Source organism: Streptomyces sp. NPDC056835 (genome assembly GCF_042789485.1).
GTDB lineage: Bacteria > Actinomycetota > Actinomycetes > Streptomycetales > Streptomycetaceae > Streptomyces.
The window spans coordinates 113,808-342,642 of the sequence record NZ_JBHUBB010000001.1; the positions used below are offsets into that span (position 1 = coordinate 113,808).

Below are 228,835 nucleotides of genomic sequence, written 5' to 3' on the forward strand. Positions count from 1 at the left end.
TGCCTTTTCGCAGGTCAAGTGCGGTCTGCTGGTCCGGTGAGGTGCGTGGGTGTCCGTGGTTGTGCGGGGTTGTTGCCGTCGCTACTGCCGTCAGATGGTTCAGCCCAGGTACGGCTTCTCGCGCTGTTCCCGGAAGTGTTGGAGCCTGAGTCGTTGGGTGTGGTGCATCGGCAACTGCTCGATCTCTTCAGGCAGTACGAACCGGAGTTCGGTGGACTCGTCGGAGATTGCCAGTTGGCCGCCGGTGATGCGGGCGGTGAAGCAGACGTTGAACTGTCGCCGGACCTCGCCGTCGGTGTAGGCGATGATGTGTTTCGGGTCGGTGTAGGTGCCGACCAGGCCAGTGATCTCGACGTCGAGGCCGGTCTCCTCTTTGACCTCGCGGACGGCTGTGCCTGGCAGGGAGTCGGTGAGGTCCATTCCGCCTCCGGGCAGGGCCCATAGGTCGTTGTCGCGGCGGCGCTGGAGGAGGATGCGCCCGTGGCCGTCGGTGACGACGGCGGAGGCAGCGACGACCATGCTGTTCGGCTTGGGCGCGTTGGGGTCGTCGTAGTACTCGGTGCGGGCCACGGTCAGTCTTCCTCTCGTACGGGGGTTGCGGTCGCCCACACGGCGTCGAAGCTGTCGGCGTAGGTGTCGAACATGCCGCTCTCCTGGTGTCGGCGAAGGTGCCACACGGGGGCGGCGTACGCGTTGACGCCCCAGACGTGTGCGTTGACGAGTTGCTGGTCGTCGGCGCGGTAGAGGGAGTTGTAGAGCGTGGTTTCGTGGGTGCGGACTTCGATGCCGGGGGTGTCGGCGAGCGGCTTGTAGTGCATGAGCGCGAGGCGGCAGCGGGATTCGATGCCGTGTCCGAACCGCTCTTCCTGGCCGCGGGCTTGGACGTTGTCGCTGTCGGGGTCCCCGATCGCGATGCGGACGGTGCAGCCTTCGGCGGCGCGTTCGGTGAGGAGTTCATTCAGCCGCGGGTAGGCCTCGTGGAGGAAGACTGCCGCGTAGACGAGGATGTCGATCCGTTCCCGGGCCCGGGCCATCAGGTCGGTGAACGCCGAGACGGGGATGTCGGCCCGCTGCCCGTAGAGCGCCACCAACTCAGGGCTGATGGCGCGGGCGGGGCGGGCCTGGCGGAGCGCCGGCCAGAGTGCGTGCACGTCTTCTCCCAGGGCCTTGGCCGCCTGGAGGGCAGTGGCACGACGTGGGATACGCCCGAGGTTCACCCAGCGCTCGACCGACTTGGGGTCGACCTCGACCTGCTGAGCGAGTGCGGCGTACGTCCAGCCTCCCGCCGCCATGACGGCTCGTAGTCTCTCGTTCGGCACGAGTCTCCCCCTTCGTCCCAGGACGGCACTAGGGACGTTCTACACGGTGCGGGACGTCCCGTAATGGGGTTTGGTGGAGGTTCCTTCGTCCTGGTGACCGGCGTGAGGATCGGTGCCGACCCTGCGGCACCAACAGGCCCAGGGCACGCATCAACGCCGCCGAGGAGCGTCACCGTGCGAATGAGCGCCACCCCATGTGTTCCCGCCCTGCGACTGGACGCCCGGTCGCGGGCCGCCTCGCCGGGGCGGTCACGATGACGGCCCACACCCCTGATGCCGACGGGCACACCGTCTCGCCCGATGCCGGCGCCCTGGTGGTCGACCGGCGGAGCGGCAAGGTGGGCGTGGTGATGGGGCATGTGGGGACGTACGTGCAGCTTCGGCCACCGCGCGGTGGCCGGGAGTGGGACGTGCCGCCCGAGGACGTACGTACGCCGACTCCGACGGAGGAGTTGAGCGCGAAGGTGGCCGTGGCCAACCGGAGGTGGGGACGGTGACCCCGCGCTCGGTCCTGCGCTACGAGACCTGGACGCTCCAGCCCGACCGCGAGCCGGACGCGGAGCCGGTCCATTACGCGATGCAGTGCGCCGTGGACGGAGAGACCTCGCCGACAAGCGCGGACTTCGCCGAACCGCAGGACTGGGTACTCCGGCACTGCGGCCAGAACCCGTCCCACCACACCTACCGGGAGATCATCACCCGCCCCTGGCGGACCTGGCGCCAGACGTGACCCGCCTCGCTCGCCCAGGCGCCGCACTGCGCTGACCCACCCGACTCCCGTCCCTGCCGGGCGCAGCCGATCGAGGCTCCCCCGCACTCGTCAGCCCCGGCAGGGACGGGCCTCACGTACGTGCCGTGCCCATGGCTGTGGGGGTTCTGGCCTCTGCCACAGAAAGTCAGCCACGATGACGGGCTCGCCGACCGACCACCCGCCACGTGTGTCTCGCTCAACCCCGCACCGGCGTCAGCCCCGTTATCTCCATCGTCACGGCCCCCAGCCAGGCAGCAAGCATGGGCGTCCGGGACGGCGCGAGCCCGCCGGGCGGCCTCTCAGGTGCCCGGCCAGCCTGCTGCTGAGGGGTCGGACCGGGGCTTCCGATTGGTGGTCCGGCTACGCTCCCGGGCTCTGCGCGCCGAGTGGTCGGCGGCCGTCGCCAGCGGGGCGGCAGACAGGAGCGGGCGGCGGTCGCCGACCGCCGGCGCGCGGCGGCCCGCGTCAGCGGGGCGCCCTTGATCAAGTAAAGAAACTCTGAACAGCTCACGCACTGTTGCCCGGTCGATGGTCAGGGCCGCTGTTGCCGGCGCTTCTTCGATTCGGCCAGCGCGGTGTTCAGCTTCTCGCTCGGCGACATGTCCGGCTCGGCGTCGTCGTCATGCAGGGGTGGCAGGAACAGGCCGCGTCGGCTCTTCTCCCGCTTGACCTTCCGGCGCTCGCCGTAAAGCCGCTGATGCTCCTCCCGAACCACGTCCCATCGTCGGTCGAGCTCTGCTTCCTGCGCCAGCAGCTCCTCGTCGCTGAGGTCGGCGAACTCGGTGGCGGCCACACGTGCCTCGCGGGCGATCTCATCGCGCAGCAGGTAGTTCGTGATCGTCCCGTGGTGCTTGCCCGGCTCCGGTTCCTGGCGGACGAAAACACCACGTCCCTTGACCGCGTACACCAGCCCGTCCTGCTTAAGGCGCCGATAGGCGTTCTGCGCCGTGGAGTTGGCGACTTTGAATCGCTCTTGGATCTCCCGGGCGGGAGGGAGCTGGGAGCCTGGAGGGTAGGTGCCTTCCAGGATTTCCCGGCGGAGGATGTCGGCGACCTGGGCGTACGGCGGTCGGGGATCACCGTTGTAGATGACGTCGACTGGCCAGTCCGGCCCTGCGGCATCGGCTTCCTCATGATCACCGTCGACCTCTTCGGTGCTCCCGCCGACGGAGTCGCTGACGTAGCTGCCCCGGCCGAGCTGGGAGTAGACCAAGCCCTCCTGCTTGAGCACGCGCAGAGCGTTCTGGACGGTGGAGCTGGACACCCCGAACCGATCACCCAGCACGTTGGCCGAGGGCAGGCGCTCGCCGGAGCGGTACTCACCGTTCAGGATCGCGTCCCGCAGGGCCTCGGCGGCCTGGAGGTACGGCGGCCGGGAGTCCTCGTCCAAGGGCAGGGTCATGCCCCCACGGTATCGCCAGCAAGCCGTAGCGATACAGACACATCCCCGGGTTCCCCACCTGACCGCCTACCAACCTAATCGACCTTGCAAGGTGAGCGATCATCTCCTTATGCTCCATGTCGAGCCGATCAAGCGGCTCCATCGAACAAAGGGTGTGATGGCATGGCCATGACTCGAATCCGTGTTGCCCTGCTGCCGTCGGCGGTGTGCATCGCGGGCACCGACCCGGCGCTGAAGATCAAGGACCAGCAGACTGGGGAGGTCGCCACGGACCGGGAGACCGGGGCGTCGCTGTACACGGTGACCGTGATGCTCATGGAGGACGGCCGGGCCGAGGTCCTGAAGATCACCGTCCCGGAAACCGGCCTGGCCGCCGGGCTCAAGCCGGGTGTGATGGTGCGGCCCGTGGAGCTGTTCGCGACTCCGTGGGCGCGGATCTTCAACGGTCAGCTCTCCGACGGCGTCGCCTACCGGGCCGCCCGCCTGGAGCTGGTGACGGTGGAGGCGGCCCAGTGATCCGCTTCGAAAATTCCGGGCCGGAATACGCGCCGGACGCGCTGCTGGCCGTGGCCGTCCTGGTCGGTGTGTGGCTTCTGGTGACGGTGGGTCGCTACGTGCGGGCCGACCGGGGCACGCGGGTGAGCATGCGGCAGGCCCTGCGGGTGCGCTGGGGCTGGGTACGGCTCGCGCGGATGGCCGGGCTGACGGTCACCGACAAGACGCCGAGCTTGTTGGCGCAGATCACCGCATCCAAGGACGGTGCTACCCCAGCGCCTCGCGTGCTGACTCCGAAGATCAAGGTCAAGCCGGACCCGTACGGGGTGATCGTGCGGGCCCGGACGCTGCCCCAGGTCGGTTTGGAGGAGTACCAGAAGGCCGCGCGGTTCCTCGCGGACGCCTGGCGGTGCACGCGGGTTTCCGTGCTGCCGGACGGCCCCAGCCGGGTGGTGATCCGGGGCGTGCGCTCCGACCCGTTGACCACGCCGACCACTCACCGGCCCACCGGTCTGCCCCTCGCAGATCTGACGCGCTGGGAACTGGGTGTGGATGAGTACGCCGCCCAGGTGTCCGTGTCCCTGGCGAACGTGCCCGGGGTGACGGTGGCCGGCGTCCCTGGCGCGGGCAAGACGTCGGGGGTCAACAGGTTCGTCTGCGACTTCGCGCCCTCCGCGGCGGTGCAGATCGTGACGGCGGACGGGAAGGTGTCGCGCGCCTCGGAAGGGGATTACGCCGACCTGGTCAAGCGGATGTTCGCGTTCTGCGGGGACGACCTCGACGAGGCGAACGCCCTGTTCAAGCGCCTGGTGGAGCTGCGCAAACGGCGGTCCTCGGTGATCCGTGACGTGCTGGGAGTGAAGAACATGTGGCACGTCGGCCCCTCGCCGCAGTGGCCGCTCACGGTCCTGATCATCGACGAGGCGCACACGTACTTCCGCGAGTACAAGGGCAGCGACCCGACGACTGAGGAGCCTCGCTTTTCCCGGACAGGAGTCTGACTGTCTATTTCACGCGGCGATTTGCAACTTCTCGTACTCGGCGTGGACTTCGCGCGGAGGGCGGTAACCCACCGCCGAGTGGAGGCGTTTGCGATTGTACCAGAATTCGATGTATCGAGTGATGTCCTGCCGGGCGGCTTCGCGGGTCAGGTAAGTCACTCTTGATACGCGCTCGTTCTTCAGGGTGCCGAAGAACGATTCGGCCATGGCGTTGTCGAAACAGATCCCGGTGCGGCCGAAAGATCTGCGGAGTCCAAACCGGTCGAGCGTCTTCCCGAACTCGGCTGACATGTAGTTGCTTCCGCGGTCGGAGTGAAATATCGCGCCGGCCGAGAGGCTCCTGTTCCGTGCCGCGTTGCGGATCGCCCTGGATATCAGTGGGGTTTGGTAGTGGTCGTCCATCGCGTAACCGATGACTTCCTTCGTGCAGCAGTCGATTACCGTCGCGAGGTACAGCCAGCCTTCCCCGGTCGCGATGTAGGTGATGTCGCCGACGAGCTTTTCACCGGGTGCGTTTGCGGTGAAGTTGCGTGCGACGAGGTCCGGCACCTGGCCGGCCGCGGCCCTGGTGAGGTTGAACCTCTTCGGCTGGGGCTGGCAGGGCTCAAGTCCCAGCTCACGCATCAGGCGGCGGACCAGTTCCAGGCCAGCGCTGTTGCCCCAGCGGTGTAGCTGGGCCTGGATACGACGGTGGCCGTAGGTGCTGTCGGACATGTCAAAGGCTGTCTTGATGAGCAGTTTCAGTTCCTCGCGCCGCTGGGCCGTCGCGGATTCCGGGCGGGATCGCCAGTCGTAGTAGCCGGATCTGGAGACGCCGAGTCGGCCGCACATGAACTCGACGCTGTATGCGCACTCCGCAGTATCGAGCCGCATCTCGTCGATGAACTCGTACTTGCTTGCTACCGGGGATCCTTCGTGAAGTACGCCGCGCATTTTTTCAGGAAGGAGTTTTCCATCTCCAGCTCACGGTTCCGCCGTTCGAGTTCCTTCAAGCGCGCCCGCTCGTTCACCGTCAATTCTGCATCGGGAGCCGGTTCCTGCTGCTTCTGGTACTTCTTGACCCAGCCGCGTAGCGTCTCCGGGTTCAGCTCAAGCTCCCGGGCGACTTCGGATATCGTCTTGCTTGACCTCAACGCGATCTGGACGGCTTCCTCGCGGAACTCCGGCGAGTATTTACTGGATGGCGCCACTTCGTCCTCGTTTCCTGTTCAGGACAACCCTATTGGGTCCCTGTCCGGAAACTTCGTGGCCCCTCAGACGAAACGTCTTGCCGCGCTGACGGCGGAGAACGCCCGGCTGGTGGAGGACCTGGTCAAGAAGGGCCGCAGCGTCGGCATCCTGGTGATCCTGATCAGCCAGAAGACCACCGGCGACGCGATTCCCACCTTCATCCGCGACGTGTGCCCCATCGGACTGTCGTTCGCGCAGAAGACGGTGGAGGCCGCGGTGGCCGCGCTGGGGGAGGACATCCGTAACTGGCCCGACGCCAGCCCGGTCACCTTGCAGGACCCCGCCTACGTCGGCGTCGCGGTGATGGCGATGCAGGGCCGCCCCGGCTTCACCCGCATCCGCACCCCCTACGTCTCCGACGCCGATGCCGCCCGCATCGCGGACGCCACCTCGCATCTAACCGCCGACCCGGACCTGTGCCTGGATGCCCTCCTCCGCTCGACCGGCCGGACGACAACGCCCGCGCCCTCACTCACCAAGTGATCTCGAACAGCCCACGCCAGAAAGGAGGTTGAGATCATGGCGGAGGAACGGTTCACCCGGCGCACCGTGACCGTGGTCATGGCGGTCATCGCGGCCCTGGCCTTCGTCTTCTCCTTCGGCAACGTCTGGGCCCTCGCCCTGCGCCTCGGCGTCCCCCACCCGATCGCGCCACTGATCGCGCCCATGGTGGACCTCTCTGTCGTCGGACTCCTGATGGCGCTGCGCTTCCTGGCCCTGCGCGGCGTCCCCAAGGTCGAATTGCGGGCTGGTACTCGGCTGCTGCACCTGTGCGGGCTGCTCACCCTCGCCCTGAACACCGCCGAACCGCTGCTGACCGGACGCTACGGACGCGCCTGCCTGGACACCGTCGCCCCGCTCCTGCTCCTCGGCTGGGGCCACGTCGGCCCCGCCTTCCTCGCCCAGTTCCACACCCTCACCCACCCCACCCCACACCTGGAGGAGGCTCCTGGTCCTCTCTCCGAGCCGGTGCCCGACGAGGCACTCGCGCCCGAGCCCTCGATGCCAGCCCTGACCGTCGCCACCTCTCCGGTCGAGGAACCGCAGCCCGCTACGGCTCCGGCCACAGCTCTGCCTTTCGCCGTCTCCAAGGCGACCCGACCTGCCTCCGGCCCGGTCCTGCCGACTGCCCTGCTGGACGCGGCCCGGCGCATCGCGGACACCCACCACGCCGAGCACGGAGCCCCGATCAGCGCCGCCCATCTGGGGACGCGCATGGGCGTCGCCCTGCCCGTGGCCACCGCCGCCCTCGCTCAGCTCTGAGCCCCGGCCTCCTCGGCCGCATCTTCCTCGCTCAACTCCACGCCCGCCCATGGGCCTGGTTCGTCATGCCCCGAGCAGCACCAACACGCCCTCCTGCATGGCTGGTTGCTGCTCGGGGCCCCCACCCGAACAGAAGGGACACGCCCCGAATGGTCACCCTGGACCTGCGCCACGTGGCAAGCCCCGCCGTGCGGGACCTGCTCCACCTCGTCAACCACCCCGACTTCGACCGCGCACAGCAGCAGATCGAACACCTCGGCGGCTGCACCGAACCCGTCTGTCTGTAAGCACTTCTTTGGGGCTCTGGCACAAGTTCCGTGGTCCGGTGACGCTGGGTGATGGATTTGGGTTCCCAGTGGGTTCGGAAGGTTGCCCGGAAATCGCGCCCGCTGATCTTCGGCGGGTCCAGGGTCACCGGCCATGGAGAGTGTGTCGTCGTCGCTGGAAAAGGTGCTGTTTCCCGGCCTGCCGGGGGTGTTCCTGTCGTCCGTGGATATGGACGACGGCGTGCTGAGAGTGGAAGCACGAGCGACGGCGGAAGGCGCGAACTGCCCGGTCTGCGACGGCTGGTCGAGCCGGGTGCACAGTTCGTACCTCCGCTTCCCCGTGGACATGCCGACGGCAGGCCAGGGGGTCGTCGTGTCGTTGTGCGTCCGGCGGTTCCTCTGCGGTGCGGATTCATGTCCGCGACGGACGTTCGTCGAACAAATACCTGGCTTGACCCGTCGTCATGGCCGCTGGACCGAACGGCTTCGCACCGCGCTGGGGGCGGTCGGGCTGGCCCTGGCGGGCCGGGCCGGCGCCCGGCTGGCCGAACGTATCGGCGTCAACGTCAGCCGCATGACGCTATTACGCCTGGTCGCGGGCATGCCCGACCCGGCACATCCGGCTCCCCGGGTCCTGGGCGTGGACGACTTCGCCCTGCGCAAAGGCCATGTCTACGGGACCGTGCTGATCGACTGCGGGGAACGACGGGTGGTCGACGTGCTGCCCGACCGGGAATCCGGCACGCTGGCGGCCTGGCTGACCGCCCACCCCGGCGCTGAGATCGTGTGCCGCGACCGGGCCGGCGCCTACGCGGAAGGAATCCGCACCGGAGCTCCGGGCGCGGTGCAGATCGCAGACCGCTTCCACCTCTGGCAGAACCTCGCCCAGGCCGTCGAACGCCTGGCGGTCCGCCATCGCGGGTGCATTCCCCGGCCCAGCCCAGCACCCGCACACCCCATCGACCAGGGCACCCCGGACGACGCCCCCACCGTTCCCACCGGGAGGTTCGCAGAGCGGGCCCGCCAGCATCACGCCCTGGTCCACGGACTCATCGCCGAAGGCCACAGCCTGCGCTCAATCGCCCACCAGCTCGGCTGGGGCCGCCACACCGTCCAGCGATACGCCCGCGCCGCCACCTGGGAAGACATGATCAAAGGATCACGCAAACAACGGTCGAGCGCGCTCGACCCGTTCAAACAACACCTGTCGCGCCGAGCGGCCGAAGGCTGCACCAACGCCCGCGTTCTCCACCGGGAAGTCGCCGCACTGGGCTTTCGCGGCAGCTACTCCAGCGTCTGCGACTTCGTCCTGACCCTGCGGACGAACCCGGTCCCGATCGCCCCAGCACCGCCGTCGGTCCGGCGCGTCACCGGATGGATCACCCGCCACCCCGACGCCCTCAGCGACGACGAACAACAGCAGTTGAAGCAAGTACTCGCCGCCTGCCCGGAATTGGAGACAGCCACCGGACACGTCCGGACCTTCGCCCGCATGCTCACCAGACTCGAAGGCGAACGGCTCCCGGAATGGATCGCCGCCGCCAGTGCCGCCGATCTGCCCGGTGTCAGCTCCTTCGCCCGCGGACTCGAACGCGACCTTGACGCCGTCACCGCCGGACTCACCCAGCAATGGAACTCGGGCCTCGTCGAAGGCAACGTCAACCGCATCAAGATGCTCAAGCGGCAGACCTACGGACGAGCCGGATTTCCACTTCTCCGGAAGCGCATCCTTCTGACCTAGCGATCACCCAGCGTCACCGGACCACGGAACTTGTGCCAGAGCCCCAAAGAAGTGCTTACAAACACCCGTCCGCCTGACCGGCCACACCACCACCCTCGACACCACGACCGGCGAGGTACTGCGCTCCTACACTACGTCCGACGAGCCCACAGGCAGCCTGCTCACGACATGCGGCAACCGCCGCTCCTCACGCTGCCCAGCCTGCTCCCGCCTCTACGCCGCCGACACCTACCACCTCATCCGCGCGGGCCTGACCGGAGGCAAGACCGTCCCCGACACCGTTCGCACCCACCCCCGCGTATTCGCCACCCTCACCGCCCCTTCCTTCGGCCCCGTCCACAACCGCCCCGACGCCCGGCCCTGCCACTGCGGCACCCGCCACGAACCCGCAGACTCACTGCTGGGCACGCCACTCAACCCGGCGACGTACGACTACGCGGGCGCGGTCCTCTTCAACGCCCACGCCGGGGCCCTGTGGGCCCGCTTCACCACCTACCTGCGCCGTGAACTCGCCGCCCGGCTCGGCCTCACCCAGAAGGCCGCCCGCGCCGTGCTGCGGGTGTCCTTCGCCAAGGTCGCCGAGTACCAGAAGCGGGGCCTGGTCCACTTCCACGCCGTGATCCGGCTCGACGGCCCGGACGGCAACACCCAGCCCCCGCCCTCGTACGCCACCGTTGCCGTGCTCACCGACGCCATCCGCGCCGCCGCACCCCGCGCCCGCATCACCGTCACCTCGGACGCCGTCGGGGAACGCGAACTCGCCTGGGGCCAGCAGCTCGACGTCCGCGAGATCGCCGCCTTCGGCACCGACAGCGAACTCACCGACCAGGCGGTCGCCGCCTACGTGGCCAAGTACGCCATTAAATCCGCCGACGCCTCCGGCACCCTCGACCACGCCCTGCACTGCCGCACCTGCCACGGGCGCGGAGCCACCCTCCTGCCCCACGGCAACCCGCTCCCCTGCACCGCCTGTGACGGCACCGGACAGGCCCGGCCGCTGCCCCGCCTCGCCGTCGCCCGCCACGTGCGGCAGATGATCCGCACCTGCTGGGAACTGGGCAAGCTGCCGGAGTTCGCCGACCTGAAGCTGTGGAAGTGGGCACACATGCTCGGCTTCCGGGGCCATTTCTCCACCAAGTCCCGCGCCTACTCGACCACCCTGGGCGCGCTGCGCGACGCCCGCCGCGCCTGGCGTACCGAACAGGCCCGCGTCCATGCCGGCCTGCCCGAGTTCGACCCGACGACCACGCTCGTCGTCGGCCACTGGGACTACCTCGGCTCGGGCTACAGCCCCGGCGCGGCCCTCCTCGCCGCTGGTGTCTGGCATCACAAGGAACTGGAAAGGCAGTTCACGACCGAAGGGGGCTGTTGATGACCTCGCCCCCGCCCACCGCCCTCCACGCAGAGCCGGGCCAGGCTCCGGAGTTGCTGACGGTCCCCCAAGTCATGGCCCGCCTCCAGCTCGGCCGCTCCGCCGTCTACGACCTGCTCCGTGCCGGCCAACTCGCCTCGATCACCCTCGGCCGCGCCCGCCGCATCCCCACCCACGCCCTCACCGACTTCATCCACACCCGACTCGAACAGGACGCCGCCAGATGACCACACCCCGCGACACCCCCGCCTCCCGCCGCGTGCGCGCCAACGGCGACGGAACCGTCTACCAGCGCAAGGACAGCCGCTGGGAAGCCGCCGGATACGTCCTCGCACCCGGCAACACCCACAAGCGCGTCCGCGTCTACGGCACCACCCGCAAGGAAGCCCTGGCCAAGCTCACCGAGAAGATCGCCAACAGCAATCGCGGAGTCCCCATTCCGTCCGCGCAGGGCAGCGTGGCCGCGTACCTGACGTATTGGCTCGACGCTGTCGCCGTCCACCAGCTCCGCGAGAACACCCACACCCGCTACACCACTGTCGCCCGGCTCTACCTCATCCCCGGCCTCGGACGGAAGAAGCTCGCCAAGCTCACCGCCAAGGACGTCCGCACCTGGCTCAACCAGCTCCGCACCACCTGTCAGTGCTGCGCCCGCGGCCTCGACTCCGCCCGTGACCGACCCCTCTGCTGCGCCGCCGAAAAGTGCTGCTCCAAGCGGCTCTCGCCCCTGACCCTGGCCTACGTACACTCCGTGCTCAAGTCCGCCCTGGAGCACGCGGTCCGCGAGGAGGAGATCCCGCGCAACGTCGCCCGCAACGTCCGCACCGGCACGCCTCGTCCCCGACGCTTCGAACCACTCACTGCCGAAGAAGCGCGCGAGTTCCTGGCCGCCGCGCGCGGACACCGGCTGCACTCCCTGTTCGAACTCGCTCTCCACACCGGGCTCCGCAAGGGCGAACTCCTCGGCCTGCGCTGGGAGGACCTCGACCTCGACGCGGGCACCGCCGCCATCCGCCGCACACTCCAGCGCACCAATGCCGGCGGTCTCACCACGCTGCCCACCAAGACGCGCGCCTCCGAGCGCCGCATCGCCCTCCCCACCCGCTGCATCCAGTCGCTGAAGCTCCACCACGAGCGCGAGCGTGAGGTTGCGGGCACCACATGGCAGCACGATGCGCACGTGTTCACCACAGTGCAGGGCAGACCGATCGACCCGACCAACCTCACCCGCACCTTCACCACGCTCCTCCGCAATACCGGCCTCCGCCGCATCCGCTTCCACGACCTCCGCCACTCCACCGCCACCCTGCTCCTGGAGCAAGGCGTCGAACTCGTCGTGATCAAGGAACTCCTCGGCCACGCCCACATCGACGTCACCGCCACCGTCTACGCCCACGTCCGACTCCGCCTCCAGCGAGACGCCATCGACTCCCTCGGCCACGCCCTCGACCACCCCTGACATACGTACGGCAACGGCGGCGGACACCTGGGTGTCCGCCGCCGTTGCCGTCAACTACTGCCGTCAACCCGGCCAGAAGCCCTGTTAGACGAAGCTCTACACGACCGAGATTCGCTAACGGGAATCAGGCTTCGGCCAGGGATCGAGCCCCGGATCGGAGTGCAGGCAGGCCAGCGGACGATTCGCACAGACCGCCAACTCCAGGGAGTCTTCAAAGGTGGAACCGAGCTCCCAAATCCAGCCCATGCCAGCAGCAACCACCCTCCCCCCAGCTTCGACGAAAACGCTTGAATAACTGAGCCATTCACCGATGGGGAAATAGACCCCACCGAGAACACTCTCCACCTCCGCTGCTAGATCACGCTGCCCTGATCCAGCGGCGATGGGATCGAAATTGTAAGGCTCGTCATTACTGAAGTTCGGGCCAACTCGATTGACCGGCTCGATGGAGAGCCCTCCCACCGCCGCGAGGATTTCCTCTGCCAATGGATGGGACCGGTACCCTTCACTCTCCAGTGGCACGACCCATTGACCTGGGTCAACCTTCCTTCCTGCGCTCCATCCGGACGCAACAAGCGCCCCAAGCAGATCCTCGCTGAGCGAGTCAAAGCGAATCAGGGACATCAGTTGATCTCCAGGTCTTCCAGCAGTCGGCCACAACGACCGCAGGGGTGAGCCGGTTCACCATGCCCATCCGTATTCGATGTCGGCATGGAGTTGTTCCGCGTCCTTACCGTTCGCATGGTTCCACCCCTGATGGCCTCGGGGCCCTCTGCCGCCTGGGCCTGAATGAGACAGTGCACCTCTGCGCATCCTCCATGATGCCCTGTCCGTTCGAGCGCATCCGCCAACGGCCCTTCCGCCTGCTGGCCATGCTTATTGCGGCCGTAGTACTTCGCTCCTGAAGGAGACGTGTACTCGGAGGCAAACTTCACCCCAGGTTCGTTGCGAACGCTGTCGGCATAGTCACCAAGGTTGCAGTTGTGAACGAGTACCGGCGTGGCCCCCGCCAGCACATAGTACGTGTGGAGGTCGTCGACCGTGAGGTTGTAGACCACCGTCGACTGCGTGCGGTGGGTGATCGCCGTGATCTGGGCCCAGGTGCCGGAGCTCGTGCGGAGCCACTGGCCCGGCTGGAGGTCGCCGGCGTCCGTCCATTCCTTCAGGTCGGGGACCCAGAAGGGGTGGTCGTCGGTGGCGGTGATCTTGGCGGGTTTGCCGTCCTCGGTGGCGGCGGCGACGGTGATGTCCGTCAGGGATTTCTCGCCGGACCCCTGGATCAGGGTGGTGACCTCGCGCGGGCCGCTCTCGCCGGTTTCGGGGTCCGTCGCGAGGACCTTGTCGCCGACCCGTACGTCCTTGATGGGTTTGCGGGTGCCGTCCGCCATCAGGACCGGGGTCTCGCCGGTGAAGCTGTTCTTGCAGCCGACGCGGCCCGCGAGCTTGCCGCCGCTGCCCGCCCCGCCGAGCATTCCGGTCAGGCAGCCCAGGGCCGCCGACGAGCCGACCTGACCCCAGTTCACCTTGCGGCCCGAGAGGCGCTGGGTGAGCCAGTCCAGGCCACCGTCGAACAAGGCACCGCCCGCGCAGCCGATCAGGAGAGGATTGTTGCCCGAGGGATCGGTGTACGTCTTGGGTGAACTCAGCGCGTACTGGTAGAGGTTGGCCCCGCCCGCGAACCCGATCGGGTCCTGGGAGATGAAGCGGCCGGTCTCCGGGTCGTAGTAGCGGTTGCGGTAGTAGAGCAGGCCCGTGCCGTCGCTCTCCCGGCCGGTGAAGGTGTAAGGGTTCGAGGACGCGGCGCCGGACGCCGTGGGCTGACCGTACGGGTCGTACGTGTAGCGGGTGGCGATCGTGCCGTCCTGGTCGGCAAGGCCGACGACCGTGCCGAGCGCGTCGGTGAGGTAGACCTGCGTCCGGCCGCTCTCCGTGCGGGTGAGGTATTCGTCCAGGCCGGAGGTGGCCACCGTGGCCGTGGTGGCGCCCGAACCCGACTGTTCCGCCAGGGGGTTGGAGCCGTCGGTGAGGAACTTGCTCGTCGTGCCGCCCAGCGTCTTCGCGCTGCGCGTGCCCAGCGGGTCGTAGGCGAAGGTGCTGCTCCGGCCGCCGGACACATCGGTCAGGCCGGTCAGCTCGCCCCTGGCGTTCCAGTCGTACGTCCGCTTGCCGTCGGACGTGAGCTGCCCCTCGGCGTCATATCTGAAGGAGCGGCCGTTGAACGTCGTGAGCCGGTTGTCCTTGCCGAAGGCCGCGCCCGTCTCGGCCGCCGGGAGGGCGATGCTCGCGAGGGTGCCGGCCAGGCCGGTCTGGAGGCCTCTTTCGTCGCGGGTGTAGGTGAGGTCCCCGACGCCGGCCCCGGCGCGGGTGTAGGAGATGCCGGTGGTCGTGCCGGTCTTGTCGTAGCCCGTGGTGCGGGTGAAACCGCCGGGCAGCGTGGCGGTCTTCTCGCGGCCGACCGCGTCCAGGCCGAAGGTGACGGCCTGGCCGCCGGTGGTGACCGAGGTGAGGATGCCGGAGGTGTCGTAGCCGTAGGCCGTGGTCGTCCCGGCGGCCGTCATCTCCTTGCGGCGGTCCGCGCCGTCGTAGTCGTAGCCGACGGTGCCGGTCGGGCCGGTGACGGTCTTGGGCAGGTCGTAGGCGTCGTACGTGAAGGACTGCGTGCCGGACACCGTGTCGGTGACGGTCCTGGGCAGGTCGACACCGTCGTAGGCGTACGTGACCGTCGACTCCGCCTGGCCCGCCGCGTCAACCCCGTACTTGGCGTTCTTGGCCCGGCCCAGCAGGTCGTACTCCGCGGTGGCGACCTGACCCGCACGGCTGGTGACTTCGGCCAGCTGCCCCGCCGGGTCATAACCGAAGAGCGCCCGCGCCCCGAGCGGGTCGGTGGCCGACGTGGGGCGGTCGGCGGTGTCGTACGCCCAAGTGGTCGCGTTGTTCCTGGCGTCGGTCAGGGTGGTGAGGTTGCCGTTGTCGTCGTAGTCGAGGGTGGTGGTGTGGCCGAGCGGATCGGTGACCTTCCGCGCCTGGTTGAGCACGTCGTAGGTGAGGGTCGTCCGCGCGCCGGACGCGTCCGTCGTGACCACCGGCCGGCCCGCGGCGTCCAGGAACTGGCTGCCCGTGCCGCCCTCGGCGTCCTTGACGTTGGTCAACTCGCCGTACTGATAGGTGTATTCGGTGACGGCTCCGGACGCGTCGGTGACCGTCTCCAACTGTCCGTCGGGGGTGTGGGTGAGGGTGGTGGGCCGGCCCTCGGGGTCGGTCACCGTCCGGAGATCACCGGCGGAGTCGTAGCCGAGTGTGGTGGTCTTGCCCAGCGGGTCGGTGAGGATGGTCGGCTGGTCGTACGGGCCGTCATACACCGCCGTCCCGGAGGTACGGGCCTGTGGTGTGCCCGCCAGTTCCTTCGCCGAGGTCACATAGCCGTTGGCGTCGTAGGTGAGTTCGGTGCGGCGGCCGTACGGGTCGGTGACAGCGTCGATCCGGTGGTAGGAGCCGCGTTCGTACACCGTCTTGCGCGCCAGTGTGCTGCCGTGTGCCTGAGTGTCCGACACGCCGTAGCCGTCCGCGTCGAACTCGACCCGGCGCACCGCGCCGCCCGGCTGCGTCACCGTCGCCGAGGTGATCTTGCCCGCGCCGGTCCGGGTGTACTCGAAGGCGTACTTCGCGCCCTCGGTGAGCGTCTGTTCCTTGACCCGGCCGTCCGTGTCGAAGGTGTTGGACATGTAGGTGATGCCACGGGCATCGACGGCGGTCTTGATCCGGTTCGTGGTGCCGTCGTACGTGTAACGGCTGACCTTGCCCGCAGGGTCGGTCACCGTTTCCAGGCGTCCCGCGGTGTCGTATGTGTAGCCCGTGGTGCGGCCCGTGTTGTCGCGGGCACTGATGATCCGGTGGCCGGTGTCGTAGCCGAAGCTGATCCACCGGCCGCCCGGGGTCGTGATCTGGGTGATATCGCCCTTGGTGCCGTTGAGGCGGCTGATCTTGAGGGTGTTGCCGTGCCGGTCCTGTATCTGCTGCAACGGCGCGTACTGCGGATACGTCCATATGCTGCCGTCACGGAAACGTATCTCCCAGCGGCCGTTACCGCCGTAGATCTTGGAGCCGCGGAACTCGCTCGGTGAGTCGAGAGGTTCGAAGACGGCATCGTTCCAGCCGGTCCCGGGGGAGGTACGGGTGTAGTGGACCTTCGCCCCGCCGGGGAGATACAGGTCGACCTCGCGGTACGGCTGCGCCGAGTGCAGGAAGGAGTTGTAGATCAGATCGCGTCCGATGCCGAACGCTCGTTTGTATGTGTCACCCTGCCAGTAGGTGCGGGTCACCTCGGCCGTGCCGAGCGAGTCGGAGACAGCGAGGTCAGTGCGGGAGTCGGTGAGCATCCCTGTGGAGAGCTCGACCGGGTCACCGGAGAGCCAGTCCACGGTGTCCTTGAGCCAGGATGTCAGCCAGGGCGGCAGCTGGCCGGTGTTGAACATCGCGCCGTGGAAGGCCCATACGCGGGTCTTCGCGTCCGGCACCACCTGCTTTCCGTCCGCGGACACCCTGCCGTGCCCGTAGACGTACCACCCCTTCTTCTTCGGGTCGTAGTCCATGAACTCGACCTCGGTGCCCGGGGCTTCGCGCGTGTAGTTGGGGTAGATGACCTGGGCGCCCTTGGGGAACACGTACGTGCCGCCGGGCTGCACGGTGAAGAACACCGGCACGACGCTGTTCTTCGGCAGCGGGAACGGTGGACGGTCGAGCGGAATCGCCGTGATTCCCAGCTCGGTGACCGGCCTGCCCTTCTCGTCACGGACCACGGAGCCCTTCGGGATCCGTACCTCAAGTCCCGGGATGCTCGGGGTCTTCAGTACGACCTCGGTCTTGGGGCCTGACCGAGATACAGGTCAAAGGGGCAACGGGATGATCTTGAACGATTGACGGGCCTACTGCGGTGCCGAGATCGCTGCGCCGTGTTCGTCGTGCTCGCGCAGCATCCTCATCACGGTCGCCGGGGAGGGATGCTGCCCCTTCTTCGCTCCGGTGGTGATGACGAGCCGCTTCGCCATGTCGCGCAGGCTCATCTCCTGGTCGCGTAGGTGGAGGGCCATGGACAACATGTCGTCGTCGGTGACCCCGGCGCCGCCGATGGTCTTGCCGCGCTTCCGCGCGGACTCGTGGCCTTCGAGGGTGCGGTCGCGGATGTACTCGCGCTCCATCCCGGACATGGCGGCGAGCACGGTGAACACGATGCCGGACGGGTCGTGCGAGCCCTTGAGCTCTCCGGTGAGGAACTCCAGGCCAACGTCGCTTGCCTTCAGCTCCTCGGCGAGCATGGCGAGTTCGATGCCGCGGCCGAGTCGCTTGTGCTCGTGGACGACGAGCGTGACGGCGACGCCGGAGAAGCGGATCTCCCTGGCGAGCTTCACGGCGGCCCCCAGTTCCGGCCGCTTCGTGGCGCGGGTGGAGATCTTCTCCGAAAAGATGCGCGTCACCCCGGCCTCGGCGAGGGAGTCGAGTTGTGCATCGAGGGACTGGCGGGAGGTGGACGCTCGGGCATAGCCGATGCGGACGTGGCCGACCGGTTCGGCGCTGGCGCTCACGGGCCGGGGCAGTTCGGTCCACACCGACCCCGGCTTGCGTACGGCGGGGGTCGGTACGTTGAGCGTCTTGGCGAGTTGGGGCACCAGGCGGAAGCGGGCGGTGTGGTATTGGATCGCCACCCGGCCCTTCCCGGTCCGGCACGGCGAGCCTGCGGGGGCGGCGCAGGTGGACATCGGGCAGTCGTGCGATTCCACACGCTTGAAGTCGTTGCTCACAACCCCCGGACTGTTTCATGAGGGTGTTTCAGACGTCCAGTTGTTTGCAACGACTCATGAAACGTGATTGCCGCAGGTGGACCGCCGGGCGGCGGGGTGTTTCACGAGCGACCACCTATGAAACGTTGCAAACCGGCCTGCCCCGCTACACAGGGATGATGTCTTGTCTCACGAGACGTTCCCGTTGTCTCGCGGACCGCCGGTACGGTGCGTGGCTCTCAACGTAGGAGTCGTACGGTTCCTGCCGTCTGGACCAACAGCGAGCCGTCGCCCGGGATGAGACGTGCGGGCTCCTCCTCGAACATCTGTGCGTCCTCGTCAGGAAGGGCGCCGACTGGCTCGCCGCACCTGTGCGTCCACCGGGTCCGGCCGGTCGCCACCTCCAACGCGATGACCGTTCCGTCATGAATGAGCAGGTAGACAACGCCGCCCGCGATGACCGGTGAGCCGACTGGGAATCCGGGCAGCGGGCTGCGCCAAGCCGACTCGGGTGTTCGAGTGTTCAGCGCGGTCAGCAGTATCTCCTCGGGTTCGGCGTCGAGGTGCGAGCCATCGGCGGCATCGAAAGCCGCCGTCGCTGTGATGCACAGGAGCAGTCCGTTGGTGTACGCCGGGGCCTTCAACGGCTCGAAGTGGTGCCGTCCGGCGAAGGGAACCCATGTCCATTCCTCGGCACCGGTCTCCAGGTCGCATCCGACGAAGTCCACGCCATCCCATGGCTGTGGGTGCGGGTACACGCCGTCGTCGTGGCGCCGCAGCCGAGTGAACCACACTCGGCCGTCGGCAATTATGGGGTGGGTCAGACCGGGTATCTCCCAGTCGCCCGTGCTGTCGCCGTCGGTCTGGGCGGGCGCGGCGCATTCGGCGTTCTGCCGGTCGCCGATCGACCAGAGCGGCTCGCCGGTCCCCTTCGGAAAGGCGTGAACCCCGCCGTGGACGCGGTGACCCTCAAAGCCGTCCGTCACGACGACGATGCCATCGTGGACGGCTGGTGGCGCGAGCAGGCTCGCCACCACCTGGGATTCCCATAGAGTGGTGCGGGTGGCGAGATCCACCGCATGAGTGCCGTCCACCAACAAGATGTTGTCGAGGGCGGTGATGTACCCGCCTGCTTGATCCCAGACACGGACCGCCTCGCCGGTATGGCGATCAAGCTCGATGATCTCTTCTTCGTGGAGGTGCAGGACTCCGGTAGGCGTGATGACTGCCGAGCCTGAGGCGGACGCAGGACCCCAGTCGTTGTGGTGGGACCAGCGCCGTTCCCCGGTCGCAGCGTCGAGTCCGTGCACGCCGCCGTCCACGTCAAGGACCACGACGAGATCACCGTCCCATGCAGGCGAGCCGGTCAACTCCGCGTCACACCGGAAAGTCCAGGCCGTTTCCGGGGTAACAGGGACGGCCGCGCCGGAGTACTCGCCGGTACGCTGGGCATTTCCGAATGGCGTGATCATCCCGCAGAATCTACATGCCGCGCAGGAGAACCACAGCGGCGGACCAAAGCTCATCGACGAAAACTCCCTCGTCTTCGCCAGGTTCAGCACCTGCTGACTCAGGCGGCCCGGCCGAAGCCGGCGGCGGTCAGGTCCTGCTCGCGCAGCGGGGTGAAGTCGACGTCGAGCTTCGGGTCGTACGCGTCGGGCTGAATGCCGAGCTCGTGCGTGGAGTACTCGCCGAACCGGTTGATGTGCTCGGTCAGGTACGGCGAGATGTGCGCCAGGTCCTCCGGGTCAATCTCCCACCCTTCCTCCAGCAGCTGCCGCACGATCTCCGCGATGTCCAGGGCGTTATGGAAGATCACCGCGTTCGTGAGCAGGGCGTTGAACTTCATCGTCTTCTCCTGCTCGATGGGGTCGTTGTCGGCGATGACGCCGCGGTTGCCGAAGCCGATCCACTGGGAGAACCGGTTGAACGACTCGACCTTGTTGGTCGCTGCGGTCACCCGCCGGCGCAGCGGGGCGTCAGAGAGGTAGCGCAGGAGCTGGACGGTGCGGATCACGCGGCCGACCTCGCGGAAGGCGGCGTAGGTGGCGTTCTTCCGCGACCCGGAGCGCAGGCGCTTGAGCAGTGTGGAGGAGGAGATGGTGCCCTCGCGGACGGAGACGGCCACCCGCATCAGGTGACGGAACTGGGACTCGATCAGGTCGAAGTCAATGACGTGCTTGCCCGGCTCGCCGAACAAGGCCTCGATGTGCACGTACTCGCTCTGCTTGGACGGCCGGTAGAACGTCAGTTCCTTCCAGTTCCTGATCCTGGGCATCAAGTCGAAGCCCAGCAGGTGGGCGAGCGCAAAGACAGGGAAGCTCTGGCCCTGCGTATCCGCGTGCACGGTAGTCGGCTGCACCTCGGAGGTGTTCTTCAGCAGTCCCTCGATGATGTAGACGGCCTCCCACACGCCGCACGGGATGAAGTGCGTGAACAGCGCGATGTAGGTGTCCGAGACGTGGTGGTAGGCGATCCCGCCCGGCTTGCCGTACCGCACGCTCGTCTCGGAGAGCAGGTTGTCGAGATACGTGTCCATGTGGGTGCCGTCCGCCGCCACCGCGGTTCCGTCGCCCCACGCCTGCGAGATGTCCAGGCGGGCGTGCGCGTTCACCAGGTCGGCGACCGCCTCGTTCAGCAGCACGATCGAGAAGTGCTTGTTGGCGACGTACGACAGCTCGTGCCCGCTCACGCCGGGGATATGCCGGGCGGCCTCGTACGGACCCATGTTGGTGCCCTTGACGAATGTGACGATCACGTACCGTCCCAGGGGATCGGTGAGCTTGGGCTCGTTTTCCGACGGCGGGCCGAAACGGCGCCACCACTCCACCCAGTACGCGGTCCGGGCCACGATCCCCATCAGGGAACGCTCCGGCATCCTCGCCTTGATCTCCTGCTCCAGCCGCTTCGCCGACGGCCGCTGACCGTCAGCCCTAAACGCCTTCAGCGACGGGATGCCCGTCTCCGGATCGATGACCAGACCCTCGTTCTCCGGATACCCGGCATCCGCCGCGGCGGCGGCGCCGCGCAGTTTGCCCTCCAGCTGCCGACGAAAGAACTTCGCGTCGAACGTGGCACTCTCGCCCGGCTCGGCGAGGCCGACCTCCACCAGGTAGGACCCCAGCATCTCCTGGACGATCTCCCAGGCCAGCAGCTGCTCGGACCAGTCGGCGTACTCCTCCGAGCCGACCACCGCGACGTCGCCGGTGCGCAGCTCCTCGGCGAGCGCGGTAAAGACCATCGCCTCGAAGTGCTTGCGCACGAACTGCCCGGTCCGGGTCTTGTCGACCACCGCCTTGCGCCAGTTCTGGGTGGCGAAGGAGAGGTCGACCTCCTTGCCCTCCTCGTTGAACGCGGTGATGTACTCGCCGCGGGCCGCCTGGTGCCGCTGGGCGTGCGCGAGCGCGGCCAACACCCGGCTGTCCTCGCTGGTCGCGGCGAACTCCAGCTTCTCGGCCAAATCGAACATCACCGCCTGGTCCCGGCCGATCTGCCCATACAGCAGCACTTCCCAGAAGTTGCCGTGGTGGGCGGAGACCTTCTCGATCTGCTCGTACTGCTTGGCGAACCCGCCGAAACCCTCCACCGCCCGCGTGACCGCGCCGAACCCCCCGGCCTGCACCACCTGCGCCTTCACCAGGGCGAGGACGACCGGGGAGACTCGGCCCTCCAGCCGCGTGGCGACCTCGTCCACCGACGCCTCCTCGTCCAGGCCCTCCAGCGCCTGGCGGGCCTCGGCGGTCATGGCCGCGGCCTTCTCCAGCGCCTCCTGGGCCGGGCCGCCCTCGTCGATGTGCTTGAGCACCGTGCGGTAGTTCCCGATCAGGGCCTCGACGATCTCCCGCTCGGCGAGGCGGATCTCTTCCAGCTCCGCCTTGGCCTTCTTGATCTTCGTCGCCACGCGCTTGCAGAACATCGTCGCGAGGTCGTCCCGCACCCGCATCCTCGCCTTGTGCGACAGGGCCGCGACCAGCGCGATGCGCTTGACGGGGACGAAGTCCCGCAGCTCCGAGGCATCCGCCGCATCCGCTTCCCCGGCGAAGTCGGTGATCTTCCCTGCGGCGACTCCATCCATCCACACATCGGTGTCGCCGAGACCGTCCAGCCATTCCAGGCGCTTGGTCAGGTTCTTGAAATGCGACCAGGTCGGGCCTTTGGCGGGCTTCTTCAGACGGTTGAACAGCGTGGTCCCGTCGCTGTCGCGTTCCTCCAGCAGCCGCATGAGGCCCGCCCGCTGAGCAGCGCTTATGCGGTCGTGGATGCCTGCGCGGATCGAGGCGTTCACCTCAGTGCGGATCTTCGAGGCCATCTTGTCGAAGGTGGAGAACCCCGGCAGCTCCAGGCCGGCCTCCACCACCTTCTCCAGCGCGATGTTGATCAGATCCGCCGGACGGTTCTTCGCCTCCGCCTCCTTGCGAATCGACTGCTCGACGATCCCCCTGGCCTTGGCCTGGTCGTACGTCACGCCGACCCGCTTGCGGACCAGGCCCCGGTGGTGCTTGGCGGTCCGCTCCGCCCGGTAGACCGGCAGCGTGCCCTCCGGCAGCTCCACCGCCCGCCGGACGAAGTCCACCACCATCTCCGGGACGTCCTCCAGCGCCGGGAAACACCCCATACGCCGGTACGACTTCAGCATCAGCAGCAGGGCCAGCAGATGCTCATCGCAGTCCGTGGCCTCGGCCGCCCACTCCAGCTCCTCGCGAGTCGGGGAGAAGAACAGATGCAGCTCATGCGCGGTGATCAGCCGCTTGAACCGCGGATACGCAGTCCGTTCAATCGATGTCACAAACCACCCCAGGCCCCGACGACGCTCAACATCACCACCAACGACACTGAGCCGAATGGGTGACGGGACCGGAGGCTCAGGGCTTCAAGATCATTTCATTGCCCCTTTGGCGCGTATCTCGGTCACACCCCGTCTTCGCCGGAGCCGCGAAGCGCACGGTGTGCTTCGTGTCCAGGGGCGTCATCCACACCGGGAACCCGAGGTCGACCGAGCGCCCCGCCTTGGGGCGGATCCGGATGTCGAACCGGCCGTACTGGCGCTGCTCGGTGTTCGCGCTCGCGCCCTCGACCACCAGGGTCGTCGCCTCCGGGCTGATCCCGGCGAGCACGAACCGGCCGCGAGCGTCCGTACGCGCGGACTTGTTGCCCACGGAGAGGGTGACCTTCGACAGCGGTTTGCCGTCGAGCTTCAGTACGTGTCCGGTCAGCGCGGTGGAACCGGGCGGGGCACGCAGCGCGGGCGGGGCCTTGGGCGCGGCTCCGCGGGCGGTGATCCAGTCCTGGCCCTGGCGGTTCTGCTTGCCGGGCCGCCAGGCGTCCGGGCCGCTCGGGTCGACACCGGCCGTCGGCTTCGCGGGTGCGTCCGTGGCAGTCTCGTCGCCCGCCCCGGCCAAGGCTGCGTTCTGCCGAGTGCCCGCGGTGGCGGGGGCCTTCAAGGCCAGGCCGGTGAGTCCCAGGGTGAACGTCCCTGTCTTCAGCACACTGGGATCGGCCGTCAGCGTGTAGAGACCGTCGGCCGGGAGCGCGGCCAAGGCGTAGGAGAGGGTCGTGGCGCCCATGGAGCGTTCATTGACCAGCCACTTGCCGTCGGGGCCGTAGAGGGACAGGCTCCACGCGGACGGCGGGGTGGCGATGCCCAGCGTGAGCTTCTGCCCCTTCGTGCCGGTGAAGGTGAAGTGACCGTGTCCGCCTGGAGTGGTGATCGCGAGCGGCTTCTGCGGTCCGCCCACTGTCAGTGTTCCGCCGTCCACGTCCTTGACCAGAGTCGCGGTCGTACGTCCGGTGGCCGGCTCGTTCGGCTGGACCAGCACCCGGTGGGTGCCCGCGGTCAGCGGTGCACGCAGCGCGAGGTCCAGGTCCGCCGTGCGCAGCGAGCCGATCGACACATCGGCCGTGGCCCCCGGCGGCAGATGCCGGACGCTCGACTGGGCCGTCAACGTGGTGCCCGAGAAGACGACGGCGAAGCCGTCCCCAGCGGTCGCGTCCGTACGGAGCTCCACCTGCTGCCCCGGCCGGGTGATGTCGACGGTGGCGGACGGATTGGCCGAGCTCAGCACCGCGGCGGGCGCGGGCTTCGAAAGCCAGAGCGTGAGGGAGCCGGTGGCCGCGGCCGCTGGCGTCAGCAGCAGCGTGTATTTCTTACCGGGCGTCAGGCCGCTCAAGTAGTAGGCGCCCGCGGCGTTCTTGGTGAAGGAGCCGACGCTCTGCGAGGTCCCGCCCTCCGGGATCAGCCGGACGTCGGTCGCCTGCGGAACACTGTTGTCGGTGGCGGCGAAGCCCAGTGACGCGGTGTCCGGCGCGGTGAACTCGGCCAAGGCCCGCTGCCCGGCGCGCGCGAAGGCCACCGGCGCCGAAGGACCGTCCGCCGTGAGCGGCACGGCGACATCCGTGGACAGGGTCAGGGCGAGAGTCCCGTCGGCGCCCTTGTTCGGGTCGATGATCACCTGGTATGCGCCGGTCTCCGGCAGCTCGGGCAGGACGATGGTCTCCGATTTGCCCGCGGAGACGCTGTCGGCGTCGACGACGGCCTCACCGCTCGGTGCGAGGACCGTCACCGCGGCGGTCTCGGTGAAGGTGTTCCCCGTGATGCCCAGCGAGAGCTGGGCACCGGCCTGGGCCTGGAAGGCCGACTCGGCGTTCTGTCCGAAGCGGCCGATGGTCGCCGTGACGGGATCACCCGTGGTGGAGAGCGGGGCGAGCTCGACCGGACGGGAGAGTGTCAGCGTCAGCCGGCCGGTCGCCAGTGCGAGGTTCGGCAGTATGGCGATCGTGTAGGTGCCCGACTCGGGCAGTACGGGACTGTCCCAATCGACGCTGGAGTTGTCGGGGAGCAGGAAATATCCGAGCAGCGAGCCGTCCGGCCGTCGGATCTCCGTCCGTACATAACTGCCGAACCCGGTGCCCGCCGCGCCCAGTGACAGACGCTGTCCCGCCACGGCGGCGAACTGCGCCCGCCCGTCCTGCCCCGGCCGGTTGACCGCCAACTCGACGGCCGGAGCGGCCGGATCGAGGGTCCCCGCATCGGCATAGTGCGAGCCGGTCACACCGACCGTGCCGGTGGCCGCCGCATCGGGGTCGAGCCTCAGCGTGTACGTGCCCGACTGCGACAGGGCGTCGACGTCGATCGCTCCCGCACCGTTCGCCGCGACGTAACGGTTGACGATCTGGCTGCCGTCCGGACCGTACAGGCGTGCGTACAGGCTCTTGCCCATGGCCGCGGCATCGATCCCGAGGCTGAGAGAGTCGCCCAGCAGCGCGGAGAAAGTCAGCTTGCCGTCCTGCCCGGCCCGGGTCAGCGGCACCTGGGCCGTCGGCCCGGTCAGGTCCACCACTCCGGTCACCGGCTTCGAGAGGGTGACGGTCGCGGCGCCGAAGTTGCTCGAACCAGGCTTGAGGATCAGCGAGTACTGGCCCGCGAGGGGAAGGTTCTCGACCTCCCACTCCCCGGCCGTTCCGCTGTAATTACCGTTGCCGCCGACCTTCTCGCCCTCTGGGTCGTACAGCTCAAGGGCGGTGGAGGAGTTGAAGGTGGAGTTGGTGAAGCCGAAGGTGATGTCGTCACCTTGGTCGGCGTCGAAGAGCACCTGTGCCCGGTTGCCCGGCGTCACGATCGAGGCGGTCGGCGGGGTGGGGTCCGTGACCGAGGTCGTCACCGATGACTCGATCTCCCCGTTGGAACCACTGACGGTGACCCGGAAACCCGTCGCCGTGGTGGTGCGGCCGTCGGGCGTCTCCACCTCGACCGGGCCGGTCGCGGCCCCGGCCGGGACCTTGACCGTGAGCGCTGTGGCCGTACGGGCGGTGACCTCCGCCAGCACGCCACCGCCGAACCGCACCACGTTCTCCGAGGCCGTCGGCGCGAATCCGGAGCCCGTCAGCACCACCGACGCGCCCACGGCCCCGGAGACCGGATCCATCGTGGTGAGCGCGGGGGCAGGGGCGGCGAGCGTGAACGATTCCGGCGACTGGGCCGTGCCACCGCCCGTCGTCACCGACACCTTGCCGTTTCCGGCCGCCGCCGGGACCTTGACCTTCAGCCGCGTCGCGGACGCGGAGACGACCTCGGCCGTCTTCCCGCCGAACGAGACCGCGTTCGCGGCCGCTGTCGTGGCGAAGCCGGTACCGGACAGGGTGACGGTCGCCCCGACGCCGGCCCGGGTCGGCACCAGCGACAGCACCGACAGATCGGCGGACGCGAACCGGTCGATGCCCAGTCGGTTCCCGGCTTCGTCGTAGCGGTAGCGGGCCGTCTCACCGGCCGGGTCCGTGACGCCGACCAGACGGCCGGCCGCGTCGTAGGCGTATACGGCGTTGCTGACCGCCGGAGCGGCCGCGGCGGCGGCTGCCGCGGGCTTCGCCTCGGAAGGCGGTGGTGACGGCGGTGGCGAAGACGGTACTGATGACAACGCCCCGGACGTGGGCACGGGTGGCGGCGCCGCCTCGGCGGACATCAAGCCCACCGACAGTGCCAGCGCCAGCGCTCCGACGGTCAACGACCGCCGGAGCGCGGACAAATGGAACCCGAATCTCTCGCCGTGCGTACGCACGCGCCCTCCCCAGAGCAACGAAAAGGGGCCATGGAAGGCCCACGATGCCCACACTCCCCACGCGGGCGGTCACAACGTACACACATTCGGTCACCGCCGCACCATAAAATCGACACGTTCATGCCAACGCGGTGAAGACGACATCTGGGGGGCCGCGAGGAGGCGGGCGGGCGGGCGGCGGTGGGACGTTCCCGGGCATGGGGGACACTGGAGCGCGAACGACGACAGCCCACGACGCCCTCGACAGGAGCCGACCCCCATGCCCCGCCTCGCTCTGTACGCCCTCGCCGTCTGCGTCCTCACCGTCGCCGCGGCCGTGTACTCCTTCATCCAGGGGAACTGGCTCGGCATCGTGTGGGTGCTGCTGGCCGGGCTGTCGTCCAACATGGCCTGGTTCTACGTACGCAAGGCGAAGGCCGAGCGCGCGGCCCGTACGGCGACGGCCACGGGCTGACGGCCCGGCCCGCGCCGCGCACGGGCCGCCCCCTGGCCGCGCCGCGCACGGGCCGTGCCCTGGCCGCGCCTTTCTCACTCGTACCGCACGTCCGTCTACACGTCCGTCACACGCAGACCCGCGTGTGCCTTGTACCGGCGGTTCACCGAGATCAGGTTGGCCACCAGCGACTCCACCTGGTGGGCATTGCGCAGCCGGCCCGCGAAGACCCCGCGCATGCCCGGGATACGCGCCGCCAGCGCCTGGACGAGGTCGGTGTCCGCGCGCGCCTCGCCCAGCACCATCACATCCGTGTCGATCCGCTCGACCGCCGGGTCCTGGAGCAGCACCGCGGAGAGATGGTGGAAGGCGGCGGTCACCCGCGAATCCGGCAGCAGGGCGGCGGCCTGCTCGGCGGCGCTGCCCTCCTCCGGCCTCAGGGCGTACGCGCCCTGCTTGTCGAAGCCCAGCGGGTTGACGCAGTCGACGACGAGCTTGCCCGCCAGTTCTTCCTTGAGGGCTGCCAAGGTCTTGGCATGGCCCTCCCACGGCACGGCGACGATGACCACGTCGCTGCGGCGCGCGCACTCGGCGTTGGCCAGGCCCTCGACGCCATTGCCCAGTTCGACCGCCGCCGTCCCGGCCCGCTCGGCGACCCGGGATCCGATGATCACTTTCTGTCCGGCCCGCGCCAGCCGGTAGGCGAGCCCACGTCCCTGGTCGCCGGTGCCGCCGAGTACCCCGATGACGAGACCGGAGACATCCGGGAGGTCCCAGGGGTCCTTGGCGGGGGGCTTGGGGGTGCTGCCACTGTCCGTTGAAGTCATGGCCACGACCCTACTCGCCGGTACGAGGTCACGTTCGGGTGAGCCGCCTCCGACCGCCCGCGCCGCGCGGCCGACTGCGGCAGGATGCGGGCCCATGGATGCCGTACGCGTCGCACTGCTGCGTGAAGTACTCGCCGGAACGGAATGGCCGTCCGCGACCCGCCGCTTCGCGGGGGCGCTGCGCACCTCCGTCGTGTCGCAGGGCGGCGGGCTGCTGCTCGTCGGGACGGAGGAGTACGAGCCGTGGCATCTCACCGCGCATCTCGTGGACGAGGCGGCGTGGTCGGGTCAGCCGGAGCTGACGCCCACGCTGGTACGGCACCGGGTGCGCTCCGGGGACCCGGCGCATCTGGCCGTCGGCCTGGGGCGTCTTGAGGCGGCCGGCCGGGGCGAGACGCTGCTCGTCGTGGCGCCGGAGCGGCCGGGCACCGGCCTGCTGGAGCGCGTTCACGGCGCGCGCCGGGCCGGGGCGACGGTGCTGTCGCTGGACGGCGGGGACCCGGAGGTGCGCGGGCTGGCGCACGACGCCCTGTCGGTGGCCGCGGCGGAGGCGGCGCACGGCGTGGATCTGGACACCGTGCAGCATCTGGTGAGCGCGGCGGCCGGGGAGAACAGCCTGCCGGGGCCGCGCGGGCGGCGGCGGTTCCGGGACCGGCTGTCCCGGCTGGCCGACCAGCTGACGGCGCCGCCGCCCGCCCGCTGGTGAGCGCCGCCCGCCCGCTGGTGAGCACCGGCCGCCCGCTGGTGAGCGCCGCCCGGCAGTGAGCCTCGGGCGCCGCTGAGCCCCCGGCGAATTGACTTGCCCAATCCACACATCCGCGCCAATCATGACCTCTCGTGACCAAAAAGCTCGGCGCGATACTGCCGGATCTCTCCCCTCTCCGTTCCTCCCGGGAATTCCGGCTGCTCTGGGTGCAGGGGCTGGTGACGTACTTCGGCAGCTTCATGGCGATGATCGCGCTGCCGCTCCAGATCAAGGACCTCACCGAATCGCCGCTCGCCGTCGGCGCGATGGGCGCGGTGGAGCTGGTGCCTCTGGTGATCTTCGGGCTGTACGGCGGCGCGCTCGCCGACGCCGTCGACCGGCGCAAGGTCATCCTGCTCACCGAGGCGGGGCTCGGCGTGCTCGCCGCCATCCTGCTGGTGAACGCGCTGCTTCCGGAGCCGCTGCTGTGGCCGCTGTACGTGGTGGCGGCCGGGGTGTCCGCGCTGGCGGGTCTGCAACGGCCCGCGCTGGACTCGCTGATGGCCCGGATCGTCCCGCACGACCAGCTCACCGCGGCCGCCGCGCTCAACGCCCTGCGCTGGCAGCTCGGCGCGATCGCGGGGCCCTCGCTGGCCGGTCTGGTGGTCGCGTACGCCGGTCACGGCACGGCGTACGGGGTGACGATCCTGGGCTTCGCCGTCTCCGTACTGCTCTGTCTGCGGCTCTCGCCCGCGCCCGCCGCGCACGACGCGGAGGCGCCGTCCCTGCGGGGCATCGTGGAGGGGGCCCGCTACGCGTGGAGCAGACCGGTGCTGCTGGGGACGTACGCGATCGACATGGCCGCCATGTTCTTCGCCTTCCCGAACACGATCTTCCCGTTCCTCGCGGACGATCTGGACGCGGAGTGGTCGCTCGGTCTGATGTACGCGGCGGGATCGGTCGGCTCGGTCGTACTCAGCCTCACCAGCGGCTGGACCTCACGGGTCCGCAGACACGGCCTCTTCGTGGTGTTCGGCGCGGCGGGCTGGGGGCTGGCGATCACGGCCGCGGGGTGGTTCTCGAACATCTGGGTGGTGCTGGTCTGTCTGGGGTTCGCGGGCGCGGGCGACATGCTCAGCGGTCTGGGCCGCTCGACCATCTGGAACCAGACGATCCCGGAGGAGCTGCGCGGCCGGCTCGCGGGCATCGAGGTGCTCTCGTACAGCGTCGGACCGCAGCTGGGCCAGATCCGCGCGGGCGCGATGGCGGGCTGGACGGGCACCCGCCCCGCGATCTGGAGCGGCGGGCTGGCCTGTCTGGCCTCGGTGGGGCTGCTCGCGGCGGTGCTGCCGAGGCTGGTGACGTACGACGCGGAGACGGACGAGGACGCCCTGCGCCGCCGCGCCCAGAAGGAAGCGACGACGGCGACGACGGCCTGACCCCACGCCGGAGGACAGGCCTGCCCGTCAGGCGGGCGGGGTCCGTCAGGCGGGCGGGTTCGTGTCCTCCCCCGCCGCGGACTCACCCTTGGACGCGTCGTGCCACCGCGGATCCGTCTCCCACTCCAGATTGCGCTCCTGGGCGGTCTGCATCGCGTGCGCCGCCTCCCGGCGGCTCGCGTACGGCCCGAAGCGGTCCTTGGCGGGGCACTCGGGCCCCTCCTCGACCTTCTGGTGCTTCAGGCAGTAGTACCACTCGCCGGGCTTGCCGACCGTGCGTTTCTTGAACAGGGCCATCATCGGCTCCTTCCTCTGACGCCATGCTGCCCCACCGGCGCTCGTTAGACTCGCTGGCATGTCTGGCCAGTCACTGCTCGTACCAGGGGAGCTCTCTCCCGTCCGCTCTGTCCCCGGAAGAATCCGGCGCCCCGAATACGTCGGGAAACCCGCTCCTACCCCGTACACCGGGCCCGAAGTGCAGACCGCGGAAACCATCGAGCTGATGCGGATCGCGGGCCGCGTCGCCGCGCAGGCGATGGAGGAGGCCGCGAAGCACATCGCGCCCGGCGTCACCACGGACGAGCTGGACCGGGTCGCGCACGAGTTCATGTGCGACCACGGCGCCTATCCGTCGACGCTCGGCTACCGCGGCTTCCCCAAGTCCCTCTGCACCTCCGTCAACGAGGTCATCTGCCACGGAATCCCGGACTCCACGGTGCTCCGCGACGGCGACATCGTGAACCTGGACGTGACCGCGTACCTCAACGGGGTGCACGGCGACAACAACGCCACCTACTTCTGCGGGGATGTAGACGAGGAGTCGAAGCTCCTGGTGGAGCGGACCCGCGAGGCACTGAACCGCGCCATCAAGGCCGTACGGCCCGGCCGTCAGATCAATGTGATCGGGCGGGTCATCGAGTCGTACGCCAAGCGGTTCGGCTACGGCGTCGTCAGGGACTTCACCGGGCACGGGATCAATTCGTCCTTCCACTCCGGGCTGATCATCCCGCACTACGACAGCCCGCACGCCACCACCGTCATCCAGCGGGGCATGACCTTCACCATCGAGCCGATGCTCACGCTCGGTACGTACGAGCACGACATGTGGGACGACGGCTGGACCGTCGTGACCAAGGACCGCAAGCGGACGGCGCAGTTCGAGCACACGTTGGTGGTGACGGAGACGGGGGCCGAGATTCTCACCCTGCCCTGAGGTTGCCGGTCCGTGTGAGCGGGGTAGCGTTTTTACCGACAGGACGTCGGGAACCAGTTGACTTAGGTATACCTAAGTAAGAGTATCGGTCCCGGCGGCCGTCCGTGCCGTCGGCGCCGGCATCCGCCTGCTCCCGTCCCCCTCGGTCCCCGGAGGCCCGCCTTGGACGCAACCGCCAACGCCACCCCGTTCTCCACGCTCATCCGCTCCGCCTCGCACGCGCGGCACACCGAGGCGGAGACCTCGACATTCATGAGCGATCTGCTGGGTGGCCGGCTCGGGGTGGACGCGTACACGCGCTACACCGAGCAGTTGTGGTTCGTGTACCGCGCGCTGGAGGGTGCCTCGGAGACGCTGCGACGGAACCCGGTCGCCGGGCCCTTCATCCGGCGCGAGCTGGAGCGCACGCCCGAGCTGGAACGCGATCTGGCGCATCTGCGCGGGGCGCACTGGCGTACGGGCCTGGAGCCGCTGCCCGCGACCGCCGCGTACGCCGCGCGGGTCGAGGAGTGCGCGCGCGGCTGGCCGGGCGGCTTCGTGGCGCACCACTACACCCGCTATCTCGGGGACCTCTCCGGCGGCCAGATCATCCGTGACAAGGCGGAGAAGACCTGGGGCTTCACCCGCAAGGGCGACGGCGTCCGCTTCTATGTCTTCGAGGGGATCGCCAACCCGGCCGCGTTCAAGCGGAGTTACCGCGAGCTGCTCGACGGGGTGGCGGCGGACGATCTGGAGAAGCAGCGGATCATCGACGAGTGCAAGCGCGCGTTCGACTTCAACGGAGCGGTGTTCCGGGAGCTGGGAGAGCAGTTCCCGCTGAGCGCGTAAGCACGCGCCCGACACCCGGTCAGCACGCCTCGGGGAAGGCGGCGCGCGGTGTGGAGCCGCGGGTGGCGAACGCGGTTCGGACGACGGGCAGCGCGCGCTGCCCGTCGTTCACATTCCCCCCCCACGCACATTTCCTCCACGCCAATTGCGATTCCTTGACATGGTCGCGACATCGCGGACAGGCTTGTCACCCGGAAGTTGATTGATCGTCCGCTGATGACCCACGCCTACAGACAGGGCCGATCGTGCCGATAGCACCGATAGTGCTGAGAAGAAGACGCATCAGACCTGCCGCCATCGCCTTGGCCGCGGCCGTGACATTGACGACGGGGATGACAGGGGGGCTCGCCGGCGCACCGTCGGCCGTCGCGGACACCAGGAGCCCAACCGGGAGCACAGCGGCGTCGGTTGCGGCGACCGCGGTTGATCAGATCACCCTGATCACCGGTGACCAGGTGCTGCTGGACGAGGGCGGCGACGTCATCGGGGTGGCACCCGCCAAGGGCCGGGCCTCCCTGCCCGTCCAGATCAGCGAGACCGACGGGCACACCTACGTGATCCCCTCGGACGTCGAACCGCTGATCGCGGAGGGGCGCCTCGACCTGTCGCTCTTCGACACGGCCGAGTTGAACCGTCCCGAGTACGACGCCCTGGCGGACGGCGGGACTCCGGTGCTCGTCGCGTACGCGGCGAAGAACCCGGCCGCGCGGACGCGACTGCACCAGAAGACCAGCACATCCGTCACGGATCTCTCCTCGGTGGACGGCGAGGCGCTTGTCCTGCGCCCGAAGGAGGCGGCCGGGGCGTGGTCCTCGCTCACCAGCACCTCCGCCGGGGTGAGCGAACTGGCCCCGGGCGTGGCCTCCATCCGGCTCGACGGCGTGGCGACGGCGGCGCTTGACGTGAGTGTGCCGCAGATCGGCGCACCGGACGTGTGGAAGTCGGGCTACGACGGGACGGGCGTGAAGATCGCCGTACTCGACACCGGCATCGACACCGATCACGCCGATGTGGGCGGCAAGGTCGTCGCCCAGCGCAACTTCACGGCCGAGGCGGACGTCCAGGACCACAACGGGCACGGCACGCATGTGGCGTCGACCGCGGCCGGTACCGGCGCCGCGTCCGGCGGCAGCTACCGGGGCGTGGCTCCGGGCGCCGACCTGGTCATCGGCAAAGTACTCAACACCGCCGGTTCCGGCCTCAACTCCGACATCATCGCCGGGATGCAGTGGGCGGTCGAACAGGGCGCCGACGTCGTGAACATGTCCCTCGGCGCCCCGGACAAGCTGGGCACCGACCCGCTCGAAGAAGCCGTCGACGCGCTGTCCGACCAGGCGCTGTTCGTCATCGCCGCGGGCAACTCCGGCCCGGGGGACACCACCATCGGAACCCCCGGCGTCGCCGACAGCGCGCTGACCGTGGGGGCCGTCGACAAGAAGGACGCGCTCGCGTCCTTCTCCTCCCGGGGGCCGCGCCTGGAGGACGGGGGCGCCAAGCCCGACGTGACCGCGCCCGGCGTGAACATCACCGCGGCGTCGGCCGCGGGCACCATGCCGAACTCCCCGCATCCCGCGCCCGGTTACGTGACGATCAGCGGCACCTCCATGGCCACCCCGCACGTCGCGGGCGCGGCGGCGCTGCTCGCCCAGCGGCATCCGGACTGGAGCGGCCGGCAGATCAAGTCCGCGCTGGTCGGTTCGGCCGAGCCCGGCGAGTACAGCACGTACGAGCAGGGCAGCGGGCGGATCGACCTGACCCGGGCCACGGCGCAGAGCGTCGTCGCGGAGCCCGTCTCGCTGAACTTCGGCCGCGCGCTGTGGCCGCACACCGACGACGAGCCGATGACCAGGACGATCACGTACCGGAACGACGGCGCCCAGGCGGTGACACTCGACGTGTCCGCCGTCGGCGCCGACACGGCGGGAGCCGCCGCCCCCGAGGGGCTGTTCACCCTCGGCGCCCAGCGGATCACCGTCCCGGCCGGCGGAACCGCCGCCGTCGACGTCACGGCGGACACCCGGGTCGGCGGTGACGCCGCGGGCGCCTACAGCCTCACCGTCACCGCGACCGGCGGCGGCCAGACCGTCCGCAGCGTCGGCGGGCTCGACCGCGCGGCGGAGTCCTACGACGTCACCTTCAAGGCCACCGCGCGAGACGGCTCGACGCCCGGCCCGTTCGACTGGGCCGCCACGTTGACCGGAATCGGGAATGACGCCTACGAGCTGTTCAGAGGGGACAACGGCACGGCGACGGCGCGGGTGCCCGCGGGCGACTACACGGCCGTCGGCAAGACCTTCACGAGGGACGGCACCAGTGGATTCGGCCTGGACTACCTCGTCGCGCCGAAGCTGACGGTCGACCGCGACATGACCATCGAGATCGACGCCCGGCTGGCGAAGCCGATCGACGTGTCGTTGCCGGACCCGAAGGCCGTCGGATACTCCTCGTTCATGGTCACCACGGTGAAGGCGCACGGAACGGAGACGACCACCAGCCTCGGGCTGGGGACGGATCTCGCCGACAGCCGCACCGCGCAGATCGGTGCCCCCGCGCCACCCGGCGAACTGACCTCGCACTTCCTGTCGCACTGGTCCAACGGCCCAAGCGAGTACCACCTCGCGGACACCCTCAAGGACGCCTTCTACACCGGCCATACGCAGCACGTGACCTCGGCGGACCTGGCCGAGCTCACCGTACGGCAGGGGTCGCCCGTCACCGGCGCCACCGGACTGAACTGGACCGCGGCGCCGGACATCGGGGCGGGCACGGTGGGCTTCTACTCCGACCTGCCGAACACGAGGACGGTGTACCTCCAGGGGGGCTACCGCTGGAGCGAGTACTCCCAGCAGCTCTCGGCCGACTCCAGGACCGCCCTGGCCGAGTACAGGATTCCCGACAGGACGTACCGCGGCGGCAAGAGCTATACCGAGACCGTCAACACCGGGGTGTTCGGCCCGGCGCTCGGCAAGGGGCAGGGCCTGGGGCTGGTCCGGGACGGCGACACACTGACCGGCGCGATCCAGCCCTTCGCCGACGGAGCGGGCCACGGCGGTGGGAGCGTGTACGACGCGGACTCGGCGTCCACCACGCTCTACCGCAACGGCCAGAAGTACGCGACCGCCGACGACGTCCTGGACGCCGCCAGTTTCCAACTGCCCGCCGATAAGGCGCGGTACCGTCTGGTGACCACCGTGGGCCGGGCCTCATCCGGTGTCTCGCCGGTCAGCTCCACCGTCACCTGGCAGGCCGAGTTCATCTCGTCCCACTCGTCAAGGAGCGTCGCCGTCCCGGCAAGCGTGGTCCGCTACGCCCCGGAACTGGGCCTCGACTCCACGGCCACCGCCGGTGTCAGGCAGTCCGTGCCGGTCACCGTCCAGGGATCGGCCGCCGGGCGCGACCTCGCGTCGCTGAAGGTGTCCGTCTCCTACGACGGCGGCACGACATGGCACCGGCTCGTCGTACGGAAGGGCGCGGTGACCGTCAACAACCCGTCCGCCGGCGGCACGGTCTCCTTCCGCGCCGACGTCAGGGACCGGGACGGTAACGCATTCTCCCAGACGATCATCGACGCCTACCGTACGAAGTGACGCTCGGCGCCCGCACGGCCCGTCCCACAGGCGGCCGTGCGGGCGCCGCTTCCGGCCCACGGGGTTTGCGGATCCCGGCCCACGGGTTTGCGGGTCCCGGCCTACGGGGTTTGCGGGTCCCGGCTACGGCGTGCGGGCCGTAAGCAGCCGCACCCGGCCGCCTATCTCGATCGATCCGTCAGGGCCGGGGGCCGTGATCAACTGCGACCCGCGGCCCTGTGTGATGTTCAGGGCACGGCCCAGCTCCGCCGTGAGCAGCAGCGCCGCCGCGCCGGTCGCCTCGTCCTCGGCGATGCCGTCGTCACGGCGCGGGAAGGCGCGGGCCCTGACCCGGCCGGCGGCCTCGTCCTCCCAGGCCCAGGCATAGAGCCAGCCCTCGCCCGGCGGCGGGGCGGGCAGCGCGTCGACCTCGGCGGCCGAGGCGTACTGCCGCAGCGTGCGCGGCGGCGCCCATTCGGGGCGGGCGGTGATCCAGGTGAACTCGCCGTCCTGGCGCACCCATACCTCGCCCGCGGGCGGGTTCACGGTCTCCAGATCCAGCAGCCACGCCGCGCCGACGAGCGGATGCCCGGCGAAGGGCAGCCGCAGCCCCGGCGTGTAGATGTCGACCACACCGCGCTCGGGGTCGTCGACGAACACCGTCTCGCTGTAGCCGAGCCGGGCCGCGATGGCCTGCCGGGCCGCCCGGTCGGGGTGGTGACGCCCCTCGCGGACGACACCGAGCGTATTGCCGTGCCGGCCGTCGGCCCCGCAGAAGACGCTGAGTACGTCGATGTCAGTCACGCAGGCATTTAAGCACCGCCGTTGAGCGGCCGGATCCCGCGTCGCCGGGGGCGCGGTTACGCGGTCTTCCGGCCGGTACGGCGCCGCTTGGCCGCGACGGCGACAGCCGCGACGACGAGCGCACCCGCGCCGATCGCCGCGTACGCCCCCGCACCGGCGGACGACGAGGACGAAGAGGAGGACGCGGCGTCCGTGGCCCGCCCGTTGGCGGCCGTGGCCTCCGGCGCCGCGGAGGGCGAGGCGTCGCCGCCCAGGTCGGGCAGCGCGGGCAGCTCGGCCTTCTTGTCGACGGCGACGGCGACGGCCAGCGAGACGGGATCCATCGCCGTACCGGCCGCGTAGAGGGAGCCGAAGGTCTCCGCGCCCTGTGCGGTGAGCGTCGCCGGGACGCGGGTGAGGACGACGGGACCGGCGCCGCCCCTCATCCCGGTCCCGGAGAGATCGAGGGTGGCGAGCGGGACCTGGGAGGCCGAGGTGACCTTGTCGCTTCCCCTCGACCTGCCCGTCATGTCCGCGTGGAGCGTGCCGCTGCCGCCGGAGATCCGGACGGTGGGACGGCTGATCGTGAGATCGAGTTCATGGCTGCCGTCGGCCTTGAGGTGACCGACGAACCGGACCCCGCCGGAGAAGCCGGCCTTGAGGGCGCCGGTGTCCGGGTCGTAGGCGCCGGTGGCCGAGTGGAACCGGAACTGGCTGCCCACCGTGGCCGCGCCCCCGGTGAGCGCCCAACTGCCTTGTGCGATCGGCCCCGAGACATAGCTGAGGAAGGACGAACTGATGCCCCAGTCGAGCCGGCCGCCCCGCACCGTACGGTCGGCCGCCTGCGCCCCGGCGGCCGGCGGCAGGGCCACCGGCAGCGCCATGAGCAGCGCGACGACGAAGGCGCGCACGGGTCTGAAGGACAGCATCTGGGTCACTCCCACATCCGACGGGCAGGGACGGCGGACCCGGACACCGAACAGCCCCGGGCCCGGCGAGCGAGGTAAGGCCAACCGCGGCTGTCTCCAGCCTGTGCCGGAAACCCTTCCCCGCGAAAGCCCCGGCCGAACGAACCACTTCTTGACCCGCGCTTGACCTGTTCTTGGGATGCCCGGGTGGCCACCGTGACCTGCTCGTTTCCGGGCGGAAGGAGTGAGAGCCGAATCACTGCGCAAGAGGTCACAGCACAGGTAAGGCTCAGCTAAGTTAGGGCCGCCTCGCCCTCGTACTTCGCTCCGTACTTCAGCCGTCCTCCCGTCCGATCCTTCCTCATCCGATCCCAGCCATCGTGGAGCCCGCATGCGACCCGTCCGTCTCTCCGTCGTCACCGCCACCGCGGCCGTTGCCGCCCTGACCGCCGTGACGGGCTGCGCGGAGAAGAGCGACACGAAGGCCGGCGACGGCGCCGTCCAGGTCACCGCCGCGGACGACTCCTGCGAGGTGTCCAAGAAGGAGTTCCCGGCCGGCCATGTGGAACTGGCCGTCGAGAACAAGGGCACCAAGGTCACCGAGGTCTATCTGCTCTTCCCCGACGACCGGATCGTCACCGAGCGCGAGAACATCGGCCCCGGTACGAAGGCCAGGATCACCGCCGAGGTGAAGGCCGGTTCGTACGAGATCGCCTGCAAGCCCGGTATGAAGGGCGACGGCATCCGCCAGAAGGTCACGGTCACCGGCGGCACCGCCGCCGCCGAGCGCAGCCCGGAGATGGACGCCGCGGTCGCCGCGTACCGCGAGTACGTGCAGACGCAGGCCGACGAGACGCTGCCGAAGGTCAAGGTCTTCACCGACGCCGTGCGCGCCGGTGACCTCGAAGCGGCGAGGACGGCGTACGCGCCCTCCCGTATCGGCTGGGAGCGCACCGAGCCGGTCGCCGAGTCCTTCGGCGACATCGACCCGAAGGTCGACGTACGCGCCGACGGCCTGGAGACCGGCCAGAAGTGGACGGGCTGGCACCGGCTGGAGAAGGAACTCTGGCAGGACAAGAAGCTCGGCCCGGACGCCAAGGCCCTCGCGGACGCGCTCGACAAGGACCTCGCCGACTGGCAGCGGCGGGTCGGCAGGGCCGAGATCACCCCGACCTCGATGGCCAACGGTGCCAAGGAGCTCCTTGACGAGGTCGCCGCGGGCAAGGTCACCGGCGAGGAGGAGCGCTACAGCCACACCGACCTGGTCGACTTCAAGGGCAATGTCGAGGGCGCGCAGCACTCGTACGAACTGCTCAAGCCGGTCGCCGCGAAGAACGACGCGGCGCTGGTGACGGAGCTGGACAAGCGGTTCGCCGCGCTGAACAAGCTGCTCGACGCCTACCGCGAGGGCGCGGACCCGTACACCTTCACCTCGTACGAGAAGGTCGGCAAGGCGGAGCGCAAGGAGCTCTCGGACGGTGTGAACGCGCTGGCCGAGCCGCTTTCCAAGCTCGCCGCCGCCGTCGTCGTCGTCAAGTAGGGCCGCGCCCCATGTTCTCCGACAACAGCGCGAATGGCGACAAGACGAACGAGAAGACAGACGGGAAGACGGACGGGAAGACGGACGGGACGCACGACGCGAAGGCACCGGCCCCGCCGTCCCGCCGCGCGCTGCTCGGCTGGGGCGGTGCCGGGCTCGCGCTCGGCGCCGCCGCGGCCGGTGGCGCCATGGCGGCGGTACGGGACGGTGGCGTACGGGACGGTGACAGCGCCGCGTCCGCCGCCGAGTCCGGCGCGGCGGTCCCCTTCCACGGCCGCCACCAGGCCGGGATCGCCACCGACGTCCAGGACCGGCTGCACTTCGCCGCGTTCGATGTGACGACCGGGGACCGCGCGGAGCTGGTCCAGCTGCTCAAGGACTGGACGCGCGCCGCCGAGCGGATGACGGCGGGACACGCGGTCGGCGAGGGCGCGTACGGCGGTCTCCCCGAGGCCCCGCCCGACGACACCGGCGAGGCGCTCGGCCTCAAGCCGTCGCGGCTCACGCTCACCGTCGGCTTCGGTCCCGGCCTCTTCGCCGAGGACCGGTTCGGGCTGGCGGAGCGGCGCCCGGCCGCGCTGGTCGAGCTGCCGAAGTTCCCCGGTGACAACCTCGATCCGGCGCGCGGCGGCGGGGATATCTGTGTCCAGGCGTGCGCGGACGATCCTCAGGTCGCCGTGCACGCGATCCGCAATCTGGCCAGGATCGGCTTCGGGAAGGTCGCGGTGCGCTGGTCGCAGCTCGGCTTCGGCAAGACGTCGTCGACCACGCCCGGCGCCCAGACCCCCCGTAACCTCTTCGGCTTCAAGGACGGCACCAGCAATATCGCGGGCACGGACACCGCCGCCCTGGACAAGCACGTCTGGGTGCCGGACGCGGACGGCCCCGGCTGGCTGGCGGGCGGCTCGTATCTGGTGGCCCGCCGGATCTCGATGCGGATCGAGACCTGGGACCGCACCTCCCTCCAGGAGCAGGAGGACGTCTTCGGCCGGGACAAGGGCGAGGGCGCGGCGGTCGGCAAGGCGCGCGAGCACGACAAGCCCAACCTGAAGGCGATGCTGCCGACGTCGCACGTACGGCTGGCACATCCGGACTCCCACCACGGGGCCCGGATGCTGCGCCGCGGCTACTCCTTCACGGACGGTACGGACGGCCTCGGCCGGCTCGACGCGGGGCTGTTCTTCCTGGCGTACCAGCGCGACGTACGGGACGCGTTCATCCCCGTACAGCGGTCTCTGGCGCGCTCCGACGCGCTCAACGAGTACATCCAGCACGTGGGTTCAGCGGTCTTCGCGATCCCGCCGGGCGTCCGGGACACGGACGACTGGTGGGGCCGGGCCCTGATCTCCTGATATCGGATATCGGAAAGGGAGTTCCGGCGTGTTCGGAAACTATCTGATCGGTCTGCGCGAGGGCCTTGAGGCCAGTCTCGTGGTCTGCATCCTGGTCGCGTACCTGGTCAAGACGGAGCGGCGCGACGCGCTGCGCCCCGTCTGGCTGGGGATCGGCGTCGCGGTCGTCATCGCGCTCGGTTTCGGCTTCGGGCTCGAATTCGGCTCGCAGGAGCTGACGTTCGAGGCGAAGGAGGCGCTGGGCGGCTCGCTGTCGGTCCTCGCGGTGGCGCTGGTGACCTGGATGGTCTTCTGGATGCGGCGTACGGCGCGGCATCTGCGGAAGGAGCTGCACGGCCGGCTGGACGCGGCGCTCCGGATGGGGACGGGCGCGCTGGTCGTGACGGCGTTCCTGGCCGTGGGCCGGGAGGGGCTGGAGACGGCGCTGTTCGTCTGGGCGTCGGTACGGGCCTCCTCCGACGGCAGCCACGCGCCGCTGATCGGTGTGCTGCTCGGTATCGCCACCGCGGTGGTGCTCGGCTGGCTCTTCTACCGGGGCGCGCTGCGCATCAATCTGGCCAAGTTCTTCACCTGGACCGGCGGGATGCTGGTGATCGTCGCGGCCGGTGTGCTCGCGTACGGCGTCCACGACCTCCAGGAGGCGCGCTTCCTGGGCGGCCTGTCCAGCAAGGCGTTCGACATCAGCACGACGATCCCGCCGGACAGCTGGTACGGCACGCTGCTCAAGGGAGTCTTCAACTTCCAGCCGGACCCGACGGTCCTTCAAGTCATCGTCTGGTGCGTGTATCTGGTCCCGACGCTCGCGCTGTTCCTGGCGCCGGTAGGGTTGGGCCCGGTCAGTCGGGGTCAAGGAGCAGAGGCGGCCGATGAGCAGGCGGGGAAGGCCGATTCGGGCAGCGGCGGGGCTCGCGACGGTGACGGTGCTGTCGCTGACGGCGAGCGGATGCGTGACGGTGCACGGGGAGCTGGCGGTACTCCCGTCGGCGGACCGGAGTGAGGCCTCGCGGGCGCTGAAGGATTTCACCGACGCGTACAACGCGGCGGACAAGGCGTACGATCCGGCGCTCGACGCGGGCCGGGTGACCGGCGCGCTGGGCGCGATCAACCAGGCCGGTCTCAAGGCGCGCAGCATCACCAGCCCGGACGGCAACCCGCAGCATCAGCCGCTGGAGCTGACCGACGCGACGTTCACGATTCCCAAGAAGGCGGGCTGGCCGCGCTGGTTCGTCGCGAACACCGACAGCAACCGCGACGTGGACAACGGCGGCCCGCAGGACACGCGCTGGGTGCTGGTCTTCGTACGCAACGGCCCTGACGAGCGGTGGAAGGTGCCGTATCTGACGATCCTGGCCGCGAACGCGGTCCCGGACTTCGCGACCGACAAGGACGGCTGGGGCGAACCGGTGGCGCCGGACAGCGAGGCGCTGGCGGTGGCGCCGCGGAAGCTGAGCGCGGCGTACGCCTCGTATCTGCGCGACGGTACGGGGAAGACCTTCGCGGACGGACCGCACACGAACGGCTGGCGGGAGGCCCGCGAGAAGAACGCGCGGCTGCCCGGTCTGGTCACGCAGTATGTCGACCAGCCGCTGGCCGAGGGCGACTTCGCCCCGCTGGGGCTGGCGACGAAGGACGGCGGCGCGCTGGTCTTCTTCGCCTCGCGGTACTTCGAGCGGCAGACGGGTGCGAAGAATGTCACGCCGCCGGTGAACCCGGATGTGAAGGCGCTGCTGACGGGCGAGATACGGAACACGGTCACCAAGGAGTGGGTGTCCAGCCAGGTGGCGCTGGTCCCGCGCGCCGGGGCTGACACGCCCGCTGTGGAGGTGGCGAGCCGCCTTCAGGGGGTCACGGCCGCGAAGGGTTCGTAGGCCCTGCTGGGCCCCGTCGGGCCCCGTCGCGCGGGTCCCGGCCGGCCGGGGCCCCGCCTCCGCCTCGTGCCGTGCCGCCTCGTGTCGCCTCGTGTCGTGTCGTCAGCCTGTCAGCGGCCCAGCGGCCAGGCCACCGCGTGCGGGTCCAGCTCGCCGTTCTCCCCCGCGTACCGCGCACACGCGTCGGTCAGGGTCTCCAGCAGCGTCAGCGGATCCGGCAGCGGGTGCTCGGGGCCACGCAGCCACCGCACCGACAGTTCGCCGGGCAACTGGGCCGGGGGTACGAGCACATAGCTGCCCCGGCAGTGCCAGCGCAGCCCCGGGTGCTCGTCCATCGTCTCGGGGTGGCAGTCCAGCTCACAGGGCCACCACTCGTCCTCGTCCTCGGGGGTGCCACGGGTCGCGGTGAAGAAGAGCATCCGGTCGCCGCCGGAGTCCGCCACGGGACCGACGTCGATGCCCTGTTCGAGCAGCCGCTCCAGCGCCCGGCTGCCCGCTTCGAGCGGCACGTCGAGTACGTCGTGGATCATGCCCGTCGCGGTGATGAAGTTGGCCTCGGGCTGGTTGCGCGCCCATCGCTCGATCTGTGCGCGATCGGTCGTGGACTGGGTCTGCCAGGCGAAGGAGAGGGGGTGCCTGGCCGGGGTGGGACAGCCGATCCGTTCACAGGAACATCGGTAGCCGACGGGGTGCGCGGCGGGCGAGACGGGCATACCGGCTTCCGCGACAGCGAGCAGCAGCGCTTCCCGGCCTGCCACGTCCCCGTCGAACGCGGAGCCGCCGGCGCTCTTCTTGGGGCGCCTGCGCAGCCACTGGGGAATCCTGCTCTCCGTGCCGCGGTAGCGGCCGAAATCGTCGCCCATCTATCCCCTCACACCTCATGCTCGTCCCTGCGGACTCTCCCCATGGTCCCACCATCCTGCTCCCCGGGTGGCCGGGAGCCCCCACCGGGGTATGGGAAGCCGTCCCTCAGCGAGGGGGTTTTCACGGCTTATGCGGCGGTATGCGGCCTCGTGCGGGGCCTCCGGAAGCGGTGGGATTCAGCACACCCGCCCCGTATGCATCGACGCGCCCCCGCGCGCCCCCCGGCGCTCGGACGTCTCCGCGCGCGGGCGCCGTGCTGTGGCACTCAGTGCCGCGCGGGCGGCCCCGGGGCCAGTCCGCGCAGCGCGTACTCGACGATCGTGTCCGCGTACGCGTGCGTCAGCGGGAGCGTCCGCAGCAGCCAGCGATGGGCGACGGGACCGACCAGCAGCTCCAGGGCGATACGGGGATCGAGGTCCTGCCGTACCTCCCCGGCGTCCTGGGCGGCGCGCAGCCGCTTCACATAGAGCTGGAGCTGCGGTTCGAGCATCTTGCTGGCGAATTCGACACCGAGCTCGGCGTTGACGATCCCCTCGGCGGCGAGCGCGCGGGAGGGCCCGTCGTACTTCGGGTCGTTCATCTCGTCAACCGTGGCGCGCAGGACCAGCTTGAGGTCCGCCTCCAGATCGCCGGTGTCGGGGATCTCGTGGATGCCCTCGCCGCCGTCCGCCTCGCGCGCCGCCTGGTCGCCGAGGTCGAGGAACGCCTCCAGCAGTACGGCGCCCTTGGAGGGCCACCAGCGGTAGATCGTCTGCTTGCCGACTCCGGCGCGGGCCGCGATGCCCTCGATCGTCGTCCTGCCGTAACCGACCTCGCTCACCAGGGCGAGGGCCGCGTCATAGATCGCCCGGCGCGAACGCTCACTGCGCCGGGTGGAGTCGGGTGCCCTGCTGTCAGCCATGGCCTCAATCTACAACCGATGAGGCGGGACGTATCGTCTCGTACGCCGCGTACGGAACCACCCGAACGGTTGACAGCGCGCGGGCCCGTTGGAGCGGACCATGGCCTCACGCACACCACATGTGCCCCGCAGCTCGTGAGGAGCCCCCTTTGCCTCGTGACGCCTCCCCCCGCCGCTATCTCATGTGCCCGCCGCACCACTTCGCGGTGACGTACTCGATCAACCCCTGGATGAACCCGGCGAAGCCGGTGGACCTGCCGCTGGCCCTGGCCCAGTGGGAGGACCTTCGCGACCGCTACACGGCGCTCGGCCACAGCGTCTCGCTGCTGGACCCCGATCCCGGGCTGCCGGACATGGTCTACGCCGCGAACGGCGCCACGGTCATCGACGGCCGCGTCCTCGGCGCCCGCTTCGCCCATCAGGAGCGGCACGGCGAGGCGGCGGCGCATCTGCGCTGGTTCCGTACCCATGGCTACGCCGACATCCGCGAACCGGTGCACATCAATGAGGGCGAGGGCGATTTCGCCGTCACCGGCACCTATCTGCTGGCCGGGCGCGGCTTCCGGTCCAGCCCGCTCTCGCACGACGAGGCGCAGGAGTTCTTCGGCCGGCCGGTGATCGGTCTGGATCTGGTCGACCCGCGCTACTACCACCTGGACACGGCCCTGTGTGTGCTGGACGAGGCGGCCGACGAGATCATGTACTTCCCCGACGCCTTCTCCCCCGGCAGCCGGGCCGCACTCGCCCGGCTCTTCCCCGACGCGCTCATCGCCGACGAGCCGGACGCGGCGGCGCTCGGGCTGAACGCGGTGAGCGACGGCCGCCATGTGCTGCTGCCGCAGAGCGCCGCCGGGCTCTTCGCCCCGCTGCGCGACCGGGGGTTCGAACCGCTCGGCATCGACCTCGGGGAACTGCTCAAGGGCGGTGGCAGCGTGAAGTGCTGCACGCAGGAGCTACGCGCCTGACGGGACGGAGGGGCACGGGAGGGGGGACGGAAAGGCGCCGGGGAGGGACCGAGCCGTGCGTTGCTCCCGAGGTCGCACGCGAGGGCTTCGACGGCAACGAGTAGGGTCCCGGGTGATGTTGGGACGACGGGGGCGGGGAGCGGATGCGGCGCTGGATCAAGGTATCGGTGGCGGCTGCGGTGATCCTGGGCGTGGGCGGGTATGTCGCCGCGCCCTATGTGCAGGACTGGAGGCTGGCCAGGAACGCCTGCGACGGGGCGCTGCCCCAAGACGCGGTGGAACGGCTCACACCGGCGGACTCACGGCTGAAGTCCGAGGAGTCCCGGCAGATCGACGGGCTCGGCTCCTACTGGTGCCGCCTCACCCTTGAGGGCGACGAGGTGCGGGACAAGCGGTTCGTCGAGATGGAGGCGTACACCCGGCGGGAAGACCAGGACCGGGAGTTCATGGCCCTCTTCCCGCAGGCGGGATTCAACGGGCAGGCTCCGCTGCCCGACGGACTGCCCGGGTTTGTCGGCCAGTACGGCGCCATCCAGCTCCTGCTGGACTGCCCGGATCTCGGCAAGGACAGCGAAGGCAGACAGCGCAAGCTTCTGGTGAACACCCGGATGGGCCGCGACGTCAACAGCGAGGTCCCGGGAGCCGCGTACCGTACGGCCGTCGCGCTCACCAACTCGGCTTCGGAAAGGCTCGGTTGTGGCGCGAAGCCCCTTGAGGCCCCGAAGCGGGACGTCGCGTTGGCCGGCCCCGAGGAAGATCGGAAGACGGTGCCGCTGTCGGAGGCGAAGGACACGGCCTGCGGGTGGGTGACCGGGTCCGGGCCGGCCGAGAGCGCGGACTGGCGGGTGGACGTGGGCACGAACCGCTCGGCCCCCACGGGGCGATGCGACCTGTTCTACGGGGACGGGGAGTCCGGGGAGCAGGTGTCCCGGATGGTCTTCGTCTCCTGGTACGGCGACTGGAGCAACCGGCTCACTTCCCTGAACTCCCAGTACGAGCGCCTTTCCATGACGGCCACCGCCCGCTGCGGCGGCGAGGCCGCCAACTACGCGCTCGACACGTCCGATGACACTCCGGGGGTCGACAAGGCGGCGCGGCAGCGGATGTTCACGCGGTTCGCGGAGGATGAGGTGAGCCGGCGTGGCTGCTCCGGCCTGCGCTTCTCCTTCTGACGTCGTCGTGGGACCCGCGACGTCACTACCTCAGCCAGAGAGCGCGGACATACGCGTCATCCATCGATTGCCTTATCTCACGGGCGCGTTGCGACGGTACGTTCCGTTCCGCCGCCCAGCTGTCCAGCACCGTGAACAGCTGGTGCCGTCCGTCCATCAGATCACCGCGCACCGGCCCGCTGACCGGCCGGCGGGCGATGTCGCCCATCGGCGGCCGGGTGTCCAGCCGCTCCGACGCGGGACGGAACGCCCCCCGGGTGTGGGAACGCACTGACGCGTCGAAGGCGGCGAGATCGGGAATCGTTCCGTCCCTGGCGTAGCTGGCACGGTATTTCATGAGGTCACCGACCCGGTTCGCCAGGTCTTCAAGATCGTTGCCGGTCCAGGTCGTCGCGTCCGAGTCGTACCGATCCTTGTCGGGCGAGGCGCGGAAGGCGGGGTCGCCGCCGTCGTCGGTCAGCCGCTCCAGGTAGTGCGCGAGGTAGGCACGCTGGGCGTCGTAGAGGATCGCGAACGCCTCGGGGTCCTGGGCGAGTTCGGCGACCAGGAACTCGATGTCGGCTTCCGCGTCCGCGAGATCGTAGGCGTACTCGAAAGCGGCGTGCGCCTCGCCGGGGGCGAGGAAGCGACCGAGCCACACATAACCGTTCTCGTCGAGCCGTACCTCTTCGGGAGCTACCACGAGGCCGCTCGCGCGATCGTCGAAACGGTCCTCACGCCCGGCGTCCACGACATGCTCGGCCAGCATCCGGGCCACGCCCGGCGCGAGCCCCGCGGGCAGTTCGATGTCGTGGAGCGCGGAGGCCACCGCGTAGGCGCTTCCGGCCTGCGCCGTGGTGTGCGGCTCGCCGGGTCCCGTGGAACGGGTCGCCCCGTCCACGATGCGGCCCAGCACACGGGCGCCGTCGCCGCACACCCTCTCATGCGCCAGTAGTTCCTTCGCGGCCCCGAGGCGGGCGACCTCGCCACCGGGGTCGAGGGCCTTCGTGGCCGCCGCCGGGTCGTCGGCGAGGGCTCGCGCCGAGGCGGGCAGTCGCCAACAGGACTCGTCGTCACCGTCGGCGACGGCCAGCGGAATCACCACCGCGCCCGCCAGCACTACGACCGCCACCCCCAGGGCGAGCGGCCAGTGCTTCCTCAGCCGGTGCGACAGACCGCCGCTGTCGCTGTTCGTGTCGCTGCTCGTGTCGCTGCTCGTGTCACTGCCCCCGTTACGCATTCGGGCAGACTAGCGACCGCCGGTGCTCAGGGCCCCGTCGGGTCCTTGCCGACGAACGCCGCCGGAACACACCAGGGCGGGGTGCTCACTCCCCGCCGGTGAGTGAGCACCCCGCGCTGGTGTGTTCCGGTGCTCAGCGCGTGGAATCGCGGTTGAACAGCGACGTGGACCACCAGTAGCCGAGCACGATCAGGCCGACGCACCAGGTGAGCGCGATCCACCCGTTGTCGCCGATCTCCGTGCCGAGCAGCAGGCCGCGCAGGGTTTCGATGGCCGGGGTGAACGGCTGGTACTCGGCGATCGGCTGGAACCAGCCCGGCATCGTGTCGGCGGGGATGAAGGCGCTGGAGATGAGCGGCAGGAGGATCAGCGGCATCGCGCTGTTGCTGGCCGCCTCGGGGTTCGGGCTGGCCATCCCCATGCCGACCGCGATCCAGGTGAGCGCCAGGGCGAACAGTGTGATCAGCCCGAACGCCGCGATCCACTCCAGTGCCGTGGCGTCGGTGGAGCGGAAGCCGATGGCCACACCGACGGCGCCGACGAGGACCACGCTGGCGATCGACTGCAGCACGCTGCCGACGACGTGCCCGATGAGCAGCGAGCCTCGGTAGATCGCCATCGTGCGGAAGCGGGCGATGAGGCCCTCGGTCATGTCCATGGAGATGTACACCGCGGCCCCGATCACGGTGCTGCCGACGGTCATCAGCAGCAGGCCCGGGACGATATAGGCGATGTACTCGGAGCGGTCCGCTCCGCCGCCGCCGATGCCCGCGCTCATCACGTCGCCGAAGATGTAGACGAAGAGCAGTAGCAGCATGATCGGCGTGAGCAGCAGGTTCAGGGTCGCGGACGGGTAGCGCCAGGCGTGCAGGAGGTTGCGGCGCAGCATGGTGTTCGAGTCGCGTACGGCGAGGGAGAGGGCGCTCATCGGACGTTCTCCTTGGGCTGGTTGGGCTGGTTGGGGACGTTGGCCTGGTTGGGGACGTTGGCCGGGCCGGTCAGGGCGAAGAAGACGTCATCGAGGTCGGGGGTGTGCACGGTCAGTTCGTCCGCCTCGATGCCGGCCGCGTCCAGCCAGTCGAGGAGGGAGCGCAGCTCGCGCTGGCTGCCGTCGCTGGGGATGGACAGCGACAGTGCCTCGTCGTCCCGGGTGGTCTCGCGCAGAGCGGAGGCGGCGGACTGGTACGCCGCCGGGTCGGTGAAGCGGAGCCGGACGTGTCCGCCGGGGATCAGCCGCTTCAGCTCCTCGGCGGTGCCCTCGGCGGCGATCTTGCCGTCGTTGAGCACGGCGATGCGGTCGGCGAGTTCGTCGGCCTCCTCCAGGTACTGGGTGGTGAGGAAGACGGTGACGCCGTCGGAGACGAGGCCGCGGATGATGCCCCACATGTTGTGGCGGGCGCGCGGGTCGAGGCCGGTGGTCGGCTCGTCCAGGAAGATGATCCGCGGGTTGCCGACCAGCGTCATCGCGAGGTCGAGGCGCCGCTTCATGCCGCCGGAGTAGGTGGAGGCGGGCTTCTTCGCGGCCTCGGTGAGGTCGAAGCGCTCCAGCAGTTCGGCGGCGACTCGCCGCCCCTCGCGCTTGGACAGGTGGTGCAGGTCCGCCATGAGGAGCATGTTCTCCTCGCCGGTGATCAGCCCGTCGACGGCGGAGAACTGCCCGGTGACGCCGATCGCGGCGCGTACACCGTCCGGCGCTGTGGCGACGTCGTGACCAGCGACCTGGGCCTGCCCGCCGTCGGCGGAGATGAGTGTGGACAGGATCTTCACGGCGGTGGTCTTGCCGGCACCGTTCGGCCCGAGCAGTGCGAACACGGTGCCGGCCGGGATCCGCAGATCGATACCGTCGAGGACGAGCTTGTCCCCGTACGACTTGCGCAGACCGACGGTGGAGACGGCGGCCGGCGACGGGTGACCGTCCCCCTGCCTGGGCGTGGGCATGACAGAAGAAGGCATGGAGCCCTCCCATTCGAAGGCGTGGTGAGTGGTGAAGTGGACTTGGCTGTAAGGAGATCCGAGAGGAGATGGAGCGGGTCAGGGCCGGGCGCGGCGGACGTCGATGTTGCCCCAGTTGGTCCGGGCGCGGATCTTGACGGTGTCCTCGATTTCCTCCGGGGCCTCGGACGCGGCGAGCGCGTTGCGTACCTGCCCGCGGTTGGAGCTGACGTCGAGCCAGGCGGCGGTGCCCTCGCGGATACCGACTTCGATGGAGCCGTTGGAGGTCTCCAGCTGGACGTCGCCGCGAGCGACTTCGGCGACGCGCAGGACGCCGTTGGTGGTGGTGCCGGTGACCGACGCCTCGGCGCGCGCGATGTCGATGGCACCATTGGCGCCGTTCACCCGCAGCTCGCCGGTCACGGCGCCGACGGTCGTGGTGCCGTGCGAGTTCTTCAGGACGGCGGGGCCGTCTACGAGGCCGACACGCACATTGCCGGTGCTGCTGATGATCTCGGCCGCGCCCTCGACCCGGTCGACGGTGCTTGAGCCGTGCGACGCCTTCAGGTGCAGCGGGCCGGTCGTGTCGAGTCGGACGTCACCCGCCGAAGTCGTCACACGGACTTCGCCGAGCCGGCCCTCGCCGAGCACCCTGGCCCCGGCGCCGGTCACGTCGATGTTCGAGCCCGTGGGCAGTTCCACCGTCACGTCGACGGTGCCGCCGCGCCCGAGCAGATTGGCCTTGGGCGTGGTGACGGTCAGGGTGCCGCTCGCGTGGGCGACCTCGGTCTGGTCGGCCGTCCGTACGTCCAGGTCCTTCTTCGGGTCGCGGGGCCGCACCTCAACGACGGTGTCGGGGCGGTCGCCCGCGGTGAACTGGATGGAACCGGCGTACACGTAGGCGGTGACCGAAATCGGTTCGGGAGTGTCGAAAGAAGGCATGGCTGTCCCGTTCTCTTGGGTCTTCGGGGCGTCCCCGCTGGTGGGACGTGGTGTGGGATGAAGTCGTGCGGGCGCGGGCGCGGGCGCGGCTAGCGCACCCAGCCCGTGATGCTCTGTCCGACGGTCCGGGTCTTCTCCGTCGTACGCGGCCGGGTGCCGCCGTCGACCGCGGCCGATACGGTGCGCACCAGCCACGCGTTGACCGACAGGCCCTCGCGTGCCGCGGCCTCCTCGGCGCGGGCCTTGAGGTGGGCCGGCAGACGCAGATTGACGCGGGCGGTGCTGCCCTCGTCGGCGTCCGCCGGGGCCGGCGCATTGAGGTGTTCGACGGTCGCGGCCGGTTCCGCGGGGGCATCGCCGCCGTAGGTGGGCGGCGGTGTCACCACGAAGCTGGGGTCGAGCCCGCGCAGCCGTACGTCGACCGAGCCGGGGGCGAGATCGCGGGTGATCTCGTCCATCGCGGCGGAGAGCACATTGAGCATCGTCAGCCGGGTCGCCGACTCCAGAGGAGCGGTAAGCCGCTCGGCCAGCTCGCGGGCTTCTTCGCCACCGGCTTCGGCGGCCACCGCGAGTTCGCGGCGGAGGTTGTCGACATACGGCGTGAGGTCCATGACGCCATAGTGGCACTATCATGGCGCCACACGCAACCCCACAAGGGGAGTGATTGCGCGCCGAGGCCATACCAACGACCCTGACCTGCGAAAACATGCCGACACCGAGTTGCGTCAATGCGGCACCACATGGAGCCTTGGGTCTCTCTGGCACCACTGATGGCACCACGTGGCGCCACTACCGATCGCCGTCTGATCCGACAGCGGTTGGGCGGGAGCAGTTCGGCGGGAGCAGTTCGGCGGGAGACTGTGCTCATGCGTCTCCCCGCCGAAGCCGTGGCCGCCACCGCGTTGATCGAGGTCGTACGGATCTCCGCCCTCCCGACCAAGCAAGGTGCCCCGTACCCCGGCAGAGTGGTCGCCCATTGGGCCGGGAACGAAGCGTCCAACGCCCTGGCCCTGATCGGGAGCCTGCCAAGCGGCGAACAGCACCGCTGTGGCTTCTCTCCGGGCTGGAGCGTTCGCGCCTATGAGAACTCCCTCGAACTGGCCCTGTTCGAGGCGGCGTTCTGCTTCAACTGCCACGAGATCCGCATGCACGGAACAGCCGTCCCACCCACGCCGGCCACGCAGTTCTTCGACGCGGACAGTCCGCCGGCTCAGGCCCTCCTCACCCTCTTCCGCGCGGCGACGCCGTGACTACCCTGCCTGCGAGACCTGGAAGATGAGTGGTGATGGCCTCGTTCGTATATTTCCGCAAGGTCGCCGAGACAGGTGATTCCGTCGAATACGTCTTCGGCTTCGACACCGACGAACCGCCCCGTCGGCTTCTGGTGGACGTCAAGAGTCACAGGTCTCGCCCCATGGACGGTGAGATCGACTACGCCTTCCTCAAGGCCTCGCGCAAGATCAACGCCCTGCGCGAAGAGGCGTCACGGTGGCCCGATCAGGGGACGAGCATCAGCTGAGCAGGGAGTCGGTCGGGTTGACGTCAGGGATTCCGCCGGACCCGATCGACGTGCGGATGGCTCACAGGCCGTCACTCGCCAGTCGGCGAGGGCAGACCAGTTCAGGAACCGAACGGTTCGGGGAGCACGTCACCAGCGCCAGGGACAGGAACGAGGGACGTTCGAGGTAGATACCCATGGACACGTCACCACCCCATCCGAGCCGTTCGACGGCAGAGTTGACGAGCATGCTCAGGTGCGTGGTGTCCCGGACCGCGTGCGAGTCGAAGCGGGGCGCGAATTCAACCAGTCGGTCGCCGAGCCAGGCCGCCGCTTCCTTCGGCTCCTCCCAGGTACCCAGGACGGAAGTCCTGGACTTCATCAGCCAGTGCGCCGTCTCGATGGGCGGCAGATTGGATCGCGGGAACTCGGCCACAACCTCTCGGTACCGCTCCTGTAGCCGCGACCGTTCCCCGTCGCCCAATGCTGCGGCCGGGGGCGGGTCGGGATGCGGTGGCCGCCGCAGACCTTCCTCGTCGCTAGTCGCGTTGACGCATAAACCTGGTTGACGCCTCTTCCAAGTAGGCGGAGGCATCACCACCCGTTAGCGCGTGCGACCAAAAAAGATCGAACAGATTCAGGTGCTGGGTTATGTCTCTCGGATCGCGCAGCACTACTTCACCGGAGAACAGTTCGACAGTCACCAAACGGTCGTCATACACGACGAAGACATTCATCGGGGTGCCCGGAACCTGCGCCACTTCGGGAATGATCCCAATCTCCACATTGGGCTTCCCGTTGACCTGGGCCATGTGCGCGCACTGGGCCGCCATGGTCTCGGCACGCACACGCCGCCACCTGACAGCCTGTTCAGTCATCAGAAACCAGAAGGACCGTGACGTGTCCTCCAGGATGGCCTGACGGTCCAGGCGTGTCTGTACCGCTCGCGCGACGTCCCTCTTCGGGTCGCCGACGACGGTCGGCGACAGTGTCTCCGTCGCATACTCACGGACATGAAGCAGGCCCGTGGGAACGGCCGGCAAGAAATGCCGTATCACACGCGCCGAGGACTCAAGGGCTTTCAGCTCCGCCTGCTTGTGGTAGAGGCCGACCCTCGCGTGCGCGCGCCAAGACACGTAATCAACGTTCGCCCTACGGGTCAAACCAAGAATCTCCTCGGCGACTTCATTGGGTACGGCAAGCGCCTTGAGGATGCGTTCGACGTCCAGAACCGTCGGAAGCGCTCTGCCTGTTTCGATACGGCTGATCTTCGTTTGACTCATGTTGCAGCGAAGCGCCAACCGCTCGCCACTCAGACCGGAAGCACGACGAAGGCCCCGAAGGGCCTCCGCCAGATCTCTCCGCTCGCGTACTCGCTTTTCAGGTTCTATGGGCACTGAACGGTACTGCGCTTTCCAGGGCGAGATCCCGCCATGCGAGATACTTGTCAATGTCCGCCGGGTTCTGGTGTGGCGTACACGGTCGGGCACTCGCCGTTCCCGCACTTGCCATCACCCGCAGTTCTTCCACTCGGACCTCCTCCGGTCTGTGTGCTCAGAAAGTTACGGACGGTGTCACCCGCACTACAAGGCGGGCGCGGCTCAAGTCACGAAGTCGCATAGAACGGCTTCAGCGGCCCCTCAGGCGTGTTCTGTGGAGGGCCGCGAGAGCGAGGAGTTGGCGTTCCTCGTACGGCGTGGCGGGGCGGAGCGAGATGTGGTGCACCCGCCAGCGGAGGCCGGTGGGGCGTGTCAGGAGGACCATCGGGCCGGCGAAGCCGGTGATCTCCGCCGGCATGTCGTAGTGACGGTCGAACACCGCCATCCCGACGCGGAGTTCGCCAGGTCCCGGCCGCGACACCGGAAGCGGTCGCGGGCGCGGGCGCGCGAGAGGGCTCATTTCCAGTCCTCCGCGCGGCGATGCGGGTGATTGCGGAGTTCGTCGTTCCAGTCGCGCACCATGCGGCCATCGCCGACGGCTCGCGCTTCCTCGCGCTGTCGGCAGAGCGCCGCGCACACGTCGCACCCGGTTGCGGGAGTCGGCTCAAGTGCCGGTAGGTATACGGTCATCGCTCGTCCTCGCCGGGGCGGGGTGCCGAGTCAGGGCACGACGGGTGACCGCAGGCGCACGGCGGCCACTTGAGCGCGTCCCCGGGAGCGAGGTCCGCGCCCTCGGCGCTGGCGTCGTACACGGAATTCGGTACGACGAGCGAACCGTCCACCCCGTACGCGGCGATCATCAGCGACAGACGCCTGCGCGCCTCACTTCGCTTCATCGGCCAGCCTCCGCAGTCCGCGCTCCACGCGCCGCGCCAACTCCGGTGTCGGCTCAGCGAATTCCCATGGCACCCACTCGGGGGTCAGCACGACCACCTCGCAGTCCTCGGTGGCCGAGGCCGGTGCTTCCCTCTCTGCCATTGCTGCACCCCTCCGTCGTCGTGGCATTACTGTGTGTGTTCAAGATTCGGCATGCGTGCCTTCGCCGAACAGGGTTGAACGCACGTCAACGGGCCTGGGGTGAAGGAGAAAGAGGCATGGCGGACGAACGGAAAGGGCCGGTGGGACCGGTCAGTGGAGCTGCCTACTTCGGCAACGAGGTACGGGAGTGGCGGCTGGCCAGAGGGCTGAGCCAGCGGGAGGTGGGCGCACCGGCGCGGTACGGGCAGCAGTACGTGGCGAAGGTGGAGGCGGGAGACCGGATGGCGAGCCCGGAGTTCGCCGCCGGCTGCGACCAAGTCTTCGGTACGCCACGTACGTTCGCCCGGCTACGGGACCGCTGCGCGGAGAAGGGCGGCTATCCGGACTGGTTCGAGCCGTACGTCTTGCTCGAACGGCAGGCGTCCGCAACCCTGAACTTCAGCAACGGGCTGGTAGCGGGTCTGTTGCAGACCGAGGCGTACGCTCAGGCCGTCTTCCGAAAGGCGAATCCGACCGACACCCCGGAGGACATCGCTGTCAGGGTTGGGCTACGAATGAAGCGTCGTCAGGTACTGGAGCGCGAGAATCCCCCGCTGGTCTGGGTCGTCCTGGACGAGTCCTGCCTACGGCGTGTGGTCGGCAGTCCGGCGGTGATGGCTGAGCAGATGGCACACCTGATCAAGGAAGCGGAGTCTCCTCGCTTCACCCTTCAGGTGCTCCCGTTCAGTTCAGGGGCCATGTCCTGGCACTTGGGTTTCACGCTGCTGAAGTTCACCGACGATGAGCCCGACATGCTCTACCAAGAGACGCTGGGGGCAGGCCATGTGACCGACTCCCGGAAGACCGTGAAAGATGCGAGCGTGCTCTACGATCGATTGCGAGCCGACGCGCTCGGTCCGGAAGAGTCGGTCGTCATGTTGCGCAAGGTAATGGAGGACTGGACCTGATGAGCACACTCGATCTCTCCGGCGCACAGTGGGAGAAGTCCAGCTACAGCAGCGGCCAGGGCGGCGAGTGCGTCGAGTTCACCCGCACCTTCGCCTCCTCCGGCATCGTCCCCGTACGCGACAGCAAGTCCCCCACCGGCCCCGTCCTCCTGCTCACCCCCACCGCCTGGAACGACTTCGTCGCGTTCGCCGCACGCCCCACCCAGTAACCGGCACACCCGTGAGGGGACGGTGCTCCCCCACGGGTGACACGGCCCGGCTCTCAGTGCTCTCAGTCCTGGTACACCTTGTTCTTGCCCGGTCCGCCCGAGAGCGTGTCGTTGCCCGGACCGCCGTACAGCACGTCGTCGCCGCTGTTGCCGTACATCGTGTCGTTGCCCGCTTCGCCGTACAGCTTGTCGTTGCCCTTGCCGCCGTAGACCTCGTCGTTGTCGCCGCCGGCGCGCAGGATGTCGTTGCCGTCGTCACCGAACAGGGTGTTGATCTCGCCGGTTCCGGTGACGGAGTCGTTTCCGGCGCCGCCCCGGCATATGTACTGGCAGGCGCCGGTGAGGATGTCGTCGCCGGCGCCACCGTCGGCGCCGAGGCCGTTGCCGCCGTCGATGCGGTCGTTGCCGTCGCCGCCGTTGAACTGGTTCTGTCCGGTGCCCTTGAGGACATCGTCGCCCGAGCCGCCGTGGATCGCGGCGATGGCGCTGCTGTCGGAGGTGATCGTCGCCGTGTCGTCGCCGTCGCCGAGGTCGACCTCGTACGTGGTCGAGTCGTCGGAGCCCAGCGGGGCGGCGATCGTGCACTGGACGACGGTGTGATCGGTCGCCGAGGGGTACACGCAGTCGTCCCACTCGCTCGCGGACGCGTCGATGGCCATCTCGACCTGGTCATGGAAGGTGATGAGGTAATCGGACCCGAAGTCGGAGGGGTCGACGTCGATGTCCTCCACGGAGACCTTCACGTGGTTCGTCTGTCCGTCGGCGGCCTTGTACCAGAGCGCGCCGTCGTCGTGGACGAAGGTCGCCGGGCCCGTCACGGCTGTCGTGTCCGCCTGGGCGGCGGGTGCGGCTAATACGGCCCCGCTCAGGGCGAGGGCGAGGGTGGCGGCGGCGATGATTCCGTGCTTACGCATGCGGAAGTGACCCTTCTCGGAGCTGTAGTGGTCATGCCTGGCGCCGTCGGCGCCGGTGAAGCCGTCGTCGCCGCTGTGGGCGGCGAGTCGGGTGCGGTCGGTCGTTGTCCCGGACCACACGCTTAGACAGCGGCGCCGCGACGGCGGTTGTGTCGAGACGGCACTTCAGTTGCCCGGGGCGAACATGTCACTCCCGGGCTGCCTCGCGTTCCACTGGAGAACACCGGAAGGCAACCCACGCGCGGGGCGCCCCAAGGCGGGTCCTCGAAGTCACGCTTGCGGCCAGGCGTCGCCCCACTCCGTGTTTCTCGCCGCTCGGTACTGGGTGCCGTGGCGCTTGGTGACCGTCTCGCGGCGCAGGCCGTCATCCCTCGTACACAGGTCCAGAAGCACCTGGCCCTTGCGGATCTGTGGCTTCCGCGTCACCCGGGCCGGCGCCGGGTGCGCGTCGAAGCGGACCGCCGCGACATAGCTGAACTTCTCGTCCTCGTACGGCAGTGAGCCGCCCTTGACCTGGCGGTGCAGGGAGGAGCGGCTGACCCGCGCCGCGAAGTGGCACCAGTCCGTGCCCCGTTCGATCGGGCAGGCGCCATCGTGCGGGCAGGGGGCGGCGATTCGGTAGCCCGCCGCGATGAGCTGATCGCGGGCCTCGATGATCCTCAGATAGCCGTCGGGCGTACCGGGTTCCACGATCACCACGGCCTGCCCGGCTCGTGCCGCCTCGGCGACGAGTGCGGTGCGGTCGCGTTCGGTGAGTTCGTTCAGTACGTACGAGACCGTCACGAGATCGCTCTCCGGCAGCTTCAGCGCCGCGTCGATCCTGGCCCGGCGCCACTCGGCGGCGCGCAGCGCGGGCGCGTCCGTGGCGGCGGCCAGTTCGCGGCCCAGGGCCAGCGCGGGTTCCGCCCAGTCCAGAACCGTGGTGGTACGGGAATCACCGCCCTCCGCCCAGACCGCGTCCGCCGCCCAGACCCCGCTGCCCGTGCCGCCGCCCACATCGAGATGGCTTTCGGGCGCCCACTCGGGCGCCGCGTCGGCCAGTGCGTCCAGCGCGGCCCGTACCGCCTCGAAGGTGGCCGGCATCCGGTACGCGGCGTACGCGGCGACATCGGACCGGTCCCGGAGCACGGGCGCGTCCGTCGGGGTGGTGCCCCGGTAGTTGGCGATCAGCCGGTCGACGGCCTGGGCGGCCTGCTTGGGCGGCAGCCCGTCGAGGAGTCCGGCGAGCGCGGCGCGCAGCGCTTCGGCGGTGGAGAGGGTGGCGTTCACCAACGAATTTTAGGCCCGGAGACGGGCAGCGGGCGCCACCGGGAGGACAAGCGGGCACCCCGGACCGGGAAACGGACACAGCGCGCCCGGGTGCGCGGATCGAACTGCGAGGGGCACAGAAGCAGTTGCTACGCTGGCGATCCTTACCCCGTAGCCCTCTCACTGGGGACACATGAGACTGCGCGTGAGACAGTACCGGCCGCCCAGCACGGGGACCATGAGACAGCGGATCGTCCGTATGATCCTCGTCGGCGGGGTGGTCGTGCTGGCACTGCTGCTCCTGCTCGCCACCTGCGGCGGAGGCGGAAACAAGGCCGCCGGCACGAAGGACGACGGCGCGGCCGAGAAGCCGGTGTCGAACGTCCTGGACCGGGCGCCTCGGCTCAGCGTTCCCGCCGAGTACGACACCGAGCGCGGCTGGGAGATCGTCGGCGGCTCCCCCGATGCCGCCCTCGCCCATGACACGAACCGTCTCGCCTATCTGGAGCGGGTCGGCTCGGACCGGTTCCGGCTGCGGACGCTCGACCCCGAGACCGGGCAGCGCGGCTGGGACGGGGCGCCCTGGCGACCGCTGTTCTCCCCCGACCGGTTCCCCCGGCTGCTGTCCGTCACCAAGGGCGACCAGGAGTACTTCGTCACCTGGTCGTACGGGAAACTCAACACGGACGCGCTGCGCCCCGCCGATTCCATCGTCTCCCTCGACATCTACAACGCGGCCGACGGCTCCCGCCAGCGGGTCGAGACTCCCTGGGCAGACGCGCCGAAGGTGAGCGCCGCCGGGCCCGCCATCCTGATCAGTGACGGCAAGGCCACCAGCGCGGTGATCGATCCGGCGACCGCCGAGGTGGTCAAGGTCCCGCCGGGCTCGCTCGGCTACCCCAAGGGCTGCAAGGAGTGCCGCAAGCTGACCGAGGTGCGTGGGGTCACCGAGAAGGGGCTGCTGGTCAGCGGGGCCAAGGAGTTCTGGGTACGCGGCGGCTGGTTCAGCCGGCAGGGCGCGCCGAAGGACACCGACACCGCCTCGGGTGTGCCCGCCTCGATGGCGAGCGGCTACGTCCTCGCCAAGTGGCAGAAGAAGAAGGGCGCCCCGGACGCCCGTACGCACGAGGTCTGGGCGGTGCACGACGCGGCGACCGGCAAGGCCGTGGCGCAGGTGCGGTGCCGTAAGCCGGCCATCACCCCGGCCGATGACCCTCGCCTCATCGCCTCTCCCGACGGCCGTTACCTGATCGCCGGGCGGCTCGCCTTCGACCTGGACGAGAAGAAGGCGTACTGCTTCGAGGAGACGGACGGCACCCAGCCGCTGACCCTGACCACCGTGTCGGACGACGGCACGGCGTACGGCGCGGTGAGCGCCCGCAACACGGCGGACGCGCTGGCGGGCGGCGGCAACCCGGTCAAGGTGGACCTGACGACCGCCACGCCCGAGGCCCTGGCGACCAATGTGCGGCTGCCCAGCGCGGAGGGGGCGGGGGTCGGGCTCTTCCGCTGGACGGACTCGAAGGACCGCCCGCATCTGATCGGCTACCTGCGCCGGGACTGAGCGGGCGCCGGGGCGGGGAGAGCGCCGGGACTGAGAGAGCGCGCCGGGGCTGAGCGAGCCCCGGCGCGGACAGAGCCCCGGCGCGGACAGACCGCGAAGCGACGATCAGGCGCCGGCGGCCGGGCGCCCCAGCGGCTGCTGGTGCTGGTGCTGGTGCTGGTGCTGCTGCCACGGCCGTACGAAACCGAGGAAGCAGCCGAGCGAGCCGACCGCGCAGACCAGCTGCACGACCGCCATCGGGACGGCCGTGTCCTCGCCCGCGATCCCCACCAGCGGCGAGGCGATGGCACCGATCAGGAACGACGACGTACCGATCAGCGCGGACGCCGAGCCCGCGGCGTGCGGCGTCCGCATCAGCGCCGAGGCATTGGTGTTGGGCATCGCGAGCCCCATCGCGGACATCAGCACGAACAGCGCCGCCGCGACCGGGAAGAGCCCCACCGCTCCGAACACTCCGGAGGTCATCAGCAGCAGCGCCAGCGCGGCGACGGTGATGACCATGAGCCCGAAGCCCAGCACCCGGTCCATGCTGACCCTGCCGACGAGCACCTTGCCGTTGATCTGGCCGACGGCGATCAGACCGATGGAGTTGACGCCGAAGAGCAGGCTGAAGGTCTGCGGCGAGGCGCCGTAGATCTCCTGCACCACGAATGGCGAGGCCGCGACGTACGCGAACAGCGCCGCGAAGGCCAGACCGCCCGCCAGCATGTAGCCGGTGAAGATCCGGTCCGCGATCAGCCCGCGCATCGTACGCAGCGCCGCGACGGTGCCGCCGCTGTGCCGCCTCTCCGGCGGCAGCGTCTCGTGCAGCCACTTCCAGACGACCAGCGTGAGGATGACGCCGACCACCGTCAGGACGGCGAAGATGCCACGCCAGTCGGTGAGGCGCAGCACCTGTCCGCCGATCACGGGCGCGATGACCGGCGCGACGCCGGAGATCAGCATCAGGGTGGAGAAGAAGCGCGCCATCTCCACGCCGTCGTAGAGATCACGGACCACCGCGCGGGCGATCACGATGCCCGCAGCGCCCGCGAGACCCTGCAAGAGGCGGAATCCGATGAGAAGTTCAGTGGTGGGCGCGAGGGCGCAGATGGCGGTGGCGAGTACGTAGACGATCATGCCGAACAGCAGGGGCCGGCGCCGCCCCCACTTGTCGCTCATCGGGCCGACCACGATCTGGCCGAGCGCCATTCCCGCCAAACACGCGGTGAGGGTGATCTGAACCGTCGCCGCCGGTGAGTTCAGCGAGCGGGTGACCTCCGGCAGGGCCGGCAGGTACATGTCCATGGACAGCGGCGGCAGCGCGGTGAGCCCGCCGAGTACGAGGGTGACCAGCAGCCCGGCGCGGCGCGCGGCGGGGACATGCTCCCGCGGGGGTGCCTGCGGGGCTTGTGAGGGTGCTTGCGGGGGTGCCTGCCGCTGATCCGGAATCGGTGCCGAGCGACGCTGCTCGGGCGCTATATGTCCTTTACGTCCTTCGGTGGTTCGGCCGCCGTCCGGCATTCCTGTCTCCATGTCGTTGAATCCGTACCTATGCTCTCAGCTCAGCGGGAGCGGTCGAGACCTTTATTTGGGGCAGCCATGACAACGGGACAGATGTCACAACAGGGTTCGCAACAGGTGTCGCCACAGGTGTCGCCACAGGTGCCGCGAGGGACGTCGCCCGGGAGCGCCGTCCGGTGGGGTGTGCTGGCGACGGGCGGGATCGCCGCGCGGTTCACCACGGACGTACAGGAGCTGCCGGACGCCGAGGTGGTGGCGGTGGCCTCCCGCAGCGACGCGTCCGCGAAGGAGTTCGCGAGCCGGTTCGGGATCCCCCGGGCGTACGGCGACTGGGCCGCGCTCGTCGCCGACGAGGAGGTGGACGTCGTCTACGTGGCGACCCCGCACTCCGCGCACCGGGCCGCCGCCGGACTGGCCCTGGCCGCCGGAAAGCCGGTGCTGTGCGAGAAGGCGTTCACGCTCAACGCGCGCGAGGCCGGTGAGCTGGTGTCGCTCGCCCGGGAGCGCGGTCTCTTCCTGATGGAAGCCATGTGGATGTACTGCAACCCCGTCATCCTGCGGCTGGTGGAGCTGGTCAGGGACGGCGCGATCGGCGAGATCCGTACCGTCCAGGCCGACTTCGGTCTCCAGGGCCCGTTCGCCGCCGACCACCGGCTGCGCGACCCGGCGCTCGGCGGCGGAGCGGTACTCGATCTCGGCGTCTACCCGGTCTCCTTCGCACACCTGCTGCTGGGCGAGCCCGACCGCGTCCAGGCCGACGCGCTGCTCTCGCCCGAGGGCGTCGACCTCAACACCGGGATGCTGCTGGGCTGGGACTCCGGGGCGACGGCGCTGCTCACCTGCTCGGTGACGGCCGGGACTCCGGTGACGGCGACGGTGACGGGCACGGCGGGCCGGATCGAGGTGCCGTCCGGTTTCTTCTCGACGGAGCGGTTCGTACTGCACCGGGACGGCGCGGAGCCCGAGGAGTTCACCGGCGACGGCGCACTGCACGGCCTCCAGTACGAGGCGGCCGAGGTGATGCGCTGTCTGCGGGCCGGAGTGACCGAATCCCCGCTGGTGCCGCTGGACGGCACGCTCGCGGTGATGCGGACGCTCGACGCGGTACGGGACCGTATCGGCGTCCGCTTCCCCGCCGACGACGGCGGCGGAGCGGCCTGACCCGTCGGACCGCTCCGGGTCCGAACGCGTCGGACCGCTCCGGGCCTGAACCGCGTCAGACCGGCTTGAGCCCCGGATCGCCCGCCTCGGTCACGAAGGACGCCGCCGTCGTGACCGGGGCGCCGGGTGTCGTGATGACCTCGACCGTCTTGAAGTCCGCCCGCGCCCGCCGCTCACCGAGCGCCACCGTGACGTAACCGCGCCGCCCGTTGTAGAACCTCATGTGCGGGTTGGCCTCCATGAACGTGGCCCAGTTGGAGGGCCGGTCCGTGCCGTCCTTGCCGCTGGAGATCGAGGTGGCGACGATCTCGGTGCCGAGCGTGCGCGACCCCGGGTTGTCCCAGTCCTTCTTCAGGTCGTACGCGTAGCCGGTGTGTACGTCACCGGTCAGCACCATGAAGTTCTTGAGACCGGCCGCCTCGACCCCGTTCAGCAGCCGCTGCCGGGAGGCGGGGTAGCCGTCCCACGAGTCCATCGACAGCTTGTGGTCGGCCGTCGGCAGATTGCGGCGCCGGGCGAAGGTCACCTGCTGGGGTACGACGTTCCAGGTCGCCGTGGACTTCTTCCAGCCGTCCAGCAGCCAGCGCTCCTGGACCGGTCCTGTCATCGTGCGCCCCGGGTCCTCGGACTCCGGGCCTGGCAGCTGCCAGCCGTCGCCGTACGCCTGGTCGTCGCGGTACTGGCGGGTGTCGAGGATGTCGAACTGCGCGAGCCGTCCGAAGCGCAGCCTGCGGTAGAGCCGCATGTCCGGGCCGTTGGGCCGCTGCGGGGCGCGCAACGGCTGGTTCTCCCAGTACGCGCGGTACGCGGAGGCCCGGCGCAGCAGGAACTCCTCCGGCGGCACGTCGTTCTCGGGGACGTCGCCCGCGTAGTTGTTCTCGGTCTCGTGGTCGTCCCAGGTGACGACGAAGGGGTGCGCGGCGTGCGCGGCCCGCAGATCCGGGTCGGACTTGTAGAGGCCGTAGCGCATCCGGTAGTCGTCCAGCGTGACCGTCTCGCGGTTGAAGTGCGCGGGCAGCTCGCGGTCCTGGTAATTGCGGGCGCCGCCCACGGAGTTGACGGCGTACTCGTAGAGGTAGTCGCCGAGGTGGAAGACCACGTCGAGGTCTTCGGCCGCGAGGTGCTTGTACGCGGTGAAGTAGCCGTCGTGGTAGGCCTGGCAGGAGACGGCGGCGAAGGACAGCGCGCTCGTCCTGGCGTTCGCGGCGGGCGCGGTACGGGTCCGGCCGACCTCGCTGATCCAACTGCCGGTGCGGAAGCGGAAGTAGTACACCCGGCCCGGCGCGAGACCGGGGACCTCGACGTGCACGCTGTGGTTGAACTCGGGGTGCGCGTCGGTCTCTCCGCGCTTGGCGATCCGCTTGAAGGCCGCGTCGTGGGCCAGCTCCCACCGTACGGAGACCCGGTAGGCGGGCAGACCGCCGTCGGCCTCGTACGGGCGGGGCGCGAGCCGGGTCCAGAGCAGCACGCTGTCGGGGCTCGGGTCCCCGGAGGCGACGCCGAGGGTGAACGGGTCCTCGGTGATCTTCCTGGCGTCCAGCTCGGCGGCGCTCGCGACCCCCGTGCCCGGCAGATTGACGGCGAAGGCGAGCGCGGCGGCGGCAGCGGTGCCGGTGAGGAAGCGACGGCGGCCGAGGTGCGCGGCGGCGGCTCTGAACTCGGCGGAGTGGGTGCTGCCCGGTGCGGATCCGCCGGCTGTGCTGCGGCTGGCCGGTGCGTGGCGAAGTACAGGTGTCATGTGCCCCTCCCCTGACGGCGGCTGTCACTCGCATTGCAGTCGGGGGCGAAGACGCCCCGTTGTCGTGCGCACAACATGCGCATGGCGACTGGATGAGAACCGCGTGCTGCGCCAAGTTGTACCCCACGTAACGCGCGTACCCTGCCTGACCATGGACGCCATGCGGAACATCAACACCAAGGGGCGAATCGCCGTGGTGACGGGTGCCGGCTCCGGCATCGGGCGTGCGGTCGCGAGGGCGCTGAGCGGCGCGGGCTGGTCGGTGGTACTGGCGGGCCGCAAGCCCGAGAAGCTGGAGGAGACGACCCACGCCCTGACGGGCGACGCGCTGTCCGTACGGACCGATGTGTCGGAACCCGAGGACGTGGACGCGCTGTTCGCGGCGGTGCGCGAGCGGTACGGCCGTCTCGATCTGCTGTTCAACAACGCGGGCACGTTCGGCCCCGGCGGTGTGCCCCTGGAGGATCTGCCGTACTCGGCCTGGCGGAAGGTGGTGGACACGAATCTGACCGGTACGTTCCTGTGCGCGCAGGCGGCCTTCCGGCTGATGAAGGCGCAGGACCCGCAGGGCGGCCGGATCATCAACAACGGCTCTGTCTCGGCACACGCGCCCCGCCCGGACTCGGTGGCCTACACCGCCACCAAGCACGGTATGACCGGGCTCACCAAGTCGCTTTCGCTGGACGGCCGTCCGTACCGGATCGCCTGCGGGCAGATCGATATCGGCAACGCGGCCACGGACATGACCGAGCGGATGCGGCGGGGCGTGATGCAGGCGAACGGCGAGCTGGCGGTGGAACCGGTGATGGATGTGGCGGATGTGGCCACGACGGTGCTGCACATGGCGGAGCTGCCGCTGGAGGCGAATGTGCAGTTCGCGACGGTGCTGGCGACGGCGATGCCGTTCGTGGGCCGGGGCTGAGGAGGGCGCGGGGGCGCGGGGGCGGGGGGCGCGAGGGGGCTGCGGGGTGGTGCGAGGGTGCCTTGTGGTGTGCGGGAATGCGCCGGACCGCCGTCGCTGTTGGCCGGAACATGAGCCCGCACTCCGCATCCGCGTCCGCGTCCCCGCCTCCGTCCGCATCCCCGTCCCCGTCCGCGTCCGTGTCCGCGTCCGTGTCCGCGTCCGGCGAAACCCCCGGCGAGGTCCTTCGGTACACCGCGTTCTCGACCGACCCGGAGGGCGGCAACCCGGCCGGTGTCGTCCTGGACGCGGCCGGGCTCGGTGACGACGCGATGCTCGCGATCGCGGCGGAGCTGGGCTACAGCGAGACCGCCTTTCTGACCGCCCCGCCGCGGGGCCTCGGCGAGCCGGGCCGGGCCTTCACCGTCCGGTACTTCAGCCCGAAGGCCGAGGTCCCCTTCTGCGGACACGCCACGATCGCCACCGCCGTGGCACTCGCCGAGCGGACAGGACCCGGCGATCTCGTCTTCGAGACCCGCGCCGGGACCGTCCCGGTGACGGTCACCGAACAGGACGGCGCGCTGCGGGCCACGCTCACCAGCGTCGAGCCCTACGTCACGGAGGCGGGCACCCAGGACGTACGGGAGGCGCTGGCCGCGCTGCGCTGGCCGGCGACCGATCTCGACCCGGCGCTGCCGTCCCGTATCGCCTTCGCCGGAGCCCGCCACCTCGTCCTGGCCGCCGCGACGCGGGCCCGGCTGGCGGATCTCTCGTACGACTTCGATCGCCTCGAAAGGCTCATGACCCGGCTGGATCTGACGACCATTCAGCTGGTCTGGCGGGAGTCGGCGACCGTCTTCCATGTCCGCGACCCCTTCCCGGTGGGCGGCGTGGTCGAGGATCCGGCGACGGGGGCCGCGGCGGCGGCGTTCGGCGCGTACGCGCGTGAACTCGGCGTCGTACCGGGCGAGTCGGTGCTCACCCTGCACCAGGGCGCGGACATGGGCCGCCCGGGAGTGCTGACGGTGGAGCTGCGGCCGGACGACCCGCGCGTCCGGGTGGGCGGCGCGGGCGCCCGGATCCCGGAGCGGTCCTGAACGAGTAGGAGGCCGCGCGGATAGGTGGGGCGACGTCGCGGACACGGGCCTGGGAATTCACGCGGCAGGCAGGGCGCGGTTCTCCTTCATCCGGCTGACGCGCAGCGGCCCGCTCCACCCGGAACGCCGCCACGAACTCATCCACCATGCCTCACCCGTTGAGGAATTCCGCACACCGGTACGGGCCCAGCGCGGGTCCGTCGGACGGCCGCGGGGTCACCTCGACATCGTCCGTCCTGACCTTCGGGTCGAGTACGGACTGGGCGCGCGCCGGCGTGCACACCAGCTGCCCCGTGCCCTGGTCGCGCCCCGACTCCGTGTAGCGGCCGTCGAGGTGCACTGTGACGCGGGTGCCCGTTCCGGTCACCGTGCAGCCGTCCAGATGCTGCACGAGGGAGGTGAGCCCGTCGCGCAGCTCGGCGGGCCTCTGTCCGGCGATCCGCGCCTCCCGCCTCCACCCGACGGTGGCGCTGAACGCGACGTGAGGCGGCGGCGTACCGGGCCGCCCTCGTCACGCCTTGAGGCGGCGCGCGGCGGCAGGGCCCGGGACCGACCGTTCCGGAACTCGCGTACGAGGCATACGCCAGGCGAACAGCACGTATCCCAGACATCTCGACCGCCCGAATTCTTGCTCCTGGATCCCGGTAGGCGTGGCAACAGGCCGCCCCACTCGCCACTCTGGGTCTCCCTAAACCAACTGCGCCATGCATCAAGGGAGTTCGGCGGTGGAACTGCCCAGTTTCGAGACGACGGTCGCCATCGTCAGCATCGTGATCCCCACCGCGGCCTTCGTATGGGAGTTCGCCGTCGTCGGACGCAAGCGGCTCGGCTACCGCGTGCAGATGGACGCGCTGGCCGCGGACGTGACCCACTCGCCGTACGCGGAGGTCCTGCAGAACATGCGGGAGAACGGCAGCAGGCTGACCGACCCGTCGTTCGTGCTGCTGCGCATCGAGAACGCGGGCTGGGCCGAGATCCGCGAGGACGACTACATGACGCCCGCCGGCGACCCGAGCGGCATACGGGTCACGTTCCGCGGCCGCCGGGTGGTGGGCCTCGTGGTGACCTATCTGAGCCAGCCCGAACTGCAGGACTTCTTCACCGAGCCGGCCGAGGGGCAGGCCGGGTTCGCCATCGACGACGACACCGACGCCGGGGTCATCAGACTGCCGAAGGCGATGCTCAACTCCCGTGCCCACTACAAGGTGCTCGCCGTCCTGGAACGCAGGTCCGGCGACCAGCGCGACACTTTCCCCGACCCGGAGTTCCGTGGCGACGTCAGCGGGCGGCGCATCACCTGGATCGACCGGGTGGCCGGCTATTTCCGGTTCAAGATGGCCAGGACCGAGAGCCATACGTTCGCTTCGCCGGCGGCGCGGCTGGGCATCGCCCTGCTGGCACTCGGCGTCCTGACCCAGAGCCTCTTGGTGTTTCTGCGCGCCGACCCACCGCCGCTGGACTGCGCCGACGGAACCCTGCGCCTGCACGGTTCCACCGCGCTCGCCCCGGCCGTGCGGGCCGTCGCCGAGGACTATCTGGACCGGTGCGCGGGGGCGGGCGTGGCGATCCCCCTTGAGGACGACACTTTCGACGGCAGCACCAACGGCATCAACGACCTGGAGAAAGCCGGCCGGGACGCCAAGGTCCCCGTCGGCGACGGGCTCGATGACCACATCGCCTTCACCGACGGCCTCGTCTCCGACGGCCATCCCCGGCTGATCCCCCAGCCCGTGGCCATCTCCGTGTTCACCCTCGTGGTGAACAAGGACGCGGGCGTCGAGAACCTGAACCTCGAACAAATTCGCAGCATCTACTCCGGAGAGACCACGTACTGGTCCGAGGTGGGCGGCAACAAGATCCCCATACATCTCATCAGCCGGGACTCCAACTCGGGCACCCGCAGCGCCCTTGTCGAGCGCGTCCTGGACGGCCATCAGCATCCGCAGTTCACCGTGACCGACTGCGCGGCCCTGAAGCAGGACGAGTACGGCCGCTGCGAGGTCGACAGCACGGGCACGCTGCTGGACAGGACTGCCACGACCACCGGTGGCCTCGGCTACAGCGAGGCGAGCAGAGTGGACGAACGCGAAGCCGGTGACAGCCTCGTCAAGCTGAAGATCGACGGCAAGAAGCCGACGGCGGAGAGCGTCGAGGAGGCCGGCTACCCGTACTGGCAGACCGAGTTCGCCTACACGTACGGCGAGGCGCCCCCGGGCTCGGTCGCCGCGGCCTTCCTGACCTTCCTCACCCAGCAGAGCGGCAGGGACATCCTGCGCGAGTACGGCCACGGCCTCTGCTCCGAATTGCAGGACTCGGGACAGTGCGAGCCGGTATAGCCCCCGCGGCCCGCATCGGGAGATCACCGGCGGCCTGAAGGAACTCGGGCCCGGAGGTGCGGCGGCGGGGCGCCGCCGCTGAAAACGCTCACTGGCGCAGGGACCGGCGTGCCATAGGAATTCCCTATGGCACCTGCTGACATTTGGTCTTTGCCTCTCATTCGGGAAATCGAGAACTCGCGGGAGAGCGGGCCCTGGTCACGGGTGGTTCTCGCGGAATCGGAGCGGCCGTCGTACGCCAATTCCCGGACGCGGGCGCCGACGTGCTCACGACCGCCAGGTCGGCGAGGGGCACAGTGCCGGAGGGAGCCACTTTCGTGGAGGCCGACGTGCGGACCCGGGCCGGAGCGGAGACGCCGGCCGCGGCCGCGCGGGACCTGCTCGGCGGGGTGGACATCCTGGTCCACAACGCGGGTGGCGCGCGACCCGGCGAAGGCAACGGCACCGCGCCGCTGGGGCGCGATGTCCGGCCAGACGACATCGCCCACGCGGTGCTGTTCCTCGTGTCCGACCGGGCGAGCTGGCTGACCGGGAGGAATATCGTCGTGGACGGCGGCGAATTCCCCATGGGCTGACGCCGACGAGGTCGCCAGGGCAGCATGCCGCACGAACATCAAGTCACGTGAGACAACCTCTAAGCCTTGATCGGTGCGGCCGACCTGGCGGCCTGCTCGATCTTCGCGCGGTAGGCCGCACGGGCTTCCTCGTCGATCTGCTTCTCGTGTTCGGGGCGCAACCCGGTCCGGCCGTCGAGGCCCTCGCGCAGGATATCGGCGTGCCCGGCATGCCGGTTGGACTCACCGAGGACATGGACCATGACGGCGAACAGGTTCGTGTCGGCATAAGGCTCCGGCCACCACGGCACGTGGCCGGGGACGTCGAGGGGAAGCTCGTTGATCGTCGCGTCCGAGTGTTCCCACGTGCGCCGGTAGAACCCGATGATCTGATCGCGGGTCTCGTCCTCGGCCGCCCACAGATCGCCGCCGTTGTAGTCCTGCCACCGGGGCAACGCTTCCGGGGAAGGGCGGTCGAAGACCTCGCCGAAGTACCTGGCCTCGACGGTGGCCACGTGTTTGACCAGGCCGAGGAGGTTGGTCCCGGTCACCGTCAAAGGCCGGCGGGCGTCATATTCGGACAAGCCGTCGAGTTTCCAGAGCAGCGCCTCGCGGTCCCGCCGCAGTCTCCCGTGCAGGTTGTCCTTCGCGAATTCATCGATCATGCGGCATGAACCTTCCATGGGCTGCTCGTGGTCTCAAGATCCCGTACGTGGTCCGCAACGACTGGCAGAGCCGAGGCCTGGCTATGGCCGTAGCCCTGACCTGCTACAAGAAGCTCGCGAAACTCGCCACGTGAGACAACCTCTCAGTAGCAGGTCTACTGCTTTAGGGCGTTCAGAACCATCGACCACCAGGTATCAGGCGCAGAGAAGGCCATCGGGTCCCGCTCCGCCAGAGCCTTATGGAGATCATGCGCACCCCGCCTTCTTTCTTCGACGGTGGCTTCAGCGGTGTTCTCCTTGTGCAGGGAAATCCGGTACAGGAATTCGATGAAATCATCCAGGGAATGGTTGACGATCTCGGCCTGGGGGCCGTGCGGCCCGGTGGAGAGAAGAACGACATAGCGACGTTTGAGGTCGAGGAAGTACCTGATCTCCGGACTGTCCGTAGGGCTGCCAAGGATGAAAATCCTCACGGATTCATCGCCGCTTTCGACAGGCACGACAGTGAAGACCTTCGGAAGTCCCTGAACTTTTAAGGTGAATAGGACATCCACGAAGGTGGGCAGGCCGACTTCGGCCAGAAGTTTGGCGTCTTCTGCGGGAATTCCCCTCTTCAGGGAAGCATTCACGTCCAGATTGATGACGTTGTCTTCGCCGAACAGATGAACGAGTTCTATGTGCGTTGCCACGGAGTCCAACTTTCTTGCTGTGAGATGGAGCTGACGCTTCGTTCCGAGCCGGAGGCCATCTTCCATTCCTCCGCGTAACGAGTCACAGGCGATCCTCCAACCGAGCACGAATGGATGAATAGTCGCGGCCCGGAAAAACATCCGGAAACACCCGGAGCATATTCGTTAGATTATTTGCACTGTCTGAAAAATCTCGCCTATCCAGAGAGATGTCCGCAAAAAGATACTGCCAGCCGTGAACACCCTTCGTAAGGAGCAGCATTCTGAGATATTCACAGTAGTCGATGTCGAGTTGAATGAATCCTGGCGGATAGGGCGGCTGCCCGATGTCTGCGACAGCGCTGTACCAGAGCTCAAGTTCGTCGACGCCTGCTTGCATGCGGATGTAGGTCTGACTCCCCGCACCCGATCGCGGCGTCCGATCGATAGGACACAGCTGTGACAAGAATTCGCGATGGAAGTCCGTTTTTCCTCGCGCCGTCCCAGGATCGCTGGCCTGGAGGGCATCGTGAAAATTGATGAGGTTGAACTCTCCGCTGATGTCTGGCAAAGCTTCAACGGCTCCCCAGGCGGCACCGAGTTCATAGAACCGCAGATAGCAGCTCAGCATGTTTTCGCTGAATCGCACCCCTTCCCATGATTCATCGTATTCCTCCGGAAGTATGTTGCCGAGTGGCATATCCAGGTCCACGCCACTGCACGTCGACTCCAAGAGAGGGCAGTTTTTGATCTCTTCCAGAGAATCTAGATGTAACTGCTCGTTCCGGGTGAGTGGCGACATCTTTTCCTCCGCACAGTTGCCGTTCCAAATTCAGAAGGGGCCATTGAGGCAACGAAGTGGCTTCAACCGCTTGGACGTACGCGTCGTCCAATATCTGGCGGGCAACACCCAGGTCAAGCTTGACTCCCATATTCGCCCTCTTGACCAACCGGACCCGATCGCATGCGTATTGGGCTCGCCGCCATCGAAGCCCCAGGCCATGTTATCCGCTTGGTTCCAATGGCGAGCACCGGGCCGCACCATAGTGATGGTGCCGGGCACACCGTCGCAGCCCAACGATGGCAGACACCGTGGCTAAGAGCATGTCTCACGTGGTGGGTTGGTGTGCAGCGGCATGATTGCTCTTTGTGGGTTCTGATCTGTCGCGGCGACTGGTTCCTGACGGGTTATGGGTTCTCGTCGCACCGTTGCTGCCGTCGTTCACGCCGCGCCGTCAGGGCGGTGGTACCGCTCCGGTGAACGAGCGGGCGGTGTTCACGGCCGTGGTGTACGCGCTGACCAGCGGGTGTGCGTGGCGGCGTCTGCCGCCGACATGCGGGGTCTCGTCGGCGACCGCGTTGCTGGGCGCAGCTCGCCGCGGGCAGGCTGCCCGGCCGCTCCAGTGCGAACCGGTGGATTCCGGACCGTGCCCCCGCCGGCGGGCCGGGCCTCACCGCGCTACGGCATCCGGCCGCGCTGCGGGCAGCCGGTATGGACGTCGATCAGGACGTGACCCGCCGTCTGGCCGCAGCACTCGGCGAGGATGTCGCCAGAGACGACGCGGCCACCGTTCGCGCCGTCCTCCACCGGTACACCGACGCCCTGGGAACCACTGAACGGCCGCCTACCAGTCGGTCAGGTCCACGACGAGATCGCAATGTGGATCGTCCAGTGAGGGCCGGTAGCGCTCCTCCTCCTCGATGAGAGAAGGAATCGAGGCGGTCAGCGCGGTGGTTTGGTCAGTGAGGCGAATGTCGACGCCGATGAGACTGGAGTGGCCTGGACGCTCCACGTACACGCGCATCAGGCCGTCGTCCTTCATCAGAAAGCCGATCACGAAGGGGTTCTCATCATCAGGCCCGCCCCCGAGCCCGAGCCCGAGGAGAGCCCTCAGCGCCTTGCCCTCCTCCGGCTCAGGCGCGGGGGTGATCTCCTCCGGGCGAAGGCGGAAGAGTGTCATTCCGAGCACATCACTGACGTCGCCACTGCCGTAGAACTGGGGTTCGGACAGAATGGCGCGCAGGACGCCGGGAATGCGTGCGGGAGCCACGCTGTCGTGGGGGATCTCGTAGAGGAACGTATCGCTTCCCTCGCCCTCGCCCGCGCGAATGGCAATCCGTACGGCACCAGAGGCAGGGAGGACACCACGCAGTCGGCAGCCTTCGGCAATGGGGGCGTTGAGGTAGTACAGCAGGTGACGGCTGATGCCTGCCTGCTGCTCCCGGTCTTCGGAGTCGGTCACCAATTCATCCAGGCGGGGCACTTGTTGTGTGGCTGGTTGCGGCAAAGGCATTGATGACGCCGATCTTCTGACCTCGGCCGGCATCGTACTCTCCGTCCTTGGTCTTGCGGATGTTGTGCCGGTGGGTGAATGGTTCCGCCCGAGATGGGCGTTCCCAATCCGGGTGACGATGTGGCGCCCATCACGGTCGGTGGAGTCGCGGTGAACGGTCTTGTTCCACGCCGGACCCGATACGGCCTGAGCGGATTGCACGGTCCCGGAGAGCAGCGTCGCGGTGGTCAGTCCAGCAGCAGACATCGCGATGATCCTTTCATGGGGCGAGACTGACATACGCTCACCGGAGCACTTAAGGCTCACCAGCCTTCCGCTGGTGGAGGGTGTCTTGCGTTCGGGCAAGCCTGGCTGTGGTGCGCGGAGAATCACCGCATCCCAGTGATCAGGACGAGTGCCCGCAGTGGCCACATGGTGGCTACCTCCATGGCTGCCTTGGGTGGCTCGGACTAGGCCCACCGATCCACGAAGAAGGGCCTCTGACCTGTGATTTCGCTGGTCAGGGGCCCTTGCTGGCAGACGAGTCGGGCTGTACGCCGGATTTTGTTCACCGGTCGGCCTCGCGGCCGTCCGGGAGACGGCCATCCATCTAGGACCGGCGTTGCCGCCGGTCTCGTGCGGTCTACCCGCGGACTCGGGCGGGCAGCCCTCGATCGTCCGCGCAGGAGCACCGGGGTGCTCCCTCTTGACCTTGCTCCGGGTGGGGTTTACCTAGCTGCCCAGGTCACCCTGGGCACTGGTGGTCTCTTACACCACCGTTTCACCCTTACCGAGGCCCGTACGGATACGGTCCCCGGCGGTTTGTTTTCTGTGGCACTGTCCCGCGGGTCACCCCGGGTGGCCGTTAGCCACCACCCTGCCCTGTGGAGTCCGGACGTTCCTCGGCAAGATCGAAGATCTTGACGCGGCCGTCCGCCCGGCTCGTCTGCCGTGTCGGCCATGGTACCCGGCGGGAGCGGGGCGGAGTGCGTCGGCGCCGGTGGGGGCCGGGGGACGGGCCTCGGGAGGACGGGCCTCGGGGGGTGGCGGGTGGTGCGGCTGGTGGGGCGGCGGGTGGGGTTGACCTTGTCGCGACGTCAAGGTTTGTACTGGACTCATGCGGATCGCAGAGATCGCCGCCCTCGTCGGGGTCACCACGCGGGCGGTACGGCACTACCACCACCTGGGCCTGCTGCCCGAACCCGCCCGGCGGGCCAATGGCTACCGTGACTACTCGGTACGGGACGCCGTCCTCCTGGCCCGGATCAGGCGGCTGACCGAGCTGGGGCTCGCCCTGGACGAAGTGCGGGACGTGATCGCCGACGACGCCGGGCGCGAACTCAGCGAGGTGCTGGGTGAGCTGGACGCCGATCTGGCGCGGCAGGAGGCCGAGATCCGGGCCCGCCGCGGCAGGCTCGCCGAGCTGATGGAGAGCCCGCCGTCCGCCGAAGGGCCGGTGTCCCCCGCGCTGGCGCGGCTGCTGGGCGCCGCCCCGGCGATCGACTCGCCCATGGGCGCCAAGGACCGCGAACTGCTGATCCTGTTCGACACCTCCCTGGGCCACGAGGAGTTCTACGAGGCGCTGCGACCGCTCTCCGAGAGCGCGGATCTTCCCGGTCTCTATCAGCGGCTGGACGAGCTCGCCGACGCGGCGCCCGACGACCCCCGGATCGCGCCCCTCGCCGACGCCGTCGTCGACGCCGTCCCGGACGAGGTGCTTTCCCTGATCGCGAAGGCACCGGGGCAGCCGTTCGTCGCCGGGTTCGGGGAAGCCCTGCTCGCCGATTTCGCCCCGGCCCAGGCCGAGGTAGCCCGTCTGATCATGGAGGCGCTGGCCGTGAAGGTGGCGCGAAAGGAAGGAGGATCGGCGTGAAGTGGGTCGTACCGCTCGTCATCGTGGGTGAAATCGGGCTCGTCGGCTGTCTGTTGGCGGGGGTGGCGGTCCCCGCCCCCGTGCTCCTCGGCGCCGAGGCCGTCGTGCTCACGCTCCTCGCGCTGGAGGCCGTGGTCCTGAGCCGGCGGTACACGCGGGCCCGGCGGACCGGCGCCGGCCGCCGGGACGCGGTCGCCTCGGCGGTCCGCAGCGGCGTGCCCGAGCCCGTACAGCGGTGTCTCGCGCACGAGATACGGGGCCTGAGCAGCCTTGGGCGGTGGGTCGCGCGTCGTACGCACGGGGTACGGGAAGGTGATCACGCCGCGCCGTACACCGGCCCGCAGACGGCGATGATGTACGGCCTGCTCTTCGTCGCCGTCGTCGAGACCGTGGCGCTGGCCGTGCTGATCCCCTGGCCGGTGGTGCATCTGGTCATGCTGGTGGTGGACGTCTATACGGTGCTGATGGTGCTCGCGTTGCACGCGGGCTGTGTGACACGGCCCCATGTGGTGGGCGCGGACGGGTCGTTGAGGATCCGGTACGGCTCGCTCTTCGACCTGCCCGTCGAGGCGGCGCGGATCGCCTCCGTCCATGTCGACCGGCGCTACCCGCGGAGCGGCGGGCTGATCACCTTCGACCCGGCCGATGACGGGGTCCTCGATCTCGCGGTGGGCGGCCAGACGACCGTACGGGTGGAGCTGACCGCGCCCGTCACGTTCGTACGGCCCCTCGGGCGGCGCGGACGGGCCCGGGTGGTCCGTTTTCACGCTGACGGTCCCGCCGAACTGGTCAAGGCACTCACCCAGGCACTCACGCGGGCACGAACAGCGCCTTCACCGACCCTGGACTTGCTCGGATGAGCCGCACCCGCAGCCGCTCCCCCAGCGGGAGCGGTGTGCCGCCGCCCTCGATACGGGCGATCACGGCGGGGTCCACCAGCTGGATCGTGCCGACGGCCGGATCGTGCTCCCGCACATCGATCACGTACCCGTCGAAGATCTCCCCGACCCTGTCCCTGAGCAGTGCCGCCGCCACGAGGTCGACGCACTCGCGCTCCACGGTACTGGCCCGTTCCGCCCCCTCGGCCATCTCCTTCGGCAGCCCGTCCAGGGCCGCAAGCACCCACTCCGGCGGTTCCCGGCCCGCCACCGCGCTCAGACAGATCTCCCCCGCGTACCGGTCGACGAGCCGCCGCAGCGGGGCCGTGCAGTGGGTGTACGGAGCGGCGACCGCCGCGTGGACGGCGGGCCGCGGGACACGGCCGCCGGTGAACGCGGTGTAGCCCGCGCCGTGCAGCAGCGCCGTGCACTCCTGGAGGAAGGCGGCGTGGCGGGCGTCGCGGGGATCGAGGGATCGGACGATCTCGGCGTACGCGACATGGTGCGGCCAGTCGATGCCCAGCGCCTTCGCCGAGCGGCGGAGCCGGCCGACGGTACCGTCCGGGGCGCTGGGCGGCATACGGAGGATGCCGGTGCCGGCGGTCAGCATCAGCTGAGCGGCGGCCATGCCGGTGAGCAGGGAGAGCTGGGCGTTCCAGTGCTCGACGGGGAGGGGGGCGCGGTACGCGACGTCGTACGAGGTGTCTGCCACGCGGGACCGGCTGCCGCCGGACTGTCCGCCGTCGGACTGTCCGCCGCCGGACTGTCCGCCGTCGGACCGGCTGCCGTCGGAGTCCGGTCGGTGCTCCACGATCTCCTGTTCGGGAACGCGGAGGGAGATACCGCCGCGCTCCCGCTCCAGCCGTTCGCGCAGCAGCCCGATCTCCTTCAGCAGGGCAAGGGACTCCGGGGCCGTCCCCGCGTCGATCTCCCGCTGCGCGGCCACGTGGTCGAACCTTGCCCTGCTCCGTACGAGCGTTCTGCGGACCCCGGCCGAGACGGTCCGGCCCTCCGCGTCCAGATCGATCTGCCAGAGCAGGGCGGGCCTGGTCCGGTCGGGCAGCAGACTGGCGGCGTCCTCGGAGAGGACGGTGGGGTACAGCGGCACGCTGCCGTCGGGGAAGTAGAGGGTCTGTACGCGACGATGGGCCTCGGCGTCGAGCGAGCCGCCCGGGGAGACGAACGCGGCGACATCGGCGATCGCGTAATGGACCCGGAAGCCGCCGTCCGCGCGCCGGGCCAGTCGCATCGCCCGGCCGAGCTCGGTGGCGGCGGGCGGGGCGATGGTGAACAGCTCGACGGCGGCGGCGTCGTGGTCCCGCGCCCAGCCGTCGTGCGGCGGCCGTGGGGCCCGTACGGCCCGCTCCGTCTCGGCGCGGACGGCGGGCGGGAAGGCCCCGGGCACGTCGAGCGCCGTACGCAGCTCACCCAGGGCGGCCCGCAGCGGAGCCTCGGCTGCGCCGGTCGTGTGCATGTGACGGCGGGGCATGAACCGAGCGTATGGCGGACGGAAGCGGGGGGCACGGCGAGCACGCGCACCCCGCCCCCGAGGGCCCGAGGGCGGCCGGACAGGGCCTAGGCTGACGCGGGGGCCGCGCCCCCTGTGCCGTACGTCATCCGAGGAGAACCACCGTGCTCGTGCTGTTGCCGCCGTCGGAAGGAAAGGCCGCTTCCGGGCGCGGCGCTCCGCTGAGGCCGGAGTCCCTTTCCCTGCCGGGGCTGGCCGCGGCCAGGGCCGCCGTGCTGGACGAACTGGTCGAGCTGTGCGCCGCCGACGAGGAGAAGGCACGTCAGGTGCTCGGTCTCAGCGAGGGGTTGCGCGGCGAGATCGCGAAGAACGTGGAGCTGCGTACGTCGGGCACGCGCCCGGCCGGGGAGATCTACACCGGTGTGCTGTACGACGCGCTGGATCTGGCCACCCTCGACACCGCCGCGCGGCGGCGGGCGGCGAAGACGCTGCTGGTCTTCTCCGGGCTGTGGGGCGCGGTACGGGTGGGCGACCGGATCCCCCCGTACCGCTGCTCGATGGGCGTCAAGCTGCCGGGTCTCGGCGCTCTGGGCGCGTACTGGCGCGGGCCGATGGAGTCCGTCCTGCCGGAGGTGGCGGGCGGCGGGACCGTGCTCGATCTGCGCTCGTCGGCGTATGCCGCCGCGTGGAAGCCGAAGGGCGAGCTGGCGGGGCGCACGGCGACGGTGCGGGTGCTGCACGCGCGGATCGATCCCGCGACGGGGGCGGAGAAGCGGTCCGTGGTCAGCCACTTCAACAAGGCGACGAAGGGCCGGCTGGTACGGGATCTGCTGACCTCGGGCGCCCGGCCGAAGGGCCCCGCCGAGCTGGTGGAGACGCTGCGGGAGCTGGGGTACGTGGTGGAGGCGACCGCTCCGGAGAGGGCGGGGCGTAGCTGGGCGCTGGACGTGGTGGTCACGGAGATCCACTGAGTGCCGGAGATTCACTGAGTCCCGCGCTTACGACGCGGTGCGCCCCGCGATTCCGACGCGGTGCGCCCCGCGCTTCTGATGCGGCCCGACACTTCCGACCTGTTGCGCCCTGCGCAACGCTCATTGCGCAGAATGGCACGGGCGCGGCAGGATGTGGCCATGACCTCCGCGCCCGTGGCTTCCGTGCTCGATCTCGCCCCCGTCATCCCTGTCGTCGTCCTCGACGATGCCGCCGACGCCGTACCCCTCGCCCGCGCCCTCGTCGCGGGCGGACTGCCCGCGATCGAGGTGACGCTGCGGACGCCGGCCGCGACGGCGGCGATCCGCGCGATCGCGGCCGAGGTGCCGGAGGCGGTGGTCGGCGCGGGCACGGTCATCACGGCCGACGCCGTGGCCGGCTCGGTGAAGGCGGGCGCGCGCTTCCTGGTCAGCCCGGGGTGGACGGACACGCTGCTGACCGCGATGCGGGACTCGGGCGTGCCGTTCCTGCCGGGGGTGTCGACCACCTCGGAGGTCGTGGCGCTGCTGGAGCGCGGGGTGACGGAGATGAAGTTCTTCCCGGCGGAGGCCGCGGGAGGCACGGCCTATCTCAAGTCCCTGGCCGGTCCGCTGCCGGGGGCCCGGTTCTGTCCCACGGGCGGCATCACCGCGGAGAAGGCACCGTCGTATCTCGCCCTGCCGAACGTCGGCTGCGTCGGCGGTACATGGATGCTCCCGGCGGACGCGCTGGCGGCCAAGGACTGGGACCGGGTCGAGTCACTGGCCCGCGAGGCATCGACCCTGCGCGAGGCACGCCGCTCCTGACGCCGTGCGGCCCCGGACGGCCGCGCGCCCCCGGACGGCCGACGGCGCGCGCACGTCAGCGCAGATGCGAGGTGTCGTTCAGGAGCCGCACCGACGCGTTGCCGTCCGCGTAGTACGCCACCGCCGACAGCGAGGCCGCCGACAGCTCCATCCGGAACAGGGACTCCGGCGGTGCGCCGAGAGCCAGCCGGACCAGGGTCTTCACCGGGGTGACATGCGTGACCACCAGTACCGTTCTGCCCCGGTAGCGCTCCAGCAGCCGGTCGCGGACGGCCGCGACGCGCCGTCCCACGGCCGTGAAGCTCTCGCCACCGCCGGTCGGCGCGACATCGGGTGAGGCGAGCCAGGCACTCAGATCGTCGGCGTACCGCTCCCGTACCTCCGCGAACGTCAGCCCCTCCCAGGCACCGAAGTCCGTCTCGCGCAGGCCCTCTTCGACGGTGACGTCCAGACCGAGCCGGGACGCCACGGCCGCCGCCGTCTCACGGCAGCGCCTGAGCGGTGAGGAGACGATCTCCTGGACGGTGCCGCGCGCGGCCAGCGACGCGGCGACGGCCTCGGCCTGTCGGCGGCCGGCCGCCGACAGCTCCGGATCGCTGCCGCCGCTGCCCGAGAAGCGCTTCTCCGGGGTGAGCGCGGTCTCGCCGTGCCGCAGCAGTACGAACGTGACGGGGGCGCCGAGGTCGGCGGAGGCCCCCCAGCCCACGGACGCGGCAGGCGCGGAAGCGGAAGACGTGGACGCCGCCTCCATCCGGCCCGTCCGGTCCGTCTCTGCCGTCCGGTCCGTCCGCTCGGTGCGGTCCTGTGCCGTCCGGTCCGTCTGTGCCTCCCGGTCCGTCTGTGCCGCCCGCCCCACGGCCTCGCTCGCTTCCGCCTCCGTCATCGCCGCCCGTGCCGCGCTCGCGTCCAGCGCCGCCGTGGACGCCGACGGATCCCATTGCCCGCCGTTCCTGCCCGCGTCCATCGCCTCGTTGGCCAGCCGGTCCGCGTGCTTGTTCCGCTCGCGCGGGATCCACTCGAAGGTGACCTGCCCGGCGGGGAAGATCCGCGCCGCCTCGGCGGCCAGCGGCTTCATGTCCGGGTGCTTGATCTGCCAGCGCCCCGACATCTGCTCGACGACGAGCTTGGAGTCCATCCGGACCCTGATCGCGGCGGCCGGGTCCAGCGCCTTGGCGGCGGTCAGCCCGGCGATCAGACCCTTGTACTCGGCGACGTTGTTGGTGGCGACACCGATGTACTCGGCCGCCTCGGCGAGCGGTTCACCGGTCCGGCCGTCGAGGACGACCGCACCGTACCCGGCGGGCCCCGGGTTGCCCCGGGAGCCGCCGTCCGCCTCGACGATGAACTGCCGCATCACAGACCCGAGTCGGCGGTACGCACCAGAATGCGGCGGCAGTTCTCGCACCGCAGCACGGCGTCCGCGGCGGCTGCCTTGACCTCGTTGACCTCGGTGATGTTCAGCTCCAGCTGGCAGCCCTCGCAGCGGCGCCGGAACAGCCGCGCCGCGCCCACCCCGCCCTGCTGGACGCGCAGCTTCTCGTACAGCTTGAGCAGGTCGGCGGGCACGGACGCGGCGACGACCTCGCGCTCCTTGGTGACGGTCGCGGCCTCGCGGTCGAACTCCGCGACAGCGGCGTCACGGCGCGCGGCGGCGTCGTCGGCCTTGGCCTGGACGGAGGAGACACGTTCCGTCAGCTCGCCGACCCGCTCCTGCGCGGACTCACGGCGCTCCATGACTTCGAGGACGACATCCTCCAGATCGCCCTGCCGCTTGGCGAGGGAGACGATCTCGCGCTGAAGGTTCTCCAGGTCCTTGGGCGAGGTGACCGCGCCGGAGTCCAGGCGCTGCTGGTCGCGTACGGCGCGCTGGCGCACCTGGTCGACGTCCTGCTCCGCCTTGGTCTGCTCACGGGCGGTGTCGCTCTCCTCGGTCGTCGAGGCGACAAGCAGGTCGCGCAGTTGAGCGAGGTCCTTCGCGAGGGACTCGATCTCGGCGTGCTCGGGCAGCGCGGTGCGCTTGTGGGCGAGCTGCGACAGTCGTACGTCGAGGGCCTGGACGTCGAGGAGTCGGATCTGGTCGGCGGGGGCGGCGTTCAGTTGGGGGCTCCTGAGAAGTCGGAGGAGTGGTGGGCTGACCAGGGGTCGGTGACCGTCTTCGAGACATGGACCCGCAGGTCCCAGCCATGGCGGTCGGAAATCTCGTCGAGCTGGGCGGCGGCCTGCTCGCACCAGGGCCATTCGGTGGCCCAGTGCGCGGCGTCGACCAGCCCGAGCGCGCTCTGCTGGGTGGCCTCGGAGACCGGGTGGTGGCGCAGGTCGGCGGTGAGGAACGCGTCCACGCCCGCCGCTCTGACCTGGTCGAAGAGGCCGTCGCCCGAGCCGCCGCTGACGGCGACCGTACGGACGGGCGCGTCCGGGTCGCCCGCGATCCGGATGCCCTGGGCGGTGCCGGGCAGCCGGTGCGCGACGCGTGCGGCGAAGTCGCGGAGGGTCGCGGGATGGTCCAGCTCGCAGATCCTGCCGAGGCCGCGCCGTCCGGCGGGGTCCGTGGGATCGGGTACGAGGGGCCGTACGACCCGCAGGTCCAGCGCGCCGGCGAGGGCGTCGGAGACACCGGGGTCGGCGGTGTCGGCGTTGGTGTGCGCGACATGCAGCGCGATGTCGTGCTTGATGAGGGTGTGCACGACGCGCCCCTTGAACGTGGAGGCCGCGACCGTCGTCGTACCGCGCAGATAGAGCGGGTGATGGGTGACGATCAGCTCGGCGCCGAGCCGTACCGCTTCGTCCGCGATCTCCTGGACGGGGTCGACCGCGAACAGGACCCGGGTGATCGTGGCACCGGGGTCACCGCAGACCGTGCCGACGGCGTCCCACTGCTCGGCCCGCTCGGGCGGCCAGAGGGCGTCGAGCGCGGCGAGGACGTCCGCCAGACGGGGCGCGGAGGGAGCGTCGGCGGAGACGGGTGAGGGGACGGCTGGGGGGACAGGGGGCACGGTGCAAAGGCTACCTGTCCCGCGTGTCCCGCCCACCATGGCTACGGCGGTCGCTGTGGCCATGGTGGGCGGGGGCGTTCCACGGTGGGGCATGGGCGTTGCAGGGTGGGGCGGGGGCGTTGCAGGGTGGGGCGGGGGCGTTCCAAGGTGGGGCAGGGGCGTTCGCGCCCGGCGCCCGTTACTTGACGAGGTAGCCGCGCAGGTCGTCGAGGACCTGGTCCGCCGCCGTCACGCCGAGGCCCAGGTACCAGGTCTCGTCCTTGACGTCCTTCGCCTGCCCCGCCTTGACCGCCTTCAGGTTCTTCCACAGCGGGTTGGAGCGCGCGGTGTCCCGCTGGGTCTTCTTCGGGTCGCCGTACACACCCGTGAAGATCCAGTCCGCGTCCGCGTCGTCGATCTTCTCCGGGCTGATCTCCACGGCCAGATCGTTGATCTGCTGGTTCTTCGGCCGCGGCAGGCCGACGTCATCGAGGATCGTGCCGATGAAGGACGCCTTCGCGTACAGCCGCAGCCGGTCCGGCATGTAGCGCACCATCGAGACGGCCGGCTTGTCGGGGCCGATCTCCGTGCCGAGGGTGGCCGCCTTCTTGTCGTACGCGGCGAGTTCGGCCTTCGCCTCCGCGGTGCGGTCCAGCGCCTGGGCGTTGAGGAGGTAGTTCTCCTTCCAGGTGAAGCCGGGGCGGATGGCGAAGACCGTCGGGGCGATCGCGGCGAGTGCCTGGTACTTGTCGGCCGCGCGCAGCTGGCTGCCGAGGATGAGGTCGGGCTTGAGTCCGGCGATCGCCTCCAGGTTGAGGTTGTTGATCGTGCCGACGCTCTTGGGGTCGCCCGCGCCCTTCCGCAGATAGCTGGGGATGCCCTCGGCGCCCTCGGTCGGCGCGTACCCGACGGGTTTCATACCGAGGGAGACGACGTTGTCGAACTCACCGACGTCCAGCACGACGACCCGCTCGGGGCGCTTCTTCAGCTCCGTCGTCCCCATGGCGTGGGTGATCGTGCGCGGGAACTGGCCCGGCTTCGCGTCGGTCCCGTAGGCGGCCGTCTTCTTGGCCGCGTCGGCGAAGTCCTTGCCGCCCGTGGCGACGGCGGCCTTCTTGTCGCCTCCGTCCGACGCGGCGGAGCCACTGTTGGAGGAGTCGCCGCTGCCGCAGGCCGCGAGGGAGAGCGCGGCGGCGAGAGCGACGGCGGCGGCTGTGCCACGGCGTCTTATGGACATCTTGATGCTCCTGAAAGGCGGTACTCGTTGAGATGCGGGTGAGACAGATGCGGGTGAGACGAGATACAGACGAGATACGGGTGGGATACGGATGGGATCGAACGTGGTTGGTAAGGCGTGCCTTACTTTAAGCACTGCCCTTCCGGCCAGCACACGCACCCCCGCGCTTTCCGTCGAATCGCGCGATGGCCACCCTTATGTGTGAAGTGCCAGGTCTCGTGTTGTTCGGCTGGAAGTACGAAAACTAGCTTCGTCGCCGGAGGTGACAGACCGATGACGGCCTGTGCTATCGAGACGGCTACTGGGAACGCGAGCAGAACGGACGGGGCGGACGGGGAAGACGGGACGGACGGAACGGGGCCGAACGGCCCGGGCGGCCCGGGCGGAGGGGGCGACCGGGGCGGCCCGCGCCGGGCGGTACGGCCTCCGGAGTTCGCGATCACGGCGGACGGCGCCTACGCGGCCCGGCTGACGCTCGGCGCGCCCCGCCAGGGCGATCCGGCCGCTCACGGCGACGCGTGGTTCCCGGAGCGGTGGACCCTCGACGGGCCCGAGCCCTATGCCGTGGCCCTCCCCCTCGACCAGCCCGAGGAGCCCGACACCGAAGTGCTGCCGCTGGCCGACGGCAGGGTACTCATCCGCCGGCTGGTCGCGGACCGGCACGACTTCTCGCTGCTGTACCCCACCGGCCCCGGCACCGGCCAGCTGCCCGTGGGCGCCGTGGGCCGTACCGACGAGCACGCCGAGGTGACGCTGCTGCCGCCGTCACCGGACGGCCGCCGCGCGTACGCCCTGTCGGCCGGCCCGCGCACCACCACGGTCTGGCTGGTGACGGGCGGCGCGTTCGGCCCCGAGCCGGTCGCCGAGGTGCCGGGCCGCTGCTCGGGCGGCGTCTGGCTGGACCGTACGGGCCGGATACTGGCCCTCGACCGGGAGACGGACGGCGTGGTGAAGGCCGTCACCGTCGACCTGGGGCGGGGCGGCGAGGTGACGCCGTTGCTCCAGATCACCGAGGAGAGCAACGACCGGCTGCTGCTCGCGGACGCCGACAGCGGGCTGCTGCTGATCCGCTCGGACGCGCCGGGCCACGACCGGCTGGGGTGGGGCGTCCTGGGCAGTCTGCGGCCGGTGCGGTTCCCCGAGTGCCTGCGGCTGCCGGACTGCGCGGTGACACCGTTCGCCGTACAGCCGGGTCAGGTGCTGATGCCGGAGAGCTGCGCGGTGGCGCTACGGATCGACGGCGCGGCGGGCAGCCGGCTCGGGGTGTGGCGGCCGGCGGGCCGGCGGCTGCATCAACGCCGGGCGCCCGAGGGGTGGCTGGATGGATCCGGCGTGTGGACCAGGGACGCCGTGCTGCGACTGCCGTACGCCACAAGGGCGGTGCCCTGCGGAGTGGCGCGCATCGACGCCCCCGTCGATGAGCTGCTTCCCGTACCGGACGGCCCTCAGGACCCGGAGCGGGACCCGGATCCGGCCCGGGCCGCGGGCCCGTGCCCCGGTCCGGATGCCGGACTGATCACAGAACCGGCACAAGCGGAATCGCCGGAGGGGGAACCGCGCAACGGCCCCCGGACTCCTGTGATGTGCAGGCCGGTGCCGCTCCAGCAGGCTCCCCTCACCGGCCGTGTGGCACCTGGATAGACTTTCGGCCGGGGGCTTCGCGGCCGCACCGACCGGATGTGTCGGTGACGGTGATGCGGACGCGTGACCGTAACGCTGTCGTGGCGGTACGGGGCGGCCGGAGCCCTTGCGCCACAACAAGCAGCGATCACGACGGGGTGACTTCCCACATGTCCGAAGCCCGAATCGACACGACCCAGGATCGTCCGCGGGGAGCGGCGGCCACCGACCTGGACGACAGCGCCGGTATCGGAACGCACGGAAAGCACCGGGGAGGTGCGGCATCGACGGAGGACTCGGCGTCCCCCGCCCACGGCCGTCACCGCCGCCCGGAGCAGAGCGGCTACGCCGCCTGACGGTCTGACCGCTCCGTGTGGTCCGAACACGTCCGCACACATGAGGAGAGGCCGCCGCGGCAAGCCCGTGGCGGCCTCTCCTCATGAGGCACGGGGGCAGCGGGACATTTGTACCGCGTGAGTTCGTACACACGTGTCTGTCGGGACGGTGGGTCGGTTCCGTAGCGTCGTGTGCATGACGCAGACAGCCGGTACGCCGGCGACAGACACCCCGGACACGGGCGCGCGCACCGCGAGCACGCACACCGCAGGCACGCACACCGCGGGCACACGGCCCGTCGGCGCCACGGGCGGTGCCTCGACGGACGGTGCCGTGACGGGCGGTGCCTCGACGGACGCCGTGAGCTTCACCGGTGTCGTCAAGACCTTCGGCGCGGTCCGGGCCGTGGACGGCATCGATCTCGGTGTCCCACGAGGTGAGGCCGTCGCGCTGCTGGGCCGCAACGGCGCCGGCAAGTCGACCGCCATCGGGCTGCTCCTCGGCCTCGACGAGCCGGACACCGGGACGGTACGGCTCTTCGGCGGGCCACCCGCGCGCGCCGTCACGGCCGGGCGGGTCGGGGCGATGCTCCAGGACGGCCGGCCGATCCGGCGGGTGACCGTAAGAGAGCTGGTCACCTTCGTCGCCAGCACCTACCCGAACCCGCTGCCCCTCGCGGAGTCGCTGGGTCTCGCCGGGCTCACGGAACTGGCCGGCCGCCGCGTCGACAAGCTCTCCGGCGGTCAGCTGCAACGGGTCCGCTTCGCGGTCGCCCTGGCCGGCGGCCCCGAACTGCTCGTCCTCGACGAGCCCACCGCCGCCCTCGATGTGGAGGCCCGCCGCGCCTTCTGGGCGTCCATGCGCGCCTACGCGGACCGCGGCAACACCGTGCTCTTCTCCACCCATTATCTGGAGGAGGCCGACGACAACGCCGACCGGATCGTCGTCATCGACCACGGCCGGATCGTCGCGGACGGCACCAGCGAACTGATCAAGGGCTCGGTCGGCGGCCATCTCGTCTGCTTCGACGTGCCGGAGGGCTTCACGGCGGAGCTGACCCGGCTGCCCGGCGTCGTCTCGGCCGAGGTACGCGCGGGCCGCGCCCGGCTCCGTACGGACGACTCGGACGCGACCGTCGTCGCCCTCGCCGGACTCGACGCGATCCGCCGCCTCGAAGTCACCCCGGCGACGCTGGAAGACGCCTTCCTCGCCCTGACGCGTACGACGCACGACCCCAAGGACGACACGGAGGACGGACAGTGATGCCCGCCATGCTGGAGTACATCAAGCTCGAAGTCCGCCGTACGCTGCGCGATCCCGGTTTCATCATCTTCGGCACCGGCATGCCGGTCCTGATGTATCTGCTCTTCACCAATATCGGCGGCGGCTCCGGCCAGGACTACATGGAGTGGAAGATCGCCTCCATGGTCGGCATGGCCGCGTACGGCGCGCTCGGCGCGGCCGTCGGTACGGGCACCGGGATCGCCGAGGACAAGTCGCTCGGCTGGCTGCGCCAGTTGCGGATCACCCCGATGCCACCCCGCCAGGTGGTGCTTGGCCGGGCGATGGCCGGTTCGGTGACCGTCCTGCCCGCGTTGCTCTCCGTACTGGCCGCGGGCGGTCTGGTCAACGGCGTACGGCTCGCGCTGTGGCAGTGGGCGACCCTGGTCGCGCTGTTGTGGGCGGGCGCGCTGCCCTTCACCCTGCTCGGCATCGGCAACGGCTACCGGCTCTCCGCACAGACGACCGGTGTGGTGAACGTGGGCTGTCTGATGGCCCTTTCGGTGGTCGGCGGGCTCTGGTTCCCGATCGCCGCGTTCCCCGGCTGGCTGCGGACGATCTCGGAGTACACCCCCGCCAACCGCTTCGCCGACCTGGGCTGGTCCACCACGCAGGGCACGGCCCCGGGCGCGACGACGATCGCGGTGCTCGCGGGCTGGCTGCTCGTCTTCGGCTCGTACGCGGTGTTCTCGTACCGCAGGTCGGCGAGGACCGCGTGAAGCGAGGACCATGTGAAGGCGGCGAGGACCACATGAACGCGGCGCGGGACCGGGACAGGCGGCCGGGACCACCCGGCGGCTACGCGCTGCTGCCCTGGCTGCTGCTGGGGCTGGGCTCCTTCGCCAATCTCGTCCAGGGCGAGACGCCCAACCCCTGGTTCGGCGGCATCGGTCTGCTGGTCTTCAACTCCCTCTATGTCTCGGTGGTGTTCCGGTCCTTCGACCGGTCGGCGCGGGACAGCCCCGCCACCCGCTGGACGCTCGTCGTGATGGGGCTGATGACGTTCGGGCTGGCCGGCGCGTACGGCGGCAGCTGGCTGCTGTTCCTGCCGCTGTTCGGACTCGCCTGCGGCAGCGTGCTGCGCGGCCGGGCCCTCCCTCTGGTGGGGATCCCGCTGGCCGTCGCGGCCGGGGGCGTCGCCGCGTACCACGATGGCTGGGGCGCGATCACCATCGCGTACGGGACGTTCATCTCGATGATGGTGACGGCCGCGATCCTCACCCTCTCCGAGACCGTCGTCCAACTGCGCGACACCCGCCAGGAACTGGCCCGTTCGGCGGTGGAGCGGGAGCGGCTGCGCTTCTCGCGCGATCTGCACGATCTGCTCGGCCACACCCTGTCCGTGATCGTGGTCAAGGCGGAGGCCGCGCGTCGGTTGGCGCCGCGCGATCTGGACGCGGCCCTGGAGCAGGTCTCCGACATCGAGTCCGTCGGCCGGCAGGCGCTGACCGAGGTCAGGGAGGCCGTCACCGGCTATCGCGAGGGCAGCCTCGCCATGGATCTGGACCGGGCGCGCTCGGCGCTGGCCGCCGCCGGGATCGAGCCGGTCGTACGGCAGTCGGGGCCGCCGCTGGAGCCGCGGGCCGAGGTGCTGCTCGGCTGGGTCGTACGGGAGGCCGTCACGAACGCCGTACGGCACAGCGCCGCGACCCGGTGCCTGATCACGATCGACGGCTCGCCGGAGCGGGTGCGGCTGACGGTCACGGACGACGGCACGGGAGCGGCCGTACGGACCGGGGCGGCCGGGGCGGCCGGGGCGGCCGGAGAATCCGTTCCGTACGGCGGTACGGGCCTGAAGGGTCTGACGGAACGGCTCGCGGCGGCCGGCGGCTCACTCGAAGCGGGCCCGGTGGCGGGGGCGCCGACGGACGGGGCGGGGCAGGGCTTTCGCCTGACCGCCGTACTGCCGGTCGACGCCGTCGCCGCCCCTGGGGCGGAGGATGCCGCTTCGGACCTACGCGTCTAGGTCCTGTCCGGGGTCCCGGTCGTCCCTCGGCCGACCCTCGGCATCGTCCGCTCCGCCCTACGCTGTGCTGGTGACGGAGATGCCGCGGGACCACAGACCGGCCAGGTGCGTACGCGTCCTCCTCGCCGAGGACCAGGGCATGATGCGCGGCGCTCTCGCCCTGCTGCTCGGTATGGAGGCGGACATCGAAGTGGTCGCGCAGGTCGGGCGGGGCGACGCCATCGTGGAAGCCGCGCTCGCCTCGCGGCCCGATGTGGCGCTGCTGGACATCGAACTGCCCGGACTCAGCGGTCTCGACGCGGCCGTGGAACTGCGCGACGAGGTGCCCGACTGCCGGGTCCTGATCCTGACCACCTTCGGCAGGCCCGGCTATCTGCGGCGGGCGATGGAGGCGGGGGCGGCGGGCTTTCTCGTCAAGGACGGTCCGGTGGAGGAACTGGCCGCCGCGATCCGGCGCGTGCTGACCGGTGAGACCGTCGTCGATCCCGCCCTGGCCGCCGCAGCCCTGAGCGCGGGGCCGAGCCCGCTCACCGCGCGGGAGCGGGACGTGCTGAACGCGGCCGTGGACGGGGCGACGGTCGCCGATATCGCGGAACGGCTGCGGCTGTCCGAGTCGACCGTACGGAACTACCTCTCGTCGGCCATCGGCAAGACCGGCACCCGCAATCGCATGGAGGCCGTGCGCGCGGCCCGCGGGCAGGGCTGGTTGTAGAGCCCGGCCCGCTTGGGGCCGTTACGTGTTCGAGGAGCCGCGCGGCAGCCACACCAGCATCAGGATCACACCCGCGAGCAGCACTCCACTGCCCGTCCTGAACGCCAGCGCGTACCCCTCGGTCAGCGCCTCCGGGCTCGTACCGCCCGCCGTACGGGACGCCGCCACCGTGGAGAGGACCGCCAGACCGAGCGCACCGCCCATCGTCCGGGAGGTGTTGATCAGGCCGGAGACCAGACCCGCGTCGTCGGCCGCCGCGCCCGCGGTGGCCAGCGCCGCCAACGGGGTGGCGGCCAGCCCCATGCCGGTCATCATCAGGAGGCCGGGGCCGAGGATCGACGAGAGATACGTTCCGTCAGCGGTCATCGTGGACTGCCAGCCGAACCCGGCCACCGCCATCAGCGTGCCGAGCACCGCCAGATCGCGGGCACCGACCCGTGGCATCAGCCGGGGCGCCAGTTTCGAGCCGAGCACGATGGACAGCGAGCTGGGGATGAGCGCGAGTCCGGCGTCCAACGGCGTGTATCCCAGCACGTTCTGGGCGTAGACCGTCATGAAGAACCACATCGCGAACGACGCCGCGCCACAGACGAACATCGCCGCGTTGGCGGCGGACACGGCCCGTACCCGGAACAGCCCGAGCGGCATCAGCGGTGCCTTCGCCCGTGCCTCCACCGCCACGAACACGCCGAGCAGCAGCGCTCCGCCGAGCAGCGGCAGCAGCGTCGCCGCCGCTCCCCAGCCCTGCTCCTCGGTCTGCACGATCCCGTACGCGACCATGGCGAGACCGGCCGTGACCAGCACCGCGCCGGGCAGATCGAGGCGCCGTACCCGCTCCGTACGGGACTCCGTCAGCCATACCGCCGCACCGGCCAGGACCAGCACCCCGACCGGCACATTGATCAGCAGCACCCAGCGCCAGGACAGCAGATCGGTGAGGGCACCGCCGACGAGCCCGCCGGCCGCGCCACCACCCGCGCCGACCGCCGACCAGGTCCCTATGGCCCGGGTCCTGGCGGCGCCTTCCGGTACGGCGGACGTCAGGATGGTGAGTGTCGCGGGCGCCAGCACGGCCGCGCCGAGCCCCTGTACGGCGCGGGCGGCGAGCAACTGCCAGCCCTCCTGGGCGAGTCCGCCCGCGAGGGACGCCAGGGTGAACACGGCGAGCCCGGTCAGGAACATCGCCTTGCGGCCGAAGAGATCGGCGGCCCGCCCGCCGAGCAGCATGAATCCGGCGAACGCGATCGAGTACGCGTTGAGCACCCACTGCAAACCGCTGCCGGAGAGCCCGAGGTCCGCGCGCATCGACGGCAGGGCGACATTCACCACGGAGACGTCGAGGACGACGAGGAACTGCCCGGCGCAGGCGGCGAGGAGCACCGCCCAGGTACGGGGCGACCCCGAGGGCGCGGATATGTGGACGGCGTCGGTTTCTGCGGGGGCTCGGACCATGGCGGTCATGGTCGCAGGCGTCGAGGGGTCCGTACATCGGGATTTCGGCGTAGGCCCCCGGCTCCGGTCCCGGTCCCTGCTCCGGCTCCGGTCCCGGCTCGGCAGCCGCCGCCACCGTGCCCACGGTTTCCGCGAATTCGCCGACGGCAGAACGCCGTCCCCTTCCCGTCCGGCGCGACGCTCCTACTCTGGGGAGGTGAGCAGCCACGCGCCGAACCAAGCCCGCGTCATTTCCCTGCGCCCGGTGGCGGCGGCTGCCGCGCCGGCCCCGGACGCCGCCGCCTCGCCGCCCGCTGAGGCCGGGGAACCCCGAGAGCCGCTGTGGCGCCATATCGTGGGTGATGTCCTGCGGCGCGAACGCCTCGCCCAGGGACGCACGTTGAAGGATGTCGCCGAGGCGGCCAGGATCTCGATGCCGTACCTCTCCGAGCTGGAGCGCGGCCGCAAGGAGGCTTCGTCCGAAGTCCTCGCGGCCGCCGCCCGCGCTCTCGGCCTCGGGCTGGCCGATCTGCTCGCCCTGAGCCACGGCGAACTGATCCGTCTCGGCCGGACACACACGCGCCGGACCCACATCGGTCCGAACCGCCACATCGGTCCGACCCGTCTCGGTCAGGAGAGGCGGGGCAGCGGACGCGGCGGCCCGGGATCGTACGAGGCGCGGCTCCTCGCCGCCTAGGCCCTGTCGCTACGTACTCCGGACCGGCACGGCCCGCCTGCTCAGGACCTCGTCGGCCAGCCCGTACGCCACCGCCTCGTGCGCGGTGAAGACCTTGTCCCGGTCCATGTCGGCGCGGAGGGTCGCGAGGTCGTGGTGCGTGTGCCGGGACAGCACCTCCTCGATCTCCGAGCGGATCCTCAGCATCTCCTTCGCCTGGAGGCTGAGGTCCGAGACGGTCCCCTGCCGGCCGCCGCTCGCGGGCTGTCCCAGCAGCACCCGGGAGTGTTCCAGGACGAACCGCCGCCCGGGATCGCCGCCCGCCAGCAGCACCGCCGCGGTCGAGGCGGCCTGTCCGACGCAGAACGTCGAGATCGGCGCGCCGACGAAGGTCATCGTGTCGTAGATGGCCATGAGCGAGGTGACCGAGCCGCCCGGCGAGTTGAGGTAGATCGCTATCTCGCGCTCCGGGCTCGCCGACTCCAGGTGCAGGAGTTGCGCGATGACGACGTTGGCGACGCCGTCGTCGATCTCGGTGCCGAGGAAGATGACCCGCTCGGACAGCAGCCGGCTGTAGATGTCGTACGCGCGCTCCCCCTGCGGGGTGCGCTCCACGACGGTCGGGATCGTGTACTGGCTCATCTCAGAGTCCGATCCGTCGCCGCGAACCGGCCGGGCGTACGTCGTCGAAAGACTCGACCACGCGGTCGACCATGCCGTACTCCCTCGCCTGCTCGGCCGTGAACCACCGGTCGCGGTCGCCGTCGCGGGAGATCGTCTCCTCGGTCTGGCCGGTGTGCTCCGCGGTGATCCGCTCGATGGCCTTCTTCGTGAATTCCAGGTTCTCGGCCTGGATGGCGATATCGGCGGCCGTCCCGCCGATGCCGGACGACGGCTGATGCATCATGATCCGGGCGTTCGGCAGCGCGTAGCGCTTGCCCCGCTCGCCGACGCTGAGCAGGAACTGCCCCATGCTCGCGGCGAACCCCATGGCGAGCGTCGAGACCTCGTTGGGGATCAGCCGCATCGTGTCGTAGATCGCCAGCCCCGCCGTCACGGAGCCGCCCGGACTGTTGATGCAGAGGCTGATGTCGGTACGCGGGTCCTCCGCCGACAGCAGGAGCAGCTGGGCGCAGACCCGGTTCGCGGAGACCTCGTCCACCTGGGTGCCGAGGAAGATGATCCGCTGCATGAGCAGCCGGTCCGCGAGCTGGTCGTCGAACCGGGTCGGTGGTGTGTCGTCGGCGGTGGCCCGCGGGGCGAGGGCGGGGCTCCCACCGGTGAGGAGTGAGGTCATCGGTCCTCCGGATGTCGTCGGGTGGTGCGGCCGGCGCGGTGGCCGCGGTCCTCCCACTCTCGGTCCGGCCGGGTGCCCGCCCAAGGGTTGTCGGCCCGTGGCAGATTCGCCCACGGCAGAGCCGGGGGGGCCGCGAGAGCTGGGGGCGCGCGAGAGCTGGGAGGCGCGCGAGAGCCGGGGGCGCACATCTCATCTCTGACGGTGCGTCAGAAAAACGGCGGGAAGAACCGGCGTCCCCCTTCCGATGCCGTTCGCCTCCCGTTCGCCGGAATATCGCGCCCGACTGGAAGGTTGCACACTGCATCCAACTGCCCTCGCGCACTCTCAGCTGCCCTTACTTCCTGCCCGGAGGACGCACGTATGCCACAGACGACGACCGATCAGCGCACCGGGGAGCTCCCGGATCCGTCGCCCCGTAAAACCGGCGGGATCGTTCCCGTCCTCGCCTTCGCGGGCATCACCGTCGCGGTGATGCAGACCCTGCTCGTGCCGGTCATCAAGGACCTGCCCGTCCTGCTCCGCACGACGCCCGCCGACGCCACCTGGGTCATGACCGCGACCCTGCTCGCCGGCGCCGTCTCCACTCCGATCATGGGACGGCTCGGTGATCTCTTCGGCAAGCGGCGGATGCTGCTCGCCAGCCTCGCCGTCATGGTGGTCGGCTCACTGATCTGCGGATTCACCGACGACCTGGTCATCATGATCGTCGGCAGGGCGCTCCAGGGCTTCGCGATGGGCGCGATACCCCTCGGCATCGGCATCATGCGCGACGAGCTGCCGCGCGAGAGGCTCGGCTCGGCGATGGCGCTGATGAGCTCGTCCATCGGCGTCGGCGGCGGCCTCGCGCTGCCCGCCGCGGCCCTGGTCGCCCAGAACGCCGACTGGCACGCGCTGTTCTTCGGCGCGGCCGGGCTCGGCGTGGTGTCGATGCTGCTGACCGTCCGGTATGTACCGGAGTCCTCGGTACGGGCCAACGGCACCTTCGACTGGCTCGGCGCGATCGGGCTGTCCGCCGGACTCGTCGCGCTCCTGCTGCCGATCACCAAGGGCAGCGACTGGGGCTGGGGGTCACCGACCACGCTCGGGCTGATCGGCCTGGCGGTGGCCATCCTGCTGCTGTGGGGCGTGCTGGAGCTGCGGAGCGCCGCCCCGCTGGTGGATCTGCGCACCACCGCCCGGCGTGAGGTACTGCTCACCAACCTCACCTCGATCATGGTCGGTGTCGCCTTCTACGCGATCTCGCTCGTCCTCCCCCAACTGCTCCAGCTGCCCGCCACCACCGGCTACGGCCTGGGCCAGTCGATGGTGGTGGCGGGTCTGTGCGTGGCGCCGCTCGGTCTGACGATGATGTTCACCGCGCCCGTCTACGCCCGGATCTCCGCCCGGCGCGGCCCCAAGGTCTCGCTGATGCTCGGCATGCTGATCATCGGGATCGGGTACGGAGCGGGCCTCGGCCTGATGAACGCGGCCTGGCAGACCATCATCATCTCGGTCGTCGTGGGCGCCGGTATCGGACTCGCGTACTCCTCGCTCCCCGCCCTGATCATCGGCGCCGTCGACCCGTCGGAGACCGGCGCGGCCAACGGTCTGAACACCCTGATGCGCTCCATCGGTACCTCGGTGTCGAGCGCGGTGATCGGCATGGTGCTGGCGCACACCTCGATCCGGTCGGGGGGTACGACGGTCCCCAGCATGGACGGATTCCGTATCTCGTTCCTCATCGCGACGGGCGCGGTGATCGTCGGCCTGGTGCTGGCCGCGTTCCTGCCGTCGCAGCGGTCCGCGCCGGGCCGGAAGTCCCTGGCGGGCGACGCCGAGCAGAGCCCGCGGCCGACGCTGGTCGCCGGGTCCGGCGGCTTCCGCGGGCGGGTGGTGGACCCGGACGGTACGCCGATCGCGCGGGCGAACGTCACGCTCATCGACTCCCGGGGCCGGCAGGCGGGCCGCACCACCGCCGACGAGGACGGCCGCTACGCGCTGCTGCCGCCGTCCGGCGGACCGTACGTACTGGCCGGGACGGCCACGGGATACGCGCCGCTCGCGCTCCCCGCGGAGTATCCCGGCGGCGGCGTGCCGGTCGATGTCGATCTGGTCCTCGCGCAGGGCGCGCGGGAGCGCCGTACCACCATCGCCTCCTGACCCGCCCTCACCCCCGGCAACCGCCGCGCCGGGGGTGTACGGCAGCATGGACGACCGACCACGCTCTGTACCACGGCCCGTATCACGCTCCGTACCAGGGCCGCAGCCCTCACCGCACCATTCACCGCACCAGTACGAGGAGAGCCGATGCCCCCGGCACCCGCGCCGAAGATCCTCGCCGCCTTCGAGGCCGCCAAGGGGTTCATGCCCGTCCATGAGGGGCTTGCCCTGTACGCGGCGGCCACCGAGGCGGCGGGCGCGCTCGGGCTGCCGCTCCTGGAGATCGGCACGTACTGCGGGCGCTCCACGATCCTGCTGGCCGCCGCCGCGCGCGAGGCCGGTACGGTCGCCGTCACCGTCGACCACCACCGCGGCAGCGAGGAGCAGCAGGTCGGCTGGGAGTACCACGACCCGTCCGTGGTCGATCCGGACAGCGGACTGATGGACACGCTCCCGGCCTTCCGCCGCACGCTCCGGGCCGCGGACCTGGAGGACTCGGTGATCGCGGTCGTCGGCCGTTCGCCGCGGGTCGCGAAGGTCTGGGGCGGCCCGCTCGGGCTCGTCTTCATCGACGGCGGCCACACCGACGAGCACGCCAACGGAGACTACGAGGGCTGGGCCCCGCATCTCGCCGAGGGCGGGCTGCTCGTCATCCACGACGTGTTCCCCGACCCGGCGGCCGGCGGGCAGGCCCCGTACCGCGTCTTCCTCCGGGCTCTGGCCTCCGGTGCCTTCACCGAGGTGTCGGTGACCGACTCGCTGCGCGTCCTGCGCCGTACGGCACCGGGCAGCTGACCGCCACGCCCCGGACCGTGTCCGCTGCCACGCCCCGATCGTCCGACGGTCTACCATCGCGACGGTGTCGTACGACGAGAGTCAGCAGCCCACCCGCGGCCGTTCCGGCCGAAGCAAACTCACCGTCGCGGTCGCCGCACTGGTGCCGACCGCCGTGGCGGGATGGCTCGTCTGGCAGGGGATGAGCGGCCAGGACGGCGGTCCGTCGCCCGCGTCGGCGGCCGGCGTCGCCTCCTCCCCCTCCGCACCTGCCCCCTCCGGTGGCGCGCGGGACGACGACGTTCCCGGTGGCACCACCCCCGCCGAGCCCTCCGCCCCGGCCGGACCGCTCGCGGGCAAGGTCGTGGTCATCGATCCCGGTCATAATCCACGCAATCGCGACCACACCGCCGAGATCAATGAGCCGGTGGATATCGGAACAACCACCAAAGAATGTGACACCACCGGCACCTCGACCAACGCCGGTTACCCCGAGGCCGATTTCACTCTCGATGTCTCCCACCGCCTGCGCGATCTGCTCAGGAAAGAGGGCGCGACGGTGAAGTTCACCCACGACGGCGAACGCCCTTTCGGCCCGTGCGTCGATGAGCGCGCCCGTATCGGAAACAAGGCGAAGGCCGATGCCGCGATCTCCGTCCACGCGGACGGATCGGCTCCCGGCAATCGCGGATTCCATATCATCCTCCCCGCCCTGGTCAAGGGCGGAGGCGCGGACACCACGGCCATCGTCGGCCCCTCGCGCGATCTCGGCGAACACATCGTGGGCGATTTCACCCGGGAGACCGGCAGCGCCCCCGCCAACTATCTGGGCGAGGGCACGGGACTCGACGTACGCGCGGACCTCGGCGGGCTGAATCTGTCGACCGTGCCCAAGGTCTTCATCGAATGCGGCAATATGCGCGATTCGTCGGATGCCAAGCTGCTCACCGACGCGAAATGGCGGCAGAAGGCGGCGCGAGGGCTGGCGGACGGGATCCGCGGATTCCTTAAGAATCAATGAGAACCGGAGGGGCGAACGGGAGGGGCGAACAGGTGCGGTGAGCGGGAGACAGGAGTGGTGAACTCCGCCCGCGGACCCGCGTAACGGGCGTGTACCGGCCCCCGATACCCGGCAGACGCCAGGAACGGGGAGACGATACATTCATCCGTACGATAGGGAGCCGCCCCCGAGCTTCGCACCGTGCACCGCCGCACCGGCAGCCGCGACGACCGCCCCGACTGAGACGACTGACGAAGGACTTTTCACGTGAACATCCGCTCCCTCACTAGAGGCGACGGCGTGGTGATCGGAGCAGCGGTGTTGCTCTTCATCGCCTCGTTCCTCAATTTCTACGAGTCCAGCTTCAGCACTGGCGTGAATGCCTGGGACTTGCTGGGCGTCGTGATGAGCATCCATCTGGCCGGAGTCATCGCCGCGGCACTGATCGTCACCGCCCGCGCGCTGCCCCAGCCGCGGAAGATCGTGGGACTCGACCTCGGTCAGTTCGGTGTCGCCCTGTCGGTCTTCGCGGCCTGGACGGGCCTCTGGTACCTGCTCGGTGACGGCAGCGCGGGCGGCGGTCTGATCCTCGGCTTCATCGCCGCGCTGGTCATGGCGGGCGCCGCCGTCGCCACGCCGATCGTCCCGGCCCTGAAGGCCGCCCTCATCGGCGCCCCGAGGCCGCAGACCCCGCAGCCGTACGGCGGACAGCCGGGCATCCCCGGCCAGGGGTACGGCTATCCGGCCGGCCAGCAGCCGTACGGTACGCAGGGCCAGCCGCAGCCGTACGGCGCGCAGGCGGGCCGGCCCGCGGCCGCGGCCGCGCCGCAGCAGAGCGGTCCTTCGCAGGGCGGGGCCGCTCCCGCCGGTGACTTCTCGCCGTTCTGGTTCGCCGTACCGGTGGCCCGCCCGCTGTTCGGGGAGGACGGCTCGCCGTCCCCGATCGCCGAGCTCGCCCCCGGCACCTGGTACCTCGCGGTCGAGCAGCGTGGTCCCGGTCTGGTGGCCCAGACGCAGGACGGTCGCCGCGGAGTGCTCCAGGACACGTCCGGCATACAGCGCGGCTGATCCCGCGCCACAGCGGTACGACTGCGGCCCCCCACCGAAAGGCGGGGGGCCGCAGTCGTGTGCCGCCAGGCCATGGGCCGCCGGTCACTCGCGCATGGCAGGGGGCGCCGGTCAGCCGAACGAGGTGCGCTCCAGCCAGAAGTCCAGCAGCTTCGCTTCGCCCAGCACCTCGACCCGGTCGCTGTCCGCGGGCAACCGCCGGTAGAGGACCTGCAGCACGTCGGCCAGCGCTCCGCGCACCGCGACCGTCGCCTTCTCATGCCCGCGCCGCCAGCTGAAGCCCTCTTCCCCGAACTCGATCAGCCACTCGGCGTCCACTCCCCCGGGGACGTCCGTGGCATGGAAGTGGAGGGTGCGTCCTGGGCCGCGCAGTTCGGCGGCCTCGGGACTTCCGGAGGCCGCGGCGAAGCCCACCAGCTGGAGCAGTTCGTCGACCGTGTCCGCCGCCAGGTCCGGCGCGACCTCGAACGGGACCCCGGCGGCCAGCGCCGCGTCCGCCCGGTGGATCACCGTCTCGTGGGTCATCCTGCGCGCCCAGAAATCGGTGGTCCGCTCCCACCCCCAGCTCCACACGCCGGTACCGGGCCCGGCCTCCCGCAGGGCCGCGACCAGCTTCGCCGCGCCGTCCGCGAGCCACGCGTCCAGCGCCGCCGGGTCATCACCGGCGGGACCCTCGATGCCCGGGACCCGGTCCTGCGGAATGTCCTGCTCCGCGCGGGTCCGTACGATCGCCTCGACCCAGCGGTGCGCTCTGCCCACATGGCGCGCGAGCTGTCCGAGCGTCCACTCCGGGCAGCTCGGCACCGGCGCGGAGAGGTCGGCGCCGGCGACCGCCGCCCTCAACAGCTCGGTCTGTGCGGTGATTTCATGGCAGTACCGGTCGTACCCCGGAGGTGTCGTCATATGGCGCACCCTAAAGCACCCGGGTCAGCGGCGGCCAACGGGTTTCCACCGGCCCGGACCGGTAACACGGTGGACATGGCCACACGACATCGCAGTGGAAGCGGCTCCGTGGCGACGCTTGTCATCGTCGTCGCGGACATCATGGCCTTCATTCTGGGCCTCTGGATCCTGATGTACCTGCTGGACGCCAACCGCGCCAACGACCTGGTGGACTTCATCCAGGGCGTGGCCCGATGGCTCGCCAGTTGGTCCTACGACCTGTTCACCTTCAACGAGGCCTGGGCGCGCGTCGTCTGCGGCTACGGTCTCGCCGCGGTCGTCTATCTGCTCATCGGCCACGGCATCGCGGGCCGGCTGCGCCGGCTCTGATGGGTCGCCGGTCACCGGCAGCAGTCCGGCTCCAGGCCGAGCGGCAGCCGTTCACCGCTGAACACGGCGGTGGTCGCCTCGTCTCCTCCCAGGGCGGCCACCGCCAGCAGCAGCGACCCCGCCGTCCAGGTGGTGAGTTCCTCGGGCCAGTACGCCCGATGGCCCTCGAACACGTACCCCGTCCAGTACATCCCGCCGTCGGCGCGCAGATGCTGGATGGACTGAAGGACCTCCAGCGCCCGGTCGGACTCCCCCATCACCCAGAGCGCCAGGGCGAGTTCACAGCTCTCACCGCCGGTCACCCAGGGGTTGGACAGCACACAGCGCACCCCCAGGCCCGGCACGACGAAGCGGTCCCAGTGCGCCGCTATCCGCGCCGACGCCCGCGCTCCCGTCACCGCGCCGCCGAGCACGGGGTAGTACCAGTCCATCGAGTAGGCACTCTTGTCGAGGAACCGCTCGGGGTGGTCGCGTATCGCGTGCCGCAGCGCCCCGGCCGCCAACTCCCAGTCGGGCTGGGGCTCTTCGCGCTCCTCGGCGATCGCGAGCGCGCACCGCAGCGCCTGGTGTACGGATGAACACCCGGTCAGCAGCGCGTCGTTGACGGCCGTGCCGTCCGCCTCGCGCTTCCAGCCGATCTGGCCGCCGGGCTGCTGGAGTGCGAGGACGAACTCGATCGCGGCGTGGACGACGGGCCACATCCGGTCGAGGAACGCGTCGTCACCGGTGGCCAGATAGTGGTGCCAGATACCGACGGCGACATAGGCGCAGAAGTTGGTCTCGCGGCTCCGGTCACCGGGCGGCATGGCCGCGGTGCCGGCGTACGACGTGCTGTCGGCGTAGGCCGCGTACCAGGACCCGTCCTCGTTCTGGTTCCTGGCCAGCCATTCGTACGCCCGCGCCGCCGCCTCGGGTTCGTCCGCGGCGTCCAGCGCCATGGCCGCCTCGGTGTGGTCCCAGGGGTCGAGATGGTGTCCGCGGAACCACGGAATCGCACCGTCCGGACGCTGCGCCGCCAGGATGCCCGCGACCGTCTCGGCGGCCTGCTCGGCGGTGAGGACTCCGGGCAGGACGAGATGTTCCGTGGCGCCGGGACCACGGCCGGCCAAGGTCACTTGGCGGCTGCCGCGGACGCGGCCGGCAGCTGCGGCTTCGTCGCGTAGGCCACGAAACTCTTCCCCACGACGGGGTTGAGCAGTTGTTCGGTGAGCCGGGTCGCGAGGGGCTTCTTCATGATGTCCCAGACCAGCAGCTTGTGGTATGCGCGGACGGGCAGCGCCTTGTCGTTGTCGACGCCGAACGCGCACTTGAGCCACCAGTACGGCGCGTGCAGCGCGTGCGCGTGGTGCGTGCCGTACGGCTTGAGCCCGGCCTCCCGCATTCTGCCGAGCAGTTCATCGGCCTTATAGATACGGATATGGCCGCCCTCGACCTCGTGGTACGCGTCCGAGAGCGCCCAGCACACCTTCTCCGGGCCGTACCGCGGCACGGTCACCGCGATCCGTCCGCCGGGACGCAGTACCCGCGCCATCTCGGCCAGGACGCCCTTGTCGTCCGGGATGTGCTCCATGACCTCGGAGATGATGACGACATCGAACGACCCGTCGGGGAACGGCAGCTGGAGCGCGTCGCCCTCCATCGCGGTGGCGGTGGCGCCCTCCGGGGCCTCCCCCGCCTCCTTCATCGCGGCGAACCACCTGGCGACCTCGCGGATCTCCTCGCCGTTCCGGTCGAGGGCCACGACCTGAGCGCCGCGCCGGTAGCACTCGAAGGCGTGCCGGCCCGCGCCGCACCCCAGATCGAGCACACGGTCACCCGCGGCGAGCGGGAAGCGGGTGAAGTCCACGGTCAGCACAGGGTCGTCCTGCTTTCGCGGTCGGAGGGGCCGGTGTTCGAGGGGCGGGCGTTCGAGGGGCCCGCTTTCGGGGCGCCGGCTTTCGGGGCGCCGGCTTTCGAGGAGCGGGCGATCGCCGCGCGGTACAGCTCGGCCGTGCCCTGCGCGGCCCTGGCCCAGGTGAAGCGTTCCAGCACCCGCTCGCGGCCCGCCGCGCCCAGCCTGGCGCGCAGTTCCGGGTCGTCGAGCAGCCGGCCGAGTGCGAGGGCCAGCGCGCCCGCGTCGCCGGGTGGTACGGCCAGACAGGTCTCCCCGTCCACACCCGCGACCTCGGGGATCGCGCCGCCGGTGGAGGCGACGAGCGGAGTTCCGGTGGCCATCGCCTCGGCGGCGGGCAGCGAGAACCCCTCGTACAGGGACGGCACGCACGCGATCCGCGCGCCGCGGACCAGATCGACCAGCTCGGCGTCGGAGACACCCTTGACGAACTCGACGGCGCCTTCGAGTCCGTAGCGTTCGATGGCCTGCGCGACCGGGCCGTCCTCGGCCCGTCTGCCGACCACGACCAAGTGGGCGTCGGGGTGTTCGGTGCGGAGTTTGGCAAGGGCCTCGATGAGATGGACGAGGCCCTTGAGAGGAACGTCCGCGCTGGAGGTGGTGACGATCCGGCCCGGGATCCCGGGCACGGCCGGATCCGGCGAGAACAGCTCCGTGTCCGCGCCGATGTGCACGACCTCGATACGGTCGGCCCGTACCCCGAGATGGTCGGTGATCTCCTGCTTGGAGGAGCCGGAGACGGTGAGCACCGAGGGCAGCCGCCGCGCGACGCGCTTCTGCATCCGGGTGAAGCCGTACCAGCGGCGTACGGAGGCCCGTCGCCGCCAGTTGTCGGCCGCGTCCAGCTCCAGCCGCCGGTCGACGGTGATGGGGTGGTGGATGGTGGTGACCAGAGGGGCGCCGAGGTCGCCGAGGAGTCCGTACCCGAGCGTCTGATTGTCGTGGATGACATCGAACTGCCCGGCGCGGGCGGCCAGATGGCGCCGGGCCCGGAGCGAGAACGTCAGCGGCTCCGGGAAGCCGCCGGTCCACATCGTGGCGACTTCGAGGCCGTCGATCCAGTCGCGGAACTCATCGCGCCGCGGCGTACGGAAGGGATCGGGCTGCCGGTAGAGATCGAGGCTGGGCAGTTCGGTGAGCGGTATGCCCTCGTCGAGTACCGGGTAGGGCTGGGCGCCGATGACCTCGACGCTGTGCCCCAGGCGGGCGAGTTCACGGGACAGGTGCCGGACATAGACGCCCTGGCCGCCGCAGAACGGGTTTCCCTTGTAGCTGAGAAGGGCGATACGCAGGGGCCCCGATCCGGTGCCCGCCGCTATGGCCTCAGCGGTCACTTCCGGCCCCCTTCTCACTGCGCTCTCCGCGTTTTCGCCGGAGCGTAACCGCTGTCGACAATCTAGAACAAGTTTCAGAGTTGTTCGTCCACGGCTTCGAATCTACCGGCAGGTAGCGTCGCGGCATCCGCCGGAGCAGGTGATTCGTGCCACGGCGGGTGTCTGCCATGCTGTGCGGTCCGGAGGCGGCGAAGCGCTCGGAGACATTCGGAGACGTGCGGATGCGTTCAATGGAGTGGGACAGATGGCAGCTGAAGTCAAACCGGCGTCACCCCCGCTGACGCGCCGCCAGGAGGCCCGGCGCCGCCGGATCCTGGACGCCACCACCCTGCTCGCCTGCCGGGGCGGTTTCGACGCCGTACAGATGCGTGAGGTCGCCGAGGAGGCCGGGGTCGCCCTCGGGACGCTCTACCGGTACTTCCCCTCGAAGGTCCATCTGCTGGTCGCGACGATGCGGGACCAGCTGGAGCATCTGCACACCACGCTGCGCAAACGGCCGCCCGCGAGCGACAGTCCGGCCGAGCGGGTGGCCGAGACGCTGCTGCGTGCCTTCCGGGCGCTCCAGCGGGATCCGTATCTGGCCGACGCGATGGTCCGGGCGCTGACCTTCGCGGACCGCGGGGTGCGCGACGAGGTGGACGGGGTCATCGCGCGGACGACGGCGATCATCCTCGACGCCATCGGCCCGTCCATCGGTCCGCAGGGCCCGACGCCCGAGCAGCTGTCCGCCGTACGCGTCGTGGAGCACACCTGGCACGCGGCCCTGATCAGCTGGCTCTCGGGCCGGGCCACGACCGCGCAGGTGAAGTCGGACATCGAGACGGTCTGCCGGCTGATCGACCTGTGCCCCGAGGGCTGACGGCCCGGCGGCACCGGCCGGATGTTCTTGCTCCATCCGGTGGTCATCGCTCAAGCGGCGCGTGTGTTGTGGACGAAGGACGGGTGTTCGTACCTCGCGGGTCCACCCCGGCCGCGATCGATCCCCGTCATCCTAGGAGCACGTATGCGTCTCAGCGCACGCTGGGCATCCGCCGCCGTTCTGCTGCTCGCCCCCCTGATCAGCGGCACCAGCGGCACCGACGCCATGGCCGACCCCCGGGAGAGCCTTGTCCCGGTCGAACGTTCCTCCAACGCGGTTCCCGGTCAGTACATCGTCACCCTCAAGCCCGGGTTCTCGGCGACCGCCGTCCTGCGGCAGTTCGGTCTCACCCCTCTGTTCACCTACGACAAGGTGCTGCACGGATTCTCCGCCGCCTTCTCCGCGACCCAGCTGTCCCAGTTGCGCGCGCTCCCGGCCGTCCTGGCCATCGAGGAGAACAGCAGGATCAGCATCAGTCCGACGTCGACACGGCCCGGACAGTGGCGGGCCGAGCGGCCGGGGCCGGGACAGGCCGGTACGGCGCGGGAGCGGGTACCGGCGCAGAGCTGGGGACTGGACCGGATCGACCAGCGCCGGCTGCCGCTCGACGGCCAGTTCACGGTGAACGGCACCGGCAAGGGCGTCACGGCGTACATCGTCGACTCCGGAATCGAGACCGCCCACAGCGAGTTCGGCGGCCGTGCCACCGTCGGCTTCGACTCCGTCGGTGACGGGCGCATGGGCCAGGACTGCAACGGCCACGGCACCCATGTGGCGGGCACCACCGGCGGCGCCACCTATGGCGTCGCCCGCGCCGTCTCCCTCGTCAGCGTCCGTACGCTCGGCTGCAAGGGCAACGGCACCTGGGCCGGGGTCATCGCCGGGTTCGACTGGGTGGCGAAGAACGCCAGGCAGCCCGCGGTCCTCAACGCCTCGCTCGGCGGCCCCTCGTCCAGCGCGGTCGACACGGCGGTCAACGCCATCGCGGCCCAGGGCGTGCTGCCCGTCGTCGCGGCCGGCAATGACGCGGTGGACGCCTGCGGCGCCTCCCCCGCCGGCGCCTCGGGCGTGTACACCGTCGGGGCGACCGACAGTGAGGACCAGGAGGCCCGGTTCAGCAACCACGGCACCTGTCTGGAGACCTACGCCCCCGGCGTCGCCATCGTCTCCGCCAGGCTCGGCGGTGGCTCCGTCGCGCTGAACGGCACCTCCATGGCCAGCCCCCATGTCGCCGGGGTCGCGGCCCTCTACAAGGAGGAGAACCCGTCCGCCACCCCGAAGGAGGTGGCGGACTGGCTCACCGAGCGGTCCACCAAGGACGTCGTGTTCCCCATCAGCGGGGGCTCCCCCAACCGGCTTCTCTACACGGACGGTCTGTGAGGGCGGGTTGACGCGACCGTGGCGTGTACGCGAGTCGCGTACACGCCACGGTTCAGCCGATCGGACGGCTCACTTGATGCGGACGACCTGCGGGTCGTGGTCGCTCGCCTGGTCGGCGAACTCCGCGTTGATGTGCACCACGTCGTACTCCGGCTTCTTGATACCGGGGCTGACCAGGATGTGGTCCAGGGTCTGCGAGTTGCCGTCGTAGACGTAGCTGTAGCGCTCGTTCTCCGGCAGCTTGTCCATCAGATCGGTGAGGATCCCGCCCTGGGTGAGGGTGGTGACGGGCTTGGAGAACTGGTAGTCGTTCAGGTCACCGAGGACGACGACCTTGGCCTTCTTGTCCTTGGCGAGCAGGCCGGAGACGAAGTCGTGGACCTCCTTGGCCTGGGTCAGGCGCTGGGTCTCGGAGCCGAGCACGGGCGGCTGGAAGGCGCCGTGGACCGGCTGGTCGCCGCCCTTGGAGTTGAAGTGGTTGCCGATCACGAAGACCTGCTCACCGCGGAAGGTGAACTCACCGACGAGCGGCTTGCGGCTGCTCTTCCAGGCGTCCGAGGTCGGGTTGATCCGGCCCGGGGACACGGACAGCGTGATGTCCTTGCCGTTCTTGCCGGTGGTGACGACCTTGGTGGCGGTGGTGGCGTCGCCACCGGGCCGGTCCACGAAGGAGACCCGCTTCGGGTTGAAGAGGAAGACGTTGCGGATGTTGCCGCCCGGCTCGCCGCCGTCGGTCTTGTCCGCCGGGTCGACGGAGCGCCACTCGTACGCCGGGCCACCCGCCGCCTCGATCGCGGCGGTGAACTGCGCGAGGGTCTTGTCCGCGGCGACCGTGCCGTCGTCCTTGGCGCCGTTGTTGTCCTGGATCTCCTCCAGGCTCACGATGTCCGGCGTGGCGAGGTGCTTGACGATGCCCTCGGCCAGCCGGTCGAACTTGGCCTGCGGGTCGGTCGGGTCGAGGTTCTCGACGTTGTACGTGGCGACCGACAGCTCGTCGCTCTTGCCCTTCTTCGCCACCTCCGGCTTGAGACCGCCGGACTTGACCTTGCCCAGGGTGCTCGCCTGGAGGCCGTACCCGCCGTAGGTGGAGTAGTCCAGCGGGCCGCTGGTCGTACCGGTCAGGGTGTCGCCCACGTTGGCCCCGGGCTTCTCGCCGGTCAGTGAAGTGACCAGCAGACGGCCCGAGTTCGCCTTGTCGTACGAGAGGTAGACGGTGCCGCCGCGCGAGGTCGGGTTCTGCTTGGGCTTGGTGGTGACCCACGTGTCGCCGTACGTGTTGGAGGCGCCCACCACCCGGCTGTCGCCGATCTGGATGAGCATGCCCTCACGGGACTCGAACCAGTCCAGGGCGTACGTGTCGGGCTTCAGTTCGAGCGGCTCGATGCTGAGCCCGTTCGCCTTCGGCGCGTACGTCTCGGGCAGCGTCCTGGCGTCGATCACCTCGGCCGCGGGCAGCGGGTTGCCGGAGGAGAGGACGACGGTCGTCGGGCCGCTCAGCTCGGTGAGGGACTGGGCGCCCGAGCTCTGGCCGCCCGGGTAGTACTCGACGACCTTGGCGGTGACCAGGACCGAGTCGCCGACCTTCACCTGCGGGGTGGTCGAACCGGTGAAGACGAACACGCCCTCGCTGGTGGCCGGGTTCTTGTCCGGCGCGGTGTCCTGGATCCAGAAGCCGCGCGAGGAGCCGGTCGCGCGGATCGCGGTGACCACGCCCGGCACGTTGGTGACGGTCTTTCCCGCCTGCGGGGAGATCCGGGTGGTGCCCTGGATGTCGCGGATCCGCAGCTCGCCGGGGGTGGTGTCGGTGGGCGAGGGAGTGGGGGTCGGCTCGCCGTCACCGCCGCCCGTGCCCGCGCTGTTGCGCGGGGCCGGCGTCGCGCCGGTGAAGTCGGCGGAGTTGTTGTCCGTGTCGGTGAGCGCCGCGTTACGGGCCACCGAGTGGGTGTTGTCGGTGCCGGTGGCCGGGGTGTTCTCCCGGACGGTGGCGGTGCCGAAGCCGACCAGGTCCTTGACGTTGGTGTCGGCCGCGCAGTCGGCGGCGGTCAGGCAGGTCAGCGGGGTGGTGGAGCGGACGAGCGCGACGGTGCCGCTGCTCGCCGACATGGCGATCGTGCCGGTCGCGTCGGGGGTGGGCAGCGGGGTGTCGCCACCGGCGCCCTTGGCCTCCTCGACGAGGTAGCTGCCACCCGCGGGGATGGCGCCCTTGATCTCGGTGACCTGCCACTTGGAGCTGGAGGTGGGCGAGCCGCTGAGGTACTGGACGGACCAGCCGGTGAGGTCGAAGGGACCGTCACCCGCGTTGCCCAGCTCGATGAAGTCGTTGGTGAGGGTGGCACCGGAGTTCCCGCCGCCGCCGAACACCTCGGAGATGACGGCGTCCGGGGACGGCGTCGCCTGAGCGGTGAACGGAAGCGCGATGAGCGATCCGGCCAGGCCGACGGGGAGCGCCACGGCGATCGCCTTGGCACGCCGGCCGCGCAGGGCCGGGGGTATGGATGGGGACACGGTGAACTCTTCCTTGCGAATGTGACGTGTGGGAGACGTGCGAGTCGTACGAGAAGCGCACGAACTGTGAGAACCCTGGAAGTCGGCTCAAGATACGCGCGTAGATAGAACGACAACAAGGGTCCGGGCTCGGTAATCGGCAAGTGTTTCCCGACTGTTCGCCGGACTTAACCTGGCTGTCGGAGAACGGGGCTGTAGACGGGCCCCGGACGGACGAGCGCGCCCGTGCGCGGTGCGGCGCGGCAGGCCGTCCGCGGGGGCCGTCCGCGCGGCTCCCTCCCCGGGGCATCCGCTCGGAGCGGGCCGCGTGAAGGCCGGTAGAGTGGACGAGTCGTCATCATGCCCGTATGGAGGGAAGCCGGTGCGAAACCGGCGCTGACCCGCAGCCGTGAGCCGCCTTTCCCGGCGGCGAGCCGGAATGCTCCGTACGCGGTCGTGACCGGCTCGTGCCATCGGAAGCCGCCGGTGGCCGGCATCGTCGAGGAATACGTTGCCGGGAGGGGCCGCTGGTGTGCCCGCGCCCGGCTCCCGCAGGAGAGGCCCCGCCCGCCATGACCACCGTCCGCCGCTGCGCAGCGGCGCTCGCCGCATCCGCCGTACTCTGTGTGGCGCTCGCTCCGGCCGCCGTCGCGGGGGGCGATGTGCCGGCCGCCCCCGGCTCGTCCCCGTCCGCCGACCCCAGCCCCGCCCCCGCGCCGTCCCCGGCCGCGTCGGCGCCGGTCGTGATCCCGCCGGGCCTGTACGGCGAGAAGGATCCGACGTACGACGGGGTCTGGCGGCAGTCGCTGGCGATGCTGGGCCAGTTCGCGGCGGGCGTCCGGCCCGCGAACCAGGCGGTGGCCTGGCTGAAGGCGCAGCAGTGCGCCAACGGCGCGTTCCCCGCGTACCGCCCGGATCCCGCCACGCGCTGCGACGCGAAGACGGCGGTCGACTCCAACGCCACCGCGGCGGCCGTCCAGGCGCTCTCCACGCTCGGCGGGCAGCGGCCGGCCATAGACAAGGGGATCGCCTGGCTGCGGTCCGTACAGAACAAGGACGGCGGCTGGAGCTACGCCCCCGGCACCCCGAGCGACGCCAACTCCACCTCGCTGGTGATCGGGGCGCTGACCGCCGCCGGGGTACGGCCCACCTCGGTACTGTCCCCCGGGGGGAAGAACGCCTACGACGCGCTGGTGGGCCTCTCGATCCCGTGCGCCACCGAATCGGGCGCGGACGCCGGTGCCTTCGCGTACCAGCCGGACACCTCCGGGAAGCTGTCCGCCAATGACGACGCCACCGCGGCGGCCGTGCTCGCCGGGGTCGGCAAGCGGCTGGTGAGCGGTCCGGTGAAGGCGGGCCCCGCGCCGGACTGTGTTCCCTCGGCGGATCTCTCGCCGGAGCGCGCGGCCCGCAACGGCGCCGCTTATCTGGCCTCCGCGCTCGCGGCCACCGGCCATCTCGATCTGCCGCCGATGCCCGGCGCCGACGACAGTGCGCCGCTGCCCGACATCGGGAACACGGCGGAAGCCGTACTCGCCCTGACGGCCACCGGTTACGGGGACCAGGCCAACCGGGCGCTGGAGTGGCTGAAGCAGAACAGCGGGGCGTGGGCGCAGGAGAACGGCCCCGCCGCCTACGCGCAGTTGATCCTGGCCGCCCATGCCACGGACACGGACCCGCGCAACTTCGGCGGTATCGACCTCGTGGAGCGGCTGAACGCGACCGGGCCCGCGCCGAAGGCCGTCGCCGTACCGGCCTCACCGGCCGCCGCGGCGAGCACGAGCGTCGACGACGGCGGGCGCGCCGTGCTGTGGCTCATCGTGATGGGGCTGGTCGTGGTGGGCTACATCGGCTTCCGGATCGGTGTCCGCGGAAAGACCGCCCGGCCGTGATCCGCACCCGCGCTTCGGCCCTCATACGCACCTTCGCCTGTCTGGTGGTTGTGGCGCTCGGCGCCGTCGTCGCCGGGGCGGGGACGTCCCAGGCGGCCGGTTACCGCTACTGGTCGTTCTGGGAGAGCGACGGCGCGACGTGGACGTACGCCACCCAGGGCCCGGCCACGGCGCGGCCCGCCGACGGCGCGGTCAACGGCTTCCGCTTCGCGGTGAGCGCGGACAGCGGGGACGCGGACCGGCCGCGCGAGACACCGGACTTCGCGGCGGTGTGCGGCGCCACGCCCGCCCGGGACGGCCACAAGCGGATCGCCGTCGTCATCGATTCCGGTACGGACGCCGACGCCCCGGGCGGGGAGAAGCCGCCCGCGCTCCGGGCGCAGTGCGCCCGGGTGGGCGAGGACGCGACGAGCGCGGAGGCGCTGGCGGCGGTGGCGAAGCCGCTGCGCTACAACAGCGAGGCGCTGCTCTGCGCGATCGCCGGGTATCCGGCGTCGGGGTGCGGGGAACAGGTGGCGGCGGACGGAGGGGCGGAGCCGGCGCTGACTCCGCAGCCCACATGGACAGGGACACTGCCTCCGGCGTACCCCACGGAACTGACGGCCGGTGGTGTGACCGGCGGCGGCAGCCAGAACGGGGTCGTTTACGTCACCACGAGTGACGACGACGGTCCGTCCTTCGGCCTCTTCACCGGGATCGCCGCGGTGGTCGTCCTCGCCGCCGCCGCTTTCTGGCGGGCCCGCCGCGTACGCGAATGAGCCGCGCCGTCAACCGCGCCGCCACCCTCCGCGCGCCCGAGGCGAACCGCTCCAACGCCCTGCACGCCGGGGCCTGGTGGCTGTGGGCGCTCGGGCTGGCCGTCGCCGCGTCCCGTACGACCAATCCGCTGCTGCTCGGGCTGCTGGTCGGGGTCGCGGGGTATGTGGTGGCGGCCCGCCGTACCGACGCGCCCTGGGCCCGTTCGTACGGCGCGTTCATCAAGCTGGGGCTGGCCGTGATCGTCATCAGGCTGCTGTTCTCGGTCTTCCTCGGCTCGCCGGTGCCCGGTGAGCGCGTCCTGATCACCCTGCCCGAAGTGCCGCTGCCCGACTGGGCGGCCGGGGTACGGATCGGTGGCCGGGTGACGGCCGAGCAGCTGGTCTTCGCGCTGTACGACGGCGCGAAGCTGGCCACACTGCTGATCTGCGTGGGCGCGGCGAACGCGCTCGCCAGCCCGGCCCGGCTGCTCAAGTCGCTGCCGGGCGCGCTGTACGAGGCCGGGGTCGCCGTCGTCGTCGCCATGACCTTCGCACCGAACATGGTCGCCGACGTCGGCCGGCTGCGTACCGCCCGCAGGCTGCGCGGCCGGCCCACCGGTGGGGTCCGGGCGGTGCTCCAGATCGGACTGCCGGTCCTGGAGGGCGCGTTGGAGCGTTCGGTGGCGGTCGCGGCCTCGATGGACGCCCGTGGCTACGGCCGTACGGCCGAGGTCCCGCGCGCCGTACGCACCACCACCACCGCGCTCACGCTCGGCGGGCTGCTGGGCGTCTGCGCCGGTTCGTACGCGCTGCTCGCCGCCGAGGGCGCGGGCTACGGACTGCCGCTGCTCGGCGCCGGGCTGGCCGCCGCGCTGGCCGGGCTGCGGCTCGGCGGCCGGCGCTCGGTCCGTACCCGCTACCGCCCCGACCGCTGGGGCGTCCGCGCCTGGCTGGTGGCGGGGTCGGGCGCGGCCGTCGCGGCGCTGATGATCCGGGCGGGCGCCGTCGATCCGGCGGCGCTGCACCCCGGTGTCGTCCCGCTGGAGGCGCCGGTGCTGCCGCTCCGGCCCGCGGCGGGGGTGCTGCTCGGACTGCTGCCCGCGTTCGTCGCTCCCGTACCCGCCCCCACCCCAGCGGCACTTCCCGCACAGAGAAAGACACAGAGAAAGACGGCGTCGTGATCCGGTTCGAGCAGGTGTCGGTGACATACGGCGATGCCATGACGCCCGCGATCGGCGGCGTCGATCTCACTGTCCCCGAGGGCGAACTCGTCCTGCTCGTCGGCCCTTCCGGGGTCGGCAAGTCGACTTTGCTGGGGACGGTGTCCGGTCTCGTCCCGCACTTCACCGGCGGTCTGCTGCGCGGCCGGGTGACCGTCGGCGGCCGGGACACCCGTACCCACAAGCCGCGCGAACTCGCCGATCTCGTCGGCACGGTGGGCCAGGACCCGCTGGCGCACTTCGTCACCGACACCGTCGAGGACGAGCTGGCGTACGGCATGGAGTCGCTTGGCCTGGCGCCCGATGTGATGCGGCGCCGCGTCGAGGAGACGCTCGATCTGCTGGGCCTGGCCGAGCTGCGCGACCGGCCGATCACCACGCTCTCGGGCGGGCAGCGGCAGCGGGTCGCGATCGGTTCCGTACTGACCCCGCACCCCAGGGTGCTGGTGCTCGACGAACCGACCTCGGCGCTCGACCCGGCGGCGGCGGAGGAGGTCCTGGCCGTGCTGCAACGGCTGGTGCACGACCTCGGTACGACGGTCCTGCTCGCCGAACACCGGCTGGAGCGGGTGGTGCAGTACGCGGACCGGGTCATCCTGCTGCCCGGCCCCGGACAGGCCCCGGTCGTCGGGGACCCGGAGCGGATCATGGCGGTGTCGCCGGTGTATCCGCCCGTGGTGGCGCTGGGCCGGCTGACCGGCTGGGAGCCGCTGCCCCTGTCCGTACGGGACGCGCGGCGCCGTGCGGTGGGTCTGCGCGAGCGGCTGGCGGACCGGGCGCCGGAGCCGGTGGAGGGTACGGGGGCGGTCGCGCCCCCGGCGGCGACGGCCGCCCGTACCCCGCTCGGCAGACTCCTGCGCCGCCGCGCGACGACGGTGCGGGACACCGCCCCCGACCGCACCGGGCCTCTTGCCGTCGTCACCGGTCTCGGAGTACGGCGCGGCCGGACCGAAGCGCTGCGCGAGGTGTCGCTGACCGTCACGCCGGGCGAGACCGTCGCGCTGATGGGCCGTAACGGCGCGGGCAAGTCCACGCTGCTCTCCACCCTGGTCGGGATGGTCGCGCCGGCCTCCGGATCCGTCCTCGTCGGCGACCGCGTGCCGCACCGCACCCCGCCGGGCGAGCTGATCCGGCACGTCGGTCTCGTACCGCAGGAGCCACGCGATCTGCTGTACGCCGACACGGTCGCGGCCGAGTGCGCGGCGGCGGACAGCGACGCGGGCGCGGCGGACGGGAGTTGCCGTGCGCTGGTCCATGAGCTGCTGCCGGAGGTGGCCGATTCGACGCATCCGCGCGATCTGTCCGAGGGACAGCGGCTGGCGCTGGCCCTCGCCGTCGTCCTGACCGGACGGCCGCCGCTGCTGCTCCTCGACGAGCCGACGCGCGGCCTGGACTACGCGGCGAAGGCCCGTCTCGTCGGGGTGCTGCGCGCGCTGGCGGCCGAGGGGCACGCGATCGTCCTGGCGACCCACGATGTGGAGCTGGCCGCGGAGCTGGCGCACCGGGTGGTGATCCTGGCCGACGGCGAGATCGTGGCGGACGGCCCGACGCCCCGGGTGGTGGTCTCGTCGCCGGCCTTCGCGCCGCAGGTGGCGAAGGTGATGGCCCCGCGGGAGTGGCTGACGGTGACTCAGATCCGTACGGCCCTGGCGGCTACGGCCCCTGCCGCGCACGAACCGGAGGGGACGGAATGACGGCACCGGTCCCCCGGGCACGCGCCGTACGGCTCGGCCCTCGCGCGGTCTGTGCCCTCGCCCTCATCGGCGCGATCGGGGTGGTCGCCTTCGGCTGGCCGCTGCTCGCCGACTCCGCGTCCGGACTCGCGCATTCCCAGGACGCGCCGTGGCTCTTCGCCGCGCTGCTCCCGCTCCTCGTGGGCGTCGTCGTCGCGACGATCGCCGATTCCGGGCTGGACGCGAAGGCGGTGGCGATGCTGGGGGTGCTGGCCGCCGTCGGGGCGGCGCTGCGGCCACTGGGGGCCGGTACGGCGGGACTTGAGCCGATGTTCTTCCTGATGGTGCTGAGCGGCCGGGTCCTGGGGCCGGGGTTCGGTTTCGTACTCGGCTCGGTCACGATGTTCGCGTCCGCGCTGCTGACCGGCGGGGTCGGGCCCTGGATGCCGTTCCAGATGCTGGCGATGGGCTGGTTCACGATGGGCGCCGGGCTGCTGCCGGGCCCCGACCGGCTGCGGGGCCGCGCCGAGCTGCTGATGCTGGCGCTGTACGGGGCGTGCGCGGCGTTCGCGTACGGCACGGTCATGAACCTCCAGGGGTGGACGTATCTCGGCGGGCTCTCGTCCGGTGTCTCCTTCCATCCGGGCGATGCGGTCCACGACAATCTGACGCGCTTCCTGGCGTACTGCGCGGCGACGTCGTTCGGCTGGGACCTGGGCCGGGCGGTGCTGACGGTGGTCCTGACCCTGACGATCGGCGCGACGGTGCTCAAGGCGCTGCGGAGGGCGACGAGGCGGGCCGCGTTCGAGGCGGAGGCGCGGTTCGAGGACCCGGCGGGCGGGGCCTGAGCACGGTGCGCGTACCGCGCCGGGGCGCCCGCGATCAGGTGCGGCGGCCCCTCACCGCGGGGCTAGGGCATCGCCGTCTGCTTCCGCGTCGACGAAGTGATCGAACTCACCTGCTTTGACACCAAGGATGAAGGCACGGAGCTTTTCGGGGGTCGTGGTGACGATGGTGTCCGGCTCGTCGCTCTCCTGGATCTTGATGGTGCCGTCGTCGGCCGCGGCGACGTTGACGCAGTTGCCGGCGGTTCCACTGTAGGAAGACTTCTGCCAGTAGTAGGTGGACATGCTCTCTACCCCATCACATGCTCCGCGCGATGTTATGAATCAGGTCCCGGGACTTCTCCGGCGTGAGCGCGGTGACCTCCAGCCGGTCCAGCACCGCCCGGTACCTGGCCAGTTGAGGCTGAGCACCCACATAGCCCGAGGCCGTATCAGTGTCGAGTTGCACCGTATCGAGCTGAGGCACCACGTCCCCGAGGTAGATGATGCCCGATCCGGAGCTTGGATAGCTCCCGCTGCCGAACGGGACGACTCGGACGGAAATGTGCTCGCGCTCGCTCATGTCCCCCAGGTGCTCCAGTTGGGCGCGCGCCACCTTCCGGCCACCGAACCCCATACGCAGAGCGGACTCGTGAATGACCGTCGACAAGGACGTCGGCCGCTCTCCGTAGATCACCGCCTGCCGCTTGATCCGGAACGAGAGCAGATGCTCAACCACCGGCGGGTCGAAGGGCGGTACGACATCCTTGAAGAGGGCACGGGCGTGGTCCGTGGTCTGGAGAAGTCCGGGTAGATGGATCGCGCAGGCGACTCGCATGGCCACCGCGTGATGCTCCAGCTCCGCAAGCTCCAGGGAATCCGCGGGGAGGATCTCGCGGTACTCGTCCCACCACCCACGTGTCCGTCCGCCGGTCATGCCCGCGAGCGCGTCAACGAACGGTTGGTCCAGGCAGCCGTACAGCCGCGCCAGTGTCCGCACACGGTCGGCGCTCACCGGATAGCCGCCGGATTCGATGTTGCTGATCCGCGACTGAGTGGAACCGTGCAGCCGTCCCGCCTCCGTGACGGACAGTTCCGCGAGTTCACGCAAACGTCGAAGCTCAGCGCCCAGGCGCCGTTGTCGGATCGTTGGCGGGAGCTTGCTCGGGGGCATCGTTGCCGTCCTCTCCTGGTTCCGTTTCGCACACATGGATGCACCAGTACCCATTCGAGTGGTCACGAGTACTAATACCGACCCGTCAGGTAGACTAAATACTACATCACTCGCTACGGTGTGACTCAGGCCACTCCAATTGGCCACGTCTCACGGCGTCTCGACCTCGCCATGCCCAACGGCAGCGGCCGACTGGGCGTCACCCTTCTGCCGACAGGGGATTTCGATGACCGTATCGCCGCAGGACCCTGCCCTGAAGCCGCTCGATTTCGATCAGGAGGTGTACGAACAAGAGGTGTATGAGCTCGTGCGCGACACCGCACCCCGGCTCTTCGCGGTCGTGGAGGAGTATCGCGTCGGTACGGAGGACGCGGACGCGGTCGTCGTCGCGTGGGGCTTGGCGTACGAGAGCGGGGAAGCCGAGGTCGTCCGTGTCGGTGGCGGCAGCCGGTGGCGGCTCGCCTCGGCGGAACGTGTCATGTGGTACTTCGGGCGGGCGGCGGAGTGCGCCCCTCGGCTGGTGTGGCTCGCACCGCCCGATACCGGCGAGCGCACCCGGCCCGAAGCCGCCTGACACGTACCCGACCGGCCCGTACCTGACTGGTGCGGCGGCCCGCGGGCCTGCTCGGCCGCGCGCGGCCGGGATCATGCCCCTGACGTCACGCTCGATGCCCCGGCTCAAGCTCAGGCTGCCGCTCCACCTCCCCCTCCGGGAACGGATCCGCCTCGGCCGGTGCCGTCACCCGTGGCAACAGCTTCCGCGGGCCCGCCAGCAGATACGTCAGCCCGAAGCCGGCCCCCACCACCGCCGCGCCGCCCACCGCGTCGAGCACCCAGTGGTTGGCGGTGGCGACGATCGCGCACACCGTGAAGAGCGGGTGGAGCACCCCGAGCAGCTTCATCCACGTCTTGGGTGCCAGGACGACGATCACCACGCCGCACCACAGCGACCAGCCGAAGTGCAGCGACGGCATGGCCGCGTACTGGTTGGTGAGCGCGGTCAGCGCCCCGTAGTCCGGGTTGGTCAGATCCTGTGGGCCGTGCGCGGTGTCGATGAAGCCGAGGCCCGGCATCAGCCGCGGCGGTGCCAGCGGGTAGAGCCAGAAGCCGACGAGCGCGAGCACCGTGGCGAAGGCGAGCGAGGAGCGCGCCCAGCGGTAGTCCGCCGGGCGGCGTACGTAGAGCACGCCGAGGATCGCCAACGGCACCAGGAAGTGGAACGACGAGTAGTAGAAGTTGAAGAAGCTCTCGGCCCACTTCACCTCCACGACCGTGTGGTTGACCCAGCGCTCGATGTCGATCCCGAGCGCCCGCTCGATCGAGTGGATCTGCCGGCCGTGTTCCTCGGCGGTCTCGCGACCGCCCGTCGCGGCGAGCCGGATCTGGGTGTAGACGGAGAAACCGACCCGGATGGCGAGCACTTCGAGCAGCAGGTTCGGCCGGCTGAACAGCCGCCTCCAGAACGGCACCAGCGGTATCCGGCCCCAGCGCGCGGGCACGGGGCGCGCGTACTCGGTCGGGACGGGCTTCTCGAAGTACGGCGTGGTGCGCGTCAGGAACGGCACCGCGCAGGCCGCCGCCAGGGCCGCGACGAGTGGGGCGTTCTCCCGCAGGGGCACGAGCACCCCGACGTTGGGCAGCAGCATCGTCCCCGGCAGTGTCATCACCAGTACCACGACGGCCGGCCACACCAGCCGGTCACCGGCCCGTCTGCCGACCCGGCCGACCAGCGCCAGCAGCACCCACAGCAGCTGGTGCTGCCAGGCCGTCGGCGAGACGGCGATCGCGACACAGCCGGTCAGCGCGACGGCGAGCAGCAGCTGCCCGTCACGCGCGTAACGGACCGCGCGCCGCAGCCCCAGGAAGACGACGAGCGCGGCCAGCGTGATGAACAGCGCCACCTCCAGGGGCCCTTCCAGGCCGAGCCTGAGCAGCACGCCGTGCAGGGACTGGTTGGCGAGACCGTCGGGGCGCTCGCCGAGGCCCGCGCCCGCCACATGGTGCGCCCAGTACGCCCAGGAGTCGCCGGGCATCGCGAGCCACGCCACCGCCGTACTCGCGGCGAAGACCCCGGTCGTCGTCACGGCGGCACTCTTGCGGCCGGTCAGCCAGAGCAGCGGTACGAAGAGCAGCACGGCGGGCTGAAGAGCCGCGCCGATACCTATCAGCGCACCGGAGCCGCGTTCGCCCCGGACGGCGAAGCAGCCGAGCAGCACCAACAGGACGGGAAGAATGCTCATCTGGCCGAGCGAGAAGCTGTTGCGCACGGGCAGCGACAGCATCAGCAGACTGATCGCGACCGGCGCGGCCAGCAGTCCGGTACGGCGCGACACCCGGCCCGGGAGGGCACGGGCCGCGACGAGACCGAGGGCGACGACCAGCAGGAGCGTCCCGAAGGTCCACGCGATCCCGAGGCTCTGTTCGGCCGAGCGCGCCAGCGGTTTGAGTACGAGGCCGGCGAACGGTGTCCCGGTGAACCTCCCGGTGTCGTACAGCGAACCCGTCACATGCAGCACGCCGTTCTCACCGATCCAGGTCTCCAGATCGGTGAGCCGTTCACCGGGCGGGTGCCGGAGCACCGCCGCCGCCTGTCTGACCGCCAGTACGGCGGCGACCAGCCAGAGAACCGCGCGCGCCGTACCGTAACCGGTCCCCGCCGCCGTACCCGCCGCCGCACCGCCGTGCACGCTGTGCTCCGCATTCACCACGCCGCGCCGACCCTCCGTCCGATAACGCCGTCCTTGGGGCATAGAGCCTTGCACTGCCCTGTCGGGAAGACTCAGGCAACCCCCTCTTCGCCTGACTGTCATCCATGTTTTGTCCTGACGCCCATGATTTCCGGACTTGCGAGGACAACGAGAGGACAACGGGACGGGCCGCCGACGCACAATGAGTCCGGTAACGCCGTCACCTCACCTCCCGCACCGACGAAAGGCCCTCATGTCCCAGGAGCAGTGGAACGCGGTCGACCGCTACTTCACCGATCAGCTCGCACCCGCCGACGAAGCGCTCTCGGCCGCCCTCGCCGCGAACGACGCGGCCGGCCTGCCCGCCATCGGCGTCGCCCCCAACCAGGGCAAGTTCCTCCAGCTGCTGGCCCGTATCCAGGGCGCCCGCACGGTCCTCGAAATCGGCACGCTCGGCGGCTACAGCACCATCTGGCTGGCCCGCGCGCTGCCGGAGGACGGGAAGCTGATCTCGCTGGAGTACGACCCCCGCCACGCCGAGGTGGCCCGCGCCAATCTGGCCCACGCGGGACTCGACAAGATCGCCGAGGTCAGGACGGGGCCCGCGCTGGAGACGCTGCCCGTTCTCGTGGCCGAGGGCGCGGGCCCCTTCGATCTCGTCTTCATCGACGCGGACAAACAGAACAATCCGCACTATGTGGAGTGGGCGCTGAAGCTTACGCGTCCCGGCAGCGTCATCATCGTCGACAACGTCGTACGGAACGGGGCGGTCAGCGACGCGGACAGCACCGACGCCTCCGTACAGGGCACGCGGCGCGCGATCGAGTTGTTGGCGGAGCACCCGCGGCTGTCCGCGACAGCGGTGCAGACGGTGGGCTCCAAGGGGTACGACGGCTTCGCGCTCGCCCACGTACTCGCCTGATGGGAGCTGTCGGGTCGTAGAGACTCGGTGCCGTGGCCGCCGGGACACCAGCCGGGCCGCCGTCCCTCACCGGCGGTCAGGCGGCATGGTCCCTGGGCGGCCCCGGGACGCGTGGCCGTTCGCTGTAGGAGCCGCACAGTTCGCTGGTCAGCTCGCGCACCAGCCGCACCAGATCCCTCGGCCGGTCGGGCCCCCACCAGTCCCCCAGCAACTCCGCCAGGGAATCCTCGCGCGCCTTCGCCAGCACCTCGGCCATCTCCGCGCCCCGGTCACTGAGCGTCAGCCCCAGCCCCTCGCGATGCGCCAGCCCGCGCACCTCCAGCTGCCGGGACGCGTCGGTGATGGTCCTGAGCGCTACGGGCGTGGCGTCCGCGAGCAGGGCGGGTTCGACCGAACCATGGCGTCTGATGCGCAGCAGCATCCAACTGGCCGCCGGGAGCAGGTCGTACCCCGCCTTCGCCGTGATCGTCTCGTAGATCCGCCGACGGCCCTCGCGGGTGCCCAGGACCGACAGGGCGCGGGCGCACTCGTCACGCGAGGAGCGCTCGACCGGGTTGGACGCCAGGGTCTCGGTGATCTCCGGAGCGGTCACCGAGCCGCGCAGCTTGTCCTCCTTGAGGAACCACGCGACGAGGAAGGCGAGGAGCACGACCGGCACGGCGTACAGGAAGACATCGGTGATGGAGGTCGCGAACGCGTTCAGTACGGGGGGCCGCAGCGCGGGCGGCAGCAGGGCGATGGCATGGGGGTCGGCCGAGATGTCGGCCGGTGCCGCGCCCGGCGGCAGCGCCTTGCCGGCCAGCACGGAGCTGATCTTGCCGTGGAGCAGATTGCTGAAGACCGTGCCGAAGACGGCGACGCCGAAGGAGGAGCCGATGGAGCGGAAGAAGGTGGCGCCCGAGGTGGCGACGCCCAGATCCTGATAGCTGACGGAGTTCTGGACGACCAGGACGAGGATCTGCATGACCAGTCCGAGCCCGGCGCCGAAGACGAAGAGATAGGCGCTCATCACCCAGGTGCCGGTGAACTCGGTGAGCTGGTGGAGCAGCAGCAGTCCGAGGGCGGTGATGCCGGTGCCGAGGATGGGGAAGACCTTCCAGCGGCCGGTGCGGCTGACGATCTGCCCGGAGAGGGTGGAGGTGATCAGCAGCCCGAGCACCATGGGCAGCAGATGCACCCCGGACAGGGTGGGGCTGACGCCCTGCACCACCTGGAGGAACGTCGGCAGATAGGTCATCGCGCCGAACATCGCGAAGCCGACGATGAAGCTGATGAGCGCGACCAGCGTGAAGGTCCTGAGCCGGAAGAGCCGCAGCGGCAGTACCGGTTCGGCCGCGCGCCGCTCGACCCGTATGAAGACGGCGAGGAGCAGCAGTCCGAGGACGGCGAGTCCGATGATCTCGGGCGAGCCCCAGGCCCAGGTCGTGCCGCCGAGCGAGGCGACGAGCACGAGGCAGGTGGCGACGGACGCGATCAGGAAGGTGCCGAGATAGTCGATGGTGTGCTTGGTCCCGCGTACCGGTATGTGCAGGACGGCGGCGATGACGAGCAGGGCGACGATGCCGACGGGCAGATTGATGTAGAAGACCCAGCGCCAGCTGAGGGACTCCGTGAAGAAGCCGCCGAGCAGCGGGCCGAGGACGCTGCTCGCGCCGAAGACGGCCCCGAACAGGCCCTGGTACCTGCCGCGTTCGCGCGGCGGGACGAGATCACCGACGATCGCCATCGACAGCACGATCAGCCCGCCGCCGCCCAGTCCCTGGAGTGCGCGGAAGCCTATGAGCTGGGCCATGTTCTGGGCTATGCCGCAGAGCGCGGACCCGACGAGGAAGATGACGATCGCGGTCTGGAAGAGCTTCTTGCGTCCGTACTGGTCACCGAGTTTCCCCCAGAGGGGCGTGGCGGCGGTCGAGGCCAGCAGATAAGCGGTGACCACCCAGGACAGATGCTCCAGACCTCCGAGGTCGCTGACGATGGTCGGCAGCGCGGTGGAGACGATGGTCTGGTCGAGCGAGGCGAGCAGCAGTCCGAGCAGCAGGGCGCCGATCGCGACGAGGACCCCGCGCGGGTTCTGGCCCTCGCCGGAGGCCCGGCTCGGGGCAGGGGCGCTCACTTCCTGGGCCATGGGGGTATCTCCTTCTGGAACATGGGGCATCTCCTTGGGTTCGCCGGATCTCCATCCTGTCCGCTTCGGACCGTTCTGTCCCGTTGTGAGATACGAGGCATCCGCCCCCTCCCGTGCCCCGCGCGCACCGGGGACCCGCCGGGACGCCCGGGCGTCGTACTCCGTTCGAATACGGGCTGCATAATCGGCGGCAGTTCAAGGGGAGGGGACCCACGTTGACCGGACAGCTCTGTCCCGAATGCGGTACGCCGCGCGCCGCGGAAGACAGACCCGGCTGCGACTGCGGGGAACGCGGCGGGCGATCCGAGAAGAGCCCGGCCGAGGCGGCGGGGAGGAACGCGGCGGAGCGGGCGGCCGAGATCGCGGCGGCCGAGGACTTCGATCCGCTGCGGATACGGCCGTACGTGACGCTCGACGCGGGGTCCGAGGCGCCGCGGTCGTTCCGCACTGCGGGCCCGCTGCCGCCGCTCGCACCGACGGGCGGCCCCCCGGGACCGCCACCTGAGGCCGGAGACGGCGAGGATCACCCGGCGCCGCCGCCCGTCCGGCGCAAGCCGTACCGAGCGGTGGCGATCGGCGCCGCGGCGGTGGCGGTGATCGGTACGGTGGCGTTCGCCGGGAAGGTCCTCTCGCAGGACGCCGGGGACGTACGGGCCCGGCCGGACCAGGCGCACACCTGGCTGCCGTCGATGAGTCCGCGGGACACCTCTCCGCCGGCGGTCACACCCACCCCGACCCCGTCGGCGACACCGCCGGCCGCCGCGCCCCCGCCGCCCCCCGCCCCGACTCCGACTCCGAGCGCGAGCGCGTCACGGACGGCCGGCGTCACGACACCGCCTCCCTCCGCCCCGGAGACCATGACCGAGCCGTCGCGGGAGCCCGACAGCGCACCGGCGGGCGACTCGCTCGGGCCGGGCGACTCCGGGCCCGAAGTCATGGAGCTTCAGTGGCGGCTGGCGGAGATCCGGCTCTTCCGGGGCAGCCCCGACGGCCGGTACGACGACCGCGTTGCGGGTGCCGTCGGGCTCTATCAGTCGTACAAACAGATTGACGGTGATCCTCGGGGCGTCTACGGACCGCGTACCCGGCGGGCCCTGGAGGCCGACACCCGGGGTGCCGGTCGCCGCCACTGACCCGCTTTGTATAATGACGAAACAAAGTGGTTCCGCCCGTTCACCCTGACCGACGGGCGGAGCCACTTGTCTCGCTCGCCCCGCCCGCTCCGTTCACCTCGCTTGTTCCGCTTGTTCCGCTCGTCCGCTCGTCCGCTCGTCCCGCTTACCACGCCTGCCACGCTCGTCTCCGCTTCCGCGCACTGGAGTCCGCCGATGACGGCCACCGCTTCCACCACGACGTCCGTCCTGACCGCCCGCGCCCTCCTTCTCGACATGGACGGCACTCTCGTCAACTCCGACGCCTCCGTGGAGCGCTGCTGGCGCCTCTGGGCGAGCGAGCACGGCCTGGACCCCGAGGAAGTCCTCAAGGTGGTCCACGGCCGCCAGGGGTACGCCACGATGGCCGTCCTCCTCCCGGACCGTCCCATGGAGCAGAACTACGCCGACAACCGCGTCATGCTCGCCCAGGAGACCGCCGACACGGAGGGCGTCGTCCCGATCCCCGGCGCCCCGGCCTTCATGTCCGCCATCGCCGAACTCCCGCACGCGCTGGTCACCTCGGCGAACGTCGCCCTGTCCGACGCCCGTATGACGGCGGCGGCCCTCCCCATGCCCAGGACCCGCGTCACGGCCGAGAACGTCACCGCCAGCAAGCCCCACCCGGAGGGCTTCCTCCTGGGCGCGGCGACCCTGGGCTTCGCGCCGGAGGACTGCGTGGTCTTCGAGGACTCCGAGGCCGGCATCGAGGCGGCACGGGCGGCGGGCATGCGCGTGGTGGGCGTGGGCCCACGAGCGAGGGCGATGTCACCGGACGCGCATGTCGACGACCTCACCCAACTGCGGGTGGAAGCAGTGCCGACGGGCGAGATCGCGCTGCGCTTCGGCTGATCCACCGGTTCAGCCGTACGGCGCCGTCGGCCGTCCGGTTCATTCGGTTCAGCCGTCCGGCGCCGCGGGGCGCGGCGCGCGGTACTCGACCTCCCGGTGCAGCCGCCCCCGCGCCACCAGCTCAAGCACCACGCTCACCGCCACCGCCTGCACCGCCATCAGCGCCACCAGGACGAACAGTTGGACCGCGCCCGCCAGTACCGGTGACGCGCCGCCCAGCAGCATGCCCACGAACGCGCCCGGCAAGGTCACGAGCCCCACCGTCCGCGTCTGATCCAGCCCCGGCAGCAGCGCGTCCGCCGCGGCCGGCCTGGCCACCTCCATCCGGGCGTCGCGGTCCAGCATCCCGAGCGCGAGCCCCGCCTCGAACTCCCCACGTCGCGCGTGCAGTTCGTCGAGCGCCCGTCGGCCGCCCAGCACCGTCGCGGTGAGCGCGCCGCCGATGAGGATGCCGGTGATGGGGATGACCGCGATGCCCTTGGCCGGCACGACCCCCGTGAGCAGCAGCGCGGTCATGACGGGCGCCACCCCCGCTCCGATCGGCACGGCCGCCCACCACCAGGTCCTGTTGCCGGTGACCCGGCGGCCGGCGGTCCGTACGGCGACGGCGTACATGAGGGCGACAAAGCCCAGCAGCGGCGGTACGGCGCCGACCACCCACCCGATCACCAGCGAGACCACGCCGAGTTGGACCGCGGCCCTGACCCCCGCGACGGCGATCTCGCGGGCCCGGCCCAGATGGGCGAGCGCGGCCACCGCCACGGCCACGATCAGCAGCGCGCCGAGTACGGCCCCGAACGTGATATCGACCCGCAGCAGCACGGGCCCACCCTATGCCGCACCCTGCCACTGCGCCCGTACCGCCCGCACGCCCCGCGCGACCGGCCGCGCCCCGGCGCACCGCCCCGCGCCGATCTCGCCAACCTCGCCCGGATGGAACACATTTGCCCACCCCTCAGGAAGAACCGATTCCTCTTTTCCCCTTGATGTGACGTGCTCATGTCGTCACGCTGTTACCTGAAGCCCACCTTCCGGAAACCCACCACGACCACGATGGCGGCCGGGCCCACGGCCCCGCACGGTCCAGTCCGCACGGCCAGTACCGCACGGCCCAGCCCCCCACGGCTCCACCCGTACCGCCCCGCATGGTCCCGCCAGATCCCCCCACTCCAAGGGAGTTCACATGTCCGGTGTCTACGCGCGTCGAATGTCCCGTGCCGGCGTCCTCGCCGCCACGGCCGCCATCGCCACCGCCACCACCCTGCTCACCGCGCCCACGGCGCAGGCCGCCATGCCCACCCCGGTCAGCGCCGCCACGGCGCGCAGCTACCTCAGCCAGCTGACCGTTCAGGCGGAAGGTTCCTCCAGCGGCTACAGCCGTGACCTGTTCCCGCACTGGATCACCCAGTCCGGCGCCTGCAACACCCGTGAGGTCGTGCTCAAGCGCGACGGTTCGAACGTCCAGCAGGACTCCAGCTGTGCCGCCGTCAGCGGCACCTGGTACTCCGAGTACGACGGCGCCACCTGGAGCGCCGCGTCCGACGTGGACATCGACCACATGGTGCCGCTCTCCGAGGCCTGGAAGTCGGGCGCGAACAGCTGGTCCACGGCGCAGCGCCAGGCGTTCGCCAACGACCTGACCCGTCCGCAGCTCATCGCCGTCACGGACAATGTCAACCAGTCCAAGGGCGACAAGGACCCGGCCGTGTGGATGCCGCCGCGCGCCGCGTACAAGTGCACCTACGTCCGCGCCTGGGTGCAGGTGAAGTACTACTACAACCTGAAGATCGACTCCGCCGAGAAGAGCGCGCTCCAGAGCACCCTGAACGGCTGCTGAGCAACCACTTTCCCGGTCCCCCGGTCCCTCCCGTCGACTCCGTACGGTCGTTCCGTACCGTACGGGGCGACGGAGGAGGCTTTTATGACCCGGCTGTGCCTGGGACCACTGCTGCGGTACGTCGACGGGGACGGCGGCGGCACCGCGACCGTCTGGGTCGAGGCCGACCGCCCGTCCACGGCGGAGGTCCGCTGCGGGGACGGCGCGTACGGCACCTCGCGTACGTTCCACATCGCCGGCCACCACTACGCGCTGATCCCGGTGACCGGTCTGGCCCCCGGCACCGAGACCCCGTACGAAGTGCTGCTCGACGACCGCCGTGTCTGGCCGCCCGAGGACTCCCCGTTCCCGCCGAGCACGATCCGTACCCCGGCCGTGCCCGCGGCCGAACTGCGGGTGTCCTTCGGCTCCTGCCGCTGGGCGTCCCCGCCGCACGACGAGCCCGACCCGATCGGCCCGGACGCGCTCGACACCCTGGCCACCCGTATCGCGGGCGATCCCACCGCCGCGCGCCCCGACGTCCTGCTGCTCCTGGGCGACCAGGTGTACGCGGACGAGACGTCGAAGGCGACCCGGCGGCGGCTGGCCGAGCGCCGCGATCTGAGCGAGCCGCCGGGCGCGGAGGTCGCGGACTACGAGGAGTACACCCACCTCTACGACGAGTCCTGGCGCGACCCCGCCGTACGGTGGCTGCTCTCCACCGTCCCCAGTTGCATGATCTTCGACGACCACGATCTGAGCGACGACTGGAACAGCAGCGCCGCCTGGCTCGCCGACATGCGGGCGAAGCCCTGGTGGCAGGAGCGGGTACTCGGCGGCCTGATGTCGTACTGGGTCTACCAGCACCTGGGCAATCTCTCCCCCGCCGAGCTGGCGACGGACAAGCTGTACGCGGCGGTACGCGCGCAGCCCGACGGCACGGAGCTGCTGCGGCGCTTCGCCTCCGAGGCCGACCGCGATCCGGCGTGCGCGCGCTGGAGTTACCGGCGCGACTTCGGTCGTACGCGGCTCCTGATGGTCGACTCCCGCGCCGCCCGGGTGCTGGCGGAGCGGGACCGCGCGATGCTGGACGAGGCGGAGGCGCGCTGGGTGCGCGACCAGGTGCTGGACGGCCGGAGCGCGGAGGACGACCGCCCGGCCGATGGGGGCACGGACAGCGCCGACGGCACAGACACCACGGATACCACCCGCGGCACAGGCAGCTCCCGCGGCACAGACAGCACCCGCGGCACAGACAGCGCCCACAGCACGGACACGCGTGGACCGTACGACCATCTTCTGATCGGCACCTCACTGCCCTGGCTGCTGCCGCCCTTCATCCATGACCTGGAGACCTGGGACTCCGCCCTCTGCGGCGGTGAACGCGGCCCCCGCTGGGCGCGATTCGGCGAACGGCTGCGCAGGGCGGCCGATCTGGAGCACTGGGCCGCCTTCCCCGACTCCTTCGAGGAGCTGGCGGCGTTGATCGCGGAGGCGGGCAGCGGCCCCGACGCCCCGGCGACGGTGTGCGTACTGTCCGGCGATGTGCACCACGCGTATGTGGCCGAGCCGTCCTGGACGGCGGGCGGCGGCCCGGACGCGCGGGTCGTGCAGCTGACCTGCTCGCCCGTGCACAACTCCATCCCCGGCTATATGAAGCTGGGCTTCCGTTTCGGCTGGAGCGGGCCGGCCCGGCGGCTGGGCCATGCGCTGGTCCGGCATGGACGGGTCGTCCGGTCGTCCGTCAACTGGCGCAAAACGGGCGGCCCTTGGTTCGGTAACCAGCTGATGACCCTGACCCTGCGCGGCCGTTCCGCCGATCTGCGGCTGGAACAGGCCCGCGCGCACGGGCGCGCGGCGGAGGCCGGCCGGACGCCCGGTGCGGAGCTGGTGACCGTGCGGGAAAGGTCTCTGACGCCCTGACGGCACTCCTGAGGGCGCTTGTTGCCGCCCCTGACGTCGGTTCCGTACGACCGACAACGTTGCCGTGATCATTCCCACACGGCGTGATCCTTCACCCAAGGGTTCGAACTCGCCACGCACGAGCGGCATGATGAGCGGACCATTCGCTTCCAGCACACCACCCGCCCCGGGAGTCACAGCTTTGTGCGATGTACGGCAGCCCCTGCCCCGCTCTCTCGCAGTCGTCGGCGCCGGCCCCCGTGGCACCTCGGTCCTCGAAAGACTCTGCGCGTCCGTACCCGAACTGGCCCCGGACGTCCCCCTCACCGTGCATCTCATCGATCCCGCGCCCCCGGGCGCGGGCCTCGTCTGGCGCACCGACCAGCCCGCCGAGTTGCTGATGAACACCGTCGCCTCACAGGTGACCGTCTTCACCGACGACAGCGTCGAGTGCGAGGGGCCGATACGCCCGGGGCCGAGCCTGTACGAGTGGGCCGCGACCCGGCCGGACGAACGGCTCGGACCCGACGACTATCCGAGCCGTGCCGCCTATGGCCGATATCTGGAATGGGCCTTCCACAGAACGGTAGAGAACGCTCCTGAGAGCGTGACGGTTGTCGTTCACCGGGCCCGTGCGATCCGGCTCGATGACGACACGGACAGGACCGCCCCAGACGCGTCAGCCCCACCCATCTCAACCGGTTCACCCCAAACACCCGGTAGCTCCACCGCGCACCGCCCCACCCAGACGCTCTTCCTCGACGATGGCACGACGATTTCCGGCCTCAGCGCCGTCGTGCTCGCGCAGGGCCATCTGCCGGTGGTTTCCGGCCAGACCCAGGCGGCCCTCGCGGAGTACGCGGACCGCCACCGGCTCCGCTATCTGCGGCCGGCCAACCCCGCCGATGTCGATCTCTCGGCGGTCGCCCCCGGCGAACCGGTTCTGCTGCGCGGACTCGGGCTGAACTTCTTCGACCACATGGCGCTGCTGACGGCGGGCAGAGGCGGCCTCTTCACGCGCGACGCCGACGGCGTTCTCGTATACCACCCGTCGGGGCGCGAGCCGCAGCTGTACGCGGGGTCACGGCGCGGCGTCCCGTACCAGGCACGCGGGGACAACGCGAAGGGGCCCTCCGGCCGGCACCGCCCGCTGCTGCTGACCCCGGATGTGATCGCGGTGTTCCGCAAACGCGCGGACGAGGGCGACCCGCCGGATTTCCTCCAGGAGATATGGCCGCTGGTCGCCAAGGAGGTGGAGGCGGTCTTCTACGGGGCGACCCTCCGCGCGACCGACGGTACGGCGGGCTCGTGGGAACGCGTACTCGAACGGTTCCTCGCCGCGCCCCACGGGGGCCCGCAGGAGGCCGCCGTCCTCGACGAGGCCGGGATCGCGCCCGCCGACCGCTGGTCCTGGGACCGGATCTCGCGCCCGTACGACGGGGTGACCTTCCGCGACCCGGCCGATCACCGCGCCTGGCTCCTCGCCCATCTGCGCGAGGACGCGGCCGAGGCGGCGCTCGGCAATGTCGCGGGCCCGGCCAAGGCGGCCCTGGACGTACTGCGTGATCTCCGCAATGAAGTACGGCAGATCGTCGACCACGCCGGCCTCTCCGGCACCTCCCGGCGCGACCATCTCGACCGCTGGTACACGCCTTTGAACGCTTTTCTCTCCATCGGGCCGCCGCGCCGCCGTATCGAGGAGATGGCGGCCCTGATCGAGGCGGGGGTGCTGGATGTGATCGGCCCCCGGACGACCGTACGGACATGGGACGGCATGTTCGTCGCCGAGTCCCCCGACGTTCCGGGGTCGCTGATCCACGCCACGACGCTCGTGGAAGCCCGGCTTCCGGAACCGGATCTCAGGCGCAGTTGCGATCCGCTGCTCTCGCGGCTCCTGAAGACCGGTCAGTGCCAGCCGCACCGGGTCGGTGGTTACGAAACCGGTGGGCTGGACGTAACGCGCCGTCCATATCGCCTGGTGGACCGTCGGGGCGAAGCCCACCCACGGAGGTTCGCGCTCGGGGTGCCCACGGAAGGAGTCCACTGGGTGACGGCGGCGGGAGCACGCCCCGGGGTCGACTCGGTGATGCTCTCGGACTCCGACGCGGTGGCACGTGCCACCCTGCAGACACCGGACATACCGCGGCCCGAATACGCGACGCGAATTGATCCTCAGCTGAATGTTGAACTTGCAAGCATTGATTAGGCGTACTTAACCTGTGGCAGGAGCTTCGCATCGGTCCAGACCAATGATCGAAGGAGTACAACCCCCCATGTACACACGCCTCAATCATGCCCAGCCCTACGCACTCGGCCTGTTCCGCGTGGTCGTCGGGCTGCTCTTCGCCTGTCACGGCGCCGCTTCGCTCTTCGGGTATTTCGCCAAGGACACCGTCTCCACCGGCGTCTGGCCGGGCTGGTACGCCGCGGTGATCCAGCTCGTGGCCGGGGCCCTCGTACTGCTAGGTCTCGGCACCCGGGTGGCCGCGCTGGTGGCCTCCGGCTCCATGGCGTACGCGTACTTCAACGTGCACCAGGGCGATGGCCTCTTCCCCATAGAGAACAACGGCGAACCCGCGGCCATGTTCTGCTGGGCCTTCCTGCTGATCGTCTTCACCGGGCCAGGGGCGTTCGCCCTGGACCAGCTGTTCGGAGCGCGCGGCTCGCGCGGCTCCGGGGGCGCGTCCGGGGAGGAGAGGCGGGACCGGCGCACGGCCGTGGCCGCCTGATCCGCAGCGGAACCCCGGTGCCCGGACCCCCTGTGGTCCGGGCACCGACGTGTCGAACCCCGGCTGTGCCGGGCCTCCGCCACGTCCTGTGCCGGGCCCGGCCGATCTTCCGCTCCCGCAGACGCGTACGCTGGTCGGCCGCAGCCGCCACCGCCGCTCTCCCCGCGACATCGAGGCGCTGACAACGGGACCGGGCGGGAAGTGACGTAGGTGCTGGAGAGTGTGGGGTCGCTGACGGGCAGCCCATGGATCTACGCCGTCGTGGCCCTCTCCGTACTGTTCGACGTATTCCTTCCGGTGCTGCCCAGCGGCGTTCTGGTGGTCACGGCCGCCACCGCGGCGGCGGCCGGTACGACCACGGTCGTGGGCGCGACGGGCAAGGTGGCACAGGTGCCGGCGGAGGTGCCCTCGCTGCTTGTCCTGATGCTCTGCGCGTTCAGCGCGTCCGTAGTGGGCGATCTGGTCGCCTTCCGGCTCGCCCGGCGCGGCGGCGACCGGCTCGGCCGGGCCATCGCCCGCTCCCGCCGTCTGACCACCGCGCGGGAACGTCTCGGCGGAGCGCTCAGCCGGGGCGGCGGAATCCTGGTCGTCATCGCCCGGTTCGCACCGGCCGGACGCTCGGTGGTCTCCCTGGGCGCGGGCGCCGCCCACCGCGAGGTGAAGGAGTTCCTGCCCTGGTCGGCGCTGGCGGCCGTCGCGTGGACGGGCTACAGCGCGGGCCTCGGCTACTTCGGCGGCCAGTGGCTCGGTACGACCTGGATCGGCGCGGGCGTGTCCGTACTGGCGCTGTTCGCGGCGGGCGCGCTCGCCGCGTACGTCATACGGCGCCCTGGCCCGGTACCGGCGACCGGTTAGGACGCCTGGGCCGCGTCGGCTGCCTGGGGTGCGGTACGGGCCGCTCCTCCCCGGACCTCGATGCCCCGGAGGAGCTTCGTGGTCGACTCCGCGATCTCGGCGACGGCCTGCTCGAAAACCTCGCGATTGTGCGCGGCGGGCGCACGGAAACCGGAGACCTTGCGTACGTACTGGAGGGCGGCGGCCCGGATGTCCTCCTCGGTGGCCTCTTCGGGGAGTACGGGCGGGCGGAGGGTCTTGATGCTGCGGCACATGTGTCCAGTGTGACCGACGCGGTATGCGCCCGTCAGGCCCCCGAACCGGGCGATCCTCGCCCGGTCGGAACCCGGACAGGAACCCGGACGGGAACGCAGTGCCCCGGCTTGGTGCCCTCCGGTTACGTTTGCCCCGTCGCGGTCCTAGAACGGGATCGTGCCGCTCCCCGAAACCCGCAGCCGTCCACTGCCGATGGCCGTATGCGTGGCCACGACGGCGCCTTCCTGGCCGTCGGGGAACCGGATGCGTACGTCTCCGCTGTCCAGCGCCGCACGCAGGGCCTCCCCCGCGTCCCCGGTCTGTACGCTGCCGCCCCACTGGCGCACCTCACCCGACAGGCTCGCGCTCAGTGTGGCCTCGACCGCGATCTCGGAGTCACCGGCGACAAGAGTCGCGGGCCCCTGGTAGTTGCTCATGGCCCCAGTGTGCGCCCACGGGCGCCGGTCCCTCACCATGTCGGCACGCGCGAGCCCCCCGTCCCGTCAGCCGGGGTACTCGCTCAGCTCCACGAGATTGCCGTCGGGGTCGCGTACGTACACGCTGCTGAACGGTCCCAGCGCGCCGGTGCGCTCCACCGGGCCCTCCTCGACCGGGACTCCCTGCGCCGCCAGCTCGGCGATCACCCGTTCGAGTGGGTCCGCGACCACGAAACAGAGGTCCGCGCTGCCCGGGGTCGGCCGCTCGGCCTTGGGCTCGAACTCATGGCCCGCCCGATGCAGATTGATCTTGCTCTGCCCGAAGGCCAGTCCGCGCCGCCCGCCACCGAACGTGACCGGCTCCATACCGAGGACCCGACTGTAGAAATCAACGGTCACATCGAGATCGGCGACGGTGAGAACGAGATGATCAAGACGCTCGACGCGCATACCTGCCACGCACCCAGCGTAGCCGCACGAACCCGCACGGCCCGCCGGCCCCGGCCGACCGGCGGCCCGCCCAGGTCCTGTCCGGACCTAGGTCCTGTCCTGACCTAGCTGACCACGGGGCTGCGGCGCTCGATGAGCTGTACGTCGCGCCAGACCCCGTGATGACGGCCGACGCGCTCGCGGGTGCCGATGATCCGGAACCCCGCGCGCTGGTGCAGCAGCAGACTCACGGCGTTCTCGGGGAAAATGCCGGCCTGAATGGTCCAGATCCCGGCCGCCTCGGTCGAGGCGATCAGCGCGTCGAGCAGCGAGCGCGCGACCCCCTGGCCACGGGCCTCGGGACGGACATAGATGGAATGCTCGACCACCCCGGCGTAGGCGGACCGCCCGGACACCGTGGCAACGGCGACCCAGCCAAGCACCCGTTCGCCGTCCGGCGCCAGTGCGACAAAGCGGTGTTCCGCCAGTTTCCCCGCGTCGAACACGTCCCAGGAGGGGGCCGCCGTTTCGAAGGTCGCGTTGCCCTCGTCGATGCCCGCCTGGTAGATCGCCAGCACCTGCGCGGCATGCACGGCGGTCAGCGGCCGTATGAGGACCCTGGCTCTCGTACTCATGTGAAGGACCGCTTCGGCGACTGGCACATGGCGATCGAGCCCTTCGTCCCTGTTCGTCCGGACCGACTGCGGCCGGTGATGTGTTACTGGTGGGCGCGGACGGTTTCGAACCGCCGACATCTGCTTTGTAAGAGCAGCGCTCTACCCCTGAGCTACGCACCCGTGGATGAGGCAACAGCGTACATGGCCCACCGGGCGCGGCCGCAAACCGTATGCCGGGCGCGGTACCGGAGCGCCCGGCATACGGGGGGTATCCCCACCACGGAGACGGTGGGCGGCCGGATCGGCTCCGGCGGTTTCCGTTCATACGGTGGTGGGACAGCCTGGACGCGCCGAGAGCGATCGGCCCGGAAGGCTCCGGCAGCACTATCAGGACTTCTCTGGGGGACGATTCACCGTGGCCGCACGCCAGCACCGCTCTCGTACGCTTCTCGCCGCCGGCGGAACCCTGCTCGTCGCACTCGCCGTCAGCGGGTGCGGCAGCGCGGACGCCTCCGACGCCCCCGTCGAGACCAAGTCCTTCCCTTTCAAAGGGGAGACGCTGACGGTCGACACCGGCAACGCGGCGGTCGAACTCGTCCCCGCCGATGTGAAGGACATCGAGGTGACCCGGCAGGTCGACGGCTGGGTGTTCATGGGAAGCGGGCCCGACGCCAGCTGGAAGATGACGGACAACACGCTCACGCTCAAGGTGAAGTGCAGGGCGGTCGCGAGCAACTGCGAGTCGCTGCACAAGGTGAAGGTGCCGCGCGGAGTGGCCGTGACGCTCAAGGGCGACAACGGGCGGGTCACCGCCACCGGTTTCACGACCGCTCTGAAACTGACGTCGGACAACGGCGCGCTGACGGTACGGGACTCCAGTGGGCCGCTCGATCTGGAGAGCGACAACGGAAAGATCACCGCGGAGGACGTCTCCGCCGAGACCGTGGCCGCGAAGTCGAGCAATGGAGCCATCCGCCTCGGGCTCACCGTCGTGCCGAACCGCGTGGACGCCATCACGGACAACGGCCGGATCGATATCGATCTGCCCAGCTCGGACACCTCCTACGCGGTGACCACGGCGACCGACAACGGCTCGGTCGATGTCGGCGTACCGACCGACAAGAGCAGCGGCCATGTCCTGAAGGCCCGCACCAGCAACGGGAAGATCACCATCCAAAGCGCGAACTAACCGGCCCGTGTGTTCGTCTCTACCTGGTGGGACAATGAACCAGGCAGGGCGAACTCGGCACGGGAGAGGGATGTGACGGCGACACACGCGCAGCCGCACGCAAGAGCGAAAGCGAAAGCGAGTGCCGTCCGTGATGTCCTCACGCTGATGCTGTTGCCGGTGCCCCTGGTGGTGGCGGCGCTGCCGCTCACCTTCGCCGGCGGGGGTACGCGGCGGTGGTTCGGCGGCCGGGGCGAGAGCCAGCGCGCGGACGCGCAGGCGGCGAAGGACGCCGCGGCGGCCGCTTTCTACGAGCTGGACACGGCCCAGCGCGATCTGCGGATCTCGATAGAGACGATCACGGCGGTGGACAGCTCGCCGGGAGCCCGCAGGGCCGTGGAGGGTTTCGCGGCACTGGGGCAGCGGATCGACGAGGTCAGCCACGGCTATATCGAGGCCGTCGACGCGCACGATCTCGACCGTGACGATCTGGAGCCGTCCGCCGCGTCCAAGGCGCGCAACGAGCTGACAAAGGCCAAGGACGAGCTGATCCGGGTCAAGGGCGATCTCGACCGGTTCGAGCAGGGGCTCGGGCCGCTGCTCGACAAGGCCGAGACACAGTTGGCGCGGCTCGCCCCCGCCGTGGAACGAGCGCGGCAGACACTGCTCGCCGCGAGCAACGCCCTCGACGCGGTGCGCGCCTCGGGGCTGCGGGCGGACGATCTCGCCGCCCGGCTCGCCGCGCTCGCGCCCGATCTGACGAAGCTCAACCAGGGCGCGGGACAGCATGGTGTGACGGAGACGCTCCAGCGGGCCGACCGGGTCCTGCGGGATGCCGAGACCGTACGGGCCGAGGCTGCCCGGCTGCCCGAGCGGGCGCAGGAGATCGACCGCCGGCTGGTGTCTCTCCGTACCCGCGCGCAGGCCCTGACGACCCGGGCAGGGACCGTGGAGCCGGTGCTCAGCGAGCTGCGTCGCCGCTTCACCGCCGCGTGCTGGCAGGACCTTCAGCAGGTCCCCGATCACGCGGCGACCAGCGTTCACCAGGCCGAGGACAAGCTCAAGGAAGCCGCCAAGGCCCGCGATGAGCAGCGGTGGGCCGACGCGACCTCGCTGCTCAGCACCGCGCGGGCGCTGCTGAACGGTACGGACGAGGCGGTTTCCGCCGCCGGTGACCGGCTGCGGCGGCTGAACGCCGTGTCGAAGGACCCGCAGCAGGAGATCGATCGCACGCGGTTCGCGATCCGGGACGCCCAACGGCTGGCCATGACCGGACGGAACACCCCCGAGCCCCGTCACGCGCGTCCGCTGGACCAGTCCGTGGCCAGGCTGGACCGGGCAGTGGCCGCGCTGGAGGGCCGCCATCCCGACTACTGGCACTTCCTGACCGAGACCGAGGCGGTACGGCACACCGTGGCCCAGGTGGTCTCGGAGATCCGCGAGGAGCGGGGCGCCGGGCACGGCGCTTGAGTTGTCCGCCGGTCGCGGTGGGCGGATGCTGGAGTGAAGCACCGCCACCGCCAAAGGAGGCCGCCCATGGCCACGCGAGTGCTCCGTCCGTCGGCCCGGCGGCATGTCAGGCTGGACGAACAGCTCCCCGTCGATCACCGGCTCAACCAGGTCTATCGCGTCGGGGCCGGGCTGATGGGGCTCATCCTGATCGTCTTCGGCATCCTCGGACTGATCGACAAGATCGGTTTCTTCGATACCGGCGGTGCCACGGTCGCGGGCCTGAACACCAATGGCACGCTGAGCGTGCTGTCCATCTGTGTCGGGCTGATCCTTATGCTCGGCATGGTGATCGGCGGAAATACCGCGTCGACCCTGAATATGGTCCTCGGTGTCCTCTTCATCGCCAGCGGATTCGTCAATCTCGCTCTGCTGGACACCAGTTACAACTTCCTCGCCTTCCAACTCCAGAATGTGCTCTTCAGCTTTGTGGTCGGTCTGCTGCTCATGTTCTTCGGGATGTACGGGAGAGTCAGCGGCGGGCTGCCGCACGACAATCCGTACTGGCGGGCCCGCCATCCGGAACAGGCGCAGCGCGAACAGCGCCTCAGGGCCAGGGGCCGTCAGGGCCAGGTGGGCGTCGGCTAGGCCCTGTCCCGGTCGGACAGGACCTGGGCCAGCGCCTAATCTGAGCACATGCCTCGTTACGAGTACCGCTGCCGCCCCTGTGGTGACACCTTCGAGCTCAGCCGGCCGATGTCGGAGTCGGCGGCCCCCGCCTCGTGCCCCGAGGGGCACGACGACACCGTGAAACTGCTCTCCACCGTGGCGGTCGGCGGAACCGCGAAGGGCGGCGCCCCTGCCCCGGCGGCCAGTGGTGGCGGAGGCTGCTGCGGTGGTGGCTGCTGCGGCTGATCCAGCGGGCCCCCGCTGCCCCCGCCCCGGCTCAGGTGCCGAGGTAGCGCAGTACGGCCAGGACCCGGCGGCTGTACCCACTGCTCCCGCTGAGTTCCAGCTTTTCGAAGATCGCGTTGATGTGTTTCTCGACCGCGCTCTGCGAAATGTGCAGCCGCTGGGCGATGGCCGCGTTCGTGTGGCCCTGGGCCATCTCGGCCAGCACCTGGTGTTCTCGCTCACTGAGTGCGGAGAGCGGATGGCTGTGGTTGGACCGGGCCAGCAACTGCCGTACGACCTCGGGGTCGAAGGCCGCCCGGCCCGCCGCGACCCGCTCCAGGGCGTCAAGGAACTCATCCACTTGAACAACACTGTCTTTGAGTAGATAGCCGACTCCTTCCGACTCTCCGGTCATCAGTTCCGTGGCGTAGCGCTTTTCCACATATTGGGAGAGCACGAGCACTCCCACGGCCGGCCAGCGCTCGCGGATCTCCAGCGCTGCCCGTAGCCCCTCGTCGGTGTGTGTGGGTGGCATCCGGACGTCGGCGACGACCACGTCCGGCTGGTCCTTCGCGACCGCCGCAAGCAACGCGTCGCCGTCGGCGACTGAGGCGATCACTTCATGGCCCTCCTCCGCGAGAAGCCGTGCCAGCCCCTCCCTGAGCAGGGTCGAGTCCTCGGCAAGAATTACTCGCATGGGATCTCCGCGGTGATGGTGGTGGGGCCACCGAGCGGGCTCTTGATCTGGAGCAGTCCGTCAAGAGCGGCCACCCGGCGGGCCAGGCCGAACAGTCCGCTGCCCTCGGGGTCGGCGCCGCCGCGCCCGTAGTCCCTGACGCGTATGCGCAGTGTGCGCGCTTCCTCGATCACCTCGACTTCGATATGAGGGGCTTCGGAGTGCTTGACCGCGTTGGTGACGCTCTCCGAGACCACGAAGTAGGCGACATTCGCGGCGGCCTTGCCGGGTTCGTGCTTGAGGACGCATGTCAACCGGACAGGCAGTGGGGACCGTTCCGCGACGGTCTCCAGCGCCGCCCGCAGCCCCGCCTCGTCGAGCACGGTCGGATAGACGCGCCAGGCCACTTCACGTAGTTCGGTCAACGCCTCGCGGCTCTGCTCATGTGCCTGGCGCAGCAGATCGTCGGCGCGCTCGGGGTCACCGCTGCGCCGGGCGCGGCCCAGCAGCATGCCCAGTGCGACAAGCCGCTGCTGCACGCCGTCGTGCAGATCCCGCTCGATACGGCGGCGTTCGTCATGGACGGCGTCCACAACCCCCGCACGGCTGGTGGCCAATTGCTCTATCCGTCGCTCCAACTCCTCCTGGTGGCTGGGGCCGAGGAAGTGCCGGGCCAGCTTCCCTTCGAGCGCGGCGACACCAAAGATCCCCTGTATCGCCAGAAAGAGCAGAAAGAGTCCGCCGAGCATGCCCATCGCGACCGTGCCTGGGTTGCGTATGTCGACTATCACCCAGCCGTAGAGGAAGAACGTCCCGTACACCGCACCGATCATCACCGACAGCAGTACGACCGCGCCGAGCAGTCCGAGCGCCCAGCGCACCGCGAGATAGCGCAGCGCGCCGACCGGTTCGTAGGTGCCGGCGACCCGCTCGCCGAGCAGCGTGCGGAGTCGGTGGCGCTCCATCTCCACCAGTTTCCCCGCGCCGGCCGCGAGCGGGCGCATAACGGCCCGCCGGCCGCGCGGCCAGGCGAGCACGAGCAGCAGCGCGATGCCCGCGAGCAGCGTGAAGAGCAGCTCGATGACGGCCGCACCGCTACCGATCAGAAGTCCTGTCGCGAGTCTCAGCCCGCGTCCCACCACCGCTTTCATGATCAGTCACGCTAGCGGGGCCGCGCGACGGCGCGCATTGCGGAAAACCGCAATGTTCTGTGCGGTCCGCTTCAATGTGCGTTCGGCCGCGGCTGCCTAGCGTTGAACGCATGATCGAAAGCAATGCGGATTCATGGGTCAACAGCCTGATGGACGATCTCGGAGCGCCCGGCGCGGGTATCGCGATCGCGCTGGAGAATCTGTTCCCGCCCCTGCCCAGCGAGGTGATCCTGCCGCTGGCCGGTTTCGCGGCCGGCACGGGCCGGATGAATCTCGTCGCGGCCCTGTTGTGGACCACGGCGGGGTCGGTGGCCGGCGCGCTCGCCCTGTACTGGGCCGGGGCGTTGCTGGGCCGGGAGCGGACGGTCGCCATCGCGGCCCGGCTGCCGCTGGTGAAGGTGAGCGACATAGAGCGGACGGAGGCGTGGTTCGCCCGGCACGGCACGAAGGCGGTGTTCTTCGGCCGGATGATCCCTGTCTTCCGCAGTCTGATATCCGTGCCGGCCGGGATCGAGCGGATGCCGCTCCCGCCCTTTCTGATATTGACCACGCTCGGCAGTGCTCTGTGGAACTGCGTCTTCGTCCTGGCCGGATACGCGCTGGGGGAAGACTGGGAGGAGGTGACGGGTTATGTCTCCACCTATTCGAAGGTGGTGCTGGTGGCGGCGGTGCTCGCGATTCTGGGCTTCGTGGGGGCGCGGCTGGTCAGGCCGGGTCCGGGGCAGCGGCGAGGATGAGGCGCCGAAGAATCTCCTCTCCCGCCGCGACGCCCGTCTGCGCGAGTACGTCAACGTGCGGGGCGTTCCAGCCGCTGTCCGCGAGTTCGCCGTGGCCGGGACGCCAGGCGCGGTCCGCGGCCAGCAGCAGGTCGGCGTCGAGCAGCGAGTCCCCCGCGGCGAGGGTGAGTTCGGCGCCGGTCCTGCGGGCCACCTCGCGCATCGCGGCGCTCTTGGTGAGCGGTCGCGGTACGGCATAGATCTTGCGGCCCTGGAGGGAGACGGTCCAGCCCCGGCCGTCCGCCCATGCGGCGAGTTCCTTGACCCAGCCCTCGGGCAGCAGGGCGCGGTCGACCACGAGATAGGCGAAGAGGTCTTCGGCGATCCGCTCCTTGAGGAGCCACGCGGGGTCGGCGGCGGCGAGCAGATACGCGCGGACCTCGGCGAGAGGAGCGCACTCATCGTCCAGCCGGTCGGCCACCTGGGCCCGCCAGACCGGGTCGGAGACCCCGTCCACCAAGAGATGGCCGCCGTTGGCGCAGATCGCGAACCGCGGTGCGGGGCCCGGCAGATGGATGCGGCCGTACTGCTCGCGGGTGCGGGTCGTCGTCGGTACGAAGACGGTGGTGCGGGCGAGATCGTCGAGCAGTCCGGCGGCCGTCTCGGTCAGATACGACAGTGGTCTGCTCTCGTACACCTCGACGCAGAGCAGCCGGGGGGCTTCGGCGTCCGGCATCGGGAGCTGGAGCGCGGCGGCCGAATAGATCAGGGTGCGGTCGAGATCGCTGGCGACCAGGACCGGCGCCTTCGCGGGAATGTCCGGGGTGTGGGAGAGGGTCACGGCGCGACGACCGCCTTGCCGTCCGCGCCGGTGGCGCCGCGGGTGTATCGCGGATGGATCAGTCCGACACAGGTGTACGGAAGGTCGTCGACCTCCTCGACGGGCACGCCGCGTTGCTCGGCCAGCAGTCGGACATGATCGAGATCGGCGCCCGCGTCGCGCTGGGCGAGGATCTTCCAGGGGACGCGGCGCAGCAGGACGCGGGTGGTCTCGCCGACACCTGGCTTGACGAGGTTCACGTCGCGGATGCCGTACTCCTCACTGATCCGCTCGACGGCAGCCCAGCCCTCCCAGGTGGGCGCGCGGTCCGCCGAGAGCAGTTTCTTGACCTCGGCGTCCACGGCGTGGGTGACCTCGTCGAAGCGGGCGGCGACAGTGTCCAGGAAGTGGCCGGAGACATCGGAGCCGGCGAGTTCGCGATAGTGCTTCGCGCCGTGGAAATCGTTGGGGCCGACCAGATCGGATCGGAGGACGGTACGGGAGATCAGGCCGGAGACAGTCGAGTTGAGACAGGCGGAGGGGATGAGGAAGTCCTCTCGGGTGCCATAGGTCCGCACACAGCCGCCCGGATCGGCGAGGACCGCGATCTCGGGGTTGAAACCGCCGAACGCGTCGAGAGCCTGGGCGAGTTCGCGGGTGATCGCGCCCTTGCCGGTCCAGCCGTCGACGAAGACGACATCGGCGGGGTCATGGTGGGTGGCGAGCCAGCGCAGGGCGTTGGCGTCGATACCCCGGCCGCGCACGATCGAGACCGCGTAGTGCGGCAGGTCCAGGTCGTGCCGGTGCTGGGCCCAGCGGCGCATCAGTACGCCGACCGGCGTGCCGGCGCGGGCCAGCGAGACCAGGACGGGGCGGGGGGAGCGCTCGGCGAGCACCGTCTCGGTGACGGTGCCGACGGCCCGCGCGATCCGGGCCGCCGAGGTCTCCAGGGCGGCTTTGAAGAGCTCCTGGTACTGGGCGCTCGGCTGGTATTCGACGGGAAGGGATTCGGCGTAGTGCGCGCCACCGTTCTGTATCGCCTCCTCGCGCTCCTCCGTCGGGGCCTCCAGCTCCACCTCGGACAGGTCCTGGAGGAGCCAGCCCACATCGTCGGGCGCGTAGGAGGAGAAGGCGGGGCCGCGGAGAGGCTCGGGCAGCATGGAGGGTTCCTGCCGTTCGGGGGCGTGCGAGGAGCGCGGGGGATGCGCGGAGGGGGGGAGGTATGAGGGGATCACGGCGAGAACCACCCGGGGTATGTGGGCGGCGAGCTGGGCCAGCAGACCGCCGGGGGCGTGCAGCTCGGGAGAATCGGCCAGGGAGTCGACGACCGCCACGACACCATCAAAACCGGCGTCCGCGACGTTGTAGGCATATCGGTCTCCGGTGCCGTCCCCGTCGGGGAAGGCCGCGGTGTCATGGGCAGGGAAGACGAGGCGGCTGCGGATCGCGTACCCCGGGTCGTTCACCGCCAGCACCGGTGACCGCGTGGTGGTGGAGTACCTCACCTCGGCGTCGCTGGAGCGTTCCAGCGCTTCGGCGAGCCTCAGGGGGGCGTACATCAGTTCCTCGAAGCCGAGGACGAGGACGCGCCGGGCGTCGCCCAGCTTGGCGGCCGCCTCGGCCGCCATGGCGGGCAGCGCGGCTTCCAGGGCGGCCCGGTGGGCGGGGGTGAAGCCATGGCGGCCCCCGTCGGGGACTCCGGCCGGCCACTCCAGGGCCATGCGAGTCACGCCGGTCGCGTGGGCCGTCGGCGCCCCGGGGGCCGGGGTGCGGTCCATGGGGCGTGGCGCGGGGGCCCCGGTCTCGTGCTCCGCCACCAGCGCCCGGCCCTTCTCCAGGACGCCGTCCGGAAGCCGGACCGTGCCGGAGGCCAGGGTGACCAGGTCGACGCGGGCCCCGATCTCCCGGGCGAACTCCGCCAGCCGGCCCTGGTCGGCCGCCGAGCGCATATCGACCAGGGCAACGATGACGTACCGGGTTCGGGGGTAGCGCTCATGGAGGGTGCGGATGGTGTTGAGGATGGTGTTGCCGGTGGAGAACTCATCGTCGACGAGGACCAGCGGGCCGTCGGAGGAGAGCAGCTTCGGGTCTTCGGGGAGCAGCAGATGGGAGGTGGCGTGCGAGTGCGACTCCTCGAAGCCGCCCGCCCTCGCGACACCCGGGACCGGGCGCCGGGTGGAGTGGAGATACGGAGCGTGACGCACCCCGTCGGCGACCGAGTGGCCGAGTCCGGTCGCGGTCTCCGCATAGCCGAGTACCACGGCGCGGTCCACATCCGCGCCGAGCAGTTCGCGTACGCGCTCGCCCAGCTCGACGCCCGTTCCATGGACGACCCCGGGGTGCTGCGGGACGTGTTTGCCCAGCACATTCGAGACAAGGAGGTGGGCCCGCCTGGGGTTGCGGCGCAGCGCCAGGCCCAGCAGATCCCGCAGACCCTCGCCGCCGGCGAGTTCGACGCCGAGCCGCTCGGTGACCCATGTGCCCGACCACACCATAGTGACGATCTCTTCCTTCGACGACGGTCCGGCCTGCCCGGTCCGAGTGGTCTGTTCCACGGCGCTCACGCGGCGAGACCGGCGGTAAGCAGCTCCACGAAGCCGACGTCCTCCCGGGCGACGCCGAAGACCTCGGCCCGCAGAAGGGTGCGCTCGGCCCAGGCGCGGTGAGGCTTCACCTCATTCATCTTGTTCGTATACGCGGAGCGCAGCACCCCGCCCCCGTCGCGTTCCGGCCGCAGGATGTCCTGGGCGTCACTGAACTCCTCATGGCTGACCACGGACAGTGCGTGGACCGGCGGGACATGGGAGGGGTGGATGCAGGTCTTGCCGAGCAGTCCATTGGCCCGGTCCAGCTCGATCTCGCGGAGCAGTCCGTCGAGGTCGTGCTCGATCAGGGCGGTACGCAGCTCCTCGGCCCGGCCCTCAAGGAACGGGCTGCGCCGCAGCTGGGGCTTGAACATGCGCTCCTGGAGCCGGAAGTACTCCCAGACCGGGCCGGTGATCGTGAAGCCCGAGCCATCGGCACGTCCGAGCACATTCACCACGTCCGCGATGACCCCGGCCACGATGCGTACGTCGTACGCCGTCATATCGGGCGACCGGCGCAGGCCGTACGCCGAGCAGAAGTCGGTCACGCCCAGTCGCAGCGCGAGTACGCGGTCGCGGTACTTGTCGACGGCGGTCGCGATCCCGGTGAGTGTCCGGGTCCTGGTCTCCAGATGCAGCAGTTCGGGCGATTCCAGCACCGGCATCGCGTAAAGCGTGCGGCCACATCCGCTCTCCGCTTCCGCGAGCGCCTCCAGGAAGGCCGTCCCGCGCTCCTCGGTGAACTTGGGGAGTACGAATCCGGACAGCAGCCGGATCGAGTCACCAAGCCGCCGGACCAGGTCGGGTATCTGCCCCGGCTCACGGACGCGGATGAAGAGCAGCGGCGTCGCGACGCGCCGCTCGGCGAGGTCGGCGAACTGCCGCACAAGATTGGCCTCGGCGTCCTCGACCTCGGCGTCATGGATGGAATCCTCCAGGCAGAGCACCATGGAGACGACCCCGCGCCCGGCCTGCTTCAGCACGTCGTCGGCGAGCCGCGGCCGGGTGGCCGGGCTGTAGAGCGTGGCCCCGAGAGCGGCCGAGAGCAGCCGGGCGGGCGAGTCAGCGGTGAACTCGCACGGCTCCTGATGGAACAGAGCCTGTCGAGCAGCGGTCGGGATATGCCCGAAATGACGCATGTGAATCCCCCGTACTGCCGAAATGGCCCGTCGGTCATGTGGCCGGTAATAGTACGTATGGGCGGGTGTCAAGAGTTCCCCCGATACATGAAATCCTGGTTACTCGTCCGCTTCTCGTCCATGGCTCGGACGGAGCGGATCTGGGCCCGCGTTGTCCCCGCGGGCGGCGGGAAGGCAGGATGGCAGCTATGACGCACGCGATGCTCAAGGGCTCGAACGTCCCCCTCGATGCCATGGCCGTACGAGCCGTGCTGCGCTGGTCCCCGGGCACCGGGGTCCCGGATGTGGACGCCTCCGCCCTGCTGCTCGGGCACGACGGCCGGGTCCGCTCCGACGAGGACTTCGTCTTCTACAACCAGCCGCGCCATCCCTCGGGGCTGGTGCGCCGGCTGCCGAAGAAACAGGTCGGAGACGAGCTGACCGACACCGTCGAGGCCAATCTCACGGCGCTCGACCCCTCGGTCGACCAGGTGGTGCTCGCGGCCTCCTCCGACGGTGCGAGCTTCCAGCATGTGACAGATCTGCGGATCCTGCTCTACGACGCGGCGGCGGCCGACGGCGAGCCGCTGGCCGCTTTCGATGTCCGGCCGGAGACCGGCGAGGAGACCGCGATCATCTGCGGCGAGCTGTACCGGCGCGGGGGCGGCTGGAAGTTCCGCGCGGTGGGTCAGGGATATCCGAGCGGTCTGGACGGTCTGGCCACCGCGTTCGGCATTCTGGTCGACGAGACGGAAGAAAACGTCGACGACCGGACGCCCGATGCCCAGGAAGACGCCACCGTGGCCGCGGAGAGGCCGCTGCCGCCTCCCCCGCCCCTGCCTCCCACCCGGCCGGTCGCCCAGCCCGCGTACGGGTATCCACAGCCTCCCCTGCCGTCGGCCCAGCCGCCGTACGGCTATCCCCAGCCGGTATCGCCCCCGCGGCCCGCGTACGGCTATCCGCAGCCGGCCGCGGCCGCCGCGCCCGCCCCAGATCCGAACTTCCGGCTGCCCCCCATGGGGCCGCAGTTCATCCGCCCGTAGAAGGCGGTACGGACCCCGGTGCCGGTACGGACCCCGGTGCCAGTACGGCCACCGGGACCGGTTCAGGTCTTCGTCTTGTAGCCACGCCCCCACTGGAGCCCCCAGCCGTACAGCCGGTCCAGCTCCGCCTGGAAGCCGTAGACGAACTTCACCTCGCGGCGCACCACCAGGTCGCCCTTGACGTTCTCCACCGAGAACACCGCGCAGGAGCGGGCCTGCGGCGCGTGCTCGTCGAGTTCGATCTCGATGCGCGGGCCATTGCTGGGGTACAGCGTCACATGCGCGCGCGTACGGTCGAAGGCCGGCGTCTGGTCGTAGATGTAGACGAAGAACAGCAGCCGCTTGATCGACTCCCGGTGGTCGAGATTGACATAGACGGTCTCGCCCGAGGCGGCGCCGAACCGGTCGTCGCCGCTGAGTTTGATGTACGGAGGATCGTTCAGATCGCCGAGGAAGTTGCCCAGCGGCTGGACCACGCCCTTGCTGCCGTCGGTCAGCTCGTACATGCAGCCGAGGTCGAGGTCCACGTTGACCATGCCCTGCGTATGGGCCTGCACCACCTCGGGCTTGAAGAGCTTGAGCGGGTTCGACAGCAGCCGCCCGCTCTGCCTGGAGCGTCCCTCGATATCGGAGGTGCGCATCTGCCAGGAGAGGTTCACCCGCAGATTGCCGGTGGCCGCGCCCTGCTTGGTGAGCGAAACCGTCGGCCGCCGCTTGGTCAGCTCGATGGAGTTGGACGCGGCATTGCCCGAATCGAATTGCGTTGCCCTTTGTCCCTGCCACAGGTTGTCCCAGAAGGCCATGCCCACCCCACCCCTGTCGTCAACTCGCCAACTTCACATGGAAGAACGGGGCGGCCGGCAGGCTTGCGCCTCTCGGCCGCCCCGTTCAGAGCGTTCCCTGATTACCCTCCGCGTCACCCTCCGGAGGACCGGCTCACCAAAGGCTCACCGGAGCACCGGCTCAGACCTGGACCGCCGCCTTGTCGTCGTCCGGGTCCTTGTCGCCCTCCCCGGCCACGAGCGCCTTGTTGCGGCGTACCGAGGACCAGAACGAGGCGGCGATGAGAATCACGCCGATCAGGCCGGTGATGATCTCGTTGATCGAGTGCTCGATGGTGATCAGCAGGATCGCGGCGAGCGCGCCGATCGCGTAGTGCGCGCCGTGCTCCAGGTAGACGTAGTCGTCCAGGGTCCCCTGGCGGACCAGGTAGACCGTGAGCGAACGTACGTACATCGCGCCGATACCGAGACCCAGGGCCATCCAGAAGATCTGGTTCGTGATGGCGAAGGCGCCGATGACACCGTCGAAGGAGAAGGACGCGTCCAGGACCTCCAGGTAGAGGAAGAGGAAGAACGCGGCCTTGCCGGCGAGACCGATCGCGGAGACCTGCTTGCCCTCGGCCTTGGCCTTCTCCTCCGCTTCGTGCTCCTGCTCCTCCTGCTCCTCCAGCCGGTTCTCGAAGAAGCCCGAGAGACCACCGACGACGAGGTACGTGACCAGACCGGCGACCCCGGCGAGCAGCACGGTGGCCGACTTGTCCTGGTAGCCGGTGCTGGTGTGGGCGTTGGTGGCGAAGGTCAGCGCGGTGACGAGCAGCACGATCAGCGCGACGCAGACCGACAGCATGTCGACCTTGCCGAGCTTGGCCAGCGGACGCTCCAGCCAGCCCAGCCACTTGATGTCCCGCTCCTCGAAGATGAAGTCGAGGAAGATCATCAGCAGGAACATACCGCCGAAGGCGGCGATGCCCGGGTGGGCGTCGGTGACCAGCGCCTCGTACCGGTCGGGGTTGTCCAGCGCGATCTGGACGGCCTCGATGGGCCCGACCTTGGCGCTGATGGCGACGATCACGACGGGGAAGACCAGTCGCATACCGAACACCGCGATGAGGATGCCGACGGTGAGGAAGATCTTCTGCCAGAAGGCATTCATCTTCTTCAGGACCCCGGCGTTGACGACCGCGTTGTCGAAGGACAGCGAGATCTCAAGGATGGACAGGATCAGTACGATCCCGAACGCCTCCCACCCCCACTGCCAGGCCGCGAAGGCGAGGCCGAGCGCCGTGATGGCGAACGACCAGCCGAAGGTTTTCAGGATCACTGGCTACCCCATCTGGTGATTAACGGGTTTTCCCCCGCGCAGCGCACTGCTTTACGAAACGTTGACCCCGAAGTCTAGAGCGATGCCTCGCAGCCCCGACGCGTACCCCTGTCCCACGGCCCTGAACTTCCACTCGGCGCCATAGCGGTAGAGCTCGCCGAAGATCATCGCGGTTTCGGTGGAGGCGTCCTCGCTGAGGTCGTAGCGGGCGAGCTCCTGACCGTCGGCCTGGTTGGCCACCCGGATGAAGGCGTTGCTGACCTGCCCGAACGTCTGACCCCGATTGTCGGCGTCATGGATCGAGACAGGAAAGACGATCTTGTCGCAGTGGGCAGGCACCTTGGAGAGGTCGACCAGCAGGGATTCGTCGTCGCCTTCGCCCTCACCGGTCAGATTGTCACCGGTGTGTTCGACGGATCCGTCCGGGCTGGTCAGATTGTTGTAGAAAATGAACCATTCGTCGCCGAGCACCCGGCCCGACTGGCAGAGAAGCGCGCTGGCGTCGAGGTCGAAGTCGGCTCCGGTGGTGGAGCGCGCGTCCCAGCCGAGCCCTACCAACACCTGGGTGAGGTTGGGTGCGGCCTTGGAGAGGGAGACATTGCCTCCCTTGGCGAGTGTGACGCCCATGATGGTGAGTCCTCCCCGAGATGATGTGCTGCCGTCCTGCGGGCGGAACGCGCCTGACGTCCTGCCCATTCAAACCCTGTTCATGCGGCTCGTTCCCGTACCGGTGCGTACCGGCCCGCGACCGGCCCGCCTGCGTACCGGTCCGTATCCGGGTTCACGTGCGGGTACGAGTGCGAGACGCGTACGGCGCCGCACTGGGGCGTGCGGCGCCGTGCTCGAAGATACCCAGGCTCTGTCCGGTGGGGACAGGGCCCGGCGGTTCAGACGTTGACGCCGAAGTCCTGCGCGATACCGCGCAGGCCCGAGGCGTACCCCTGGCCGATGGCACGGAACTTCCACTCCGCGCCATTGCGGTACAGCTCGCCGAAGACCATGGCGGTCTCCGTCGAGGCGTCCTCGCTCAGGTCGTACCGGGCGAGTTCATTGTTGTCGGCCTGGTTGACCACGCGGATGAACGCGTTGCGCACCTGGCCGAAGGACTGCTGGCGGCTCTCCGCCTCGTAGATCGAGACGGGGAATACGATCTTCTCCACATCGGCGGGGACCGCGGCCAGATTGACCTTGATCGCCTCGTCGTCGCCCTCGCCCTCACCGGTGAGGTTGTCACCGGTGTGCTCGACGGATCCGTCGGGGCTCTTGAGGTTGTTGAAGAAGATGAAGTTCCCGTCGACGGCGACCTTGCCCTCGGCGTTCGTCAGCAGGGCGCTGGCGTCGAGGTCGAAGTCACTGCCGGTGGTGGTACGGACGTCCCAGCCCAGACCCACGGTGACCGCGGTCAGGTTGGGCGCGGCCTTGGTCAGCGAGACGTTTCCGCCCTTGCTGAGGCTGACTCCCACGAGTCCTCCCTTTGGTTTCTCGGGGCCGGCGGCCCGGCTCGGCGGCTGCTGCCGCGGGTCGCGCGTCCCCTGAGGCGTTGGCATCGGATCAACGACTGGATCCTAGTGACCGGTTCCCCGTTGCTGTGCGATTTCGGGGGGCCGGTCCGGATTCCGCGGACCGTCCTGAGCCCCGACCGGCCTGAGCCCTGACCGCCCTGAACCCCGACCGGCCGGAACCGGAGCCCACCGGTCAGAGCGCGGCGAGCGCCTTGACATACTCGTCGAGGTCCCTGGCGTCCGGCAGGCCATTGACGACCGTCCAGCGCACGACGCCGTCCTTGTCGATGATGAAGGTCCCGCGCACCGCGCACCCCTTCTCCTCGTCGAAGACTCCGTACGCGCGCGAGACCTCGCCGTGCGGCCAGAAGTCCGACAGCAGCGGGTACTCCAGGCCCTCCTGCTCGCCGAAGACGCGCAGGGTGTGGATGGAGTCGTTCGAGACGGCGAGCAGCTGGGTGTCCTCGTTGACGAACGAGGGAAGCTCGTCGCGCAGAGCGCACAGCTCACCGGTGCACACACCGGTGAAGGCGAAGGGGTAGAAGAGCAGTACCACGTTCTTCCCGCCGTCCGCACCGTCCTCGGACCGGCGGAAGTCGGACAGTCGCACGGTCCGCCCGTGGTTGTCCTTCAGTTCGAAGTCCGGGGCGGGGGCGCCGACCTCGATCGCCATGGGTGCACGTCCTTTCAAGGGCTGTGACTGTCTCCCGACCACCCTACGCACAGGGCCCCCGCCGATCGGAGTCGGCGGGGGCCCTCAAGGCCGCTTGCTTTCGGCTGCTGCGTCTTGCGCGCTCGGCGCTCGGAGTCAGCGCTTGGTCTTCGCCGCCTTGGGGGTGACGAGACGGCCGCCGGTCCAGTCCTTGCCGGCGCTCACGCTCTTGGTCTGGGACAGGCCCGAGGTCTGGGCCGCCTCGCTGATGTCGCTCGGTTCGACGTAGCCGTCACGGCCGGTCTTGGGCGTCAGCAGCCAGACCACTCCGCCGTCTTCGATCAAACCGATGGCGTCCACCAGCGCGTCCGTAAGGTCGCCGTCCTCGTCACGGAACCACAGGACGACAGCGTCGGCCACGTCCTCGTAGTCCTCGTCGACAAGGTCCTGGCCGATGACGGCCTCGATGGACTCGCGGAGCTCCTGGTCGACGTCGTCGTCGTAGCCGAGCTCCTGGACCACCTGTCCGGGTTCGAACCCAAGCCGTGCGGCGAGGTTGGTTCGTTCCTCCGCGTGGTCCGCGGTCGCGCTCACGGATTGCCTCCTGATCATGTTTCGGATAAATGCTTCGGCCGCGCGTACGCGGGGCATTGGCCATTGTCCACACGGGCGGGGCGGATCGCGCAAGTACCCGGCCGCCGAGACCGCCGAAACGGTGACGTTCCGGGGTCCTTCGCCGCATCTCCTGCCACTTCGACCTCGCACCCTGTGACGCAGGCCGTCCGTTTTCTCATCCTCTGCCATGTTATGCCGCTTCGGTACGTCAATCAGGCCCGAACGACCGAACGAAACGCATGGACGGAGTGGGCGTAAGGTTGCGATTTGACCGGTGCGGAAGCCGGACTCGGGCGCGGTATTTTCCGCGGAGTACCGGGTTACCCCTCGGTAGAGATGACGTTTCAGCCGCCGCGGTACACGATGGAGGCGGCGTACGTGCCCGTGCCCCGGGGGGCTCCGGTGAGACACCCCGGATCCCGGGCCCGCGTAGCAGCAGTAACCCGACGGCGTGCACCGCAACGAACGCGTGCAGGGCACGATACGACCCAAACAGCGAAGGAAAAGCGTGGCTTCCGGATCCGATCGCAACCCGATCATCATTGGCGGCCTTCCCAGCCAGGTCCCGGACTTCGATCCCGAAGAGACACAGGAGTGGCTCGACTCGCTCGACGCCGCTGTCGACGAGCGCGGCCGTGAACGCGCCCGCTACCTGATGCTCCGGCTGATCGAGCGCGCACGCGAGAAGCGTGTGGCTGTGCCGGAGATGCGCAGCTCGGACTACGTCAACACCATCGCCACCAAGGACGAGCCGTTCTTCCCCGGCAACGAGGAGATCGAGCGCAAGATCCTCAACGCGACCCGCTGGAACGCGGCCGTGATGGTGTCGCGCGCGCAGCGCCCGGGGATCGGCGTCGGCGGCCATATCGCCACCTTCGCCTCCTCCGCATCCCTCTACGACGTGGGCTTCAACCATTTCTTCCGGGGCAAGGACGGCGGTGACGGCGGCGACCAGATCTTCTTCCAGGGCCATGCCTCCCCCGGTATCTACGCCCGCGCCTTCCTGCTCGACCGGCTCAGCGAGACGCAGCTCGACGCGTTCCGCCAGGAGAAGTCGAAGGCCCCTTACGGACTGTCCAGCTATCCGCACCCGCGGCTGATGCCGGACTTCTGGGAGTTCCCGACCGTCTCGATGGGCCTCGGCCCGCTCGGCGCGATCTACCAGGCCCGGATGAACCGCTATATGGAGGCGCGCGGCATCGCCGACACCTCCGCCTCGCATGTCTGGGCGTACCTCGGCGACGGCGAGATGGACGAGCCCGAGTCGCTGGGCCAGTTGTCCATCGCCGCCCGTGAGGGCCTGGACAATCTGACCTTCGTCGTGAACTGCAATCTCCAGCGTCTCGACGGCCCGGTGCGCGGCAACGGCAAGATCATCCAGGAGTTGGAGTCGCAGTTCCGCGGGGCCGGCTGGAATGTCATCAAGCTGGTCTGGGACCGCTCCTGGGACCCGCTGCTCGCGCAGGACAGGGACGGCGTACTGGTCAACCGGCTGAACACCACGCCGGACGGGCAATTCCAGACGTACGCCACCGAGACCGGCGCGTATATCCGTGAACACTTCTTCGGCGACGACCAGCGGCTGCGTGCCATGGTCGAGAACATGACCGACGACCAGATCCTGCATCTGGGCCGCGGCGGTCACGACCACAGGAAGGTCTACGCGGCGTACGCGGCGGCCAAGGCCCACAAGGGCCAGCCGACGGTGATCCTGGCGCAGACCGTCAAGGGCTGGACGCTGGGGCCGAACTTCGAGGGCCGCAACGCGACCCACCAGATGAAGAAGCTGACGGTCTCCGACCTGAAGGGCTTCCGCGACCGGCTGCACCTGCCGATCACGGACAGGGAGCTGGAGGACGGCGCGCCGCCGTACTACCACCCCGGCCGGGACTCGGAAGAGATCCAGTACATGCACGACCGCCGTAAGTCGCTGGGCGGGTACGTACCGACCAGGGTCGTACGGGCGAAGCCGCTGAACCTGCCCGGGGACAAGACCTACGCGTCGGTGAAGAAGGGCTCCGGCACGCAGTCGATCGCCACCACCATGGCGTTCGTCCGGCTGCTCAAGGACCTGATGCGGGACAAGGAGATCGGCAGGCGCTTCGTGCTGATCGCCCCCGATGAGTACCGCACGTTCGGTATGGACTCGTTCTTCCCGAGCGCCAAGATCTACAACCCGCTGGGCCAGCAGTACGAGTCCGTGGACCGTGAGCTGCTGCTCGCGTACAAGGAGTCGCCGACCGGCCAGATGCTGCACGACGGCATCTCCGAGGCGGGCTGCACGGCCTCGCTCATCGCGGCGGGCTCGGCGTACGCCACCCATGGCGAGCCGCTGATCCCGGTCTATGTCTTCTACTCGATGTTCGGTTTCCAGCGCACCGGCGACCAGTTCTGGCAGATGGCCGACCAGCTCGCGCGTGGGTTCGTACTGGGCGCGACCGCCGGACGTACGACTCTGACCGGTGAGGGGCTTCAGCACGCGGACGGCCATTCGCATCTGCTGGCCTCGACCAACCCGGGCTGCGTCGCGTACGACCCGGCCTACGGCTTCGAGATCGCGCATATCGTCCAGGACGGTCTGCGCCGGATGTACGGCCCCGACAGCGAGGACATCTTCTACTACCTCACCGTCTACAACGAGCCGATCCAGCACCCCGCCGAGCCCGCCGATGTGGATGTGGAGGGCATCCTCAAGGGGATCCACCGCTACAGGCGCGGCGAGCGGGGCTCGATCCCGGCGCAGATCCTGGCGTCCGGCGTGGCCGTGCCATGGGCGCTGGAGGCACAGCGGATCCTCGCCGAGGAGTGGAACGTACGGGCCGATGTCTGGTCGGCGACGTCCTGGAACGAGCTGCGCCGTGAGGCCGTCGAGGTGGAGCGGCACAATCTGCTGCACCCGGAGGAGGACCAGCGCGTTCCGTATGTCACCCGGAAGCTGTCCGGCGCCGAGGGACCGTTCGTGGCGGTCTCCGACTGGATGCGATCGGTACCGGACCAGATCTCGCGCTGGGTGCCCGGCACGTACCAGTCGCTGGGCGCGGACGGCTTCGGCTTCGCGGACACGCGCGGCGCGGCCCGTCGCTTCTTCCACATCGACGCGGAGTCGATCGTGCTCGGCGTGCTCACCGAGCTGGCCAAGGAGGGCAAGGTCGACCGTTCGGTGCTGAAGCAGGCGGTGGACCGCTACCAGTTGCTGGACGCCTCGGCGGCCGACCCGGGCGCGGCCGGCGGCGACGCCTGACGGCTCACCGCGTGTGAGGCGGGAGGAGGGCGGCGGGACCCATCGGTTCCGCCGCCCTTCGCCCTTTCGCACTCCGATCAGCGCTCCCAGATCTTGAAGGCCCGTACCCGGTACGGCGACCGCGGCATCCAACTGCCCTTGCCCGGATATGTCTCGAACTCCCCTGTCTCCGCGCACTCGGCGGACTGATAGGTGGTCACGTTCCGTCCCGTCCGGTTGGCCAGTGACTGCGCGCTGGTGCCCGCCGGAAGCGGCACACAGCTGTCGATATCGGTGGCCGACAGCTCGTGCGTCTGCCGCGCGCCCCGGAAGTCCTCCTTCTGCCAGAGGCACAACTCGCCGGTGGCGCAATCACCGAGGCGGGGCGGCGCCGCCTCGGCGACGGTCGCCGGCAGCAGGGCGGCGACGGCCAGCGCCCCGGCGGACATGGCTGTGAGTGTGGTCTTGCGCATATGAATCGGTCCCCGTGTGTGGTGCGAAGTCGGTCAACCACACTCTGACCTGCGGAACTTGGCCACGGGAAGGGGGCGCGGCAGCCTCCACCCGGATAGGCGACAGCCCCGCCGGAACCTTCCGGCGGGGCTGTCGCGGGCGCTGAGTTGACGTGGGGTCAGCCGGGGGCTGACGTCAGATGTGCACCCCTCCGCCCGCGGCGTCCGCGTTGCTGCCGCGCTTCGTCAGCAGGGCGACGAAGACCGCCACGACCGCGACACCGGCCGCCACGAGACAGGCCAGGCTCATACCCGACATGAAGGTGTCGTGCGCGATGCCCGTGATCTTCTCGGCGACGGCGGCGGGGGTGTCCGGCGGCACCGGAGCCACCCCGACCTGGACCGCTTCGGCGGCCTGGTCGGCCTGCGCGGGGCTGAGCGGCGGCAACCCGGCCCCCGTCCAGTTGCCCGGCAGGTCGTTGGAGACCTTGGAGGCCATGACGGCGCCGAGTACGGCCGTACCGAGGCTGCCGCCGATCTGCATGGCGGACTGCTGGATTCCGCCGGCCACACCCGACAGCTCCATCGGGGCGTTGCCCACGATGACCTCGGTCGCGCCGACCATGACAGGAGCGAGGCCGAGGCCGAGCAGCGCGAACCAGATCGACATGGTGAAGCTGCCGGTACCGGTCTCCAGGGTGGACATGCCGAACATGGCGACCGCGGTCAGCGCCATGCCGCCGGCCAGCGGGATCCGCGGCCCCACCTTGGTGATCAGGATGCCCGCGAGGGGCGAGCCGACGATCATCATGCCGGTGAGCGGCAGCAGATGGAGACCGCTGTCGACCGGGCTCATGCCGTGCACGTTCTGGAGATAGAAGGTGACGAAGAAGAGGCCGCCCAGGAAGGCGATGGCCATCAGCGCCATCAGCACCACACCGGCGGAGAGCGGTACGGAGCGGAAGAGCGCCAGCGGTACGAGCGGTTCCCTGACCTTCGTCTCCCAGACGGCGAAGAGCACGAAGGAGAGCACGGCCGCGCCCATGAAGAGCCAGGTCTTGCCGTCGCCCCAGCCCCAGACCGGCGCCTTGATGATCGCCCAGACCAGACAGAACATGGCGCCCGAGAGCAGCACGATGCCGAGGATGTCGAAGGACCTCGGGGCGTTCGCCGCCCGGTGGTCCCGCAGGATCAGCCCGCCGACGATCAGCGCGACCACACCGACCGGCACATTGATGAAGAAGACCGACTGCCAGCTGACGTGCTCGACCAGCACGCCGCCCAGGATCGGGCCGCCCGCGGTCGAGGCGCCGATGACCATGCCCCAGATACCGATGGCCATGTTGAGCTTCTCGGCGGGGAAGGTGGCACGCAGCAGACCGAGCGCGGCCGGCATCAGCAGAGCGCCGAAGAGCCCCTGGAGCACCCGGAAGATGATCACGTAGGAGATGCTGTCGGAGAGCCCGATGGCCCCCGAGGCAGCGGCGAAGCCGACAACGCCGATAAGGAAGGTCTGCCGGTGACCGAACCGGTCACCGAGCTTGCCGGCGGTGATCAGCGCCACGGCGAGCGCGAGGAAGTAGCCGTTGGTGATCCACTGCACATCGGCGAAAGTGGCGCCGAGGTCCTTCTGGATGGCAGGGTTCGCGATCGCGACAATGGTGCCATCTAGCGCCACCATCATGACGCCGATCGCCACGGAGAACAGCGTGAGCCAGGGGTGGCCGCGCAGCCCCTTGGGCGGCTTGGACAGCGCCGGCTCCGGGGGTTCCGGCGACAGCGGCACCTTGTCGACAGTGGTCTGACTAGTCATACCGCAAACGTTAGTGTCAGCTACTGACAGTTGACAAACAATTTCTTAAGCAAGTAACTGTCACGTGGCTCACAGCTAGACTGAATAACATTCAGTAGTAAAAGCGGTGGAATGAGGACATTGCGTTGACCCCCGGGCAGAACATGACCATCGGGTTGCGTGCCCGCAAGAAGCGCCGTACCCGCGACGCCCTGTTGCGTGTGGCGCTCGAACTGTTCACGACCCAGGGGTACGAACAAACCACCATCGACGAGATCACGGACGCCGTGGAGGTGTCCCAGCGCACCTTCTTCCGCTATTTCGCCAGCAAGGAGGAGGCCGCCTTCGCCGTCGTGGACATGGTCGAGAACAAGTTCGTCGACTCCCTGCGCGCACGGCCCGCGGAGGAGACCCCGTTCGAGGCGATGCGCAACGCCGTCGAGTCGGCCTGGGACTCCGTCAGCGAAGCGCTGGACGCCATCGTCCCGGTCGAGCTCTATATGCGGACGTATCAGCTGATCGAGTCGACTCCGGCCCTGAGCGCCGTCCATCTGCGGCGCACGGCGGAGCTGGAGGAGGGGATCGCCCAACTGATCGCGGACCGCGAGGGCCTGGACATGAACACCGATCCACGGCCGCGGGTCGCCGTCGCCTCGTTCACCGGCGTCATGCGGGTGACCGGCCAGATCTGGGGGCGGGGCCGGGACGCGAGTGTGGAGTCGCTTCAGGAGGTCACCAGGGTCTATCTCGACCAACTCGGCCCCGCGCTCGCGGGGAACTGGCGGACGCCGGCGTGCGACACAGAACGCGGACCCGCCTGATGACAGCTCCGCGACGCGCCGGGGCGTAGACGCCGCCCGCGCGTTCGGTGCGGTTAACCTCGGTCCAATCCTCCTTGGCGCGTGATCTGACTCACCCTCGTCACGAGGGTCCCCGCGCTCGTCCTAGGCTGAGCGGTAGTGACCTCCTTCGACTCCTCACCCACCCTCAACGCATGGCGCGCTCTCCTCGCTCTCGCCGTGGTGTTCGTGATGCTGACCTCCACCGGCTGGACGGCCGTGGCGAACCGGCGCGGTCCCGGCGAGCCCCTGAAACTCGCCCTCAGCGCATGGGAGAGGGGCCGGATAGGCGTCCGTCATCTGCCGAGCCCCGACGCGTCGCCGAAGCGTCTCGCCGCCTTCTTCGCCTCCCTCACCCGAGGAGAGCAGGAACGGCTGGCCGTCAAGTACCCGCTGGTCGTGGGCAATCTCAACGGCGCCCCGGTCACCCTTCGCTATCGCGCCAACCGGCTGGCCCTGACGCAGGCGCGCACGGTGGAGGAGCGCCGTATGCGCGACACCAGACTGTCGGACGACGGCCGTCAACAGGCGGGCCGCCGGATGAACCGGTACGAGTCGATGCTCAGCGGCGACCGGCAGATCCTCGCGTTCGATCCCTCGGGCAAGGGGCGCGCGGCCGAGGTCCTCGGCGACCTCGACCGCGCCGAGCGCGTCTCCGTCATCGTCCCCGGAGTCGACACCAATGTGCTGACGTTCGAGCGGACCAACCGCTGGTACAGCGCGCCGGCCGGCATGGCCGAGTCGCTGTACTCCGCCGAGCGGGCAGCCGACGCCGACACCCGTACCGCCGTCATCGCGTGGGCCGACTACACCGCGCCCGCCGGTCTCGGTGTGGACGCGGCGATCGGCAAGCTCGCGGAGGACGGTGCCGTACGGCTCGCCGCGCTGACCACCGCGCTGCCGGGGACGTCACGGGTCTCGCTGTTCTGCCACAGCTACGGCTCCGTCGTGTGCGGCGTCGCCGCGCACGCACTGCCGGGCAGGGTCACGGACGTAGCGGTCGCGGGCAGCCCCGGCATGCGTGTCGGAAACGCCGCGCAACTGCGCACGGGCGCGTATGTATGGGCCATGCGGGACCGTGACGACTGGATCCAGGACGTCCCCTACATGGCGGTCGGCGGCCTCGGCCATGGCGCCGATCCGGTGGCCCGGGGCTTCGGCGCGCGGGTGATCTCGGCGCGCGGGGCGATCGGTCACGCCGGCTACTTCCAGCCGGGTACGGAGAGCCTCGACAACTTCGCGGACATCGGGGTGGGTTCCTACCCCGCGGTGAGCTGCGCGGACGGAGCCGACGCCTGCCGCAGCGGCATCCCCGACGCCGACTGAGAAGCGGCCGCCGGCGGTGTCGCCGGGGCGGGGCCCCGGGCTGACGCGCGTAGAATTCCCGCGCTGCGGCAGGCGACGCGAGGGCGCCCGCCGCCTACGATGAAGCACATGGGTGATGTGCTTCAGGGGATTCATGCCACCTGGGAGTTCGAAAGCGACTCCGTGCTCATCCGCTTCGAACGGGGGATCCGGACGCCGAAGCTCTTTCAGGCGCTGGGCGAACGCCGTATTCCCCACGAGGCGTTGTCATCGGTGACGCTCACTCCCAGCAGACGCGGGACGGTGGTGCTGCACGCCGTGCCGAGAGCCGGCGCCGACCCTCTTACGGAAGCGGCGGCCGGGCAGCTCAGGGAGAGCGGCGATCCGTACCGGCTGGTGCTGCCGGCCGAGCGCGAGACCCTCGCGGAGTACTACGCCGACGAGTTGCGCGCCGCGCTCGCCCGGGCCCGGCGGACCGGGGCCGGGGACATATGGGACGAGCGGGAGCCCGCCGAGCGCTATCTGGTGACCGCGCCGGAGCCACCGCTCCAGTTCAAGGCGTACGACGCCAAGGCGTCCTTCGACGGGCACCGGGTGTCCTTCCGCTGGTTCTGGACGGGTGCCTCCTCCGCCAAATGGAAGGCGGGTGACCAGAGCCTCCCGGTCACCGAGCTCCAGGGCGTCGAGTGGCGTTCCCCCGAACTCTTCGACGGCTATCTGCGGCTGCTCCGGCGCGACGGTCCTGGCCCGGCGCAGGGGCAGCCCGCCCAGGCGGACCACGATCCGGCGGCCGTCGTCTTCGGACTGGGCTATGGACCGGTGCATGAGTCACTGCCGTTCGCGGCGGCGGTTCTGGAGGCGGTCCAGGGCGCGGCGACGGGCCGCGCGGCCGTCCCGGCCCACGCGGTGGTCCCCGCCCGCCGCGATCCGGCGGAAGTGGCGGAGCGGATCCGGCATCTCGGCGAGCTGCACAGCGCGGGTCTGGTGACGGACGACGAGTTCAGCGCGAAGAAGGCGGAGCTGCTGGCGGAGCTGTGACCTACCCCGGCCTACCCCCGGCAGGAGAGCTGTGACGTGCCTCGGTAGGAGCTGTGACGTACCCCGGTTCCGGGCCGTGACGTCATACTCCGGTATGACATCAGGACCGACTCCTCGGTATGACGCCGGATCGTGCGGTGCTGCCTAGGCTGAACGGGTCATGAGTACCCCACCGTCGCCGTCGCCGCCTCCCCGGCCGTCTGCCCCGCCCCGGCCGTCAGTCCCGCCCCGGCCGTTGTCGCCGCCCTCGCCACCGCGCTCCGCCCTGTGGCGTGACGCGGCGCGCGCGCTCTTCGGCGCGCTGCGTACGCCGGCGCAGTCCACCGAACCGCTGTTCGCGTGGGCGCCCAAGCGATGGCAGCGGTTCGCGCCGTATGTGGTGCTCTTCGGCTTCGCCGTGACCCTGCTGCCGGTCACCACCACGGTCCTCGTGCAGGACTACCGGCTGGGCGGCGGCTGGGCGGGGGCGCTGGCCACCGCGCAGGCCACTCCCCTGCTGCTCGCCGTGAGCCGGCCGCTCCAGGCCTGGTGGATCATCTTCACCGCCGATGTCGTGGGCGGGCTTCTGCTCCAGAGCGCGGACGGTGTCGTGGGCCGGGCCTGGCCGTGGACCCCCACGGTGATCATCGGCTATCTGGTGCTGATGATCTGCCTGGGGCTGCGCGAATCGCGCCGTACCCTGCTCGCGGTCTGGCTGGCGACCGGTGCGGCCGGGTTCCTCTTCGAGTTGATCTCGCAGGACCGCAGCGACGGCACCCATCTGCTGCTGTTCGTCCTGAGCGGCGTCTTCCTCGTCGTGACGGCGGCGCTGCGCGAACGGCGCGACGCCCAGCGCAGACTGGTGGAGCAGGAGACCATCAGTGAGGCCGAGCGCGCCCGGCGCACGCTGCTGGAGGAGCGCGCCCGCATCGCGCGTGAGCTGCACGATGTGGTGGCCCACCACATGTCGGTGATCACGGTGCAGGCGGACTCGGCGCCGTACCGGATCGACGGACTGCCGGACTCCGCGCGCGAGGAGTTCTCCACCATCGCGGCGAGCGCGCGGGAATCCCTGACGGAGATGCGGCGGCTGCTCGCGGTGCTCCGCAGCGACGGTACGGAGAGCGAGCGCACCCCGCAGCCGGGGCTCGACCGGGTGCAGCAGCTGGTGGAGGCGACGGTACGGGCGGGGGTACCGGCCGAGGTGTCGCTCCCCGCCGAGCTGGGACCCGTCCCGCCGGCCGTGGATCTCTCCGCGTACCGGATCGTGCAGGAGGCGCTGGCCAATGTGGTGCGGCACGCGTCCGGCGCGCCGACCCGGGTCTCGGTGGTCTCCGACGGTGACTGGCTGACCGTCCTGATCGTCAACGGCCCGGGCGCCGAGCGCACTTCACCGCTGGAGCCCGGTGGAACGGGCCACGGCCTGATCGGTATGCGGGAACGCGTACGGTTGACCGGCGGCACGCTCGACACCGGACCGCTGCCGGACGGCGGCTTCCGGGTCGCCGCGCGGCTTCCGCTGACGGACGCGAACGCCCCAGCGGCCCCATCGGCCTCGCCCGTTTCGTCCACCTCGTCCGCCTCTCGCGGCTCCACGGACTCCACCGATCTCACCGACGTCACCGGCCCGGCCGGTCCGGCCCGTAAGGACGCTCCTTGACCATCCGCGTGATCATCGTCGACGACCAGGCCATGGTGCGCGCGGGGTTCGCCGCTCTGCTGTCGGCGCAGGCAGACATCGATGTGGTGGGTGAGGCGCCCGACGGCCGCCAGGGCATCGAGGTAAGCCGCTCCGTCCACCCGGATGTGGTCCTGATGGATGTCCGGATGCCGGAGATGGACGGACTCGCCGCCGCCCGCGAGCTGTTGAACCCCCCGGTGGGGGTGGTGCATCTGCCGAAGGTGCTGATGCTGACCACCTTCGACGTCGACGACTATGTCTACGAGGCGCTGCGCGCCGGGGCGTCGGGCTTCCTGCTCAAGGACGCGCCCCCGGCCGATCTCATCGCGGCGGTACGGATCGTCGCGGCCGGTGAGGCGCTGCTCGCGCCGTCCGTGACCCGGCGGCTGATCGCGGACTTCGCCCAGCAGCGCCCCGCCCGTGGCCGCAAGGACCCCTCGCTGCGGCTGCGCGGACTCACGCCCCGGGAGACCGAGGTGCTCGAACTGATCGCCCGGGGGCTGTCCAACCAGGAGATCGCCGAACATCTCGTGGTCGCCGAACAGACGGTGAAGACCCATATCGGCCGTGTCCTGTCCAAGCTCTCGCTGCGCGACCGCGCGCAAGCGGTGATCTTCGCCTACGAGTCGGGCCTGGTCACCCCGGGCGACGCGCCCGCCTGACCCGTCGTCCGGACCCCGCCCCGGGCTGCCCCCTCGTACCGCAATGCCGCGCGCCCGCGCGCCCGCACGGACGGGCAGGCACGGGCGTGGACCGGCACCCCCACTACCCCGGTATGACACGGCGGTTGGCTCCCCGGTGTGATGTCCGGCCACACACCCTCTTCCTACCTTCCTCCTCGCCACCACATGGACGAGCGGGAAGAAGGAGACGGGCATGCGCCGCTTCAGGAGGACCCTGGTCGCCGCCGCACTGGCGACGGCCATGGTCGGGGGAACAGCGGGCTGGGCCTCCGGCAACATCCAACGGGCCGTCACGGGACCGCCCGTGGGAAGCGCCGCCTGGCGTGCCGACGACTCGCTCGGCCGGGCACTGCCCGACCCGGCGAGCGCCACACCCGGCCAAGTGGCGCGGTTCTTCGCCACACTGACGCCCAGCCGGAGTCAGCAACTCGTCCGCCGCCATCCACTGGTCGTCGGCAATCTCGACGGCGCGCCGGTCGCACTGCGGTACGAGGCCAACTCCCGTGCGATACGGGCCGAGCACGACCCCCGGTACGAGCGCCTGGCGAAGCCCGGGCGGCAGATCCTCGCCTTCGACCCGCGCGGTCGTGGCCAAGTCGCCGAGGTGTACGGGGATCTGGCGACCGCACGCCATGTGTCCGTCGTCGTACCGGGCTCGGACATCGACGCGGCGACCTTCGACCGTACGAAGGATCCGTACGGTACGCCCGCCGGCATGGCCGGGGCGCTGCGAGCGGCGACGGGCGGCCGTACCGCCGTGATCGCGTGGGCCGGTTACACCACCCCTGTCGGGTTCGGTCTCGACGTGGCCACCGGTGATCTCGCCGAGGCGGGGGCCGGCCGACTGGCACGGTTCACGCAGGGGCTCACGGCGGCCGGGGTCGGCCAACCTGTGCTGTTCTGCCACAGCTATGGCGCCGTGGTGTGCGGGCTCGCCGCCTCCGAGGTGAACGCCACCGACATCGTGGTGCTCGGCGCCCCTGGAATGCGGGCCGGACATAGGGCGGACCTCCATACCGACGCACGGGTCTGGGCCGCGAAGAATCCCTCCGACTGGATCTCCAGGGTCCCCCATGTCGAGATCGCGGGCCTGGGCCATGGCCAGGACCCGGCGGCCCCGTCCTTCGGCGCGCGCCGGGTGCCCGCCGACCTGGCCGAGGGCCACACCGGCTACTTCGTCCCCGGCACGGACTCGCTGCGCGCCTTCGCCGCCATCGCCCAGGGCCGGATCACGCGGAGCGACATCGCACAGGGCCGGATCACGCGGAGCGACATCGCACAGGACGACATCACGCGGGACGACATCACGCGGGGAGAGGTCCGATGACGACGCTCGCGACCACGATCGAGAAGATCGAGGCACGGACCCCCGCCCACCGCGACCGCGCGATCGACGGGCTGCGCGCCCTCGCGCTGCTCGCCGTACCCACCGGACACTGGCTGCTCGGCGGCTTCACCCTGGACTCCGACGGCGCGCTGCACAACGCCAGCCCGCTCGCCGCCTTCGGCGGATTCGCGCCGGTGAGCTGGGTGCTCCAGATGCTGGGCATCTTCTTCCTGGTCGGGGGATACGCCTCCGTACTCTCGTACCGCAGACGGAAATCCACCACCGCCGCCTGGCTCCGGCAGCGCGTGACGCGGCTCGGCAGGCCCGTCCTCGGGGTGACGGCCGTCTGGGCGGCGATGATGCCGCCGCTGTACGCGCTCGGCGTACCCGAGACCACGCTGCGCACCGGATCGACGCTGGTGATCCAGCCCCTGTGGTTCGTCGGGGTCTATACGGTGGTCACCGCGCTGACCCCGTACTGTGTGCGCGCCGCACACAAGCTGGGCGGCTGGGCCGCCGCTCCCCTGCTGGTGTCGGTCGCCGTCGTCGACTTCCTGCGCTACGGACCGTATGCCGACACCATGCCGTCCTGGCTGAGCATGGTGAACATCCTGCCCGGCTGGCTCTTCGCCTATCAGCTCGGAGTCTCCTGGGGCGAGGGACGGATCGGCCGGCGCGGGGCACGTGTCCTGCTCATCGGCGGCACGCTGCTCTTCGCCGCGCTGCTGGTCGTCTTCCACTACCCGGCGTCGATGGTCGGCGTGCCCGGCGAGACCCGTACCAACTCGCATCCGCCGTCCCTGCTGGTACTCGCCCTCGCCGCCGCGCAGAGCGGTGCGGCGATCCTGCTGCGCGACCGGATCGGGCGGCTGCTGAGCAGGCCCGCGCTGTGGGCGCCGGTCGTCGTCATCAATCTGTGCGCGATGACGATCCTGTGCTGGCACCAGACGGCGATGCTCGCCGCCGCCGTGCCCGCGTCCTTCCTCGGGCCGGTGGCCGGTCTGACGACCTCACCCGACTCCCTCGGCTGGATCGTGGTGCGGCTGACCTGGATGCCGCTCTTCGCGACGCTGCTCGTCCTCATCGGGCGGTACGCGCGCCGCTTCGACGCCCCGTGGCAGACCGGGACGCGCGCGTCGAAGGCCCGCCGCGCGGCAGCGGGGCTGCTGGCGGCGGGCTTCGCGGTCTTCGCGCTGGGGCTGGCATGAGCGCCGGCCCCGCGCGAGGCGTCGGACTGCCCGGCTACTCGCGGCCGGCCGAGGTGAACGACATATCGGTGTACCGGCCGCCGGCCACCTGGCCCGCGATCGGCTCCAGCAGCCGCATCTCGCTCTCGGTGAGGATGAGCCGCGTGGCGGCGGTGTTCTCCTCGATCCGGCTGCGTTTGCGGGTCCCGGGGATCGGTACGACGGCCAGCCCGTGCAGCCCGGCCTGCTGCTGCACCCAGGCCAGCGCGACCTGCCCCAGGGTGGCGTTCCTGCCCTCGGCGATCTTGCGTACCGGATCGAGCAGCGCGGCGTTCGCGGCGGCGTTGTCACCGGTGAAGCGGGGCTGCTGGCGACGGAAGTCGTCGGCGCCCAGCTCCTGGTCGGCGTTGACGAACGCGCCGGTCAGAAAGCCCCGGCCGAGCGGGGAGTACGGCACGAGCGCGACGCCCAGCTCGGCGGCGGCCGGTACGGCGTTCGCCTCGATGTCGCGGCTGAACAGCGACCACTCCGACTGGAGGGCGGCGATCGGGTGCACGGCCTGCGCGGCCCGCAGCTCGCGGCCGGTGACCTCGCTCAGCCCGAGGTGGCCGACCTTGCCCTCGCGCACCAGATCGGCCATCGTGCCGACCGTCTCCTCGATGGGGACGTTCACATCGCGCCGGTGCATGTAGTAGAGGTCGATGTGGTCGACGCCGAGACGCTTCAGACTTCCCTCGACGCACTCGCGGATATAGGGCGCGTCATTGCGGATGATCCGCTTGGTGGGGTCGGCCGGGTCGAGGCGCAGGGCGAACTTGGTGGCGAGGACGATCTCGTCCCGGTGCGCCCGGACGAACGGCGCGATGAACTTCTCGTTCTCCCCCGCGCCGTAGGCGTCCGCCGTGTCGTACAGCGTCACGCCCAGCTCCAGGGCGCGTTCCAGGGTGGCCCGCGCCTCGTCGGCGTCCGTCGGCCCGTAGGACTGGCTCATTCCCATGCAGCCGAGCCCCTGGACACCGACCTCCGGCCCATCGGCACCGAGCCGCACCTTTTCGATCCTGCTGTCGCTCATCGGGGTTCAGACCCTCTCCGACGCCTTGCGGGCGCCCGCGTAAAAGCTGATCTTGTAGTCGAGTACGGCGACAGTGTCCTGCAGCTCGGCGATCCGCCGATGGACATCACGGCGTGTCCGCTCCAGCAGCTCCTGCCGCTCCTCGAACGTGTCCTCACCCAGCCTGATCAGCTCGGCGTACCGGACCATGTCCGCCACGGGCATGCCGGTGAGCCGCAGCTTCCCCACGAAGGTGAGCCAGTCCAGGTCCTTGTTGCTGAAGCGGCGCTGGCCGGTGTGCGACCGGTCCACATGCGGCATGAGGCCGATCCGCTCGTACCAGCGCAGGGTGTGCGCCGAGAGTCCGGTGAAGGAGGCGACCTCGCTGATCGTGTAGCGCGCCGCGCCGTCGGGCCGCGGATGCGGGCGCGGCGCCGACACGCACTCGTCCACGCGGGCCGTCCGTACGGGGGTGCTCTCCATCAGCGTCATACCCTCAACGCTAGATCCTTCGAGTGCACTCGAAGCAAGCGAAATGTCGGCGAGTTTCCCGCCACCTCGGATGCGTCCCGCCCGCACCCCCACCCCCGCGACGCGGGGGACCCTCTCGCTAACCTCGTCACCATGCAGAGCCTGGCGATGATCGAGAACTGGCCGGTGACGAACGCCGCGGCCGCCGTCGTACGTGCGGACGGCACCGTCGTCGGATCGTACGGCCCGACGGCGCGGCGCTTTCCGCTCGCCTCCGTGACCAAGCCGCTGGCCGCGTACGCGGCGCTGGTGGCGTACGAGGAGGGGGCCGTCGAGCTGGACGAGCCGGCCGGGCCCGAGGGGTCCACCGTCCGTCATCTGCTCGCGCACACCAGCGGTCTGGCCTTCGACGAACACCGCGTGGCCAACGCGCCGGGCACCCGCCGGCTGTACTCCAACGCGGGCTTCGAGGTGCTCGGCGACCATATCGCCAAGGCCACCGGGATCGCGTTCCCCGACTATCTCCGCGAGGCCGTGTTCGAGCCGCTGGGCATGGCCGCGACCTCGCTGCCCGAGGGCGGGTCGCCGGCCAGGGACGGGATCTCGACCGTCGACGATCTGACGCGGTTCGCCGCCGAACTCCAGGCGCCCCGGCTGCTGGACGCGCGCACGGTCCTGGAGGCGATGACGGTCGTCCATCCCGGGCTGTCCGGCGTACTGCCCGGTTACGGCTTCCAGAAGAACAACGACTGGGGGCTCGGCCTGGAGATCCGGGACGCCAAGTCCCCGCACTGGACGGGCGCCTCGTCCTCGCCGCGCACCTTCGGGCACTTCGGGCAGTCCGGTACGTTCCTGTGGGTCGACCCGGACGCGGGGGCGGCCTGTGTGGCGCTGGCGGACCGGGACTTCGGGCCGTGGGCGGTCGCGGCCTGGCCGCCGTTCACCGACGCGGTCCTCGCGGAGCTGTCGGCCTGAGCACTCGGCCCGAATGCTCGGCCCCGACTCCCGGTCTGGGCTCCCGGCCCGGACTCTCGGCCCGGACTCTCGGTCTGGGCTCCCGGCCCGGACTCTCAGTCCGACATCTCCCAGAGCAGTACCTCCGCCGCCGGGGCCGCCACCAGTTCGAGCCCTTCCGCGTCCGTGATCCGCGCCGAGTCGCCCGGCCCCAGCGCGGGCCCCGCCGCGCCATCGATCCGTACCCCACCGCGCACCACCTGGACGTACACATACGGCGCGTCGGGCACGGCGGAGCGCTCGCCGTCCCGCAGACGCCGTACGTGCAGCATGGCCCCGGCCCTCGGCAGGGCGTACGGCGTGGAGTCGGCGATACCGCGCACGACCTCGTACGCCGGGTCGCCGCCCGGCTCCAGCGGCGCCAGCCACATCTGTACGAAGACCAGCGGCCGGTCGCCGTCATTGCGTTCCACATGCCGCACCCCGCCGGCCGAGCTGAGCCGCTGGACGTCCCCCGGCCGCACGACGGTGGCGTGGCCGGCCGAGTCGCGGTGCGTCAGCTCGCCCTCGACGACCCAGGTGACGATCTCCGTATGACTGTGCGGGTGCTCGTCGAACCCGGCGCCGGGCGCGAGCCGCTCCTCATTGCAGGCGAGGACAGCGCCGAAGCGCAGATTGTCCGGATCGTAGAAGCGCCCGAAGGAGAAGGCGTGCAGGGACTCGATGCCCGCCGAGGGGTCGCCGCCGACATAGCGCTGCGCTGCGTACCGTACGAGAATCACGGCTTCACGGTAGGCGCTCCGGCGGGGACGGGACGAGACGCCCGCCGACCCCTCCCCCGCGGGCGGTGGCTCCGATAAGGCACTCTTGACCCGTGGCTGAACCCTCGAACGAACCCCATCCGCACCCCGCGACGCTGCGGCGGCTGGAGCAGTCCTCAGGACGGCTCGCCGCGAACGCCATCGCCCGCATGGACGAGACGCTGCCGTGGTACCGCGCGATGCCGCCGGAGAACCGTTCCTGGATCGGGCTGGTCGCCCAGGCCGGTATCGCCGCGTTCACCGAGTGGTTCCGCCACCCCGAGACCCCGCAGGCCATCTCCACCGATGTCTTCGGCACAGCCCCGCGCGAGCTGACGCGGGCGATCACCCTGCGCCAGACCGTCGAGATGGTTCGGACCACGATCGAGGTCATGGAGACGGCGATCGAGGAGGTCGCGGCCCCCGGCGACGAGTCCGCGCTGCGCGAGGCGCTGCTCGTGTACGCGCGGGAGATCGCCTTCGCGACGGCACAGGTGTACGCGCAGGCCGCCGAGGCACGCGGCGCGTGGGACGCCCGGCTGGAATCGCTCGTCGTGAACGCCGTGCTCTCCGGGGAGGCCGATGAGGGCGCCGTCTCCCGGGCGGCGGCCCTCGGCTGGAACTCCCCCGAACATGTCTGCGTCCTGCTCGGCACCGCCCCGGACGGGGACAGCGAACTGACCGTGGAGGCGATCCGCCGGGCGGCCAGGCACGCCAAGCTCCAGGTCCTCACCGGTGTGCTCGGCGACCGGCTCGTGGTGATCGCGGGCGGCAGCGACAACCCGCTCCAGGTCGCCAAGGCGCTGATCGGCCCCTACGCGGCGGGCCCCGTCGTGGCGGGCCCGGTGGTGCCCGATCTGCTGGCCGCGACGAAGTCCGCGCAGGCCGCGGCGGCCGGCCTCAAGGCGTGTTTCGCCTGGCAGGACGCACCGCGCCCGGTGCTCGCTGACGATCTGCTGCCGGAGCGCGCGATCGCCTCCGACCCCGCCGCGCGTGAGCAGTTGGTGGAGGAGATCTACAGACCGCTTGAGGAAGCGGGGTCCGCGCTGCTGGAGACTCTGAGTGTCTATCTGGAACAGGCGAGCAGTCTTGAGGGTGCGGCGAGGATGCTGTTCGTGCACCCCAACACCGTGCGCTACCGGCTGCGACGTGTGACTGACGTCACCGGGTGGTCACCCTCCGATGTGAGGTCCGCGTTCACGCTGCGGATTGCACTGATCTTGGGGCGCTTGGCCGACGGAGATCCACAGACCTAGACTTTTGTCGTACTCCAACAATTCCCCCAGCGGTTCTTCGTTCCCCTCCCCACGGGCGGTGAAGACCCTTCGCAAGAGAGAGTGTGAGGGTGCTCGTACTCGTCGCTCCCGGCCAAGGCGCTCAGACGCCCGGCTTCCTGACCCCCTGGCTCGAACTGCCCGGTGCCGAAGACCGGCTGCGGGCATGGTCGGCCGCCATCGACCTGGATCTGGTCCACTACGGCACGGATGCCGACGCGGACGAGATCAGAGACACCGCGGTGGCCCAGCCGCTGCTGGTCGCCGCCGCCCTGCTCTCCGCCCGCCGGCTCTTCCCCACCACCGAGGACGTGGCGCGCGACGTCGATGCCACGGCCGGCCACAGCGTCGGTGAACTGGCCGCCACGGCGCTGGCCGGTGTGGTCCCGGACGAGGTGGCCCTGTCGCTCGTACGCGCCCGGGGTCTGGCGATGGCCGAGGCCGCCGCCATCACGGAGACCGGGATGGCTGCGCTGCTCGGCGGCGAACCGGAAACCACCCTCGCGCATCTGGAGAAGCTCGGTCTGACCCCCGCCAATGTGAACGGCGCGGGCCAGATCGTCGCGGCCGGCACGCGTGAGCAACTCGCCGCGCTGGAGGCCGACAAGCCCGAGGGCGTACGGCGCGTGGTGGCGCTCAAGGTCGCCGGCGCGTTCCACACGCACCACATGGCACCCGCGGTCGAGAAGCTCGACACGGCCGCGCGTTCCGTCTCCGTCGCCGACCCGGTCGTACCGTACGTCTCGAACCGCGACGGGCTGACCGTCGCGACCGGCTCCGGAATCGTGACCCGCCTGGTCGGCCAGGTCGCCAACCCGGTCCGCTGGGACCTGTGCATGGAGACCTTCAAGGAGCGGGGTGTGACCGCGCTGATCGAGCTGTGCCCCGGCGGCACCCTGACGGGTATCGCCAAGCGCGCCCTGCCCGGGGTGAAGACCCTGGCGCTGAAGACACCCGACGACCTCGACGCGGCCCGCACGCTGATCGCCGAGCACTCCTCCACGGCTGAATAGGAGTCAGAGAGCATGTCGAAGATCAAGCCCAGCAAGGGCGCCCCGCACGCACGCATCATGGGCGTGGGCGGCTACCGCCCGACCCGGGTCGTGCCCAACGAGGTGATCCTCGAAACGATCGACTCGTCCGACGAGTGGATCCGCTCCCGCTCCGGCATCGCGACCCGCCACTGGGCCTCCCCGGAGGAGACGGTCGCCGCGATGTCCATCGAGGCGTCCGGCAAGGCCATCGCCGACGCCGGGATCACGCCGGAGCAGATCGACGGTGTGATCGTCGCCACCGTCTCGCACTTCAAGCAGACCCCGGCCGTCGCGACCGAGATCGCGGACAAGATCGGCGCGGGCAGGCCCGCCGCGTTCGACATCTCCGCGGGCTGCGCCGGCTTCGGCTACGGACTGACCCTCGCCAAGGGCATGGTCGTCGAGGGCTCGGCGGAGCACGTACTCGTCATCGGCGTGGAGCGGCTTTCGGACCTGACCGATCTGGAGGACCGTGCGACGGCCTTCCTGTTCGGCGACGGCGCGGGCGCCGTGGTCGTCGGACCCGCCAAGGAGCCGATGATCGGCCCCACCATCTGGGGCTCCGAGGGCGACAAGTCCGACACCATCAAGCAGACCGTGCCGTGGGACGTCTACCGCGACGGAACCGCGGAGAAGTTTCCGGCCATCACGCAGGAGGGCCAGGCGGTCTTCCGCTGGGCCGTCTTCGAGATGGCGAAGGTCGCCCAGCAGGCCCTGGACGCCGCCGGAATCAGCTCCGCGGACCTGGACGTCTTCATTCCGCACCAGGCCAATATGCGGATCATCGACTCGATGGTGAAGACTCTGAAGCTGCCGGAAAGCGTCATGGTCGCCCGTGACGTGGAAACCACCGGCAACACCTCGGCCGCCTCGATCCCGCTCGCGATGGAGCGGCTTCTGGCGACCGGACAGGCGAAGAGCGGCGACACCGCGCTCGTCATCGGCTTCGGGGCGGGTCTTGTCTACGCCGCGACGGTCGTTACCCTCCCCTAGGCACACCGGATCTTTCCGGAGCGTGTTCCGATATATCCCTCCGCTCAACATCGAAGGAGCGCCAACATGGCCGCCACCCAGGAAGAGATCGTCGACGGTCTCGCCGAGATCGTTAATGAGATCGCCGGTATCCCGGTCGAGGACGTCCAGCTGGACAAGTCCTTCACCGACGATCTGGATGTCGACTCGCTGTCCATGGTCGAGGTCGTCGTCGCCGCCGAAGAGCGCTTCGACGTGAAGATCCCGGACGACGACGTCAAGAACCTCAAGACGGTTGGCGACGCCGCCGACTACATCGCGAAGCACCAGGCCGCCTGAGCGGCTGACCTCTCGCGCTGACCCATCGCGCGGCATCCGCCACCCGGTGGTGGCGCCGTAAAAATTCAGCACCCTCTACACGTGGAGAAAGAATTCCAGTGAACTCGACCAATCGCACCGTGGTCGTCACCGGTATCGGCGCAACCACACCACTGGGTGGCGACAGCGCGACGACCTGGGAAGGTCTGCTCGCCGGCCGCTCCGGAGTACGTCCGCTCGAAGGCGAACGCTTCGCCCAACTGCCGGTCCGTATCGCCGCGGTCGCCGCGGTCGACCCGGGCGATGTCCTGCCCCGCCCGCTCGCCCGCAAGCTTGACCGCTCTGCGCAGTTCGCGCTGATCGCGGCCAGGGAGGCGTGGGCGGACGCGGGTTACACCGCCAGGGCCGGGGAGGACCCCTCGGTCGACCCCGACCGGCTCGGTACCGTGATCGCCTCCGGCATCGGCGGCGTGACCACCCTGCTCGACCAGTACGACGTGCTCAAGGAGCGGGGCGAACGCCGTGTCTCCCCGCACACCGTGCCCATGCTCATGCCCAACAGCCCCTCCGCCAACGTCAGCCTGGAAGTGGGCGCCCGCGCGGGTGTGCACACCCCGGTCTCCGCCTGCGCGTCGGGCGCCGAGGCCGTCGGCTACGCGGTGGAGATGATCCGTACCGGCCGCGCCGACGTGGTCGTCGCCGGTGGTACGGAAGCGGCCGTCCACCCCCTGCCCATCGCGGCGTTCGCCAACATGATGGCGATGTCCAAGAACAACGACGAGCCCACCAAGGCCTCGCGCCCGTACGACAAGGGCCGCGACGGCTTCGTCCTCGGTGAGGGCGCGGGCGTCATCGTCCTGGAGTCGGCCGAGCACGCGGCCAAGCGCGGCGCGCGGGTCTACTGCGAGGTGCTGGGCCAGGGCCTGTCCTCGGACGCCCACCACATCGCCCAGCCCGAGCCCACCGGCCGCGGTATCGCCAAGGCCATGGAGAACCTGCTCGACCAGACGGACCTCAAGCCGGCCGAGGTCATGCACCTCAACGCGCACGCCACATCGACGCCGCAGGGCGATGTCGCCGAGATCAAGGCGCTGCGCCGGGTCCTCGGCGACGATCTGGACCATGTCGCGGTCTCCGCGACGAAGTCGATGACGGGGCATCTGCTGGGCGGCGCGGGCGGTATCGAGACCGTGGCGACGGTCCTCGCGCTCTACCACCGCAAGGCCCCGCCGACGATCAACGTCGATGATCTGGACGAAGAGGTCGTCGCGGACATCGTCGTCGACGGCCCCCGCGATCTGCCCAGCGGCACGATCGCGGCGATCAACAACTCGTTCGGTTTCGGCGGCCACAACGTGGTCCTGGCGCTGCGTACGGTCTGACCGCGCGACGGTTCCCGGCGAACCTTCACGAAGACGCCCGGTCCGGGGTTCCCGGCCGGGCGTCTTCGGTTTCCGCGCGACGCCGCCCCACCTCTCCGCGCGGCCTCTAAGGCGCCCAGTTCTGCGTCACGTACCGGAGCGCGCCGTCGGTGCCGCGGGCGAAGACGGAGATCCGGCCGTCGGCGTGGCGCGCGGGGACCGGGGCGCCCGCGAGCGCGCCGTTCAGGGGGGCGAGGTCCGTGAACTGGTCGCTGTTGACGGTCTTCTGCTCCGCGACCCACAGCGCGCGGCCGGGACCGGCCGCGAAGATCCGAAGACGGCCGTCGAGCGGCGAGCGGAACGGATACGGCGCGCCCGCGGGGCCGCCGCCCTTGAGCGTGCCTTCCGGGTTCCACGCGGTGTAGTCCCCCTGCCTGCCCAGGAAGCAGCCCGCTCCATCCCGGCCCTGCCAGAAGACCCGGATACGGCCGTCCGCGTCGAGCGCGGCCTTCGGGTCGGAGACGGCGGGGGTCCGGGCGATCCGCTCGAAGGGGATCCAGTCGCCGGCGGTATCGGGGATTCGCTGCTCCGAGATCCACAGCTCGTCGTCGCCGCCACGGACGAACACCGCCACCCGGCCGTCGGCCGCCAGAACCGGGCACGGGACACCCTCGGCGGCTCCGCCGATCGTGGCGGCGGGGGCCCAGACGGCGTACGCCACCGAGGTGTGGCTGACCGACCGGACCGTGTGGTCCGCACCCCGGTAGAACACCGAGATCCGCCCGTCGGCGTTGAGGACCGCGGCGGGATCGCCCATGACGCCGTCGGCCACCTTGACCGGAGTGCCGTCGAACTCGCCCGGAGTGCCGTCGAACTCGTCCGCTGTACGACTGATCCGGGCGGCGAACAGTTCGTCGCCCGTCGTGCGCCAGAAGACCCGTATCAGTCGGTCACGGCCCAGGATCGCGGCGGGCACCCCGCTGATCCGGACCCCGGGTGACTCCGCCCACGGGGACCAGCTCAGATCTCTGTTCTCCCGGATGAACAGGAGAGCGTGATTCCGGCCCTCGGCGAGGACGATCAGCCGGCCGTCCGCACCGGCGACCACGGCCGGATCGTTGACGAGGGTGCCTCCCAGCGGCTGGAAGGCACCCCAGACCGTTCCGGCTGTGGTCACGCCGCTTCTCCCCCTGACCCGAAGTCGCTTTATACGCAGGGTCGCAGCCGGACACAACGACACGCCCGGACCGGCCGGACGATCACTCCATCGAGGGAACGGGGGTTGGGCAGGTCAGTCGTCAAAGCTGGCGAAGTACATCGCCGCCATGTCGTCGTCGCCGTGCCCCTGGGCCTCCGCCCGGCGGAACCGCTCGGCGGACGCCGCCGCCCCGTCCAGCCGTACGCCCGCCGACGCCCCGGCCTCCACGATCAGCCGGGCGTCCTTGCCCGCCGTGGCGACCGAGAAGCTCGGGGTGTAGTCGCCCTCCGTGATGACGGCGGCCTTGGCGTGGACATAGCCGCAGTCCAGCGGGCCGCCGGAGATGGCCTCCAGGAAGTACCGCGGGTCCACTCCCAGCCCCTTGGCCAGGGCCAGCGCCTCGCCCGTGCCGTTGGTGAGAGCGATCACCCAGCTGTTGCAGACGAGCTTCAGACGGCTGGCGGCCCCGGTGGAGCCGTCCTCGCCCAGCCAGACCGTACGGCTGCCGATGGCGTCGAGTACGGACGCGAGCGGGGCGCGGGCCTCCTCGGGGCCCGCGGCCAGGATCAGCAGGTCGCCGCTCTCGGCGGGCGCCTTGCTGCCGAGTACGGGCGCGTCGACGAAGACGAGCCCGTGATGACGGGCCAGATCGGCGAGTGAGGGGACGGCCTCGACGCCCACGGTCGTCGTCTGGAGCCAGATGGCGCCGGGCCGCAGACCCGGGCCGGCGGCCGTCACGGCCTCCAGGGCGGCGGGGCCGTCGTACACCATCGTGAGAACGACATCCGCGTCGGCGACAGCCTCGGCGGGAGTGACGAAGGCCCGAGCGCCGTCGGCGGCCAGTGCCTCGGCCTTGGCGGGGGTGCGGTTCCAGACGCGGACGTCGTGTCCTGCGCGGCAGAGATTACGGGCCATCGCGGCGCCCATGATGCCGGTGCCGAGGACAGCTACTGCGAGGTGATCAGCCATGGGACCACGGTAGGACGGGAGGGTCCCGCCCGCTCACACGACCTGGTGCAACCAGCGGACCGGGGCGCCCTCGCCCGCGTACCTGAACGGCTCCAGCTCGTCGTCCCACGGCTTGCCGAGCAGCTTGGCGATCTCCGCCTCCAGCTGCGTCTCACCCTGCTGGGAGCGCGCGAGCGCGGCGCGCAGCCGGTCCTCGGGGATCAGGATGTCGCCGTGCATACCGGTGACGGCGTGGAAGATGCCCAGATCGGGCGTGGCGCTGTAGCGCTCGCCCTCCGCGGTGGCGCAGGGTTCCGCCGTGACCTCGAAGCGGAGCATCTGCCAGCCGCGCAGGGCGGAGGCGATTTCGGAGGCGGTGCCCGCCCGGCCCTTCCAGGAGACCTCCGCTCTCCACGTGCCCGGCGACGCCGGCTGCCGGATCCAGTCGAGCTGGACCCGCAGACCGAGCACACCGGCCACCGCCCACTCGATATGCGGGCACATCGCGCGTGGTGCGGAGTGAACGTACAGAACTCCACGTGTCGTCACCGGGACCTCCAGTGTGGGACGAGGTTCGCCTTTCCCAGCGGCCTCAGTAAACAGCATCGGGAGTGAAACTCCGCAAAAGGGACAGCATGTGACGTGATGTAATTTACCGGAGCCAAGAGAACGGACACCTCTGGTTCGACGTGGAAAAACTACCGTGCGGCGGGGTGCCCTCGGTGACGTACGGTCGGTCCCGGGGCCGATATGCGCGAAGCTTTCACTCGGCAGGACGCCACCGGATGCCTGAAGACGCCAGACTTCTCAAAAGGATGCCAAAGAGGACGCCAAGGGGAAGGACCCTGATGCGGAAGAGCCTTCGGAGCCGGAGCGGGAGCGGCGGTCGGAGCGGGGATCGCCGCCCGGCCCGGAAGGGGCGCGGAGGGCGGCGGTCACGCGCCGGGACGGCCGCCGCGACCGCCGCGGCACTGACCGTGACCGGCCTGCTGGCCGGCTGCGCCGGTCTCGGCGGATCCTCGTCCGACACGGAGGTCAAGGGCACCGCCCCCTCCGCGCGCCCGCCCCTGTGGAACCGCGCCCCGGCCTCGGTGGCGGCGGTCGGTGACTCCATCACCCGTGGTTTCGACGCGTGTGTGGTGCTCGCCGACTGCCCGGAGGTGTCCTGGTCGACGGGTACGGACAGCAAGGTACGCAGCCTCGCCCTGCGGCTGCTCGGCGCTCCGGCGGCGAAGGAGCGCAGCTGGAACCACGCCGCGACCGGCGCCAAGATGTCGGACCTGCCGGGCCAGCTGGCGCAGGCCGCGCAGAACAAGCCCGAGCTGGTCACGATCATGGTGGGCGCCAATGACGCCTGCCAGGACACGGCGAGGCAGATGACACCGGTCGCCAACTTCCGTAAGTCGTTCGAGGCGTCGATGCGCCAGTTGCGCGCCGGGGCGCCCAAGGCGCAGGTGTATGTGTCGAGCGTGCCGGATCTGAAGCGGCTCTGGTCGACCGGCCGGGGCAATCCGCTGGGCCGGCAGATCTGGAAGCTGGGCATCTGCGCCACGATGCTCGGGGACTCGCAGGACATGAGCAAGCAGGCGCAGGACCGGCGGAACATGGTGTACGAGCGGGTCGTGGCGTACAACGACGTGCTGAAGGACGTGTGCGCGAAGGATCCGCGCTGTCGGTACGACGGCGGTGCGGTCTTCGACTTCCGGTTCACCGGAGCGCAGTTGAGCCACTGGGACTGGTTCCATCCCAGCAAGGACGGGCAGAGCATGCTGGCGGAGATCGCGTACCGCAATGTCACGGCGGCGAAGCCGCCCGCCTAGGTCCCCCGCGTAGGGTTCTCCCTCGTGACTGTCATGAATTCGGAGAGCGTCGGTGCGACCGGTGAGGGTACGCCCGTCCACCGCTGGACCCTTGAACGGGCCGGTACCCGGCTACGTCTGCTGACGTACGGCGGCATCGTGCAGTCGGTCGAGATACCCGACCGGAACGGCACCGTCGCCAATGTGGCGCTCGGCTTCCCGGATCTCTCGGGCTATCTGGGCGCCGACGGGCCGTACTTCGGTGCGCTGGTGGGCCGGTACGCGAACCGCATCGGGGGCGCGGCCTTCACGCTCGACGGCCGGACCCACCGGCTTGCGCCCAACGACGGGCCGAACAGTCTGCACGGCGGTGAGCGTGGCTTCGACCGGCGTGTGTGGGACGCGGAGCAGGCCGGGGACCACGGGGTACGGCTGTCGCGGAGCAGCCCCGACGGCGAGGAGGGCTTCCCCGGCCGGCTGGACATCTCGGCGACGTACGCGCTGGACGCGGACGGTGCGCTGCGGATCGACTACCGCGCGGTGACGGACGCCCCGACGCATGTGAATCCGACGAATCACACCTACTGGAATCTGGGCGGCGCGGGCAGTGGCCCCGCGACCGGCCATGAACTGCGCATCGCGGCGGGGCACATCACGCCGGTGGACGGCGCCTCCGTACCGACCGGGGAGCTGGCACCGGTCGACGGCACCCGCTTCGACTTCCGCGAGCCGCGCCCGGTGGGCTCCGGCTACGACCACAACTTCGTCCTGGACGGAGCGGGTCCGGCGGCCGAGCTGTACGACCCGGTGTCGGGCCGGGTGCTGACCGTGACCACCACGGAGCCGGGGATGCAGCTCTACACCGGCGACCACTTCGGTGGGGAGCCGTACGGCCCCGGGGACGGGATCGCCCTGGAGACGCAGCACTTCCCGGACTCCCCGAACCGGCCCGCGTTCCCGAGCACGGTGCTGCGGCCGGGTGAGGTGTTCGTCTCGACCACGACGTTCGGCTTCGGCGTCCGGTAAATCCGGTGACGAGGCATGGGTACGGCCCCGGGGCGGTGTCAGGTCCGCGCCGGGGCAACGGCGTCCCCGCCCCGTACGTCTCGCTCGCTACGCCCGCGCGTCCACCGGGGAGCTGAGCCGACGGTCGGCGACGGACCGGCCCGCCTGGACCTCGTACGTACCGGGGACGAACGACCAGGAGCCGGAGTCCTCGTCCCAGATCTCGAACGCCCTGCGCCGCAGTGGAATCCGCACCTCGATCGTCTCGCCGGGTCCCGCCTCGACCGACGCGAAGCCGGCCAGCCAGCGGGCCGGGCGCTCCACGGTGTCGTCCACCGGGGCCAGATAGATCTGGACGACCTCGCGGCCCGCGCGGGAACCGGTGTTGCGCAGCCGTACCCACGCGTCGTTCGCGGTGGCCGTGATCGTCTCGTACTCCCAGTCGGTGTATCCGAGGCCGTGGCCGAACGGGTACGCGGGGGCCACGCCCGCACGTTCCCAGGCCCGGTAGCCGATGAACACGCCTTCGCTGTAGTGGAGTTCGCCGTCGGACGGGGTGGTCACCGAGACCGGTACGTCCGCCAGCGCGACCGGCCAGGTGGTGGGCAGCCGGCCGCCCGGCTCCGCCGCGCCGAGCAGCACGTCGGCGAGCGCGGCGCCGCCCTCCTGGCCGGGGAACCAGCTGAGCAGTACCGCCGCCACGTCCTCGCGCCACGGCATCTCCACCGGGGAGCCGGTGTTGACGACCACGACGGTGTTCGGGTTGACGGCGGCGACCGCGCGTACGAGATCGTCCTGGCGGCCGGGGAGCTTGAGGTTCTCGCGGTCGAAGCCCTCGGACTCGACGCGTTCGGTGGTGGCGACCACCACGACGGCGGTGCCCGCGGTACGGGCCGCCTCGACGGCCTCCGCGATGAGTTCGTCGGGGTCGTGCCGCGGGCCGAGGTGGAGCAGCGAGAACGCGACGGCCTTGATCGGGGCGTCCGGGATCTTGTGGACGGTGTGCAGCAGCGAGACCGTGACCCGTTCGCCCTCGGTCAGTTCCGCGCGGGCGCGCTCCACCGGCCGGCCGAAGAACGCCTCGAACGGGTCGGAGGCGGCGCCCAGTTCCTCCGTACCGTCGAAGAGGACATCGCCGCCGACGGAGAGGACGAAGCCGCCGCAACCGCGGGTGCCGAAGGTGTGCTCGCCGCTCTCGCGCGGGGTGAAGGTGCCGGTCAGCTCGACGGTGTGCAGTTCCTCGTGGGTGACGCCGTCGGGCAGGTCGCTGCCGGCCCACTGCACTCGGCCGCCCGGGACGGTGGAGGTCCCGAGGATCCGTCCGTCCGCCGCGCGGCAGAGGGCGGTCAGCTCGAAGCCGGCGCCCGTGGGGGCGAGTTCATCGTTGGGGTCGGCGCCGATGGAGTAGCTGAGGGAACCGTCGGGAAGGGCGGCGCCGAGGCCGTCGAGCGGGGAGACCACATGGTCGGGGAAGACCACCGCGGAGCCGCCGCCGAGCACCCGGGCGTCGCGCGCCGGGGCGCCGCTGAGCGCGACCGTACCGGCCTCGGCCGGATCGATCGGAAGGACCGGAGGGGCCGGAGGGGCCGGAGGGGCCGGAGCGGCCGGAGGAGCCGGAAGGTCCGAATGGCCGCCGGCGTCCTCGGCGTGTGCCCGTGGCTCGTTGCGTACGAGGACGAAGGAGCGGCGCGCGATCTCGCGGGCCAGGGCGTCGCCGTCGATCGGCGCGGGAAGGTCGGTGACGGCCGCGGGGGCGCCGTCGAGGATGCCGACCCGGGCGGCGAGCAGCAGCACCCTGCGTACGGCGCCGTCGACGGCGGACTCCGTCACCTCACCGGCGCGGACGGCGGCGACAAGTGCCTCGCCGTAGACCGTGCGCGGTCCTGGCATCGCGACATCGAGGCCGCCGAGCAGGGCGCCGGCGGTGGAGCGGGCCGCCAGCCAGTCGGAGACGACAGCGCCGTCGAAACCCCACTCGCCGCGCAGGACCTCGTTCTGGAGATAGCGGTGCTCGGTCATCGTCGAGCCGTTGACCTGGTTGTACGCGGCCATGATGCCCCAGGGGTGGGCGCCCGCGACGATGGCCTCGAACGGGGCGAGATACAGCTCGCGCAGCGGGCGCGGGGCGACGATGTTGTCGACGGTGAAGCGGTCGGTCTCGGCGTCGTTCGCGACGAAGTGCTTGACCGTCGTACCGACCCCGCCGTCCTGGACGCCCCGCACATATCCGGTGCCGATCTCGCCGGTGAGGTACGGGTCCTCGCTGTACGCCTCGAAGTGGCGGCCCCCGAGCGGTGAACGGTGCAGATTCACGGTCGGCGCGAGCAGTACGTGCACGCCCTTGCGGCGGGCCTCCTGCGCGAGCAGCCGGCCGGCCCCGCGGGTCAGTTCCGGATCCCAGGAGGCGGCGAGAGCGGTCGGCGACGGCAGGGCGATGGACGGGTCGTCCGCCGTCCAGCGCACCCCGCGGACCCCGATCGGACCGTCGGACATCACCAGGGAGGCCAGCCCGATCTCCGGGAGCGCGGGCAGGGACCACATGTCCTGGCCTGCCAGCAGCCGCGCCTTGGCGTCCAGGTCCAGCTTGCCGAGCGCCGCCTCGACGGCCGCCTCGCGTGCGTGACCGGCCCGGGTGCTGGATACGTCTGCCACAGCCGTACCTCCTCGTCGAAGACTCTCCGTCTCTCCGCCGGATGGTCGCACAGCGATCCCGGCCGGTGTAGTGGCCCGCCACATGAGCCGGTGTCACAGCCCGGGGGCCCATGGTCATCCGCCCTGCCCGGAGGTGATACTTCCGCCACCCGATGGAAGGACTCCCCCGTGAGACTCATGAGGCCCCTGGGCCACATACGTGTACGCCCCGAGCTGCTCGGGCTCGTACTCCTCACCACTACCGCGCTCACCCTCGCGACGCCGCCCCCGCCCGCCGCCGCCCAGCCCCTCGCCGCTCAGCCCGCCCCCGTCCGGTCCGCCACCGCCGCCGCGGCGTTCACCGTCGAGGAACAGCGGCTGGACCGGGCCGTACCCCAGGAGATCCTGCGGCGCAGCGGTTTCGACGCCGTGGCGCCGGACTTCGTACGGTCACTGCGCGGCGCGGACTCGTACGCCGAGGCCGAGCGGGCCGTCGCACGGAGCGGGGCGCGGCTGTGGCAGCGGGCGGTGGACCGGGCGCAGGGGCGCGGTCCCGCACGCGGCGATCTGAGCCGGGACGACGACCGGCCGCTGTACTGGGCGCGGCTCGCGCTCACCCGTGAACTGCGGCAGTGGCAGCCGGAGTTCGGCCTCTCCGAGACCGGGCGGGCGGCGCTGCTCGGGAAGCTTGAGCGCTCCTCGCGCGGCCAGGACTCCATGGACTTCCCGGCGCGCGACGGCGTCAAGGGGGCCAAGGGCGTCAAGCGGATCGTGCTGACGGGCTTCGACCCGTTCACCCTGGACCGCGACATCCGGATCAGCAATCCGTCCGGGGCCACGGCGCTGGCGCTGGACGGCACGGTGATCAGGACCGCCGACGGGCCCGCCCGTATGGAGACCGCCGTTTTCCCCGTCCGCTGGGGGGACTTCGCCGACGGTACCGTCGAACAGGCCCTGCGCGGGCCGCTGTCGCGGGCCGACCTCTTCACCACGGTCAGCCAGGGCCGGGTGGGCCGGATCGATGTCGAGCGCTTCAACGGCGCCTGGCGCGGCGGGTTCGGGGACAACGAGAACGTCTCGGAGACCGGGCTCGTGCCAGTGACCGATCCGGCCTCGCAGCCGCAGTGGACGACGACCAGCCTGCCGTACCGCTCGATCGTGGAGGCGGACACCGGCCGCTTCCCGGTGTACGACAACACCTCGGTGACCGAGGTCCCGGCGGGCGGGACCGCGCCGGTGGTACGGCCGGACGGACCGACGCCCGGTTCGGCGGCCCGCGCCGGGGGCGGCGGGGACTATCTGTCCAATGAGATCGCGTACCGCGCGACGCTGCTCCGCGACCGGCTGGAGCTGGATATCCCCGGCGGGCATGTGCACACGCCGGTGCTCCAGTTCGGGGCGGGGAACACCGACCCGGCGACGGGGTCCGTGACGGACCCCGAGTTCGTACAGAACCGGCTGGACATCATCGCGCAGCTGCGGGCGATCGTCACGGTGGCCGCCGAAGCCTCCTGAGTCACCTGAGTCGCCTCAGGGGCCTCAGAGGCCTCAGACGCCTCAGGCGCGGAACGCACAGCGCCGTCCGGTCCGGAGCCCTACCGGATCGGACGGCGCTACGGCTACCGCCTGCCGCTACTTGTCCATGGCGAGCGGTGCGCCCGGCCTCCGCGCACCCTGTCCGCCGGCCACGGCATCGTCGTCGGCGGACGCGTCCTCCGGCGGGGCCGTCAGCTCGCGCACCATCAGGGTCGCCCCCGCCACCGCGCCCGGCATCAGGAAGACCGCCACGAGCGGGACGAGGAAGGCGAGCGTGAGCGGGACACCGAAGCCGAGGGTGAGCATCCGGCGGCCCTTGAGCAGCCGCAGGCGCTCCTTGAGCTCGACACCGCGCCGCTGGAGCGCCACCGCCGTCAGCTCCTCCGCCAGGAAGAAGCCGGACACACAGAAGCCGAGCACGGGAATGACCGTCTGTCCGACAACCGGAATGAATCCGAGCGCGAAGAGCAGCACGCCGTACAGCGCCACCCGTACCAGGATCCGGAGACTGTCCCGGGCGGAGATCCACAGCTCGCGCCAGAGCGGCAGCTCCGACTGCGGGACCTCGCCGCCCTCCGCGCGGTCGACCTCCTCCGAGAGCGATTCGTAGAAGGGCTGGCCGACCAGCAGCGTCACGGCGGTGAAGGTGATCACCGCGAGGAACAGCCCGAGCGCGAAGACCAGCACGGTCAGGGAGCCCCGGAAGAGACCGAGCCAGGGCGAGGACCAGTCGTCCGCGAAGGGGGTGGCCCAGGCCGTCAGATCGTCGGCGCCGTAGGCGAGGCCGACAAGCGCGCCCGCATACAGGACCAGAGTGACCAAACCGGGCAGCAGTCCGAATCCGAACCAGCGGCCGTGGCCAACGACCCAGCGCTGGCCTTTCATCAAGTAGCCGAAGCCGGCGCCGAGATCATGCATGGACGCAGCCTACCGGCTGTATATGGACCCCTCTTGATGTTCACGTGAGTAACCGGTAGACCCTGCGTACCGATCAATGTCGATCGCCATCGATCATTCTTGATCGCCTCTGAAGTGATCGCCTCTGACATCGCGGTCACATCCGAAGACCCGGAGGAACAGACGCATGGGGATACCCAGACCTGTCCTGCTCACCACCGCCGCCGGCGCCGTCGCCGGCGCCCTGCTGCTCGCCCCGCTCCCCGCGACCGCCGCCCCGGGCCCCGCACGGGACACCCAGCGCCCGCACCCCGTCAGGGAGAGCGGCGGACCCGGCACCACCGCCGCCGCGCTCCAGAAGGCCACCGGCACCGTCGGTACGTCCGTGCCTCCCGCACTGCGCAAGGACGGCGGCTACCCCCGGCGTACGGTCCTGGACGCGCCGCCCGAGAACCCCGCCGACAAGTCGATCAAGCTGGGCCTGGCCCCGTACCACTCGCTCGCTCCCCGGCTCAACGCCCTCCAGAAGCTGAGCGATCGTGTGAGCGTCGAGGTGGCGGGCCGGTCCGCGGCCGGGCATGAGCTGTATCTCGTCACCGTCACCGCGCCCGAGAGCTCCCGCGAGTCCCGCGAACAGGAGCGGATGCGCGAGCTGATCGAGGACTCCCCGGCGGCGGCCGCGAAGGACCGCCGTATCAAGTCGTCCTACAAGACCCCGGTCTTCATCAACAACAACATCCACGGCAATGAGTGGGAGGGCACCGACGCCGCCCTGAAGCTCATCGAGGAGCTGGCGAAGGCGAAGGACGGCAGAACGGCGGGTCTGCTCGCCAAGAACCGGATCTATCTCAATGTGACCGCCAACCCCGACGGCAGGATCGCCGGCACCCGCGCCAACAGCAACGGCTTCGATCTCAACCGGGACTTCATCACCGCCTCGCAGCCCGAGTCACAGGCCATCCGGCGGATCGCCGTCGACAAGCAGCCCGCCGTCATGCTCGATCTGCACGGCTATGTCAACGGCACGCTGATCGAGCCGACGACTCCGCCCCACGGCGAGAACTACGAGTACGACCTCTTCCTGAAGAACAGCTACGCCAACGCCCTCGGCATGGAGAAGGCGGTGAACGATCTCGGCTACACGCCCGGCAAGGACGGGGTCCAGCCGCCCGTCATCCCCTTCCGCGACCAGCAGGAGGGCTGGGACGACTGGCCGCCGATCTTCACCCCGCAGTACATGGCGTTCCAGGGCGCGGTGGCCTCGCACACCGTCGAGTTCCCGATGCGGGTCAACAACAACGACTACAACAACCTGCCGGTGGAGGAGTTGCGCAGGCGCTCCGCGATCAACACCGATATCGCGGGCGCGGTGATGCGCGCGACCCTCGACTACACGCTCGACCACCGCACGTCCGTGATCGCCGACCAGATCGAGACGTTCCGGCGGGGAGTGGCGGGCGAGGCGCAGCGGCCGGTGTCCGAGGAGACCGTACCGGGTGTGCCCGGCATCGGACCGGAGGATGTGTACACCACGTCCTTCCCCCGCGCGTATGTGATCCCGGCCGGTGACGGACAGCGCTCGGCGACCGCGGCGGCCCGGCTGGTGGACCATCTGGTCGCCAATGACGTACGGGTGGAGCGGGCCCTTACCGGCTTCCGGCTGGCGGGACGTTCGTATCCGGCGGGTTCGTACGTCGTCGACATGCGCCAGGCCAAGCGCGGTATCGCCAATGTGATCCTGGACGAGGGCCGTGACATCAGCGCGGACGTCTCGACGATGTACGACATCTCGGGGTGGAGCCTCGGGCTGCTGTGGGGCGCGAGCGTCGACAAGGTCCAGCGGGCCGATGGCGGGCTGCACATCCCGGCGCGTCCGGTCCAGGCCGCGTCCCCGACCGGGGCGGTGACGGGTCAGGGCGATCTGCGGCTGCGCCTGGACGACCCCAAGGAGCTGGCCGCGCTCAACTCCCTGCTCACACAGGGGGTGAAGGTACGGCGGGCGGCGGACGGTTCGGCGATCGTGCCGGCCTCGGCACGTCGTCAGGCGGTCGTCCTCGCGGACCGTTATGGGGTCGCCTTCACCGCCACCAAGGAGAAGGGCTCCGGGACGGTGGCCCGTACGCGCGTCGCGGCGGCGGTGACGCCCGGCGAACAGTTCGCCCTGAGGGAGATGGGCTTCGAGGTGCTGCCGGTGTCGACCGCGACGCTGAACGGGGGCTTCGACTGGTCGAAGGCGGATGTCCTGTACGTCTCCTCCGGCCTCCAGTACGGTGCTCTCAACCCGGCCGCGCGCTCGGCCCTGGACGGCTTCCTCTCCGCCGGCGGGGGCGTGGTCACGCTCGGTTCGACGGGTGCGGCCTTCAACACCGCCGCGGGCCTGCTCACCGCCAAGGCGGTCGCGGGCAACGGCGACGCGAACGGTGTGGTGCGGGTGACCAACGCGGGCGGCCCGATCACGGGCGGCGCCCCGGCGCACACCTTCGTCTACTCGCCACTGTGGTTCACCGGCCTCGGTGACGGGGTGCGGGTCGAGCAGTCGTACGGCACCGGCAGCCCGCTGGTGTCCGGCCACTGGCGCGCGAAGGAGGACGGTACGGGCGGCCCCTCGGACGCGGCGGGCCGGGCCTCGGTCGTCAGCGGTACGTCCGCGAAGGGCGGTTCCGTGGTGCTGTTCGGTACGGAGGCGCTGTTCCGCGACCACCCGAAGGGGCTGTTCTCTCAGGTCGGCCGAGCCCTGCTGGGGGCGGCAGGCTGATTCCCCACGGCGTGACGTGGTGAGGTCGTGACGCGGGGCCGTTCCCGCGTGGTCCGGGGGCCGTTCCCGCGTGGTGCGGGGACGGCCCCCACAGCGTTGTCAGACCGGGTTCAGCCGCCACTGCTGGCAGGTGCTGCCCAGCCAGGGCCACTGCCGTACATCGGCTCCGTCCGCCGTCGAGCAGCCGGCGACATCCGCGACCTTGCCGCTGCGGGCGCCGACGAGCCGTACCCAGCCGCCCTGGTCGGCGACGACGAGACGGAAGGCCTGGCAGATGGTGTCGCGCCAGGACCACTGGCGCAGATCGGCCCCGTCCGCGACGGAACAGGCCGCCGTGTCCAGCACCTTCCCGCTGGCGGCGTTGACCAGCCGGCTGGTGTCATCGCCGAGATCCTCCACGCGCCAGCGCTGACGGGCGCCGCCATGACAGGCCCACTGGAGGACATTCGCGCCATCGGCGCTCGAACCGCCTTCCACTTCAAGGCACTTGCCGCTCCTCCGGTTCACGAGTGTGTACGCGGTGGGGGTGGCCGCGCGCTCACCGGAGGCCCCGGCGAGTGCGACGCCCGGCAGAGACGGAGTGGCGTCCGGCAGCCGGCCGCCGTCGAGCCGGTCCCGGTAGGTGTACGGGCCCATGGGGTCGGCGCCGGCGCTCTCCAGTACGTGCGGGCGCCGGGTCCGGTGGTGGTCCTCGACGGCCTGGCCGGCGACGTAGGACAGATACCAGTGGCCGTTCCGGAAGTGCAGTCGGGGCGCGTCCATGTCGCAGCAGCGCGAGGAGGTGGAGTCTGTCCAGACCCGCACGCGCGGCGCGGCCGAAAGCCCTGTCGGCGTGGGCGACGTGCGCATGGTCAGCCCCGACGACCGGTCCGCGGTGAGGAGGTAGTAGTCGCCGTCGTAGTACTGGATCCAGGGTTCGGAGCCGTTCCGGGACGGCATGGGGCCGGTGTACGGACGACCCTCGGCGGCCCCCGCGGGCGGGGGGACGAACGCGGTGAAGGCGGCGAGGACAGCGAGCGACAGGGCCAGGAGGAGCGTGGTTCTGCGAGAGGTGCGGCTCACGCGGATTCTCCTTACGGCGTGCGAGGGGGGTGGGGCGCGCGGGAGTTGGAGCCGTTCGGTATGTCCGTTCCGTATGCCCGTTCGGTATGCCAGTTCGGTATGCCGAACTGTGGTCACGAACTCGAACGGGAAGCTAGAGCCGAAGCGCTTCCGCGTCAACGGTCGGAAACGGACACGGGACAAGCGGACAGCGGGACAAGCGGACACGACCGAGGGCCGCACCCCTGTCAGGGATACGGCCCTCAGCGGACAGGCAGTCCGTCGAACAGTCCGTCCGGCAGTCCGTCTGGCAGTCTGTCAGGCGACGGAGAGCTCGACCTTGATGTTGCCGCGCGTGGCGTTGGAGTACGGGCACACCTGGTGCGCCTTCTCCAGCAGATCCTTGGCGGTGGCCTCGTCGACATTCGGGATGGAGGCCACCAACTCGACCTCAAGACCGAAACCGCCGGCCTCAAGCTTGCCGAAGCCGACCTTGGCCGTCACCGTCGAACCGGAGATGTCGGCCTTCTCCTGACGGGCGACCACACCGAGCGCGCCCTGGAAGCAGGCGCTGTACCCGGCGGCGAACAGCTGCTCCGGGTTGGTGCCCGCGCCGCTGCCACCCATCGACTTGGGCGGGTTGACGATGACATCGAGCTGACCGTCATCACTGGAGACGCGGCCGTCACGGCCGTTCTCCGCGGTGGCGACGGCGGTGTAGAGGACATCGATCTTCTGGATGGTCATGCGGTGCGTTCCTCCTGTTGTTCGCCGCGGCTCGCGCCCACGGACCACGGCGGCCTGGGACGAGCCTAGACGAACAAATCCGAAGTCGCGTCTGCCCGGGGGCGTCTGGCACGCGCGCTCGCAAGGCGCCGGGCCCGCCCTAGGACCGACGACGCTACTTCGGACTTACTCGTCTAGTCCGTCTCGCTGTTGAGCGTGACGATCATCTTTCCGGTGTTCTCACCGCGGAGTACGCCGAGGAAGGCGTCGAAGCCGTTCTCGATGCCTTCGACCGAGGTCTCGTGGTACTTCAGCTCACCGGAGGCGAGCCAGCCGGCGACATCCTCGACGAACCGCGGCCGCAGACCGAAGTGGTCGGTGACGATCATGCCCTGGAGACGCAGCCGCTTCCCGATGGCCAGGGCCAGATTGCGCGGGCCCGGCGCCGGGTCGGTGGCGTTGTACTGCGCGATCGCGCCGCACAGCGTGACGCGGCCATGGAGGTTGAGCGCCGAGAGCGCGGCTTCGAGGTGGTCACCTCCGACGTTGTCGAAGTAGACGTCGATGCCGTCGGGCGCCGCCGCCTTGAGCTGGTCCCTGACGGGGCCCTTCTTGTAGTTGAAGGCCGCGTCGAAGCCGTACTCCTCGGTGAGGAGCTTGACCTTCTCGTCGGAGCCCGCCGAACCGATCACCCGCGAGGCGCCCTTGATCCTGGCCAGCTGGCCGACCTGGCTGCCGACGGCTCCGGCGGCGCCGGAGACGAAGACGGCGTCGCCCTCCTTGAAGGAGGCGGTCTCGAACAGGCCCGCGTACGCGGTGAGTCCGGTCCCGCCCAGCACACCGAGGTACGCGGAGAGCGGGGCGAGCGAGGCGTCGACCTTGGTGCCGTGTTCGGCCGGGAATTCGGCGTACTCACGCCAGCCGAGCCCGTGTACGACATGGTCGCCGACCGCGAACCCCGCGGCGCGCGAGGCGATGACCTCGCCGACCGCGGCGCCGTCCATCGGCTTGTCCAGCTGGTACGGGGGTACGTACGACTTCACGTCGTTCATCCGGCCCCGCATGTACGGGTCGACCGAGAAGTGGAGGTTGCGGACCAGGATCCGCCCCTCACCCGGCTCGGTCACGGGGACATCGCGCAGAGCGACATCACCCGGCTCGGGCCAGCCGTGCGGGCGGGCGACGAGAAACCAGGCGCGGCCGGACTCGGGAAGTGCGGTCATGGTGCGGAGCCTCCTCAGACAGTTCTGCGACGGTGAGCCATGGGTACCAGGTCAGGGAACCGAGAAAAAGCTTCACCACCTGAAACAACAATGCTCCTGAATATTTCACGTTGTCAAGTAACGGAGTACCCTGATGCCCATGGCCACTCCGCGAAGAGACCCACTCACCCTTGAGGTCGTCGAACTCATCGGCACCGTCGTGGCCCGCTACTACGCCGAATACGAGCAGGTGGCGGCCCGGCACTCCCTCACCGGCGCGCAGGCGCGCGTCCTGGGGCTGCTGTCCCTGGAGCCCCTGCCCATGCGCGGGATCGCACGGAAGCTCCAGTGCGAGCCGTCCAATGTCACCGGCATCGTGGACCGGCTCGAAGCGCGCGGCCTGGTGGAGCGCCGGCCCGACCCGGCCGACCGCCGGGTGAAGCTCGCCGCGCCCACGCAAGAGGGAAAGGAGACGGCGATCCGGCTGCGCGACTCACTGGACTTCGCGCGCGAACCGCTCGCCGCGCTGTCCGACGAGGAGCGCGGGACGCTGCGCGATCTGCTCAAGCGGATGCTGGGCGGGAGCGTGCTCTGAGAAGCGCGCCCCGGGAGGCGTGCCCCGGGAAAGCGCTCCGAAGAGCCGTCAGACGCGGCCAGACGCGGTCAGACGCAGATGAAGAGCCACCAGGTGCAGGTCTCGGACGGTGTGGGAGAGGGTGCGGGCCGCGGCGGTCGCGGCGGTTCCGCCGAGGTCGGGCGGTTCGACGTGGGCTCGTCCGTCGGCTCCGCGGGCCCGGTCGTACCGGACCCCGGGTCGCCGGTCCCAGGGTCATCGGGCCCCGGCGATTCGGGCCCGTCCGTGACCGTCTCCCCGGTCTCGGGCGCGTCGGAGGCCGACGGTGATGCTTCGGTACGCCCCGACGCGCTCGGACCACCGCTGCCGTCCGTGCTCGCCTCCCCGCTCGCACCGGTTCCCGAAATCGGTACCGGCGTCGCGGACCCGCGGGGATCGTCGGGCGCGGCGGGACGCTCGGTGTCCTGCGGGCCGCCGTCGAACTCGACGGGCGTCTCCTCCTTGACGGAGGTGGCGTTGTCGTTGCCGGACGATTCCCTGGCCAGTTCGGCCAGGCTCAGCACGCCGGCCGCGAGGATCACGCCGAGCGTGGCGATCAGAAACCTGCGGCCCCGTCTGCTGCGCGCCCGGCGCGGTCCGCTACGGCGCGGAGCCTTGCCCCCCGCGCCCTTGCCCCGCCCGGCTCTACGGGAAGAGCCCTTGCGGCGCGAGGAGTCGCGGCGCGGCACGGTGTCGTCCGGGCGGTCGTGACTGACGAGCCCGTAGTCACTCACGGCCGCGGCGTCGTACTCTCCGTGACCTTCGTTGTCCCTGTCGTCCCCGCCCGGGAGGCGGCTGTGGTGCTCCCCGGGGTGGACAGGGTGATGCTGACGCAGCTCCTCGGCGGGGGTCCCGCATCCTGCGCAGATCAGTGCGCCGTTGAGGTGCCGACGACACTGAGGGCAGTAGTCCATGGCGCCCCGCAGATTATGCGCCGGGCGGTACGGTCGGCATGGCGAGGTTGTGAGGATCCTGTGTGAAGTGCCGAGTCCATGGCGTGTCTGCCCATGTCTGCGTGTGTCTGCCCGGTTGGGGACCGCCGCGTGGACCCGGGGGAGGATGGCGCCATGACCTCCACCGGGCCGTTCGGGCCACTCGACTTCCAGCTCGTCCTGCTGCGCCGGATGGCCGATCACCAGCCGGAGCTGGTCGATGAGGCCCGCCACGAGCTCGGCGTGTCCCTGGCCGTCATGCGGGAGGCCAACCGCCGCTGGCAGGCGATGGTGCGCTCGCCCCGGGCGCGCGGCTCGCTGTCCCGCTACCGCTCCGTACTCGGCGAGCCCGAGCGGACCTCCCGGCGCGTGATCGGCGATCTGGAGTGCGACGCCCTGCTGTGGCCCGTCCCGCTCTGGCCCGATCTGCGCTTCGAGGTGATGGTGGCGCCCGGCGGGGCCGTGTGGAACGAATGGCTGGTCCGCGCTCCGGGGTCGGCGGGCCCCCAGCTGCGTACGGCCGACGATCTGCGCCCCTGGTGCTGCACGGTGGACGAGGTCGCGCGGGCCTTCCCGCCCGCCCGGCCGATGGAGGGCACCGCCCCGACCAGGATGCGGCTGGCCTTCACCCCGCCCGACGGCCGTGCCCGCGTCGCGGAGTTCACCTGGGGACTGCTGCAACGCTGGTCGGATTAGTGCCTGTCCGTACGATCCGACAGGTCCCCCTCACGCTGTCCTGCATGCCGTCAAATCCGAACGCCCGTCTGGCGTACCCCAGCGCGCGGCGCGTGCTCCGGCGCCGCACTATGCGAACAGGGCCGGCGGCCGCCGGTGAACCACCTCAGCGCTCTCGGGAGAACCTGCCGTGACCGTCAGTCTTGAGCAGTTGCGACGTTGCCATATCGCCGTCGACCTGGGGGCCGCCCGGACCCGGGTCTTTGTGAAGGGGGCCGGGCTCGTCGTCGATGAGCCGAGCGCCGCCGCCGTCAACACCCGTACCGGCGCGCTCATCGCCGTCGGCGCCCTCGCCGAGCAGATGACCGGCCGTACCCCCGACTACATCCGTGTCGTCCGTCCCGTCACCGGCGGCACCGTCGTCGACATCGAGATGGCGCAGCGCATGCTGCGGCATCTGCTGGGCGACAAGCTCCGCCGTCAGCTGCGCCGCAAGCCCTGGCTGCGCGCCGCCGCCTCCACCCCGCACGACAGCGATCCGCTCGCCCAGCGCGCCGCCGTCGAGACCCTGGTCGGGCTCGGCGCGCGCCGGGTCGAGCTGGTGGACACGCTGATCGCCGCCGCCGTCGGCTGCGGACTGCCCGTGGAGCAGCCCACCGCCACCATGATCATGGTGTGCGGCGCGGCGACCACACAGGTCGCGGTGTTGTCGCTCGGCTCGATCGTCACGGCCGTACGGATCCCGGTCGGCGGCAACGCCATCGACCACGCGGTGATCCAGCACCTGCGCCACCAGCATGAACTGATGCTGCCCAGCCAGTCCGTACGCCCGCTGCAACTGGCTCTCAGCAACAACGGGCTCACCGAAGGCGGTCCCAGCAAGACCGAGATCCACGGCCGCGACGTGGCCACCGGGGTCGCCCGTTCGGTGATGGTGGACACCGCCGCCGTACGGGAGGCCATCTACACCCCGCTGACCGCCGTCCTCGACGGCATCAGCAAGGTGCTGCGTGACTGCCCGCCCGATCTGGTGGCCGATCTCGGCGACCGGGGGATCATGATGGTCGGCGGCAGCGCGCTGCTGCCGGGACTCGACCAGATGCTGCGTGACGCGACGGGCATGCCGGTCGCCATCGCGGAACGCCCCGACATCTGCGCCGTGCTCGGACTCGGGGCGATGCTGGAGGGCAAGATCGAGCCGATGGTTCTGAACCCGCTGGCCGACGCCCACTGAGAACGCGGCTGGACCGGTACGACGGTTCGACGGGACGATGAGCGAAGAGGGCGACGGCGCGGGCCACGGTGACCGTGCGAGCCGTGACGAGGGTGCGAGCCGTGACGAGAGTGCGAGCGGTGACGAGGGTGCGAGCCGTGGCGACGACGGCGCGACGACGCCACGGCCGCCCACGCTGCTCGAAGCGGTGCTCGGTATCGGCACCGACCTCGAACCGCGCGCCACGCTCCAGCACATCGTCGACACCGCCGCCGAGCTCATCGGCGCGCGGTACGGCGCGCTCGGTGTCCTCGACCCCGAGCGCGGCGGACTCACCGAGCTGTTCACGGCGGGGATGAACGATGCCGACCGGCAGCGGATCGGCAGGCTCCCCGATGGACGCACCGGCCTGCTCGGGCTCCTCATCGAGGACCCGAAACCGCTGCGGCTGGACGATCTGACGGCCGACCCCCGGTCCGCCGGGGTGCCGCCCGGCCACCCCCGGATGCGCTCCTTCCTCGGCGTACCGCTCCAGCTGGACAGCACGGTCCTCGGCAATCTCTATCTGACGGAGAAGCGGACCGGTTCCTTCACCGAGCAGGACCAGAGCCTGCTGCGCGTCCTGGCCTCTCAGGCGGCGCTCGCGATCGGCAACGCCCGGCTGTACGGGACGGCCCGCCAGCGCGAGCGCTGGATCGAGGGAGCGGCGGCCGTCACCAACGCGCTGCTGACCGGCGAGAACGCCTCCGACGCGCTGATCACGGTGGCCGAGTCGGCCCGGGTGCTCGCCGACGCGTACGCGGGCGTCGTGCTCCAGCCGACCGAGGACGGCGGGATGGAGATCGTCGCCGCGTCCACGATCGGCGATCCGGCCGGCATAGTCGGCACCACCATCGAGCCCGGCTCCCCCGTACTGGTTCAACTCCTGGGCGGCGAGCCGGTGTTCATCGAGGACTCGTCGACCGATCCCCGGATGACCACGCATGTACGGGCGCGCTTCGGGCCGAGCATGATGCTGCCGCTCCAGGCCGGGGGCAAGCTGATCGGCACCCTCGCGCTGCCGCGCCGGCGCGGTGGCCGCCCGTACCGCGCGGTGGACCGGCTGCTGGCCACCCAGTTCGCCTCGCAGGCCGCGCTCGCGCTGGTGCTCGCGGACGCGCAGCACGACCGGGAGCAGCTGGCCGTCTTCGAGGACCGCGACCGAATCGCCCGTGATCTGCACGATCTGGTCGTCCAGCGGCTCTTCGCCACCGAAATGATGCTGGAGTCGACCCGACGGCGCGCGGCCTCGACGGATCTGGACGAGCTGCTCGGCCGGGCCGTGGACGAACTGGACTCCACGATCCAGGAGGTCAGGACCACGATCTTCGCGCTCCAGCAGCCGCCGGCCGACGGCCCGACGAGCGTGCGCGGGATGGTGCTGCGCGAGACGGGCGGCGCGGCGGCCGTGCTGGGATTCCGGCCGTCCGTGCGCTTCACCGGACCGGTGGACACGCTCGTGGGCGAGCCGGCGGGCCGGAGTCTGCTGGCCGAACTGCGCGGCGCGCTCGCCGCCGCGCACCGGCGCGAAGGGGTGACCACGATCGACGTGGAGGTCGACGCCGTGGCGCTGCTGGCCGACGGACGTACCGGGGTGCGGCTGGTCGTCACGGACGACGGTCTGCGCGAGGACGGCGGCCGGGGAACGACGACGACCTGGGAGGTACCCCGCTGACGTCCCGCCGGCCCTTCGCCCGCCGCGGCGTCTCAGCGCAGCAGATCCCGCAGCGAGGCCGTCAGCCGCGTGGCGAACGCCTCACGGGTCGCGTCCGGCACCGACTCCAGGGACAGATACGGGTTGAGGTCCTCCAGCTCGACGAGCAGCAGTTCCCCGTCGGGTGCCCGGCAGGCGTCCACGCGCTGGATCCCGTGCTCCAGCGCGTTCCACTCGATGAAGCGCCGCGCGAACGCCAGATCCGCGGGCCCTGCCTCGTACGGCGTGAGCGCCCAGCGCCGCTCGGGATCGGGCGCGTACAGGGCGTACTGGAAGTCGCGGTCGATGAAGTAGAACGAGACCTCGTAGCGGAACGGTATCCGCGGCTGCACCAGTACCTCTACCTCGCCGAAGGAGATGTCCGCGAGCCGGTCCGCGCCGACGAACTCCATGCCGATCGAGTCCGCGCCCGCCTTCGGCTTGACGACATACGTCTCGGCGCGCGGCAGCCGGGCAAGATCCTCGGCGCGGTCCACGGTCGGAATGACCGGGTACCCGGCCGCGCTCAGCTCCACCAGATACTGCTTGCCCGCCATGTCGGCCCGTCCGGTCAGCGGGTTGTAGACCCGGGCCCCGGCCGACCGCGCCAGGTCGCGGAAGGCGTCGTACTCCTCCTGGTAGTGCAGTACGGGCCCGCTGTTGCGCACCATGACCGCGTCGAAGGACCCCATCAGGCGCCCGGCGTCGAGAGGATGGCTCAGCGCCACGGCGAAGTCCCGTCGCAGCCGGGACGACAGCTGTATGTCCTCGTCGCAGTATCTGCGTCCCTTGGCCTCGTAGGCGAGGTCGGTGACATAGAGGACGCGGGGCGTGGTGGCGGGCACGGTGCTCGGTGCTCCCTGGCTGGTCGGATCGAGGTCGGACGCTGGTGGAGGTCGGACGCTGGTGGAGGTCGGACGCTGGTCGGGGTCGGTCCGGGGCCGCCCATACACCTGTGCGGTGCCCGCGAGGGGGCATCATACGAGTGTCCTGTTCGCGCCGTCCCCGGAGCGCCCAGGGGCTCTTTGCCGGTGCGCCGCTTGTGAGTGCGGGCCGCCCGGTGCCATCGTTGCGGCCATGCCGCTCACTCCTGTCCCGGACCATGCCTCAATCCTTGAGGAAATAAAGACAGTTCGGCGCGGCGGGATCGTACGGCTGCGCAGGCTGGAGGTGCCGTCGCTGGCCCGGATCGCCTTCGCGCTCGCCCCCGCCGACGACCGGCGGACCGCGGTCCCCGCCCAGTCGCAGTCGCAGTCGGTCGAGTGGCTGCTGCGGCTGGCGGTGTCACGGCTCGGCGGCGGCACCCTCCAGGAGGCCGCCGAATACACCCTGGGTCTGACACCGGGCACCCGTGACTGGCCGGGCGCCGACCGCAGACGGCGCGCGGCCGAGCTGTACGGGGTCAGCATCGAGCGCTTCCGCAAGGAGCAGGAGGCGGTGGTGCTCGACCAGGTCGCCGAGCAGGTGGGCAGTCTGGCGCGGGCGGCCCTCGCCGAGCGCCGCCCGGCGGCCGGACGGGATCCGGCGGCCGGCGACGCGGCCCACGACGATCCGTCCGATCCGGTCGATCCGGCCGATTCCGCCGTGAGCGCCCGTACCCACCGGATCCTCTCCGTCCGGGCACACGGCAGGACCGTGCCGGTCACACTCCATGTCCATCCGGTGGATCTGCTGCGTGACGTGGATGTGGTGGTGTCCCCCGTCAACACGTATCTGGCGCTGCCCGAGGCGTACAAGTCCTCCGTGGCGGCCTCCCTGCGCCGGGCCGGCGCGCTGCGCGGGCTGACGGGCGAGCTGCTGGGCGACCCGATCCACGAGGAACTGCGCGACTGGGCCACCGCCCGGGCCACCTCCGGCCGCCCCGTGCTGCCCGGCACGGTGGCCGCCACCGGCTCCGGCTCCCTCGCCGGCCAGGGCGTACGCCGCGTCTACCACGCGGCAGTCGCCGTACCCCGGGCCGGGACCAACGACTACGACGTACTGCCCGCCGATGTGACCCGCGCGGTGGCCCGCGCCCTGGCCCTGCTCGCTGAGGAGCACGAGCGGTTCGATCCCCCGCTGCGGTCCGTGTGCTTCCCGCTGCTCGGCTCCGGCCGGGGCGGGCTGCCGTACGAGGAGAGCGTGCGCGCGGTGTGGGCGGCGGTCGACGCGGAGCTGGCGCGCGGCGCGGGCTGGGACATCCATCTGATCGCACGAGGGCTGGTCCCGGCCGGTCTCGTGGTCCGCATGCTGGCGGAGTACACGGGAGAAGTCACGGAGGAGCCGGCGACATGAGCGGCGGGACGTGAGCGAGGGGGCGTGAGTGACGGGGGGCGTGAGCGGCGGGGGGCGTGAGCGGCGGGGGGCGTGAGCGGCGGGGGGCGTGAGCGGCGGGGGGCGTGAGCGGCGGCGAGAGAAACCACCCGCCGCCGCGATCCGCCCCGTTCGCGCCCTGTTGGTGCCCAGCCCGTCTGGTGAACTGGACAGTAAGGCCGCTCAGAGACGCCTCGGCGTGCGGCGGACGGATGCCACGGGGGTGTACGGAAGTCCGCCGCGGGCCCGCCGGGGGAACACCGCGGGCCCTCTGAGCGGCCCGTTCCCCTTCCCGCTCCCTACGGCTTGCGGCCCACGCCGCCGTACGCGTCGACCGCGAGCTCGGTGCCGTTCGCCCCGTCCGCTTCCGGACGCCACCGCGTGACCTGGGCGATCCCGGGCTCCACCAGTTCCAGCCCCTCGAAGAAGCCCGCGATCTCCTCGACGGCGCGCACGTGGTACGGGACCGCCCCGCTGGCGTTGTACGCCTCCGACGCCGCGATCATGCCCTCGCTGGTGGCGGTGCCGTCGCTCATCACCAGATAACTGCCGGACGGCAGGCCCGCCATGAGACGCGACACCAGCGAACGGGCCAGGTCGTAGTCGGCGACATGGCCGAGCGTGTTGAGAATCATCAGCGCGACCGGCCGGGAGAGGTCCAGCGTTCCGGCGGCGGCCTTGAGGATCGACTCGGGATCGAGCAGATCGGCGTCGAGATAGTCGGTCCTGCCCTCGGGTGTACTGGTGAGCAGGGCGCGGGCATGGGCCAGCACCAGGGGGTCGTTGTCGACGTAGACGATCCGCGCGTCCGGCGCCACGCGCTGGGCGACCTCGTGCGTGTTGTCGCCGGTCGGCAGACCGGTGCCGATGTCCAGGAACTGACGGATCCCCCGCTCCACCGCCAGCTCCCGGACCGCACGCCCCAAGAAGTGGCGGCTCGTCAGGGCCACGTCGACGAGGCCGGGGAATATCTCCTTTATCTGCTCCCCGACCTCCCGGTCGATCTCGTAATTGTCCTTGCCGCCCACGAAGTAGTTCCAAAACCGTGCGGAGTGCGGTGTGCCGGTGTCGATCCGCGCCCGGATGGCATCGGCGGACTCAAGACCAGGGTCACGATCGGACACGGAAGCGCCTCCTTGGGCGGTCGGGAACTCACACCATGAACTGAGCCTCCAACCTAAAGGAGTGAGTGCGTGAGGGGAACGCCTTCCCGACCCTCCGTCAGCTCGCCGCGCCTCCGGCCGGTTCGGACACCGGCGGCCCCGGCGGCCACCGGATCTCACTCAGGGCGGGCAGAAGCGTCTCCTCCTCGTAGTCGAGATGCGCGACCAGCTCCCGCGACAACCGGGCCAGCTCCGCGCGGAAGCGTTCGGGGTCGGCGGTGGTGATGTCGGCGAGCAGAGCGAGCAGGGCGTCCTTGACGCGCGCGAGCGTACGGTGCTCCTCGGCGAGCCGGTCGAGGGCGTCGCGTAGGTGCGGGTGACGGTCCGCCAGCGCGGGGAAGGTGTAAGCGTCCTCGCCGGTGTGGTGGAACGTCAGAAACTGGCAGAAGGCCAGACAGTGCTGTCTGAGCTGGAGACCGATGCCGGGCGCCGGTGGTTCACCGGAGCCCTCGTGGGCCGCTCGCGCGGCGAAGTGGGCATCGGTCTCGGCCCGTATGTGCCGCAGCTGCGCACGCAGCCAGCCATGGACCTGCACCAGCTTGTCGGCGAGATCGCTGATCTCGCCGGGTTCCTCGGCCGCCTCGGCGCCCGAAGGCTCAAGCACCACGACGGGCAGGACCCTGGAGGTGGTGGTCTGGTAGTCGGCGTATCCGGGCGCCACGCTCACGACCCGCTCGAACAGCCGGTCGCGCCGCGCCCCCTCGGCGGGGACGGCGATCAGTTCAAGCGTCTCGGTGCCGATCTCCACCCGTACCTGGGGATGGGCGAGCAGATTGTGATACCAGGCGGGATGACGCGGCGCGCCCCCCGCGGATCCGACGATCAGCAGCAGCTCGCCGTCGCGGACAAAGCCGAGCGGAACGGTGTGCTCCGCCCCCGACTTGGCGCCGGTGGTGGTGAGCAGGAGGAGGTCGGCGCCCTCGAAGGGGCCGCCGACCTTCCCTCCGTTGGCCCGGAACTCATCGATGATCGTCTGTTGGAAGAATGCGGGCATACGGGGTCGTCTCTCCAGAGAAGTGTGGGGTCCCGCGGTGAACGCGGTGATGGTGGATGACCGTGAAGTGCGCGCGATACGGCGCACGGCGCGCGGTGACCGCACGCGGACCCTCGTCCGGAGAAGAACAAACGATGTCGTACGACGGTGCCCGGCACCGCGAAGGACAGACAAGGGACGACGCGCGGAGGCGCTGCGTCGGATGCGTCAGGCGCGAAGTGCTGAGTATGAACTCATGGCGTCGTCCCTCGGTGAAGGTGCCTCCATGGCGACCGGCCCGCCCACTGCTCTTCGGCCGGTGCCACGCGACACGCGGACTATTACAGTCACCGGGTCCGGGGTCTGTCAACGCGCCCGCCGAGGGGGCCGCGACACGCCCGGGATTCTGACGCTGTGTCGGCCATTGGTTGGACGCCCGGCCCGGCTCCCACGGATATGCCCCCCCGCCGAGCCGTCGCCCACCCCGTCTCCCTCGCCGCCCTCGGAGATAGGCCCCAGCTCGTACGTCACCCGGCGCACCCGAGCCTTCAACCCGGCATCGTCGTCCGCCGGCAGCTCCCACGCCAGGTGCACCTTGGTCGGGAAGTCGTCGTCCTCGTCGTCCCACTGCGGGAAGAAGAACCCCGGATCGTAGACCCGCAGCGTGGGCCGCTGCTTGGCCGGATTCCACGCCAGGACCATCACGCCGTCCCCGAGCAGCACAGCCGCCCGCTCCGCTTGCCCCCCTCGACCGCGACCTTCCGCTCCGAGCCCAGCAGGTAGCCGAGCGCGGTGTCCACCAAGTTCGCCGCGTCACCAAGCTCTCGACGCTCCAGCGCACCCGCGTCACCCCCGGCCGCCGCGAGCTGTCCGGCCCGGTTGTTGTCGTACGACGCCAGCACCTTGTACGCGGCCAGCCGCCGCAACTCATGCGGCGGCATCCACGTCTTGGCGAGTTCCGGGAAGGCGCGGCTGCCTGGACGACCGGCACCGGCCATCACCGGCTTGTAGTTCAACCACGACCAGGCGTCGATGACGAATTGGCGCAGGCCCACAATCACTCCCAAGCATTGGCCCCACGCCACCGCCCACAGTAAGTAACCCATGTCGATGTGCGCAGCGTCGCTCTTTTGGGGTCCGAGTCCGCAGTCTCCCCAGCGCGATAGAATTTACTGCACCAGAAGATCGATCCGACGGGGGACGGAATGCCGGAAAAGAATCGAGAAGATGTAGACACCAGCGAAAATCCGAAGAGCAAAACGCTTGGCCTGAAGCACATTCTTCAGCACTTCGCAGCCACCCTTGCAATCGGAGGAGCCCTACTGACCCTTATTCAGTACTGGGCAGTGGACCGGTTCTTCGAGCGATTTGGCGGACTCGCCCCAGAGGAAGTAGGCCTAGATGTTGCAGTCTTGGCTACGCGGGCAGTCGTGCCCTTCAGCGTATTCACAGTTCTCCTCATCGTTCCGGCCATGTCTGTGTGGCCCACCATCGGGTTCCATGCCGCATGGGGTGAACCGTTCGTCGGAGACGTGAAGAAATTCATCGAACGGCACTCCTGGCTGCGCAAACTACTCACCAGCGCGGCAGTCGGATTCATATGGGTGCTGATGAGTTACGCCGAGAACCCTGGCACGGACCTGGGCCAATCCCGCTGGTTCACATGGCTTCTGGGCACAGGGCTCATCTACCTGACTGTCACCTTCCTGTCCCGCGTTCCCGGACTCGGCCGTCTCCTCGCAGGCGCTTTCCTCATCCTTACCGTCACAGCAGGGGTGGCGTACGCTCTCGGTCAAGTTATGGCAAGAAATGCAGATGACCTGGCCGCCGGAAATCACTCCACCACGCTCCCGTACATGCTGGGTGTCCGCGTTCGCCCAGTCGAAGCCCAGTTCCTGAATTCGAGCGGTAAAACGGTCGATGAGTCTCGGGAGATGCTGTATCTAGGCCAGTCATCCGGCATCTACGTGCTCTGGGACCCCGCACACAAGGAAGTAATCCAACGCGCTGTAACACAAGTTCAAATCACGACTCACCTGGAGAAATAAGAGGTATCGACACCACTATGTACGCAGCCGCGCGGCACTCGTCGGAGCACCGCTGTCGGCCGAAACATAGCTCGGCACCCGACCACCGCCCCGGGGTCGGCCCCGGCCACTACGACTCGGCCAACCCTTCAAACGCCGCGTCAGCGTCGCCCGCTCAACCGCTGGTCATCCCCACTACGCGGCGGCGGCATCGTCGGGTCGAGGAACAGATCCCACAGCGCCCACACCGCACTGTCGAGCAGATCCGGTGAGTCCTCTGTCTCCCCCTGCCCGACGAACGTCGTCATCTGCTCCTCACGCTCCGCGAACATCCGCGCCGGACCGACGTGCGACACCCGTACCTGCTCGTACAGTTGCGCCGCCGGAGCAGCCCGCGCCCTCTTCCCACGCGTCGTATGAACGATTCGCCAATTCACTGTCGAATCCACCTGCTCCAGCAGCGCGGGCAGGTAATCGCCGCCGTTGTTCGCCTCGATGACCACGCAGTCCGCACGATGCTCGTGGTACAACTGCGCGGCCCGCTTCATCGCCTGCGTCGGCGCGTGCCGGTCCTGCTCCGCGTGCGGCAGATACCCGTGAGGGTTGCCAGCAGCGGCCACTGGTCGTCGTGCCCATGCGCTGCTGCCGCCCGGAGATGTCGACGACGGCTGAAGACGGTTCGACAGACGCCGACAGCCATCCCTGCGGGCGCGGGGAGCAGCGCGCAACGAAGAGCGGTGGGACCGCCCTGCTGGGACCATCCCCGCGGGCGCGGGGAGCAGGCAGGGCCGCGGCTGCGTCGCTTTCCAGGCCCGGGACCATCCCCGCGGGCGCGGGGAGCAGACTCCGTGACCTGGGGTTTTAGCACGAGAGAAACCGATTCTGAAGCAATTTCACCGAATTCGACATTCCCCCAAAAGGTGCATTGGGACGGATCAACTTCTTCCGAATCGACGACGTTTGGCTGCTTTACTCCATCCCGATTGCGGGCCAGGCGTTGCTGGACGAACGTTGATGTTCGGGCGTCGGATCAGGGTGACGCCTTCGTGGTCGGCGGGATGCCAGGCGTGATCGTGGGTGCGGAAGGTAAAGCCCTGTTCGCTGTTGGTGGTATGGGCAAGTAGGGCGCGGCCTTGACCTGCGTACTGTTCGACCTCCTCCCAGAGAATGTCGCGGATTCTTGCTGAGGGGTTGCCGATGAAGACGCCGGCGGAGATTTCCAGGAGCCAGCGGGTGAGGAACCCCCGTAGGCCGGCAGGGCAGTTGGTGAGGACGATCACGGTCACCAGACGACCGCCTCGTCGGCGTCTCCGTAGTTGCGTCCTGCGGCTACTTCGTGGCCGCCGTCGCTCTGGAGCGTGACGCGGTCTTCTTCGCCCGCGGCGTGCGTGTCCCCCGTGTCCGCGCCGTTCGGCAGCAAGAGGTGCTTGATGTCGTTGACGCAGCGGTTCAGCAGTCCGGTTTCGTTGATGTGGTCGCGCAGGCCTCGGCGGGTGCGGGGGCCGACGTCTTGTTCTGATTCGGCTGCGATATCGAAGGCGAGGGGGATGCCGATCTCGGTTTTGTAGAGGTCGGCGATGTCCAGGACGAACGAGAGTTCGTGGCCTGAGTGGACGAAGCCGAGGCCGGGGCTGCATCCGAGAGAGGCGATGACGGCGTGGGCGATGCCATACATGCATTGGGCGGCGGCGGTGATGCCCTGGTTGACGGCGTCGCCGCTGGAGAAGTCGCCCGGGGTGTATTTCCTGCCATGCCAGGGGACGCCGGTCCGGGCGGCCTGGGCTCGGTAGCAGTCTTTGACACGGTCGCCTTCTCGGCCCAGGAGTTGATGTCGGGTGAGTCCGTCCGGGTCTTCGTCGGGGAAACGCAGCCGGTACATGGCACGGGCGACGGCGAGACGGCTGCGCATGTTGGCCCATCGGGTGGCCTGGGCCTCGACGAGCGCGGCCGAGCGGCTCAACGCCCGGCCGCCGGCGTAGTAGCGGACGCCGTGTTCCCCCACCCAGGCGACGCAGGCGCCGGTTTCGCCGAGGAGACTCATTGCCTGGTGGGTGATGCGGGTGCCGGGGCCCAGGAGGAGGGTGCCGATGGTGGCGGATGGGATGTGGGTGGTGCCGTCGGCGTCCTCGGCGGTGATCGCGTTGGAGTCCTGGTGGATGGTGCAGCGTTCCAGGTAGATGAAGGAGACGCGTTCACCGGTGCGGGTCAGGTGGCGGGGGGTGAGCGCGGGGCGCTTGCCGACTGTCGTCACCGGCTCATCCCTCCGGCTTCGGGGGCGCCTGGATGGGGGCGAGGGTCATCAGTCCGCAGCCGTACGCCTTGGCGCGGCCGAGCCCCTGGGCGAGCGTGCGGCGCAGTGCGTCGGCGTCGGTGACTTCGAGGCGTCCGTCGAAGGTGACCGTCACGACTTTCACCCGGTGGGCTGGTGACCTGTCTTCGCGGGATTTGGCGAAGGACAGGGCGCGCTCGTCGCGGACGGTCAGTTCGTACCGGTCTCCATGGTGTTCGTACTTCTTGTCGGTGGTGCCGCCGGGCAGCAGCCGCTTGTCCTGCGGCTTCTCCACGACGCGGAATCCGGCGCGTTGCTGACGTACGGGATCGAGGAGCCAGCCCTTCTGGTGGACGGGCGTGAGGTGTGCCGTGCGTTTGGTCGGTTCGCCGTCCTTGCGCCGGATGTGGTGGACGGGGTTGGCGGTGAGCCGGAACTCCCAGATGCCGCCCGTGGTAAGGCGGTCGAGGAAGGGAGCGTACGGGCGGCTCTGCCAGCCAGGAGTGTCCGCACTGGCGGCTGCGGCAGGCCAGCCGGCCTGCTCGACGAGGTGCGTCAGGTCCGGTGTGCCGGGGCTCACCATGTAGAGGAAGACCTCGGCTCGGGCGTTGTGGTCGAGACGCCACAGCACCCGGGGGCCACCTGTGCTCGTGCTGGTTGGGAGCAGGGCGGGAAACGACGCCATGACAGCCGCGTGCAGCGACTGCGGTGAGGAGAGCAGGCGACGGGCGCCGGGGCGCGCGGTGTTCACGCGGAAGCGGGTCAGATACATCAGGGGTTTTCTTCCTCCAGGGCGTCGAACGGTTCGTGCCGTCGTACCGGGCGGGTTGTGGCCGGCACACGGGCCGCCACGGCGCGCGGGTTCGATACGTCCACGCTGGTGCTGACCACGGAGCGCAGCGCGTGCCGCCGGTGCTCGGCGGCGAAGCTGAGGGGCTGGTCACGCTGCTCGTCCCCGTGCTGCTCGTCGGGAGCGGCTTCCCTCAGGACGACCAGGGGCACGGTGGGGTCGGTGCGGCGGAGCTTCTGGTACCAGCCGGCGGCCTGCCAGGGCTCGTCGCGCAGGGTCTGCTGGAGGCAGGTGTCGCGGATGCCGAGCTCCAGCGGGAGCGCCGGGGGGCAGGAGCGGCGGCCGAGGAAGAGCGGGTGGGCCGGGGTGCGCAGGGCTTCGTGCAGTTCGTTCAGGAGAGTGAGGTCTCCTTCTACGGCGGCGACGAAGACGGCGTCGGCGAGGTAGAAGCGTTCGGACAGTGGCATGGATTTGCCGGTGACGGCATGGTGGGCGGTCTGGAAGTCCCTTACGCGCGTGCCTGGCTGATCGATACGGACGCCGAAGCGCAGGGCGGCCAGCCGGGCCAGGCCGGTGTCGTCACCGCGGTCGAGGCCCAGGGCGGCGGCGAGCATGCCGATGACGCCGCTCTTGGTGGGGGCGGACTCGGTGGTGCGACGGACGAAGCGGGCCGATGCCCCCCAGGCCTGCAGGGGGCCGGCCAGCCGGAGCAGCAGCACGCTCATGCGGGCTTGTCCAGGCGCTCCGCGACGGCCTGGCCGACCGACTGAACCAAGTCGCTCAGGCGCTGCGTCTCGGTGCCGAGGCCGGAGAGCTTCTCGGTGTTCGGTCCGACCCGCAGTACCCAGGAGAGGGTGGTCTCCTCGTCGCCGTACGCGCGCTCCACGTCCGGGATGTACTCGGCGAGTCGGGCCACGGCCTCGCGCAGGTGACCGCTCTCACCGGTGACGGGGTCCTCGAACGCGGCGACGAAGCTGATGGGCCGCGTGGTGCGCAGTTTCACCACCACGGCGTCGGGGAGGGTGTGATGCCCGAACGTGTTGATCTTGCCGGTCGGCAGGGATTCGAGGAAGCTCCGTACGAATGCCTCGACCGCGCGCCGCACCGGCGCGGTGCGCGGTTCTTCCTCGCGCAGTCCCTCTCCCAGGTTTTTGGCGAGCTGGTGGACCGCGAGTGCCGCGTAGCGGTAGAGGGTGGCGGAGTTGAAGTCGACGGTGCCGATCATTCCGGCTCCCGACTCCGCGTCAGTGTTCTCGTCGTCCACGGCGGTGTAGTAGTCGGACTCGTTGTCGACGCGGTGCACGCTGATGGCGTGGGCGACTTGGACAGCGGCGTCGACGTTGAAGTCGGCGGAGTCGGCGACCATGCGGCCGAACAGCGCGATGTCGACGGAGTGCCGGGTGTCGGCGACCTCCCGGGCGCGCGCCTTGTTGTCCTTGTCCTTGAGGTAGGCCTTGATGTCGTCCGCGCCCTCGACGGCCAGCGTGGCGAGACCGTCGAGCTGCCGGGCGCTGAGGAACATCAGGTACTTGGACTCCGGTGCCGGCGCGTCCGCGCCGTCCTTGGCGGCGTCGGCCTTCCGCTTGGGCACCTCGATCTTGGAGCCGGTGGCTGCGTAGATCACTTCGGCCGCGAGCCGGAGGGCTTCCGCCCCATTCAGTGCGGGGGCCTTGGCGGTGATGCGGGCGGCGAGGACTTCGGCGACCTTCTTTGTCCGTACGCCCAGCTCGCTCGGGTCGAGGAGGTTCTCGTCGCTGAAGTAGGTGCGGGTGGCTCGCTTCCATGCCTGACTGGACACGCGGGCGCGGGGCACACCTCCGTACACGGCGGACTTCGGGGCACCCGTGTCGTCCCGGTTGAGATTGCTGGGCGGCACGGTCTGAAGCGCGTGCACGTCGAGGAAGATGCGGTTCACGAGGCGTCCTTGTCCGTGAGGTCGGTGGTGTCGTCGTCGGATGAGGCCGGAGCGTCGGCGTCGTTGTCCTGGGGCGCGCGGTAGGAGTGGAACGACCGTCCCCATGCACGGCGTACGGCGTCGCGGCCGGCCGGCTCCTGCCAGCGGTAGAGCTGCTCGGCCAGGAGGGCGTAGTCGAGGGGGATGTCGGCGCCCCGCAGCAGCACGACGATGTCCCGCAGACGCTGGGCCAGAGCAGGCAGGTCGGGTGCGGTGCCGGCGCGCACCAATCGCTTGCGAATGGGCTCCGTAATCTCGCCGGGCGGCATCAGCCGGCGCACGGCGGCGCCAAGTCCTCCAGGTGCGGACCGGCGATCGGGCCGGTGCATGGCCGTACCGCGTGACTGCTGGTGCAGCGCCCACAGCGTCAGCACCACGTGCACGGCATCCTCGGCGCGGGTCAGTTCGTCCTCGTTCAGCGGCCGCCCGCCGTCATTCGGCTGGTCGTGGAGAGCTCCGGTGTCAACCAGCCCCCACAGGTCCGGCACCTGGGAGAACTCCTTGCCCGCTCCGCGGCGCAGCCGGGCCAGCGCCGCCACCGCGTAGGACTGGTCGACCAGGTAGTCCCGTTGCAGCGGGTGGATGATCTCGCCGGTGAGCTGTCCGACGCGCTGGGTGCTTGTGGGCACGGTGACGGTGGTCATGCGGGCACCTTCGGAGAGGAGTCGGAGGGGAACGGATCGCTGAGGGCCTTGCCGAGGCGGAAGCGGAACCTTGTGTCGGCGAGAGCCGAGTTGAACCACTCGGATCCCTTCTTCGTCGCCACCACCCGGCCCTCCCACGCGGCGTCGCCCGCCTCGCTCATGAGCCGGTCACCGAGCCGCCGCACATGCCGGTACGCGTCCTGCTGCCAGTGGGTGCGGTGCGCTCCGGGGTCCTCGGCCGCGGTCAGGTCCCGCAGCCAGGTGCGGTAGGGGCCGTCCAGGGTGGCGAAGCCCAGGTCACGGGCGGCCGAGCGACGCCCTTCGGTCTCGCTGCCCGCCGCGCGGGCGAGATCCGTGGCGAGATCACCGAGGGCGGTGACCGCGCTCTCCGCATCGGACACCGCGTCGATGGCCTGCCGGGCATACGCGCGGTCATGCTGGTGCAGCAGGACCACGCCCATGGCAAGGCGATCGTCGACCATGTCGTCGATCACGGACTGCTGGGTGCCGTAGACCGCGCCGATGACGCGCGCCCGGATGAGGAAACCGCGCGGCAGCTCGCCTTCCGTCACCAGCCTGGCGATCCATTCGAGGATGCCCGGCCGCAGTGCCCTGGCGGCTTCGGCGCCCCCTCCGGCCTCGGCCCGTCCTACGACGAGGGCTTCAAGTCCGCGCCAGGCCGAGCGGGCCGGATCGTGCTCGCGCGGCAGGTAGACGAGCGGCTCGCCGCGTTTCTTCTCCTGGGCGGGGCTCCTGCGCCACGCGGTCATCGGCTCGTCGGTGTGCATGTTGTGCGGAGTCAGCGGATCGCCGTAGCCGAGAACGACGCCGTGCACACCGTCCGCGTCGAAGTGCAGGCGCAGCCGGCGGCTCTGCCAGGTGTACAGGTCGCGCACGCCCGACGGCCGCTGTCGGCCCGCCGGGCCGGGGCCGCACGGCTCATGCCGCCAGGCCGGACGGTCGTCGTCGCGGAACCGCACACCGCTGGTGTCGGCGGCGACCAGGTTGAGCAGCAGAGTCTGGCGCAGCGTCTCGCCCTCGGCGAAGACACCGCCAAGAGTGCCGGCCCAGCCGACCCCGAGCGGATACACCCTGCCGCCCTTGACCCGCTCGTCGCCGTCGATCCCGGTTTTGATGCCGGAGGTGTCGTAGGCATGCGCGTGCACGACCCAGCGGGCCGCCTCGGCGAAGCCGAGACGGCCGGCAGCCGGCATCCGGGAGCTGAAGAACGGCTCACCGTTGGGCACGTCGGCCACGATCCGGTTGAGGGAGAAGACCTCGTCGCGCGCGGTACGCAACGCCGCCACCTGGAAGAACGGCGTGTGCGGGTGCAGCAGGTCGAACCGTTCACGGTGCTCGTCGAGATAGCCCGCCAGCCCGGCAAAGCAGTCCTGGTCGGCCCACAGACGCGCCCAGTGCTCGGTGTCGCTCGGGCCCTCCAGCGCGTCGTGAGCCAACGCGAGAAGCAGACGGGTAAGGGCGAACTCCTGTGTGGGCAGGTCTCCCACGACACGGCGCACCTCGCCTGCCCGCGCGAAGACGTCACGAAGCGACAGCTCGCCCTGGGTTCCGTCCCTCCACAGCACGGGGATCCACGGGCGGGACGTCAGGTCGAACGACAACACGTCGCCCCCCGCGGATCGTTCGCCGGAGTCAGTCACCAGTCACCTCAAGGCCGTCGGTCTCGCTGTAGCGGAGTGAGAAGCCTGCCAGCCGGGTCTGACAGTCGGCGTCGAGCGCCAGAATGAGCTGGCCGGCCAGCCAATGACTGTCCTTCACCTGCCAAGCCGGTACGTAGAGTTCCTCAAGTTCGGCGATAGCGCGGTCCATGACCTCCGCGTGCGAGAACTGGATGGGCAGCCTCAGCCCGCAGCCGGCCGCGGCCCGCGCCGCAGTCGGCGCCGGAGGCCGGTCCTGGGGCAGCTCCAGCCCGCCCCGGCCCCCGCCGAGCCAGGGCACAGTGGCCAACGCCCCGTCGGCGCGCCGCTGCACGACGACCACCTCCAGGCTCTCCTTGCTGTCGCGGACCTGCGCCCGTCCGGCCCGGGTGTCGTCCGCGTCGCCCGCGCCCGCCGCGATCCAGCCGATAAGCGGCCGACCCGGGCGGCCCACCGCGTCGAGACGGAACACCTCCGCCCGCCCGGCCTGGTCCGCGCGATGCCTCTCGTGACGCTCCCGTGCCGCGGCCATCGCCCCGGACCATTCCTCGGGGCCAACCGGCGTATCCGCGTACGCGCCCTGGACCAAAGGGCTGATGTCGTCGGGCAGCCGCACAGGCCGCTTCGGGCCGTCCAGGTGCGGCAGCAGGACAGCGGCGGAGCGCAGCAGCGCGTATGCCCCGTACACAGCGACCGATCCCCTGACCGGTGCGGGCACCTCCCCGCTCCAGTCAACGCCGGTGACCAGGCAGCGTGCCGTACGCAGCCGCGCGGGGCGCTCCGCCTGGCCCTCGCCCCGCCAGTGGCGGTGCAGGCGCCCCATCCGCTGAAGCATCAGGTCGACCGGGCACAGGTCGGTGACGAGCAAGTCGAAGTCAACATCAAGGGACTGTTCGGCGACCTGGCTGGCGACCACGATGTGCGGCCCTGCCGGGCGCCGGCCTTCCGCCTTCTCCGGCGGCCCGAAACGTTCGAGCAGGTCCGCGTCCTTCGCCGCGCGGTCCACGTCGATGAAACACGAGTGGGCGACAGTCACGGCTTCGTCACCGAAGCGTTCACGCAGCACGCGGGCCGTCTCCAGGACCCGCCGGACGGTATTACGAACGACCAGGGCGCAGCCACCGCCATCGAGTTCGACCGCCAGGCGGTCCGCCAGGACCATCTGGCCGTCGTCGAGCCGTTCCAGACGGACCTCCCCGCCCCGGGACGACGCCCCGGGACCTTCCACAACCGGGGCCTGACCGGGCGTCACGGTGGTCAGCAGCGGATACGTGACGGACTGATCCACCGTGTCGAAGCCGACGGCGTCACCGCCCGCACCGGCGTACGCCTGCGCGAGCTGCCTGCGCCGGGCCGCGGGAAGCGTCGCGGACAGCACCACCACCGGCACCCGGTAGGCACCCAGCCACGACAGGACCCGGTCCAGGTAGACGCTCATGTACGTGTCGTAGGCGTGCGCCTCGTCGATCACGACGACCTTGCCCGCGACAGCGAGGTGACGCAGCGCCAGGTGACGGCTCTTCAGCCCGGCGAACAGCAGCTGGTCCACGGTGCCGGCCACGAACGACGACAACATCGCCTTCTTCCGCCCGCGCAGCCAGGCATGGGCGATCAGCTCGGCCGGGGCAGACCGCTTCTCGTCCGACGGCCGCCACCGCGCCGCCTCGGCGTCCACGTCGACAGCGGCGATCGTCTGCCGGCCGGCACGCAGCAAATCAGCGAACTCGTCATTGAGAGCAGCCTTGGAGTGCGCGAGCAGAACCGAACGCCTGGCGCCCTCCTGAGCCGGTAACCGGTCCAGCCAGTCCAGCAAACGCGGAAACATCGCGTTGCCGGTGGCCATGGTGGGCAGCGCGAAGAACACCCCGCCCGCACCCGAACGGGCAGCGAAGATCTCGGCGACAGCGAGCGCGGCCTCCGTCTTCCCCTCGCCCATCGGCGCCTCGATGATCATGAGACCGGGTACCGGCATCTCACGCGCCAGCCGGACCGCGGCTTCCTGCACCGGCCTGACCTTCGCCCCCGGCGGCAGATCGAAACGCGAGGCGAACAGCTCCTGCGCGTCCCCGACCGGCTCCTCGGCCCGCCACGGCGACGGCAGCCGCAGCCCACGCCAGGCCGCCGCCACCCGCTCCTCACCTCTGCGGGTCTCCTGCGGAAAATACGGGAACAGATCCGGGTTACTGGCAATCCAGTCGGCGACGATCACCACAGCCGTGAGCAGCACCTGCACCGGCTGCGGCAGCACGACCGCCCGCCACGCGCCGAGCCGTTCCCCCACCCGGTACTCCTCGGCGCACGCGTCGAGCAACTCCTCCTGCACCCGACGCCACAGCTTCCCGCCCGGCCCCGGCGTACGCAGCAGATGCGGCCGGTCGTACACATCGTTCAGCTGACCATGCTCCGGCGGCACCCCGTGGTGACCCCCCGGAACGACAGCGAACTGCCCGGACTGCCTGGCCGTCCAGCCGTGCCGCTCCTCCAGCCACTCCCCCAACAACACCTGCCCGGCCAGACCGTGCGGAGCAATCCTGCGGTCCTCCCCGAACTGACGCCGCGTCTTCATCTCCAGGCCCTCCGCCCGCATACGGTCGGCGAGTTGGTCCACCTGACAGGCGAAAGCCGGCGTCGCCTTCCCAATGTCGTGCACAGCGGCCAGCCACACGCACAGCAGCCGGGCGTCCCGCGCCCGGTCGGGTAACGCCTCGGCGATCAGAGCCCGCACGTTCTCGGGAAGCCAGTTGTCCCACAGCAGCCCGGCCACCGCCGCACTGTCCGCCATATGCCGCCACAGCGGCAGCCACCCCTCAGTGTCCCGATCATGCTTGGCCCACACAGACCGCACCGGTCCCGCGAGCCGGCCCCCAAGCCCCTCACGAGGCTCCTCCCTCTCAACCGTCATGGCAGATGAATACAGGTAAACCAGCCACCAAGACGGCCAGATACGAAAAACATCCGCACACAACGCCGTCCCGGATAAAATCCCCACGGTGGTTCAGGGCAACCCCTACCATCCGGCGTTAGCCTCACCCGACGGACCGCCGCGCACCAGCACAGGGACCCACACAACGCCACCTATGCGCCTTTTGCCGGAATTGATGAAACTGCTCGAAAACCACGCCCGCCCTGAGTAACGCAGCAGGTCACGGAGTCTGCTCCCCGCACCCGCGGGGATGGTCCCACGAGGACCTCCCCAACCCACTCGGCGCCCGCCTGCTCCCCGCACCCGCGGGGATGGTCCCTGTCCTGGAAGAAGGTCCGCGGCGCGGACGGCCTGCTCCCCGCACCCGCGGGGATGGTCCCTGACGTCCGAAAGCAGGAGGGGCGCTGTGGTGCTGCTCCCCGCACCCGCGGGGATGGTCCCGAGTCCTGCCGGTGCGGAATCCGGCCCAACGGCTGCTCCCCGCACCCGCGGGGATGGTCCCAAGTACGGCCACCCGCCCTACTGGTAACCGTGCTGCTCCCCGCACCCGCGGGGATGGTCCCCAGCCTGCTTCGGCGTGGGCCCGGTGGATGAGCTGCTCCCCGCACCCGCGGGGATGGTCCCGAGTTCCGGGAGCTCGACCACGATCACGCCAGCTGCTCCCCGCACCCGCGGGGATGGTCCCCTTGCTCTCAGCGCAGCGCGGACCGGACACCGCTGCTCCCCGCACCCGCGGGGATGGTCCCCCATCCGCTACACCCACCCCGTACCAGCAAGCCTGCTCCCCGCACCCGCGGGGATGGTCCCTCGGATCACGCCTGGGTCGCGTCCACCAGTGCCTGCTCCCCGCACCCGCGGGGATGGTCCAGACCCATATCCGGCGCTCCGCGCCGGAATAGGCTGCTCCCCGCACCCGCGGGGATGGTCCCGCCAGGACGCTCTTCGGGGACCGGATTTGGGGCTGCTCCCCGCACCCGCGGGGATGGTCCCGACTGATAGGTCCGGCCGTTGATCTGCTTGGCCTGCTCCCCGCACCCGCGGGGATGGTCCCCCGAGCAGCTCATCGCACGGATCAACGAGCGGCTGCTCCCCGCACCCGCGGGGATGGTCCCCTGATCCTGATCCGGATGGGCATGGAGCTCCGCTGCTCCCCGCACCCGCGGGGATGGTCCCTCGGAGACGGTGTCGGCCGGGCGGATCCGGCACTGCTCCCCGCACCCGCGGGGATGGTCCCGTGTGGCCGGGCAGACCGAGCCAGAACCGTTCCTGCTCCCCGCACCCGCGGGGATGGTCCCGGACCCGCCGCAGTTGTCGAGCAGTACCGCAGCTGCTCCCCGCACCCGCGGGGATGGTCCCGGCCGAGGATCCCGCCGTCGTCGTGGTCCTGGCGGCTCCCCGCACCCGCGGGGATGGCCCCAGGTAGCTGAACCAGCCGAGGCCGTGGGCTTCCTGCTTGCCTCGTCCTCGGGGGCCCGTCGAGTCGAACATGGCCCCGCCCGGGATGATCGTCTCTCCCAATTGCCCCTCGGGAATTCTTCCGCTGCCGCCAGCATTCAGACGTTCAATAGCACTATTGGCACCGGAGATAGCACCCATAACCCCGCATGCGCAGGGAGCACATATTGATCGTCGTGTCACCTCAGATCTCCGGTCCCGATGTCAGGGACAGGGTCCCAAGCTCCCAAAGTGGTGGCCGCAACGATGAATTCACCCGGCTCCCCAGACCAGAATCAGACGCTTCTGTAGCTACTCCTGGCTGCAGTACTCGGCCTGATCTTCACCGGGCTTACGTACGTGACCTATCTGCACCCCTCACTGGCGGTGCCTCTGACCGTGGCCACCAGCGGGACGGTGGCCGTGCTGACCGCCCTCGGCTTCGCACTGTCCTGCGGGTAGGGGCCGAGCTCGACGCAGGCCAGCCGTAACAGGGCAGGGCACGGAGAGAGGTGGCTGACGGGTGCGACGCAACCGAGCCGATGGCGCGCAACTCCGCCTGTATGGCGTTGACACCCAGGAGACCCAGGACCACCGCCCACCCTGCGGTCTCGAACTTCACCAACCGCCACCGTTCGCCAAGAATGCGGCAGACGAGCTGGGACCGCTTTGACTACGCCCGTCGACCGGCGGCTGATACACCACCCCCAGGTGCTCGCCACCGGGCCACGGACGGCAGCAGGAACAGTTGAGTCTCCCCCGCACCCGCGGGGAGGAGCGCACGCCTCTCTGCCACGCACTCCGTTCACCATGCATCGACGGCTACCGAGGCCAAGGCAAGACGGACTCCAAGAATGATTTGACAAATTTTGAGCATCTCTGCCGACAACAGCGTTTCCTTCTCGGCTCTTTCGGGGGAAGCGGATCCAGCCCTCGGGGCCCTCGCTCCGTCAGAACCCGGAATCGGAGACAGCGGAGGAGCAAGCTCAGCTGCTGGTGGCCTGCTCCCATGCTTCGCGGATCTCGGCCGTGATACGGCCGCGGTCTGCCACTTCGTACCCGTTGGCGCGTGCCCATTCCCGGATGGTGTTGCTGTCGACGGGTGGTCTGGTCGGGGCCTGTGCGGGTGTCCAGAGGGTGGGTTGCGAGGGGGCGAAACTTGTCGCCTGTTCGAGGAGATCCTTAGGGAACTGGGGGACGGCTGTCTCTCCGCTCAGAACGGAGGTGAGGAACTCGGTGAGCGTGCCGTCGAAGGTGAACCAGCGTGGCCCACGCGCTTCGTTCACGGCGACACGCCAGGTGTCAGGGGCACCTTGCGGGTCGGTGATCCAGAAGAGGTATTCGCCGTTGTCGGTGCCGCCGATGGCGAACAGGTGCTGCGGGTCGTACGGGACGGGGTGGGTGCCGCGGTCGTAATCCAGTTGGAGCTGCGCGCGGATCCTGGCGGGCATGGGGCCGGTGAGATCCACCCACTCGGTGACGCCATGGGGGTGGTAGATGTGGATGTAGCCGGAGAAGACCCCGGGACCGTAGGTGGCCGCGAGTTGCTTGTAGTCCTCGGGGAGTCGCATGCCGAGGCCGGCCTCGACCCCGTTCCAGTCGATGGCGGGAAGTGGGCTCTGAGGAGGTGGGCAGAGCTGGGTGAGTGCGGCGATGGCGGTCACGGGGCTCCTCGGAGGCGTCGCTGTTGCTGTGCGGCGTGGTCGGGGTTTTCGAACTGCGCGTCAAGATGGAAGCCGCCGCTTCCGTGGGCCTCCATCTGAATCCACTTCGGGACGGAATCTTTCTTGTCGTCCGTGTATTCGAGGTAGACGTTATAGGTGACGGTCTCTCCGTCCACCGCGACGGCGTTGTAGATCGACTGCTCAGGTCCCTCATATGCGGGCTGTTTGTGGGATTTTGCGTGATGGTGAACAAATTATCCAGGGTATCTCCGGAACCGCCGAGCACATTCGCCAGCATGTGTCCCCGGGCCTGGTTGTAGTCGATGCCGTGTATGAACCCGGGGGGTTTCAGCGAGTTACGCGCGTCCGTGCCTTCGTCGAGCATGTCTCTCGTGATCGTCGCGTTCATCTCGTACGGGCGGCCGTGTTCGTCCTGGGTGAAGGTGACCCGCCCTCCCCAGGTGGGGTCGGCTTCGCAGCCCGCCAGGCCCAGCGGGTCGGCCAGGGTGAAGGGGTTGGGTACGTAGGCGTAGTGATTGACGGCGGGGGCGAGGCCGAGCGGGTCGGGGGTGATGTACCGGCCGAGGTCGAAGTCGTAGTAGCGGTTGACGTTGTAGTGGAGTCCGGTTTCCGGGTCGAAGTACTGGCCCGGGTAGCGCAGCGGGGTATGGGCGGTACTGTCACGGTTCCACTGGGTGGCGCCCCATGCGGTGCTGCGGGCCCGCCACGCGAGCGACCCGTCGCCTGCGACGAGTTCGCTGGGACTGCCGGACAGGTCGGTGACGATCGCGAAGAACCGCCGGTCGATCTCCTGCTGGGCGCTGTCGGTCTTGAACTCGCGCTGCGCCAGCGGGCGCGCAGCCCCGCGTAGTCCCACACCAGCGTCGTGCCCTCGGTGTACTGCTCGGCCAGTTGCGCCCCGTCCCAGCAGTAGGAGGTGGCTTCGACGACGCGGCTCTCGGAGTCCAGGCGCTGTTTGGCGATGCGGCGGCCGAGCGCGTCGTACACGTCCCAGCGCGTCGCGGTCGAAGCGGAAGGTGTGGTCTCCGGCCGTGTAGGTGGCCAGTCCTTCCCAGGTGTAGGCGAGGTCGCTGCCGGCGCCGGACGGGGCGCGCCGGTGGGTGCGCCGGTGGATGCGCCGACCGAGCGCGTCGTAGGCGAAGGCCAGGGTGCGCCCGTTGACGGTCTCGGAGATGACCCGTCCCGCCGCATCACGCTGGAGGTCGATGCGGGCGTGGGCGTTCGTTATTCGTGAGACGTGGCCGGTCTCTCCACGGGTGAAAACGCCTACGGAGCCGTCGTCGTGGTGCAGCTGGGTGACGCGGCCGAGGACGTCGCGTTCGAACGTCAGACTCTGGCCGGCGGCGTTGGTGCGGCGTATCAGACGTCCGAGGGCGTCGTGCTCGTAGGACAGGGTGCGGCCGTCGAAGTCGGTCTCGGACACGAGCCGGCCGGCCGCGTCATAGGTGTAATGCCACTGAAGGCCCCGGGCGTTGGTGACTTTGGTCAGCCGCAGTTCCGTGTCGTGGGTGAAGCGGTAGCCGCCTCACTCCGCGGTGCGGGTGGTGGCGGGCAGGTCGAAGTGGGTGGCCGTGGAGGAAGTGGTGCGGCCCATACGGTCGGTGTGGCCCACGAGATTGCCCTCGGCGTCCCAGGTCCATTCCTCCCGGGTGCCGTCGGGCAGCTCACGCCACGCGGGTTTTCCCTCGACCGTCCAGCCCTGGCGGAGCGTGCCACCCAGGGCGTCGGTGACGGTAGTGACGCGGCCGAAGGCATCCCGGGCGCAGACGGTACTCGCACCGTCGGGCGCGGTGATCCGCAGCGGCAGACCGGCCGCGTCGGAGGTTATTCGCGTGACGTCGCCAACCGCGTTGCGGACGCCGGTCACATGACCGCGGTCGTTGAACTCGTACTCCGTGCGGGCGCCGGTGGGCTCGATAACGGCGGTGCGGTTGCCCTGCTGGTCATACGCGTAGGAACGCCGGATACCGCCGCGCTCGGTGACCTCGACGGGTTGCCGCATCTCGTTGTACACGGCGGTGGTGCGCACACCGTCAGGGGCGACAAGGCCGACGAGGCTCCCATGGGCGTCGCGTTCGAAGCGGGTCGAGTGCCCCAGCGCATCGGTCTGTGCCAGCAACTGGTCCTGGGCGTCGAACTCGAAATAGGTCGTATGTCCCAGGGGGTCGGTTTCGGCGACCACCTGAAAAGCCTCGTTGATATGGAAGACCGTGGTGGCGCCGGTGGAATCGGTGTAGCGGGTGACGCCGTGGCCGGTCTCGCTGTGGACCTCGTAGGTGAACGCGGAGGAGAGGAATCCGTCCGGGCCGACCGTACGGATGACGCGGCCGGAGCTGTCGTACACGTACTGGTAGGTGGAGTCGTTGCGGTCGGTCCAGGAGGTGATCCGGCCTTCCGCGTCGTAGGTGAACAGCATGGGTAAGCCGGAGGAGTTGGTGACGGCTTCCAGATTGCCGTCGCCGTCGTAGCCGAAGGACCGCACCTGGACGGGACCGTCCGGGGTTTGCAGCGCCTGTGCGGTGACGCGGCTTCGTTCCGGGTCGCACGAGACCAGAACGCGGTAGCCGCCCCCATGGACCACCGTGGTCGGCAGACCGTCCCCAGTACGCCCGATCCGTATGACGTTGCCGTTGCGGTCTTCTGTCTCGCGCAGCCAGTACAGGCCACCCGACTTGTGGGGGTTGCCCGTGAAACGCCGGGTCAGGGCCGTACGCGGGTCCCGCACGGCGTACGTGATGTCCCCCAGCGCACTGGTCTCCACGTAGGTGAGCGGCAGGCGGTCGCCGTCGAGAGGCCAGATCTCCTCGCCCTCGTCACCGGGCAGGGTGGGGTAAACGAGCACCGAACCGTCAGCCCGCGCCCACGCCGCGCCGCTGCCGAGCAGTTCCAGCCGCTCGTCGAGCGTGGACGCCCAACTGGTCCCGAAGCAGTGGCCGTAGCGGTAGCCGGATATGTGCGTGCGCCGTAGGACCAGCGGCGGGACCCCGGACAGGTCCAGATCTGTCTGAGGGAGTACCATGTCCCCGCTCGCGACATCAACGGGGTCGGTCTCGCACCGGCGTTTGCGAAGAGAGACCGCCAACGCGCGGGAACTGTCCGGCGCTTCCCGCATTGATGCGGGACGGCTCCGCTGCCCGCCGTCCGCGCCGCCACGACGCCCGCCACGATGATGTCCGCCACCCGGTCCAGCGCACCCCCGACGATCCGGGCCGCCGCCGCCAAGTCCTTGTGCTTGCCCTGAACCTTCGCCCAATGGTGGTCCAGAGCAGTCAGCGACTCACTCTGCCCGCTCGAAAGCAGCCGTTGAATGTGCTGATGGGCGGCGTGCCCATCATCATCCGCATCGTCCGCGAACTCCCGCAGCGCGTCCGCCATGTCCCGATAGGCGTCCTCATCGACGTTCGGCCAACCCACACCGACGACATCAAGCATGGCGTCGACACCCTCAGGAATGGTGTAACCCATGACGCAACAGCCCCCGTATAAAGCACAATCGAGCCGAGTCAACAAGATCGACCAGCATGACATGAGACAACCATGCGATCCCAGTGGTTCCCCGGTCACCTGCCCGGCAGCCAGGCCCCGTCCTCCCATGCGGGGGAACCCCGCACCGCTCGCATTGGTGGGGCCCACACCCAGCACGACGGTCCCGGGGCCCGCCGGTAGACGACGCACGGCGAACCCGTCCATCGTGGCCGACGAGCCCCTTTGCGGTATCGCGCCAGCGAGAACATCCAGGGCGCGCCAGGGCTCGTCTTCCGGCACGGTGCCGTCCTGCACCATCCGGTCGATGGCCGCCCGTACGACGGCCGCCGTCTCCACCGGCACGTCCCGCACGCCGAACACCGTCTCCAGCGGCGCCGTCCCCGCCCGGATCGGTTCACCGGACGCCGCGTCGAACCAGCCCTCGGCCGGCTCGGACAGGTGCCGCTCGAACACCGCCAAGATCACGCCGAGCGCCGTCGCACTGTTCCCGATCTTGTACGCGGCCCGGGACGTCTCCAGCGCATCAAGCACCGGCTCGTACTGCTCCAGCCCGGCCACCCACCGCTCATCTGCCGCAGCCGTCGAACGCGCCGCGTCGAACGCGGCCTCGGCCCGCTCCAGCTCATCGGGCGGGAACATGAACTGCACAGACGCGAAGTCGAGGTTCGCCTCACCCAGAGATGCGACGTCCACCTTCTCCAGCAGATCCAGGACCTCGTCGTCCAGGCCCGAGTACTGCCGCCACTCCACGTTCTCCAGCTCGTCGTACAGCTCCTTCAGGATCGCACCGTGCTCCCCAAGGGCAACGTCGCCACAGGGAACTCGTCTGCCTTGATGAGCTGGTACGCCTTGTCCCGCCCGACATTCAAGGCCCGAGCGGCAGTTGCAACATTCACGGTGGCCGGGAGCGCCAACAGCTCTTCCAGCCCCATCGCTCCGGCCGTACCCGGAGCTTCCCCAGCCGCTTCCTGAGCAGTCATGTCGTTGGTCGCATCCTCCCCCACGCCAACTCGGAAACGACGTTACGGCAGTGTCCGACAGCCCCAGCAAGATCGAAGGAGATCACGCCAGACACCTACGGATACGTACGGATACGTACAACACCGAGGACTGGCTGTGAGCAAAGCGACAGACCAGGGGGTCAAATGTTCGAGCCGAGCTACTACCGGCGATGCCAGTGCAAGGGACCGCTGAAGGACAAGGAGGGCAAGCCGGTCCTCGACGCCGACGGCAATCCGAAGATCGGCTCTATCGAGACGACGTGCCCCAAGCTGGGCAAGGGACACGGCACCTGGGCCTTCTACTTCGAGGCCGAACCCGGCGAGGGCGGCAAGCGCGCACGCGTGCGCCGTGGCGGCTTCACCAAGCTGGACGATGCCAAGAAGAAGGCGAAGGAGCTGTACGACGCCGCCTCGGCCGGCACCGACGTACTGTCCGACGAGAAGTGCGGAGACTTCTTCCTCCGGTGGATCAAGGCGAAGAAGTCGCTGGCCCGCACAACCCGCCACGGCTACGAGGAGCACATCAGCAACTACCTGCTCCCTCACCTCGGGCACATCAAGCGACGCGACCTCAAGGTGCGTCACCTCGACAAGCTGTACGACGCGATCGAGAAGGAGAACGCCGAGCGGATTCTCCACCGCCTCCGCGTCGATCAGCTCCAGAAGGACCGCGACGAGGCACACCAAACCTGGGTGAGGACGGCGGGTTACGCCAAGAAGGAGGAGCGCCGCACCGCCCGTCGAGCCTTCCTCGACTCGAACGCGGCACTCCGCGAGGGCAAAAGGGGGCTGCGGAAGACCACCTCCGCCACCACCATGCACCGCATCAACGACACCCTCAGCTCAGCTCTGTCCTGGGGGATCAAGCGCGAGCAAGCGTTCAGCAGGAACTGGGCACAGCTCGTGGAGCTGCCGCCGGTCACACGGCCGAAGCCGCTGGTGTGGACGCCCGAGCGCGTCGAGCACTGGAAGCGCACCGGCGAGAAGCCCGGCCCGGTCATGATGCGGGCCGAGGCCGAGTCGGTTATGGCCGTCGTTCCCCGCGACATCCCCTTCATCGTGCGCACCCCGCTGCCGATCCCCGAGACAGCCTGGCGGAACGACATCGCCGTCTTCTTCGCCCACGGGGCACGACAGTCAGGTGACACCTGGGCCGTCGGAGCACAGGCCCAACCCGACTCTGCTCTCCTCGGCATGATCACCCTGGCCGGGCGGGGCCCGGATGACGCTGCCAACGCGGCCGTGAAGTGGATACGGGATCACTGCACCACCAACGACCTGGAACTGGTACGGGTGGAGAACTTCAACGACCGCTACCCGGAGGAGCAGCGGTCGGACTTCTCGCTCACGCGCTTCACGGTCGCCCGCTCGGAGTCCCCGGGCGTGGACGGCTGGGCGCTGCCCACAGGCCTGCCGCCCGGGGCCTCCCGGGCCACCCGCCGGGCTCCGAACACCCGTCGGAAGGCTGCGTAAGGGCGCTCCTGTCCACTGAATCGTCCCCGCGTCCACTGCGTGTCCACTGGATCTTGGTCTGAACGAATGAACGGGGGTCGCCACACGGGAGTGGCGACCCGCGTTCACCCGTTTCCCCAGTGTAGAAACGGTTCTCCTGGGAGAAGCATGCGTGGGGCGGGTGGGACTCGAACCCACGGCCGACGGATTATGAGTCCGCTGCTCTAACCGGCTGAGCTACCGCCCCTAACGGCGCGTCGCGCACATTTGTGCGCGCCCGTCTGCCGCAGCATAGCCGCTCATACGATCTCCTGCCTCGGATGGTCGGCATCCTCTGACCATGAGGACTTCGCCGTGCGCCGTCCGGTTCCAGGAACCGCGGAGTAGATCCGTAAGAGGTACCCAAAAGGGGCGGAAGCCCGGTCGGCGGGGTATCGCGGAGTGACAACGGGCACACGAAAAAGGACCCCGAAGGGCCCTCCTCGTACTACCGCTCCCCCGGCTGGACTCGAACCAGCAACCCTCCGGTTAACAGCCGAATGCTCTGCCAATTGAGCTACAGGGGATCGCGCTCCCCCGACTGGACTCGAACCAGTAACCTGCCGGTTAACAGCCGGCTGCTCTGCCAATTGAGCTACAGGGGATTGCTGCGTCTGCACCGAACGTACCTACCCCGGTCCTCCCGGGCGGCGCGCGTTCGCTGCGACACATACATTAGCGCAAGCAGGGGGGTGCTTTGCCAATCGGTATCGACCCGGGGTACGCCGGGTGATCCCGGGCCCCGACGGGGTAGGCGCAGAGCACAGACCTACGGTCCGACGCTGACGCTGGGGACTCCGACGCCAAGAGGGAAGGGTGGCAGCCATGCGGTACCGCCTCACATTCATCGCGGGACTGGCTTGCGGATATGTCCTGGGGACCCGCGCCGGCCGTGAGCGTTACGAGCAGCTCAAGAAATCGGCCCGCCAGGTGTCGCAGAACCCGGCGGTGCGCAACGCGGCCGAGTCCGCCGCGCAGACCGGCCGCGAGGTCGCGGGCAAGGCGTACCACTCGGTGAACGGCATGGTCGGCGACAAGCTCCCCGACTCCGTCGCCCAGCGGGTGCGCTCCCTGCGCGAGCGGAGCCAGAACGGCCAGGACGACTGGGGTACGAGCAATACCTGACCCGGATCAGGACCCCCGGGGCGTCCCGGCAGCGCTCCTGGTGCCGCGCGTGCGGCAGAATCGGGTGTCATGGGAATAGTCGCCGGGTTGGACAGTTCGTCCGGGTTCACACGCGTCGTCGTCTGCGACGCGGACACAGGTGCCGTGCTGCGGCAGGGGTACGCGGCCCATCCGGTCGAGCCCAAAGCCACCGAGGTCGATCCACAGGCCTGGCTGCTCTCCCTCGGCGAGGCCGCGTCCGGCGGGCTGCTGGAGGGCGTGCAGGCCATCGGGGTGGCGGCGCAGCAGCACGGCATGGTGGCGCTGGACCGGCAGGGAAACCCCGTACGGCCCGCGCTGGTCGGCAATGACAAGCGCGCGCAGGTCGCCGCCGCCGATCTGATCGACGCGCTGGGCGGACGGCACGCCTGGGCCGAGGCCGTCGGGTCCGTACCGCAGTCGAGTCAGCTCGTGGCCAAGCTGCGCTGGCTGGCGCGGACCGAGCCCGAGGCTGCGCGGCGCACCGCGCTGGTGCTCCAGCCGCACGACTGGCTGGTCTGGCAGCTGCTGGGGCGCCCGGCGCGCAGGACGACCGACCGGGGCGGAGCCTCCGGGACCGGCTACTGGTCCGCGCGTACGGGGGCGTACCGGCCGGATCTGGTGGAGCTGGCGCTCGGGCACCAGGCCGCGCTGCCCGAGGTCCTGGGCCCCGCGGACACCGCCGGGACCACCCCCGAGGGGCTGCTGATCTCGGCGGGGACCGGCGAGACGATGGCCGCCGCGTTCGGGCTCGGCGTCGCGGTCGGGGACGCCGTGGTGTCGCTGGGGGCGTCCGGGTCGGTGATGGCCGTCCATCACGAGGCGGCGGCCGACCCGTCCGGAATGATCACTTCCTTCGCGGACGCCACTGGGATGCATCTGCCCGTCGTGCACACGCTGAACGCCGTCAGGGCGCTGCGCGGTACGGCGGAGCTGCTGGGGACGGCGGAGCTGGCCGAGCTGTCCGCGCTGGCGCTCAAGTCCACGCCGGGCTCCTCGGGGCTGGTGTTCCTGCCGTATCTGGAGGGCGAGCGGACCCCGCAGCTGCCGCACACGGCGGGCACGCTGACCGGGCTGCGGCGCGAGTCGATGAAGCCGGAGCATCTGGCACGGGCCGCGTTCGAGGGGATGCTCTGCTCGCTCGCCGACGCGATGGACGTACTGCGCGGACGGGGGGTGGAGGTGCGGCGGGTGTTCCTGCTGGGCGCCGCCGCCGAGCTGCCCGCCGTACAGGCCCTGGCTCCGGCGATCTTCGGGGCGCAGGTGGTCGTACCGCAGCCCGCCGACTACACCGCGATCGGGGCGGCGCGGCAGGCGGCCTGGGCGCTCGGCGTCTCGCAGGGGTCGCTCTCCCCGCACAACCCGCCGGCCTGGCAGGGCGCGGCGGCCCAGGTGTTCGAGCCGGGTGAGGACGCGGCCGTGGGCACGGCGGTACGGCAGCAGTACACGGCGACGCGGGAGCAGATCCACCCCGGGGCGTTCGGGCACGGGGGCTGAGCGGGGCGGGCCGGCCGGGCGGGCCGGTGGGGCGGAGCGCGCGCGGGAGCGCTGTCGGGGCGGCCGGAGCGCGCTTTCCCTTCTCGACCCGTCCTTCTTGACCCGTCCTTGGACATAAACCCATGGGGCTCGGCGGGGGCGGTACCGCAAGATGGGGGCTGATCCCCGTTCTCGCGACCTTCATCCCGAGCCGACCCCGAGAGACTGCGCGTGCTGCTACGACTTCTGCGAGCCCATCTCGCCCCGTACAAGAGACCGATAGCCCTGCTGGTGGCGCTCCAGCTGTTGCAGACGTGCGCCACCCTCTACCTGCCCACCCTCAACGCCGACATCATCGACAACGGTGTGGTGAAGGGGGACTCGGGCTACATCCTGGAGTTCGGCGGCATCATGATCGCCGTCAGTGTCGTCCAGGTGATCTGCAACATCGGCGCCGTGTACTACGGCGCGCGGACCGCCTCCGCCCTCGGCCGGGATGTGCGGGCCGCCATCTTCGACCGGGTACAGAGCTTCTCCGCCCGTGAGGTGGGTCACTTCGGCGCCCCCTCGCTGATCACCCGCACCACCAATGATGTCCAGCAGGTCCAGATGCTGGTCCTGATGGCGTTCACGCTGATGGTGTCCGCGCCCATCATGTGTGTCGGCGGCATCATCATGGCGCTCGGCCAGGACATCCCGCTGTCGTCGGTGCTGCTGGCCGTCGTCCCACTGCTCGGTATCTCCGTGAGCCTCATCATCAGGAAGATGCGGCCGCTGTTCCGGACCATGCAGACCCGGCTGGACACGGTGAACCGGGTACTGCGCGAGCAGATCACCGGTAACCGCGTGATCAGGGCCTTCGTACGGGACGACTACGAGAAGGAGCGCTTCCGGGGCGCAAACACCGAGCTGACCGATGTCGCGCTGTCGACCGGCCGGCTGATGGCGCTGATGTTCCCGACCGTGATGACGGTCGTGAATCTGTCGTCGGTCGCCGTCGTCTGGTTCGGCGCGCACCGGATCGACAGCGGCGGGATGGAGATCGGCGCGCTGACCGCGTTCCTCGCGTATCTGATGCAGATCGTGATGGCGGTGATGATGGCCACCTTCATGTTCATGATGGTGCCGCGCGCCGAGGTGTGCGCCGAGCGCATAGAGGAAGTGCTCGGCACCAGTTCGAGCGTCGTACCACCGGAGAACCCGGTGCGGGAGCTGCGCCGGCACGGACATCTGGAGGTGCGGGACGCGGAGTTCCGCTTCCCCGGCGCCGAGGAGCCCGTCCTGCGCGAGGTGTCGCTGGTGGCGCGGCCCGGTGAGACGACCGCGGTGATCGGGTCGACGGGCAGCGGCAAGTCGACGCTGCTCGAGCTCATTCCGCGGCTGTTCGACGCGACCGGCGGGGAAGTGCTCGTCGACGGCCAGGATGTGCGCGAGCTGGATCCGGTGCTGCTGGCGAAGACCGTGAGTCTCGTACCGCAGAAGCCGTATCTGTTCTCCGGGACGGTGGCGACGAATCTGCGGTACGGCAATCCGGACGCGACCGACGTGGAGCTGTGGCACGCGCTGGAGGTCGCCCAGGCGAAGGAGTTCGTCGCGGCCCTGGAGGGCGGGCTGAACGCGCCGATCGCGCAGGGCGGCACGAATGTCTCCGGCGGTCAGCGGCAGCGGCTCGCGATCGCGCGGACGCTGGTGCAGCGGCCGGAGATCTATCTGTTCGACGACTCGTTCTCGGCGCTGGACTACGCCACGGACGCGGCGCTGCGCGGCGCGCTGGCGCTGGAGACCGCGGAGGCGACCGTCGTGATCGTCGCCCAGCGGGTCTCCACCATCCGTGACGCCGACCGGATAGTGGTGCTCGACGAGGGGCGGATCGTGGGGTCGGGCGGCCATCACGAACTGATGGCGGAGAACGAGACATACCGGGAGATCGTGCTCTCCCAGCTGACCGAGGCGGAGGCTGCCTGATGAGCGGTCCAGGCGGACGCATGATGGCGGCGGGCCCGGCACAGCGGTCCATGGACTTCAAGGGATCGGGCAAGCGGCTGCTGAGGCTGCTGCTCGTGGAGCGGGCGACCCTCTGGTGCATGCTCGCGGCCGGTGTGGTGAGCGTCGCGCTGTCGGTCGTGGGACCGAAGATCCTCGGAAAGGCGACGGACCTCATCTTCGCGGGGGTCATCGGCCGGCAGACCTCCGGCGGTGTCACCAAGGCGCAGACCATCGAGGGGCTACGGGCCAAGGGCGACGACGGACTGGCCGATCTGCTCTCCGGAGTGGACTTCACCCCGGGCCGGGGCATCGACTTCGGCGCCGTGGGCGAGGTCCTGCTGATCGTGCTGGTGGTCTATATCGCCGCCGGGCTGCTGATGCTGGTGTCGACACGGCTCTCCATCCGGGTCATCAACCACACGGTGTACCGGATGCGGGAGGAGATCCAGGCGAAGCTGTCGCGCCTGCCGCTGTCGTACTTCGACCAGCAGCCGCGCGGTGAGGTGCTGAGCCGGGCGACGAACGACATCGACAACATCTCGCAGACCATGCAGCAGACGATGGGGCAGCTGATCAACTCGCTGCTGACGATCATCGGTGTGCTGGTGATGATGTTCTGGATCTCGCCTCTGCTGGCGGTCGTCGCGCTGGTGACGGTCCCGCTGTCGGTGCTGGTGGCGGCGAAGGTCGGCAAGCGGTCGCAGCCGCAGTTCGTCCAGCAGTGGAAGGTCACCGGCACGCTGAACGCGCATATCGAGGAGATGTACACCGGGCACGCCCTGGTGAAGGTCTTCGGGCGGCAGAACGAGTCGGCCGAGGCGTTCCGCGAGCAGAACGACCAGCTCTACGAAGCCGGATTCAAGGCGCAGTTCAACAGCGGGATCATGCAGCCGCTGATGTTCTTCATCTCCAATCTGAACTATGTGCTGGTCGCGGTCGTCGGCGGGCTGCGGGTCGCCTCGGGCACGCTGTCGATCGGTGATGTGCAGGCGTTCATCCAGTACTCGCGTCAGTTCTCGATGCCGCTGACGCAGGTCGCGTCGATGGCCAACCTGGTGCAGTCGGGTGTCGCCTCCGCCGAGCGGATCTTCGAACTGCTCGACGCGGAGGAGCAGGAGGCCGACGCCCCCGCGGTGGAGCGGCTGCGCGAACGTCAGGGCCGGGTCACGCTGGAGCATGTGTCGTTCCGGTACGAGCCCGACAAGCCGCTGATCGACGATCTGTCGCTCTCGGTGGACCCGGGGCAGACGGTCGCGATCGTCGGGCCGACGGGCGCGGGCAAGACCACCCTGGTCAATCTGCTGATGCGGTTCTACGAGGTCACGGACGGCCGGATCACACTGGACGGCACGGACGTGGCGCGGATGTCCCGTGCGGAACTGCGGTCAGGGATAGGCATGGTCCTTCAGGACACCTGGCTGTTCGGCGGCACGATCGCGGACAACATCGCGTACGGCGCGTCGCGGGAGGTCGGCCGTGAGGAGATCGAGGAGGCGGCGCGGGCGGCCCACGCCGACCGGTTCGTCCGTACGCTCCCCGACGGTTACGACACCGTGATCGACGACGAGGGGTCGGGGGTCAGCGCGGGTGAGAAGCAGCTGATCACCATCGCGCGGGCGTTCCTGTCCGATCCGGTGATCCTGGTGCTGGACGAGGCGACCAGTTCGGTGGACACCCGGACCGAGGTGCTGATCCAGAAGGCGATGGCGCGGCTGGCCCACGGCCGTACGAGCTTTGTGATCGCGCACCGGCTCTCCACGATCCGGGACGCGGACGTGATCCTGGTGATGGAGAACGGCGCGATCGTCGAACAGGGCACGCACGACGAACTGCTGGCGGCGGAAGGCGCGTACGCGCGGCTGTACGCGGCCCAGTTCGCGCAGGCGGTCGCCGAAGTGGACTGACCGGCGCGGCCGGTGAGTGCCGGTCACGGGTCCTGATTCCGGGCGCCGCGTCCGTCTCCGCCTTCGGGTGGGTACGGGCGCGGCGCCGGTCTCGACGCTCCGAGCTCAGTCCAGGTAGCCGCGAAGCTGGTCCGCGTAGGCGTGGTCGCGGAGTCTGCCGAGCGTCTTGGACTCGATCTGGCGTATGCGTTCGCGGGTCACGCCGAAGATCCGGCCGATCTCCTCCAGGGTGCGGGGCCGGCCGTCGGCCAGTCCGTACCGCAGCTGGATGACCTTGCGTTCACGCTCGCCGAGGGTGGAGAGCACGGCGTCCAGATGCTGGCGCAGCAGCAGGAAGGCCGCCGACTCGACGGGGGACGCGGCGTCGCCGTCCTCGATCAGATCCCCGAGCGCGACATCTTCCTCCTCCCCCACGGGGGCGTGCAGGGAGACCGGCTCCAGGGAGAGCCGCAGCACCTCCCTGACCCGGTCGGGGGCCAGTTCCAGCTGGGCGCCCACCTCTTCGGGGGTCGGCTCGTAACCGCGCTCCTGGAGCAGTCTGCGCTGGACGCGTACGACGCGGTTGATCAGCTCGACCACATGGACCGGGACGCGGATGGTGCGGGCCTGGTCTGCGAGCGCCCGGGACATCGCCTGGCGGATCCACCAGGTCGCGTACGTCGAGAACTTGTAGCCGCGGGCGTAGTCGAACTTCTCGACTGCCCTGATCAGGCCGAGATTTCCCTCCTGGACGAGATCGAGCATGGTCAGTCCGCGGCCGACGTAGCGTTTGGCCACCGAGACGACCAGTCGCAGATTGGCCTCGATGAGACGGCGTTTGGCCATCCGGCCCAGCACGACCAGCCGGTCGAGATCGAGGGCCAGTTGGGAGTCCAGATCGGGGGTGGTGCTCAGCTTCTCCTCGGCGAAGAGACCGGCTTCGACCCGGCGGGCGAGGTCCACTTCGTCGAAGGCGGTGAGCAGCGGAATCCGCCCGATCTCCCGCAGATACTGACGGAAGAGATCGGAGGAGGGTCCGCCGGTGTCGGCGCGGCTGCCCGGCCGGCCCGTGGGCTCGGGCACGAGGGGCACCTCCACGGGGTGCTCGGTGAGCGGTTCCTCGGCGGTCTCGGGAGGTCTCGCCTCCGCCTCCGCCTCCCGTACGGCCGTCTCGGGGTGGTGCGCGGCGCGGCTCTGCGGAGGGACGGCGGGCGCGAGGCCGGCGGGGGACGCGGCGGAGGACGCGGCGGATGGGGCGTGCGCGGGCGCTGGTGAGGGCGCGGGCGCTGGTGAGGGCGCGGGCGCTGGTGAGGGCGCGGGCGCTGGGGGTGGTGCTGAGGGGGGCGCGGCTAACTTCTCGGCGAGGGTCTGGGTCTGGGTCTGCACGGGGGGCGACCTCCAGGTGATCGCTGCCGGTTCGGGGCGGGGGGCGTACGGCAGCGGGACGAGGACGGCCGGGCCGCCTTCCGTCCCGTACACGATGAGCGGATCCGCGGGGGTGAGGCGCCCACCGTCGGTAGGCCGGCCGCGCTCCGGTGAACTCAGGCACCGCACCCCAGTGTGGGGTACGACATATCGCTGCCACGAGGGGCGTGCGGTGACTTTTTGCGCCCTGTACGTAACCGTGCCGTTACCGCGCGGAGCCCCGGAGGGGGTCTACAGGGCGGCGGCGCCGTCGTTGCGCAGCGACTGGCCGTACTGCTGAAGCACCCACAGTTCCTTCTGGACGGCCGCGTAATGGTCCGGATCGGGCCGCGTGCCCAGCCGGGTGAGCGTGCCGGTCACCTCGCGGACGCGGCGGTCGACGGCGCGCAGCCTGACCTGGACGAGCTGCTGGCCCGCGTAGACCTCGTCGATCGTCTTGCCGTGGAAGACCTCCACCGCCAGCTCGGTGACCATGGCGCGCACCGTGTCGTTCGGCGCGGCGTCACGGACCCTCGCCAGATACTCGGGGGCGGACCCCAGGCCCTGCTCGGCGCCGCCCGCGTCTTCTATGGCGCGGCGTACGGCGGCGTACGGCGGGGCCGTGAACTCGTCCTCGCCGTAGGCGTCGAAGGCCGGGGAGACCAGCTCGGGCCGTTGGAGGGCGAGCTTCAGCAGCTCGCGCTCGGTGCGGTGGGCGGGGCTGCGGAGATTGAGCGCGGGGCCCGCGGGGCCCTGCGGGGTCCGGGCGGCGTACGACTGCGACTGCTGCGAGCGGCGCTCCGGGGCGGGCGCCGGGCCCCGGCCGCCGCGGTCGCGCGCCCAGCGCGCCATCTGCGCCACCCGCTTGACCACGAACTGGGTGTCGAGGATGCCGAGGATGCCGGCGAGCTGCACCGCGACCTCGTGCTGCGACGAGCCGTTCTTGATCCGCGCGACGATCGGGGCCGACTCGTCCAGCGCCGCCGCCCGGCCCGCCGGGGTCTCCAGGTCGTACCGCCCGACGATCTGGCGGATCGCGAACTCGAAGAGCGGCGTACGCGGCTGGACCAGGTCCTGGACGGCCTCGTCGCCCTTGGCGAGCCGCAGCTCGCACGGGTCCATCCCGTCGGGGGCGATGGCGATATAGGTCTCGGCGGCGAACTTCTGGTCGTCCTCGAAGGCGCGCAGCGCGGCCTTCTGGCCCGCCGCGTCCCCGTCGAAGGTGAAGATCACACGGGCGCTGCCGTTGTCCATCAGCAGCCGTCGGAGGATCTTGATGTGGTCGCCGCCGAAGGCCGTGCCGCAGGTGGCGATGGCGGTGGTGACCCCGGCCAGATGACAGGCCATCACATCGGTGTACCCCTCGACGACCACGGCGCGGCTGGCCTTGGCGATGTCCTTCTTCGCCAGGTCGACGCCGTACAGCACCTGGGACTTCTTGTAGATCGACGTCTCGGGGGTGTTGAGGTACTTCGGGCCGTTGTCGTCCTCGCGCAGCTTGCGCGCGCCGAAGCCGACCACCTCGCCCGAGATGTCGCGAATGGGCCACATCAACCGGCCGCGGAAGCGGTCGATGGGACCGCGGCGGCCGTCCTGGGAGAGACCGGAGAGCAGCAGCTCCTTGTCGGTGAAGCCCTTGCCGCGCAGAAAGCGGGTGAGGTGGTCCCAGCCGACGGGGCTGTAACCGACGCCGAAATGCTCTGCGGCGGCCTGGTCGAAACCGCGCTCGGCGAGGAACTTCCGGCCGGTCTCGGCCTCGGGACCGGAAAGCTGCTCGACATAGAACTCGGCGGCGATCTTGTGCGCCTCGACCAGGCGGGTGCGCTCGCCGCGCTGGCTCGCCGGGTTGTATCCGCCCTCTTCGTACCGGAGGGTGATACCCCCCTTGGCGGCAAGCCGCTCGACCGTCTCGGAGAAGGAGAGATGGTCGATCTTCATCACGAAGGCGATGGTGTCCCCGCCCTCCTGGCAGCCGAAGCAGTGGAACAGACCCTTGCTCGGACTGACCTGGAAGGAGGGGGACTTCTCGTCGTGGAACGGGCAGAGACCCTTGAGGTTGCCACCGCCCGCGCTGCGCAGCTGAAGGTAGTCGGACACGACGGCGTCGATCGGGACCGCGTCCCGAACCGCCTTCACGTCGTCATCGTTGATCCTGCCGGCCACGCGTGAATTCTACGGGGACGTACTGACACCCATGGACCGTCGGTACGCGGCCGGGGCCGCCGTGGCCGTCCGGACCGGGTCAGGTGGTCAGCGAGCCGAGCGGGACACCCGGGTCGGCGAGGGCGTCCAGATCCTGCCGGGCACCGGAACGGATGAGGCGCTGGATGTCCTCGGTGACGTCCCACACGTTGACGTTCATCCCGGCGAGCACCTTGCGGTCCTTCAGCCAGAACGCGCAGAACTCCCTCTTTCCGGCATCGCCCCGCACGACCACCTGGTCGTACGAGCCGGGCGGGGCCCAGCCGGAGTACTCCAGGCCGAGGTCGTACTGATCGGAGAAGAAGTACGGGATCCGGTCGTAGACGACGTCCTCGCCGAGCATGGCGCGGGCGGCGGCCGGGCCGCCGTTGAGGGCGTTGGCCCAGTGCTCGACGCGTACCCGGTCGGTGGCGAGCGTGGCGCCCCAGCCGGTGACCGGGAAGGCGGCCACGTCGCCGGCCGCGAAGATATCGGGGTCGGAGGTGCGCAGCGCGGCGTCCACGGCGATCCCGCCGCCGTCCGCGCGGTCGGCGAGAGCGAGACCGGCGGCCTCGGCGAGGGCCGTGCGCGGGGCGGCGCCGATGGCGGCGAGCACATCGTGCGCGGGGTGGTCCTCGCCGTCGTCCGTACGGGCCGAGAGGACCATGCCGTCCTGTCCGGTGATCTCGGTGAGCCGGACACCGAAGTGGAACCGTACGCCGTGCTCCCGGTGCAGATCGGTGAAGAGCTGGCCCAGCTCCGGGCCGATGACCCGCAGGAGCGGGGTCTCCTCGGTCTCGACGACGGTGACCTCGGCGCCGTAGCCGCGGGCCGCCGCCGCGACCTCCAGGCCGATCCAGCCCGCGCCCGCGATCACCAGATGGCCGTTGTCGCGGCCGAGGGAGGCGAGTACCTGGCGCAGCCGGTCGGAGTGCGCGAGGCGGCGCAGATGGTGGACGCCCGCCAGGTCCGTGCCAGGGATGTCGAGGCGGCGCGGTTCCGCGCCGGTGGTCAGCAGCAGCTTGTCGTACCGTACGGAGGTGCCGTCGCCGAGATGTACGCACCGGGTGTCCCGGTCGATGGAGGTGACGGTCTGGCCGAGATGCAGCTCCACCTGGGCCCGGGCGTACCAGGCGGGCTCGTGCACGAAGACGCTGTCCCGCTCCTCGGAACCGGTCAGATATCCCTTGGACAGCGGAGGGCGTTCATAGGGATGGTCGCGCTCGTCACCGATGAGGATCACCCGGCCGGTAAACCCTTCCGCACGCAGGGTCTCCGCCGCCTTGGCCCCGGCGAGTCCACCGCCGACGATGACAAATGTCCGATGTGCGTCGACCACTTGATGCCTCCTCTTCGCGCTGCCGCCATCTGCGAGCGTCCCGCACGGAGCGTGATGGCGAAAGAGGGAGCGCTCCACGGGCATGTCTCACTGCTGTGATCCGGCTACTCTCCTGCAACCGGTGATCAGGAGCCGTGAGGCATGAGGGGCGCATGTCACCCCTTCATCGCACCACCTTCATCGGAGCATCGCTCATTGGACCATCCGTGGGGCCGCACGGGCCGCGCGGGCCGCACGGGTGCGCGGTGGTCGCTCAGCGGTGGTCGCTCAGCGGTGTCAGGGCGGTTCAGCGGTTTCAGAGCTGTGATCAGGGCTGTGAGGAGCGGCGGCCGGTGAGTGACGCGTGCAGGGAGCGGGCCGCCGCGTCGGTGAGTGACGCGATCTGGTCGACGATGACGCGCTTGCGCGCCCGGTCGTCGCGGGCGGTGTCGAACAGCGCGCGGAACTGCGGATCGAGCCCCTCGGGGGCGCGGGCCGTGAGCGCGCCCGCCAGCTCGGCCAGGACGATCCGCTGGTCGGCGCGGAGGACCTCCTGTTCGGCGCGCTGCATGACATAGCGGTCGGCGACGGCCTTGAGGACCGCGCATTCGTGCCGGGCCTCGCGCGGGACGACCAGCTCGGCGGCGTACCGGGTGAGCGGGCCCGTACCGTACGCCCGCCGGGTGGCGCCCTCGGCGGCTTCGCAGAAGCGGCCGATGAGCTGGCTGGTGGCGTCCTTCAGCCGGGACTGCGCGACGGCGGATCCGTCGTACGAGTGCGGCCACCATTCCTGTGCCATCAGCCGGTCGAGCGCGGCGGCCAGCTCCCGCGGGTCCGTGCCCGCGGGTACGTAGCGGCCGATGGCCACCGCCCAGATCGTGCTCCGCTCGGACGCGGAGGTGAGCGCGGCGGGGTCGACATGGCCCGCGTGCAGCCCGTCCTCGAAGTCATGGACGCTGTAGGCCACATCGTCGGACCAGTCCATGACCTGCGCCTCGAAGCAGGTACGGTCCGCGGGCGCGCCCTTGCGGACCCAGGTGAAGACCGGCACATCGTCCTCGTACACACCGAATTTCGCCGAGCCGGGCTCGGTGGGATGCGCGCCGCGCGGCCAGGGATATTTGGTGGCGGCGTCCAGTGCGGCCCGGGTGAGGTTGAGGCCGACGCTGACCAGGCCGCCGGGCTCGGCGTCATCGGCCGCCGGCGTGTCCGTGGCCATGGCCGTGCCCGTGCCCATGGCCGTGCCCGTGCCCACCGCATCGGAGCGGACGAAACGTTTCGGCTCGATGCGGGTCAGCAGCCTCAGCGACTGGGCGTTGCCCTCGAAGCCGCCGCAGTCGGCGGCGAAGTCGTTGAGCGCCTGCTCGCCGTTGTGGCCGAAGGGCGGGTGGCCCATGTCGTGGGAGAGACACGCGGCCTCGACGAGATCCGGGTCGCAGCCGAGCGCCGCGCCGAGCTCGCGGCCGACCTGGGCGCACTCCAGGGAGTGGGTCAGCCGGGTACGGGGGCTGGCGTCCCACTCCTGGCCGCGCGATCCGGGGGTCACCACCTGGGTCTTGCCCGCGAGCCTGCGCAGCGCGGAGGAGTGCAGTACGCGCGCGCGGTCGCGCTGGAACGCGGTGCGGCCCGGACGCTTGTCGGGTTCGGGTGCCCAGCGTTCGGTGGCCGCGTCGTCGTACCCGCGCGGCGGTTCCGGGGGGTGCGGTGTGGTGGTATCGGTGGTGCCTGCCATGCACCGAAGGTAACCGGCGTGGGTGACTGGTGCGGGTGACCGGCGCGGGTGACTGCTGCGGGTGACCGGCACGGGTGACTGGCACGGGTGCGGGCTCGTGGGGCGGGTGATGCCGGCTCGCCGGAACCGCTGAGCGATACATGGCATCTGCATCAGGAAGATCGAATGTGTGACCACGTGCGAGTGCGTGGAGGTGACCGCGCGGGTGCGTGGGAGAGGAGAGCTCGATGAACAAGCCGCTGAGGCGTATCGCCATCTTCTGCGGGGTGCTCGTACTCGCCCTGCTGGTGCGGGCCAACTGGCTCCAGTTCGTCCAGAGCGACAGCCTCGCCAACCACGAGAACAACCGCCGCGTGAAGATCGCCCAGTTCTCGCAGCCGCGCGGGGACATCATCGTGGGAGGCCGGCCGGTCACCGGCTCGCGGGAGGTCACGGACGCGGAGTTCGCCTACCGGCGCACCTTCGCCGACGGGCCGATGTACGCCCCGGTCACCGGCTACGCCTCGCAGGCCCAGGGCATGTCCCTGCTGGAGAAGACATACGACAAGGTGCTCAGCGGACAGGACGACCGGTTCGCTTTCGGACGTGCCCTGGATGTCCTCACCGGCGAGAAGCCGCGCGGCGGTGATGTGATCACCACCATCGATCCGAAGGCGCAGAAGGCCGCCTACAAGGGGCTGACCGACCTCGACGCCCGGGGCGCGGTCGTCGCCCTCGATCCGCGGACCGGCAAGGTCCTCTCGCTCGTCTCCACGCCCTCCTACGACCCTTCCACCTTCGCGGGGCTGTCCTTCAAGGAGGGCGACAGGTTCAAGGCGCTCGACGCCGACAAGGGCAAGCCGCTGGCCAACCGGGCTCTGCGGGAGACCTATCCGCCCGGCTCCACGTTCAAGATCCTCACGGCCGCCGCTGCCCTGGAGCACGGAGTGATCACGGACATCGACGCCCCCTCCGACGCCGTCTCCCCGTATCCCCTGCCGCTCTCCAGCAACAAGATCAGCAGTGAGGCGGGCGACGAGGTGTGCGACAGGGCGT

206 protein-coding genes, 4 tRNA genes, 1 other RNA gene, 3 pseudogenes, 1 CRISPR repeat array and 1 riboswitch (1 of these 216 running past the window's edge) are annotated in these 228,835 nt (G+C 70.1%); of the genes and pseudogenes, 105 read left to right on the forward strand and 109 right to left on the reverse strand.

The features are described 5' to 3' along the window. Window positions 1–99: 99 nt before the first annotated feature. Both ACFRMN_RS00505 and ACFRMN_RS00510 read right to left on the reverse strand, forming a co-directional pair. Window positions 100–570 (reverse strand): NUDIX domain-containing protein, encoded by a 471-nt coding sequence (locus tag ACFRMN_RS00505; RefSeq protein WP_383011041.1) that lies wholly within the window; start codon window positions 568–570, stop codon window positions 100–102. A 2-nt stretch (window positions 571–572) separates the two neighbouring features. After that, window positions 573–1,292 (reverse strand): XRE family transcriptional regulator, encoded by a 720-nt coding sequence (locus ACFRMN_RS00510; protein ID WP_383011995.1) that lies wholly within the window; start codon window positions 1,290–1,292, stop codon window positions 573–575. 281 nt (window positions 1,293–1,573) lie between these two features. On the opposite strand from ACFRMN_RS00510, the gene ACFRMN_RS00515 reads away from it, so the two are divergent. After that, a complete protein-coding gene (locus ACFRMN_RS00515) occupies window positions 1,574–1,816 on the forward strand; it encodes a hypothetical protein (RefSeq protein ID WP_383011998.1) in 243 nt (80 codons plus the stop codon). Next, entirely contained in the window at window positions 1,804–2,049 is a 246-nt protein-coding gene (locus ACFRMN_RS00520) for a hypothetical protein (protein WP_383011044.1), read from the forward strand. The genes ACFRMN_RS00515 and ACFRMN_RS00520 overlap by 13 nt, the downstream gene beginning before the upstream one ends. A gap of 553 nt (window positions 2,050–2,602) precedes the next feature. Here ACFRMN_RS00520 and ACFRMN_RS00525 read toward each other — a convergent pair. Next, window positions 2,603–3,472, reverse strand: coding sequence for a GntR family transcriptional regulator (locus ACFRMN_RS00525; RefSeq protein WP_383011047.1), 870 nt, complete (start codon window positions 3,470–3,472; stop codon window positions 2,603–2,605). A 162-nt stretch (window positions 3,473–3,634) separates the two neighbouring features. Here ACFRMN_RS00525 and ACFRMN_RS00530 point away from each other — a divergent pair, with 162 nt between their 5' ends. Then, entirely contained in the window at window positions 3,635–3,988 is a 354-nt protein-coding gene (locus tag ACFRMN_RS00530) for a hypothetical protein (RefSeq protein ID WP_093854933.1), read from the forward strand. Then, window positions 3,985–4,968, forward strand: a complete 984-nt coding sequence (locus tag ACFRMN_RS00535; RefSeq protein ID WP_383011051.1) for a hypothetical protein — start codon at window positions 3,985–3,987, stop codon at window positions 4,966–4,968. The genes ACFRMN_RS00530 and ACFRMN_RS00535 overlap by 4 nt, the downstream gene beginning before the upstream one ends. A gap of 9 nt (window positions 4,969–4,977) precedes the next feature. On the opposite strand, the gene ACFRMN_RS00540 is transcribed toward ACFRMN_RS00535, so the two are convergent. Next, a protein-coding gene (locus ACFRMN_RS00540) for an IS3 family transposase (RefSeq protein ID WP_383011054.1) occupies window positions 4,978–6,158 on the reverse strand; the annotation gives its coding sequence in 2 pieces (ribosomal slippage) (window positions 4,978–5,894 and window positions 5,894–6,158; 1,182 coding nt in all). A 55-nt stretch (window positions 6,159–6,213) separates the two neighbouring features. Between ACFRMN_RS00540 and ACFRMN_RS00545 the strand changes: the two genes are divergently transcribed. From ACFRMN_RS00545 to ACFRMN_RS00575, 7 genes and pseudogenes are all read left to right on the forward strand, one after another. Further along, window positions 6,214–6,681: a hypothetical protein gene (locus tag ACFRMN_RS00545; RefSeq protein ID WP_383011057.1), complete on the forward strand. Its 468-nt coding sequence runs from the start codon at window positions 6,214–6,216 to the stop codon at window positions 6,679–6,681. A gap of 36 nt (window positions 6,682–6,717) precedes the next feature. Further along, window positions 6,718–7,461 (forward strand): DUF2637 domain-containing protein, encoded by a 744-nt coding sequence (locus ACFRMN_RS00550; RefSeq protein ID WP_383011060.1) that lies wholly within the window; start codon window positions 6,718–6,720, stop codon window positions 7,459–7,461. A 149-nt stretch (window positions 7,462–7,610) separates the two neighbouring features. Further along, window positions 7,611–7,748: a hypothetical protein gene (locus ACFRMN_RS00555; protein ID WP_383011063.1), complete on the forward strand. Its 138-nt coding sequence runs from the start codon at window positions 7,611–7,613 to the stop codon at window positions 7,746–7,748. Between the two features lie 133 nt (window positions 7,749–7,881). Next, window positions 7,882–9,468: an ISL3 family transposase gene (locus ACFRMN_RS00560; protein ID WP_383011066.1), complete on the forward strand. Its 1,587-nt coding sequence runs from the start codon at window positions 7,882–7,884 to the stop codon at window positions 9,466–9,468. Window positions 9,469–9,532: 64 nt separating this feature from the next. Further along, window positions 9,533–10,840 (forward strand): annotated as a pseudogene (locus ACFRMN_RS00565) (replication initiator); the annotation flags it as partial. Then, complete coding sequence (locus ACFRMN_RS00570; protein WP_383011069.1) at window positions 10,840–11,067, forward strand: helix-turn-helix domain-containing protein; 228 nt, start codon at window positions 10,840–10,842, stop codon at window positions 11,065–11,067. The pseudogene ACFRMN_RS00565 and the gene ACFRMN_RS00570, both read left to right, overlap by 1 nt. Further along, complete coding sequence (locus ACFRMN_RS00575; RefSeq protein ID WP_383011072.1) at window positions 11,064–12,299, forward strand: tyrosine-type recombinase/integrase; 1,236 nt, start codon at window positions 11,064–11,066, stop codon at window positions 12,297–12,299. Before ACFRMN_RS00570 ends, ACFRMN_RS00575 begins: the two co-directional genes overlap by 4 nt. Window positions 12,300–12,413: 114 nt before the next feature. On the opposite strand, the gene ACFRMN_RS00580 is transcribed toward ACFRMN_RS00575, so the two are convergent. The 6 genes from ACFRMN_RS00580 to ACFRMN_RS00605 form a co-directional block, all read right to left on the reverse strand. Beyond that, window positions 12,414–12,923 carry an SUKH-3 domain-containing protein gene (locus tag ACFRMN_RS00580; protein ID WP_383011075.1) on the reverse strand — a complete coding sequence of 170 codons (510 nt, stop codon included), beginning with the start codon at window positions 12,921–12,923 and terminating at the stop codon, window positions 12,414–12,416. Then, a complete protein-coding gene (locus ACFRMN_RS00585) occupies window positions 12,923–17,095 on the reverse strand; it encodes an RHS repeat-associated core domain-containing protein (protein ID WP_383011078.1) in 4,173 nt (1,390 codons plus the stop codon). Before ACFRMN_RS00585 ends, ACFRMN_RS00580 begins: the two co-directional genes overlap by 1 nt. Before the next feature lie 126 nt (window positions 17,096–17,221). Further along, window positions 17,222–17,998, reverse strand: a complete 777-nt coding sequence (locus ACFRMN_RS00590; protein ID WP_383011081.1) for a recombinase family protein — start codon at window positions 17,996–17,998, stop codon at window positions 17,222–17,224. Window positions 17,999–18,312: 314 nt separating this feature from the next. After that, window positions 18,313–19,635, reverse strand: coding sequence for a PQQ-binding-like beta-propeller repeat protein (locus ACFRMN_RS00595; RefSeq protein ID WP_383011084.1), 1,323 nt, complete (start codon window positions 19,633–19,635; stop codon window positions 18,313–18,315). 8 nt (window positions 19,636–19,643) lie between these two features. Further along, the gene (locus ACFRMN_RS00600; protein WP_383011086.1) at window positions 19,644–22,859 is read right to left on the reverse strand and encodes a Tn3 family transposase; all 3,216 of its coding nucleotides are present in this window, start codon (window positions 22,857–22,859) and stop codon (window positions 19,644–19,646) included. A gap of 76 nt (window positions 22,860–22,935) precedes the next feature. Then, a complete protein-coding gene (locus ACFRMN_RS00605) occupies window positions 22,936–26,625 on the reverse strand; it encodes an IPT/TIG domain-containing protein (protein WP_383011089.1) in 3,690 nt (1,229 codons plus the stop codon). 259 nt (window positions 26,626–26,884) lie between these two features. Here ACFRMN_RS00605 and ACFRMN_RS00610 point away from each other — a divergent pair, with 259 nt between their 5' ends. After that, window positions 26,885–27,079 (forward strand): hypothetical protein, encoded by a 195-nt coding sequence (locus tag ACFRMN_RS00610; RefSeq protein ID WP_383011092.1) that lies wholly within the window; start codon window positions 26,885–26,887, stop codon window positions 27,077–27,079. Between the two features lie 95 nt (window positions 27,080–27,174). Here the strand turns inward: ACFRMN_RS00610 and npdG are convergent, their stop codons facing one another. Beyond that, entirely contained in the window at window positions 27,175–27,885 is a 711-nt protein-coding gene (gene npdG, locus ACFRMN_RS00615; protein WP_383011095.1) for an NADPH-dependent F420 reductase, read from the reverse strand. A 94-nt stretch (window positions 27,886–27,979) separates the two neighbouring features. Here npdG and ACFRMN_RS00620 point away from each other — a divergent pair, with 94 nt between their 5' ends. Continuing rightward, window positions 27,980–28,591, forward strand: coding sequence for a hypothetical protein (locus ACFRMN_RS00620; RefSeq protein ID WP_383011098.1), 612 nt, complete (start codon window positions 27,980–27,982; stop codon window positions 28,589–28,591). A 131-nt stretch (window positions 28,592–28,722) separates the two neighbouring features. Continuing rightward, entirely contained in the window at window positions 28,723–30,009 is a 1,287-nt protein-coding gene (locus ACFRMN_RS00625) for an MFS transporter (RefSeq protein ID WP_383011101.1), read from the forward strand. 45 nt (window positions 30,010–30,054) lie between these two features. Here the strand turns inward: ACFRMN_RS00625 and ACFRMN_RS00630 are convergent, their stop codons facing one another. Next, window positions 30,055–30,306 (reverse strand): hypothetical protein, encoded by a 252-nt coding sequence (locus tag ACFRMN_RS00630; protein WP_383011104.1) that lies wholly within the window; start codon window positions 30,304–30,306, stop codon window positions 30,055–30,057. Between the two features lie 58 nt (window positions 30,307–30,364). Here ACFRMN_RS00630 and map point away from each other — a divergent pair, with 58 nt between their 5' ends. From map to ACFRMN_RS00645, 3 genes are all read left to right on the forward strand, one after another. Then, window positions 30,365–31,222 (forward strand): type I methionyl aminopeptidase, encoded by an 858-nt coding sequence (gene map, locus ACFRMN_RS00635; RefSeq protein ID WP_383011107.1) that lies wholly within the window; start codon window positions 30,365–30,367, stop codon window positions 31,220–31,222. A 162-nt stretch (window positions 31,223–31,384) separates the two neighbouring features. Next, window positions 31,385–32,050, forward strand: a complete 666-nt coding sequence (locus ACFRMN_RS00640) for a heme oxygenase (biliverdin-producing) (protein WP_383011110.1) — start codon at window positions 31,385–31,387, stop codon at window positions 32,048–32,050. Window positions 32,051–32,382: 332 nt separating this feature from the next. Continuing rightward, the gene (locus ACFRMN_RS00645) at window positions 32,383–35,637 is read left to right on the forward strand and encodes a S8 family serine peptidase (protein ID WP_383011113.1); all 3,255 of its coding nucleotides are present in this window, start codon (window positions 32,383–32,385) and stop codon (window positions 35,635–35,637) included. Between the two features lie 123 nt (window positions 35,638–35,760). On the opposite strand, the gene ACFRMN_RS00650 is transcribed toward ACFRMN_RS00645, so the two are convergent. Further along, the gene (locus ACFRMN_RS00650) at window positions 35,761–36,420 is read right to left on the reverse strand and encodes a PhzF family phenazine biosynthesis protein (protein ID WP_383011116.1); all 660 of its coding nucleotides are present in this window, start codon (window positions 36,418–36,420) and stop codon (window positions 35,761–35,763) included. 182 nt (window positions 36,421–36,602) lie between these two features. After that, window positions 36,603–37,328: pseudogene (locus tag ACFRMN_RS00655) on the reverse strand (HtaA domain-containing protein); the annotation flags it as partial. A 370-nt stretch (window positions 37,329–37,698) separates the two neighbouring features. On the opposite strand from ACFRMN_RS00655, the gene efeO reads away from it, so the two are divergent. The 4 genes from efeO to ACFRMN_RS00675 are packed head-to-tail and all read left to right on the forward strand — an operon-like array spanning window position 37,699 to window position 42,067. Then, window positions 37,699–38,847, forward strand: a complete 1,149-nt coding sequence (gene efeO / locus ACFRMN_RS00660) for an iron uptake system protein EfeO (RefSeq protein WP_383011119.1) — start codon at window positions 37,699–37,701, stop codon at window positions 38,845–38,847. 11 nt (window positions 38,848–38,858) lie between these two features. Beyond that, a complete protein-coding gene (gene efeB / locus ACFRMN_RS00665; protein WP_383011122.1) occupies window positions 38,859–40,199 on the forward strand; it encodes an iron uptake transporter deferrochelatase/peroxidase subunit in 1,341 nt (446 codons plus the stop codon). Window positions 40,200–40,227: 28 nt separating this feature from the next. Further along, on the forward strand, window positions 40,228–41,196 hold the full coding sequence (efeU, locus tag ACFRMN_RS00670) for an iron uptake transporter permease EfeU (protein WP_383011125.1): 969 nt from the start codon (window positions 40,228–40,230) through the stop codon (window positions 41,194–41,196). Continuing rightward, a complete protein-coding gene (locus tag ACFRMN_RS00675; RefSeq protein WP_383012001.1) occupies window positions 41,114–42,067 on the forward strand; it encodes a hypothetical protein in 954 nt (317 codons plus the stop codon). The genes efeU and ACFRMN_RS00675 overlap by 83 nt, the downstream gene beginning before the upstream one ends. 110 nt (window positions 42,068–42,177) lie before the next feature. Here ACFRMN_RS00675 and ACFRMN_RS00680 read toward each other — a convergent pair whose 3' ends face one another. Further along, window positions 42,178–42,930: a bifunctional DNA primase/polymerase gene (locus tag ACFRMN_RS00680; protein ID WP_365970935.1), complete on the reverse strand. Its 753-nt coding sequence runs from the start codon at window positions 42,928–42,930 to the stop codon at window positions 42,178–42,180. Window positions 42,931–43,196: 266 nt separating this feature from the next. Then, entirely contained in the window at window positions 43,197–43,832 is a 636-nt protein-coding gene (locus tag ACFRMN_RS00685; RefSeq protein WP_383011128.1) for a TetR/AcrR family transcriptional regulator, read from the reverse strand. 119 nt (window positions 43,833–43,951) lie between these two features. On the opposite strand from ACFRMN_RS00685, the gene ddaH reads away from it, so the two are divergent. Both ddaH and ACFRMN_RS00695 read left to right on the forward strand, forming a co-directional pair. Continuing rightward, window positions 43,952–44,797, forward strand: coding sequence for a dimethylargininase (ddaH, locus tag ACFRMN_RS00690; protein WP_383011131.1), 846 nt, complete (start codon window positions 43,952–43,954; stop codon window positions 44,795–44,797). 143 nt (window positions 44,798–44,940) lie between these two features. After that, a complete protein-coding gene (locus tag ACFRMN_RS00695) occupies window positions 44,941–45,969 on the forward strand; it encodes a hypothetical protein (RefSeq protein WP_383011133.1) in 1,029 nt (342 codons plus the stop codon). A gap of 25 nt (window positions 45,970–45,994) precedes the next feature. Here ACFRMN_RS00695 and ACFRMN_RS00700 read toward each other — a convergent pair whose 3' ends face one another. The 5 genes from ACFRMN_RS00700 to ACFRMN_RS00720 form a co-directional block, all read right to left on the reverse strand. Next, window positions 45,995–47,188, reverse strand: coding sequence for a hypothetical protein (locus tag ACFRMN_RS00700; protein ID WP_383011136.1), 1,194 nt, complete (start codon window positions 47,186–47,188; stop codon window positions 45,995–45,997). A gap of 133 nt (window positions 47,189–47,321) precedes the next feature. Further along, window positions 47,322–48,116, reverse strand: coding sequence for an ABC transporter permease (locus ACFRMN_RS00705; protein ID WP_383011139.1), 795 nt, complete (start codon window positions 48,114–48,116; stop codon window positions 47,322–47,324). Next, window positions 48,113–49,141: an ATP-binding cassette domain-containing protein gene (locus ACFRMN_RS00710; RefSeq protein ID WP_383011142.1), complete on the reverse strand. Its 1,029-nt coding sequence runs from the start codon at window positions 49,139–49,141 to the stop codon at window positions 48,113–48,115. Before ACFRMN_RS00710 ends, ACFRMN_RS00705 begins: the two co-directional genes overlap by 4 nt. A 78-nt stretch (window positions 49,142–49,219) precedes the next feature. Further along, a complete protein-coding gene (locus tag ACFRMN_RS00715; RefSeq protein ID WP_383011145.1) occupies window positions 49,220–50,062 on the reverse strand; it encodes a DUF4097 domain-containing protein in 843 nt (280 codons plus the stop codon). An 89-nt stretch (window positions 50,063–50,151) separates the two neighbouring features. Continuing rightward, on the reverse strand, window positions 50,152–50,673 hold the full coding sequence (locus tag ACFRMN_RS00720) for a toxin-antitoxin system HicB family antitoxin (RefSeq protein WP_383011148.1): 522 nt from the start codon (window positions 50,671–50,673) through the stop codon (window positions 50,152–50,154). Window positions 50,674–50,928: 255 nt separating this feature from the next. On the opposite strand from ACFRMN_RS00720, the gene ACFRMN_RS00725 reads away from it, so the two are divergent. Then, window positions 50,929–51,312 carry a hypothetical protein gene (locus ACFRMN_RS00725; RefSeq protein ID WP_383011151.1) on the forward strand — a complete coding sequence of 128 codons (384 nt, stop codon included), beginning with the start codon at window positions 50,929–50,931 and terminating at the stop codon, window positions 51,310–51,312. A 35-nt stretch (window positions 51,313–51,347) separates the two neighbouring features. Next, entirely contained in the window at window positions 51,348–51,581 is a 234-nt protein-coding gene (locus tag ACFRMN_RS00730; RefSeq protein WP_383011153.1) for a hypothetical protein, read from the forward strand. A gap of 61 nt (window positions 51,582–51,642) precedes the next feature. On the opposite strand, the gene ACFRMN_RS00735 is transcribed toward ACFRMN_RS00730, so the two are convergent. From ACFRMN_RS00735 to ACFRMN_RS00755, 5 genes are all read right to left on the reverse strand, one after another. Further along, window positions 51,643–52,155, reverse strand: a complete 513-nt coding sequence (locus ACFRMN_RS00735; protein ID WP_383011156.1) for a hypothetical protein — start codon at window positions 52,153–52,155, stop codon at window positions 51,643–51,645. After that, entirely contained in the window at window positions 52,100–53,065 is a 966-nt protein-coding gene (locus ACFRMN_RS00740) for a helix-turn-helix domain-containing protein (protein WP_383011159.1), read from the reverse strand. The genes ACFRMN_RS00735 and ACFRMN_RS00740 overlap by 56 nt, the downstream gene beginning before the upstream one ends. A 124-nt stretch (window positions 53,066–53,189) precedes the next feature. Then, window positions 53,190–53,459 (reverse strand): hypothetical protein, encoded by a 270-nt coding sequence (locus ACFRMN_RS00745; RefSeq protein ID WP_383011162.1) that lies wholly within the window; start codon window positions 53,457–53,459, stop codon window positions 53,190–53,192. Window positions 53,460–53,625: 166 nt separating this feature from the next. Continuing rightward, complete coding sequence (locus tag ACFRMN_RS00750) at window positions 53,626–53,835, reverse strand: hypothetical protein (protein WP_383011165.1); 210 nt, start codon at window positions 53,833–53,835, stop codon at window positions 53,626–53,628. After that, the gene (locus ACFRMN_RS00755) at window positions 53,822–53,977 is read right to left on the reverse strand and encodes a hypothetical protein (protein ID WP_383011168.1); all 156 of its coding nucleotides are present in this window, start codon (window positions 53,975–53,977) and stop codon (window positions 53,822–53,824) included. The genes ACFRMN_RS00750 and ACFRMN_RS00755 overlap by 14 nt, the downstream gene beginning before the upstream one ends. Window positions 53,978–54,093: 116 nt before the next feature. Between ACFRMN_RS00755 and ACFRMN_RS00760 the strand changes: the two genes are divergently transcribed. Together ACFRMN_RS00760 and ACFRMN_RS00765 are read left to right on the forward strand one after the other, a co-directional pair. Continuing rightward, window positions 54,094–54,924 carry a helix-turn-helix transcriptional regulator gene (locus ACFRMN_RS00760; protein ID WP_383011171.1) on the forward strand — a complete coding sequence of 277 codons (831 nt, stop codon included), beginning with the start codon at window positions 54,094–54,096 and terminating at the stop codon, window positions 54,922–54,924. After that, entirely contained in the window at window positions 54,924–55,133 is a 210-nt protein-coding gene (locus ACFRMN_RS00765; protein ID WP_383011174.1) for a DUF397 domain-containing protein, read from the forward strand. The genes ACFRMN_RS00760 and ACFRMN_RS00765 overlap by 1 nt, the downstream gene beginning before the upstream one ends. A gap of 62 nt (window positions 55,134–55,195) precedes the next feature. Here ACFRMN_RS00765 and ACFRMN_RS00770 read toward each other — a convergent pair whose 3' ends face one another. Next, on the reverse strand, window positions 55,196–56,167 hold the full coding sequence (locus ACFRMN_RS00770) for a calcium-binding protein (RefSeq protein WP_383011177.1): 972 nt from the start codon (window positions 56,165–56,167) through the stop codon (window positions 55,196–55,198). Window positions 56,168–56,317: 150 nt separating this feature from the next. Next, entirely contained in the window at window positions 56,318–57,316 is a 999-nt protein-coding gene (locus tag ACFRMN_RS00775) for a small ribosomal subunit Rsm22 family protein (RefSeq protein ID WP_383011180.1), read from the reverse strand. Window positions 57,317–57,533: 217 nt separating this feature from the next. On the opposite strand from ACFRMN_RS00775, the gene ACFRMN_RS00780 reads away from it, so the two are divergent. Continuing rightward, window positions 57,534–58,859, forward strand: coding sequence for a hypothetical protein (locus ACFRMN_RS00780; RefSeq protein WP_383011183.1), 1,326 nt, complete (start codon window positions 57,534–57,536; stop codon window positions 58,857–58,859). Window positions 58,860–58,964: 105 nt separating this feature from the next. Here the strand turns inward: ACFRMN_RS00780 and ACFRMN_RS00785 are convergent, their stop codons facing one another. Further along, on the reverse strand, window positions 58,965–60,362 hold the full coding sequence (locus tag ACFRMN_RS00785) for a multidrug effflux MFS transporter (protein WP_383012004.1): 1,398 nt from the start codon (window positions 60,360–60,362) through the stop codon (window positions 58,965–58,967). Between the two features lie 141 nt (window positions 60,363–60,503). Between ACFRMN_RS00785 and ACFRMN_RS00790 the strand changes: the two genes are divergently transcribed. Further along, window positions 60,504–61,523, forward strand: a complete 1,020-nt coding sequence (locus ACFRMN_RS00790) for a Gfo/Idh/MocA family protein (RefSeq protein WP_383011185.1) — start codon at window positions 60,504–60,506, stop codon at window positions 61,521–61,523. Window positions 61,524–61,578: 55 nt separating this feature from the next. Here the strand turns inward: ACFRMN_RS00790 and ACFRMN_RS00795 are convergent, their stop codons facing one another. Beyond that, on the reverse strand, window positions 61,579–63,261 hold the full coding sequence (locus ACFRMN_RS00795; RefSeq protein WP_383011188.1) for an alkaline phosphatase D family protein: 1,683 nt from the start codon (window positions 63,259–63,261) through the stop codon (window positions 61,579–61,581). A gap of 151 nt (window positions 63,262–63,412) precedes the next feature. Between ACFRMN_RS00795 and ACFRMN_RS00800 the strand changes: the two genes are divergently transcribed. After that, window positions 63,413–64,183 (forward strand): SDR family oxidoreductase, encoded by a 771-nt coding sequence (locus ACFRMN_RS00800; RefSeq protein WP_383011191.1) that lies wholly within the window; start codon window positions 63,413–63,415, stop codon window positions 64,181–64,183. Window positions 64,184–64,293: 110 nt separating this feature from the next. After that, window positions 64,294–65,259 carry a PhzF family phenazine biosynthesis protein gene (locus tag ACFRMN_RS00805; RefSeq protein WP_383011193.1) on the forward strand — a complete coding sequence of 322 codons (966 nt, stop codon included), beginning with the start codon at window positions 64,294–64,296 and terminating at the stop codon, window positions 65,257–65,259. A gap of 151 nt (window positions 65,260–65,410) precedes the next feature. Here ACFRMN_RS00805 and ACFRMN_RS00810 read toward each other — a convergent pair whose 3' ends face one another. After that, window positions 65,411–65,650 carry a hypothetical protein gene (locus ACFRMN_RS00810; RefSeq protein WP_383011196.1) on the reverse strand — a complete coding sequence of 80 codons (240 nt, stop codon included), beginning with the start codon at window positions 65,648–65,650 and terminating at the stop codon, window positions 65,411–65,413. A 334-nt stretch (window positions 65,651–65,984) separates the two neighbouring features. Here ACFRMN_RS00810 and ACFRMN_RS00815 point away from each other — a divergent pair, with 334 nt between their 5' ends. Together ACFRMN_RS00815 and ACFRMN_RS00820 are read left to right on the forward strand one after the other, a co-directional pair. After that, a complete protein-coding gene (locus ACFRMN_RS00815) occupies window positions 65,985–67,595 on the forward strand; it encodes a substrate-binding domain-containing protein (RefSeq protein WP_383011199.1) in 1,611 nt (536 codons plus the stop codon). Between the two features lie 143 nt (window positions 67,596–67,738). Further along, on the forward strand, window positions 67,739–68,170 hold the full coding sequence (locus ACFRMN_RS00820) for an SDR family oxidoreductase (protein WP_383011202.1): 432 nt from the start codon (window positions 67,739–67,741) through the stop codon (window positions 68,168–68,170). 59 nt (window positions 68,171–68,229) lie between these two features. Here ACFRMN_RS00820 and ACFRMN_RS00825 read toward each other — a convergent pair whose 3' ends face one another. Further along, window positions 68,230–68,814 (reverse strand): DinB family protein, encoded by a 585-nt coding sequence (locus ACFRMN_RS00825; RefSeq protein WP_383011205.1) that lies wholly within the window; start codon window positions 68,812–68,814, stop codon window positions 68,230–68,232. Between the two features lie 5 nt (window positions 68,815–68,819). On the opposite strand from ACFRMN_RS00825, the gene ACFRMN_RS00830 reads away from it, so the two are divergent. After that, window positions 68,820–68,948: a hypothetical protein gene (locus ACFRMN_RS00830; protein WP_383011208.1), complete on the forward strand. Its 129-nt coding sequence runs from the start codon at window positions 68,820–68,822 to the stop codon at window positions 68,946–68,948. A gap of 21 nt (window positions 68,949–68,969) precedes the next feature. Here the strand turns inward: ACFRMN_RS00830 and ACFRMN_RS00835 are convergent, their stop codons facing one another. Beyond that, on the reverse strand, window positions 68,970–69,503 hold the full coding sequence (locus ACFRMN_RS00835) for an SUKH-4 family immunity protein (protein ID WP_383011210.1): 534 nt from the start codon (window positions 69,501–69,503) through the stop codon (window positions 68,970–68,972). Window positions 69,504–69,585: 82 nt separating this feature from the next. Continuing rightward, window positions 69,586–70,284 (reverse strand): hypothetical protein, encoded by a 699-nt coding sequence (locus ACFRMN_RS00840; RefSeq protein ID WP_383011213.1) that lies wholly within the window; start codon window positions 70,282–70,284, stop codon window positions 69,586–69,588. A gap of 347 nt (window positions 70,285–70,631) precedes the next feature. On the opposite strand from ACFRMN_RS00840, the gene ACFRMN_RS00845 reads away from it, so the two are divergent. Further along, complete coding sequence (locus ACFRMN_RS00845; RefSeq protein ID WP_383011216.1) at window positions 70,632–71,099, forward strand: transposase; 468 nt, start codon at window positions 70,632–70,634, stop codon at window positions 71,097–71,099. Window positions 71,100–71,107: 8 nt separating this feature from the next. On the opposite strand, the gene ACFRMN_RS00850 is transcribed toward ACFRMN_RS00845, so the two are convergent. Together ACFRMN_RS00850 and rnpB are read right to left on the reverse strand one after the other, a co-directional pair. Continuing rightward, the gene (locus ACFRMN_RS00850; protein ID WP_383011218.1) at window positions 71,108–71,725 is read right to left on the reverse strand and encodes a hypothetical protein; all 618 of its coding nucleotides are present in this window, start codon (window positions 71,723–71,725) and stop codon (window positions 71,108–71,110) included. A gap of 567 nt (window positions 71,726–72,292) precedes the next feature. Continuing rightward, window positions 72,293–72,700, reverse strand: an RNA gene (gene rnpB, locus ACFRMN_RS00855) — RNase P RNA component class A. Window positions 72,701–72,872: 172 nt separating this feature from the next. On the opposite strand from rnpB, the gene ACFRMN_RS00860 reads away from it, so the two are divergent. After that, entirely contained in the window at window positions 72,873–73,628 is a 756-nt protein-coding gene (locus ACFRMN_RS00860) for a MerR family transcriptional regulator (RefSeq protein WP_383011221.1), read from the forward strand. After that, window positions 73,625–74,488, forward strand: coding sequence for a hypothetical protein (locus tag ACFRMN_RS00865; protein ID WP_383011224.1), 864 nt, complete (start codon window positions 73,625–73,627; stop codon window positions 74,486–74,488). The genes ACFRMN_RS00860 and ACFRMN_RS00865 overlap by 4 nt, the downstream gene beginning before the upstream one ends. Here the strand turns inward: ACFRMN_RS00865 and ACFRMN_RS00870 are convergent. Continuing rightward, window positions 74,439–75,995: an RNB domain-containing ribonuclease gene (locus ACFRMN_RS00870; RefSeq protein WP_383011227.1), complete on the reverse strand. Its 1,557-nt coding sequence runs from the start codon at window positions 75,993–75,995 to the stop codon at window positions 74,439–74,441. The two genes, ACFRMN_RS00865 and ACFRMN_RS00870, sit on opposite strands and share 50 nt — an antisense overlap. A gap of 143 nt (window positions 75,996–76,138) precedes the next feature. Between ACFRMN_RS00870 and yaaA the strand changes: the two genes are divergently transcribed. After that, window positions 76,139–76,945, forward strand: coding sequence for a peroxide stress protein YaaA (yaaA, locus tag ACFRMN_RS00875; protein WP_383011229.1), 807 nt, complete (start codon window positions 76,139–76,141; stop codon window positions 76,943–76,945). A gap of 159 nt (window positions 76,946–77,104) precedes the next feature. Then, window positions 77,105–77,749 (forward strand): bifunctional 4-hydroxy-2-oxoglutarate aldolase/2-dehydro-3-deoxy-phosphogluconate aldolase, encoded by a 645-nt coding sequence (gene eda / locus ACFRMN_RS00880; protein ID WP_383011232.1) that lies wholly within the window; start codon window positions 77,105–77,107, stop codon window positions 77,747–77,749. Window positions 77,750–77,804: 55 nt separating this feature from the next. Here the strand turns inward: eda and ACFRMN_RS00885 are convergent, their stop codons facing one another. From ACFRMN_RS00885 to ACFRMN_RS00900, 4 genes are all read right to left on the reverse strand, one after another. After that, on the reverse strand, window positions 77,805–79,103 hold the full coding sequence (locus ACFRMN_RS00885) for a bifunctional RNase H/acid phosphatase (RefSeq protein ID WP_383011235.1): 1,299 nt from the start codon (window positions 79,101–79,103) through the stop codon (window positions 77,805–77,807). Then, window positions 79,103–79,846, reverse strand: coding sequence for a zinc ribbon domain-containing protein (locus ACFRMN_RS00890; RefSeq protein WP_383012006.1), 744 nt, complete (start codon window positions 79,844–79,846; stop codon window positions 79,103–79,105). Before ACFRMN_RS00890 ends, ACFRMN_RS00885 begins: the two co-directional genes overlap by 1 nt. Then, window positions 79,843–80,742: a Nif3-like dinuclear metal center hexameric protein gene (locus tag ACFRMN_RS00895; protein ID WP_383011238.1), complete on the reverse strand. Its 900-nt coding sequence runs from the start codon at window positions 80,740–80,742 to the stop codon at window positions 79,843–79,845. Before ACFRMN_RS00895 ends, ACFRMN_RS00890 begins: the two co-directional genes overlap by 4 nt. 178 nt (window positions 80,743–80,920) lie before the next feature. Then, complete coding sequence (locus tag ACFRMN_RS00900) at window positions 80,921–81,958, reverse strand: ABC transporter substrate-binding protein (protein WP_383011241.1); 1,038 nt, start codon at window positions 81,956–81,958, stop codon at window positions 80,921–80,923. A gap of 273 nt (window positions 81,959–82,231) precedes the next feature. Here ACFRMN_RS00900 and ACFRMN_RS00905 point away from each other — a divergent pair, with 273 nt between their 5' ends. The 6 genes from ACFRMN_RS00905 to ACFRMN_RS00930 all read left to right on the forward strand — a co-directional run bounded on the left by ACFRMN_RS00905 (window position 82,232) and on the right by ACFRMN_RS00930 (window position 87,873). Next, window positions 82,232–83,599, forward strand: coding sequence for a hypothetical protein (locus ACFRMN_RS00905; RefSeq protein WP_383011244.1), 1,368 nt, complete (start codon window positions 82,232–82,234; stop codon window positions 83,597–83,599). A 149-nt stretch (window positions 83,600–83,748) separates the two neighbouring features. Further along, window positions 83,749–83,934: a hypothetical protein gene (locus ACFRMN_RS00910; RefSeq protein WP_383011247.1), complete on the forward strand. Its 186-nt coding sequence runs from the start codon at window positions 83,749–83,751 to the stop codon at window positions 83,932–83,934. Window positions 83,935–84,274: 340 nt separating this feature from the next. Beyond that, complete coding sequence (locus tag ACFRMN_RS00915) at window positions 84,275–85,177, forward strand: ATP-binding cassette domain-containing protein (RefSeq protein WP_383012009.1); 903 nt, start codon at window positions 84,275–84,277, stop codon at window positions 85,175–85,177. An 8-nt stretch (window positions 85,178–85,185) separates the two neighbouring features. After that, window positions 85,186–85,914, forward strand: a complete 729-nt coding sequence (locus ACFRMN_RS00920; RefSeq protein ID WP_383012012.1) for an ABC transporter permease — start codon at window positions 85,186–85,188, stop codon at window positions 85,912–85,914. A 32-nt stretch (window positions 85,915–85,946) separates the two neighbouring features. After that, on the forward strand, window positions 85,947–87,161 hold the full coding sequence (locus ACFRMN_RS00925; protein ID WP_383011250.1) for a sensor histidine kinase: 1,215 nt from the start codon (window positions 85,947–85,949) through the stop codon (window positions 87,159–87,161). 79 nt (window positions 87,162–87,240) lie between these two features. Beyond that, window positions 87,241–87,873, forward strand: coding sequence for a response regulator (locus tag ACFRMN_RS00930; protein ID WP_383012015.1), 633 nt, complete (start codon window positions 87,241–87,243; stop codon window positions 87,871–87,873). 21 nt (window positions 87,874–87,894) lie between these two features. Here ACFRMN_RS00930 and ACFRMN_RS00935 read toward each other — a convergent pair whose 3' ends face one another. After that, a complete protein-coding gene (locus ACFRMN_RS00935) occupies window positions 87,895–89,334 on the reverse strand; it encodes an MFS transporter (protein ID WP_383011253.1) in 1,440 nt (479 codons plus the stop codon). 187 nt (window positions 89,335–89,521) lie between these two features. On the opposite strand from ACFRMN_RS00935, the gene ACFRMN_RS00940 reads away from it, so the two are divergent. Then, the gene (locus ACFRMN_RS00940) at window positions 89,522–90,001 is read left to right on the forward strand and encodes a helix-turn-helix domain-containing protein (RefSeq protein ID WP_383011256.1); all 480 of its coding nucleotides are present in this window, start codon (window positions 89,522–89,524) and stop codon (window positions 89,999–90,001) included. A 9-nt stretch (window positions 90,002–90,010) separates the two neighbouring features. Here ACFRMN_RS00940 and ACFRMN_RS00945 read toward each other — a convergent pair whose 3' ends face one another. After that, window positions 90,011–90,622, reverse strand: a complete 612-nt coding sequence (locus ACFRMN_RS00945; protein ID WP_383011259.1) for a ClpP family protease — start codon at window positions 90,620–90,622, stop codon at window positions 90,011–90,013. 1 nt (window position 90,623) lies between these two features. Beyond that, on the reverse strand, window positions 90,624–91,277 hold the full coding sequence (locus ACFRMN_RS00950; protein ID WP_383011261.1) for a ClpP family protease: 654 nt from the start codon (window positions 91,275–91,277) through the stop codon (window positions 90,624–90,626). Window positions 91,278–91,637: 360 nt separating this feature from the next. Between ACFRMN_RS00950 and ACFRMN_RS00955 the strand changes: the two genes are divergently transcribed. The 4 genes from ACFRMN_RS00955 (at window position 91,638) to ACFRMN_RS00970 (ending at window position 96,258) form a co-directional block, all read left to right on the forward strand. After that, entirely contained in the window at window positions 91,638–93,416 is a 1,779-nt protein-coding gene (locus ACFRMN_RS00955; protein WP_383011264.1) for an MFS transporter, read from the forward strand. A 147-nt stretch (window positions 93,417–93,563) separates the two neighbouring features. Further along, on the forward strand, window positions 93,564–94,211 hold the full coding sequence (locus ACFRMN_RS00960) for a class I SAM-dependent methyltransferase (protein WP_383011267.1): 648 nt from the start codon (window positions 93,564–93,566) through the stop codon (window positions 94,209–94,211). 64 nt (window positions 94,212–94,275) lie between these two features. Further along, on the forward strand, window positions 94,276–95,211 hold the full coding sequence (locus ACFRMN_RS00965; RefSeq protein ID WP_383011270.1) for an N-acetylmuramoyl-L-alanine amidase: 936 nt from the start codon (window positions 94,276–94,278) through the stop codon (window positions 95,209–95,211). Between the two features lie 246 nt (window positions 95,212–95,457). Further along, complete coding sequence (locus tag ACFRMN_RS00970; RefSeq protein WP_383011273.1) at window positions 95,458–96,258, forward strand: DUF5336 domain-containing protein; 801 nt, start codon at window positions 95,458–95,460, stop codon at window positions 96,256–96,258. A 111-nt stretch (window positions 96,259–96,369) separates the two neighbouring features. Here the strand turns inward: ACFRMN_RS00970 and ACFRMN_RS00975 are convergent, their stop codons facing one another. Further along, window positions 96,370–97,161: a maleylpyruvate isomerase family mycothiol-dependent enzyme gene (locus tag ACFRMN_RS00975; RefSeq protein ID WP_383011276.1), complete on the reverse strand. Its 792-nt coding sequence runs from the start codon at window positions 97,159–97,161 to the stop codon at window positions 96,370–96,372. A gap of 75 nt (window positions 97,162–97,236) precedes the next feature. On the opposite strand from ACFRMN_RS00975, the gene ACFRMN_RS00980 reads away from it, so the two are divergent. After that, window positions 97,237–97,530, forward strand: a complete 294-nt coding sequence (locus ACFRMN_RS00980) for a hypothetical protein (RefSeq protein ID WP_383011279.1) — start codon at window positions 97,237–97,239, stop codon at window positions 97,528–97,530. Window positions 97,531–97,541: 11 nt separating this feature from the next. On the opposite strand, the gene ACFRMN_RS00985 is transcribed toward ACFRMN_RS00980, so the two are convergent. The 3 genes from ACFRMN_RS00985 to ACFRMN_RS00995 are packed head-to-tail and all read right to left on the reverse strand — an operon-like array spanning window position 97,542 to window position 100,755. Next, window positions 97,542–98,639 (reverse strand): prenyltransferase, encoded by a 1,098-nt coding sequence (locus ACFRMN_RS00985; protein ID WP_383011282.1) that lies wholly within the window; start codon window positions 98,637–98,639, stop codon window positions 97,542–97,544. Window positions 98,640–98,641: 2 nt separating this feature from the next. Continuing rightward, a complete protein-coding gene (locus ACFRMN_RS00990) occupies window positions 98,642–99,385 on the reverse strand; it encodes a methyltransferase domain-containing protein (RefSeq protein WP_383011284.1) in 744 nt (247 codons plus the stop codon). Then, complete coding sequence (locus tag ACFRMN_RS00995; protein WP_383011287.1) at window positions 99,379–100,755, reverse strand: glycosyltransferase family 4 protein; 1,377 nt, start codon at window positions 100,753–100,755, stop codon at window positions 99,379–99,381. Before ACFRMN_RS00995 ends, ACFRMN_RS00990 begins: the two co-directional genes overlap by 7 nt. A gap of 244 nt (window positions 100,756–100,999) precedes the next feature. Between ACFRMN_RS00995 and ACFRMN_RS01000 the strand changes: the two genes are divergently transcribed. Next, on the forward strand, window positions 101,000–101,614 hold the full coding sequence (locus tag ACFRMN_RS01000; RefSeq protein ID WP_383011290.1) for a TetR family transcriptional regulator: 615 nt from the start codon (window positions 101,000–101,002) through the stop codon (window positions 101,612–101,614). Between the two features lie 144 nt (window positions 101,615–101,758). Next, window positions 101,759–102,994 carry a S8 family serine peptidase gene (locus ACFRMN_RS01005; RefSeq protein ID WP_383011293.1) on the forward strand — a complete coding sequence of 412 codons (1,236 nt, stop codon included), beginning with the start codon at window positions 101,759–101,761 and terminating at the stop codon, window positions 102,992–102,994. Window positions 102,995–103,063: 69 nt separating this feature from the next. Here the strand turns inward: ACFRMN_RS01005 and ACFRMN_RS01010 are convergent, their stop codons facing one another. After that, window positions 103,064–105,475, reverse strand: coding sequence for an endonuclease/exonuclease/phosphatase family protein (locus ACFRMN_RS01010; protein WP_383012018.1), 2,412 nt, complete (start codon window positions 105,473–105,475; stop codon window positions 103,064–103,066). Window positions 105,476–105,852: 377 nt separating this feature from the next. Continuing rightward, window positions 105,853–105,921: riboswitch (cobalamin riboswitch) on the forward strand. Window positions 105,922–106,050: 129 nt separating this feature from the next. On the opposite strand from ACFRMN_RS01010, the gene ACFRMN_RS01015 reads away from it, so the two are divergent. From ACFRMN_RS01015 to ACFRMN_RS01035, 5 genes are read left to right on the forward strand one after another with little or no spacing between them, the layout of a single operon-like run. Beyond that, on the forward strand, window positions 106,051–107,370 hold the full coding sequence (locus tag ACFRMN_RS01015) for a prenyltransferase/squalene oxidase repeat-containing protein (protein WP_383011296.1): 1,320 nt from the start codon (window positions 106,051–106,053) through the stop codon (window positions 107,368–107,370). Continuing rightward, window positions 107,367–108,128 carry an SCO2322 family protein gene (locus ACFRMN_RS01020; RefSeq protein ID WP_383011299.1) on the forward strand — a complete coding sequence of 254 codons (762 nt, stop codon included), beginning with the start codon at window positions 107,367–107,369 and terminating at the stop codon, window positions 108,126–108,128. The genes ACFRMN_RS01015 and ACFRMN_RS01020 overlap by 4 nt, the downstream gene beginning before the upstream one ends. Further along, window positions 108,125–109,288 (forward strand): energy-coupling factor transporter transmembrane component T, encoded by a 1,164-nt coding sequence (locus ACFRMN_RS01025; protein WP_383011301.1) that lies wholly within the window; start codon window positions 108,125–108,127, stop codon window positions 109,286–109,288. The genes ACFRMN_RS01020 and ACFRMN_RS01025 overlap by 4 nt, the downstream gene beginning before the upstream one ends. After that, window positions 109,285–111,021, forward strand: coding sequence for an ABC transporter ATP-binding protein (locus ACFRMN_RS01030; protein ID WP_383011304.1), 1,737 nt, complete (start codon window positions 109,285–109,287; stop codon window positions 111,019–111,021). Before ACFRMN_RS01025 ends, ACFRMN_RS01030 begins: the two co-directional genes overlap by 4 nt. Then, window positions 111,018–111,848, forward strand: a complete 831-nt coding sequence (locus tag ACFRMN_RS01035) for an ECF transporter S component (RefSeq protein WP_383011307.1) — start codon at window positions 111,018–111,020, stop codon at window positions 111,846–111,848. The genes ACFRMN_RS01030 and ACFRMN_RS01035 overlap by 4 nt, the downstream gene beginning before the upstream one ends. Window positions 111,849–111,899: 51 nt before the next feature. On the opposite strand, the gene ACFRMN_RS01040 is transcribed toward ACFRMN_RS01035, so the two are convergent. Further along, complete coding sequence (locus ACFRMN_RS01040) at window positions 111,900–112,130, reverse strand: DUF397 domain-containing protein (protein WP_383011310.1); 231 nt, start codon at window positions 112,128–112,130, stop codon at window positions 111,900–111,902. A gap of 13 nt (window positions 112,131–112,143) precedes the next feature. Beyond that, complete coding sequence (locus tag ACFRMN_RS01045) at window positions 112,144–113,052, reverse strand: helix-turn-helix domain-containing protein (RefSeq protein ID WP_383011313.1); 909 nt, start codon at window positions 113,050–113,052, stop codon at window positions 112,144–112,146. Between the two features lie 172 nt (window positions 113,053–113,224). On the opposite strand from ACFRMN_RS01045, the gene ACFRMN_RS01050 reads away from it, so the two are divergent. Next, window positions 113,225–113,572 carry a hypothetical protein gene (locus ACFRMN_RS01050; RefSeq protein WP_383011316.1) on the forward strand — a complete coding sequence of 116 codons (348 nt, stop codon included), beginning with the start codon at window positions 113,225–113,227 and terminating at the stop codon, window positions 113,570–113,572. A gap of 85 nt (window positions 113,573–113,657) precedes the next feature. Here ACFRMN_RS01050 and ACFRMN_RS01055 read toward each other — a convergent pair whose 3' ends face one another. Beyond that, entirely contained in the window at window positions 113,658–115,706 is a 2,049-nt protein-coding gene (locus tag ACFRMN_RS01055; protein WP_383011319.1) for a bifunctional glycosyltransferase 87/phosphatase PAP2 family protein, read from the reverse strand. Between the two features lie 232 nt (window positions 115,707–115,938). Here ACFRMN_RS01055 and ACFRMN_RS01060 point away from each other — a divergent pair, with 232 nt between their 5' ends. Then, the gene (locus ACFRMN_RS01060) at window positions 115,939–116,607 is read left to right on the forward strand and encodes an O-methyltransferase (protein ID WP_383011322.1); all 669 of its coding nucleotides are present in this window, start codon (window positions 115,939–115,941) and stop codon (window positions 116,605–116,607) included. Window positions 116,608–116,683: 76 nt separating this feature from the next. Here the strand turns inward: ACFRMN_RS01060 and ACFRMN_RS01065 are convergent, their stop codons facing one another. Continuing rightward, window positions 116,684–118,732, reverse strand: coding sequence for a DHA2 family efflux MFS transporter permease subunit (locus ACFRMN_RS01065; protein ID WP_383011325.1), 2,049 nt, complete (start codon window positions 118,730–118,732; stop codon window positions 116,684–116,686). A gap of 215 nt (window positions 118,733–118,947) precedes the next feature. Between ACFRMN_RS01065 and ACFRMN_RS01070 the strand changes: the two genes are divergently transcribed. Together ACFRMN_RS01070 and ACFRMN_RS01075 are read left to right on the forward strand one after the other, a co-directional pair. Further along, entirely contained in the window at window positions 118,948–119,865 is a 918-nt protein-coding gene (locus ACFRMN_RS01070; protein ID WP_383011327.1) for a peptidoglycan-binding protein, read from the forward strand. Window positions 119,866–120,060: 195 nt separating this feature from the next. Further along, entirely contained in the window at window positions 120,061–120,735 is a 675-nt protein-coding gene (locus ACFRMN_RS01075; RefSeq protein WP_383011330.1) for an HAD-IA family hydrolase, read from the forward strand. A 48-nt stretch (window positions 120,736–120,783) separates the two neighbouring features. Here ACFRMN_RS01075 and ACFRMN_RS01080 read toward each other — a convergent pair whose 3' ends face one another. Then, window positions 120,784–121,557 carry an ABC transporter permease gene (locus ACFRMN_RS01080; protein ID WP_383011333.1) on the reverse strand — a complete coding sequence of 258 codons (774 nt, stop codon included), beginning with the start codon at window positions 121,555–121,557 and terminating at the stop codon, window positions 120,784–120,786. 361 nt (window positions 121,558–121,918) lie between these two features. Between ACFRMN_RS01080 and ACFRMN_RS01085 the strand changes: the two genes are divergently transcribed. The 5 genes from ACFRMN_RS01085 (at window position 121,919) to ACFRMN_RS01105 (ending at window position 128,037) form a co-directional block, all read left to right on the forward strand. Beyond that, complete coding sequence (locus ACFRMN_RS01085; RefSeq protein ID WP_383011335.1) at window positions 121,919–122,572, forward strand: HNH endonuclease family protein; 654 nt, start codon at window positions 121,919–121,921, stop codon at window positions 122,570–122,572. Between the two features lie 84 nt (window positions 122,573–122,656). Further along, window positions 122,657–124,474: an alkaline phosphatase D family protein gene (locus tag ACFRMN_RS01090; RefSeq protein WP_383011338.1), complete on the forward strand. Its 1,818-nt coding sequence runs from the start codon at window positions 122,657–122,659 to the stop codon at window positions 124,472–124,474. 130 nt (window positions 124,475–124,604) lie between these two features. Beyond that, window positions 124,605–126,659: an FAD/NAD(P)-binding protein gene (locus tag ACFRMN_RS01095; RefSeq protein ID WP_383011341.1), complete on the forward strand. Its 2,055-nt coding sequence runs from the start codon at window positions 124,605–124,607 to the stop codon at window positions 126,657–126,659. A 67-nt stretch (window positions 126,660–126,726) separates the two neighbouring features. Then, window positions 126,727–127,182, forward strand: a complete 456-nt coding sequence (locus ACFRMN_RS01100) for a DoxX family protein (protein ID WP_383011344.1) — start codon at window positions 126,727–126,729, stop codon at window positions 127,180–127,182. A gap of 210 nt (window positions 127,183–127,392) precedes the next feature. Next, the gene (locus ACFRMN_RS01105) at window positions 127,393–128,037 is read left to right on the forward strand and encodes a DedA family protein (RefSeq protein ID WP_383011347.1); all 645 of its coding nucleotides are present in this window, start codon (window positions 127,393–127,395) and stop codon (window positions 128,035–128,037) included. Here the strand turns inward: ACFRMN_RS01105 and ACFRMN_RS01110 are convergent. From ACFRMN_RS01110 to ACFRMN_RS01130, 5 genes are all read right to left on the reverse strand, one after another. Next, complete coding sequence (locus tag ACFRMN_RS01110) at window positions 128,034–128,291, reverse strand: DUF2277 domain-containing protein (protein WP_383011350.1); 258 nt, start codon at window positions 128,289–128,291, stop codon at window positions 128,034–128,036. The genes ACFRMN_RS01105 and ACFRMN_RS01110 overlap by 4 nt on opposite strands. A gap of 144 nt (window positions 128,292–128,435) precedes the next feature. Beyond that, window positions 128,436–128,708, reverse strand: coding sequence for a DUF4873 domain-containing protein (locus ACFRMN_RS01115; RefSeq protein ID WP_030352614.1), 273 nt, complete (start codon window positions 128,706–128,708; stop codon window positions 128,436–128,438). Window positions 128,709–128,774: 66 nt separating this feature from the next. Next, on the reverse strand, window positions 128,775–129,158 hold the full coding sequence (locus tag ACFRMN_RS01120; protein WP_383012021.1) for a VOC family protein: 384 nt from the start codon (window positions 129,156–129,158) through the stop codon (window positions 128,775–128,777). A 104-nt stretch (window positions 129,159–129,262) separates the two neighbouring features. After that, the gene (locus ACFRMN_RS01125; RefSeq protein WP_383011354.1) at window positions 129,263–129,772 is read right to left on the reverse strand and encodes a GNAT family N-acetyltransferase; all 510 of its coding nucleotides are present in this window, start codon (window positions 129,770–129,772) and stop codon (window positions 129,263–129,265) included. 87 nt (window positions 129,773–129,859) lie between these two features. Further along, window positions 129,860–129,934: transfer RNA gene (locus ACFRMN_RS01130), tRNA-Val, on the reverse strand. 235 nt (window positions 129,935–130,169) lie between these two features. On the opposite strand from ACFRMN_RS01130, the gene ACFRMN_RS01135 reads away from it, so the two are divergent. From ACFRMN_RS01135 to ACFRMN_RS01150, 4 genes are all read left to right on the forward strand, one after another. Next, on the forward strand, window positions 130,170–130,943 hold the full coding sequence (locus tag ACFRMN_RS01135; protein ID WP_383011357.1) for a DUF4097 family beta strand repeat-containing protein: 774 nt from the start codon (window positions 130,170–130,172) through the stop codon (window positions 130,941–130,943). A 72-nt stretch (window positions 130,944–131,015) separates the two neighbouring features. Next, complete coding sequence (locus tag ACFRMN_RS01140) at window positions 131,016–132,392, forward strand: hypothetical protein (protein ID WP_383011360.1); 1,377 nt, start codon at window positions 131,016–131,018, stop codon at window positions 132,390–132,392. Window positions 132,393–132,458: 66 nt separating this feature from the next. Beyond that, window positions 132,459–133,019, forward strand: coding sequence for a DUF4383 domain-containing protein (locus ACFRMN_RS01145; RefSeq protein ID WP_383011362.1), 561 nt, complete (start codon window positions 132,459–132,461; stop codon window positions 133,017–133,019). A 48-nt stretch (window positions 133,020–133,067) separates the two neighbouring features. Then, window positions 133,068–133,286: a zinc ribbon domain-containing protein gene (locus tag ACFRMN_RS01150; RefSeq protein ID WP_383011365.1), complete on the forward strand. Its 219-nt coding sequence runs from the start codon at window positions 133,068–133,070 to the stop codon at window positions 133,284–133,286. A 31-nt stretch (window positions 133,287–133,317) separates the two neighbouring features. Here ACFRMN_RS01150 and ACFRMN_RS01155 read toward each other — a convergent pair whose 3' ends face one another. Further along, window positions 133,318–133,962 carry a response regulator gene (locus tag ACFRMN_RS01155; RefSeq protein WP_383011368.1) on the reverse strand — a complete coding sequence of 215 codons (645 nt, stop codon included), beginning with the start codon at window positions 133,960–133,962 and terminating at the stop codon, window positions 133,318–133,320. Beyond that, window positions 133,953–135,092, reverse strand: coding sequence for a sensor histidine kinase (locus ACFRMN_RS01160; RefSeq protein ID WP_383011371.1), 1,140 nt, complete (start codon window positions 135,090–135,092; stop codon window positions 133,953–133,955). Before ACFRMN_RS01160 ends, ACFRMN_RS01155 begins: the two co-directional genes overlap by 10 nt. Before the next feature lie 110 nt (window positions 135,093–135,202). Here ACFRMN_RS01160 and ACFRMN_RS01165 point away from each other — a divergent pair, with 110 nt between their 5' ends. Beyond that, on the forward strand, window positions 135,203–135,829 hold the full coding sequence (locus ACFRMN_RS01165) for a DedA family protein (RefSeq protein WP_383011374.1): 627 nt from the start codon (window positions 135,203–135,205) through the stop codon (window positions 135,827–135,829). Here the strand turns inward: ACFRMN_RS01165 and ACFRMN_RS01170 are convergent. The 3 genes from ACFRMN_RS01170 to ACFRMN_RS01180 form a co-directional block, all read right to left on the reverse strand. Then, entirely contained in the window at window positions 135,798–136,649 is an 852-nt protein-coding gene (locus tag ACFRMN_RS01170) for an HAD family hydrolase (protein WP_383011377.1), read from the reverse strand. The two genes, ACFRMN_RS01165 and ACFRMN_RS01170, sit on opposite strands and share 32 nt — an antisense overlap. Next, a complete protein-coding gene (locus ACFRMN_RS01175) occupies window positions 136,646–139,123 on the reverse strand; it encodes a phosphoribosyltransferase (protein ID WP_383012024.1) in 2,478 nt (825 codons plus the stop codon). Before ACFRMN_RS01175 ends, ACFRMN_RS01170 begins: the two co-directional genes overlap by 4 nt. A 65-nt stretch (window positions 139,124–139,188) precedes the next feature. Then, the gene (locus ACFRMN_RS01180) at window positions 139,189–140,352 is read right to left on the reverse strand and encodes an HpcH/HpaI aldolase/citrate lyase family protein (RefSeq protein ID WP_383011379.1); all 1,164 of its coding nucleotides are present in this window, start codon (window positions 140,350–140,352) and stop codon (window positions 139,189–139,191) included. Window positions 140,353–140,540: 188 nt separating this feature from the next. On the opposite strand from ACFRMN_RS01180, the gene ACFRMN_RS01185 reads away from it, so the two are divergent. Beyond that, window positions 140,541–141,374 carry a TerD family protein gene (locus ACFRMN_RS01185; RefSeq protein ID WP_383012027.1) on the forward strand — a complete coding sequence of 278 codons (834 nt, stop codon included), beginning with the start codon at window positions 140,541–140,543 and terminating at the stop codon, window positions 141,372–141,374. A gap of 62 nt (window positions 141,375–141,436) precedes the next feature. Here ACFRMN_RS01185 and ACFRMN_RS01190 read toward each other — a convergent pair whose 3' ends face one another. The 6 genes from ACFRMN_RS01190 to ACFRMN_RS01215 all read right to left on the reverse strand — a co-directional run bounded on the left by ACFRMN_RS01190 (window position 141,437) and on the right by ACFRMN_RS01215 (window position 146,225). Continuing rightward, the gene (locus tag ACFRMN_RS01190) at window positions 141,437–142,177 is read right to left on the reverse strand and encodes a Tellurium resistance (protein WP_383011382.1); all 741 of its coding nucleotides are present in this window, start codon (window positions 142,175–142,177) and stop codon (window positions 141,437–141,439) included. 160 nt (window positions 142,178–142,337) lie between these two features. Beyond that, window positions 142,338–143,477 (reverse strand): DUF475 domain-containing protein, encoded by a 1,140-nt coding sequence (locus ACFRMN_RS01195; protein WP_383011385.1) that lies wholly within the window; start codon window positions 143,475–143,477, stop codon window positions 142,338–142,340. Between the two features lie 51 nt (window positions 143,478–143,528). Next, window positions 143,529–144,104 carry a TerD family protein gene (locus ACFRMN_RS01200; RefSeq protein ID WP_030352591.1) on the reverse strand — a complete coding sequence of 192 codons (576 nt, stop codon included), beginning with the start codon at window positions 144,102–144,104 and terminating at the stop codon, window positions 143,529–143,531. 260 nt (window positions 144,105–144,364) lie between these two features. Beyond that, complete coding sequence (locus tag ACFRMN_RS01205; RefSeq protein WP_030352590.1) at window positions 144,365–144,940, reverse strand: TerD family protein; 576 nt, start codon at window positions 144,938–144,940, stop codon at window positions 144,365–144,367. Between the two features lie 232 nt (window positions 144,941–145,172). Beyond that, entirely contained in the window at window positions 145,173–145,652 is a 480-nt protein-coding gene (locus tag ACFRMN_RS01210) for a peroxiredoxin (protein ID WP_383011388.1), read from the reverse strand. Between the two features lie 135 nt (window positions 145,653–145,787). Further along, window positions 145,788–146,225 (reverse strand): DUF3052 domain-containing protein, encoded by a 438-nt coding sequence (locus ACFRMN_RS01215; RefSeq protein ID WP_383011391.1) that lies wholly within the window; start codon window positions 146,223–146,225, stop codon window positions 145,788–145,790. A 529-nt stretch (window positions 146,226–146,754) separates the two neighbouring features. Between ACFRMN_RS01215 and aceE the strand changes: the two genes are divergently transcribed. Then, entirely contained in the window at window positions 146,755–149,487 is a 2,733-nt protein-coding gene (aceE, locus tag ACFRMN_RS01220; RefSeq protein ID WP_383011393.1) for a pyruvate dehydrogenase (acetyl-transferring), homodimeric type, read from the forward strand. A 77-nt stretch (window positions 149,488–149,564) separates the two neighbouring features. On the opposite strand, the gene ACFRMN_RS01225 is transcribed toward aceE, so the two are convergent. After that, window positions 149,565–149,939, reverse strand: coding sequence for a peptidase inhibitor family I36 protein (locus tag ACFRMN_RS01225; RefSeq protein WP_383011396.1), 375 nt, complete (start codon window positions 149,937–149,939; stop codon window positions 149,565–149,567). A 175-nt stretch (window positions 149,940–150,114) separates the two neighbouring features. Next, on the reverse strand, window positions 150,115–151,731 hold the full coding sequence (locus ACFRMN_RS01230) for an MFS transporter (protein WP_383011399.1): 1,617 nt from the start codon (window positions 151,729–151,731) through the stop codon (window positions 150,115–150,117). Window positions 151,732–151,856: 125 nt separating this feature from the next. Between ACFRMN_RS01230 and ACFRMN_RS01235 the strand changes: the two genes are divergently transcribed. The 7 genes from ACFRMN_RS01235 to ACFRMN_RS01265 all read left to right on the forward strand — a co-directional run bounded on the left by ACFRMN_RS01235 (window position 151,857) and on the right by ACFRMN_RS01265 (window position 159,770). Then, window positions 151,857–152,531, forward strand: a complete 675-nt coding sequence (locus tag ACFRMN_RS01235; RefSeq protein WP_383011402.1) for a TetR/AcrR family transcriptional regulator — start codon at window positions 151,857–151,859, stop codon at window positions 152,529–152,531. Between the two features lie 138 nt (window positions 152,532–152,669). Continuing rightward, the gene (locus ACFRMN_RS01240) at window positions 152,670–153,875 is read left to right on the forward strand and encodes an alpha/beta hydrolase (RefSeq protein ID WP_383011405.1); all 1,206 of its coding nucleotides are present in this window, start codon (window positions 152,670–152,672) and stop codon (window positions 153,873–153,875) included. A 108-nt stretch (window positions 153,876–153,983) separates the two neighbouring features. Continuing rightward, a complete protein-coding gene (locus ACFRMN_RS01245) occupies window positions 153,984–154,892 on the forward strand; it encodes a DUF4429 domain-containing protein (RefSeq protein WP_383011408.1) in 909 nt (302 codons plus the stop codon). Between the two features lie 160 nt (window positions 154,893–155,052). Further along, window positions 155,053–156,531, forward strand: coding sequence for a sensor histidine kinase (locus ACFRMN_RS01250; RefSeq protein ID WP_383011411.1), 1,479 nt, complete (start codon window positions 155,053–155,055; stop codon window positions 156,529–156,531). Then, a complete protein-coding gene (locus tag ACFRMN_RS01255; protein ID WP_383011414.1) occupies window positions 156,528–157,214 on the forward strand; it encodes a response regulator in 687 nt (228 codons plus the stop codon). Before ACFRMN_RS01250 ends, ACFRMN_RS01255 begins: the two co-directional genes overlap by 4 nt. A 214-nt stretch (window positions 157,215–157,428) precedes the next feature. Further along, entirely contained in the window at window positions 157,429–158,562 is a 1,134-nt protein-coding gene (locus tag ACFRMN_RS01260; RefSeq protein WP_383011416.1) for an alpha/beta hydrolase, read from the forward strand. After that, window positions 158,559–159,770, forward strand: coding sequence for an acyltransferase (locus tag ACFRMN_RS01265; RefSeq protein ID WP_383011419.1), 1,212 nt, complete (start codon window positions 158,559–158,561; stop codon window positions 159,768–159,770). Before ACFRMN_RS01260 ends, ACFRMN_RS01265 begins: the two co-directional genes overlap by 4 nt. Before the next feature lie 34 nt (window positions 159,771–159,804). Here ACFRMN_RS01265 and ACFRMN_RS01270 read toward each other — a convergent pair whose 3' ends face one another. Together ACFRMN_RS01270 and ACFRMN_RS01275 are read right to left on the reverse strand one after the other, a co-directional pair. Beyond that, complete coding sequence (locus ACFRMN_RS01270) at window positions 159,805–160,821, reverse strand: aldo/keto reductase (protein ID WP_383011422.1); 1,017 nt, start codon at window positions 160,819–160,821, stop codon at window positions 159,805–159,807. Between the two features lie 6 nt (window positions 160,822–160,827). After that, window positions 160,828–161,292 carry a MerR family transcriptional regulator gene (locus tag ACFRMN_RS01275; RefSeq protein WP_383011425.1) on the reverse strand — a complete coding sequence of 155 codons (465 nt, stop codon included), beginning with the start codon at window positions 161,290–161,292 and terminating at the stop codon, window positions 160,828–160,830. A 132-nt stretch (window positions 161,293–161,424) separates the two neighbouring features. Here ACFRMN_RS01275 and ACFRMN_RS01280 point away from each other — a divergent pair, with 132 nt between their 5' ends. Continuing rightward, a complete protein-coding gene (locus ACFRMN_RS01280; RefSeq protein ID WP_383011427.1) occupies window positions 161,425–162,246 on the forward strand; it encodes a serine hydrolase domain-containing protein in 822 nt (273 codons plus the stop codon). A 95-nt stretch (window positions 162,247–162,341) separates the two neighbouring features. Here ACFRMN_RS01280 and ACFRMN_RS01285 read toward each other — a convergent pair whose 3' ends face one another. After that, complete coding sequence (locus ACFRMN_RS01285) at window positions 162,342–163,007, reverse strand: pirin family protein (protein WP_383011430.1); 666 nt, start codon at window positions 163,005–163,007, stop codon at window positions 162,342–162,344. 92 nt (window positions 163,008–163,099) lie between these two features. On the opposite strand from ACFRMN_RS01285, the gene ACFRMN_RS01290 reads away from it, so the two are divergent. From ACFRMN_RS01290 to fabF, 5 genes are all read left to right on the forward strand, one after another. Continuing rightward, entirely contained in the window at window positions 163,100–164,281 is a 1,182-nt protein-coding gene (locus ACFRMN_RS01290) for a PucR family transcriptional regulator (protein ID WP_382874242.1), read from the forward strand. A gap of 89 nt (window positions 164,282–164,370) precedes the next feature. Then, window positions 164,371–165,312: an ACP S-malonyltransferase gene (locus ACFRMN_RS01295; RefSeq protein WP_383011433.1), complete on the forward strand. Its 942-nt coding sequence runs from the start codon at window positions 164,371–164,373 to the stop codon at window positions 165,310–165,312. Window positions 165,313–165,324: 12 nt separating this feature from the next. Continuing rightward, on the forward strand, window positions 165,325–166,326 hold the full coding sequence (locus tag ACFRMN_RS01300; RefSeq protein ID WP_383011435.1) for a ketoacyl-ACP synthase III: 1,002 nt from the start codon (window positions 165,325–165,327) through the stop codon (window positions 166,324–166,326). Window positions 166,327–166,392: 66 nt separating this feature from the next. Continuing rightward, window positions 166,393–166,644: an acyl carrier protein gene (locus ACFRMN_RS01305; protein WP_129768692.1), complete on the forward strand. Its 252-nt coding sequence runs from the start codon at window positions 166,393–166,395 to the stop codon at window positions 166,642–166,644. Between the two features lie 98 nt (window positions 166,645–166,742). Continuing rightward, complete coding sequence (gene fabF, locus ACFRMN_RS01310) at window positions 166,743–168,005, forward strand: beta-ketoacyl-ACP synthase II (protein ID WP_383011438.1); 1,263 nt, start codon at window positions 166,743–166,745, stop codon at window positions 168,003–168,005. A 106-nt stretch (window positions 168,006–168,111) separates the two neighbouring features. Here fabF and ACFRMN_RS01315 read toward each other — a convergent pair whose 3' ends face one another. The 3 genes from ACFRMN_RS01315 to ACFRMN_RS01325 form a co-directional block, all read right to left on the reverse strand. Next, the gene (locus ACFRMN_RS01315) at window positions 168,112–169,161 is read right to left on the reverse strand and encodes a hypothetical protein (protein ID WP_383011441.1); all 1,050 of its coding nucleotides are present in this window, start codon (window positions 169,159–169,161) and stop codon (window positions 168,112–168,114) included. Window positions 169,162–169,275: 114 nt separating this feature from the next. Further along, window positions 169,276–170,151 (reverse strand): NAD(P)-dependent oxidoreductase, encoded by an 876-nt coding sequence (locus tag ACFRMN_RS01320; protein ID WP_383011444.1) that lies wholly within the window; start codon window positions 170,149–170,151, stop codon window positions 169,276–169,278. 33 nt (window positions 170,152–170,184) lie between these two features. Continuing rightward, window positions 170,185–170,679: a DUF3145 domain-containing protein gene (locus ACFRMN_RS01325; protein ID WP_383011447.1), complete on the reverse strand. Its 495-nt coding sequence runs from the start codon at window positions 170,677–170,679 to the stop codon at window positions 170,185–170,187. Between the two features lie 299 nt (window positions 170,680–170,978). On the opposite strand from ACFRMN_RS01325, the gene ACFRMN_RS01330 reads away from it, so the two are divergent. Both ACFRMN_RS01330 and ACFRMN_RS01335 read left to right on the forward strand, forming a co-directional pair. Next, window positions 170,979–171,950, forward strand: a complete 972-nt coding sequence (locus ACFRMN_RS01330) for an SGNH/GDSL hydrolase family protein (protein WP_383011450.1) — start codon at window positions 170,979–170,981, stop codon at window positions 171,948–171,950. A gap of 33 nt (window positions 171,951–171,983) precedes the next feature. Next, entirely contained in the window at window positions 171,984–172,955 is a 972-nt protein-coding gene (locus ACFRMN_RS01335) for an aldose epimerase family protein (RefSeq protein WP_383012030.1), read from the forward strand. A gap of 87 nt (window positions 172,956–173,042) precedes the next feature. Here the strand turns inward: ACFRMN_RS01335 and ACFRMN_RS01340 are convergent, their stop codons facing one another. Further along, window positions 173,043–175,586, reverse strand: coding sequence for a glycoside hydrolase family 3 protein (locus ACFRMN_RS01340; RefSeq protein WP_383011452.1), 2,544 nt, complete (start codon window positions 175,584–175,586; stop codon window positions 173,043–173,045). 177 nt (window positions 175,587–175,763) lie between these two features. Here ACFRMN_RS01340 and ACFRMN_RS01345 point away from each other — a divergent pair, with 177 nt between their 5' ends. Further along, entirely contained in the window at window positions 175,764–177,080 is a 1,317-nt protein-coding gene (locus ACFRMN_RS01345) for a pyroglutamyl peptidase (protein ID WP_383012033.1), read from the forward strand. Window positions 177,081–177,197: 117 nt separating this feature from the next. Here the strand turns inward: ACFRMN_RS01345 and ACFRMN_RS01350 are convergent, their stop codons facing one another. Beyond that, window positions 177,198–178,019: an EI24 domain-containing protein gene (locus ACFRMN_RS01350; RefSeq protein ID WP_383011455.1), complete on the reverse strand. Its 822-nt coding sequence runs from the start codon at window positions 178,017–178,019 to the stop codon at window positions 177,198–177,200. Between the two features lie 166 nt (window positions 178,020–178,185). Here ACFRMN_RS01350 and ACFRMN_RS01355 point away from each other — a divergent pair, with 166 nt between their 5' ends. Further along, window positions 178,186–180,753 (forward strand): M14 family zinc carboxypeptidase, encoded by a 2,568-nt coding sequence (locus tag ACFRMN_RS01355; protein WP_383011458.1) that lies wholly within the window; start codon window positions 178,186–178,188, stop codon window positions 180,751–180,753. 99 nt (window positions 180,754–180,852) lie between these two features. Here the strand turns inward: ACFRMN_RS01355 and ACFRMN_RS01360 are convergent, their stop codons facing one another. The 3 genes from ACFRMN_RS01360 to ACFRMN_RS01370 all read right to left on the reverse strand — a co-directional run bounded on the left by ACFRMN_RS01360 (window position 180,853) and on the right by ACFRMN_RS01370 (window position 183,743). Continuing rightward, entirely contained in the window at window positions 180,853–181,815 is a 963-nt protein-coding gene (locus ACFRMN_RS01360; protein WP_383011461.1) for an RICIN domain-containing protein, read from the reverse strand. Window positions 181,816–182,112: 297 nt separating this feature from the next. Next, entirely contained in the window at window positions 182,113–182,541 is a 429-nt protein-coding gene (locus ACFRMN_RS01365) for an organic hydroperoxide resistance protein (protein ID WP_383011464.1), read from the reverse strand. A gap of 173 nt (window positions 182,542–182,714) precedes the next feature. Then, window positions 182,715–183,743, reverse strand: coding sequence for an NADP-dependent oxidoreductase (locus ACFRMN_RS01370; protein WP_383011467.1), 1,029 nt, complete (start codon window positions 183,741–183,743; stop codon window positions 182,715–182,717). 139 nt (window positions 183,744–183,882) lie between these two features. Here ACFRMN_RS01370 and ACFRMN_RS01375 point away from each other — a divergent pair, with 139 nt between their 5' ends. Beyond that, window positions 183,883–184,317: a MarR family winged helix-turn-helix transcriptional regulator gene (locus tag ACFRMN_RS01375; protein WP_383011470.1), complete on the forward strand. Its 435-nt coding sequence runs from the start codon at window positions 183,883–183,885 to the stop codon at window positions 184,315–184,317. Window positions 184,318–184,385: 68 nt separating this feature from the next. On the opposite strand, the gene ACFRMN_RS01380 is transcribed toward ACFRMN_RS01375, so the two are convergent. Beyond that, on the reverse strand, window positions 184,386–185,069 hold the full coding sequence (locus tag ACFRMN_RS01380; RefSeq protein WP_383011473.1) for a hypothetical protein: 684 nt from the start codon (window positions 185,067–185,069) through the stop codon (window positions 184,386–184,388). A 333-nt stretch (window positions 185,070–185,402) separates the two neighbouring features. On the opposite strand from ACFRMN_RS01380, the gene ACFRMN_RS01385 reads away from it, so the two are divergent. The 3 genes from ACFRMN_RS01385 (at window position 185,403) to ACFRMN_RS01395 (ending at window position 188,869) form a co-directional block, all read left to right on the forward strand. After that, a complete protein-coding gene (locus ACFRMN_RS01385; protein ID WP_383011476.1) occupies window positions 185,403–185,963 on the forward strand; it encodes a hypothetical protein in 561 nt (186 codons plus the stop codon). A 169-nt stretch (window positions 185,964–186,132) separates the two neighbouring features. Next, window positions 186,133–187,176 carry a rod shape-determining protein gene (locus tag ACFRMN_RS01390; protein WP_383011478.1) on the forward strand — a complete coding sequence of 348 codons (1,044 nt, stop codon included), beginning with the start codon at window positions 186,133–186,135 and terminating at the stop codon, window positions 187,174–187,176. A gap of 37 nt (window positions 187,177–187,213) precedes the next feature. Further along, the gene (locus tag ACFRMN_RS01395) at window positions 187,214–188,869 is read left to right on the forward strand and encodes a GAF domain-containing protein (protein WP_383011481.1); all 1,656 of its coding nucleotides are present in this window, start codon (window positions 187,214–187,216) and stop codon (window positions 188,867–188,869) included. A gap of 32 nt (window positions 188,870–188,901) precedes the next feature. Here the strand turns inward: ACFRMN_RS01395 and ACFRMN_RS01400 are convergent, their stop codons facing one another. Then, a complete protein-coding gene (locus ACFRMN_RS01400; protein WP_383011483.1) occupies window positions 188,902–189,732 on the reverse strand; it encodes a hypothetical protein in 831 nt (276 codons plus the stop codon). Between the two features lie 232 nt (window positions 189,733–189,964). On the opposite strand from ACFRMN_RS01400, the gene ACFRMN_RS01405 reads away from it, so the two are divergent. Next, a complete protein-coding gene (locus ACFRMN_RS01405; RefSeq protein WP_383011486.1) occupies window positions 189,965–191,161 on the forward strand; it encodes a macro domain-containing protein in 1,197 nt (398 codons plus the stop codon). 317 nt (window positions 191,162–191,478) lie between these two features. Here ACFRMN_RS01405 and ACFRMN_RS01410 read toward each other — a convergent pair whose 3' ends face one another. From ACFRMN_RS01410 to ACFRMN_RS01425, 4 genes are all read right to left on the reverse strand, one after another. Next, window positions 191,479–192,303, reverse strand: a complete 825-nt coding sequence (locus ACFRMN_RS01410; RefSeq protein ID WP_383011488.1) for an SAM-dependent methyltransferase — start codon at window positions 192,301–192,303, stop codon at window positions 191,479–191,481. Window positions 192,304–192,400: 97 nt separating this feature from the next. After that, the gene (locus ACFRMN_RS01415; RefSeq protein WP_383011491.1) at window positions 192,401–193,336 is read right to left on the reverse strand and encodes a nitroreductase/quinone reductase family protein; all 936 of its coding nucleotides are present in this window, start codon (window positions 193,334–193,336) and stop codon (window positions 192,401–192,403) included. A 345-nt stretch (window positions 193,337–193,681) separates the two neighbouring features. Beyond that, window positions 193,682–194,038: a hypothetical protein gene (locus tag ACFRMN_RS01420; RefSeq protein WP_383011494.1), complete on the reverse strand. Its 357-nt coding sequence runs from the start codon at window positions 194,036–194,038 to the stop codon at window positions 193,682–193,684. Then, entirely contained in the window at window positions 194,017–194,370 is a 354-nt protein-coding gene (locus tag ACFRMN_RS01425; protein ID WP_383011497.1) for a hypothetical protein, read from the reverse strand. The genes ACFRMN_RS01420 and ACFRMN_RS01425 overlap by 22 nt, the downstream gene beginning before the upstream one ends. A gap of 150 nt (window positions 194,371–194,520) precedes the next feature. On the opposite strand from ACFRMN_RS01425, the gene ACFRMN_RS01430 reads away from it, so the two are divergent. After that, entirely contained in the window at window positions 194,521–195,363 is an 843-nt protein-coding gene (locus ACFRMN_RS01430) for a hypothetical protein (RefSeq protein ID WP_383011500.1), read from the forward strand. Between the two features lie 140 nt (window positions 195,364–195,503). Here ACFRMN_RS01430 and ACFRMN_RS01435 read toward each other — a convergent pair whose 3' ends face one another. From ACFRMN_RS01435 to ACFRMN_RS01495, 13 genes and pseudogenes are all read right to left on the reverse strand, one after another. Beyond that, window positions 195,504–195,962 (reverse strand): hypothetical protein, encoded by a 459-nt coding sequence (locus tag ACFRMN_RS01435; RefSeq protein WP_383011502.1) that lies wholly within the window; start codon window positions 195,960–195,962, stop codon window positions 195,504–195,506. A gap of 315 nt (window positions 195,963–196,277) precedes the next feature. After that, the gene (gene cas2e, locus ACFRMN_RS01440; protein WP_383011505.1) at window positions 196,278–196,628 is read right to left on the reverse strand and encodes a type I-E CRISPR-associated endoribonuclease Cas2e; all 351 of its coding nucleotides are present in this window, start codon (window positions 196,626–196,628) and stop codon (window positions 196,278–196,280) included. Beyond that, window positions 196,625–197,593 carry a type I-E CRISPR-associated endonuclease Cas1e gene (gene cas1e / locus ACFRMN_RS01445; protein ID WP_383011508.1) on the reverse strand — a complete coding sequence of 323 codons (969 nt, stop codon included), beginning with the start codon at window positions 197,591–197,593 and terminating at the stop codon, window positions 196,625–196,627. Before cas1e ends, cas2e begins: the two co-directional genes overlap by 4 nt. 4 nt (window positions 197,594–197,597) lie before the next feature. After that, a complete protein-coding gene (gene cas6e / locus ACFRMN_RS01450) occupies window positions 197,598–198,383 on the reverse strand; it encodes a type I-E CRISPR-associated protein Cas6/Cse3/CasE (protein ID WP_383011511.1) in 786 nt (261 codons plus the stop codon). Beyond that, window positions 198,383–199,126, reverse strand: a complete 744-nt coding sequence (cas5e, locus tag ACFRMN_RS01455) for a type I-E CRISPR-associated protein Cas5/CasD (RefSeq protein ID WP_383011514.1) — start codon at window positions 199,124–199,126, stop codon at window positions 198,383–198,385. Before cas5e ends, cas6e begins: the two co-directional genes overlap by 1 nt. Beyond that, complete coding sequence (gene cas7e / locus ACFRMN_RS01460; protein ID WP_383011517.1) at window positions 199,123–200,316, reverse strand: type I-E CRISPR-associated protein Cas7/Cse4/CasC; 1,194 nt, start codon at window positions 200,314–200,316, stop codon at window positions 199,123–199,125. The genes cas5e and cas7e overlap by 4 nt, the downstream gene beginning before the upstream one ends. Then, window positions 200,313–200,999: a type I-E CRISPR-associated protein Cse2/CasB gene (gene casB / locus ACFRMN_RS01465; RefSeq protein WP_383011520.1), complete on the reverse strand. Its 687-nt coding sequence runs from the start codon at window positions 200,997–200,999 to the stop codon at window positions 200,313–200,315. Before casB ends, cas7e begins: the two co-directional genes overlap by 4 nt. Further along, entirely contained in the window at window positions 200,996–202,660 is a 1,665-nt protein-coding gene (gene casA / locus ACFRMN_RS01470; protein WP_383011522.1) for a type I-E CRISPR-associated protein Cse1/CasA, read from the reverse strand. Before casA ends, casB begins: the two co-directional genes overlap by 4 nt. Beyond that, on the reverse strand, window positions 202,653–205,439 hold the full coding sequence (cas3, locus tag ACFRMN_RS01475; RefSeq protein ID WP_383011525.1) for a CRISPR-associated helicase Cas3': 2,787 nt from the start codon (window positions 205,437–205,439) through the stop codon (window positions 202,653–202,655). The genes casA and cas3 overlap by 8 nt, the downstream gene beginning before the upstream one ends. Before the next feature lie 370 nt (window positions 205,440–205,809). Then, window positions 205,810–206,997: direct repeats of the CRISPR family, unit length 29 nt; unit sequence CTGCTCCCCGCACCCGCGGGGATGGTCCC. A gap of 1,003 nt (window positions 206,998–208,000) precedes the next feature. Next, window positions 208,001–208,678: a histone-like nucleoid-structuring protein Lsr2 gene (locus ACFRMN_RS01480; protein WP_383011528.1), complete on the reverse strand. Its 678-nt coding sequence runs from the start codon at window positions 208,676–208,678 to the stop codon at window positions 208,001–208,003. Next, window positions 208,675–208,854, reverse strand: a complete 180-nt coding sequence (locus ACFRMN_RS01485) for a hypothetical protein (RefSeq protein ID WP_383011532.1) — start codon at window positions 208,852–208,854, stop codon at window positions 208,675–208,677. Before ACFRMN_RS01485 ends, ACFRMN_RS01480 begins: the two co-directional genes overlap by 4 nt. Before the next feature lie 86 nt (window positions 208,855–208,940). After that, a pseudogene (locus ACFRMN_RS01490) lies at window positions 208,941–210,194 on the reverse strand (RHS repeat-associated core domain-containing protein); the annotation flags it as partial. Between the two features lie 30 nt (window positions 210,195–210,224). Beyond that, the gene (locus tag ACFRMN_RS01495; RefSeq protein WP_383011534.1) at window positions 210,225–211,718 is read right to left on the reverse strand and encodes a DUF6531 domain-containing protein; all 1,494 of its coding nucleotides are present in this window, start codon (window positions 211,716–211,718) and stop codon (window positions 210,225–210,227) included. Between the two features lie 233 nt (window positions 211,719–211,951). Between ACFRMN_RS01495 and ACFRMN_RS01500 the strand changes: the two genes are divergently transcribed. The 3 genes from ACFRMN_RS01500 (at window position 211,952) to ACFRMN_RS01510 (ending at window position 214,659) form a co-directional block, all read left to right on the forward strand. Further along, entirely contained in the window at window positions 211,952–212,185 is a 234-nt protein-coding gene (locus ACFRMN_RS01500; RefSeq protein WP_383011537.1) for a hypothetical protein, read from the forward strand. Between the two features lie 222 nt (window positions 212,186–212,407). Further along, window positions 212,408–213,157: a hypothetical protein gene (locus ACFRMN_RS01505; protein ID WP_383011539.1), complete on the forward strand. Its 750-nt coding sequence runs from the start codon at window positions 212,408–212,410 to the stop codon at window positions 213,155–213,157. A gap of 173 nt (window positions 213,158–213,330) precedes the next feature. Beyond that, window positions 213,331–214,659, forward strand: a complete 1,329-nt coding sequence (locus ACFRMN_RS01510; protein WP_383011541.1) for a hypothetical protein — start codon at window positions 213,331–213,333, stop codon at window positions 214,657–214,659. Between the two features lie 152 nt (window positions 214,660–214,811). On the opposite strand, the gene ACFRMN_RS01515 is transcribed toward ACFRMN_RS01510, so the two are convergent. The 3 genes from ACFRMN_RS01515 to ACFRMN_RS01525 all read right to left on the reverse strand — a co-directional run bounded on the left by ACFRMN_RS01515 (window position 214,812) and on the right by ACFRMN_RS01525 (window position 215,282). Next, window positions 214,812–214,885, reverse strand: a tRNA-Ile gene (locus tag ACFRMN_RS01515). Between the two features lie 246 nt (window positions 214,886–215,131). Next, window positions 215,132–215,204, reverse strand: a tRNA-Asn gene (locus ACFRMN_RS01520). A 5-nt stretch (window positions 215,205–215,209) separates the two neighbouring features. Continuing rightward, a tRNA-Asn gene (locus tag ACFRMN_RS01525) sits at window positions 215,210–215,282 on the reverse strand. A 220-nt stretch (window positions 215,283–215,502) separates the two neighbouring features. Here ACFRMN_RS01525 and ACFRMN_RS01530 point away from each other — a divergent pair. The 4 genes from ACFRMN_RS01530 (at window position 215,503) to ACFRMN_RS01545 (ending at window position 221,186) form a co-directional block, all read left to right on the forward strand. Then, a complete protein-coding gene (locus ACFRMN_RS01530) occupies window positions 215,503–215,802 on the forward strand; it encodes a YtxH domain-containing protein (protein WP_383011544.1) in 300 nt (99 codons plus the stop codon). A gap of 69 nt (window positions 215,803–215,871) precedes the next feature. Next, a complete protein-coding gene (locus tag ACFRMN_RS01535) occupies window positions 215,872–217,317 on the forward strand; it encodes an FGGY family carbohydrate kinase (RefSeq protein WP_383011547.1) in 1,446 nt (481 codons plus the stop codon). Window positions 217,318–217,527: 210 nt separating this feature from the next. Next, window positions 217,528–219,261, forward strand: a complete 1,734-nt coding sequence (locus tag ACFRMN_RS01540; protein WP_383011550.1) for an ABC transporter ATP-binding protein — start codon at window positions 217,528–217,530, stop codon at window positions 219,259–219,261. Continuing rightward, on the forward strand, window positions 219,261–221,186 hold the full coding sequence (locus ACFRMN_RS01545) for an ABC transporter ATP-binding protein (RefSeq protein ID WP_383011553.1): 1,926 nt from the start codon (window positions 219,261–219,263) through the stop codon (window positions 221,184–221,186). Before ACFRMN_RS01540 ends, ACFRMN_RS01545 begins: the two co-directional genes overlap by 1 nt. A gap of 105 nt (window positions 221,187–221,291) precedes the next feature. On the opposite strand, the gene ACFRMN_RS01550 is transcribed toward ACFRMN_RS01545, so the two are convergent. The 4 genes from ACFRMN_RS01550 to ACFRMN_RS01565 all read right to left on the reverse strand — a co-directional run bounded on the left by ACFRMN_RS01550 (window position 221,292) and on the right by ACFRMN_RS01565 (window position 227,800). Continuing rightward, window positions 221,292–222,551, reverse strand: a complete 1,260-nt coding sequence (locus ACFRMN_RS01550) for an RNA polymerase sigma factor (protein ID WP_383011556.1) — start codon at window positions 222,549–222,551, stop codon at window positions 221,292–221,294. A 270-nt stretch (window positions 222,552–222,821) separates the two neighbouring features. Beyond that, window positions 222,822–224,732 (reverse strand): DNA primase, encoded by a 1,911-nt coding sequence (gene dnaG, locus ACFRMN_RS01555; protein WP_383011559.1) that lies wholly within the window; start codon window positions 224,730–224,732, stop codon window positions 222,822–222,824. Window positions 224,733–224,811: 79 nt separating this feature from the next. Continuing rightward, window positions 224,812–226,089, reverse strand: a complete 1,278-nt coding sequence (locus ACFRMN_RS01560) for an NAD(P)/FAD-dependent oxidoreductase (protein WP_383011561.1) — start codon at window positions 226,087–226,089, stop codon at window positions 224,812–224,814. A 307-nt stretch (window positions 226,090–226,396) separates the two neighbouring features. Then, entirely contained in the window at window positions 226,397–227,800 is a 1,404-nt protein-coding gene (locus tag ACFRMN_RS01565) for a deoxyguanosinetriphosphate triphosphohydrolase (protein ID WP_383011564.1), read from the reverse strand. 227 nt (window positions 227,801–228,027) lie between these two features. Between ACFRMN_RS01565 and ACFRMN_RS01570 the strand changes: the two genes are divergently transcribed. Beyond that, window positions 228,028–228,835 carry the 5' portion of a peptidoglycan D,D-transpeptidase FtsI family protein gene (locus ACFRMN_RS01570; protein WP_383011567.1) on the forward strand. It continues 674 nt past the right edge of the window, so only the first 808 of its 1,482 coding nucleotides appear in the window; its start codon is at window positions 228,028–228,030; the stop codon falls past the right edge of the window.

Coding starts and splice junctions, on each gene's coding strand:
- ACFRMN_RS00755 (WP_383011168.1), bottom strand. CDS start 53,977: ATGGCAGAGAGGGAAGCACCGGCCTCGGCCACCGAGGACTGCGAGGTG.
- ACFRMN_RS01160 (WP_383011371.1), bottom strand. CDS start 135,092: ATGAAAGCGGTGGTGGGACGCGGGCTGAGACTCGCGACAGGACTTCTG.
- efeO (WP_383011119.1), top strand. CDS start 37,699: ATGCGACCCGTCCGTCTCTCCGTCGTCACCGCCACCGCGGCCGTTGCC.
- cas6e (WP_383011511.1), bottom strand. CDS start 198,383: ATGTATCTGACCCGCTTCCGCGTGAACACCGCGCGCCCCGGCGCCCGT.
- ACFRMN_RS00860 (WP_383011221.1), top strand. CDS start 72,873: ATGCGGATCGCAGAGATCGCCGCCCTCGTCGGGGTCACCACGCGGGCG.
- ACFRMN_RS01370 (WP_383011467.1), bottom strand. CDS start 183,743: ATGACCGCACTTCCCGAGTCCGGCCGCGCCTGGTTTCTCGTCGCCCGC.
- ACFRMN_RS01230 (WP_383011399.1), bottom strand. CDS start 151,731: ATGACTAGTCAGACCACTGTCGACAAGGTGCCGCTGTCGCCGGAACCC.
- ACFRMN_RS01060 (WP_383011322.1), top strand. CDS start 115,939: ATGTCCCAGGAGCAGTGGAACGCGGTCGACCGCTACTTCACCGATCAG.
- ACFRMN_RS01200 (WP_030352591.1), bottom strand. CDS start 144,104: ATGGGCGTCACACTCGCCAAGGGAGGCAATGTCTCCCTCTCCAAGGCC.
- ACFRMN_RS01545 (WP_383011553.1), top strand. CDS start 219,261: ATGAGCGGTCCAGGCGGACGCATGATGGCGGCGGGCCCGGCACAGCGG.
- ACFRMN_RS01350 (WP_383011455.1), bottom strand. CDS start 178,019: ATGCATGATCTCGGCGCCGGCTTCGGCTACTTGATGAAAGGCCAGCGC.
- ACFRMN_RS01330 (WP_383011450.1), top strand. CDS start 170,979: ATGCGGAAGAGCCTTCGGAGCCGGAGCGGGAGCGGCGGTCGGAGCGGG.
- ACFRMN_RS01535 (WP_383011547.1), top strand. CDS start 215,872: ATGGGAATAGTCGCCGGGTTGGACAGTTCGTCCGGGTTCACACGCGTC.
- ACFRMN_RS01300 (WP_383011435.1), top strand. CDS start 165,325: ATGTCGAAGATCAAGCCCAGCAAGGGCGCCCCGCACGCACGCATCATG.
- cas3 (WP_383011525.1), bottom strand. CDS start 205,439: ATGGCGGACAGTGCGGCGGTGGCCGGGCTGCTGTGGGACAACTGGCTT.
- ACFRMN_RS00510 (WP_383011995.1), bottom strand. CDS start 1,292: ATGGCGGCGGGAGGCTGGACGTACGCCGCACTCGCTCAGCAGGTCGAG.
- ACFRMN_RS00610 (WP_383011092.1), top strand. CDS start 26,885: ATGCCCCGCCTCGCTCTGTACGCCCTCGCCGTCTGCGTCCTCACCGTC.
- ddaH (WP_383011131.1), top strand. CDS start 43,952: ATGTGCCCCGCAGCTCGTGAGGAGCCCCCTTTGCCTCGTGACGCCTCC.
- ACFRMN_RS00870 (WP_383011227.1), bottom strand. CDS start 75,995: ATGCCCCGCCGTCACATGCACACGACCGGCGCAGCCGAGGCTCCGCTG.
- ACFRMN_RS01415 (WP_383011491.1), bottom strand. CDS start 193,336: ATGCCCGCATTCTTCCAACAGACGATCATCGATGAGTTCCGGGCCAAC.
- ACFRMN_RS01280 (WP_383011427.1), top strand. CDS start 161,425: ATGCAGAGCCTGGCGATGATCGAGAACTGGCCGGTGACGAACGCCGCG.
- ACFRMN_RS00760 (WP_383011171.1), top strand. CDS start 54,094: ATGGCGGACGAACGGAAAGGGCCGGTGGGACCGGTCAGTGGAGCTGCC.
- ACFRMN_RS00980 (WP_383011279.1), top strand. CDS start 97,237: ATGGCCACACGACATCGCAGTGGAAGCGGCTCCGTGGCGACGCTTGTC.
- ACFRMN_RS01145 (WP_383011362.1), top strand. CDS start 132,459: ATGGCCACGCGAGTGCTCCGTCCGTCGGCCCGGCGGCATGTCAGGCTG.
- ACFRMN_RS00570 (WP_383011069.1), top strand. CDS start 10,840: ATGACCTCGCCCCCGCCCACCGCCCTCCACGCAGAGCCGGGCCAGGCT.
- ACFRMN_RS00765 (WP_383011174.1), top strand. CDS start 54,924: ATGAGCACACTCGATCTCTCCGGCGCACAGTGGGAGAAGTCCAGCTAC.
- cas5e (WP_383011514.1), bottom strand. CDS start 199,126: ATGAGCGTGCTGCTGCTCCGGCTGGCCGGCCCCCTGCAGGCCTGGGGG.
- ACFRMN_RS00710 (WP_383011142.1), bottom strand. CDS start 49,141: ATGCCTTCTTCTGTCATGCCCACGCCCAGGCAGGGGGACGGTCACCCG.
- ACFRMN_RS01115 (WP_030352614.1), bottom strand. CDS start 128,708: ATGAGCAACTACCAGGGGCCCGCGACTCTTGTCGCCGGTGACTCCGAG.
- ACFRMN_RS01375 (WP_383011470.1), top strand. CDS start 183,883: ATGGCCACTCCGCGAAGAGACCCACTCACCCTTGAGGTCGTCGAACTC.
- ACFRMN_RS00800 (WP_383011191.1), top strand. CDS start 63,413: ATGGACGCCATGCGGAACATCAACACCAAGGGGCGAATCGCCGTGGTG.
- ACFRMN_RS01345 (WP_383012033.1), top strand. CDS start 175,764: ATGAGGCCCCTGGGCCACATACGTGTACGCCCCGAGCTGCTCGGGCTC.
- ACFRMN_RS00555 (WP_383011063.1), top strand. CDS start 7,611: ATGGTCACCCTGGACCTGCGCCACGTGGCAAGCCCCGCCGTGCGGGAC.
- ACFRMN_RS00920 (WP_383012012.1), top strand. CDS start 85,186: ATGCTGGAGTACATCAAGCTCGAAGTCCGCCGTACGCTGCGCGATCCC.
- ACFRMN_RS00885 (WP_383011235.1), bottom strand. CDS start 79,103: ATGCGGCAGTTCATCGTCGAGGCGGACGGCGGCTCCCGGGGCAACCCG.
- ACFRMN_RS01025 (WP_383011301.1), top strand. CDS start 108,125: ATGAGCCGCGCCGTCAACCGCGCCGCCACCCTCCGCGCGCCCGAGGCG.
- ACFRMN_RS01355 (WP_383011458.1), top strand. CDS start 178,186: ATGGGGATACCCAGACCTGTCCTGCTCACCACCGCCGCCGGCGCCGTC.
- ACFRMN_RS01510 (WP_383011541.1), top strand. CDS start 213,331: ATGTTCGAGCCGAGCTACTACCGGCGATGCCAGTGCAAGGGACCGCTG.
- ACFRMN_RS00730 (WP_383011153.1), top strand. CDS start 51,348: ATGGCCTCGTTCGTATATTTCCGCAAGGTCGCCGAGACAGGTGATTCC.
- ACFRMN_RS00715 (WP_383011145.1), bottom strand. CDS start 50,062: ATGCCTTCTTTCGACACTCCCGAACCGATTTCGGTCACCGCCTACGTG.
- ACFRMN_RS00580 (WP_383011075.1), bottom strand. CDS start 12,923: ATGTCCCTGATTCGCTTTGACTCGCTCAGCGAGGATCTGCTTGGGGCG.
- ACFRMN_RS00805 (WP_383011193.1), top strand. CDS start 64,294: ATGAGCCCGCACTCCGCATCCGCGTCCGCGTCCCCGCCTCCGTCCGCA.
- ACFRMN_RS01270 (WP_383011422.1), bottom strand. CDS start 160,821: ATGAGCGACAGCAGGATCGAAAAGGTGCGGCTCGGTGCCGATGGGCCG.
- ACFRMN_RS01275 (WP_383011425.1), bottom strand. CDS start 161,292: ATGACGCTGATGGAGAGCACCCCCGTACGGACGGCCCGCGTGGACGAG.
- ACFRMN_RS01050 (WP_383011316.1), top strand. CDS start 113,225: ATGACCGTATCGCCGCAGGACCCTGCCCTGAAGCCGCTCGATTTCGAT.
- ACFRMN_RS01495 (WP_383011534.1), bottom strand. CDS start 211,718: ATGGTACTCCCTCAGACAGATCTGGACCTGTCCGGGGTCCCGCCGCTG.
- ACFRMN_RS00705 (WP_383011139.1), bottom strand. CDS start 48,116: ATGAGCGCCCTCTCCCTCGCCGTACGCGACTCGAACACCATGCTGCGC.
- ACFRMN_RS01035 (WP_383011307.1), top strand. CDS start 111,018: ATGACGGCACCGGTCCCCCGGGCACGCGCCGTACGGCTCGGCCCTCGC.
- eda (WP_383011232.1), top strand. CDS start 77,105: ATGACCTCCGCGCCCGTGGCTTCCGTGCTCGATCTCGCCCCCGTCATC.
- ACFRMN_RS01565 (WP_383011564.1), bottom strand. CDS start 227,800: ATGGCAGGCACCACCGATACCACCACACCGCACCCCCCGGAACCGCCG.
- ACFRMN_RS00725 (WP_383011151.1), top strand. CDS start 50,929: ATGCGTCTCCCCGCCGAAGCCGTGGCCGCCACCGCGTTGATCGAGGTC.
- ACFRMN_RS00900 (WP_383011241.1), bottom strand. CDS start 81,958: ATGTCCATAAGACGCCGTGGCACAGCCGCCGCCGTCGCTCTCGCCGCC.
- ACFRMN_RS00925 (WP_383011250.1), top strand. CDS start 85,947: ATGAACGCGGCGCGGGACCGGGACAGGCGGCCGGGACCACCCGGCGGC.
- ACFRMN_RS00955 (WP_383011264.1), top strand. CDS start 91,638: ATGCCACAGACGACGACCGATCAGCGCACCGGGGAGCTCCCGGATCCG.
- ACFRMN_RS00950 (WP_383011261.1), bottom strand. CDS start 91,277: ATGACCTCACTCCTCACCGGTGGGAGCCCCGCCCTCGCCCCGCGGGCC.
- ACFRMN_RS00945 (WP_383011259.1), bottom strand. CDS start 90,622: ATGAGCCAGTACACGATCCCGACCGTCGTGGAGCGCACCCCGCAGGGG.
- ACFRMN_RS01530 (WP_383011544.1), top strand. CDS start 215,503: ATGCGGTACCGCCTCACATTCATCGCGGGACTGGCTTGCGGATATGTC.
- ACFRMN_RS01320 (WP_383011444.1), bottom strand. CDS start 170,151: ATGGCTGATCACCTCGCAGTAGCTGTCCTCGGCACCGGCATCATGGGC.
- ACFRMN_RS00975 (WP_383011276.1), bottom strand. CDS start 97,161: ATGACGACACCTCCGGGGTACGACCGGTACTGCCATGAAATCACCGCA.
- ACFRMN_RS00735 (WP_383011156.1), bottom strand. CDS start 52,155: ATGCCTCCGCCTACTTGGAAGAGGCGTCAACCAGGTTTATGCGTCAAC.
- npdG (WP_383011095.1), bottom strand. CDS start 27,885: ATGACTTCAACGGACAGTGGCAGCACCCCCAAGCCCCCCGCCAAGGAC.
- ACFRMN_RS01045 (WP_383011313.1), bottom strand. CDS start 113,052: ATGGGTACTGGTGCATCCATGTGTGCGAAACGGAACCAGGAGAGGACG.
- ACFRMN_RS01040 (WP_383011310.1), bottom strand. CDS start 112,130: ATGTCCACCTACTACTGGCAGAAGTCTTCCTACAGTGGAACCGCCGGC.
- ACFRMN_RS01085 (WP_383011335.1), top strand. CDS start 121,919: ATGTCCGGTGTCTACGCGCGTCGAATGTCCCGTGCCGGCGTCCTCGCC.
- ACFRMN_RS01150 (WP_383011365.1), top strand. CDS start 133,068: ATGCCTCGTTACGAGTACCGCTGCCGCCCCTGTGGTGACACCTTCGAG.
- ACFRMN_RS00930 (WP_383012015.1), top strand. CDS start 87,241: ATGCCGCGGGACCACAGACCGGCCAGGTGCGTACGCGTCCTCCTCGCC.
- ACFRMN_RS01095 (WP_383011341.1), top strand. CDS start 124,605: ATGAGCGGACCATTCGCTTCCAGCACACCACCCGCCCCGGGAGTCACA.
- ACFRMN_RS01075 (WP_383011330.1), top strand. CDS start 120,061: ATGACGGCCACCGCTTCCACCACGACGTCCGTCCTGACCGCCCGCGCC.
- ACFRMN_RS00830 (WP_383011208.1), top strand. CDS start 68,820: ATGAACCTTCCATGGGCTGCTCGTGGTCTCAAGATCCCGTACGTGGTC.
- ACFRMN_RS00550 (WP_383011060.1), top strand. CDS start 6,718: ATGGCGGAGGAACGGTTCACCCGGCGCACCGTGACCGTGGTCATGGCG.
- ACFRMN_RS01260 (WP_383011416.1), top strand. CDS start 157,429: ATGCGCCGCTTCAGGAGGACCCTGGTCGCCGCCGCACTGGCGACGGCC.
- casB (WP_383011520.1), bottom strand. CDS start 200,999: ATGACCACCGTCACCGTGCCCACAAGCACCCAGCGCGTCGGACAGCTC.
- ACFRMN_RS00685 (WP_383011128.1), bottom strand. CDS start 43,832: ATGGCTGACAGCAGGGCACCCGACTCCACCCGGCGCAGTGAGCGTTCG.
- ACFRMN_RS00525 (WP_383011047.1), bottom strand. CDS start 3,472: ATGACCCTGCCCTTGGACGAGGACTCCCGGCCGCCGTACCTCCAGGCC.
- ACFRMN_RS01265 (WP_383011419.1), top strand. CDS start 158,559: ATGACGACGCTCGCGACCACGATCGAGAAGATCGAGGCACGGACCCCC.
- ACFRMN_RS01065 (WP_383011325.1), bottom strand. CDS start 118,732: ATGGCCCAGGAAGTGAGCGCCCCTGCCCCGAGCCGGGCCTCCGGCGAG.
- ACFRMN_RS01110 (WP_383011350.1), bottom strand. CDS start 128,291: ATGTGCCGCAGCATCAAGACCCTCCGCCCGCCCGTACTCCCCGAAGAG.
- ACFRMN_RS00630 (WP_383011104.1), bottom strand. CDS start 30,306: ATGGCCCTGTTCAAGAAACGCACGGTCGGCAAGCCCGGCGAGTGGTAC.
- ACFRMN_RS00515 (WP_383011998.1), top strand. CDS start 1,574: ATGACGGCCCACACCCCTGATGCCGACGGGCACACCGTCTCGCCCGAT.
- ACFRMN_RS01125 (WP_383011354.1), bottom strand. CDS start 129,772: ATGAGTACGAGAGCCAGGGTCCTCATACGGCCGCTGACCGCCGTGCAT.
- ACFRMN_RS00720 (WP_383011148.1), bottom strand. CDS start 50,673: ATGGACCTCACGCCGTATGTCGACAACCTCCGCCGCGAACTCGCGGTG.
- ACFRMN_RS00695 (WP_383011133.1), top strand. CDS start 44,941: ATGCGGCGCTGGATCAAGGTATCGGTGGCGGCTGCGGTGATCCTGGGC.
- ACFRMN_RS00745 (WP_383011162.1), bottom strand. CDS start 53,459: ATGAGCCCTCTCGCGCGCCCGCGCCCGCGACCGCTTCCGGTGTCGCGG.
- ACFRMN_RS01120 (WP_383012021.1), bottom strand. CDS start 129,158: ATGCGCGTCGAGCGTCTTGATCATCTCGTTCTCACCGTCGCCGATCTC.
- ACFRMN_RS01250 (WP_383011411.1), top strand. CDS start 155,053: ATGAGTACCCCACCGTCGCCGTCGCCGCCTCCCCGGCCGTCTGCCCCG.
- map (WP_383011107.1), top strand. CDS start 30,365: ATGTCTGGCCAGTCACTGCTCGTACCAGGGGAGCTCTCTCCCGTCCGC.
- ACFRMN_RS01015 (WP_383011296.1), top strand. CDS start 106,051: ATGACCACCGTCCGCCGCTGCGCAGCGGCGCTCGCCGCATCCGCCGTA.
- ACFRMN_RS01430 (WP_383011500.1), top strand. CDS start 194,521: ATGCCGGAAAAGAATCGAGAAGATGTAGACACCAGCGAAAATCCGAAG.
- ACFRMN_RS01405 (WP_383011486.1), top strand. CDS start 189,965: ATGCCGCTCACTCCTGTCCCGGACCATGCCTCAATCCTTGAGGAAATA.
- ACFRMN_RS01155 (WP_383011368.1), bottom strand. CDS start 133,962: ATGCGAGTAATTCTTGCCGAGGACTCGACCCTGCTCAGGGAGGGGCTG.
- ACFRMN_RS01385 (WP_383011476.1), top strand. CDS start 185,403: ATGACCTCCACCGGGCCGTTCGGGCCACTCGACTTCCAGCTCGTCCTG.
- ACFRMN_RS01210 (WP_383011388.1), bottom strand. CDS start 145,652: ATGGCGATCGAGGTCGGCGCCCCCGCCCCGGACTTCGAACTGAAGGAC.
- ACFRMN_RS01365 (WP_383011464.1), bottom strand. CDS start 182,541: ATGACCATCCAGAAGATCGATGTCCTCTACACCGCCGTCGCCACCGCG.
- ACFRMN_RS01500 (WP_383011537.1), top strand. CDS start 211,952: ATGGTGGTCCAGAGCAGTCAGCGACTCACTCTGCCCGCTCGAAAGCAG.
- ACFRMN_RS00905 (WP_383011244.1), top strand. CDS start 82,232: ATGACGGCCTGTGCTATCGAGACGGCTACTGGGAACGCGAGCAGAACG.
- ACFRMN_RS01305 (WP_129768692.1), top strand. CDS start 166,393: ATGGCCGCCACCCAGGAAGAGATCGTCGACGGTCTCGCCGAGATCGTT.
- ACFRMN_RS01090 (WP_383011338.1), top strand. CDS start 122,657: ATGACCCGGCTGTGCCTGGGACCACTGCTGCGGTACGTCGACGGGGAC.
- ACFRMN_RS01005 (WP_383011293.1), top strand. CDS start 101,759: ATGCGTCTCAGCGCACGCTGGGCATCCGCCGCCGTTCTGCTGCTCGCC.
- ACFRMN_RS00840 (WP_383011213.1), bottom strand. CDS start 70,284: ATGTCGCCACTCACCCGGAACGAGCAGTTACATCTAGATTCTCTGGAA.
- ACFRMN_RS01225 (WP_383011396.1), bottom strand. CDS start 149,939: ATGCGCAAGACCACACTCACAGCCATGTCCGCCGGGGCGCTGGCCGTC.
- ACFRMN_RS01100 (WP_383011344.1), top strand. CDS start 126,727: ATGTACACACGCCTCAATCATGCCCAGCCCTACGCACTCGGCCTGTTC.
- ACFRMN_RS00680 (WP_365970935.1), bottom strand. CDS start 42,930: ATGGGCGACGATTTCGGCCGCTACCGCGGCACGGAGAGCAGGATTCCC.
- ACFRMN_RS01185 (WP_383012027.1), top strand. CDS start 140,541: ATGACGCACGCGATGCTCAAGGGCTCGAACGTCCCCCTCGATGCCATG.
- ACFRMN_RS01180 (WP_383011379.1), bottom strand. CDS start 140,352: ATGCGTCATTTCGGGCATATCCCGACCGCTGCTCGACAGGCTCTGTTC.
- ACFRMN_RS01245 (WP_383011408.1), top strand. CDS start 153,984: ATGGGTGATGTGCTTCAGGGGATTCATGCCACCTGGGAGTTCGAAAGC.
- ACFRMN_RS00910 (WP_383011247.1), top strand. CDS start 83,749: ATGTCCGAAGCCCGAATCGACACGACCCAGGATCGTCCGCGGGGAGCG.
- ACFRMN_RS00620 (WP_383011098.1), top strand. CDS start 27,980: ATGGATGCCGTACGCGTCGCACTGCTGCGTGAAGTACTCGCCGGAACG.
- ACFRMN_RS01175 (WP_383012024.1), bottom strand. CDS start 139,123: ATGGTGTGGTCGGGCACATGGGTCACCGAGCGGCTCGGCGTCGAACTC.
- ACFRMN_RS00785 (WP_383012004.1), bottom strand. CDS start 60,362: ATGCCGGACGGCGGCCGAACCACCGAAGGACGTAAAGGACATATAGCG.
- ACFRMN_RS00960 (WP_383011267.1), top strand. CDS start 93,564: ATGCCCCCGGCACCCGCGCCGAAGATCCTCGCCGCCTTCGAGGCCGCC.
- ACFRMN_RS01000 (WP_383011290.1), top strand. CDS start 101,000: ATGGCAGCTGAAGTCAAACCGGCGTCACCCCCGCTGACGCGCCGCCAG.
- ACFRMN_RS00795 (WP_383011188.1), bottom strand. CDS start 63,261: ATGACACCTGTACTTCGCCACGCACCGGCCAGCCGCAGCACAGCCGGC.
- ACFRMN_RS01165 (WP_383011374.1), top strand. CDS start 135,203: ATGATCGAAAGCAATGCGGATTCATGGGTCAACAGCCTGATGGACGAT.
- ACFRMN_RS00645 (WP_383011113.1), top strand. CDS start 32,383: ATGACAGGGGGGCTCGCCGGCGCACCGTCGGCCGTCGCGGACACCAGG.
- ACFRMN_RS00935 (WP_383011253.1), bottom strand. CDS start 89,334: ATGACCGCCATGGTCCGAGCCCCCGCAGAAACCGACGCCGTCCACATA.
- ACFRMN_RS00575 (WP_383011072.1), top strand. CDS start 11,064: ATGACCACACCCCGCGACACCCCCGCCTCCCGCCGCGTGCGCGCCAAC.
- ACFRMN_RS01335 (WP_383012030.1), top strand. CDS start 171,984: ATGAATTCGGAGAGCGTCGGTGCGACCGGTGAGGGTACGCCCGTCCAC.
- ACFRMN_RS00750 (WP_383011165.1), bottom strand. CDS start 53,835: ATGAAGCGAAGTGAGGCGCGCAGGCGTCTGTCGCTGATGATCGCCGCG.
- ACFRMN_RS00700 (WP_383011136.1), bottom strand. CDS start 47,188: ATGCGTAACGGGGGCAGTGACACGAGCAGCGACACGAGCAGCGACACG.
- ACFRMN_RS00560 (WP_383011066.1), top strand. CDS start 7,882: ATGGAGAGTGTGTCGTCGTCGCTGGAAAAGGTGCTGTTTCCCGGCCTG.
- efeB (WP_383011122.1), top strand. CDS start 38,859: ATGTTCTCCGACAACAGCGCGAATGGCGACAAGACGAACGAGAAGACA.
- ACFRMN_RS01395 (WP_383011481.1), top strand. CDS start 187,214: ATGAGCGAAGAGGGCGACGGCGCGGGCCACGGTGACCGTGCGAGCCGT.
- ACFRMN_RS00780 (WP_383011183.1), top strand. CDS start 57,534: ATGAGACAGCGGATCGTCCGTATGATCCTCGTCGGCGGGGTGGTCGTG.
- ACFRMN_RS00530 (WP_093854933.1), top strand. CDS start 3,635: ATGGCCATGACTCGAATCCGTGTTGCCCTGCTGCCGTCGGCGGTGTGC.
- ACFRMN_RS00825 (WP_383011205.1), bottom strand. CDS start 68,814: ATGATCGATGAATTCGCGAAGGACAACCTGCACGGGAGACTGCGGCGG.
- ACFRMN_RS01190 (WP_383011382.1), bottom strand. CDS start 142,177: ATGGCCTTCTGGGACAACCTGTGGCAGGGACAAAGGGCAACGCAATTC.